205 protein-coding genes, 8 tRNA genes and 1 other RNA gene (2 of these 214 running past the window's edge) are annotated in these 230,686 nt (G+C 50.4%); 111 read left to right on the top strand and 103 right to left on the bottom strand.

Features of this window, described 5'->3' with window-relative positions:
* Both K1Y77_RS09640 and K1Y77_RS09635 read right to left on the bottom strand, forming a co-directional pair.
* Positions 1 to 308: the 5' portion of an anthranilate synthase component I family protein gene (locus K1Y77_RS09640; protein WP_264018133.1), read on the bottom strand. 1,117 nt of this gene lie to the left of the window's left edge; the window shows 308 of its 1,425 coding nt (coding positions 1-308); the start codon lies at positions 306 to 308; its stop codon lies beyond the left edge, outside the window.
* A 2-nt stretch (positions 309 to 310) separates the two neighbouring features.
* Positions 311 to 604 carry a Trp family transcriptional regulator gene (locus tag K1Y77_RS09635; protein WP_030072522.1) on the bottom strand — a complete coding sequence of 98 codons (294 nt, stop codon included), beginning with the start codon at positions 602 to 604 and terminating at the stop codon, positions 311 to 313.
* A gap of 118 nt (positions 605 to 722) precedes the next feature.
* Here K1Y77_RS09635 and K1Y77_RS09630 point away from each other — a divergent pair, with 118 nt between their 5' ends.
* On the top strand, positions 723 to 2,621 hold the full coding sequence (locus tag K1Y77_RS09630; protein WP_264428174.1) for a monovalent cation:proton antiporter-2 (CPA2) family protein: 1,899 nt from the start codon (positions 723 to 725) through the stop codon (positions 2,619 to 2,621).
* A 12-nt stretch (positions 2,622 to 2,633) separates the two neighbouring features.
* On the opposite strand, the gene K1Y77_RS09625 is transcribed toward K1Y77_RS09630, so the two are convergent.
* From K1Y77_RS09625 to K1Y77_RS09585, 9 genes are all read right to left on the bottom strand, one after another.
* Positions 2,634 to 3,203 carry a hypothetical protein gene (locus K1Y77_RS09625; protein WP_030072530.1) on the bottom strand — a complete coding sequence of 190 codons (570 nt, stop codon included), beginning with the start codon at positions 3,201 to 3,203 and terminating at the stop codon, positions 2,634 to 2,636.
* Between the two features lie 44 nt (positions 3,204 to 3,247).
* Positions 3,248 to 4,072 carry a class I SAM-dependent methyltransferase gene (locus K1Y77_RS09620; protein WP_264428173.1) on the bottom strand — a complete coding sequence of 275 codons (825 nt, stop codon included), beginning with the start codon at positions 4,070 to 4,072 and terminating at the stop codon, positions 3,248 to 3,250.
* Positions 4,073 to 4,509: 437 nt separating this feature from the next.
* Positions 4,510 to 6,213, bottom strand: a complete 1,704-nt coding sequence (locus K1Y77_RS09615) for an AMP-binding protein (RefSeq protein WP_264428172.1) — start codon at positions 6,211 to 6,213, stop codon at positions 4,510 to 4,512.
* 58 nt (positions 6,214 to 6,271) lie between these two features.
* Positions 6,272 to 7,180: a hydroxymethylglutaryl-CoA lyase gene (locus K1Y77_RS09610; protein ID WP_030072533.1), complete on the bottom strand. Its 909-nt coding sequence runs from the start codon at positions 7,178 to 7,180 to the stop codon at positions 6,272 to 6,274.
* Positions 7,181 to 7,190: 10 nt separating this feature from the next.
* Positions 7,191 to 9,230: an acetyl/propionyl/methylcrotonyl-CoA carboxylase subunit alpha gene (locus K1Y77_RS09605; protein ID WP_030072534.1), complete on the bottom strand. Its 2,040-nt coding sequence runs from the start codon at positions 9,228 to 9,230 to the stop codon at positions 7,191 to 7,193.
* The gene (locus K1Y77_RS09600) at positions 9,227 to 10,060 is read right to left on the bottom strand and encodes an enoyl-CoA hydratase/isomerase family protein (RefSeq protein WP_030072535.1); all 834 of its coding nucleotides are present in this window, start codon (positions 10,058 to 10,060) and stop codon (positions 9,227 to 9,229) included. Before K1Y77_RS09600 ends, K1Y77_RS09605 begins: the two co-directional genes overlap by 4 nt.
* Before the next feature lie 11 nt (positions 10,061 to 10,071).
* Positions 10,072 to 11,679: a carboxyl transferase domain-containing protein gene (locus K1Y77_RS09595; protein WP_264428169.1), complete on the bottom strand. Its 1,608-nt coding sequence runs from the start codon at positions 11,677 to 11,679 to the stop codon at positions 10,072 to 10,074.
* 10 nt (positions 11,680 to 11,689) lie between these two features.
* The gene (locus K1Y77_RS09590) at positions 11,690 to 12,859 is read right to left on the bottom strand and encodes an isovaleryl-CoA dehydrogenase (RefSeq protein ID WP_030072539.1); all 1,170 of its coding nucleotides are present in this window, start codon (positions 12,857 to 12,859) and stop codon (positions 11,690 to 11,692) included.
* Between the two features lie 6 nt (positions 12,860 to 12,865).
* Positions 12,866 to 13,273, bottom strand: a complete 408-nt coding sequence (locus K1Y77_RS09585) for a MerR family transcriptional regulator (RefSeq protein ID WP_030072541.1) — start codon at positions 13,271 to 13,273, stop codon at positions 12,866 to 12,868.
* 359 nt (positions 13,274 to 13,632) lie between these two features.
* Between K1Y77_RS09585 and K1Y77_RS09580 the strand changes: the two genes are divergently transcribed.
* The 8 genes from K1Y77_RS09580 to mmsB all read left to right on the top strand — a co-directional run bounded on the left by K1Y77_RS09580 (position 13,633) and on the right by mmsB (position 22,109).
* Positions 13,633 to 14,421 carry an ABC transporter ATP-binding protein gene (locus tag K1Y77_RS09580; RefSeq protein WP_030072544.1) on the top strand — a complete coding sequence of 263 codons (789 nt, stop codon included), beginning with the start codon at positions 13,633 to 13,635 and terminating at the stop codon, positions 14,419 to 14,421.
* Positions 14,418 to 15,167, top strand: coding sequence for an ABC transporter ATP-binding protein (locus K1Y77_RS09575; RefSeq protein ID WP_030072546.1), 750 nt, complete (start codon positions 14,418 to 14,420; stop codon positions 15,165 to 15,167). The genes K1Y77_RS09580 and K1Y77_RS09575 overlap by 4 nt, the downstream gene beginning before the upstream one ends.
* 137 nt (positions 15,168 to 15,304) lie before the next feature.
* The gene (locus tag K1Y77_RS09570) at positions 15,305 to 16,528 is read left to right on the top strand and encodes an ABC transporter substrate-binding protein (protein ID WP_030072547.1); all 1,224 of its coding nucleotides are present in this window, start codon (positions 15,305 to 15,307) and stop codon (positions 16,526 to 16,528) included.
* 229 nt (positions 16,529 to 16,757) lie between these two features.
* Positions 16,758 to 17,645, top strand: coding sequence for a branched-chain amino acid ABC transporter permease (locus K1Y77_RS09565; RefSeq protein WP_009724569.1), 888 nt, complete (start codon positions 16,758 to 16,760; stop codon positions 17,643 to 17,645).
* Positions 17,646 to 17,647: 2 nt separating this feature from the next.
* Entirely contained in the window at positions 17,648 to 18,640 is a 993-nt protein-coding gene (locus tag K1Y77_RS09560; protein ID WP_030072550.1) for a branched-chain amino acid ABC transporter permease, read from the top strand.
* A 246-nt stretch (positions 18,641 to 18,886) separates the two neighbouring features.
* Positions 18,887 to 20,041, top strand: coding sequence for an acyl-CoA dehydrogenase family protein (locus K1Y77_RS09555; RefSeq protein WP_264428167.1), 1,155 nt, complete (start codon positions 18,887 to 18,889; stop codon positions 20,039 to 20,041).
* Positions 20,042 to 20,061: 20 nt separating this feature from the next.
* Complete coding sequence (locus K1Y77_RS09550; RefSeq protein ID WP_264428166.1) at positions 20,062 to 21,177, top strand: enoyl-CoA hydratase/isomerase family protein; 1,116 nt, start codon at positions 20,062 to 20,064, stop codon at positions 21,175 to 21,177.
* Positions 21,178 to 21,200: 23 nt separating this feature from the next.
* Positions 21,201 to 22,109 carry a 3-hydroxyisobutyrate dehydrogenase gene (mmsB, locus tag K1Y77_RS09545; protein WP_264431456.1) on the top strand — a complete coding sequence of 303 codons (909 nt, stop codon included), beginning with the start codon at positions 21,201 to 21,203 and terminating at the stop codon, positions 22,107 to 22,109.
* A 191-nt stretch (positions 22,110 to 22,300) separates the two neighbouring features.
* On the opposite strand, the gene K1Y77_RS09540 is transcribed toward mmsB, so the two are convergent.
* From K1Y77_RS09540 to K1Y77_RS09530, 3 genes are all read right to left on the bottom strand, one after another.
* Complete coding sequence (locus K1Y77_RS09540) at positions 22,301 to 23,221, bottom strand: ketopantoate reductase family protein (RefSeq protein ID WP_264428165.1); 921 nt, start codon at positions 23,219 to 23,221, stop codon at positions 22,301 to 22,303.
* A gap of 155 nt (positions 23,222 to 23,376) precedes the next feature.
* Positions 23,377 to 24,186 carry a metal ABC transporter permease gene (locus tag K1Y77_RS09535; protein ID WP_264428164.1) on the bottom strand — a complete coding sequence of 270 codons (810 nt, stop codon included), beginning with the start codon at positions 24,184 to 24,186 and terminating at the stop codon, positions 23,377 to 23,379.
* On the bottom strand, positions 24,176 to 24,967 hold the full coding sequence (locus tag K1Y77_RS09530) for an ATP-binding cassette domain-containing protein (RefSeq protein ID WP_264428163.1): 792 nt from the start codon (positions 24,965 to 24,967) through the stop codon (positions 24,176 to 24,178). The genes K1Y77_RS09535 and K1Y77_RS09530 overlap by 11 nt, the downstream gene beginning before the upstream one ends.
* A 165-nt stretch (positions 24,968 to 25,132) precedes the next feature.
* Here K1Y77_RS09530 and K1Y77_RS09525 point away from each other — a divergent pair, with 165 nt between their 5' ends.
* Positions 25,133 to 26,134 (top strand): zinc ABC transporter substrate-binding protein, encoded by a 1,002-nt coding sequence (locus K1Y77_RS09525; protein WP_264428161.1) that lies wholly within the window; start codon positions 25,133 to 25,135, stop codon positions 26,132 to 26,134.
* Positions 26,135 to 26,225: 91 nt separating this feature from the next.
* On the opposite strand, the gene K1Y77_RS09520 is transcribed toward K1Y77_RS09525, so the two are convergent.
* A complete protein-coding gene (locus K1Y77_RS09520) occupies positions 26,226 to 27,560 on the bottom strand; it encodes a TonB-dependent receptor (protein ID WP_264428160.1) in 1,335 nt (444 codons plus the stop codon).
* Between the two features lie 641 nt (positions 27,561 to 28,201).
* Here K1Y77_RS09520 and K1Y77_RS09515 point away from each other — a divergent pair.
* Positions 28,202 to 28,453 (top strand): hypothetical protein, encoded by a 252-nt coding sequence (locus K1Y77_RS09515; protein WP_264428159.1) that lies wholly within the window; start codon positions 28,202 to 28,204, stop codon positions 28,451 to 28,453.
* A gap of 68 nt (positions 28,454 to 28,521) precedes the next feature.
* Positions 28,522 to 29,424, top strand: coding sequence for an extracellular catalytic domain type 1 short-chain-length polyhydroxyalkanoate depolymerase (locus K1Y77_RS09510; protein WP_264428157.1), 903 nt, complete (start codon positions 28,522 to 28,524; stop codon positions 29,422 to 29,424).
* A gap of 118 nt (positions 29,425 to 29,542) precedes the next feature.
* On the opposite strand, the gene K1Y77_RS09505 is transcribed toward K1Y77_RS09510, so the two are convergent.
* Complete coding sequence (locus tag K1Y77_RS09505) at positions 29,543 to 30,142, bottom strand: cysteine hydrolase family protein (protein WP_030072575.1); 600 nt, start codon at positions 30,140 to 30,142, stop codon at positions 29,543 to 29,545.
* 303 nt (positions 30,143 to 30,445) lie between these two features.
* Between K1Y77_RS09505 and K1Y77_RS09500 the strand changes: the two genes are divergently transcribed.
* From K1Y77_RS09500 to K1Y77_RS09485, 4 genes are read left to right on the top strand one after another with little or no spacing between them, the layout of a single operon-like run.
* Positions 30,446 to 30,853, top strand: coding sequence for a DUF2784 domain-containing protein (locus K1Y77_RS09500; RefSeq protein WP_264428156.1), 408 nt, complete (start codon positions 30,446 to 30,448; stop codon positions 30,851 to 30,853).
* A gap of 54 nt (positions 30,854 to 30,907) precedes the next feature.
* Positions 30,908 to 31,501, top strand: a complete 594-nt coding sequence (locus K1Y77_RS09495) for a LemA family protein (RefSeq protein WP_030072578.1) — start codon at positions 30,908 to 30,910, stop codon at positions 31,499 to 31,501.
* Positions 31,502 to 31,526: 25 nt separating this feature from the next.
* A complete protein-coding gene (locus K1Y77_RS09490; protein ID WP_264428155.1) occupies positions 31,527 to 33,485 on the top strand; it encodes a M48 family metallopeptidase in 1,959 nt (652 codons plus the stop codon).
* A 60-nt stretch (positions 33,486 to 33,545) separates the two neighbouring features.
* A complete protein-coding gene (locus K1Y77_RS09485) occupies positions 33,546 to 34,265 on the top strand; it encodes a ZIP family metal transporter (RefSeq protein ID WP_264428154.1) in 720 nt (239 codons plus the stop codon).
* Between the two features lie 5 nt (positions 34,266 to 34,270).
* On the opposite strand, the gene K1Y77_RS09480 is transcribed toward K1Y77_RS09485, so the two are convergent.
* Positions 34,271 to 36,187: a DNA topoisomerase III gene (locus K1Y77_RS09480; RefSeq protein WP_264428153.1), complete on the bottom strand. Its 1,917-nt coding sequence runs from the start codon at positions 36,185 to 36,187 to the stop codon at positions 34,271 to 34,273.
* Positions 36,188 to 36,382: 195 nt separating this feature from the next.
* On the opposite strand from K1Y77_RS09480, the gene K1Y77_RS09475 reads away from it, so the two are divergent.
* Both K1Y77_RS09475 and K1Y77_RS09470 read left to right on the top strand, forming a co-directional pair.
* Positions 36,383 to 37,630, top strand: coding sequence for an ABC1 kinase family protein (locus K1Y77_RS09475; protein WP_264428151.1), 1,248 nt, complete (start codon positions 36,383 to 36,385; stop codon positions 37,628 to 37,630).
* Positions 37,631 to 37,712: 82 nt separating this feature from the next.
* Positions 37,713 to 39,533: an SEC-C domain-containing protein gene (locus K1Y77_RS09470; protein WP_030072587.1), complete on the top strand. Its 1,821-nt coding sequence runs from the start codon at positions 37,713 to 37,715 to the stop codon at positions 39,531 to 39,533.
* A gap of 2 nt (positions 39,534 to 39,535) precedes the next feature.
* Here the strand turns inward: K1Y77_RS09470 and K1Y77_RS09465 are convergent, their stop codons facing one another.
* The gene (locus K1Y77_RS09465; RefSeq protein ID WP_030072589.1) at positions 39,536 to 40,906 is read right to left on the bottom strand and encodes an AmpG family muropeptide MFS transporter; all 1,371 of its coding nucleotides are present in this window, start codon (positions 40,904 to 40,906) and stop codon (positions 39,536 to 39,538) included.
* Between the two features lie 118 nt (positions 40,907 to 41,024).
* Here K1Y77_RS09465 and K1Y77_RS09460 point away from each other — a divergent pair, with 118 nt between their 5' ends.
* The 6 genes from K1Y77_RS09460 to K1Y77_RS09440 all read left to right on the top strand — a co-directional run bounded on the left by K1Y77_RS09460 (position 41,025) and on the right by K1Y77_RS09440 (position 45,538).
* Positions 41,025 to 41,543: an FKBP-type peptidyl-prolyl cis-trans isomerase gene (locus K1Y77_RS09460; RefSeq protein ID WP_030072591.1), complete on the top strand. Its 519-nt coding sequence runs from the start codon at positions 41,025 to 41,027 to the stop codon at positions 41,541 to 41,543.
* 255 nt (positions 41,544 to 41,798) lie between these two features.
* A complete protein-coding gene (ccoM, locus tag K1Y77_RS17390; protein ID WP_009724614.1) occupies positions 41,799 to 41,924 on the top strand; it encodes a cytochrome c oxidase subunit CcoM in 126 nt (41 codons plus the stop codon).
* Between the two features lie 228 nt (positions 41,925 to 42,152).
* Positions 42,153 to 42,665: a hypothetical protein gene (locus K1Y77_RS09455; protein WP_264428149.1), complete on the top strand. Its 513-nt coding sequence runs from the start codon at positions 42,153 to 42,155 to the stop codon at positions 42,663 to 42,665.
* A 44-nt stretch (positions 42,666 to 42,709) separates the two neighbouring features.
* Positions 42,710 to 43,786 (top strand): GGDEF domain-containing protein, encoded by a 1,077-nt coding sequence (locus K1Y77_RS09450; RefSeq protein WP_084180443.1) that lies wholly within the window; start codon positions 42,710 to 42,712, stop codon positions 43,784 to 43,786.
* A 218-nt stretch (positions 43,787 to 44,004) separates the two neighbouring features.
* The gene (locus K1Y77_RS09445) at positions 44,005 to 44,283 is read left to right on the top strand and encodes a hypothetical protein (RefSeq protein ID WP_264428147.1); all 279 of its coding nucleotides are present in this window, start codon (positions 44,005 to 44,007) and stop codon (positions 44,281 to 44,283) included.
* A gap of 31 nt (positions 44,284 to 44,314) precedes the next feature.
* Positions 44,315 to 45,538, top strand: coding sequence for a PqqD family protein (locus K1Y77_RS09440; RefSeq protein WP_030072599.1), 1,224 nt, complete (start codon positions 44,315 to 44,317; stop codon positions 45,536 to 45,538).
* On the opposite strand, the gene K1Y77_RS09435 is transcribed toward K1Y77_RS09440, so the two are convergent.
* Positions 45,535 to 46,050, bottom strand: coding sequence for a lytic transglycosylase domain-containing protein (locus tag K1Y77_RS09435; RefSeq protein WP_232222370.1), 516 nt, complete (start codon positions 46,048 to 46,050; stop codon positions 45,535 to 45,537). The two genes, K1Y77_RS09440 and K1Y77_RS09435, sit on opposite strands and share 4 nt — an antisense overlap.
* A gap of 71 nt (positions 46,051 to 46,121) precedes the next feature.
* The gene (locus tag K1Y77_RS09430) at positions 46,122 to 47,855 is read right to left on the bottom strand and encodes a proline--tRNA ligase (protein ID WP_264428142.1); all 1,734 of its coding nucleotides are present in this window, start codon (positions 47,853 to 47,855) and stop codon (positions 46,122 to 46,124) included.
* 242 nt (positions 47,856 to 48,097) lie between these two features.
* Here K1Y77_RS09430 and K1Y77_RS09425 point away from each other — a divergent pair, with 242 nt between their 5' ends.
* Complete coding sequence (locus tag K1Y77_RS09425) at positions 48,098 to 48,532, top strand: hypothetical protein (protein WP_030072606.1); 435 nt, start codon at positions 48,098 to 48,100, stop codon at positions 48,530 to 48,532.
* 563 nt (positions 48,533 to 49,095) lie between these two features.
* Here the strand turns inward: K1Y77_RS09425 and K1Y77_RS09420 are convergent.
* Positions 49,096 to 50,304 carry a benzoate/H(+) symporter BenE family transporter gene (locus tag K1Y77_RS09420; RefSeq protein WP_030072608.1) on the bottom strand — a complete coding sequence of 403 codons (1,209 nt, stop codon included), beginning with the start codon at positions 50,302 to 50,304 and terminating at the stop codon, positions 49,096 to 49,098.
* Between the two features lie 150 nt (positions 50,305 to 50,454).
* Between K1Y77_RS09420 and K1Y77_RS09415 the strand changes: the two genes are divergently transcribed.
* Positions 50,455 to 51,042, top strand: a complete 588-nt coding sequence (locus K1Y77_RS09415; RefSeq protein ID WP_030072610.1) for a helix-turn-helix domain-containing protein — start codon at positions 50,455 to 50,457, stop codon at positions 51,040 to 51,042.
* On the opposite strand, the gene nfo is transcribed toward K1Y77_RS09415, so the two are convergent.
* The gene (gene nfo, locus K1Y77_RS09410; RefSeq protein WP_264428139.1) at positions 51,012 to 51,887 is read right to left on the bottom strand and encodes a deoxyribonuclease IV; all 876 of its coding nucleotides are present in this window, start codon (positions 51,885 to 51,887) and stop codon (positions 51,012 to 51,014) included. The genes K1Y77_RS09415 and nfo overlap by 31 nt on opposite strands.
* A gap of 36 nt (positions 51,888 to 51,923) precedes the next feature.
* Positions 51,924 to 52,691, bottom strand: coding sequence for a glycerophosphodiester phosphodiesterase family protein (locus K1Y77_RS09405; protein WP_264428137.1), 768 nt, complete (start codon positions 52,689 to 52,691; stop codon positions 51,924 to 51,926).
* Between the two features lie 201 nt (positions 52,692 to 52,892).
* On the opposite strand from K1Y77_RS09405, the gene K1Y77_RS09400 reads away from it, so the two are divergent.
* The 5 genes from K1Y77_RS09400 to glpK all read left to right on the top strand — a co-directional run bounded on the left by K1Y77_RS09400 (position 52,893) and on the right by glpK (position 59,252).
* The gene (locus K1Y77_RS09400) at positions 52,893 to 53,870 is read left to right on the top strand and encodes an NADPH:quinone reductase (RefSeq protein WP_264018173.1); all 978 of its coding nucleotides are present in this window, start codon (positions 52,893 to 52,895) and stop codon (positions 53,868 to 53,870) included.
* A gap of 25 nt (positions 53,871 to 53,895) precedes the next feature.
* The gene (locus K1Y77_RS09395) at positions 53,896 to 54,699 is read left to right on the top strand and encodes an enoyl-CoA hydratase-related protein (protein WP_264018174.1); all 804 of its coding nucleotides are present in this window, start codon (positions 53,896 to 53,898) and stop codon (positions 54,697 to 54,699) included.
* Positions 54,700 to 54,862: 163 nt separating this feature from the next.
* Positions 54,863 to 56,716, top strand: a complete 1,854-nt coding sequence (locus K1Y77_RS09390; protein ID WP_264018175.1) for an SLC13 family permease — start codon at positions 54,863 to 54,865, stop codon at positions 56,714 to 56,716.
* 129 nt (positions 56,717 to 56,845) lie between these two features.
* The gene (locus tag K1Y77_RS09385; RefSeq protein WP_030072622.1) at positions 56,846 to 57,604 is read left to right on the top strand and encodes a DeoR/GlpR family transcriptional regulator; all 759 of its coding nucleotides are present in this window, start codon (positions 56,846 to 56,848) and stop codon (positions 57,602 to 57,604) included.
* A gap of 163 nt (positions 57,605 to 57,767) precedes the next feature.
* Positions 57,768 to 59,252: a glycerol kinase GlpK gene (gene glpK / locus K1Y77_RS09380; RefSeq protein ID WP_030072624.1), complete on the top strand. Its 1,485-nt coding sequence runs from the start codon at positions 57,768 to 57,770 to the stop codon at positions 59,250 to 59,252.
* 114 nt (positions 59,253 to 59,366) lie between these two features.
* Here glpK and K1Y77_RS09375 read toward each other — a convergent pair whose 3' ends face one another.
* The 11 genes from K1Y77_RS09375 to betI all read right to left on the bottom strand — a co-directional run bounded on the left by K1Y77_RS09375 (position 59,367) and on the right by betI (position 74,105).
* The gene (locus K1Y77_RS09375) at positions 59,367 to 60,998 is read right to left on the bottom strand and encodes a glycerol-3-phosphate dehydrogenase/oxidase (protein ID WP_264428132.1); all 1,632 of its coding nucleotides are present in this window, start codon (positions 60,996 to 60,998) and stop codon (positions 59,367 to 59,369) included.
* Positions 60,999 to 61,164: 166 nt separating this feature from the next.
* The gene (locus K1Y77_RS09370; protein ID WP_264428130.1) at positions 61,165 to 62,904 is read right to left on the bottom strand and encodes an ABC transporter substrate-binding protein; all 1,740 of its coding nucleotides are present in this window, start codon (positions 62,902 to 62,904) and stop codon (positions 61,165 to 61,167) included.
* Between the two features lie 72 nt (positions 62,905 to 62,976).
* Positions 62,977 to 63,249 (bottom strand): DUF2160 domain-containing protein, encoded by a 273-nt coding sequence (locus K1Y77_RS09365; RefSeq protein WP_009724636.1) that lies wholly within the window; start codon positions 63,247 to 63,249, stop codon positions 62,977 to 62,979.
* Positions 63,250 to 63,263: 14 nt separating this feature from the next.
* Entirely contained in the window at positions 63,264 to 64,160 is an 897-nt protein-coding gene (locus K1Y77_RS09360; RefSeq protein ID WP_030072630.1) for a carbohydrate ABC transporter permease, read from the bottom strand.
* 1 nt (position 64,161) lies between these two features.
* Positions 64,162 to 65,049 (bottom strand): carbohydrate ABC transporter permease, encoded by an 888-nt coding sequence (locus K1Y77_RS09355; RefSeq protein WP_030072632.1) that lies wholly within the window; start codon positions 65,047 to 65,049, stop codon positions 64,162 to 64,164.
* Positions 65,046 to 66,143, bottom strand: a complete 1,098-nt coding sequence (locus K1Y77_RS09350) for an ABC transporter ATP-binding protein (protein ID WP_030072634.1) — start codon at positions 66,141 to 66,143, stop codon at positions 65,046 to 65,048. Before K1Y77_RS09350 ends, K1Y77_RS09355 begins: the two co-directional genes overlap by 4 nt.
* Before the next feature lies 1 nt (position 66,144).
* Entirely contained in the window at positions 66,145 to 67,233 is a 1,089-nt protein-coding gene (locus tag K1Y77_RS09345) for an ABC transporter ATP-binding protein (protein WP_030072636.1), read from the bottom strand.
* Between the two features lie 305 nt (positions 67,234 to 67,538).
* Complete coding sequence (locus K1Y77_RS09340; protein ID WP_264428128.1) at positions 67,539 to 70,025, bottom strand: acyl-CoA dehydrogenase; 2,487 nt, start codon at positions 70,023 to 70,025, stop codon at positions 67,539 to 67,541.
* A gap of 200 nt (positions 70,026 to 70,225) precedes the next feature.
* Entirely contained in the window at positions 70,226 to 71,902 is a 1,677-nt protein-coding gene (betA, locus tag K1Y77_RS09335) for a choline dehydrogenase (protein WP_030072640.1), read from the bottom strand.
* A 99-nt stretch (positions 71,903 to 72,001) separates the two neighbouring features.
* Positions 72,002 to 73,471: a betaine-aldehyde dehydrogenase gene (gene betB, locus K1Y77_RS09330; protein ID WP_264428126.1), complete on the bottom strand. Its 1,470-nt coding sequence runs from the start codon at positions 73,469 to 73,471 to the stop codon at positions 72,002 to 72,004.
* 10 nt (positions 73,472 to 73,481) lie between these two features.
* Complete coding sequence (gene betI, locus K1Y77_RS09325) at positions 73,482 to 74,105, bottom strand: transcriptional regulator BetI (protein ID WP_264428124.1); 624 nt, start codon at positions 74,103 to 74,105, stop codon at positions 73,482 to 73,484.
* A 190-nt stretch (positions 74,106 to 74,295) separates the two neighbouring features.
* On the opposite strand from betI, the gene K1Y77_RS09320 reads away from it, so the two are divergent.
* The 5 genes from K1Y77_RS09320 (at position 74,296) to K1Y77_RS09300 (ending at position 77,003) form a co-directional block, all read left to right on the top strand.
* Positions 74,296 to 75,228 (top strand): choline ABC transporter substrate-binding protein, encoded by a 933-nt coding sequence (locus tag K1Y77_RS09320; protein ID WP_264428122.1) that lies wholly within the window; start codon positions 74,296 to 74,298, stop codon positions 75,226 to 75,228.
* A gap of 119 nt (positions 75,229 to 75,347) precedes the next feature.
* Positions 75,348 to 75,424 (top strand) — tRNA-Met (locus tag K1Y77_RS09315).
* Between the two features lie 56 nt (positions 75,425 to 75,480).
* An RNA gene (gene ffs / locus K1Y77_RS09310) (signal recognition particle sRNA small type) lies at positions 75,481 to 75,577 on the top strand.
* Between the two features lie 155 nt (positions 75,578 to 75,732).
* Positions 75,733 to 76,494 carry a DUF3750 domain-containing protein gene (locus K1Y77_RS09305; RefSeq protein WP_264428120.1) on the top strand — a complete coding sequence of 254 codons (762 nt, stop codon included), beginning with the start codon at positions 75,733 to 75,735 and terminating at the stop codon, positions 76,492 to 76,494.
* A gap of 164 nt (positions 76,495 to 76,658) precedes the next feature.
* Complete coding sequence (locus K1Y77_RS09300) at positions 76,659 to 77,003, top strand: hypothetical protein (protein ID WP_030072696.1); 345 nt, start codon at positions 76,659 to 76,661, stop codon at positions 77,001 to 77,003.
* A 102-nt stretch (positions 77,004 to 77,105) separates the two neighbouring features.
* Here K1Y77_RS09300 and K1Y77_RS09295 read toward each other — a convergent pair whose 3' ends face one another.
* Both K1Y77_RS09295 and mntR read right to left on the bottom strand, forming a co-directional pair.
* The gene (locus K1Y77_RS09295) at positions 77,106 to 78,386 is read right to left on the bottom strand and encodes an MgtC/SapB family protein (protein ID WP_030072698.1); all 1,281 of its coding nucleotides are present in this window, start codon (positions 78,384 to 78,386) and stop codon (positions 77,106 to 77,108) included.
* A gap of 236 nt (positions 78,387 to 78,622) precedes the next feature.
* Positions 78,623 to 79,135 carry a manganese-binding transcriptional regulator MntR gene (mntR, locus tag K1Y77_RS09290; RefSeq protein ID WP_264428117.1) on the bottom strand — a complete coding sequence of 171 codons (513 nt, stop codon included), beginning with the start codon at positions 79,133 to 79,135 and terminating at the stop codon, positions 78,623 to 78,625.
* A 192-nt stretch (positions 79,136 to 79,327) separates the two neighbouring features.
* Between mntR and K1Y77_RS09285 the strand changes: the two genes are divergently transcribed.
* Genes K1Y77_RS09285 through K1Y77_RS09275 form a run of 3 tightly spaced genes read left to right on the top strand, consistent with a single transcriptional unit; the run spans position 79,328 to position 82,017 of the window.
* Positions 79,328 to 80,224, top strand: coding sequence for a metal ABC transporter solute-binding protein, Zn/Mn family (locus tag K1Y77_RS09285; RefSeq protein WP_404813864.1), 897 nt, complete (start codon positions 79,328 to 79,330; stop codon positions 80,222 to 80,224).
* A 6-nt stretch (positions 80,225 to 80,230) separates the two neighbouring features.
* Complete coding sequence (locus K1Y77_RS09280) at positions 80,231 to 81,055, top strand: metal ABC transporter ATP-binding protein (protein ID WP_035536538.1); 825 nt, start codon at positions 80,231 to 80,233, stop codon at positions 81,053 to 81,055.
* A 14-nt stretch (positions 81,056 to 81,069) separates the two neighbouring features.
* Positions 81,070 to 82,017 (top strand): metal ABC transporter permease, encoded by a 948-nt coding sequence (locus tag K1Y77_RS09275; protein ID WP_320055262.1) that lies wholly within the window; start codon positions 81,070 to 81,072, stop codon positions 82,015 to 82,017.
* Here K1Y77_RS09275 and K1Y77_RS09270 read toward each other — a convergent pair.
* The 5 genes from K1Y77_RS09270 to K1Y77_RS09250 form a co-directional block, all read right to left on the bottom strand.
* A complete protein-coding gene (locus tag K1Y77_RS09270) occupies positions 82,002 to 83,540 on the bottom strand; it encodes a cation:proton antiporter (protein ID WP_264428115.1) in 1,539 nt (512 codons plus the stop codon). The two genes, K1Y77_RS09275 and K1Y77_RS09270, sit on opposite strands and share 16 nt — an antisense overlap.
* 29 nt (positions 83,541 to 83,569) lie before the next feature.
* Complete coding sequence (locus K1Y77_RS09265) at positions 83,570 to 84,019, bottom strand: potassium channel family protein (protein ID WP_009724694.1); 450 nt, start codon at positions 84,017 to 84,019, stop codon at positions 83,570 to 83,572.
* A gap of 30 nt (positions 84,020 to 84,049) precedes the next feature.
* Complete coding sequence (locus K1Y77_RS09260) at positions 84,050 to 84,181, bottom strand: hypothetical protein (protein WP_264428112.1); 132 nt, start codon at positions 84,179 to 84,181, stop codon at positions 84,050 to 84,052.
* Positions 84,178 to 85,389, bottom strand: a complete 1,212-nt coding sequence (locus K1Y77_RS09255) for an MFS transporter (RefSeq protein ID WP_264428111.1) — start codon at positions 85,387 to 85,389, stop codon at positions 84,178 to 84,180. The genes K1Y77_RS09260 and K1Y77_RS09255 overlap by 4 nt, the downstream gene beginning before the upstream one ends.
* 72 nt (positions 85,390 to 85,461) lie before the next feature.
* Positions 85,462 to 86,922 (bottom strand): GntP family permease, encoded by a 1,461-nt coding sequence (locus K1Y77_RS09250; protein WP_264428109.1) that lies wholly within the window; start codon positions 86,920 to 86,922, stop codon positions 85,462 to 85,464.
* Between the two features lie 333 nt (positions 86,923 to 87,255).
* On the opposite strand from K1Y77_RS09250, the gene fabI reads away from it, so the two are divergent.
* From fabI to K1Y77_RS09230, 4 genes are all read left to right on the top strand, one after another.
* Complete coding sequence (gene fabI / locus K1Y77_RS09245; protein ID WP_264018192.1) at positions 87,256 to 88,029, top strand: enoyl-ACP reductase FabI; 774 nt, start codon at positions 87,256 to 87,258, stop codon at positions 88,027 to 88,029.
* Between the two features lie 58 nt (positions 88,030 to 88,087).
* Positions 88,088 to 89,518, top strand: a complete 1,431-nt coding sequence (locus K1Y77_RS09240; protein WP_030072722.1) for a bifunctional enoyl-CoA hydratase/phosphate acetyltransferase — start codon at positions 88,088 to 88,090, stop codon at positions 89,516 to 89,518.
* A gap of 2 nt (positions 89,519 to 89,520) precedes the next feature.
* Positions 89,521 to 90,774: an acetate/propionate family kinase gene (locus K1Y77_RS09235; protein ID WP_264018193.1), complete on the top strand. Its 1,254-nt coding sequence runs from the start codon at positions 89,521 to 89,523 to the stop codon at positions 90,772 to 90,774.
* A 153-nt stretch (positions 90,775 to 90,927) separates the two neighbouring features.
* The gene (locus tag K1Y77_RS09230; protein WP_030072726.1) at positions 90,928 to 92,274 is read left to right on the top strand and encodes a Na+/H+ antiporter family protein; all 1,347 of its coding nucleotides are present in this window, start codon (positions 90,928 to 90,930) and stop codon (positions 92,272 to 92,274) included.
* Positions 92,275 to 92,349: 75 nt separating this feature from the next.
* Here the strand turns inward: K1Y77_RS09230 and K1Y77_RS09225 are convergent, their stop codons facing one another.
* From K1Y77_RS09225 to K1Y77_RS09210, 4 genes are all read right to left on the bottom strand, one after another.
* On the bottom strand, positions 92,350 to 93,084 hold the full coding sequence (locus tag K1Y77_RS09225; RefSeq protein ID WP_030072728.1) for an RNA methyltransferase: 735 nt from the start codon (positions 93,082 to 93,084) through the stop codon (positions 92,350 to 92,352).
* A gap of 161 nt (positions 93,085 to 93,245) precedes the next feature.
* On the bottom strand, positions 93,246 to 94,889 hold the full coding sequence (gene groL / locus K1Y77_RS09220) for a chaperonin GroEL (RefSeq protein ID WP_030072731.1): 1,644 nt from the start codon (positions 94,887 to 94,889) through the stop codon (positions 93,246 to 93,248).
* 58 nt (positions 94,890 to 94,947) lie between these two features.
* Positions 94,948 to 95,241 carry a co-chaperone GroES gene (locus K1Y77_RS09215; protein WP_030072732.1) on the bottom strand — a complete coding sequence of 98 codons (294 nt, stop codon included), beginning with the start codon at positions 95,239 to 95,241 and terminating at the stop codon, positions 94,948 to 94,950.
* Positions 95,242 to 95,470: 229 nt separating this feature from the next.
* A complete protein-coding gene (locus K1Y77_RS09210; protein WP_030072737.1) occupies positions 95,471 to 95,938 on the bottom strand; it encodes an FxsA family protein in 468 nt (155 codons plus the stop codon).
* A gap of 228 nt (positions 95,939 to 96,166) precedes the next feature.
* On the opposite strand from K1Y77_RS09210, the gene K1Y77_RS09205 reads away from it, so the two are divergent.
* Positions 96,167 to 96,928, top strand: a complete 762-nt coding sequence (locus K1Y77_RS09205) for an SDR family oxidoreductase (protein ID WP_264018198.1) — start codon at positions 96,167 to 96,169, stop codon at positions 96,926 to 96,928.
* An 86-nt stretch (positions 96,929 to 97,014) separates the two neighbouring features.
* Here K1Y77_RS09205 and K1Y77_RS09200 read toward each other — a convergent pair whose 3' ends face one another.
* From K1Y77_RS09200 to K1Y77_RS09190, 3 genes are all read right to left on the bottom strand, one after another.
* The gene (locus K1Y77_RS09200; RefSeq protein WP_264018199.1) at positions 97,015 to 98,088 is read right to left on the bottom strand and encodes a hypothetical protein; all 1,074 of its coding nucleotides are present in this window, start codon (positions 98,086 to 98,088) and stop codon (positions 97,015 to 97,017) included.
* 39 nt (positions 98,089 to 98,127) lie between these two features.
* A complete protein-coding gene (locus tag K1Y77_RS09195) occupies positions 98,128 to 98,757 on the bottom strand; it encodes a hypothetical protein (RefSeq protein ID WP_030072743.1) in 630 nt (209 codons plus the stop codon).
* A gap of 176 nt (positions 98,758 to 98,933) precedes the next feature.
* Positions 98,934 to 99,018, bottom strand: a tRNA-Leu gene (locus K1Y77_RS09190).
* Between the two features lie 204 nt (positions 99,019 to 99,222).
* Between K1Y77_RS09190 and K1Y77_RS09185 the strand changes: the two genes are divergently transcribed.
* Positions 99,223 to 99,822 (top strand): ComF family protein, encoded by a 600-nt coding sequence (locus K1Y77_RS09185; protein ID WP_264428101.1) that lies wholly within the window; start codon positions 99,223 to 99,225, stop codon positions 99,820 to 99,822.
* A gap of 33 nt (positions 99,823 to 99,855) precedes the next feature.
* A complete protein-coding gene (locus tag K1Y77_RS09180; RefSeq protein WP_030072747.1) occupies positions 99,856 to 100,830 on the top strand; it encodes a serine/threonine protein kinase in 975 nt (324 codons plus the stop codon).
* 46 nt (positions 100,831 to 100,876) lie between these two features.
* On the opposite strand, the gene K1Y77_RS09175 is transcribed toward K1Y77_RS09180, so the two are convergent.
* The gene (locus K1Y77_RS09175; protein ID WP_264428099.1) at positions 100,877 to 101,470 is read right to left on the bottom strand and encodes a hypothetical protein; all 594 of its coding nucleotides are present in this window, start codon (positions 101,468 to 101,470) and stop codon (positions 100,877 to 100,879) included.
* Positions 101,471 to 101,767: 297 nt separating this feature from the next.
* On the opposite strand from K1Y77_RS09175, the gene folE reads away from it, so the two are divergent.
* Entirely contained in the window at positions 101,768 to 102,319 is a 552-nt protein-coding gene (gene folE / locus K1Y77_RS09170; protein WP_030072751.1) for a GTP cyclohydrolase I FolE, read from the top strand.
* A 119-nt stretch (positions 102,320 to 102,438) separates the two neighbouring features.
* Positions 102,439 to 103,896, top strand: a complete 1,458-nt coding sequence (locus K1Y77_RS09165; RefSeq protein ID WP_030072754.1) for an NAD-dependent succinate-semialdehyde dehydrogenase — start codon at positions 102,439 to 102,441, stop codon at positions 103,894 to 103,896.
* 107 nt (positions 103,897 to 104,003) lie between these two features.
* On the opposite strand, the gene purH is transcribed toward K1Y77_RS09165, so the two are convergent.
* The 8 genes from purH to ppa form a co-directional block, all read right to left on the bottom strand.
* Complete coding sequence (gene purH, locus K1Y77_RS09160) at positions 104,004 to 105,584, bottom strand: bifunctional phosphoribosylaminoimidazolecarboxamide formyltransferase/IMP cyclohydrolase (RefSeq protein ID WP_030072756.1); 1,581 nt, start codon at positions 105,582 to 105,584, stop codon at positions 104,004 to 104,006.
* Positions 105,585 to 105,644: 60 nt separating this feature from the next.
* Positions 105,645 to 105,968 carry a DNA-binding transcriptional regulator Fis gene (gene fis, locus K1Y77_RS09155; protein ID WP_030072758.1) on the bottom strand — a complete coding sequence of 108 codons (324 nt, stop codon included), beginning with the start codon at positions 105,966 to 105,968 and terminating at the stop codon, positions 105,645 to 105,647.
* Complete coding sequence (gene dusB / locus K1Y77_RS09150) at positions 105,965 to 107,005, bottom strand: tRNA dihydrouridine synthase DusB (RefSeq protein ID WP_084180449.1); 1,041 nt, start codon at positions 107,003 to 107,005, stop codon at positions 105,965 to 105,967. The genes fis and dusB overlap by 4 nt, the downstream gene beginning before the upstream one ends.
* Before the next feature lie 98 nt (positions 107,006 to 107,103).
* Entirely contained in the window at positions 107,104 to 108,015 is a 912-nt protein-coding gene (prmA, locus tag K1Y77_RS09145; protein WP_264018202.1) for a 50S ribosomal protein L11 methyltransferase, read from the bottom strand.
* Between the two features lie 123 nt (positions 108,016 to 108,138).
* Complete coding sequence (accC, locus tag K1Y77_RS09140; RefSeq protein ID WP_030072764.1) at positions 108,139 to 109,479, bottom strand: acetyl-CoA carboxylase biotin carboxylase subunit; 1,341 nt, start codon at positions 109,477 to 109,479, stop codon at positions 108,139 to 108,141.
* A gap of 30 nt (positions 109,480 to 109,509) precedes the next feature.
* Positions 109,510 to 109,971, bottom strand: coding sequence for an acetyl-CoA carboxylase biotin carboxyl carrier protein (gene accB / locus K1Y77_RS09135; RefSeq protein ID WP_030072766.1), 462 nt, complete (start codon positions 109,969 to 109,971; stop codon positions 109,510 to 109,512).
* Between the two features lie 296 nt (positions 109,972 to 110,267).
* Entirely contained in the window at positions 110,268 to 112,151 is a 1,884-nt protein-coding gene (gene dsbD, locus K1Y77_RS09130) for a protein-disulfide reductase DsbD (protein WP_264428093.1), read from the bottom strand.
* Between the two features lie 233 nt (positions 112,152 to 112,384).
* The gene (gene ppa / locus K1Y77_RS09125; RefSeq protein ID WP_009724723.1) at positions 112,385 to 112,915 is read right to left on the bottom strand and encodes an inorganic diphosphatase; all 531 of its coding nucleotides are present in this window, start codon (positions 112,913 to 112,915) and stop codon (positions 112,385 to 112,387) included.
* A gap of 264 nt (positions 112,916 to 113,179) precedes the next feature.
* Here ppa and K1Y77_RS09120 point away from each other — a divergent pair, with 264 nt between their 5' ends.
* Positions 113,180 to 114,895: a bifunctional protein-serine/threonine kinase/phosphatase gene (locus K1Y77_RS09120; protein WP_030072769.1), complete on the top strand. Its 1,716-nt coding sequence runs from the start codon at positions 113,180 to 113,182 to the stop codon at positions 114,893 to 114,895.
* An 88-nt stretch (positions 114,896 to 114,983) separates the two neighbouring features.
* On the opposite strand, the gene K1Y77_RS09115 is transcribed toward K1Y77_RS09120, so the two are convergent.
* The gene (locus K1Y77_RS09115) at positions 114,984 to 116,243 is read right to left on the bottom strand and encodes a 6-phosphofructokinase (RefSeq protein ID WP_030072771.1); all 1,260 of its coding nucleotides are present in this window, start codon (positions 116,241 to 116,243) and stop codon (positions 114,984 to 114,986) included.
* Between the two features lie 205 nt (positions 116,244 to 116,448).
* Positions 116,449 to 117,117, bottom strand: a complete 669-nt coding sequence (gene rnt, locus K1Y77_RS09110; RefSeq protein ID WP_030072773.1) for a ribonuclease T — start codon at positions 117,115 to 117,117, stop codon at positions 116,449 to 116,451.
* 209 nt (positions 117,118 to 117,326) lie between these two features.
* Between rnt and K1Y77_RS09105 the strand changes: the two genes are divergently transcribed.
* Genes K1Y77_RS09105 through K1Y77_RS09095 form a run of 3 tightly spaced genes read left to right on the top strand, consistent with a single transcriptional unit; the run spans position 117,327 to position 120,089 of the window.
* Positions 117,327 to 118,547, top strand: coding sequence for an argininosuccinate synthase (locus K1Y77_RS09105; protein ID WP_030072775.1), 1,221 nt, complete (start codon positions 117,327 to 117,329; stop codon positions 118,545 to 118,547).
* Positions 118,548 to 118,600: 53 nt separating this feature from the next.
* On the top strand, positions 118,601 to 118,927 hold the full coding sequence (locus tag K1Y77_RS09100) for an HlyU family transcriptional regulator (protein WP_030072777.1): 327 nt from the start codon (positions 118,601 to 118,603) through the stop codon (positions 118,925 to 118,927).
* A 34-nt stretch (positions 118,928 to 118,961) separates the two neighbouring features.
* The gene (locus K1Y77_RS09095) at positions 118,962 to 120,089 is read left to right on the top strand and encodes a DUF294 nucleotidyltransferase-like domain-containing protein (RefSeq protein ID WP_264428087.1); all 1,128 of its coding nucleotides are present in this window, start codon (positions 118,962 to 118,964) and stop codon (positions 120,087 to 120,089) included.
* 3 nt (positions 120,090 to 120,092) lie between these two features.
* On the opposite strand, the gene K1Y77_RS09090 is transcribed toward K1Y77_RS09095, so the two are convergent.
* Genes K1Y77_RS09090 through K1Y77_RS09075 form a run of 4 tightly spaced genes read right to left on the bottom strand, consistent with a single transcriptional unit; the run spans position 120,093 to position 125,483 of the window.
* Entirely contained in the window at positions 120,093 to 122,849 is a 2,757-nt protein-coding gene (locus K1Y77_RS09090; RefSeq protein WP_264428084.1) for a sensor histidine kinase, read from the bottom strand.
* Between the two features lie 2 nt (positions 122,850 to 122,851).
* A complete protein-coding gene (locus tag K1Y77_RS09085) occupies positions 122,852 to 123,055 on the bottom strand; it encodes an Asp23/Gls24 family envelope stress response protein (protein WP_030072782.1) in 204 nt (67 codons plus the stop codon).
* Positions 123,052 to 125,112 (bottom strand): 3'-5' exonuclease, encoded by a 2,061-nt coding sequence (locus K1Y77_RS09080; protein ID WP_030072784.1) that lies wholly within the window; start codon positions 125,110 to 125,112, stop codon positions 123,052 to 123,054. Before K1Y77_RS09080 ends, K1Y77_RS09085 begins: the two co-directional genes overlap by 4 nt.
* Positions 125,109 to 125,483, bottom strand: a complete 375-nt coding sequence (locus K1Y77_RS09075) for a response regulator transcription factor (RefSeq protein WP_030072786.1) — start codon at positions 125,481 to 125,483, stop codon at positions 125,109 to 125,111. The genes K1Y77_RS09080 and K1Y77_RS09075 overlap by 4 nt, the downstream gene beginning before the upstream one ends.
* Before the next feature lie 165 nt (positions 125,484 to 125,648).
* Between K1Y77_RS09075 and K1Y77_RS09070 the strand changes: the two genes are divergently transcribed.
* On the top strand, positions 125,649 to 126,707 hold the full coding sequence (locus K1Y77_RS09070; RefSeq protein WP_264018204.1) for a tRNA-queuosine alpha-mannosyltransferase domain-containing protein: 1,059 nt from the start codon (positions 125,649 to 125,651) through the stop codon (positions 126,705 to 126,707).
* Positions 126,708 to 126,719: 12 nt separating this feature from the next.
* Here the strand turns inward: K1Y77_RS09070 and K1Y77_RS09065 are convergent, their stop codons facing one another.
* From K1Y77_RS09065 to K1Y77_RS09005, 13 genes are all read right to left on the bottom strand, one after another.
* Positions 126,720 to 127,790, bottom strand: a complete 1,071-nt coding sequence (locus tag K1Y77_RS09065) for a carboxysome shell carbonic anhydrase (protein ID WP_030072790.1) — start codon at positions 127,788 to 127,790, stop codon at positions 126,720 to 126,722.
* Between the two features lie 30 nt (positions 127,791 to 127,820).
* Positions 127,821 to 128,459: an endonuclease III gene (nth, locus tag K1Y77_RS09060; RefSeq protein WP_264428083.1), complete on the bottom strand. Its 639-nt coding sequence runs from the start codon at positions 128,457 to 128,459 to the stop codon at positions 127,821 to 127,823.
* Positions 128,460 to 128,474: 15 nt separating this feature from the next.
* Complete coding sequence (locus K1Y77_RS09055) at positions 128,475 to 129,176, bottom strand: electron transport complex subunit E (RefSeq protein WP_264428081.1); 702 nt, start codon at positions 129,174 to 129,176, stop codon at positions 128,475 to 128,477.
* Entirely contained in the window at positions 129,173 to 129,832 is a 660-nt protein-coding gene (gene rsxG, locus K1Y77_RS09050; protein WP_264428078.1) for an electron transport complex subunit RsxG, read from the bottom strand. The genes K1Y77_RS09055 and rsxG overlap by 4 nt, the downstream gene beginning before the upstream one ends.
* Entirely contained in the window at positions 129,829 to 130,878 is a 1,050-nt protein-coding gene (locus K1Y77_RS09045) for an RnfABCDGE type electron transport complex subunit D (RefSeq protein ID WP_264018208.1), read from the bottom strand. Before K1Y77_RS09045 ends, rsxG begins: the two co-directional genes overlap by 4 nt.
* Positions 130,875 to 132,554 (bottom strand): electron transport complex subunit RsxC, encoded by a 1,680-nt coding sequence (rsxC, locus tag K1Y77_RS09040; protein WP_264428075.1) that lies wholly within the window; start codon positions 132,552 to 132,554, stop codon positions 130,875 to 130,877. The genes K1Y77_RS09045 and rsxC overlap by 4 nt, the downstream gene beginning before the upstream one ends.
* Positions 132,541 to 133,143, bottom strand: coding sequence for an electron transport complex subunit RsxB (gene rsxB, locus K1Y77_RS09035; RefSeq protein WP_030072803.1), 603 nt, complete (start codon positions 133,141 to 133,143; stop codon positions 132,541 to 132,543). Before rsxB ends, rsxC begins: the two co-directional genes overlap by 14 nt.
* Before the next feature lie 5 nt (positions 133,144 to 133,148).
* Positions 133,149 to 133,730 carry an electron transport complex subunit RsxA gene (rsxA, locus tag K1Y77_RS09030; RefSeq protein WP_264428074.1) on the bottom strand — a complete coding sequence of 194 codons (582 nt, stop codon included), beginning with the start codon at positions 133,728 to 133,730 and terminating at the stop codon, positions 133,149 to 133,151.
* A complete protein-coding gene (locus K1Y77_RS09025) occupies positions 133,727 to 135,328 on the bottom strand; it encodes a sensor domain-containing diguanylate cyclase (protein WP_264428073.1) in 1,602 nt (533 codons plus the stop codon). The genes rsxA and K1Y77_RS09025 overlap by 4 nt, the downstream gene beginning before the upstream one ends.
* Positions 135,329 to 135,419: 91 nt before the next feature.
* Positions 135,420 to 137,456, bottom strand: coding sequence for a methionine--tRNA ligase (gene metG / locus K1Y77_RS09020; protein WP_264428072.1), 2,037 nt, complete (start codon positions 137,454 to 137,456; stop codon positions 135,420 to 135,422).
* A gap of 114 nt (positions 137,457 to 137,570) precedes the next feature.
* Positions 137,571 to 137,852, bottom strand: coding sequence for a hypothetical protein (locus K1Y77_RS09015; RefSeq protein WP_030072810.1), 282 nt, complete (start codon positions 137,850 to 137,852; stop codon positions 137,571 to 137,573).
* A gap of 170 nt (positions 137,853 to 138,022) precedes the next feature.
* Positions 138,023 to 139,204, bottom strand: coding sequence for a 1-acyl-sn-glycerol-3-phosphate acyltransferase (locus K1Y77_RS09010; protein WP_264428071.1), 1,182 nt, complete (start codon positions 139,202 to 139,204; stop codon positions 138,023 to 138,025).
* A 58-nt stretch (positions 139,205 to 139,262) separates the two neighbouring features.
* On the bottom strand, positions 139,263 to 140,201 hold the full coding sequence (locus tag K1Y77_RS09005; RefSeq protein ID WP_030072814.1) for a recombination-associated protein RdgC: 939 nt from the start codon (positions 140,199 to 140,201) through the stop codon (positions 139,263 to 139,265).
* Positions 140,202 to 140,379: 178 nt separating this feature from the next.
* Here K1Y77_RS09005 and K1Y77_RS09000 point away from each other — a divergent pair, with 178 nt between their 5' ends.
* The 9 genes from K1Y77_RS09000 (at position 140,380) to K1Y77_RS08960 (ending at position 152,809) form a co-directional block, all read left to right on the top strand.
* Positions 140,380 to 140,814 (top strand): acyl-CoA thioesterase, encoded by a 435-nt coding sequence (locus K1Y77_RS09000; protein WP_030072816.1) that lies wholly within the window; start codon positions 140,380 to 140,382, stop codon positions 140,812 to 140,814.
* Between the two features lie 152 nt (positions 140,815 to 140,966).
* Positions 140,967 to 143,726 carry a DNA gyrase subunit A gene (gyrA, locus tag K1Y77_RS08995; protein ID WP_030072818.1) on the top strand — a complete coding sequence of 920 codons (2,760 nt, stop codon included), beginning with the start codon at positions 140,967 to 140,969 and terminating at the stop codon, positions 143,724 to 143,726.
* Positions 143,710 to 144,813 (top strand): 3-phosphoserine/phosphohydroxythreonine transaminase, encoded by a 1,104-nt coding sequence (serC, locus tag K1Y77_RS08990; protein ID WP_264428068.1) that lies wholly within the window; start codon positions 143,710 to 143,712, stop codon positions 144,811 to 144,813. Before gyrA ends, serC begins: the two co-directional genes overlap by 17 nt.
* Positions 144,814 to 144,818: 5 nt before the next feature.
* On the top strand, positions 144,819 to 145,910 hold the full coding sequence (pheA, locus tag K1Y77_RS08985; RefSeq protein WP_030072822.1) for a prephenate dehydratase: 1,092 nt from the start codon (positions 144,819 to 144,821) through the stop codon (positions 145,908 to 145,910).
* Positions 145,907 to 148,213 (top strand): bifunctional prephenate dehydrogenase/3-phosphoshikimate 1-carboxyvinyltransferase, encoded by a 2,307-nt coding sequence (locus K1Y77_RS08980; RefSeq protein ID WP_406567217.1) that lies wholly within the window; start codon positions 145,907 to 145,909, stop codon positions 148,211 to 148,213. Before pheA ends, K1Y77_RS08980 begins: the two co-directional genes overlap by 4 nt.
* Positions 148,203 to 148,892: a (d)CMP kinase gene (gene cmk, locus K1Y77_RS08975; RefSeq protein ID WP_030072824.1), complete on the top strand. Its 690-nt coding sequence runs from the start codon at positions 148,203 to 148,205 to the stop codon at positions 148,890 to 148,892. Before K1Y77_RS08980 ends, cmk begins: the two co-directional genes overlap by 11 nt.
* Positions 148,893 to 149,076: 184 nt before the next feature.
* Positions 149,077 to 150,753, top strand: coding sequence for a 30S ribosomal protein S1 (gene rpsA, locus K1Y77_RS08970; RefSeq protein ID WP_264428066.1), 1,677 nt, complete (start codon positions 149,077 to 149,079; stop codon positions 150,751 to 150,753).
* Positions 150,754 to 151,043: 290 nt separating this feature from the next.
* Positions 151,044 to 151,418, top strand: a complete 375-nt coding sequence (locus tag K1Y77_RS08965) for a histone-like nucleoid-structuring protein, MvaT/MvaU family (RefSeq protein WP_264018213.1) — start codon at positions 151,044 to 151,046, stop codon at positions 151,416 to 151,418.
* Between the two features lie 1,055 nt (positions 151,419 to 152,473).
* Positions 152,474 to 152,809: a hypothetical protein gene (locus tag K1Y77_RS08960; RefSeq protein ID WP_030072830.1), complete on the top strand. Its 336-nt coding sequence runs from the start codon at positions 152,474 to 152,476 to the stop codon at positions 152,807 to 152,809.
* A gap of 16 nt (positions 152,810 to 152,825) precedes the next feature.
* On the opposite strand, the gene K1Y77_RS08955 is transcribed toward K1Y77_RS08960, so the two are convergent.
* From K1Y77_RS08955 to pilB, 6 genes are all read right to left on the bottom strand, one after another.
* The gene (locus tag K1Y77_RS08955) at positions 152,826 to 153,698 is read right to left on the bottom strand and encodes a hypothetical protein (RefSeq protein WP_030072832.1); all 873 of its coding nucleotides are present in this window, start codon (positions 153,696 to 153,698) and stop codon (positions 152,826 to 152,828) included.
* Positions 153,699 to 153,885: 187 nt separating this feature from the next.
* Positions 153,886 to 154,119 (bottom strand): DNA gyrase inhibitor YacG, encoded by a 234-nt coding sequence (gene yacG, locus K1Y77_RS08950; RefSeq protein ID WP_030072834.1) that lies wholly within the window; start codon positions 154,117 to 154,119, stop codon positions 153,886 to 153,888.
* 67 nt (positions 154,120 to 154,186) lie between these two features.
* Positions 154,187 to 154,783, bottom strand: coding sequence for a dephospho-CoA kinase (gene coaE / locus K1Y77_RS08945; RefSeq protein WP_264018214.1), 597 nt, complete (start codon positions 154,781 to 154,783; stop codon positions 154,187 to 154,189).
* Between the two features lie 40 nt (positions 154,784 to 154,823).
* Positions 154,824 to 155,669: a prepilin peptidase gene (locus K1Y77_RS08940; protein ID WP_264428064.1), complete on the bottom strand. Its 846-nt coding sequence runs from the start codon at positions 155,667 to 155,669 to the stop codon at positions 154,824 to 154,826.
* 41 nt (positions 155,670 to 155,710) lie between these two features.
* Positions 155,711 to 156,940 (bottom strand): type II secretion system F family protein, encoded by a 1,230-nt coding sequence (locus K1Y77_RS08935; protein WP_264018216.1) that lies wholly within the window; start codon positions 156,938 to 156,940, stop codon positions 155,711 to 155,713.
* 8 nt (positions 156,941 to 156,948) lie between these two features.
* Entirely contained in the window at positions 156,949 to 158,703 is a 1,755-nt protein-coding gene (gene pilB / locus K1Y77_RS08930; RefSeq protein WP_264428059.1) for a type IV-A pilus assembly ATPase PilB, read from the bottom strand.
* Between the two features lie 241 nt (positions 158,704 to 158,944).
* Here pilB and K1Y77_RS17360 point away from each other — a divergent pair, with 241 nt between their 5' ends.
* The 11 genes from K1Y77_RS17360 to K1Y77_RS08875 all read left to right on the top strand — a co-directional run bounded on the left by K1Y77_RS17360 (position 158,945) and on the right by K1Y77_RS08875 (position 171,793).
* A complete protein-coding gene (locus tag K1Y77_RS17360; protein WP_320055261.1) occupies positions 158,945 to 159,361 on the top strand; it encodes a pilin in 417 nt (138 codons plus the stop codon).
* Between the two features lie 61 nt (positions 159,362 to 159,422).
* Entirely contained in the window at positions 159,423 to 159,806 is a 384-nt protein-coding gene (locus K1Y77_RS17355; RefSeq protein ID WP_320055260.1) for a pilin, read from the top strand.
* 93 nt (positions 159,807 to 159,899) lie between these two features.
* Positions 159,900 to 160,358: an RcnB family protein gene (locus tag K1Y77_RS08915; protein ID WP_264431451.1), complete on the top strand. Its 459-nt coding sequence runs from the start codon at positions 159,900 to 159,902 to the stop codon at positions 160,356 to 160,358.
* A 90-nt stretch (positions 160,359 to 160,448) separates the two neighbouring features.
* Positions 160,449 to 161,258, top strand: a complete 810-nt coding sequence (locus K1Y77_RS08910; protein WP_264428057.1) for an inositol monophosphatase family protein — start codon at positions 160,449 to 160,451, stop codon at positions 161,256 to 161,258.
* A 125-nt stretch (positions 161,259 to 161,383) separates the two neighbouring features.
* A tRNA-Pro gene (locus K1Y77_RS08905) sits at positions 161,384 to 161,460 on the top strand.
* Between the two features lie 413 nt (positions 161,461 to 161,873).
* Positions 161,874 to 164,618, top strand: a complete 2,745-nt coding sequence (locus K1Y77_RS08900; protein ID WP_264428054.1) for a DNA methyltransferase — start codon at positions 161,874 to 161,876, stop codon at positions 164,616 to 164,618.
* A gap of 3 nt (positions 164,619 to 164,621) precedes the next feature.
* Positions 164,622 to 166,703 (top strand): DEAD/DEAH box helicase, encoded by a 2,082-nt coding sequence (locus K1Y77_RS08895; RefSeq protein WP_264428052.1) that lies wholly within the window; start codon positions 164,622 to 164,624, stop codon positions 166,701 to 166,703.
* A complete protein-coding gene (locus tag K1Y77_RS08890) occupies positions 166,700 to 168,016 on the top strand; it encodes a GIY-YIG nuclease family protein (RefSeq protein WP_264428050.1) in 1,317 nt (438 codons plus the stop codon). The genes K1Y77_RS08895 and K1Y77_RS08890 overlap by 4 nt, the downstream gene beginning before the upstream one ends.
* Positions 168,017 to 168,036: 20 nt before the next feature.
* Positions 168,037 to 169,929 (top strand): AAA family ATPase, encoded by a 1,893-nt coding sequence (locus K1Y77_RS08885; RefSeq protein ID WP_264428048.1) that lies wholly within the window; start codon positions 168,037 to 168,039, stop codon positions 169,927 to 169,929.
* Positions 169,930 to 170,549: 620 nt separating this feature from the next.
* Positions 170,550 to 170,702 (top strand): hypothetical protein, encoded by a 153-nt coding sequence (locus tag K1Y77_RS08880; protein ID WP_264428047.1) that lies wholly within the window; start codon positions 170,550 to 170,552, stop codon positions 170,700 to 170,702.
* 635 nt (positions 170,703 to 171,337) lie between these two features.
* A complete protein-coding gene (locus tag K1Y77_RS08875) occupies positions 171,338 to 171,793 on the top strand; it encodes a hypothetical protein (RefSeq protein WP_264428045.1) in 456 nt (151 codons plus the stop codon).
* Between the two features lie 312 nt (positions 171,794 to 172,105).
* Here the strand turns inward: K1Y77_RS08875 and K1Y77_RS08870 are convergent, their stop codons facing one another.
* Positions 172,106 to 173,821: a hypothetical protein gene (locus K1Y77_RS08870; RefSeq protein ID WP_264428043.1), complete on the bottom strand. Its 1,716-nt coding sequence runs from the start codon at positions 173,819 to 173,821 to the stop codon at positions 172,106 to 172,108.
* Between the two features lie 295 nt (positions 173,822 to 174,116).
* Between K1Y77_RS08870 and K1Y77_RS08865 the strand changes: the two genes are divergently transcribed.
* The gene (locus K1Y77_RS08865) at positions 174,117 to 174,731 is read left to right on the top strand and encodes a recombinase family protein (protein ID WP_198349660.1); all 615 of its coding nucleotides are present in this window, start codon (positions 174,117 to 174,119) and stop codon (positions 174,729 to 174,731) included.
* A 389-nt stretch (positions 174,732 to 175,120) separates the two neighbouring features.
* Entirely contained in the window at positions 175,121 to 175,831 is a 711-nt protein-coding gene (locus tag K1Y77_RS08860; protein ID WP_264428041.1) for a hypothetical protein, read from the top strand.
* 1,288 nt (positions 175,832 to 177,119) lie between these two features.
* On the opposite strand, the gene K1Y77_RS08855 is transcribed toward K1Y77_RS08860, so the two are convergent.
* Both K1Y77_RS08855 and K1Y77_RS08850 read right to left on the bottom strand, forming a co-directional pair.
* Complete coding sequence (locus K1Y77_RS08855; protein WP_253485371.1) at positions 177,120 to 177,377, bottom strand: restriction endonuclease subunit S domain-containing protein; 258 nt, start codon at positions 177,375 to 177,377, stop codon at positions 177,120 to 177,122.
* Between the two features lie 233 nt (positions 177,378 to 177,610).
* Entirely contained in the window at positions 177,611 to 177,844 is a 234-nt protein-coding gene (locus tag K1Y77_RS08850; protein WP_264428038.1) for a hypothetical protein, read from the bottom strand.
* Between the two features lie 1,403 nt (positions 177,845 to 179,247).
* On the opposite strand from K1Y77_RS08850, the gene K1Y77_RS08845 reads away from it, so the two are divergent.
* The 7 genes from K1Y77_RS08845 (at position 179,248) to K1Y77_RS08815 (ending at position 186,510) form a co-directional block, all read left to right on the top strand.
* A complete protein-coding gene (locus tag K1Y77_RS08845) occupies positions 179,248 to 179,517 on the top strand; it encodes a hypothetical protein (RefSeq protein WP_198349663.1) in 270 nt (89 codons plus the stop codon).
* A 59-nt stretch (positions 179,518 to 179,576) separates the two neighbouring features.
* Positions 179,577 to 180,143, top strand: a complete 567-nt coding sequence (locus K1Y77_RS08840; protein WP_264428036.1) for a hypothetical protein — start codon at positions 179,577 to 179,579, stop codon at positions 180,141 to 180,143.
* Positions 180,144 to 180,284: 141 nt separating this feature from the next.
* Positions 180,285 to 180,434 carry a hypothetical protein gene (locus K1Y77_RS08835; protein WP_264428035.1) on the top strand — a complete coding sequence of 50 codons (150 nt, stop codon included), beginning with the start codon at positions 180,285 to 180,287 and terminating at the stop codon, positions 180,432 to 180,434.
* Positions 180,435 to 181,650: 1,216 nt separating this feature from the next.
* Complete coding sequence (locus K1Y77_RS08830) at positions 181,651 to 182,052, top strand: hypothetical protein (RefSeq protein ID WP_264428033.1); 402 nt, start codon at positions 181,651 to 181,653, stop codon at positions 182,050 to 182,052.
* 279 nt (positions 182,053 to 182,331) lie between these two features.
* The gene (locus K1Y77_RS08825; RefSeq protein WP_264428032.1) at positions 182,332 to 182,574 is read left to right on the top strand and encodes a hypothetical protein; all 243 of its coding nucleotides are present in this window, start codon (positions 182,332 to 182,334) and stop codon (positions 182,572 to 182,574) included.
* 315 nt (positions 182,575 to 182,889) lie between these two features.
* Positions 182,890 to 182,966: transfer RNA gene (locus tag K1Y77_RS08820), tRNA-Pro, on the top strand.
* Between the two features lie 799 nt (positions 182,967 to 183,765).
* Positions 183,766 to 186,510 (top strand): HAD-IC family P-type ATPase, encoded by a 2,745-nt coding sequence (locus K1Y77_RS08815; RefSeq protein ID WP_264428031.1) that lies wholly within the window; start codon positions 183,766 to 183,768, stop codon positions 186,508 to 186,510.
* 185 nt (positions 186,511 to 186,695) lie between these two features.
* Here K1Y77_RS08815 and K1Y77_RS08810 read toward each other — a convergent pair whose 3' ends face one another.
* The 3 genes from K1Y77_RS08810 to ppnN all read right to left on the bottom strand — a co-directional run bounded on the left by K1Y77_RS08810 (position 186,696) and on the right by ppnN (position 189,229).
* Positions 186,696 to 186,896, bottom strand: a complete 201-nt coding sequence (locus K1Y77_RS08810; RefSeq protein ID WP_030072854.1) for a hypothetical protein — start codon at positions 186,894 to 186,896, stop codon at positions 186,696 to 186,698.
* A 120-nt stretch (positions 186,897 to 187,016) separates the two neighbouring features.
* Positions 187,017 to 187,742 (bottom strand): sulfite exporter TauE/SafE family protein, encoded by a 726-nt coding sequence (locus K1Y77_RS08805; RefSeq protein ID WP_030072856.1) that lies wholly within the window; start codon positions 187,740 to 187,742, stop codon positions 187,017 to 187,019.
* Between the two features lie 104 nt (positions 187,743 to 187,846).
* A complete protein-coding gene (gene ppnN, locus K1Y77_RS08800) occupies positions 187,847 to 189,229 on the bottom strand; it encodes a nucleotide 5'-monophosphate nucleosidase PpnN (RefSeq protein WP_320055259.1) in 1,383 nt (460 codons plus the stop codon).
* A 175-nt stretch (positions 189,230 to 189,404) separates the two neighbouring features.
* Here ppnN and K1Y77_RS08795 point away from each other — a divergent pair, with 175 nt between their 5' ends.
* Positions 189,405 to 190,307: a LysR family transcriptional regulator gene (locus K1Y77_RS08795; protein WP_264018220.1), complete on the top strand. Its 903-nt coding sequence runs from the start codon at positions 189,405 to 189,407 to the stop codon at positions 190,305 to 190,307.
* A gap of 39 nt (positions 190,308 to 190,346) precedes the next feature.
* Here K1Y77_RS08795 and gcvP read toward each other — a convergent pair whose 3' ends face one another.
* The gene (gene gcvP / locus K1Y77_RS08790) at positions 190,347 to 193,241 is read right to left on the bottom strand and encodes an aminomethyl-transferring glycine dehydrogenase (RefSeq protein WP_264431395.1); all 2,895 of its coding nucleotides are present in this window, start codon (positions 193,239 to 193,241) and stop codon (positions 190,347 to 190,349) included.
* 78 nt (positions 193,242 to 193,319) lie between these two features.
* Positions 193,320 to 193,709, bottom strand: coding sequence for a glycine cleavage system protein GcvH (gene gcvH, locus K1Y77_RS08785; RefSeq protein WP_030072864.1), 390 nt, complete (start codon positions 193,707 to 193,709; stop codon positions 193,320 to 193,322).
* 411 nt (positions 193,710 to 194,120) lie between these two features.
* On the opposite strand from gcvH, the gene K1Y77_RS08780 reads away from it, so the two are divergent.
* Positions 194,121 to 195,539 carry an alanine/glycine:cation symporter family protein gene (locus K1Y77_RS08780; RefSeq protein ID WP_030072866.1) on the top strand — a complete coding sequence of 473 codons (1,419 nt, stop codon included), beginning with the start codon at positions 194,121 to 194,123 and terminating at the stop codon, positions 195,537 to 195,539.
* 93 nt (positions 195,540 to 195,632) lie between these two features.
* On the top strand, positions 195,633 to 196,745 hold the full coding sequence (gcvT, locus tag K1Y77_RS08775; protein ID WP_264431392.1) for a glycine cleavage system aminomethyltransferase GcvT: 1,113 nt from the start codon (positions 195,633 to 195,635) through the stop codon (positions 196,743 to 196,745).
* Positions 196,746 to 196,890: 145 nt separating this feature from the next.
* Here the strand turns inward: gcvT and K1Y77_RS08770 are convergent, their stop codons facing one another.
* The 3 genes from K1Y77_RS08770 to K1Y77_RS08760 all read right to left on the bottom strand — a co-directional run bounded on the left by K1Y77_RS08770 (position 196,891) and on the right by K1Y77_RS08760 (position 199,721).
* On the bottom strand, positions 196,891 to 197,697 hold the full coding sequence (locus K1Y77_RS08770; protein WP_264431447.1) for a LysM peptidoglycan-binding domain-containing protein: 807 nt from the start codon (positions 197,695 to 197,697) through the stop codon (positions 196,891 to 196,893).
* An 83-nt stretch (positions 197,698 to 197,780) separates the two neighbouring features.
* Positions 197,781 to 198,662, bottom strand: coding sequence for an acyltransferase (locus K1Y77_RS08765; RefSeq protein ID WP_264431391.1), 882 nt, complete (start codon positions 198,660 to 198,662; stop codon positions 197,781 to 197,783).
* Between the two features lie 165 nt (positions 198,663 to 198,827).
* Positions 198,828 to 199,721, bottom strand: coding sequence for a LysR family transcriptional regulator (locus tag K1Y77_RS08760; RefSeq protein WP_264431389.1), 894 nt, complete (start codon positions 199,719 to 199,721; stop codon positions 198,828 to 198,830).
* Between the two features lie 147 nt (positions 199,722 to 199,868).
* Between K1Y77_RS08760 and K1Y77_RS08755 the strand changes: the two genes are divergently transcribed.
* Together K1Y77_RS08755 and K1Y77_RS08750 are read left to right on the top strand one after the other, a co-directional pair.
* Entirely contained in the window at positions 199,869 to 200,567 is a 699-nt protein-coding gene (locus K1Y77_RS08755; protein ID WP_009724478.1) for a CoA transferase subunit A, read from the top strand.
* 45 nt (positions 200,568 to 200,612) lie between these two features.
* The gene (locus tag K1Y77_RS08750) at positions 200,613 to 201,278 is read left to right on the top strand and encodes a CoA transferase subunit B (protein WP_264431387.1); all 666 of its coding nucleotides are present in this window, start codon (positions 200,613 to 200,615) and stop codon (positions 201,276 to 201,278) included.
* A 41-nt stretch (positions 201,279 to 201,319) separates the two neighbouring features.
* Here the strand turns inward: K1Y77_RS08750 and K1Y77_RS08745 are convergent, their stop codons facing one another.
* A complete protein-coding gene (locus K1Y77_RS08745) occupies positions 201,320 to 202,087 on the bottom strand; it encodes a VOC family protein (RefSeq protein WP_030072878.1) in 768 nt (255 codons plus the stop codon).
* A 134-nt stretch (positions 202,088 to 202,221) separates the two neighbouring features.
* Complete coding sequence (locus K1Y77_RS08740; RefSeq protein WP_030072880.1) at positions 202,222 to 202,485, bottom strand: GrxA family glutaredoxin; 264 nt, start codon at positions 202,483 to 202,485, stop codon at positions 202,222 to 202,224.
* Between the two features lie 142 nt (positions 202,486 to 202,627).
* On the opposite strand from K1Y77_RS08740, the gene hybE reads away from it, so the two are divergent.
* Both hybE and K1Y77_RS08730 read left to right on the top strand, forming a co-directional pair.
* On the top strand, positions 202,628 to 203,077 hold the full coding sequence (gene hybE / locus K1Y77_RS08735) for a [NiFe]-hydrogenase assembly chaperone HybE (protein ID WP_264431383.1): 450 nt from the start codon (positions 202,628 to 202,630) through the stop codon (positions 203,075 to 203,077).
* Between the two features lie 91 nt (positions 203,078 to 203,168).
* The gene (locus K1Y77_RS08730) at positions 203,169 to 203,942 is read left to right on the top strand and encodes a 3-hydroxybutyrate dehydrogenase (RefSeq protein ID WP_264018227.1); all 774 of its coding nucleotides are present in this window, start codon (positions 203,169 to 203,171) and stop codon (positions 203,940 to 203,942) included.
* A 51-nt stretch (positions 203,943 to 203,993) separates the two neighbouring features.
* Here the strand turns inward: K1Y77_RS08730 and K1Y77_RS08725 are convergent, their stop codons facing one another.
* Genes K1Y77_RS08725 through K1Y77_RS08715 form a run of 3 tightly spaced genes read right to left on the bottom strand, consistent with a single transcriptional unit; the run spans position 203,994 to position 206,267 of the window.
* The gene (locus K1Y77_RS08725; RefSeq protein ID WP_030072886.1) at positions 203,994 to 204,533 is read right to left on the bottom strand and encodes a response regulator transcription factor; all 540 of its coding nucleotides are present in this window, start codon (positions 204,531 to 204,533) and stop codon (positions 203,994 to 203,996) included.
* 35 nt (positions 204,534 to 204,568) lie between these two features.
* Positions 204,569 to 205,843 (bottom strand): ATP-binding protein, encoded by a 1,275-nt coding sequence (locus K1Y77_RS08720; RefSeq protein WP_264431381.1) that lies wholly within the window; start codon positions 205,841 to 205,843, stop codon positions 204,569 to 204,571.
* Between the two features lie 7 nt (positions 205,844 to 205,850).
* Positions 205,851 to 206,267, bottom strand: a complete 417-nt coding sequence (locus tag K1Y77_RS08715) for a hypothetical protein (protein ID WP_030072890.1) — start codon at positions 206,265 to 206,267, stop codon at positions 205,851 to 205,853.
* Between the two features lie 149 nt (positions 206,268 to 206,416).
* On the opposite strand from K1Y77_RS08715, the gene pyrC reads away from it, so the two are divergent.
* Positions 206,417 to 207,454, top strand: coding sequence for a dihydroorotase (gene pyrC / locus K1Y77_RS08710; protein ID WP_264431380.1), 1,038 nt, complete (start codon positions 206,417 to 206,419; stop codon positions 207,452 to 207,454).
* Positions 207,455 to 207,587: 133 nt separating this feature from the next.
* Here pyrC and mtnN read toward each other — a convergent pair whose 3' ends face one another.
* Positions 207,588 to 208,295: a 5'-methylthioadenosine/S-adenosylhomocysteine nucleosidase gene (gene mtnN / locus K1Y77_RS08705; RefSeq protein ID WP_264431378.1), complete on the bottom strand. Its 708-nt coding sequence runs from the start codon at positions 208,293 to 208,295 to the stop codon at positions 207,588 to 207,590.
* 50 nt (positions 208,296 to 208,345) lie between these two features.
* On the bottom strand, positions 208,346 to 209,212 hold the full coding sequence (folD, locus tag K1Y77_RS08700) for a bifunctional methylenetetrahydrofolate dehydrogenase/methenyltetrahydrofolate cyclohydrolase FolD (protein WP_030072896.1): 867 nt from the start codon (positions 209,210 to 209,212) through the stop codon (positions 208,346 to 208,348).
* Positions 209,213 to 209,444: 232 nt separating this feature from the next.
* Here folD and K1Y77_RS08695 point away from each other — a divergent pair.
* From K1Y77_RS08695 to K1Y77_RS08660, 8 genes are all read left to right on the top strand, one after another.
* Positions 209,445 to 209,521: transfer RNA gene (locus K1Y77_RS08695), tRNA-Pro, on the top strand.
* A gap of 92 nt (positions 209,522 to 209,613) precedes the next feature.
* Positions 209,614 to 209,690 (top strand) — tRNA-Arg (locus K1Y77_RS08690).
* Positions 209,691 to 209,748: 58 nt separating this feature from the next.
* A tRNA-His gene (locus K1Y77_RS08685) sits at positions 209,749 to 209,823 on the top strand.
* Between the two features lie 40 nt (positions 209,824 to 209,863).
* Positions 209,864 to 209,938, top strand: a tRNA-His gene (locus K1Y77_RS08680).
* Between the two features lie 534 nt (positions 209,939 to 210,472).
* Positions 210,473 to 211,714 carry an NAD(P)/FAD-dependent oxidoreductase gene (locus K1Y77_RS08675; protein ID WP_264431376.1) on the top strand — a complete coding sequence of 414 codons (1,242 nt, stop codon included), beginning with the start codon at positions 210,473 to 210,475 and terminating at the stop codon, positions 211,712 to 211,714.
* Positions 211,715 to 211,819: 105 nt separating this feature from the next.
* Positions 211,820 to 212,029: a putative motility protein gene (locus K1Y77_RS08670; RefSeq protein ID WP_030072901.1), complete on the top strand. Its 210-nt coding sequence runs from the start codon at positions 211,820 to 211,822 to the stop codon at positions 212,027 to 212,029.
* Between the two features lie 246 nt (positions 212,030 to 212,275).
* Positions 212,276 to 213,865 carry a peptide chain release factor 3 gene (locus tag K1Y77_RS08665; protein WP_264018232.1) on the top strand — a complete coding sequence of 530 codons (1,590 nt, stop codon included), beginning with the start codon at positions 212,276 to 212,278 and terminating at the stop codon, positions 213,863 to 213,865.
* Positions 213,866 to 213,881: 16 nt separating this feature from the next.
* A complete protein-coding gene (locus K1Y77_RS08660; protein WP_264431373.1) occupies positions 213,882 to 214,679 on the top strand; it encodes a TatD family hydrolase in 798 nt (265 codons plus the stop codon).
* On the opposite strand, the gene ygfZ is transcribed toward K1Y77_RS08660, so the two are convergent.
* Positions 214,656 to 215,624, bottom strand: a complete 969-nt coding sequence (gene ygfZ, locus K1Y77_RS08655; protein WP_264431371.1) for a CAF17-like 4Fe-4S cluster assembly/insertion protein YgfZ — start codon at positions 215,622 to 215,624, stop codon at positions 214,656 to 214,658. The genes K1Y77_RS08660 and ygfZ overlap by 24 nt on opposite strands.
* A gap of 193 nt (positions 215,625 to 215,817) precedes the next feature.
* Here ygfZ and K1Y77_RS08650 point away from each other — a divergent pair, with 193 nt between their 5' ends.
* From K1Y77_RS08650 to K1Y77_RS08620, 7 genes are all read left to right on the top strand, one after another.
* On the top strand, positions 215,818 to 216,015 hold the full coding sequence (locus K1Y77_RS08650) for a hypothetical protein (protein WP_030072910.1): 198 nt from the start codon (positions 215,818 to 215,820) through the stop codon (positions 216,013 to 216,015).
* Positions 216,015 to 216,422 carry an OsmC family protein gene (locus K1Y77_RS08645; RefSeq protein ID WP_030072912.1) on the top strand — a complete coding sequence of 136 codons (408 nt, stop codon included), beginning with the start codon at positions 216,015 to 216,017 and terminating at the stop codon, positions 216,420 to 216,422. The genes K1Y77_RS08650 and K1Y77_RS08645 overlap by 1 nt, the downstream gene beginning before the upstream one ends.
* Before the next feature lie 26 nt (positions 216,423 to 216,448).
* Positions 216,449 to 218,473, top strand: a complete 2,025-nt coding sequence (gene uvrB, locus K1Y77_RS08640; RefSeq protein ID WP_264431369.1) for an excinuclease ABC subunit UvrB — start codon at positions 216,449 to 216,451, stop codon at positions 218,471 to 218,473.
* A gap of 3 nt (positions 218,474 to 218,476) precedes the next feature.
* The gene (nei, locus tag K1Y77_RS08635; RefSeq protein WP_264431367.1) at positions 218,477 to 219,301 is read left to right on the top strand and encodes an endonuclease VIII; all 825 of its coding nucleotides are present in this window, start codon (positions 218,477 to 218,479) and stop codon (positions 219,299 to 219,301) included.
* A gap of 180 nt (positions 219,302 to 219,481) precedes the next feature.
* Complete coding sequence (locus tag K1Y77_RS08630; RefSeq protein WP_030072918.1) at positions 219,482 to 220,987, top strand: fumarate hydratase; 1,506 nt, start codon at positions 219,482 to 219,484, stop codon at positions 220,985 to 220,987.
* A 117-nt stretch (positions 220,988 to 221,104) separates the two neighbouring features.
* Positions 221,105 to 222,523 carry a cardiolipin synthase gene (gene cls, locus K1Y77_RS08625; protein ID WP_030072920.1) on the top strand — a complete coding sequence of 473 codons (1,419 nt, stop codon included), beginning with the start codon at positions 221,105 to 221,107 and terminating at the stop codon, positions 222,521 to 222,523.
* A gap of 53 nt (positions 222,524 to 222,576) precedes the next feature.
* On the top strand, positions 222,577 to 223,494 hold the full coding sequence (locus K1Y77_RS08620) for a LysR substrate-binding domain-containing protein (protein WP_030072922.1): 918 nt from the start codon (positions 222,577 to 222,579) through the stop codon (positions 223,492 to 223,494).
* A 47-nt stretch (positions 223,495 to 223,541) separates the two neighbouring features.
* Here K1Y77_RS08620 and K1Y77_RS08615 read toward each other — a convergent pair whose 3' ends face one another.
* Complete coding sequence (locus K1Y77_RS08615) at positions 223,542 to 224,636, bottom strand: bifunctional nicotinamide-nucleotide adenylyltransferase/Nudix hydroxylase (protein ID WP_264431364.1); 1,095 nt, start codon at positions 224,634 to 224,636, stop codon at positions 223,542 to 223,544.
* 162 nt (positions 224,637 to 224,798) lie between these two features.
* Here K1Y77_RS08615 and K1Y77_RS08610 point away from each other — a divergent pair, with 162 nt between their 5' ends.
* Positions 224,799 to 225,698, top strand: coding sequence for a YihY/virulence factor BrkB family protein (locus K1Y77_RS08610; protein WP_030072926.1), 900 nt, complete (start codon positions 224,799 to 224,801; stop codon positions 225,696 to 225,698).
* A 172-nt stretch (positions 225,699 to 225,870) separates the two neighbouring features.
* Positions 225,871 to 226,146, top strand: coding sequence for an acylphosphatase (yccX, locus tag K1Y77_RS08605; RefSeq protein WP_264431363.1), 276 nt, complete (start codon positions 225,871 to 225,873; stop codon positions 226,144 to 226,146).
* An 11-nt stretch (positions 226,147 to 226,157) separates the two neighbouring features.
* On the opposite strand, the gene K1Y77_RS08600 is transcribed toward yccX, so the two are convergent.
* Complete coding sequence (locus tag K1Y77_RS08600; protein WP_264431361.1) at positions 226,158 to 227,108, bottom strand: D-2-hydroxyacid dehydrogenase; 951 nt, start codon at positions 227,106 to 227,108, stop codon at positions 226,158 to 226,160.
* 202 nt (positions 227,109 to 227,310) lie between these two features.
* Between K1Y77_RS08600 and K1Y77_RS08595 the strand changes: the two genes are divergently transcribed.
* The 4 genes from K1Y77_RS08595 to ruvA form a co-directional block, all read left to right on the top strand.
* The gene (locus tag K1Y77_RS08595; RefSeq protein WP_264018236.1) at positions 227,311 to 227,592 is read left to right on the top strand and encodes an FmdB family zinc ribbon protein; all 282 of its coding nucleotides are present in this window, start codon (positions 227,311 to 227,313) and stop codon (positions 227,590 to 227,592) included.
* Positions 227,593 to 227,658: 66 nt separating this feature from the next.
* On the top strand, positions 227,659 to 229,440 hold the full coding sequence (gene aspS, locus K1Y77_RS08590; RefSeq protein WP_264018237.1) for an aspartate--tRNA ligase: 1,782 nt from the start codon (positions 227,659 to 227,661) through the stop codon (positions 229,438 to 229,440).
* Positions 229,441 to 229,570: 130 nt separating this feature from the next.
* Positions 229,571 to 230,128: a crossover junction endodeoxyribonuclease RuvC gene (ruvC, locus tag K1Y77_RS08585; protein WP_264018238.1), complete on the top strand. Its 558-nt coding sequence runs from the start codon at positions 229,571 to 229,573 to the stop codon at positions 230,126 to 230,128.
* Positions 230,129 to 230,198: 70 nt separating this feature from the next.
* Positions 230,199 to 230,686, top strand: partial view of a Holliday junction branch migration protein RuvA gene (ruvA, locus tag K1Y77_RS08580; protein ID WP_030072935.1) — the 5' portion only. The gene runs 121 nt beyond the window's last position; the window shows 488 of its 609 coding nt (coding positions 1-488); the start codon lies at positions 230,199 to 230,201; its stop codon lies beyond the right edge, outside the window.

The raw sequence follows: 230,686 nt of genomic DNA, 5'->3' as shown, positions 1-230,686 counted from the left end.
ATCAGGCTGCGCAGCAGTTCATAAGGGTTATCGCTTGGATAGTGGTTTGCATGGCCGTCACGATCTTCAATCGTCAGCGTGCTGCCATTGGCGTAGAGCGTGTATTCCGGGTCAAAGCCAATAATAGAGTGGCGCGCCATATGGCTATCTTCGCCGAGCGATTCCAGCATGTAACAGGTATCAAATTGACGCTCAATTTTTTGAAACAGTGCAAAAAAATCACAGTCTGCTGCCAAGGTAACGTAGTGAGGCTTGCGCGGCAGCGTGAAAGGCTGCGGGCCTGATGAAGCAGGCGTAGTCGTCGTCATGATTAATCGGTCCGTGAAGTGGGTGACGGTATTAATGAGGGTAACGATGAAGAGGGTTGCGCTGTTAAAGCGCGTGAACCCCGGGAAACCGTGGCAATACCAACGCCCAGCGTTTCAGCAATTTTGCGATGGGGGACACCGTCACGTAGAAGCTTAAAAATCTGTAGGCGCTTACTGATTTCTTGGTACTCTGCGGGCGTTAATAAACTAGCCAGTGCCTCGTGCATCGCCTTCGGCGAATCAATGGCAAGCAGGTAGCGTATTAAATCCGCCTGAAGGTCATCATCAAATGACATAGAGCGAGCTCACTGTGTAGCCACAACAATTAAGTAATAAGTTACTGTACTAGCGTACTAGTACAGTAACTTATTGCTCAGCGAAGTCAAGCCGTTCGCGGCAATTTGAGGAAACCCAATGACTGGTTACTTTATTCAAGCGTTTATCTATCTTATTGCAGCGGTGATTGCTGTTCCCCTGGCCAAGCGTTTAGGGCTGGGTTCGGTGCTTGGTTATTTGGTAGCAGGGGTAGTGATTGGCCCTGTGTTGGGGCTAGTAGGGCAAGAAACCACTACTATTCAGCATTTTGCTGAGTTCGGCGTTGTGATGATGCTGTTTTTAGTCGGTATGGAGCTTGACCCAAAAGGTCTGTGGGCCATGCGGATACGGCTAGTAGGGCTAGGCGGTTTGCAGGTAGTGATTACTGCTGCTGCAGGCGCGGCCATTGCCTGGTGGCTGGGACTTGCTTGGCAAACGTCTCTTGCTATTGGGCTGATTTTCGCACTTTCCTCAACAGCGATTGTGCTGCAAACCTTAAATGAAAAAGGGCTTACAAAAACCGAAGGTGGGCGTAGCGCTTTTTCAGTGCTGTTGTTTCAGGATATCGCGGTGATTTTGATGCTGGCGCTGATTCCGTTATTGGCGCTACCCGAGCTAACGGGAGAAAGCGGAAATAATATTGAACACGGCAGCCTTAGTCTTGTAGAGGGTATGTCGGCATGGCTCCATGGCCTGGTAGTAGTGGGAGCCATAGGCGTTGTGATTATGGGTGGACATTATCTTGGCCCAATACTGTTTCGCTACGTAGTTTCTTCCGGCTTGAGAGAAGTATTTACGGCTGCCGCTTTAATGCTGGTTATTGGCATTGCTGCGCTGATGGGAATTGTCAATTTGTCTCCAGCACTTGGTGCGTTTCTAGCAGGTATCGTACTCGCTAACAGCGAATTCAAGCACGAGATAGAGGCCAATATCGAGCCGTTCAAAGGGCTTTTACTAGGACTGTTTTTTATCACCGTCGGGGCGGGTATAAATTTCCAAGTATTTGCCGAGCAGTGGGCAATGGTAGTAGTGCTCGTGCTTGTCGTTATCCTTGTAAAGGGCATCGTTTTATTTGGTTTAGCATTACTGTTCCGGGTTCGAAGCAGCAATGGTTGGCTGTTTACGTTAAGCCTTGCTCAGGCAGGGGAATTTGGGTTTGTGCTGTTAACTTACAGCGTGCAGAGCAATGTTATTCCGCTGGATGTATCGCAATTACTGTCACTAGTTGTCGCGTTTTCCATGTTTGCAACGCCGCTTTTGTTTATTGCCTATGACCGCTTAGTACTGCCGCGCTATCAAACAGCTGAAAACAGTACTCGCGATGCCGATAGGATCGAAGAGCAAGCGCCGGTGATCATCGCCGGTGTCGGTCGTTTTGGGCAGATTGTATGTCGCTTGTTGCGCGCCAATAACATTCCCATCGTGGCCTTAGATCTTGAAATGGAGCAAATTGAACTGCTCCGCCATATTCGAATTAAAAGCTATTTTGGCGATGCCAGCCGTTCAGATTTACTAGAAACTGCGGGTATCGCCAACGCGCGAGTGATGGTGGTGGCGATTGATGATCGCGAGCGTGCTGTTGATATGGTTAAGCACGTCAAGCATTACTACCCCAACGTTTGGGTATTGGCGCGTGCATTTGATCGCGGCCATGGGTATCAGCTTCGCGAAGCGGGGGCTGACGATGTGACCAGAGAGGTTTATCACTCTGCACTGACGCTTGGTGGTCATACGTTAACGGCAATGGGGATTCACCCTATGCGTGCCAAGCAGATGACAGATACGTTTGAACAACATGAAAATGCTCATGAAGATGAGCTGTTTGAAGCCTGGAAAGAAATTGAAGAGGGCATTAGCTTTAGCCCGCGATACGGCGAACTGTTTATGAAGCTGGAAGAGGCGCTAGGCCAATCCATGCAACATGGCTGGAGTGAGCCAGATCAGGCAGAAGAACCCGTATGGACACCACCTGAACAGGCACCCGAAGAAAAACGCTAAAATATGCGTTTGTCAAAACGGCAAGTGCAGGGAAGCGCTTAACATATTGAGATGGCTGAGGGTGGGGGCATCGATGCGTTCGTACTCTACCCGGCTGACTAAGCGATTGATGGTCATTGTGGCACCAAAGCCCTGAAGAAAGGCGGTGCCGCCATCATCGGCTAGTGGTTGATCGGTTTCGCCACGCCACTCGGTGAGGCCAGACTTAGCGTAAATACTAAAAGCGCCCATTCTCACGCCAGCTACGATTGCTCCGCCCAAGCTGAGAGTATCCATGATAAGAGGGTCAACACTGGAAGAGATGGGAACTTCTTCACTTTCGCGGTAGGCAATTTCAGCGCCAATATCCAACTGTGGTAGCTGCCATGGGCTAAAACCTGCCGTAAAGCGAAAGCCAGTGGTGTAACTATCAAGGCTGCTTAAGTCACTGCCTTCTAAAACGACACCGTTGCGCAGGGACATAAACTCGCTGTTAGGAGACGCATAGGCGAGATCGGTATCTCCGCCGTTGGCTAAACAGCTCATAAATGGCAGCATGGAGCCAGCAAAGCTACAAAATAGGGTGCTTGCCAAGCGTTTCATTGGCGTTCCTCGTGTCCCTTGCTAAGGAAGTTATCTTAATCAGCCTAGCAACGGGCGCTGATTTCTACCACGTTAATTGCATTATTCGATAAATTATCTAGCAGATTTTTGCCCATTTTTAAAAAACGCTCGCCAAATACCCATTGTGGAGAGAGCACAGCGTCAGTATTGGTCTGCTCTTTTTGGCGTTGCCGCTGACGCCACTCAAGCGCTGTGCTGCTCCAATCTTCACTGTGCTCAAGCTGAAAGCCGTTTGCTTCCAATAAGCCCGTTAGTTCGGTCATCGTGAGCAAGTGTGAGTGCTCTGGTGATGCCGCCCAAGGCACGGGATAACGTAGATTGGCAAGGTTTTCACCGCTGACCACTTCATGCATGACAAGCTGGCCGCCTGGGCGAATCACACGTCGGCTTTCGGCAATAACGCGGGCTGGGTCAGGCATATTCATCAGGCTATGCTGAAACAGCACTGCATCAAAAGTGTTCTCTGGAAAGGGTAACGCGCAAGCATCCCCCGTCACCCAGCAAAGTGGTGCGTTGGCAGGAGAGGCTGATAAGTCAGTCAGCGCCTGGTTAAGGACGTTAAAGCGGTGGGTGATATCTAAACCGGTAAGTTGAAAACCTAGCGCTGCCCCTTGGCGCATTAATCCGCCTAATCCCGACCCTATATCAAGCACCTTTGTATGCTGCGAAGGATCAAGCAGGTTAAGCAGCTTTTTAGAAGCGGCAATGCCACCGATGTGTAGCTGGTCTAGCGGGGCAAGTTGGTGAAGCGTCGGACCATCAGGGTAGTGGGTGCGAATTTGGCTAACAATATCGTCATCGCGTAACCCTTGGTGGTAGTGCTCGGCTAGCTGCTGTTGAGTGGACATATTGGTGTCTCAATACCTTACAAAAATTAACGCCGACCATTAGCTGGTGGGCTGGTTTTTTGTTTAATAAGTGCTTGACGATGACTCCACCCCAGCCCTCCGAGCCGCCCTCGTCATTCCCGCAGGCTCTGCCACTTCGTCATTCCCGCAGGCCCTTAGCGGGAATCCATGTTGACCTGGGGTTGCGGGCTGCTGCAGGTCAAGGTCAAGGTAGATTCCCGATAACCCCACTCGGGAATGACAGTGCGGTGACTCGGGAATGACAGTGCGGTGATTTGGGAATGACAATGCGGTGACTCGGGAATGACAGTGCGGTGACTCGGGAATAACGTGCGATGTACGCTTGAGGAGGCCGCTTTGCTATATGGGGCTAGGGAGTAATGCCAGTAGCCTTAGCTGACTGGCATTACGACCATGGGCCGGCGTTAATTAAAGGGTTATTTCTGATCTTCAAGCCCAAGCTCTTGGATAGAAATTTCGCGCATTTTAAATTTCTGAATTTTACCCGTCACCGTCATTGGGAACTCATCAACAAATTTAAAGTAGCGGGGAATCTTGAAGTGCGTGATTTTGCCTTTGCAATACTCGCGCAGGTCTTCTCCTGTAACGTCTCCTGCGCTGCTGTTGAGCTTCACCCAGGCAATTAACTCTTCTCCATACTTCTTGTCTGGCACGCCGGTGACCTGTACCTCTGAAATTGCTGGGTGGGCGTATAGAAATTCCTCGATCTCTTTGGGGTATACATTCTCACCGCCGCGGATCACCATATCTTTAATGCGGCCAACGATTTGGATATAGCCTTCCTCGTCCATAGTGGCAAGGTCGCCCGTGTGCATCCAGCCAGCTTCGTCAATGGCTTCAACCGTGGCTTTCTCATTGTTCCAATACTTGAGCATCACGCTGTAGCCACGGGTGCACAGCTCGCCAATTTCACCACGGGGCAGAATGCCGCCATTACCGGGGTCGACAATCTTGCTCTCCAGATGGGGCTGGGTGCGGCCAACGGTCGAAACGCGCTTTTCAATCGTGTCATTCGCGCCGGTTTGGGTAGACACTGGGCTAGTTTCGGTCATGCCATAGGCGATCTGTACGCCCTTCATGTTCATCTTTTCGATGACCTGCCTCATGATTTCTGCAGGGCAGATAGAGCCCGCCATAATGCCGGTGCGCAGCGAGGAAAAATCAGTAGTGGCAAAGTCGGGGTGCTCTAGTTCGGCGATAAACATGGTGGGTACGCCATACAGCGCGGTGGCTTTTTGCTCGTGTACCGCTTTTAGCACTTTACCGGGGTCAAAGCCTTCATCCGGGTAAATCATCGCTGCGCCATGGGTCATGCAGCCCAGGTTACCCATCACCATGCCGAAGCAGTGGTAGAGTGGCACGGGGATGACCAAGCGGTCTTCGCTGGTAAAGCCCATGCTTTCGGCAACAAAGAAGCCATTGTTAAGAATGTTGTGGTGGGAGAGCGTCGCGCCTTTTGGAAAGCCCGTGGTGCCCGAGGTGTACTGAATATTGATCGGGTCATCAAACTGCAGCGTGGCCTGTAGGTCATCAACATCTGTCTGGCTGACTTTGTTGGCTTCCTGAATAAAATCTTCCCAGCGCCACATGCCACGATGCTTGTCACTGCTCAGGTTGATGATGCACTCAAGCTTGGGCAGCTTTTGTGCTTTTAGCTGGCCTTCTGCGCTGCTGTTTAGCTCAGGTGCAAGCTCAAACAGCATGGCGGTGTAATCAGAGCTTTTGAATTGATTAGCAGTAATCAGAAAACGCGCCCCAGATTGATTGAGCGCGTAGTCCAGCTCATGGGTGCGGTAAGAAGGGTTAATATTCACCAAAATGGCGCCAATCTTGGCGGTGGCAAACTGGGTCAGGGTCCACTCGCTGCAGTTGGGTGCCCAGATAGCAACTCGGTCGCCTTTTTGCACGCCAATAGCCAGCAACGCGCGGGCGCAGCGGTTCACTTCTTCCTGAAGCTGGCGGTAGCTCCAGTGGATGTTCTGATGAAGAGCGATCAGCGCGTCGTTATCAGGATATTGTACGGCGATTTGGTCAAATTTATCGCCAATGGTCATGCCTAGCAGCGGTTTGTCTGCAGTGCTGCTGGTATAGCTGGGTAGGGTGTGTGCAGGTGATGCCATGTGTATCTCTCCGAAGTCTTTTTTTTGTCTAAACGGGAAAGCAGGTGGCGTCTAATTATTATTGTGTGCCAGTGCCTTTGGCCAACGCGACTTTAGAACTGGGCTTGCGGCCAAGCTGTTGAGTGATCCAGACGCCGGTATCAATCACTGCCTGGAGGTCGATGCCGGTGTTAATGCCCAGCCCCTCAAGAAGATAAAGTACGTCTTCAGTGGCCACATTGCCGGAGGCACCTTTGGCATAGGGGCAGCCACCAAGCCCTGCTGTCGCTGCGTCAATCACGCCCACGCCTTCTTCCATTACGGCATACAGGTTAGCTAGCGCCATGCCGTAAGTATCGTGGAAATGGGCGGCCAAATACTCGATGGGTACCTGCTGGCGGGTAGCTTCAATCATCCGCTTAGCGGCTAGCGGCGTTCCTACACCGATGGTGTCACCCAGGGAGATTTCATAGCAGCCCATCTCATAAAGTGCGTTGGCTACCTCGGCGACTTTTTGCGGCGAAATGTCCCCTTCATAGGGGCAGCCCAGGACGCAGGACACATAACCCCGCACCCGCACGCCTGCTTCATTGGCTCGCGCAAGCACTGGTTCAAAGCGCGTCAGCGACTCCGCAATCGAGCAGTTGATATTTTTCTGAGAGAACGCTTCAGAGGCGGCGCCAAATACCGCCACTTCTTCAACGCCAGCTGCCAATGCGCCTTCTAGCCCCTTCAGGTTAGGGGTTAACGCTGAGTAAACCACGCCGGGTTTGCGAGCAATACCGCGCATTACCTCACTGGCATCGCCCATTTGCGGTACCCATTTAGGCGAGACAAAGCTGGCGGCCTCAATATGGGTGAGGCCAGCATTAGCCAGCCGTTCGATCAGTTCTATCTTAGTGGCGGTGGGCACCAGGGTGCCCGGTTCGTTTTGCAGGCCATCGCGGGGGGCCATTTCAAACAGTTTAATAGACGTAGGCAGTGCCATCGGTTAGCTCCTATTCGCTGGGGGCAAAGTCGAGTAGCACGTCACCTTGACTCACGGTATCACCCGACTGGAAGTGGAAAGTCTCCACGCTACCATCGGTAGGCGCAGTCATCGTGTGCTCCATCTTCATCGCTTCCATCACCATCAATGGCATGCCTTTCTCGACCGCCGCACCAGGTTCTACCAGCAGCGCGACAACGGTGCCATTCATGGGGGCGGTGAGCGTCGATTCGGCTTCATGGTGACCGTGGTCAATGGCATCAATACGCCGCCAGAAGAGGCGTGTTTCGCCACTGGGTTCAGCCATCACCACAATATGGCCATCGCGTCGTGCCTGTAGACGGCGGCGGTGGCCATTTAGCGTGACGGCTACCGCATCGCCTGTCAGCGATTGTAGGCTAGCGGTCAGCGTTTGATCACCGATGGTCAAATTCCAAAGCGATTCGCCGCTTTCACGCTTACCTTCAACAACCACCACCGCTTCGTCGCTGTCGGCTGCCTGGGCACTTGCCGGGTCACACAGTGCAATACGAATGGTATGGGGGGCATTTAGGCGGAAGCCGTCGTGACGATCCCAGGGGGAGTCGCTTTCGCACTCTTGGGCTAGTTGGTTCAGGCCGATAAGTGCGGCGCTGGCATAAGCTTCGGTAGAGTAGCTGCGCGGGGCAAACAGCGTAGCTTCATTGCGTTCAATAAAACGCGTGTCAAGCTCAACGTTTTTAAAGCCAGGGTGATTTGCCAAGCGCTGCAGGAAGGCGCGGTTGGTCACCACGCCCTGCACATCCAGTGCCGCCAAAGCGCGGTTGAGGGTAGCGAGTGCCGCATCTCGGTCAGCGCCGTGAACAATCAGTTTGGCCAGCATGGGGTCGTAGTGCATAGAAACCACATCACCGCTTTCCACACCGCTATCTAACCGCACCCGATCGCTATCTAAGTCAGCACCCTCTAAATCTAGGGCGAAGCGAGTTAATAAGCCGGTAGCCGGCAGGAAGTCTTGCTCTGGGTCTTCGGCGTACAGGCGTGCTTCAAAGCTATGGCCGGTGATGGTCAGCTCGCCTTGGGTGCAGGGGAGCGGTTCGCCCATGGCAACGCGCAGCTGCCACTCGACTAAATCTTGGCCGGTAATCATCTCGGTAACAGGATGCTCAACCTGCAGGCGAGTGTTCATCTCCATAAAGTAGAACGAGCCGTCGGCGTCGAGCAGGAATTCCACGGTACCTGCACCCACATAGCCAATTTCTTTTGCGGCGCGAACGGCGGCGTCACCCATTGCACTGCGCAGTTCAGGCGTCATGCCGGGGGCTGGCGCTTCTTCAATCACCTTTTGATGGCGGCGCTGAACGCTGCAATCCCGTTCGAACAGATAGACGCCATTGCCATAGCGGTCGCAGAATACCTGTACTTCGACATGGCGGGGCTGCACCAGGTACTTCTCAATCAACATGCGGTCGTCGCCGAAAGCGGCTTTGGATTCGCGCCGACAGCCATCAAGCGCTGCTTGAAAGCCTTCGCCGCTTTCAACCACGCGCATGCCTTTACCACCGCCACCGGCGCTGGCTTTCAGCATCACTGGGTAACCGATTTTGTCGGCTTCGCTGCGCAGCAGAGCGTCATCTTGGTCATCGCCATGGTAGCCAGGTACCAGCGGCACGCCTGCATTGGCCATACGCGCTTTTGCAGCAGATTTGTCGCCCATGGCGGCAATCGCCGACGCAGGGGGGCCAACAAAGATAATGCCTGCCTGCTCAAGCGCTTTAACGAACCCACCATTTTCTGAAAGAAAGCCGTAGCCGGGGTGAATAGCGCCGGTACCGGTGCGCTTGGCCGCGTCGATAACCGCATCAACATTAAGGTAGCTTTCGCGGGCGGCGGCGGGGCCTAAGCGAACGGCTTCATCGGCTTCACGAACATGGCGGGCGGTGGCATCGGCGTCTGAATAAACGGCAACGGTTTTTAGCCCCATACGGCGGGCGGTGCGCATCACGCGGCAGGCAATTTCACCGCGGTTGGCCACTAGCAACGTGTCGAATTTAGTAAGGTCAAGCGTCATGAGCGTGGCTCCGCAGCAGTATTGTTTTCTTGAAGGCCTGACGGTTGTGTCCAGGAAGGGCGGCGCTTTTCAAAAAAGCTAGCTAAGCCCTCTTGACCCTCTTGGCTCACTCGCAGTTTGGCGATCACTTGGCAGGTGTGCTCTCGAGTGGTATCGCTGTCGGGTGCTTGGGCCACGTTTGCCAACAACGCTTTGGTCGCCCGCTGAGCTTGGGGAGAGCCTCCCAGAAGGGTATCGAGCATGGCATCTACGGCGCTATCCAAGGCATCGTGTTCAACCACGTGGTGTGCCAAGCCTAGCGCCAGCGCCGTGGGCGCATCCATCACTTCAGCGGTGAGTGCGTAGCGGCGCATTTGGCGTTCGCCAAGGGCGCGCTGCACATAGGGGCTAATCACCGCAGGCGATAGGCCAATTTTGACTTCCGACAGGCAGAACTTAGCTTTATCTGAGGCAACCACCACATCGCAACAGGCAGCGAGGCCCACTGCACCGCCAAAGGCTGCCCCCTGCACACGGCAAACCGTGGGGCAAGGCAGGGTATCTAGCCCATGCATCAGCGCTGAGAGTTTGCGTGAGTCCGCTAGATTGTTTTCCAGGTCGTAATCGACCATGCGCTTCATCCAGTTAAGGTCAGCGCCCGCAGAGAAGCTTTTACCTTCAGAGCCAAGCACCACCACCCGAACGTCACCGGCGTTGGCTAGCGCATGCAATTCGTCTAGATGCGCATTTAATTCAGCGATTAAGCTGTCGTCAAAGGCGTTATGCACCTCTGGGCGGTTTAAGGTCAGGCGTGCCACGCCCTTTTCGATCAGTAGTGTTGAGTAAGCCATCGTGTTTGCCCTTACATCCGGAACACGCCGAAGCGTGTCTCTTCTACTTCAGCATTCATGGCGGCGGCTAGCGAAAGCCCTAGTACATCCCGGGTCTGAAGTGGGTCAATCACGCCATCGTCCCATAAGCGGGCACTGGCATAGTAAGGGTGGCCCTGGTGCTCATACTGATCGCGGGTAGGCTGTTTGAAGGCTTCTTCTTCCTCTTTAGTCCACTCGCGGCCATCGCGCTCGTACTGCTCACGTTTGACCTGGGAAAGCACGCCTGCTGCCTGCTCGCCACCCATGACCGAAATGCGCGCATTGGGCCACATAAACAGCAGATTAGGGTCGTAGGCGCGGCCACACATACCGTAGTTGCCCGCGCCGAAGCTGCCGCCAATCAAAACGGTGAACTTAGGCACTTTGGCACATGCCACGGCGGTGACTAACTTCGCGCCGTGCTTAGCGATGCCTTCATGCTCGTACTTCGAGCCAACCATGAAGCCAGTAATGTTTTGCAGGAATACCAGCGGAATTTTGCGCTGGGCACATAGCTCAATAAAGTGCGCACCTTTAACCGCACTCTCTGAGAACAGCACGCCATTGTTCGCGACGATGCCAACTGGGTAGCCGTGGATATGCGCAAAACCGGTGACTAGCGTGTCGCCGTAGTAACGTTTGAACTCGTCAAAATCAGAGCTATCGACAATCCGCCCGATCACTTCGCGAACGTCGTAAGGCTTTTTAAGGTCAGTGCCGACAATGCCGTACAATTCGCTAGGGTCGAGTTTGGGTGGCTTGGGCGCTTGCATGGCTAATTTGCCGCGCTTTTGCCAGTTCAGGCGCGACACACAGGCGCGTGCCAGCTGCAGGGCGTGAGCGTCATTTTCAGCGTAGTGGTCGGCCACGCCGCTCACTTTAGCGTGAACATCCGCACCGCCAAGGTCTTCTGCACTGATGTTTTCGCCGGTGGCCGCTTTTACTAACGGCGGGCCGCCCAGGAAAATCGTGCCCTGTTCTTTAACGATGATGGATTCATCCGCCATGGCGGGTACATAAGCACCGCCAGCCGTGCAGGAACCCATCACCACGGCTATTTGCGGGATGCCCTCTGCCGACATGGTGGCTTGGTTATAGAAAATGCGCCCAAAGTGGTCGCGATCGGGGAATACTTCATCCTGGCGGGGCAAGAAAGCGCCGCCAGAATCCACTAAATAGATACACGGTAAACGGTGTTTGCGGGCGATTTCTTGGGCACGCAGGTGCTTTTTCACCGTGAGCGGAAAATACGTACCGCCTTTTACCGTGGCATCGTTTGCCACAATCACGCACTCAACGCCAGATACTCGGCCAATGCCCGTTACCACGCCTGCTGCAGGTACGTCACTATCGTAAACGTGATGGGCTGCCAAGGCGGAAAGCTCTAAAAACGGCGAGCCTTCGTCAATTAAGTGATCGATACGGTCACGCACAAATAGCTTGCCGCGGCTTTCGTGACGCTCACGCGCCTTTGAACCGCCGCCCTGAGCGACGGCAGCGGTTAATTCTCGGAGCTTGGAAACTTCTCCCAGCATGGAGGCGGCGTTGGTTTGAAAGACGTCGCTGCGGGGATTGATCTGTGTAGAGAGTGTGCTCATGGCGCGGCCCTTACTTTGTTTCGGTGAAGAGTTCGCGGCCAATCAGCATCCGGCGAATTTCGCTGGTGCCCGCGCCAATTTCATACAGTTTGGCATCGCGCAGAAGGCGACCGGTGGGGTACTCGTTGATATAGCCGTTGCCGCCCAGTAGCTGAATGGCATCTAGCGCAACTTGGGTGGCTTTCTCTGCGCAGTAAAGAATCACGCCAGCCGCGTCTTTACGCGAGGTCTGGCCGCGGTCGCAGGCACCGGCAACGGCGTACAGGTAAGCGCGACAAGCGTTCAGCGTGGTGTACATATCTGCCACCTTGCCTTGCACCAGCTGGAACTCACCAATCGACTGGTTGAACTGCTTACGCTCATGAATGTAGGGCAGCACAACGTCCATGGCGGCCTGCATAATGCCAATAGGACCAGCCGCCAGTACGGCGCGCTCGTAATCCAACCCGCTCATAAGAACGCGAACCCCTTTACCAACCTCGCCAAGCACGTTTTCGGCAGGGACTTTGCAGTCCTGGAAGACCAGTTCGCAGGTGTTGGAGCCGCGCATGCCTAGCTTGTCGAGCTTTTGGGCAGTAGAGAAGCCAGGCATGCCTTTTTCGATAATAAAGGCGGTGATGCCTTTAGAGCCGGCGTCGGGGTCGGTTTTGGCGTACACCACCAGGACATCGGCGTCGGGGCCATTAGTGATCCACATCTTGTTGCCGTTAAGGATGTAATGATCACCATCAAGCTTGGCACGCAGCTGCATGGAAACAACGTCAGAGCCAGCGCCGGGCTCTGACATTGCTAATGCACCTACGTGGTCGCCGCTAATCAGCTTGGGCAGGTATTTCTCTTTTTGTGCGGCGGTGGCGTTAATCTTTAACTGGTTAACGCACAGGTTTGAGTGCGCGCCATAGGAAAGCGCGACCGAGGCGCTTGCCCGGGAAATTTCTTCCATGGCAATACAGTGAGCTAAGTAGCCCATGCCGCTACCGCCATCCTCTTCAGAAACGGTAATTCCTAACAGACCCATGTCGCCAAACTTCTTCCATAGATCGTTAGGAAATTCGTTGGTGCGGTCGATTTCAGCGGCGCGGGGAGCAATTTCGCTAGCGGCAAAGGCGTTGACCTGCTCGCGCAGCATGTTCAGTTCGTCGTCGAGGCCGAAATTGAGTTCTGAATAGTGTGAAAACATGGTCAATCACCTTGTCATTGTTAAAGGAGGTTTTTCATTGAGTTCTTCAAGCGCTTGGCGGCAACGAATTTCGGCGCTCTCAAGCTCGAGCTGAACCATTGTGATGTCTTTCATTTGCTGTTCTAAAGCGGCGCGTCGCTCACCAATTTTGCTTAGCATCAGATGTAGCTGTTTTTCACTACCGCTGCGGGTTTCGTCCCATAGCTCAAATAGCTCGCGAATTTCTGCTAAGGAAAACCCCAGCCGCTTACCACGAAGCGTTAATTTCAAGCGCACACGATCTTTGCTGCTGTAAACACGCGTTTGACCACGGCGGGTAGGATGAAGTAGCTCCTGGTCTTCATAAAACCGAATGCTTCGAGTAGTAACGTCGAACTCACTGGCCAGTTCACTAATCGTGTAGGTTTTGCTCATGATCGTTGTTCTCGTCGATAGGGGATGTCCCTATGGAACACTGACCATGAGGCTAAAACAAGTTTACGTTAACGTAAAGCAGTAGTTGTGCATTTGTGATTTCCAATATTTTTTAATAACTATTTGAAAAATAATAATTTATATTGCAAAAATGAAGAAACGTTAAAGAAGCGTAGACCAAAGTTGTAATTGTAATACCCCTCAAGTGATTGCTAGTTTGCACCTACACCTTACGTTCAGGTAAGGGTGTGTTGCCGGCTAACGAGTTTCACAAGGTGAAGCGGTTGGTGAAACGTCAGCACCAAACACCCGGATGCAAGAACACCCGAACACAAGAACAAAAAGAGGCTTACCACTCCATGCGTGCAGACGATGTTCTTAGCGGGCCAGTACTCGAAACAAGAGGGCTGACCAAAGAGTTCCGCGGTTTTACCGCCGTGGATAACGTTAATCTTCAAGTGCAGGAAGGGCATATTCACGCCCTGATTGGTCCCAATGGTGCCGGAAAGACCACCGTGTTTAACCTGCTCACCAAGTTCTTGCCGCCTACTCGTGGAGAGATCCTTTATCGCGGTAAGCCAATTACCAGCAAAAAATCTAATGAGATCGCACAGCTAGGTCTCGTCCGTTCGTTTCAAATTTCGGCAGTGTTTGCCCATATGACGGCGCTGGAAAACGTTCGGGTAGCGCTACAGCGCCAATTAGGCACATCGTTCCACTTCTGGAAATCCGAGAAGTCGCTGGATCACCTCAATGAGCGTGCGTTAGAGCTGCTTGACGAGGTTGGCCTGCGTGAATACGCCGATACGTTAACGGTAGAGATGCCCTATGGGCGAAAGCGCGCACTTGAAGTTGCTACTACGTTGGCGCTTGACCCTACGATGATGCTGTTGGATGAGCCGACTCAGGGTATGGGAGCAGAGGATGTTGACCGTATCGTTGCGCTGATTAAGCGTGTCTCGAAAGGGCGCACCGTCTTAATGGTGGAGCACAACTTGAGTGTGGTTAGCCGCCTTTGTGACCGTATTACGGTACTAGCCCGCGGCGCGGTGTTGGCCGAAGGTAACTATGAAGAGGTGTCCCGCAATCCATTAGTGCGTGAGGCTTATATGGGCAGTGAAGCTGCAGAAGAGGAGGCTGCCGTATGAATACCGCTGAAGCCTATGAAGCCAACGAATTAGCTGATTCCCAAACGCTAGAAATGCTGAGAGTGCAAGACCTACACGCTTTCTATGGTGAATCACACATTCTTCACGGCGTGAACTTTGATGTTAAGCGTGGAGAGTTGGTTACGCTGCTGGGACGCAATGGTGCGGGCCGCAGTACTACCTTGAAATCCATTATGAATATGGTGGGGCGTCGTACTGGCTCGATTGTGATTAATGGCAACGAAACGCTGAATATGAAGGCACACCATATTCCAAGGCTTGGCATTGGTTACTGCCCCGAAGAGCGCGGTATTTTTGCAAGCCTGGATGTGCACGAAAATTTATTGCTTCCGCCCACGGTTCGCTCTGGCGGAATGAGCCTAGATGAAATCTACGGCATGTTTCCTAACCTTTACGAGCGTCGCAAAAGCCAGGGGACGCGGCTTTCTGGTGGTGAGCAGCAGATGCTAGCAATGGCACGCATTCTGCGCACTGGTGCGAGGCTTTTGCTACTTGATGAAATTACCGAAGGCTTAGCCCCCGTTATTGTGCAAAAACTTGGCGAAGTACTTATCCAGTTAAAAGAACGCGGTATGACCATTGTTCTGGTGGAGCAGAACTTCCGTTTTGCAGCGCCGCTGGCAGATCGTCATTTTGTCATGGATCACGGTCAGATTGTCGAAGAGATTAGTGCAGCACAGCTTCCATCACGTCGAGATCATCTCAATACCATGCTAGGGGTATAACGCTAACCTAAATCAATAAAACGAGCTTTAATAATCCAGTTTTAACAACTCAGTTTTAACAACACTAAACGCTCTATAAGCACTTCATTGGTACGTCGTAACACAACAACAAAGGCCCCGAGGGCCAGGAGACGAACATGACCTTCATGAAAAAAACGCTGACCGCCAGTATCGCTGTTGCTGCCGCCTCTACGATGGCAATCTCTACCGCTCATGCTGAAATCAGCGATGGCGAAGTTCGCATTGGTTATTTGGCCGATATGTCAGGTACTTACCGTGACTTAGCTGGCCCAGGCGGTCAAACAGCCATGGAAATGGCGGTTGCTGATTTTGGCGGTAGCGTTAATGGTTCGCCTATCGTGATTTTTAGCGCTGACGATCGTAACAGTGCTGACGTCGGTGCTAACACGGTACGTGAGTGGATCGACCAGCGTAACGTTGACATGGTGGGTGGCCTGGTGGCGTCCTCGGTGTCTATCGCAGTGACTAAAGTACTTGAAGAAAACAACGGCCTGGGCATTGTGTCGGGTTCTGCAGCATCAAGCATTACCAATGAACACTGCACGCCCAACCACATCCACTGGGTATACGACACTTACCCGCTAGCGAACGGCACTGCAAAAGCGGTTGTAGAGCAGGGCGGCGACAGCTGGTTCCTGTTAACCGCAGACTATGCGTTTGGTCATGCGCTGGAAGCTGATGTGACCAATGTGGTTGAAGCCAATGGCGGTGAGATTGTTGGTGGTGTGCGTCATCCGTTCCCAACGAGCGATTTCTCCTCTTATATCCTTCAGGCTCAAGGGTCTGGTGCGAAGATTGTAGGCTTAGCGAACGCCGGTGCTGACACCGTCAATGCGATCACCACCGCTAGCCAATTTGGGCTCACTCAGAGCGGCCAGCAGTTAGCAGGTCTGTTGATTTTCCTGAACGACGTGCACGCGCTAGGTTTGGAATCCACCCAAGGTCTGCTGTTAACCACTGGCTGGTATTGGGACATGGATGAAGATTCTCGTGAGTGGTCAGAGCGCTACTTTGAAGAAGTTGGCCGTATGCCTACTATGGTTCAAGCGGGTATCTACTCAAGCACCATGCACTACCTGAAAGCCGTAGAAGCAGCGGGAACAGATGACCCTGAAGCTGTACGCGCCCAAATGGCTGATATGCCCATTGAAGACTTCTTTGCGCGTAACGGCTCCATTCGTGAAGATGGCCGCATGATTCACGACATGTATCTTGCCCAAGTGAAGACGCCGGAAGAGTCTACCGGTGAGTGGGATCTTTATGAAATCCTTAGCACCATTCCTGCCGATGAAGCCTACCGTCCGCTCTCTGATAGCCAGTGCAAGCTGGTTCAAAACTAAGAGCTTATGAAGCTAAGAGTTTATAAACATAAGCGTTTATAAACATACGATCTTAGAAACCAGGCGGTTAAATCGTCGAGTTGTTCAGGCACTGTCGGATAACTCGGCGATTCATGTAACCCGCTGGATATTATTGAAAAAGCGTTTTTGTAAGCGCTTTTAAAAATAAGCAACACGCAGGGATAGTAGCGAGCGTTACTGTCCGCTTGGCGGCGAGGAGAGTCATAAAATGACGATGATATTCGGCGTGCCATTGGCCGTTTTCATGGGCCAGCTAACGCTTGGGCTTGTGAATGGAGCCTTTTACGCACTGCTTAGTTTGGGCCTGGCGGTCATCTTCGGCCTACTGAAGATCGTCAACTTTGCCCATGGGGCGCAATACATGCTGGGAGCCTTCGCCGCACTGCTGGGCTTTCGCTATTTAGGTATCAACTATTGGCTGGCGCTATTTCTGGTGCCGCTAGTCGTCGGTGGTTTCGGCATGCTAATGGAGCGTTTTTTGCTACGACGCATTGCCCATTTAGACCATCTCTATGGGTTGCTGCTTACCTTTGGGTTGGCGCTAATTTTTGAAGGCACGCTGGTTAATTTCTTTGGTGTTTCTGGCGCGCGATACTCGACCCCAGAAGCACTTCAAGGCGGCCTGAACTTAGGCTTCATGTTCCTGCCTACCTACCGCGCTTGGGTGTTGGTAGCGGCATTGGCCATGTGTCTATTTACGTGGTTTATGATCGAGCGTACCCGGTTGGGCGCTTATCTGCGGGCGGGAACTGAGAACTCCCAGCTGATGCAGGCGTTTGGGGTAAACGTACCGCTGTTGATTACCCTTACCTACGGGTTTGGCGTAGCGCTAGCCGCCTTTGCAGGCGTGTTGGCAGCACCGCTGTATCCTGTTTCACCTACGATGGGGTCAAGCCTGCTGATTGTGGTGTTTGCGGTGGTCGTCATCGGTGGTATGGGATCTATTCTGGGAGCGATACTCACCGGTCTGGGTATGGGCATCATCGAAGGATTAACCAAAGTGTATTACCCCGAAGCCTCCAATACCGTGATCTTCCTGGTGATGATATTGGTGCTCATGTTACGCCCCGCTGGGCTGTTCGGTAAGGAGGCATAACCATGGCAGACTCTCAAGCACTCAATGCACCATCAGCCGTACAAGAACGACAGAAACGGGCCAGAATGCGTCGCAATATGTTCTATCTTGCGCTCTTGGCCGTTGGGTTAGTCGCTCCTTTTTTGGCTTACCCCGTCTTCCTGATGAAAATTCTTTGCTTCGCGCTCTTTGCCTGCGCCTTTAATCTGTTGTTGGGCTACGCGGGGTTGCTCTCGTTCGGTCACGCAGCATTTTTAGCCACCGGCGGTTATGTTACTGGCTATTTATTGGCAAGCTATCCAGGCTTAACGCCGGAAATGGGGATTATCGCAGGTACTTTAATGGCAACCCTGTTGGGGGGGCTGTTTGGGGTACTTTCGATCCGACGTCAGGGCATTTACTTTGCCATGGTGACGCTCGCCCTTGCTCAGCTAATGTTCTTCGTCTTTGTCCAGTCGTCGTTCACTGGTGGTGAAGATGGCTTGCACGGTGTGCCACGCGGTGACCTGTTTGGGATGATCAGCCTGAACAGTAACTTGGCGATGTATTACTTTGTGTTTGCGATATTTATATTTGGCTTCGCAGTGATTCAGCGTACCGTGCATTCGCCCTTTGGGCAGGTGCTCAAAGCGATTCGTGAAAATGAACCGCGCGCTATTTCACTGGGTTACAACGTAGATGCCTACAAGCTGCTGGCGTTTGTGCTTTCTGCGGCGTTGGCCGGGTTGGCTGGTTCTACTAAAACCGTTGTGTTCCAGCTGGCGTCGTTAACCGATGCGCATTGGCATATGTCAGGTGAAGTTATCTTAATGACGCTGCTGGGTGGGGTAGGCACACTGCTTGGCCCCCTTATGGGTGCAGGTATAGTTGTTAGTCTACAACACATCTTGGCACAGTCGCCGTTGGGTAACTGGGTGAGCGTCATTTTGGGTATTATCTTTGTTGTCTGCGTACTTAGCTTTCGCAGTGGCATTGTGGGGGAACTCGCTAAGATGTACCGCAAAAACTTTAAATAACCGGTTCTGTCCGTTGTTTGGGTGCCTCAGGGCACCCTTTTTTCTGCTCAAATCACGGCTCTACGCCAAAGGTAGTGAGGTAAGCGGTTGCACCTGTTAGGGTAAGAATATAAGTTAACGTAAACGTCAACATCGCCATTAAAGACAATCGCCAATAACGTCAATGACTAACAAAGATAATAGCAAACGCTAAGCTACTCAGCCTGATCGCAGGCTGTCCAGCTAAGCATGCTGCGGAGATTCGCCATGAATTTTGAGTTAAGTGAAGACCAGGTTGCTTTTTCCGATATGGCCCGGGCATTCGCCCAGAATGAGTTAGAGCCCCACGCTGCGCAGTGGGACGCTGAATCCTTCTTTCCTGTGGATGTCATCCGCAAAGCCGGTGAATTAGGTTTTTGTTCACTGTATGCACCAGAGAGCGTTGGCGGGCTTGGTCTTTCCCGTTTGGATGCCAGCATTATTTTTGAGCAGCTTTCCATGGGCTGTACCTCAACCACGGCCTATCTCACTATTCATAACATGGTGACGTGGATGCTGGCCGACTTCGGTACGCCGGAAGCAGTGGAGCAGTGGGGCGAAAAGCTAGCCACAGGCGAGTTGCTGGGCTCCTACTGCTTAACTGAACCCAACTCAGGCTCGGATGCGGCCTCGCTTAAAACCACGGCCAAGTGTGATGGCGATGACTACGTACTCAACGGCAGCAAGATGTTTATCTCTGGCGCTGGTAGCACCGACTTTTTAGTGGTGATGGCGCGCACTGGGGGCGAAGGCCCCAGCGGCGTTTCTGCCTTCGCGGTTGATGCTAAAGCAAGCGGCATTAGTTACGGCCGTAAAGAAGATAAAATGGGTTGGAACAGCCAGCCAACCCGTATGATTACTTTTGAAGATGTACGCGTGCCTGCCAACCACCTGCTAGGTAACGAAGGCGACGGCTTCAAAATTGCTATGAAGGGTTTGGATGGCGGACGTATCAACATCGCCACCTGCTCAATCGGCACCGCCCAGCAGGCGATCAATAAAGCCCGTGACTATATGCTGGAGCGCAAGCAGTTTGGTAAGCGCCTGGCAGACTTCCAAGCGCTTCAGTTCCGTATGGCGGATATGGTTACTGAGCTTGTGGCGGCTCGTCAGTTAGTGCGTATGGCAGCCACAAAGCTGGATGCTGGCCACCCCGATGCGACTACCTATTGCGCCATGGCTAAGCGCTTTGCAACTGATGTCGGCTTCAAGGTGTGTGATGAGGCGCTTCAGCTCTATGGTGGCAACGGCTACATTAAGGAGTACCCGATGGAGCGCTATGTGCGTGACACCCGTGTACACCGTATTCTGGAAGGCACTAACGAAATCATGCGACTGATTATTTCTCGCCGCGTGCTATCTGATGGCGCTTCTGAGCTGTAGCCAACCACAAGGACAATGGAATGAGTAGCGTACTGTTTGCTGAACACGCCACCCAAGATGGCCATGTTATTGGCGAGATCACGCTTAACGCCGAGCGTTCGCTGAATGCCCTGACGTTAGAGATGATTGAAGAGATTCTGCCGCGTTTGAAAGCGTGGCAAACCGACGAGCGCGTTGTCGCTGTTCTGTTGGATAGCGCCGGTGAAAAAGCGTTTTGCGCAGGGGGCGACGTCGTCAATTTGTATAAAGCGATCAAAGGAGACGGAGAGCCAGATTTCCCTGAGCGCTTCTTTGAACACGAGTACCGCCTGGATTATCTGCTTCACACCTATCCCAAGCCGGTTATTTGCTGGGGCAGCGGCATTGTGATGGGCGGTGGAATGGGGCTGCTTAGCGGTAGCAGCCACCGAATTGTGACAGAAACGTCTCGACTGGCGATGCCAGAAGTGACCATTGGCCTATACCCAGACGTTGGCGCAAGCTGGTTTTTAAACCGCCTGCCGAATGGCACCGGACGCTTTCTAGCCATGACCGGTAGCCAAATTAACGCACCGGATGCTGTCCACCTTGGCCTTGCGGACCGCGCGATTGCTAGCCATTACCGCGCAGATCTGGCTCAAAAATTGATGGATGCCGCCTGGGGAGAAGGAGAGCAAACCGATGCTCATGGTGTGGTGAACAGTGTATTGCGCGAATTTGAACAATCGTCTCAAGAGGTATTTGCCGAGCTGGAGTCGCCGGTTCACAAATCTGCAGCCTTGATTCGTGAGCTAATGGATCATGACACGGTTGAGCAAGTTGTAGATGCTGTGCTGGCGGTCAACAGCGACGACAAATGGTTCAGTAAAGCGCAGAAAACGCTTTCCCACGGTAGCCCCGTATCAGTGAAGCTAATTGATGAGCAGCTAAAGCGCGCCAAGCACATGTCGTTGGCTGAGGTGTTTCAGTTTGAGCTGGCGCTTTCAGTGCAGTGTTGCCGTCATCAGGAATTCCCCGAAGGCGTGCGTGCGCTGTTAGTCGATAAAGATGGCCAGCCTGCCTGGAAATACCCAGATGTCGCGTCAGTAGAACAGACCTTTATTGAAGAGCTGCTGGCTTCGCCGTGGGAAAAGAGTCCTCTGGCGGATCTTCACTAATCCGTTTCCTAGTCAATTTTCGAATAAGGACAACAAAGATGACCACTGTCGCGTTTATCGGTTTAGGCAATATGGGCGGCCCCATGGCGGCCAACTTGGCGAAAGCGGGCTTTAACGTTCGCGCATTCGACCTTTCTGAACAAGCGTTGGAAACAGCGAAATCTCAAGGCTGTGAAGTGGCGGTTTCTGCTCAGGCAGCGGCCACCGACGCAGATTTTATTATTTCTATGCTGCCCGCAGGCAAGCACGTACGTGGGCTGTATGTAGACGGTGACCAACCGCTGTTTGATGTCATTAAAAAGAGCGCTTTGGTGATTGACTGCTCGACCATTGATGCAGATACCGCCCGCAGCGTTGCTGCCGCTGGCGCTGAAAAAGGTGTTGGCTTTGTCGATGCGCCCGTGTCTGGTGGGGTAGGTGGAGCCCAGGCAGGCACCTTGACCTTTATAGTCGGCGGGAGCGCTGCACAATTTGAACAGGCCAAGCCCGTCCTTGATGTGATGGGAAAGAATATCTTCCACGCTGGCGACCATGGCGCAGGGCAGGTGGCGAAAGTATGCAACAACATGCTGCTTTCCATCCTGATGGCGGGCACCTGCGAAGCGATCAATATGGGCGTTAAAAACGGCCTGGACCCTGCAGTATTGTCCGAAATTATGAAGCAAAGCTCTGGGGGGAACTGGGCGCTTAACGTTTACAACCCTTATCCCGGCGTGATGGAAAATGCCCCTGCCTCGAAAGGCTATCAAGGCGGCTTCCAGGTAGATCTGATGATTAAAGACCTGGGCCTCGCCATGGATGTTAGCCAACAAAGCGCCTCACCGGTGCCCATGGGGTCGGCGGCACGTTCGCTATTCACCCTGCATAAAGCAGGTGGCAACGGCAAACTCGACTTCTCCAGCCTGCTGACGTTCTATCAAGATAAGGCGTGAGGAGTAAGGAGTTGGCGTGAGGAGTGTGAAATAGTTGTGGTTTTGTAGGGCGTGGTAAGCGAAGCGCACCCGCAAAGCAGCGTGCAGTGCTGCCGGGGTTGGTGGGTACGGCACACCCCTGGCAGCGCAGCGGGCAACTGAATAGTGTGGGAGGGCGCTTTAGCGCGCGATGCTTCAGCCACTAAGTTTTCCTAAAACGCCGCCTCCAATTTAGCTAACTCACTATTAAGCTTCTTCAACTCCCTACACGCCAACCCATGCCGCTCGGCGCTTTCAATCAATGGTCCCAAAATTGCCCCACGTTCGGTGGGGCGTTTAGCTTCAACGTCCTGCAACATCGAGGCCTTATTGTTAGCAGTGTTTTCTACGACCTGCCATACCAACGCCAACCACGCGTCTTCGCCTTTGCCACCAGCCGGTGGTGCAATGCTTTCCTGCTCTAAAATCGCCGCGACCTCCGCTATCACCGCTTCTACACGAACCGCATACGCGTCGCTGCGCAGTTCCCCATTACGCACCCCATTGAGCGCTACCAGTGGGTTAATCGCTGCATTCACCGCCAATTTTTGCCACAAGCGTTGGCGTATATCACTCACCGCTGTTGCGGCAAAATTTGCCTGGGTGAGTGCCTGCGTCATTACTTCCGCCAGTTCACCGTGTTGATTGTTCAGGTCGCCAATAAAGGTCGGCCCCCGACCGGCGTGAACCACGCCATCACTGCCAGTTAAGTAAGCGCCTTGGGTCGTCGTTGCACACAGCACTGGCCCTGGCCACCTATCAGTCAGCCGCGGCTGTGCCAAAAAACCGTTCTGCCACAGCACCAGCGGGGTAGTGGGCGGAATCATATCAGCAATGCTGGCAAGCGCTGTCTCAGCGGCCATGGCTTTGGTGGTGATATGTACAAACTCAGGTGCGGGCAGTGGATAAGAGGCTAGCTCCGCAACCGTAACGCTGGCTAGCCGCTGAGTTCGCTCTTCACCCTCTGGTGTTGTTAGGCGTTGGTGTTCAGGCAGCTTACGTCGGCCAATCAATGTGGCGTCAGTGAAGGGGGAAAGCGAATGCGCCAACAGGCGACCAATGGCCCCAGGGCCAAGTATCCAATGGGAAGTCATCGTTGATTATTAGCCATCAGTAGCGGTGTTACCGCCAAGCTTACCGTGTTCAGCATAAGGAAATGAAGGCAACAGACTAGTCACCAGAAGAGAGTATCGCCGAAGGTTATCTTGGGACGCTGCTTAGCGCATACGTTAAAAATCCTATGGGCTGATCATTGTTGTGCTGAAAAAAAGTAATGCCAACTCCGCGAGGCCAGCGTACCAATCACGAAAAATAGGGTGGCCAGAGTGACAATGGTAGGGCCAGTGGGTGTGTCAAAGGTATAAGCAGTCCGCAGCCCACCAGTTGTAGCGGCCATGGCAATCATCGCAGCAATAATAGCCATTTGCTCTGGCGTGCGGCTGAAAGGCCGTGCCGTTGCAGCAGGGATAATCAGTAACGCAGCAATCAAAAGTGCGCCAACCACTTTAAGGGCGACGGCCACGACAATAGCCAGCGCCACGGTCAACACTAACTGCTCACGGCGTGGGTTGATGTGGCTGGCATAGGCTAATTCTTCGTTTAACGTGGCAGTTAATAGCGCTTGCCAGCGCCAAAACATAAGGCCGATCACTAGCAGGGCCCCAGACCAGATAATTAATAGATCGGTTTTGCCTACGGCAAGAATGTCACCAAACAGATAAGCATGCAGATCAATGCGTACCCCTGAGACAAAAGAGACGGCCACCAAGCCTATGGCCAGGGCCGAATGCGCCATGACGCCCAGTAGTGTATCCATAGCATAGCCTTTGCCACTTAGCGTTGACACGCACAATGCCATGAGCAGAGCGACACTAATCACACCGGCAAAGAGGGAAATATTCCACAGTAGCGCCAATGCTACTCCCAGAATGGCCGCATGGGCGGTGGCATCGCCAAAATAGGCCATCCGCCGCCAAACAACGAAACACCCCAGAGGGGCAGCGGCTAACCCTACACCTAACCCCGCCAGAGCGGCACGCCACATAAAATCATCCAGCATGGTGCAGCCTCTCCTCATCATGATGGCCCACGTGTTGATGACGATAAAAAGCCAGCGTGCTGGCAACCTGATCGCCGAAAAGAGCATGATAGTGAGGTGATGACGCTACCTGCTCAGGTTGGCCTTCACAGCAGATATGGCCATTTAGGCAGATCACGTGGTCAGCCGTGCGCATCACCACATGCAGATCGTGACTGACCATTAAGACGGCACATTGAGAGCGCTGACGAATTTGCTCAATGCGCTGATAAAATTCAGCAACGCCCCGATGATCCAGGCCCTGAGTAGCTTCATCGAGCAATAAAAGTGTTGGGCGTGAAAGTAGGGCGCGCGCCAATAGCACCCTTTGTAGCTGGCCGCCAGAAAGGTGATTCATAGCTGCATTCAGAAGATGTTCAGCGCCTGCCTGTTCCAGCGCTTCAGTAATATCACGGCTGGCATGTCGGTGGGGTAGATTAACAAAGCGGCGTACTGTCATCGGCAAGGTGGCATCAAGATGAAGCCGTTGGGGCACATAGCCAATTTTGAGAGCAGGAGAGCGGATGATTCGCCCTGCTGCCGGTTTTATGGCTCCCACTAGGGTTTTGACTAGAGCGGACTTTCCAGAACCGTTTGGGCCAATGAGGGTGACAATCCGGCCAGGTTGTAGCACCAAGTTGATATCTTTCAAGATGGGACGTTGGCCAAATTGAACAGAAAGTTGTTCGGTACTCAATAACGCTTGATCTGGAAGAGAGGTGCTAGAGCTAGGCGTGCTTGTTGACGATAAACGCGAAAACATAGCAAACTCCGAGTTGATTTATTGTTATGTTATAACATAATTTAATAGGCTAGCAAGATCTAAATGGTGGCGCGTCGATAGAGCGTTGGTGACGACACTATCCGATGCTTTGTAGTGATCAGTTGCTGGACTGTTTAGTGTTTTCTATCCATAAAGGAGCCTGTTATGAAACAATCACTTACTAAAATTACGTTACCTTTGCTGGCGGGACTTCCATTAGTTGCAATCGCTGACGTGCCGCGTGTGGCGGTAGATATTCCACCGGTTTATTCACTGGTGAGCAAGGTGATGGGGGAGCTAGGGAAGCCAACGCTGTTTATGCAACAAGGGGCGTCTCCACATGGGTATTCATTGCGCCCTTCAGAAGCACAAGCGTTAGATACGGCAGAGCTTGTGGTATGGGTCAGCACTGACTTGACCCCTTGGCTGTCAAATCCGCTGGCGTCGTTGGCTTCAGAGGCGGAGCATTTGGAGTTGATGGCGCTGGAAGAAACGCAGGTATTGAATTATCGCGACAGGTCGGTTGCCCTTACGGAAGCACACGACGACCATGACCATGACCATGACCATGACCATGACCATGACCATGACCATGACCATGACCATGACCATGACCATGACGACCACGATCATCATCATGACGGGTTAGACCCCCACGGCTGGCTTGATCCAGAAAATGCGCGTTTATGGCTAGATGCCATTGCTCGTCGTTTAAGCGTACTGGACCCAGAAAATGCTGAAATTTATCAGTCCAACGCAACCCAAGCCAAAGCGGGTCTGCTGGATTTGCAGATAGCGCTAGAAAACCAGCTAACAATGCAGCCAGCACCACGCTTCGTGGTTTTTCATGATGCCTACCAGTATTTTGAACAGCGTTTTGATGTGCCTTCGGAAGGTGCCATTTCGCTTGGAGATGCCTCAACGCCAAGTCCTGCGCGTATTGAAGCTATTCAACAACACGTGCTGAAAAATGATATTCAATGCGTGTTCAGTGAGCCTCAGTTCAACCCGGCGATGGTAGAAAATGTCTTCGGCGATACCCCGGCCGTCATGGGGGTGATTGATCCGCTGGGCGTCGAGTTGCCGCTTGGGCCAACACTTTATGACCAGTTGCTGCGTCAGCTGGCCGATGCACTTAAGGAGTGCAGTGCGCAGCAGCAACCCTAGTAATCTTTAATGTACCGCGGTAAAAACGTAGCAGGGCGGCACTTTAACGGTGCCGCCCTGTTTCTATCTCATCGTATAAAGAGAGTTAACGCTAGTGATCGTGACCAGCGTGGCCACCAAAGGTGGCGTTGAACTGCAGCATGCCCACCCAGCTCTCTTCTTCACCGGCGTAGTCTTCTTGGGTGACTTGGGCGCGTAGAAACATGTTGTCACGTAGATGCCAAGTTAGCTGGCCGCTGTGACGCCAAGAAACATCTTCTGACACGATGGCCGTAGGATGAGTGCCCATCACGCGATTGCTCATGCCTAGCGCTTCAGTGCGTAGACCTATTTCCCAGCGTGGCGCGATGCCATAGATGGTTTCCAGGTAAGCGCCATCCTGCTGCTCGGTATAGGCATCCCGGGAATGAAAGTGGTCGTGATGCTGAACGTGTTCGCGCAGATCACGCTCGGTATAAAAGTACTCGGCCCCTAGCTGCCAATCGCCCTGAACACCCGGCTGGCCGCCATCGCGCTGATAGCGGGCATCTAGTCCGGCAAACCAGTTGTCGCCTTCGGCGCTATGCGCATGGTGGCCGTGGTCATCAACGCGAACAAATTGGCGGTTATAACCTGCTGAAACACCCAGGTCGAGGGTTTGTCTTAGACCGATATCAGGCTGGAATTTGGCAAACAGTGTGCTGACGCGAGGGCCGCTTTTACGCGCTTCGTAGCCGCCTTCGCTGAACTGGCTAAAGCCTTCGCCTTCTCCCTGGAAAAGTTCGGTGCCAACTAAAACGCTAGCGGTAGGCGCCCAGCTAAGTTGCACACCAGTATCCAGCAAACCATGTTCGCCAAGAATATACTGATTAACTAGCGGACGTTCGACAAAGTCCCAGGCATGGGGGTGTCGGCTATTTATATAACCTACGTCAGAAAGAAACTTACCAGCTTTGAGTTTCAGGTTAGCAGGCAACTGCTGAGAGGTCAGATAAGCCTCCTCCAGGCTGATATCGTCCTCACTTAGGGAAATGACAGCGGTACCATTCAAGTAGTCGTTTCCTCCTTGCACTACTACTTCTGAATGACCCAGATTAAAACCATCTTCCAGGGCGTGGTCGTGGCCTTCATGGCTGTGATCATCATGCCCGTGCTCGGCGTCGTGTCCACTATGGCCAAAACCGGCAGGAGAGTGCTCCTCACCTGAAAAGCGGTTGTGGTAGATACCTTCCAGGGTTAGTGAAATGTTTAGGTTGAAGTTCTGTTTGTCGTGGCCGTTATTAGCATGTTCAGATGGATGAGTGTGGCTGCTGTGGTCATGGTGGCTATGCTCATGTGCTGAATGATTGTGGTCAGAATGGTCATGCTGATGGTCAGCGGCCCAGGTAGGTGTCGCCATCAGTACGGCAGCAGCAATCGGGGTGAGCATTAACAAACGGCGAGACATGGTGAAGCTCCTAGAGATGGGGTGTAGGGCAATAGCTAATAATACAAGTGGTTAATGTTATGTAATAACATTGCAATTAGCAATAGTTCTGCGTTAAGTGAACAAACTCTTAATGATGGATGAACAAACTCTGTTGCCTTCTTGGAGGAGTATTCAAATGTAGGGAGCTGGGGGCGTTAGTTTCACGATGAGATGATCTTTTGAAGGGTGCCTGACTAAACGTTATTAATCTGCCTGCCAGGGTTTAGCGCCGCCTCTAACATTTAATCCTGTTACGTTCGCCAGCGCACAGTGAATGCATGTTTTAAGGTTCATCCTAACGGTGAGCGTGGCAAAGGAAGTGCCTAAACAAGGACGTTGCGCCATGCGCTGCAAGGGATGCAGCGCGCTTTACTTGTCGTATTTGAAACTTTGCTATTACCTTCCTTCTCTTCTTGCAGGCTGTCCTTGTTGTTAGGGGCGGTCGCTTTATAGTGATTTCAACACGCAATCTTTACCCTTGGCCGATCAGATGCCGTCATGATGGTTTAACAGCATTTACTACACATAGTGAGCCACCATGCCGGGCGTGCCTGAAGGGTATTTACGAGTAGAGGGTCGCAGAAGTCTGCATTAAGTCGATCCAATGTAAGGAACATGTTATGAAAATTATCTTTGCCCTAACGCTCGGAACGATAGCCATGCTCTTGGCAGTCACCGCTCAAGATTCACTTATTGCTCGACTCTTACTTGCCTCTGTGGGCCTTGCGCTCTATGCAGTGGCGCTGATTCCAGTGGCTGTTGGCAGCGAACAGAAGGCATCGAGGGCTCGCAAGCTGAACGTATCAATCGTTGGAATGATGAGCGGTCTTCCCTACAGGAAGCAACTAGAATTCCTGAAGGAACCGTTCTGAATATGCTTTCCACTGCAAGCCGTATCTATAAGCAGTATGCGCCGTACTACGCTGGTCAAGGAGGCCTTATGCCGAGAACTTCAGGTAGCCAAGATCGACTAACTGATTTGAAAGAGTTTGGGTCGGACCCTGGGGCGTTGCAGGCGGATACCTATATTCCAAAGAACTTCTCTAAGAATGGGCCGCTTGTGGTTGTTCTTCATGGCAGCACCCAGTCAGCGGAAAGTTATGATCTCGGGTCAGGCTGGTCGGCGCTCGCGGATGAATGCGGGATAGCACTTTTATATCCTGGGCAAAGGAAAAGCAATAATCCGATTAGTAGCTTTAATTGGTTCAGTTCTGGCGACAGCCGCCGCGGTAAAGGCGAGCCACTGTCTATTCGTCATATGATTGAGCAGGTGGTGAAGGATCATGATATTGATCCTACGCGGGTCTTTATTACCGGGATGTCTTCAGGCGGGGCAATGACATCGGTCATGCTGGCGACTTATCCCGAAGTGTTTGCGGGCGGCGCGATTATCGCAGGGCTACCTTACCGCAGCGCTGATAACCTGATGGAAGCGGTTGTTCGTATGAAGGGATATGGCGGCCCTTCAGATAGCAAGCTCGACGCGCTGGTGCGCGGAGCCTCGACATATGAGGGTCCTTGGCCAACGATTTCGGTCTGGCATGGCGGTAGCGATTCGACTGTCGATCAGGCTAATGCTGACTCCATTGTTCGCCAATGGCAGCAAGTTCATAACGTTGAAGGATCGCCGACAAGGGTGGAGCAGGTCGATGGTTTTCCCCGCCAGGTTTGGTGCAACACAGACGGAAAAGAAGTGATTGAAGAGTACATCATCGAAGGAATGGGCCATGGCACGCCAATTATGGCTGGCGGCGACGAAGGCCTTGGTGAAGAAGACAAGTATATGCTTGAAGTCGGTATTTCTTCGACCCGTCACATAGCGCACTTTTGGGCGCTTACCTAGTGCATAACAGTAGCCATTAAGCCAAGTAAAGCAGTTCTGAGGATGATGCGCGACGAAGCGTAAACGTCTGAATAAATCCCACCTTGTCGCGCATCGCGCTAAACGATCTCTCCACTAATTAAACGGGCAAGTCGTCAACGGTATCGACTACGGCAGCATACAGGTCTCGTGTTGAGGCTAGTGCTCCCTCATGAACCGCTTGAGCTGATAATATCTTGCCTTGGTCAGCCTGTAGCGAGCGGGTAGCCGTCGCGCTAGCAACCACTGTGACTTCAAACCCAAGATTAAATGCCCCGTGGGCGGTGGAGTTGACACACATATGGGTCATGAAACCAGCTAGCACCAGTTTATTGCAGCCGCTCTTTTTCAACTGCGCTTCAAGTTCAGTCTGAACGAAGGCGTTGGGGAACGCTTTAGTAATCACCGGCTCGCCAGCGATTGGCTTCACTATATCCGCTATCTGCCCAATGGGCGCCTTGGTATCGTAAGGCGACCCTTCTCCACTATCATGCTGAATATGAATGATCGGAATGCCTGCGTCGCGCGCTTTTTCGAGGAGTTTTTTGGCCTCTACCAAGGCTTCTTCCACGCCTTCTAACTGCATGACACCTTCCCGGTAGGTGTTTTGGCAGTCGATAAGGATTAATGCAGACTCGGAAAGCTTGCTAGGGGAGAGTTCAAGCCCCGAAAGCTCACGTAGCGTGACAGATGTGCTCATTAATAACTCCTAAATACTATTGATTAATTATTGTTCAAAAAGCAAAGGCGTCACTGGGCTGCGCCAAGTTTGTTGACCAGCGTGAATGACGCAGAACACAGCGTACATGAGTCGTTATTCAATATCGCTACTGATAGTTGGTGAAAACAGAGGTTTCTGTCAATTCGCCAACCACTGTTTGAGAATGGTTTTGAAGATTGTTTTGAAAATGGTTTTGAAGATAGCTTTAAAGACAATGTTGGAGACAGCTGAGCGTGATACTAAATAGTTCATTAGCTGTCTAACTCTCAGGGGTGACTTGTCATGTCGCAACAGGCGCTGCTGTTATTTCTAGCAGACACCGTTTTGGTCATTCATGTGCTATTTGTGGCCTTTGTGGTACTTGGTCTCATTGCTGTCTACGCAGGCTATTTGCTTAACTGGGGTTGGGTGCGTAACCGGACTTTCCGTCTCACCCATCTTTGCGCTATCGGTTATGTAGTCGTGCAGGCGTGGCTTGGGATCGTTTGCCCACTTACCCGTTGGGAGATGGCACTGAGGGTAGAAGCGGGAGCCGCTACCTATGCAGGCTCCTTTATTCAACACTGGTTGAATAGCCTGCTTTATTTCACTGCACCAGAGTGGGTGTTTATACTAATTTATACGGCGTTTGGTAGCTTGGTATTCGCTAGCTGGTTGGTTGTGCGGCCTAACAAGCGTCCCCGTCAATAAGTTGTCACGGCCTGTTTTTTTAACTATCAATGTTTACTCTAGGGAAGGGGATATATGCTCACCACGATCATTATCTTAGTGGTAGTGGCGATTATCGTGTTTTATGTCGTCGCCATCTACAATCGGCTCGTTTCGCTACGAAACCGTTATCAAAATGCCTTTGCCCAAATTGAAGTACAGCTTAAGCGGCGGCATGACCTAATTCCTAACTTAGTAGAGACCGCCAAAGGCTATCTGAGCCATGAGCGGGAAACGCTGCAGTCGGTCATTGAGGCTCGCAACACGGCAGTGGCCGGACTTAAAGCGGCGGCAGCGAATCCAGGTAGCGCCAAAGCGATTGCTGATCTTGGCGGTGCTGAAGGTGCGCTAACTCAGGCGATGGGGCGGCTCAATGTCGTCATGGAAGCTTACCCAGACCTGAAAGCCTCGCAAAATATGATGCAGCTGTCAGAAGAGCTCACCAGCACGGAAAACAAGGTGGCTTTTGCGCGTCAGTCATTTAACGATGCAGTGATGCACTACAACACTTATCGGCAGAGCTTCCCCCCAGTGGCGGTGGCTGGAATGTTTGGGCATGGCCAAGATGCTTCGCTGTTAGAGTTTGAAGACAGCGCTCAGATCCAGGTGGCACCCAAAGTGTCGTTCTAAGCTATAGCGCAGGAGCCAGGATTGCATGGATTTTTTCACTGCTCAGGAACACGCTCGGCGCAAAACCTGGTATCTGGTTATCTTGCTGGTACTGGCAGTGCTGGCGTTGGTGATCGTGACGACATTGGTCGTTGCCATCGCCTTGCATCTGATGAGTGGTGCAGAACAAACCAGCCTTTCGGCACAGGGAATGTGGTCCGCGCTCTCATTTCAACTAGTTGCTGGTGTGGCTATTGGGGTGCTGGCTGTTGTGGTGCTCGGCGGTCTATTTAAACAACGTCAGCTAAGTGGTGGTGGTCGGGCAGTCGCTGAAGCGCTGGGTGGACGAGAGATTAATCTAACGACCCACGACGCCGATGAACGCCGCATTCTCAATGTGGTTGAAGAAATGGCCATTGCATCGGGCACGCTAGTGCCTTCCGTTTATGTCGTAGAAGAAGAGGGCATCAATGCTTTCGCCGCAGGCTTCCAAACCACCGATGCGGTGATTGGTATTACCCGTGGCACCATCCGCAATCTAACGCGGGAAGAGTTGCAAGGTGTCGTTGCGCATGAGTTTAGTCATATTCTGTACGGTGATATGCGGCTAAACATACGCTTGGTCAGCATCCTCCACGGTATTCTTCTGATTGGGCTATTGGGTGGCACTTTGCTACGTAGCATGCGCTATCGGCGTGCTGGCGGCAGTAAACGTAACAACTCAGCGGCGGTAATTTTGGGGCTGGGAGCGGCGCTAATGGTGGTCGGCTATGCAGGCACCTTTTTTGGCAATCTGATTAAGTCAGCGGTCAGTCGGCAGCGCGAATATTTGGCGGATGCTTCGGCAGTACAGTTCACTCGTAACCCCTATGGCATTGGTAATGCGCTGGTCAAGATCGGCTCGCATCGTCAGGGTTCCTACCTGAAAGCGCCTCAGGCAGCGGAATTCAGCCACCTGCTTTTCGGCCAGGGCATAAAACTGGGGTTGACTCGTATGATGGCGACCCACCCGCCACTTAAAAATCGTATTCAACGGGTAATGCCAGACTGGGATGGCCGCTTCGAGGTTCGCTGGTACTCGCAGCAAACTGATCATGACACCCCCGGCTCCGTAGATAGTGAAGATGGCAGTGAAGACCGTTCTGATGCGAAGCTAAGCAAAGGGACGATGACTGCTGTATTAACCGCAGCTTCTGCTCAAACGGCCATTAACGCCATCGGCCAGCCCACTCAACGCCATCTGGCGCAAGCCAGGGCAGCGCTAGAGGCGCTGCCAGAACGAATCAAAACCGCAGCCCATGAACCTTATACTGCTCGTGCGTTAATCTATGCGCTGCTATTAAGTGATAAACCGTCAGTTCGTGAGCAGCAGCTAGAGGCATTACAACAAATTGCCTTGCCAGATGTTTATCGCGTGCTAATGGACATTGGGTCAGAAGTATTGAGGTTGGATATTGAGTTACGACTGCCGCTAGTTGAATTGGCATTACCAGCCTTAAAGTCACTTTCCGTTGAGCAGGCTCAACACTTTCGCCTCTGTATGGAGCGGTTGATCAACGCGGATGGCCACGTCAGTTTGTTTGAATGGATGCTGTATCAGCTGCTGCTGAACAATCTGGGCGAAAAGAACAGTGGACTCGCTCATCTTAAACTCAGCGATTTACAGCGAGAGTGCCAGCGCCTACTCAGTGTGCTAGCGGCAGCTGGCCAGGATAACCCTGACCAGGATAACCCTGAAGAGGTTAGCGCGGCGCTTAACGCAGCGGAAAGCGAGCTGCCGTTCGCCCTGTCTGCCACTAACGAAGTAAGTGATATGCGGGCGTTAAGTTTGGCCGTGGAGCGCTTACGGCGCTTAAAGCCGCTGCAAAAGCCCGTTCTTTTACAAGCCATGGCGCGCTGCATTGAGCATAGCGGGCATATTCGCCCAGCTGAAGCTGAGTTGTTCCGGGTAATGGCCGATATCCTCGACTGTCCGATGCCGCCACTGTTGTCAGATGAGCTGTAAAGTCGTGAGAGGGCAGTGCTTGAAGTCTATGGTCTATAAGCAGAGTGATAGCCAATATCGATGACTGAAATTACGTATATCTTATTATTATCATTGCTAGCTGGCGCGGCGATGCCCACGGGGGCATTGCTCGCTAGGCTTGATCTTGTGCATCCTTATTTCTTGGGTACTTCGTGGCGGCATTTCATTGTTGCTTTTGGCGGGGGTGCGCTTATATCGGCAGTCGCTTTGGTGCTAGTTCCTGAGGGAACGAGCAAACTGTCTCCTTTGTTTTCCGCATTGTGTTTTGCCGCTGGAGGGGTGTGCTTTTATCTTTTGGATACTTTTTTAAGTAGGCTGAACAGCTCTGTTGGACAGCTGGTCGCGATGCTTTCTGACTTTATCCCAGAAGCCATTGCTTTAGGCGCAGCCTTTGCCGCTGGAGGAAGCGCTGGATTATTGTTGGCCCTGTTAATGATTCTGCAAAACTTACCTGAAGGGTTTAATGCTTTTGAGGAGTTAAGCAGTCACTCTCAACTCTCATCAAATAAAATCGTGCTAGCTTTTAGTGGTTTAGCGTTAGTGGGGCCCGCTTCTGCCGTTACAGGGTATTACTTATTGTCTCAGTATGACGAGTTGATGGGCGCTTTAATGCTGTTTGCCAGTGCGGGAATCCTTTATTTAGTTTTCCAGGATATTGCACCAGAATCTAAGCTTGCACATCATAGTATGCCTGCAGTGGGTGCGGTTACTGGCTTCTTGCTTGGTTTAGTCGGCAATATGATGATTGCCGGTGGTTAATAATTTCAGCTCGTCTTTTTTCTGACACCGGTACTTTTCTTTTTCGTATAGCTTTTTCTCGACTTACTAACACGCTTTGTCTGCCCACTGGCCTCGCCTTGGGCTGTTTGCAGGCTCTGCCTTAGCTTGGCCGCATCGCTGTGGGTAAGTAGTCCGCAAAGATCATCCAAGAGTGCTTGCTGAAACGCGCCAGGGTCATCCTGCTGTTCTGAGATTGCCCTAAGCCGCTGTTCCCAAAGGGCGGTGCGTTCCGGCGTGCTTACGGCGCTTGGTAAGGCAGCGATCAGCGCACAGCCCAGCTTGGTGGCACGCAGGGCTTTTTGCTGACGCACCAAGTAGCCACGCTGTACCAGTGTTTCAATAATACCTGCGCGGGTTGCTTCGGTGCCAAGGCCGTCGGTGTCACGTAGCGTACGGCGCACGTTGGGGTCATCTACGTAGCGACCAATGTTCATCATCGCTTTAATTAAACTGGCATCAGTGAACGGTTCCGGCGGGCGGGTTTCTTTCTCTTCAACGCCTGCGCCAAGTGCTTGGCAAGCTTCCCCCTGGGTGAGTGGCGGCAGCGGTGGAGTTTCATCGAGGGTGGTGAAGAGTGGCTTCCAACCGTAATCAAGAATGCTCTGGCCGCGAGCACGGAACGCTTCATCTAACAGGGTGAACTCAGCTTTCACCTCAAAGGTGCGCAGCGGCCGGTAAAACTGCGCCATCACATTGCGCACAATCAACCGAAATACATGGCCTTCAGTAGCGGAAAGCTGGCTAAAGTCGGCGGGCTTGCCCGTTGGTGCTAGGGCATGGTGTGCGCCTACTTGTTTGTCGTTCCAGGCTTTTGAGCGCAGGGTAAAGTCGGCTCCATTCAGCCACTGACGCAGCGTGTCATCGTTCTGGCAGGCGCTGCTTAAGCTACGTTGGGCCAGCGCTAGATGCTCTTCGGGCAGGTAGCGGCAGTCGGAGCGAGGGTAAGTAATTAATTTGTGCTGTTCATAAAGCCGCTGGCAAATATCCAGCACCATCTGTGCGGAAAGCCCATGGCGGCGCGCGGCGTCTACTTGTAGCGCAGAAAGCGAATAGGGCAGCGGCGGCGCTTGGCGTTTTTCCTGTTGATCGAGGGTGGTTAGGGTGCCCCGAGCGCCGGGAAGCCGTGCTGCTAAGGCATCGGCGGGAGTGCGATCAATCAGCCGTCCTTGTTCATCTAAGGGCTGGTGCGCTTTAGGTGCCCACCAGGCGCGCAGCTGGCCTTGGGCCACCTGTAAATCCGCCCACAGCGGGTAGAACGGGTGGGGCTTGAAGTCACGAATGGCATTGTCGCGGCGCACGATCAGCCCCAGTACTGGGGTTTGCACACGGCCAACGGAAAGCACGCCGTCATGCCCTGCTTGGCGGCCGGTTAGCGTCCAGGCGCGGGTTAAGTTAATGCCGTAAAGCCAGTCAGCACGCGAGCGCGCCTGTGCCGCTTGAAACAGCGGCTGGTATTCCATATTGGAGCGCAGCTTGGCAAGTGCACGGCTCACGGCGGGTTTGTTAAGGTCGCTGATCAGCAGCCTCTGAACAGGGCCGCGATACTTCATGTACTCAATTACTTCCTGCACCAGTAGTTGGCCTTCGCGATCTGGATCGCCAGCGTGGACCACGCTGGTGGCCTGCTTAATCAGCTTGCGAATCACTGCCAGTTGCCCACGCGCCTTAGGTCGCGGCATCAGTTTCCACTGCTGCGGCACAATGGGTAACCGATCTAGCCGCCACTGTTTATCGGCGGGGTCGTAAGCTTCGGGTGGGGCCTGTTCTAGCAAGTGGCCTAGGCACCACGTTACCGTGGTGTCGCCGCAGACCATAGCGCCATCCTGGCGTTTTGCGCTGCTGGGTAGTGCGTCAGCAATGGCCCGTGCAAGGCTGGGTTTCTCGGCGATAATCAAGCGCATACAGTGTGTGGCCCTGGCGTTTGGTCAACAAATTGCCATGTTAGCAGAACTTGCAACAGGTTAGCGTGTTGCCTATGCCATAGATAATTAGATGGAGTTGTTTTATAAGTGGATTTGTTTATTTTTGTGTATAGTTTTTGTATAAAATTAACAAATTGAGTAAGCTGTCAGAAAGCAATTACTGAGGCGGTTTACATGCGCGAGCGCGGTAGAACACGACGTTTATTAGGGCTAGGCGCCCGCACTGGCGGGGCGCTGCTGAAAACCCGTTTAGGTGGCCAAGCTGATTGGCGGGCATTGGGTGAAGCGCTGTTTGAAGGGCTTTCTGAACTAAAAGGCCCGGCCATGAAGCTGGCGCAAATTATGTCTCAGTGGGATGACCTGTTGCCCCCAGATTTAGCGAACGAACTCGCTCGTTTACAACGTCAGGCAGAGCCCATGCCGTGGCCGCGTATTCGTGAAGCGTTGGTGCTTCAGTACGGTGATATTAATAAGCATTTTAGCCAAATAGAAGAGCGCCCGTTTGCTAGTGCCTCGATGGGGCAGGTGCATAAAGCAATCACCCTTGCAGGCGAAACCGTAGTGCTTAAAGTGCAGTATCCTGGGCTTGCGGATGTGCTTGAGAGCGATCTGAAACAGGTGAAACGTATTATGAGCCTGGGGCGTTGGTTCAAGGTGCCGCAGGCGCGTTTGGATGCGCTCTTTGAAGAGTTAGCGGCGGGGCTGCGTGAAGAGTTAGATTATCACGCTGAAGCGCAAGCGCTGGCCCGCTATCGTGAGCGGTATCAGGATAATCCTCAGCTGGTGATACCTGAACCGCTGTTTGAGCTTTCAGGGCAGCATGTGTTGGCGATGCGTTACGTGGGAGGCACACCGCTTCGGGATTTAGAAAGCACTGATGATGCCACCCGTCAGAAAGTCGCAGTGGCACTGGCTGATTGGATTACCGAGGAGTTGTTTACCTATGGTGAGCTGCACGCTGACCCTCATGCCGGTAACTTTGCAGCAGATGCAGAAGGGCGCTTGGTTATCTATGATTTCGGCGCAGTGATACCAGTGCCGGAAGCGCGCTTGAAAGCCATGATGCAGTTATTAGATGCCACGCTGGCTCAAGACCCCATGGCGATGGATGATGCGCTAATGAAAATGGGTGGTCGTCAGGGGCAGGGCGCGCCGCTGGCACTTTATCGGGAGTCTGCAGAATGCGTATCGCCGCTGTTTGCCCCAGGTGAGCAGGATTTCAGTGATGTGCGGGTACACCGTCGCTTGCGCGAGCTAACGCCAAAAGTGTGGGCCGCCATGGATCGTCTGCAACCGCCAGCGGATACTTTGCTGCTTTCCCGAGCGCTGAATGGGCACTATTGGAACTTAGTGCGCCTTAAAGCACGTCTAGATATGCATACCCGCACCGAGCCACTGCTAGCCTGGGCGCGCACCCCATAATGAATAGCCGCTGCGGGAGCGTCGCCTGTCATGCTAGACTATTGCGCTTTTCAATAGCGTTTTGAAGACAGTGGAGACGGCAATGCTGGCGGTATGGGTCGATCAACTGCTGGGATTTGCCTCTGGGGCACTCTCGGCAATTAGGCAGCAAGAACACTACCCCGATTTTATGACCTGGGTGCGTGCCGAAGGCGCGGATGCGTTTAATGGCGATGTGGCAACCGCTCAGGCGCTTGCACCTATTTTATGGTCGCAAACGCCGCTAGAGCGGCTTGATTTTGCAAGCGAACCGTTGGCCACCCCAGGCCGCAATGAGCCTTGCTGGTGTGATTCAGGGCGCAAGTTCAAACAGTGCTGCTACCGCGTTGACTTCCCCACGGATATACCTGAACAGATGATGTGGATGCTTTCCCTGCGTGAGTGGAAGGGCGCTACGCTTAAAGCAGCACTAGAAAGCCAACAAGCACCTGCCCAGGCCCTATTAGAAGCCGGGTTAATTGCTGCTGAAAGCGGCCAAACCGGGCGTTCAATGCAGATTCTTGAGTCTCTGTTTGATGGCAGTGATTGGTCGCGTTTGCCGGAGCAGGCCGAGCCTGCCTTTGAAATTTTGCTAGATATTTATCAAGAGCGTGGCTTTACCCGTAAGCGTGCTGATCTGCTTGACGACGTTATGGAGCGCGGCCCGCTGTTTTTGCGCGGTGTAGCGCTAGAACGGCTGTGCTTAATGCACCTGGATAACGATGACTTAGACAGCGCCCGTGCCGCGTTCGTAAAAGCTCAGCAGGCACTGCCGGATTCACCGACGCTAGCCTATATTGAAGCCATGCTGCTGCTGCATGAAGGCCATGAAGCCGAGGCCAAAGAGCGTGCTAATTTCTGGTATCGCCGTCTTGTTCGTCAGGGTGAGCTAGATGAAGAGCAGCTTGAATTTCTAGCAGCCCTGGCAGAAAACCCGGGTGCCACCCTAGCCGACCAGCTGTTGAGTGCTGAAGAAGATATGGCGACGCCGCTGGTGTCGTTGCAGGCGCTGTTAGCTGCACTACCTATCGCTCCAAAGCTTACTATTGAGCAAGATGCCGATTCCGGAAGGTTGCACTACACCACCACTGCACGTGAAGAAACCCTGTTTGCGGCCTGGCACGAACAGTTTCAAGTGATGGTCGATGAAGAAGTTGCCTTGGGCTTTCGCGATGATCCGTGGGTGAATGCAATAGACTGGATGTCTGAGCTGTGTGCTCACCCAGAATGGTTGGATGCCCCCCAGGTAGTGCAAGATTTAACCCTAGCACTGACCAGTCGCTTTGGTAGCCTGCCGTGGATGGCACCGGGGTTGCTGGAACCGCTGGCGTTGCGTCTTTCCCGCTGGCTAGAGCAGGCTCGCGCTGCAGGTGACGGCAGCCTATGTTGGGATGATGCAGATAACGCCATGCTACTGCGGACAGGCCTTGCGCTGGTGGTAGGCATGGAGCGCGGAGCGCGCCAGCACTCCCGCGAGTTGGCCGAAGAGCTGCTCGCTATCGATCCGGAAGACAGCCTCGGCTTGAGGGAGTTGGTACTTGATCAATTATTGCGTGATGACCGCAATGAAGAAGCGCTAGCGCTCACTGAGGAGCCTCAAAAAGACGATGGCTCTTTAGAATTGGGGTTATTGATGGGCCGTACTCTAGCCCTGTATCGGTTGGAAAATCACGATGCCGCTGAAGCAGCACTGGCGGATGTGATCGCCCATAATCGCTACGCCCTTGAGCTGCTATGCGCCGAGAACCCGCGGCCTTCAATGCCTCACGCGGATGGTCAGGTCGATCCTGGCTCCCGCGCAGAAGCATGGCAATATCGTACGTTGATGCGTGACCAGTGGCGCACCACGCCAGGAGCGCTGGCGTGGTTAGCGGATCACCGCTAGCTTTATTTTGCTTCTGCGATCACTGGGGTAGGCACCAACTGCTTATCTCGACTGATCCAGATGGCTAGCAGAATGGCGGGTAACCCGAGCAGAGTGGCCACTACGAAGAAAGTGGCGTATCCCTGAGCGGTGACGACCAGCCCGCCAAAACCACTTAGAAATTTGCCTGGTAGTGTCATCAGCGACGAAAACAGTGCGTACTGAGTCGCGGTATACGCCCGCGACGTTAAGCTAGAGAGAAACGCAATAAAGACCGCACTAGCTAAGCCGTTGGCAAGGTTGTCGCCAATAATGGTGACCACCAGCATGGGCAGTTGGTTGCCAATCAATGCCAAAGCTGCAAACAGTAGATTGGTTACCATGACAAAGCCAGCGCCAATGATAAGCAGTGGCCCAATGCCGTAGCGAGCAACCAGCAAACCGCCAAGAATTCCTCCCGTAATGCTCATGGCAATACCAAAAATATTGGTGACGTTAGCGATAGTAGCCAGCGAAAAGCCTAAGTCGATATACAGTGGATTTGCCATAGAGGCCATGGCAAGGTCGCTAATTCGGAACACTGCGATAAAGACTAAAATGCCTAGCGCCTTTACCCCATAGCGACGGAAGAAGTCGGTAAAAGGGCACACAATGGCACCAATCACCCAAGCACCTAAACGCCGCAAAACTTTTGGTTGGCCACGGCTGGCACGAATGAAGGCACGGACCTTTGGTTCGTGAATGAGTTGAACCGTGAGCGAAGCGCGCTTTGGTTCAGGGCGAATGAGCACAGTGATCACGCCAATGCCTACTAGCGCCGCCATGGAAAGATAAGCGGCATTCCAGGAAAATGCTGAGGCAACGTAGAGCGCACCCGCACCCGCTGCTAGCAGCCCCCCGCGATAGCCGATAATGTAAGTAGAAGCCATCGCAGCCTGTACATCGTCATCTGCTGATTCGATGCGATACGCGTCAATGGCGATATCCTGGGTGGCCGAGCCAAAGGCTACCAGCAGCGCAAAGGTCGCCACCCAGCCCAAATTGCCCACCGGGCTTACCCCCGCTAAGCCAATTAGCCCTATCGCAATCATTCCCTGGGCAAGCAGCATCCAACCACGGCGCTGTCCAAACGAACGCGTCAGGATTGGCAGTGCAAGTCGGTCAACAATAGGTGCCCAAAAAAACTTGATTGAGTAGAGCATGCCAATCCAGGCGAAAAAGCCAATAGCGGCCACTTCTACTCCATCGCTGCGTAACCATGCAGAAAGGGTAGAAAACACCAGCAAAAAAGGCAGGCCTGCAGAAAAACCTAAAAACAACATAGTGATGACAGGGGCGCGACAGTAAATACCGAGCGCACTCGACCAACTACGCCGGGGTATCGGGGTGGGCATGTGGATTAACACTCCTGGAAAGAAAACGTCTGCATCTAGGCCCACTAAAAACTGGTCAGTGATAGACTAGGCCTGATATCCATGACAAAGCCGATAGCTTACCGGAGAGGAGTTTTCCATGTCGATTACAGCCCATCAGGTAGTCACTTTACACTACGTGTTAAGCGATGTGCTTAGCGATGGCAGCACCCGCGTGCTAGACGACTCCAACGCGCGTGCTAAGCCCCTAGAGTATCTCCATGGGCACGATAATATTTTGCCTGGTTTAGAGCGTGCTTTGGAAGATAAAACGGCTGGAGATGAGCTGCGAGTCACGCTTGCACCTGCTGATGCCTACGGAATTCGCAATGAAGACTTAGTGCAAGAAGTGAATCGTGCGTCGTTTGGCAACGCGGTGTTGGAACCGGGCAGCCGTTTCCAAACTGAAGGAGAAGCAGGCCCGCAAATTGTCACGGTGCTGAGCATTGATGGTGACATAGTAACGGTCGATACGAACCACCCGCTGGCAGGTCACACACTTCGTTATCAGGTTAATGTATTAGAAGTGCGGGATGCTACCCGTGCAGAATTGGCCAAAGGGCATCCACTGCCTCCAGGAACTGAACACAGCAAAGTAGAAGATCGAAAAGTGCTTTAATGGTTAATGGGCAGACATTGTCTATTGCTTTGTGCATTGCTGGGGCTTTTAATTTTAAGAGCCATTAAAACGTCAATGCGAACAAAATGTACGACGTATTTTACGCTGAAAGGCTCTTTAAGCGTTAAAAACTGATCCATATCAAGTTCCTGATAGGCCGAGATTAGCCCCTTTAAAAAGCTTGACCCAGGTCAGCTTCCTGCCGGTGTTAAGACACTACGATGGTGTCATACATCACGGCGGGAGGGGATCACCATGTACTGGGATGATACTGTTATTTTCGGTCTAGTTACTGTCGCGTTAATGATCGTTTTTATGATTGGTTGGGTAGGTTTTGTCGTGCGTGATCATCTCCGAAAGGATGAACGTAAAAAGCATTAACGCCGCTTGTTGTGACAGTCGTCAGGGGAGGGGGCTTGCTTTTGATAGTGAGCTTCCTGTTGCCGGCCCATTTGGGCCGGCTTTTTTTGTTGGTAAAAAATTTTGTTGGCAAAAATGGATATCCTAAAACTGTTTCGTTAAGAATGGTTTCTAAGTAATTAGCTGATCTGTCTGGTAGAGTACACAGCAGCACAATTAAGGCATAAAACTGCTAGGAAAACGTTTGCCATGAATGCTGTTACTTCCATTGTTGCCATACGCGGTTTCACGCATCATTTTCTAAAGGCTAGCGCTGTTTGCTTTCTGCTATTACTTAGTTGGCTATCCATGCCAGCTTATGCTCAGGCATTAAGTGTTATTAATGGTGAGAAAACTACAACGCTCTCCACCGATGAATTACGTCAGCAGTCGACAACGACGGTGACTCTATTTGACCCCTTTCAAGGGCGCGAAGTGGCTATGCGTGGGCTTGAGTTTCGTCGTTTTTTAATCGATCAGTTTGGCGAAGTTCCCCCTGCATTGCACTTTACAGCATGGGATGATTACGAAGTAACGCTCAGTGGCTGGGATGATCCTAAATGGTTAATGGTGACAGAAGAGGATGGAGAGCCTCTTACATTGCGTTCTCGTGGGCCATTGCGCTTGGTAGAACAGTCGTACGACGATCAACGAGATATCGAAAATCTGCGTGAATTCAATGATTGGATCTGGATGATTCGTAGCATCGAGGCTCAGTGGTGACCGTCCAACCGCCGCCTAATCCTTTCGCTAGGAAGCGGCGCTATGTGACATGGCTATCGTTAAGCCTAATGAGCTTTATGGCGCTAATGGTGGTGATAGTATACGAAGCTCGCTGGGTATACCCAGAGATACAAGCGTATTTTAGCCAAACAGGCAGTTTGACAGGGCAACAGTTAGCCACCCGATCACGGGAGTATTTACAGCGTGCCCAGCGCTATTTACTTAGCGAATCGCTGTTTGAAGATGAGCAGCAAGCGCTTAGGCTTAATCTAGATCTCGCCTATGGGTTAATTGATATTGACGTGTATCGTCAAAAATATACTTGCACCAATACCAGTCTTCAGACCCTAACGTTGCTGACCCAACGCCTCGATGAAAATAACGTGGCACCGTTTGACGCCGCCGCTGAATTATTAGGCCCCATTGAATGCTTAACACGCATTGAGATGAACCAGCTTGATCTGCGTGGTATGGCGATTAATGAGTTTTCTCAAAACACACGCCGTCATAATCAGGTTGTCACCTATTCTAGTTTGGTGATTTTTGTACTGGGGCTACTGTTTTGGCGAATGCATGAGCGTCAGTTGCGACGTACTGAGCACGCCACAGAGCAAATGTTGATCTGGATGCAGCAGGCAATGTGCGATCCCCTGACAGGCATAGGCAATCGAAGTGCGCTGCATCAAGATATCGTCAATAACGAAGGGGAATCCCTTGCCTTGATTTTGGTTGATATTGACTTTTTTAAGCAATACAACGATTTTTTGGGCCACCCCGAAGGAGATCAACTATTGCGGCGCCTAGCACGCCTTCTCAAACACGTGCTTGGTAAAGACGCAAAACTGTATCGACTCGGAGGTGATGAGTTTGCTGCTGTAGTGCCTTGTAATGACGATGCGCTATTGGTTAGTTATTGTGATCAAGTGACCTCTGCTTTACAGGAAGCCGATTTTAAACATCCTGCGCATCCAGATAATGAAAGGGTAACGCTGAGTATTGGCGCTGTGCGCTTTACTGCAGGGGAGTTCACGCTCTCTACTGCCTATGAAGCGGCTGACAAAGCGCTTTACCGAGTAAAGAGCGCAGGGCGTGATGACTGGCAGATTACCGCAGCTGCATAATGCTTTCACAAAACACAGCAAGTTAATTAAAAAAAGTAAACAATGGGAAAGTGGTGCCCAACCGGTGGTTTGGCATTTGCTTCGGGGCTAGGATTGTTTTTGAAACAGTGTTTCATAACCTTTCTAGCGATTAATCCGGAGTGCTGATATGAGCAATGAAGCCGATTCCCTGCTGAATAAGCAGCGTTCACGCCGTCAAGTGCTAGCAAGTTTAGGCCTTGGCGCCGCTGCACTTTACGTTGCCCCTACGCTGTTTTCCATGGGGCAAGCTGAAGCGCGCGAACATCACCATTCCCGTTCACGTTACTCGCGGCCCAGCTATTCAAGGCCCCGTTATTCAAGACATAGCTATTCAAGACCAAGCTATTCAAGACATAGCTATTCAAGACCTCGCTATTCAAAAACAAAGCATTCACGCCCAGGTTATTCCCGCCCTTACTACTCTCGCCCACAGCGCTCTCGTTGGGATAGAGACGCTGTTATTGAGATTCGCATAAGTCGTTTATTACCTCGCTGGTAGGATTGAACGTGGCTAGCACATCGATTACTGACGATTATGCACTGGAAAATATTGGTCCTTGCTTGCGCTTGGTTGATGCTGAAAACCTACTTCCAGTGATTCAACAGGCAATGCCTGGCTGGCAGTTAACACCCTGTGAGCCTCAGCAGCATGCGCCTGCTATTTGCGTTTGGCAGCATCCTAATGGTTACTGGCAGGAAGCGCCGGCATTACCGGGTGGCATGTTATTAGATACACCCGCAGGAACCGCATGCAGTGTGATTGCTGATTTAGCAGGTGCCTATCTTCGGCATCATCCTGAGCATATTGGGATTCACTGCGGGGCGGTAGAGGTTAATCAACAGCTAGTAATATTTCCGGATAGCCACCGAGCGGGTAAAAGTACTCTGACCGCAGCGTTTGCCGCGGCTGGTTATCGGGTGTTCGGCGATGATGTACTTACACTTAACAGTTATGGTGAAGGGATAGCGCTGGGTGTTGCACCTAGGTTGCGTTTACCGTTGCCCGAGACTCTAGCGTCTGAGTTTCATCAGTTTGTTGCCACTCATCTTGGGCCGCATGATGATCGCTACGGCTACTTAGCGTTAAACGAGCAGCAGCTGGCATCACATGGGGTGCGTTGTCCGCTAGGCGCCATACTCCTTATTGAGCGCGATGAATCGATCAGTGAGCCACAGCTTGTTCGCCTGCAGCCAGGGGATGGACTCTGGCAGTTGTTGCAGCAGAATTTTGCTGAGCATGAGTCGGATAAAACGTTGATTGAACGCTTTTTGCCACTCTTAAAAGATTTGCCGTGTTTTTTAATGCGTTACCGAGATGCTTACGAAGCGGCAACGTGGCTGGCAACCGAGATAGATAACGATGGGTTTCTTGGCGGTGCTGTGGCGACGAATATGTGTCGTCGCCAAACTGCGCCTGAGGCGTTCAAACAGAGCCATGCACTGGCACCAAACGACACGCGCAGGTGGCAAATTAGCCCGGTGGCTCATGAGTTTCCATTGGGTGAAGAGCTGTTCGTCATTGCGAAAGAGGGCGGCGAAATTCATCGTTTGAATGTGACGAGTAGAGCCGTGTGGGCGCTGCTGCAGCATGAGGCTCTATGCCAAGATGACATTGTTGATACCTTAATGGCTTTTTTTGTTGGTGCTAGCAGGCAAAGTATCAAGCGGGATATCTGCCATTTACTGGGCCAGCTAGTCAGCTTAGGGTTAGTGCAGCCTGTCGCCGATTAACGCCAATCATCTCGCCATGCTTTTAGCACCCGTTCTGGGTACCATGTTTGTCCTAGGCTGCCGTTATAACGAGCCAATGCGCGGGTGAAGTCGCCGCGTTCGACGGCGAGGTAGTGGGCTAAAATAGTGCAGCCATAACGCAGATTACGATTAGGATCGCTAAGGTTGTCTATTGGCAGGCCAAGCTCTTCGACCCAGAAAGGCATAATTTGCATGAGTCCGGTAGCGCCAGCAGACGAGACCGCATCGGCTTCAAATGCGCTCTCTACTTGAATGAGAGCTAGCACTAGCTCAGGTGGTAAGCCCGCTAAATGGGCTTCTTGGTACAGCCTCGTTAATAATTCGTGGCGTTGTGCTGGTTCGCGGATAAACCGTGATAGTGGCGCATCCATACGGCTACGCCACTGTTGCAACTGCTGCTGAGAATAAGATGTTTGTTGATGGGCAGCATCAAGGGTCAGTCGCAGCGGTGCTGCCACTGCATTGGCCGTCAGCAAGGCAGCAATGAACATGCTGCCTGCTAAAAGCCACCGGTTAACCCAGCGAAAATGCCACGCTATTGCGCCCAGCAACATACGTGGTCTTACTTATTGCTACTCAGCCCTGCTTTTTCACGCAAGAAATCAATAATGGTGTCAGCAGGAATCATGGTCGCCTCATTATCTCGGCGACCTTTGTATTCCAGTTCACCGTTATCTAGGCCGCGATCACCAATCACCAAGCGATGGGGCACACCCATCAGTTCCAGGTCGGCAAACTTAACACCGGGGCGTGTATCGCGGTCGTCAAGCAGCACGTCTAAGCCCGCCGCTGTTAGTGCTTGGTAAAGGCGTTCAGACTCTTCGCGCACACGTTGTGATTTGTGGGCGTTCATCGGTACCAGCGCTACTTGGAACGGTGCGATGGCGTTTGGCCAGATAATGCCTGAATCATCGTGGTTTTGCTCAATGGCGGCAGCTACCACGCGGGTAACGCCGATGCCATAGCAGCCCATCCATGGGTGACTGGTTTTACCGTTGTCGCCCAGTACTGTCGCGTTCATTGCTTCGGAATACTTTTGTCCAAGCTGGAAGACGTGACCCACTTCTATGCCACGTTTGATAGAAAGCGTGCCTTTACCGTCGGGCGAAGGGTCACCCTCTACCACGTTACGTAGATCGGCAACTTGGGGTAGGGCAACGTCGCGCTCCCAGTTAATGCCAAAGTAGTGCTGACCATCGATATTTGCGCCGGCACCAAAATCACTTATTAGCGTTACACTGCGGTCAATAATGATCGGCATTTCCAAGCCGACAGGGCCGAGGGAGCCAGGCCCTGCTCCAACGGCTGCACGAATTTCTTCTTCACTCGCCATGGTCAGCGGAGCGGCCACCTGGGGAAGGTTTTCAGCTTTGACTTCATTTAGCTCATGGTCGCCACGGATAAGAAGAGCAATCAAGCCACCTTCGGCGGCGTGCACCATTAGCGTTTTAATGGTCTTTTCGATAGGCAGGTCGTACTGCTCGACCAGGGCGGCGATAGTTTTAGCGTTTGGCGTATCGACCAAGCGTATCTCTTCGCTGGGGGCTGCGCGCTCTACGTTGCTACCGAGAGGTGCGGGGAGGGCCTCAGCTTTTTCCATGTTAGCGGCGTAATCAGAGGCGTTGGAGAACACAATATCATCTTCTCCTGAATCGGCTAATACGTGAAACTCGTGGGAGCCAGTACCGCCAATCGAGCCGTTGTCAGCAATGACAGGACGGAAGTCGAGACCTAGGCGAGTGAAGATGCGTGTATAGGCATCATACATCGCTTGGTAAGTCTCTTTGAGGGAGGCTTCGTCCAGATGGAAGGAGTAAGCATCCTTCATAATAAACTCGCGAGAGCGCATCACTCCAAAGCGTGGGCGAATCTCATCACGGAATTTTGTCTGGATTTGATAGAAGTTAACCGGTAATTGCTTATAGCTGGCAATTTCTTTACGTACCAGGTCGGTAATCACTTCTTCATGGGTTGGGCCTACGCAGTAATCGCGCTCGTGACGGTCTTTCAGACGCAGCAGTTCCGGGCCGTACTGCTCCCAGCGGCCAGACTCTTGCCATAGGTCAGCAGGCTGCACGGCGGGCATCAATACTTCCTGAGCGCCGGCACGGTTCATCTCTTCGCGAACAATGGCTTCAACCTTACGCAGCGTGCGTAGGCCAAGAGGCAGCCACGTATAGAGGCCAGAGGTAAGACGACGGATCATACCAGCGCGCAGCATTAACTGGTGGCTGATGACTTCAGCGTCGGCCGGAGTTTCTTTTAATGTCGCAATCAATAATTGGCTGGCGCGCATGGGCGTGAGTATTCCTTGTTGGTAGGGGTAATGCAAAATCGTTAGGTAATGCAGCGCTTAAGCTAGCGTTGAATGCTGCATTGTACGGCTAAGCGGGTAAAGCGGCAAAATCCTACGTTAACAGCTTGGCGTGTGTTGGTAATCAAATGTGCTAAACTCGCCAAGTTTTGTGGCTCGATAGCACTGGTTAATAACAGCATTTTCTTCGGCTATCGGTATGTTAGGACTTTGAGGGAACCTTCATGCAGCAAGTAGTACGCCGTTGGTTAACGGGGGCCATTGTAGGTGTCTCCATTGTAACGTTAAGTGGTTGTGGGACGCTTTTTTACCCTGAACGTAAAGGGCAATTAAGTGGTAATGTAGACCCGGTCGTGGCTATCGCCAACGGTGTTGGGTTACTGTTTTTCATTGTGCCGGGTGTCATCGCCTATGCCGTGGATTTCTCTAATGGCACTATCTACCTGCCCAGCGCGAGCAGTGCGTCGGTAGATATTCACCACTTAGACGACGCTATGGACGTAGCTGCATTAGAGAAGCTGTTATCAGATAAAGCTGGACAGCCGGTTAGTTTGGAAAACGAGTTGTTGATGATGGAAGAAGTGGCAAGCCTGGATGAAGCATTAGCCATGGTGAGGATGTCGGGCGTGATGGATGAAGAACGCCTCGCGACGATGTAACGCGTAAACCGCACGTCATTCCCGAGTCACCGTACGTCATTCCCGAGTGGGGTGATCGGGAAACCACCCTGACCTTACCCGCCGAGGCCGGAGTACTAACGTCAAACTGGATTCCCGCTAAAAGCATGCGGGAATGACAAGACGGCAGGCACGCGGGAATGACGGAGTGGAAAGTGTCATTCCCGAGTGGGGTAACCGGGAATCCACCTTGACCTTACCCGCCGAGGCCAGCGTACCAACATCAAACTGGATTCCCGCTAAAAGCATGCGGGAATGACAAGACGGCAGGCACGCGGGAATGACGGGGTGGAAAGTGTCATTCCCGAGTGGGGTAATCGGGAATCCACCTTGACCTTGGCCTGCAGCCGCCCGAAATCCCAGGTCAACATGGATTCCCGCTAAGGGCCTGCGAGAATGACGAGGGCGACACGGAGGGCTGGGGTGGAATCACCGTCAGGCACTTACCAGCCCATCGGCTAATGCCAGACAGGCTTAACTGACTGGCATTAGCCCAGTAGTGAACGCTCTGGGGGCTTTTTATTAGCGCGTTGTCTTATCTACGTCTAACCGTGTGGGGGCTTTGTCAGCTTTAGTACCACCAAGCCTGCTACAAGCCCCCAGAATGCGCCGCCTATACCTAGCAAAGTGATGCCTGAACCAGTGAGTAAAAAGGTGATAATGGCGGCATCTCGTTGCCCGCTATTCTCAAATGCATTTGCTAACCCACCACTTAAGGTGCCCAGTAACGCAATACCTGCTAGCGACATGACCAAGACACTGGGAAGTGTATTGAAGACGCCGGTAACTGTGCCCCCAAAGATCCCCATTGCGATATAGAACACACCCGCTGCCACGCCTGCGGTATAGCGTCTGCGCGGGTCGGCATGTGAATCTGGCCCAATACATACTGCTGCGCTAATAGCCGCCATATTAAGCGCATAGCCACCAAAGGGGGCGAGCAAAAGCGTTGCACCCCCTGTCCAACTGATAAGTGGCGAACTGTTTGGCTGATAGCCTGCTGCCCGGAGCACTGCTACACCAGGTAAGTTTTGGGTCGCCATGGTAATCACAAACAAAGGAATGCCAATGCTGATCAGTGTTGGCAGCGAAAAGACGGGCGTGATGAAAACAGGGGCTGTAGGTGCCAGCGGAATATTTTGTAGGTTTAGTTGGCCCTGCCACAGGGTAATTGCAATGCCGATTAATAGTACGCCGGGCACCGCGAGTGTCGGCCATAAACGTCGGCCTGCTACCCAGGCGGCTAACATAGCCAGTGGTAGCCGCCATTGGTTTTCCATAACGTTAAACAGCTCTAAGCCAAAGCGCAGCAGAATACCTGCCAATAAAGCGGATGCAATCGCGCTGGGTATATAACGCATCACGCGCTCAAACAACCCTGTTACCCCGCATAGCGTAATCAGCAGCGCAGAGAATAGAAAAGCACCGATAGCTTCTTCAATGGGAACGCCAGGAAGGTTCGTCGCCAAAAACGCTGCACCTGGCGTTGACCATGCTGTTAATAAAGGCATGCGATAGCGCAGCGAAAGCCCTAATGAGGTAATGCCCATACCAATACCCAGCGCCCACAGCCAGGAGCTAATTTGTGCGGTGCTGGCACCCGCAGCGGCAGCCGCTTGGAAAATGATCGCCGCTGAGCTCGTATAGCCAATGGTTACCGCCACAAAACCTGCGGTAACGGTCGAGACGCTGATGTCTTGCCAGAAAGAGGTGTTGGGCGTGTCATTGGTCGGCAGAGTTTGTGGCGCTTCCATTGTGTTGCCTCGCTAGCGCGGTAGTTTGTGCGTTATAGCGCACGATCGCAAGAGGCTATCATTGTGCGTAATAACGCACAAGTGTTAAGTGCCCGTGTGTATCAATGAATGAATCGGTAAACTACTTAGGTGAATATCGAGGAGAGCCTCATGGCAAGTGAGCCACACACCATTGCTGAACATGTTGCGGGAACCGTTAAAAAACTGCGCAAAGATCGTGGCTGGAGCCTAGATCGCGCGGCGAGTAAAACGGGGGTGAGTAAAGCCATGTTGGGACAGATAGAGCGTGGTGAATCAAGCCCAACGGTATCAACGCTGTGGAAAATTGCTAGCGGCTTTCGGGTGTCGTTTTCAACCCTATTTGATGGCGACAAGCCTGCGCTAGGAGAACTTCACCGGTATGGCTGGGAGTCTGTTTGGGGCGATGATAGTGCTGGCATGCAGGCGAGGTTGCTATTTCCTTATGACCCGCTGTTGGGCTTTGAAATGTTTATGATTGAACTGGCGCCCGGAGCCATCAGTGAATCGTCTCCCCACGCTAGCGGGGTGGTAGAGCACATTGTCGTTGTCGAGGGTGAGATGGAGCTGCGCATTGACGAGCGCTGGCAAACATTGCGGGTTGGCGAGGGGCTGCGCTTTTTTGCCGACCGCCCCCACGCCATGCGTAACAGTACGACGACACGGCTACGGTTTCACGATGTGATTCACTATTTGCCAGGCGCTGCGTCAGGCACTTGAGCATCGAGCACTTGCGAGCGTAACCAATTGAGTTCGTCAGCCCAAATGCCGGGTTCGACGGTTTCCAAAATCATCGGTATGTCATGAATGCGTTTGTCTTGCATGATCGTTGTGAACGCGTCCAGGCCAATATTGCCCTTACCCAGGCTGTGGTGGCGGTCTACACGGCTGGCGAAAGCACTCTTGGCATCGTTTAAATGCATACCACGTAAATACTCAAAGCCGACCACCTTGCCTAGCTCATTCAACGTTGCCTTGGTGGCCTCGGCGGTACGCAAGTCATATCCGGCGGCGAAAGCATGGCAAGTATCAATACAGACGCCAACACGGGTTTTATCATCAACGTGAGCAATAATTTCTGCCAAATGCTCGAAGCGCCAGCCAAGGTTAGTGCCTTGTCCGGCGGTGTTTTCAATCACTGCCGTGACACCTTTTGTGGGTAACAACGCCTCGTTGATCGAGTCCGCGATGCGTTTGAGGCAGTCGGTTTCGCTAATTTTGTTCAGGTGACTGCCAGGGTGAAAGTTCAATAAGGTAAGGCCTAGTTGCTCACAGCGCTGCATTTCGTCTAAAAACGCCACGCGTGACTTTTCAAGCCCATCGGCTTCTGGGTGGCCTAAGTTAATCAGGTAACTGTCATGGGGCAAAATTTGTTCTGGGCCAAACCCATGGGTTTGGCAGGCGTGTTTAAACGCTACAATCGCTTCGTCAGTCAGTGGTTTACCTTTCCACTGTCGCTGATTTTTAGTGAAGAGGGCAAAGCCGTTTGCGCCGATATCGACCGCGCGTAACACTGCTTGATCAGCGCCACCCGCTGCGCTCACATGGGCACCAAGATAGTGCATGATTTTCCTTAGCAATTAGTTAGGCAGTGAGCGAATTTAACCGTGTTGCCGTCGATTATTCAAATAGCGTTGAAACGCTTCAGGCTCATCGGTAATCGCACTGGCTATTCCCCAGTTCCAACGGCTTTCAAACGCGCCTGGGTCGTTGGCGGTATAGCATAAAATTTCATAACCATCGCGGCGCATGGCAGCGGCCTGTGTATGTTTTAAGCGTGGCCAGTGGGGGTGAATGCTAAACGCCTCGACGGCTTCACATTGGCTACGCCAGGTAGGCGGTATACTGCCAAACAGTACGCCCAGCGCGAGTGCTTCTTTAGGTGCAATAAGGCGGCAACGAGCTAAGGCTTGGGCATCAAACGAGGACACAATCAGCCGCTCGGCGGGTAGGGCGGCTAATACGACTGGCAAGATGGTCTCCACTAAGGCGATGGGGTCGCGGCCTTTGTTTACCTTGATTTCTAAATTCACCCCCATGTTCAGCTCGTTCAATAGCGCTAGCATTGCCTCAAGGCTGGCCATCCTTTCACCTGCAAATGCATCGCCAAACCAGCTGCCAACGTCAAGCTGTTGCGCTTGTTGCCACGTCAGGCTGGCAAGTTCACCACGCTGGTCAGAACAGCGGTTAATATCGCTATCGTGCCAAATCACAGGGGTCCCATCGCCCAGTAGCTGAACGTCCAGTTCTACCCAGGTAGCACCTGCTTGGTGAGCGGCACGCACCGCCGTTAAGGTATTTTCAGGCGCGGCTGCTGAGTAGCCACGGTGGGCAATAAGCGTTGGCAAACAGATGGCTGGGTGCGTCATAGTCTATCCATATAAACTGTCGATGTAGGCGGAGATGTAGGCGTAACCGATCAACGTTACCGTCGATAATGATAAGTAGTTTAGCATGCTGGCATGACAGCAATATGTCCTGTATAGATGGCTAATCGCTTGATTTTAATTGCTCAACGCGGTTGGATGGCCTGCTATATATCCAATAATTAACAATAGGAGTTTATCCAGATGCCAAAGCGTATCCAATTTTCAAAAACGGGTAGTTCAGAGGTGTTGGAGTGGGTCGAGACAGAGCCTAAAGCTCCCGGTGCTGGCGAAGTGCGCATTGAGAATAAAGCAGTAGGCCTGAATTTTATTGATATCTATTTTCGGACGGGGCTTTATCCTGCTCCCTCCATGCCTTCTGGCTTAGGGACGGAAGGTGCCGGGGTTGTCGACGCTGTAGGTGAAGGCGTTACCCATTTAAAAGAGGGAGACCGAGTAGCGTATGCCCAAGGCCCCTTAGGTGCCTATGCAGAATTGCATACGTTGCCAGCCGCCAAAGTGGTCAAGCTGCCGGACTTTATTGATTTTGAAACCGCAGCGGCCAGCATGCTGAAAGGCTTAACCGTGCAGTACTTGCTGCGCCAAACCTATGAATTAAAGGGCGGCGAGACCATTCTTTTTCATGCTGCTGCTGGTGGCGTTGGTTCGATAGCTTGCCAGTGGGCCAAGGCGCTGGGCGTTAAGTTAATCGGTACGGTTAGCTCAAAGGAGAAAGCTGACCTTGCCATGGCCAATGGGGCATGGGCGACGATCAACTACAGCGAAGAGAATGTGGTTGAGCGGGTGCGCGAGCTAACGAATGGTGATATGTGCGACGTCGTTTATGATTCGGTAGGAAAAGATACCTGGGAAATGTCGTTAGATTGTCTAAAGCCTCGTTCGCTAATGGTTAGCTTTGGCAATGCATCTGGACCAGTAGATGGCGTGAACATTGGTATTCTGAACCAAAAAGGTGCGCTGTATGTAACGCGGCCAAGTCTGAACGGCTATGCGGATACCCGTGAGCGTCTTGAAATGATGTGCGATGACTTTTTTGCCATGATCGAAAGCGGCAAGCTTCGTATTGATGTAGCCAATCGCTACCCGCTCCAGGATGCAGGAAAGGCACAAGATGCCCTGCAAAGCCGTAAAACAACAGGCTCAACTATTCTTCTGCCTTAGCCCGAATACCTGTGGAGTGCAATCAATGAGCCAGACGTTACCTAAACTTATCGATGCTACCCTGACCCTGGAGCACCGGGTGGCAACGCTGACCTTAAACCGCCACGATGTGCGTAATGCGCTAACGGGCACCGCACTGGTTGATGATATCGTCACAACGGCTGAGTGGCTGAATACCGCAAGCGACGTATCTGTATTAGTGATCACTGGTGCGGGATCTGCCTTCTGCGCCGGGGGTAACGTCAAAGACATGGCTGAACGTGGGGGCGATTTCGCAGGCGACGTAGCGGAAGTGGCTGAACGCTACCGTCGAGGTATTCAGCGCATACCGTTGGCGCTAAGTAACGTCGAGGTGCCAATTATCGCAGCTGTCAATGGCGCAGCCATTGGGGCGGGATTTGACCTAGCCAATATGGCGGATATTCGCGTTGCTTCTAGCAACGCCACGTTTGGTGAAACCTTTTTAAACCTAGGGATCATTCCAGGTGATGGAGGCGCTTGGTTTATGCAGCGTCAGATAGGCTATCAACGCGCTTTCGAGCTGACGCTTTCAGGCCGGATTATCAATGCCGAAGAAGCGTTAGCTTATGGTGTGGTATTGGAAGTGGTTGCACCGGATGCATTAATGACTACCGCCATGACTCATGCTACGCGTATCGCGGCACAGCCGCCAAAAGCGACCCGCTTAACCAAGCGGTTGATGAAATTGGCACCAGATATGGAGTTAAAAGCATTTTTAGATGTGTGTGCGGTTTTTCAAGGCATGTGTCATAACGAGCCGGAGCATCTTGAAGCGGTTGAGCGATTGCTAGCACGAATGAAAAAGTAGTTTTTAATCAACTGTTTTATATAAAAGCCTGGCCTCGTCAGGCTTTTTATTGTTCTTTTATTGTTCTGCTCTCCTAAGACTATACGGTCGTATAGTCATCATCTAATGTGTTGTTAGTTGGCGCATAAGCCGAGCGTACCCAACCCAAGGAGAAGGACATCGCATGATAATGGAAAGCATTGGGCTTACGCCCAGCACGCTGGTTTTTATCGTTTTGGGGTTAACGCTTGCTGCTTTTATGTGGGGGCGGTTTCGCTATGATTTAGTCGCGCTTGCGGCGTTGCTCGGTTCGGTAATGCTAGGGCTGGTTCCCGCAGATGATGCCTTTATGGGGTTTGGGCACCCGGCTGTCATTACAGTGGCCGCAGTGCTAGTGATTAGCCGTGGCTTTGAACGTTCTGGTGTCGTCGATATTATTGCCAACCAAGTTCTGAAAGTAGGTGAGCGACTGCTGCTGCAGTTGCTGGTGTTGGTTGGTACGGTCGTGGTGCTTTCTGGGGTGATGAATAATGTGGGTGCGCTGGCGCTGCTGTTGCCGGTGGCAATGCGTCTTGCCCGTGAACATAATACGTCGCCATCGCTACTGTTGATGCCGCTTGCTTTTGGTTCATTGCTGGGCGGTTTAACCACGCTGATTGGTACGCCGCCTAACATCATTATTTCTACCTACCGCGGCAATGTCACCGGTGAAAACTTCGGTATGTTCAGCTTTACCCCAGTGGGGGTAGTGGTAGCACTGGTCGGCCTTGTATTTATTGTGCTGGTAGGCTGGCGATTGACGCCTAAGCGCAGTGGACAGGCGTCGACCGAGGAAATGTTTGATACGGCTAATTACCTAGTCGAGCTAAAGGTGACAGAAGAATCAAAGGCCAATGGTCTGACACTGCATCAGCTTCATGATGAGCTAGAAGAGACTATTCCGGTACTTGCCGTGGTGCGGGAAGATAATCGCAGAGCCGGGTATTCATTTCATGGGGTGCTTCAAGAAGGCGATATTTTATTATTAGAAGCAGGGCCTGATGAATTAAAACTGCTAGAAGATAAAGTAGGGCTGAGTGCTATTGCAGAGCCAGAAGAAGATAATGAGACTGACCGTGATGAAGCTGATAGTGAAAACGGGGCTTCACAACCGTTGGATGAGCGCCAGCCTGTTGATACGGAGGGTTTGCAGTTAATTGAAGCAGTAGTGCGCAGCGATTCGATGATGGTTAATCGAAGCGTTCGCCAGCTGCGGCTAAACCAGCAATTCGGTCTGCATTTAGTCGCGGTGGCCCGCGATGGAGGGCGTTTAAAGCAGCGTCTTCGGGACATTCGTTTTCAAACAGGCGATGTTCTGCTGTTACAAGGCAGTGAAAACGAAATAGCTGATAGCTTAGCGACCCTGGGGTGTTTGCCGCTGGCCAACCGTGAACTTCATTTAGGGCAGCCACGAAAATTAGCGCTCTCGATTGGTATTTTTGCCCTCGCTATTCTTGCGATGCTATTTGATCTGCTGCCAGCAGCCGTTGCGATGAGTTCAGCAGCGCTGATTTCCCTGCTAATTGGTGTCCTGCCATTGAGGGAAGGATATCAGGCCATTGATGGTCCCGTGATTGTTCTTCTTGCGGCCATGCTACCGGTAGGAGAGGCGCTTGAAACGAGTGGTGGTGCCGACATTATTGCTGACGCATTACTCCGGTTTGGCGTTGAGTGGCCCATTATTGTTTCATTAGCGGGACTCTTTATTCTTTCAATGTTGCTTTCCAATGTCGTCAATAATGCCGCCGCCGCGTTATTAATGGCACCCATTGCTGCGAGTCTTGCCAAAGGCTTTGGCGTGTCACTCGACCCTTTTCTAATGGTGGTGGCGGTGAGTGCCTCCTGTGCGTTTTTAACGCCGATAGGCCACCAGTCCAATACTCTCGTACTTGGGCCGGGTGGTTACCAATTTGGTGATTATTGGAAGCTCGGATTGCCGCTTTCGTTAGTGGTGATGGTGGTCGCTATCCCTGCCATTTTATGGGTATGGCCTCTTTAATGGGGCAGTTACTTAGCGAGCACAAGAGGAGTGGCCAATGTTCGTATTATTGAATTTCGAAAATTTGCTACTCTATAGCCCATAGAGAACAGCACTTATAAACCAATAAATAACGGACAGGCCGGGCTTATGAACCAACAGTTTCGCCAGGATGCCATCGTCGAGCTGGTACGCCAGCATGGCTATATGAGTATTGAGCAGCTGACCGATCACTTTGCAGTGACACCACAAACCATTCGTCGTGATTTAAATACGCTAGCAAATGAAGGGCGGGTGCGTCGTGTGCATGGTGGTGTAGGTATAGAGTCGAGTACTGTTAATACCGCTTATAGCACGCGTAAAACACTCCATTTAGAGGAAAAAGAGCGAATTGCGTACTGCTTAGCACAGCAAATTCCTCATCACTCTTCGCTGTTTATTAATATTGGTACCAGTAATGAAATGATTGCCCAGGCATTGCTTGAACACCAGGGCTTAGAAATCATTACCAATAATTTAAATGTGGCAGCTATTCTTCAGCACAAAGAAGATTTCACCGTGATTATTGCTGGTGGGCAAGTTCGCTCTCGCGATGGCGGGATTATTGGTGAAGCCACGATCGATTTTATCAACCAATTTAAAGTCGATTACGGCATTATCGGGATTAGCGGCATCGATGAGGATGGCTCGCTACTTGAATTTGATTACCAGGAAGTGCGTGTTGCCCAGGCGATTATTGCCAATTCGCGCCGCGTTTATTTGGCTGCCGATTACTCTAAATTTCATCGCAACCCAGTGGTTCGCCAGGGCAATATTTCTCAGCTTGATGCGTTATTTACCGATCGAAAGCCTCCCGAAGCCATTCAGCAGTTGTTGACCCAGCATGGCGTGGCGCTACATATCGCCTAAGTATGTTGCCTAATCAATGGCGTAGCATGGCCGCCAATGCGTTAAGGATAAAGGAGAGTAGTTTCATACTTGAGCATTTGGGGCGGCTGGAGTAGCCTTGAATGATAATAAAGCGAAACAAAACATACAAAATCGAAAGAACCTACAACAAAGTGAACGCCATATGTCCTCCTTTATTCTCGCCATTGACCAAGGTACCACCAGCTCGCGCGCCATTTTGTTTGACCGCCAAGGCCAAATAGAGGCGGTTGCTCAACAGGAATTCCCCCAGCACTTCCCCCAAGATGGGTGGATAGAACATGATCCCGAAAATATTTGGGAGACTGTCATTGCCACTTGTCGTGAGGTGCTCGAAAAAGCGAGTATTTTGCCAGAGCAGATTGATGGAATTGGCATTACTAATCAGCGTGAAACCACGGTGGTATGGGATAGAGAGACGGGTAAGCCTCTCTATAATGCAATTGTTTGGCAAGATCGGCGCACCTCTGAGCTTTGTCAAACACTCCGCGATCAAGGGCACACTGAGGCAGTACAAGCGAAGACTGGCCTCTTGATAGACCCCTATTTTTCTGCCACCAAACTCGCCTGGATACTCGATAACGTCGCAGGAGCCCGCGAGCGTGCACAGCGCGGTGAGTTACTGTTTGGCACTATTGATACCTTTTTAATTTGGCGATTAACCAATGGTAAACAGCATGTCACTGATGCCACCAATGCGTCACGGACAGCTATTTTTAATATTCATAATCAAACATGGGATGAGGAACTGTTAGCGTTATTCAACGTTCCTGCCAACATGCTGCCTGAGGTAAAAGACTCCAGCGATGATTTTGGTACCACTGACGCGCATTGGTTAGGGGCATCTATCCCCATTGCCGGTGTTGCAGGTGACCAGCAGGCCGCGCTGGTTGGTCAAGCGTGCTTTCAGCCAGGGATGGGAAAAAGCACCTATGGCACCGGCTGTTTTATGATCGTCAACACCGGAGATACGCCGTCGGTATCACGCAACCGCCTATTAACGACGATAGGCTACCGAATTAACGGCAAGCCCACCTATGCAATGGAAGGCAGTATTTTCGTTGCAGGGGCGACTGTTCAATGGCTGCGAGATGGATTGAATTTGTTTGCGGATGCGTCAGAGACCGAGGCGCTTGCCAAAGAAACTCGCAGCGGACATAGCGTTTACTTGGTGCCGGCCTTTACTGGCTTGGGTGCTCCTCATTGGGATCCTAAAGCGCGAGGGGCAATTTTTGGTCTGACCCGAGATACTGGCATTGCCGAAATTGTTGCGGCAGGGCTTCAAGCAGTGTGTTACCAAACCCGTGACCTACAACACTGCATGAACGACGATATGGAAGCTACGCCAGGTAATCTACGTGTAGACGGTGGCATGGTAAAGAATAGCTGGGTGATGCAGTTCTTAGCCGATATGCTTAACGTTCAGGTAGATAGACCCACGATTCTTGAAACAACAGCGCTGGGAGCCGCTTACTTGGCAGGCTTGCGTTTGGGCTGGTACGACACACTGGAAGAAATTGAACAACTCTGGCGGTGCGAAAAGAGCTTTACGCCAACAATGCAAGAGACAACCCGGGATGCGTTATATCAAGGTTGGCTAGACGCCGTAAATCGCGTGCGTTCGAATTAACAACAATTTATTGGTTACTTCAATACGCAAAAGCCGCTATCGATGATAGCGGCTTTTTGATGTTGTTGATGGTTGATGGTTGATGGTTGATCAACGAGTATGCTGTGGCTCTGCTTAGGCAACGTAGGGCTGTGATGTGTCGCGATTCTCAGCAAAGTAGGTGGCAAAGCGCTCTTCCGCTTGATCCCCAAATAGAACTTGGCACGCCTCTTTCAGCCCCTTAGAGTGACGCAACTGCTCATGGTGGACAACCAGCGAGACCTTAGCTCTTCGGCGCAAGAAGTCCTCCAATTGAGTAATCATTTCATGGTCCCGGGCATGCTCTAGTTCGCAACGAATATACTCGGTACCTTCAATGAGAATATCAGCCTCCGTAGGGTCTTGGCGGATCTTTTCTAGCATTTGCATGGCCTGCTCAGCATAACGACGCCATAACCGCGAGGAGAGTGGTTCAGTGGATGTCGGGGCGGTCATCGCATCTAACCCCATCCGCTTAGCCTGATCCATAAATTGCTGTTTAACGGGCTCTGGCGGCTCACCATACCAGCGATAGTTAATATCGCTGAGGTTAACGCCTAACCTAACTACTTCTTCAGCAATTTCATCGCCTACATTCAAGCAGTCGGTTAATTTACCGCCAAAAATACTGATGTGGGCGCTATCCGCATTGGTATCGATCACGTGTTTACGCGACAGCTGGAGAAAATCGCGATCGCTACCTTGATCCGCTTTGATGGCTAGCGGGCGAACACCACAGCGTGTTGAAATAATATCGTCTTGTGTCAGTGGCTTTTCTAACGTTAGACGCTTATTGATATTTTCTAATACGAAGTCGATATCTTCAGCAGTGACATCGACCTCTGGATGTTCCATATGCGTATCAGTGGTGCCGATACAAGTACGGTTTCCCATAGGGATGACAAAAAACAGTCGTCCATCGTCGGCAAAGAACGCAAGAACCCGTTTTTTTTTGGTTAATTGCGGGACGATAAGGTGAATACCTTTTGAATAAAGGTGCTGATGGGTGGTTTTTTCTCCGGTGAGCGCGTTGTGCTGGTCTACCCACGGGCCAGCAGCATTAATTAATACTTTTGAGCGAATGTTAAACGTGCTGCCATCCATCACATTACGCGCTTTTGTTATCCAGTACTGTCCCTCGCGCTCAGCACCAAGAGACTCAACATAATTGGCTGCAATCGCTCCATAATTAAGCGAATGACGAACAAAATTAAATACAAACCGGGCATCATTATCGTGTAGGTAGGCATCTGAGTATTCGAACCCGCCTATTGAACCTTCGATATCAATAATTGGCTCTTCTTGCTTAATGTTTTTAGGGGACAGTAAACGAGGCAACTTAGTAAAGCCATTGCCCATGAGCCAGTAGAGCCAGGTACCTGCCCATAAGTACTTTGGCGAATGGCGGAAACCTTTGCTGATAGTGGTAAGAAAGCGAATTTCCTGAACGGTAGAAGGGTAACTTTTAATCAAGTGATTACGGCTTTTACACAGTTTACGAACTAATGCGAAATCCTTGCTTTCCATATATTTAATGCCCCCCCAAACTAAGTTAGAGGAGTGCATACTGGTGCTTCCCGCAAAATCACCGCGGTCTATTAAAGCGACCTTAGCACCTTTTCCTGCAAGCGCAGCGGCGGTCGCTGCACCATTAATGCCGCCACCGATGATTAGTGCGTCAAAGTCGTCAGTGTGCAATTTCTCAATATTCCGGTTACGCAGTTTCATAGCGGTTCCAATTAACAAAGAAAAAGCCCCGTATTTAGGTAGCGGTTTCAACATGACAACAAAGCAATAAGCCTAAGTAGACCAGCCAGCCCTGCTGTTATTTGCTTGCCGCTGATGAAACCTAGTGTCGGCCTGAAAGGGGCGGGCAACTGCCCGCCCAAAAGGATTAGCGGGTACCCGCTTCCATCCAAGCTTCCATCATTTCATCGTAAGGAACGGTAGTTCCTTGCGGCATTTCATCATCAAGCTTCTGCTTAGGAGAGCCTTCTTGATCCAGCCAGTATTGCGGGTCGCGCTCTTCGTTAAGCATTGGGGCATAGCTGTCGAAGACGTTTGCGCGTGCTAAGCGGTGCATGGTGTTATCCATGTCTGCTGCTAGCTTATCCAAACCCTCTTGAGGAGTAACTTCACCACTCATTACCGGCGCTAGGTTTTGCCACCACAGTGGAGCCATACGTGGGTAATCGGGTACGTTGGTGCCCGTAGGTGTCCAGTTGGATTCGTTGGGGCTGCGGTAGAACTCAACCAAACCGCCAAGCTTAGGTGCCATTTCGGTCATCTGTTCAGAGAAAATGTCAGACTCGCGAATAGGCGTTAGGCCAGCCATCAGTTTTTCAAGAGAGGTTGTTTTGGCCACCGTAAACTGGGCAAATAGCCAAGCAGCGGTACGGCGATCTTCAGGTGTGGAGTCAAAGAATGTCCATGCCCCCACGTCTTGATAGCCTACTTTCATGCCTTCTTCCCAATACGGGCCAGTGGGGGAAGGGGCCATACGCCATAGCGGGTTGCCTTCATCGTCGGTTACTGCCACGGCAGGGTCGGTCATGTCTGCTGTGAAGGCGGTATACCAGAAAATTTGCTGGGCAATATGGCCTTGGGCGGGAACTGGGCCGGCCTCACCAAAGGTCATGCCTTGGGCTTCTTCAGGAGCGTAGTCACGAAGCCAATCAACCGCTTTTTGCATTGCAAAGACAGACGCTGGCGAGTTGGTCGCACCGCCACGGCTAACGCTAGCGCCTACCGGCTGGCTATCTTCGTTGACACGAATGCCCCAGTCGTCAACTGGGTTGCCAGACGGCACGCCAGGACTGCCCATGCCTGCCATGGAGAGCCAGGAGTCGTGGAAACGCCAGCCAAGTGATGGATCACGACGGCCGTAATCCATGTGGCCATAGACGGTAGTTCCATCGATTTCACCGACATGATCGGTAAAGAACTCGGCAATATCTTCGTAAGCCGTCCAGTTGGTGGGCACTCCGAGATCATAGCCGTAAATTTCTCGGAACTGCTCTTGCAGGTCTTCACGCTGGAACCAGTCATAGCGGAACCAGTAAAGGTTAGCAAATTGCTGAGTAGGTAGCTGGAATAAGCTACCATCTGGGCCGGTGCCATACTGCAAGCCAATAAAGTCGTCTAGGTCCAGTGTGGGCAGTGTGTAATCTGCCCATTCGTTTTCCATTGCCTGCGTGAGGTTGATGGTAGTGCCGTAGCGGATGTGCGTGCCGATAGAGTCGGTATCATTAACAAAGCCGTCATAGATGCTGTTGCCTGATTGCATCTGGTTTTGCATGGTGTCAACGACGTCGCCTTCGCCGATAATATTGTGAGTAAGGTTGATACCAGTTAACTCACTGAATGCTTCTGCCAGTACTTCACTTTCATAGACGTGGGTGGTTAAGCCTTCTGCGACAGTTTGAATATCCATACCGCGGAAAGGCTCAGCTGCTTTTGCAAACCAAAGAAGCTCTTCAATTTGCTCTTCACGACTTAGGGTCGAGTTTTGGAAATGTTCGTCGACCAAGCGCTCCGCGATTGCCCGCGCATCGTGATCGTCGGCCATCAGTGTCCCTGATGCGAGCATAAGACTGGCGGCGAGAGTAGTAAGTTTGAACTTGTTATTACGCATGTTGACCTCGTTTTATTGTGTTCTTCCTTGATAGCATGAGCGTCCTTGATACTGCCGTACTTAACGCTAGGGCTATCCCCAGCGCATTAACACCAGCAGCCATACCGCTGATAGTGCCAGTGCAATCCAAATCGAAAGTGACGTGAATCCAATAACACCCAGGTGAATAAAGGCGGCTGACAGCAGGCTAATAAACAGGCGGTCACCTCGGGTGGTCGATATAGGTAAAAAGCCTTTTCTTTCAATGCTGGGTGAACGCAGTTCCCAGATCGTCATGCCTGCCAACATGGCCGCAATGGAAGAAAAGAAAATAGCCGTCGGTAAGGTCCATACCATCCAGGACATGAGATTTACTCCTCTTAGGTGCGGCCCAGGGCAAAGCCCTTAGCGATGTGATTGCGTACGAAGTAAACCACTAGAATGCCGGGAACGATGGTTAACATACCGGCGGCGGCCAGTGTGCCCCAGTCGATACCCGAAGCCGTGGATGTTCTTGTCATAATCATGCCGATAGGCTGTGCATCGGTGGCAGTTAATGTTCGCGCCAGCAGCAGTTCAACCCAGGAGAACATGAATAGGAAGAACAGTACGACGCCGATACCAGAACTGATCATGGGAATGAAAATCTTGACGAAGAACTTAGGAAAACTGTAACCATCGATATAAGCGGTTTCGTCGATTTCTTTAGGAACGCTGCTCATAAAGCCTTCCAAGATCCAAATAGCTAACGGGATATTGAACAAGCAATGCGCCATGGCCACCGCAATGTGGGTGTCAAATAGCCCAACAGAGTAATACAGCTGGAAGTAGGGCAGCAGGAAGACCGCTGGCGGTGCCATCAAGTTTGTTAATAGCCAGAAAAATAGATGTTTATCACCGATAAACTTGTAACGGCTAAAGGCATAGGCGGCAGGCAGTGCCACTAACATGGTGATAATCATATTCATCACCACATACATGATGGAGTTGACGTACCCCATGTACCAGCTTGGGTTAGTGAAGATGCCAATGTAATTATCAAAGGTCAGGTTCTGCGGCCATAGCGTCATTGACCCAAGGATCTCGCTGTTAGTCTGCAGCGACATATTGAGTAGCCAATAAAGGGGTAGCATCAGCAGCACAATGTAAATACCCAGTAGCACTCGCTTTCTTAACCGAGAGCGTGAGTTACGCTTGCGCCGCTCAGCTGCTGGAACCTTACTGAAAATAGTGTTGTATTTTTCACCCTGTTGGGTGTTTTCAAGTTGGTAAGTCATCTCACGCGCCTCCCTGTGAATTCTTGTCTTTTTGCAGATGCATGATGGTGGTGTAGAAGACCCAGCTCACTAGCAAAATGACCAGGAAGTAAATGATTGAGAAGGCGGCAGAAGGGCCCAAGTCCTGCTGACCGATAGCCATAGTGGCAAGCGACTGACTTAGGAAAGTAGTAGAACTGCCAGGTCCTCCACCGGTGAGAACGAACGGTTCGGCGTAGATCATGAACGAGTGCATAAAACGCAGTAGTACCGCGATAACCAAAACGTTAGTGAGCTTTGGTAACTGAATATAGCGAAACACTGCCCATTTAGAGGCCCGGTCAATCCTTGCTGCTTGATAATAGGCTTCTGGAATAGAGCGCAACCCGCTATAGCAGAGCATCGCGACAAGCGGTGTCCAGTGCCATACATCCATTAAGATAATGGTTGCCCAGGCGTCACCGGCATTACGGGTGATGTTGTAATTAATACCTAGCTCGCGCAGACCCCAGCCCATTAACCCAATATCGCCGCGGGTGAAAATTTGCCAGATACTGCCAACAACGTTCCATGGAATTAGCAACGGGAGCGTAATCAGAATCAGCACTGCTGACGCCTGCCAGCCTTTCTTAGGCATAAGCAAAGCAATGCCTATGCCCAGGGGGATCTGGATGGTGAGAATAATCAGTGAAAACAGTATCTGCCGACCAAATGCAGCTTGCAGCGCCGAGTCGTTAAGCATGGTGCGAAACCACTCGGTGCCAGTAAAGAAGCTGGCGTTGGGGCCTAGTACGTCCTGTACTGAATAGTTGACGACGGTCATTAAAGGAATGATGGCCGAAAACGCTACCAGTACCAGCATTGGCAGGACTAATAGCCAGGCGCGGTTGTTATAGACTTTATTATTCATGAGGTAACCTCCACCCGGTATTCGTCCACAAACAGCCCTAACTGATCGTGATCGAAGGTGAGATAAATATCGTCTCCGAATTCAGGGTGACCTTCCGGCAAGCGTGCCTTAAACGTCTGACCAGCTAGCTCAAAGGTAACAATTGAATAAGTGCCTAGGTCCTGAACTTGGCGCTTAAGAGCGGGTAAAGCGCCTTCACGCTTAGAGGCATGTACAGAGACAAACTCGGGGCGAATGCCGACTTTTATATTCGAGCTTTTCGCAGTAGCAATAGCATCCACAAACGCTTGCGGCATGGGCAGTGGAATATCAGCAAAGATGACGTCACCCGCATGGTAGTGAACATCCATAAAATTCATGCCGGGGCTGCCGATAAAATAGCCAACAAAGGTATGGGCGGGGGTTTCAAACAGCTCTTGGGGGGTACCAAACTGGACCACCTGACCTTCATACATTACGGCAATTTTATCGGCAAAGGTCGAGGCTTCCAGCTGGTCATGAGTGACGTAAATCATGGTGATATTGAAGCGCTGGTGAATTTCCTTCAGCTTACGGCGTAACTTCCACTTGAGCTGAGGGTCGATCACCGTCAATGGCTCGTCGAACAGAATTGCCGAGACATCATCGCGGACAAGGCCGCGCCCCATAGAGACCTTCTGTTTCTCATCGGCCGTTAACCCTTTTGCTTTGCGCTTGAGCAGCGGAGTTAACTCCAGAATTTCGGCGACTTCCTCTACCTTTGGCGTGATGCGATGACCTGGAATATTGATATTGCGCAATGGAAAGGCGAGATTATCAAACACCGTCATGGTGTCGTAGATCACTGGGAACTGGAAAACCTGAGCGATATTACGCTCCTCAGGCGGCAGCTCATTCACGCGCTGTCCATCAAACAATACATCCCCTTCGGACGGCTCAAGTAGCCCAGAGATAATATTCAGCAGGGTGGACTTGCCACAGCCCGATGGCCCAAGTAGGGCATAGGCACCACCTTGGTGCCATACGTGTTCCATCTGACGGATTGCGTAGTCTTCAGGCGATTGAGGATTCGCGCTATAAGTATGGGCAAGGGATTTCAGTACAATCTCAGCCATGTTAGTTGCCTCCCCGCGTTTCCGGCGTATGGACGATAGAGCCCTGCTGATCAAACACGAACAGCTTGTGCGTGGGGAAGTAGATCTTAAGGCGTTGGTTGACTTTAGGCGTATGAATGCCCAGCAAATGAAGTACTAAAGGAAATAAGCTGTGTCGCACATGCAGAAAGGTTTCCGAGCCGCTGATTTCAGCGACTTCTACTTCAACTTCCAGCTCTAAGTCATCCGCCGCATTCGGCGTTAAGCTAACGTGAGAGGCGCGGACGCCAAAACGATACGCCCCAGGGGGCAGATTGCGCAGAGCCACGTCGCAAGGGAAGTGAATAGTTTGGTCAAAGGTAATTTCATTGTCAGTAAGATGCCCCGGCACAATATTAATTGGCGGTTCTGAAAACATCTCAGCACTCAAGATGCTCTTAGGCTCGCGATAAATTTGCTCGGTGGGGCCGTACTGCAACAGTTTGCCTTCATGCAACACGGCAGTATTGCCGCCTAGTGCTAATGCTTCATTAGGCTCAGTGGTGGCATAGACAGCAATGCAGTTACGCGATTTGAATAACTCGCGAAGTTCATCGCGTAACGCTTCACGCAGTTTGTAATCAAGATTGACCAAAGGTTCATCAAACAAGATCAGGTCAGCATCTTTAACCAGCGCACGCCCCATGGCGGTACGCTGCTGCTGCCCACCAGAAAGCTCTAGTGGTAAGCGATCTAATAAGTGGTCTATACCCAGCATAGCGGCGGTTTCTCTGACGCGCTTGTCGATTTCTTTCTTCGATGTCTTAGCTAACTTAAGAGGAGACGCTATGTTGTTATAAACGTTAAGGCCTGGGTAATTGATGAATTGCTGATACACCATGGAGACATTACGGTTACGTACTGACACACCAGTAACGTCGTTGCCGTCCATATAAATACGCCCACGAGTTGGGGGCTCCAAGCCTGCCATTAAGCGCATGAGCGTTGTTTTACCTGCTAAGGTTCGTCCTAGCAGCACATTGAAAGAACCCGGCTCCAGCTCAAGGTTTATCCCACTGATATGGGATTCACCACCGACGATATGGTCGATATTTTGCAGATGTAAGGACATGCCGATCTCGCTAACGTCATTGTTATTGGTAGATGTTGTCGGTAGAAGTCTTGCGTTGATCGTAATTTTTACGCGCTTTATTTTCAATAACGAAAGGCTAGTTGATCACTTGCGAACTTGCAACGACTTTTGAGGCTGTTTGTATTCGCTTTTAGGCGTACATTGGCCATTAAAGAAAGTTAACTGGTGACTTTTCAAGCTCTTGAGGTGATAAACAAATGTTCGTTTGTTTCGTTTTTGAAAATGCGCGTAAAAAAACCGGCCTGAAGAGGCCGGTTGGGAAGGCTAGTTAAAGTGGGGTGTGACTACTTAACGCTGGTTTCTTCTTGTAGCGGCGGTGCTACAGGCGCTGCGTTGTGATTAATCAACGTTGATTTATCCTTAGCAAACGCGTCATAGGCGAAGTCGTCTACCGTCAGCATTTCCAGCACTTCTGCTTCGAAGGTACGCATAAACTGTGCGTCGTCTTCTTTGATAAGCCCTTTTTCCAGTGCGGCTTCTATGCGTGCTTCAGGGTGTAGCGCCGTTTGTGGCAGCTCACCTTTGGCGTAAGCTTTGTTCACCGTGCGGTAGAGGGCTTCGGCACGGTCATAGTCCACCAGCAGCGCGTTGTAGCGAGCAAGGGGGTTAGACTCTGCGCCATCATCTTTATCCCAGGTATTAGAAAGCAGCTTGCTGCGTAGAGCGCTGTGTGTAGATACACGCTGCGCGATATCGCGGGCCAGGTCGTCATGGGGTTTGTTCCAGCGGCGGCCCGTCGGCATGACCACAACTTTCAACACCTTACCTAACGCACGGTTTGGCAGGTTATCGAAAATTTCCACAAACGCTTGCTCTGCACGGTTAAGTAGGAACTGCAGGCTGTAATGCAACAGTGCTTCTTCACCTTCCACTTTATTGCCTGTGTGCCACTGCTTTAGCACCATCGAGGCCAAGTAAAGGTTCGACAGGACATCACCCAGGCGCGCTGATAGCATTTCGCGCTTTTTCAGCGTAGAGCCAAGGCTTGCCATGGCGGCATCGGCGCATAAACCAAAGCCTGCAGAAAGGCGTGCGATATCTTGCGCGTAGGTAGCTGCAGGTCCGCTGAAGGGAACGCTCTGTTTACCTAGCCCAAAACCAAGCGTAAAGGCACGAGCAGCATTGCCGAAGATCAGCCCTGCATGACCAAAGAAGGCTTTGTCGAAGGCTTTAACATCGTTGGCATCTTTAGCGGCTAGCTCGTCCAGCACATAAGGGTGGCAGCGAATCGCACCTTGACCAAAGATCATCAGGTTGCGGGTCATAATGTTCGCGCCTTCCACGGTAATAGCCACCGGGTTAGCGCTGTAGCCAATGCCTAGATAGTTGCGTGGGCCAAGGGTAACGGCTTTACCACCATGAACATCCATAGCGTCGCTAAGCAATACGCGCTGGAATTCGGTCAACTGGCTTTTCAAAATTGCTGAAGGAACGGCAGGTTTTTCGCCGTGGTCGATCAGGTTGGCGGTTTGATAAACCGTCGCAGCAGAGATGTAAGCCAGCGAAGCCATGCGTGCTAACGGCTCCTGTACGCCTTCCATTTCTGCGACGGGGACGTTGAACTGACGACGAACGCGAGTAAAGCCGCCGCTCCAGCCTAGCGCGTAGCGGGCGGTGCCGGTGGCGCCAGAAGGTAGAGTAATGCAGCGACCAATCGAGAGACACTCGACCAGCATGCGCCAGCCTTGGCCGATCATATCGGGGCCACCGATAATGGTATCCAACGGCACAAATACGTCGTTACCTTTAATCGGGCCATTCATAAACGGACTGCCGATGGGGTGGTGGCGGCGGCCGATGTCCATGCCCTGGGTGTCGCGGGGGATGAGCGCTAGAGTAATGCCGCGATCTTCTTCGTCACCGAGCAGTTTTTCTGGGTCGAACAGGCGGAAGGCTAGGCCTACCACCGTGGCGATGGGAGCCAGAGTTATCCAGCGTTTTTCGAAGTTAAGCCGTAGGCCAAGCACTTCTTCGCCGTTGATGACTTGTTTACAGACGACGCCGGTATCCGGCAGCGACGTGGCATCAGAGCCAGCACGTGGGCCGGTTAAGCCAAAGCAAGGGATCTCACGGCCATCGGATAAGCGTGGCAGGTAGTGGTCTTTCTGTTCTTGGGTACCGTATTTAAGTAGCAGCTCGCCTGGGCCGAGTGAGTTAGGTACGCCAACGGTGACCATTAGCGTCTCATTAGCAGAGAGTTTCTGCAGCACCATGGATTGTGCTTTCGCCGAGAACTCTAGGCCGCCATACTCCTTCGGAATAATCATGCCGAAGAAGCCTTCTTTCTTTAGATAATCCCACAGTTGTTGGGGTAGGTCAGCGCGCTCTTGGGCGATATCCCAGGCATTACACATGCCGGCTGCTTTGGCACACTGGTTATCCAAGAAAGCTTGCTCTGCTTCGCTCAGGCCGTCGTCTTTATAGTTGAGCAGCGATTCCCATTGCGGTTTGCCAGAGAAGAGTTCGCCATCCCAGGAGACAGTGCCAGCTTCTAGCGCTGTGCGCTCCGTGTCGGATACTTTTGGCGCTACCTTTTTAAAGGTGGCGAAAATGCGCGGCGTTAGCCACTTGCTGCGCAGTGCAGGCAGACCAGCAACCGCAACCGCAACGGCTGCTATCAGTAGCAGCGTGCCAATAACAGGCGCGTCAAGCACTAAGCCGACCAAGCCTAGTGCGCCAAGCAGAGCGAAGGCTGGCGTTGCGCCTGCTTCGCGGCGCATCACCACGAGCAAGCCGATAACGGCAAGCACAATGAGCAGTAGGGTGAGCATGGTTGTATCTCCATCGGGGTTTATAATGAACGCATTTAAACGTATGTTTGAATATTGGCAGAGTCACTAGCCAAAGTGCAAGCGTTTCACTGTCATACGTTCGCGTTATATCCCTACTGTAGCGTACATAAGGCATAAAAAAACGCCATGGCATATGGCCATAGCGTTTAGCGTTACTTTATAGGTTGATAGACTGCGTTTTATGAAGCCTGTTTAGCTGGCGCGCCGTGAGCGACATAGTAATCAACGTTGGCGCGGGGTAGTGGCTCGCGGCCGCGAATCTGGTCAGCAATTTTCTCCGCCAGCATGATGGTTGGCGCGTTGAGGTTGCCGGTGGGAATAACAGGGAATAGCGATGCATCAACGACGCGTAAGCCTTCGAGCCCGTGCACACGGCCTTGCCCATCGGTGACTGCCATCTCACCTTCGCCCATGCGGCAACTGCCACAAGGGTGATAGGCGGTTTCAGCGTGCTGTTTAACAAAAGTGTCAAGCTCTTGGTCACTTTGTACGCTAGGGCCAGGTGAAATTTCACGACCACGGTACTTATCAAAGGCGGGTTGCGCGATGATATCGCGGGTTAAGCGAATCGCATCGCGGAACTCTTGCCAATCTTTCTCTTTGGCCATGTAGTTAAACAAGATGCTAGGGGCCGCGTGCGGGTCTTTTGAAGTGAGGCGAATCCGCCCGCGGCTTTCCGAGCGCATTGAGCCAACGTGGGCCTGGAAGCCATGTGCTTGGACGGCGCTTTTACCGTTGTAACTAATCGCGATGGGTAGAAAGTGGTACTGCAGATTTGGCCATGCTTCCTCATCATTGCTACGAATAAAGCCACAGGATTCAAACTGGTTACTGGCGCCCACGCCAGTGCCTTTAAACAGCCACTCAGCGCCGATTTTTGGCTGGTTGTACCATTTCAGCGCTGGATACAGCGAAATGGGCTCTTTGCATTCGTATTGAATGTACATTTCAAGGTGATCTTGGAGATTTTCGCCTACACCGGGAAGCTCATGAACCAACGAAATACCCAGTTCTTTAAGCCACTCGGGATTGCCTACCCCAGAACGCTGGAGAATCTGCGGTGAGGCAATGGCGCCACCACACAGCAGTACTTCTCGGCGGGCGCGAGCCTGGTGTGGCTGGCCTTTTTGCTCGTAACGCACGCCAACAGCACGCTTGCCATCAAACTCAATCACATCCGTGACGGCGTGGGTTTCGATGGTCAGGTTGCTGCGCTGCTTGGCAATGTCCAGATAACCGCGTGCCGTAGACGCGCGGCGGCCCTTGGGCGTGACGAAACGGTCCATAGGGCCGAAACCCTCTTGCTGATAGCCGTTTACATCGTCTGTTTCTGGATAGCCTGCCTGCTTACCCGCTTCGATAAACGTGCGGTAAAGCGGGTTATTGCCAGCTTTAGGCGTGGTCACGCTGACCGGGCCGTCGCCGCCGTGGTAATCATTAGGGCCAATATCGCGGGTTTCGCACTTTTTAAAATAGGGCAGGCAACTGAGGTAATCCCACTCTTCCAAACCGGGTTCTTTGGCCCAGTTATCGTAATCTAGCGCGTTGCCGCGGATATAGCACATGCCGTTGATCAGCGATGAGCCGCCCAGGCCTTTACCCCGACCACACTCCATACGGCGGCCATCCATATGTGGTTCGGGATCGGTTTCAAACGCCCAGTTGTAGCGTTTGCCCTGTAGTGGATACGCCAGTGCAGCGGGCATTTGGGTACGAAAATCGAAACGGTAATCGGGGCCGCCTGCTTCAAGCAGCAAAACGCTGACGTCGCTGTCTTCGGTCAGGCGGGTGGCCAGCACGTTACCCGCTGAGCCGGCGCCGATAATGATGTAATCATATTCACGTGATTGAGACATGCTTTTACCTTGAAAGAGCCGAATGATGGGTAATGAACCGGCAGGTATAACTGAAAAGCTTCTTTTCTATATGCCTACCGGTAGCGTCCATTACTTCGATTAAAACACCGACTCAAACGGTCCCATTTCGATTTGCACAGACTTGGTCTGGGTGTAATGATTCAGCGTCTCAACGCCGTTTTCACGGCCAATGCCCGACTCTTTGTAACCGCCTACCGGCATTTCGGAAGGCGACTCGCCCCAGGTGTTGATCCAGCAAATACCCGCTTCTAGCTGGTGAATAACCCGATGAGCGCGATTCAAGCTTTCGCTGAACACACCCGCTGCCAAGCCGTAGTTGGTGTCATTGGCGCGACAAATAACCTCGTCTTCGTCGTCAAAGGCAAGTACGGACATCACCGGGCCAAAGATCTCTTCTTTGACGATGCGCATATCGTCAGTGCAGTCAGTGAAGATAGTGGGCGCCGCCCAGGCACCATTCGCCCAGTCACCGGTATTCCACTCATCACCGCCAGCCAATACCCGCGCGCCTTGCTCTTTACCTAGGGCAATGTAGGAAAGCACTTTTTGCTGGTGTTCAAAGCTGACTAGCGGGCCAAAGTTAACGCTGGGGTCCATCGGATCGCCCGCTTTAATGCGCTGAACGCGCTCAACCAGCTTCGCCTCAAAGGCCTCTTTAACGCTGCGCTCAACGAATACGCGAGTGCCGTTAGTGCAAATCTGGCCACTGGAGTAGAAGTTGGCCATCATCGCGGCATCGGCGGCACGATCTAAATCGGCATCGGCAAACACGATCAGTGGCGATTTGCCGCCCAGTTCCATAGTGACATCTTTCAGGGTAGAGCCACCGGCAGCGGCCATGACCTTTTTGCCAGTGCCTACTTCTCCAGTAAACGATACCTTGGCGATACCTGGGTGCCCAGTCAGCATCGCGCCAACGCGGCCATCGCCTTGAACGACGTTAAAAACACCGTTGGGCAGGCCTGCTTCTGTGAAAATTTCGGCAAGCTTGAGAGCGGTTAGCGGTGTGACTTCACTGGGCTTGAAGACAATCGCGTTACCCGCTGCCAGCGCAGGCGCGGCTTTCCAGCAGGCGATTTGAATAGGGTAGTTCCAGGCACCAATAGCGCCAATGACGCCGAGTGGCTCGCGGCGTGTATACACAAAGGAGCTATCGCGCAGTGGAATTTGGCTGCCTTCAATGGCAGGGGCAAGGCCTGCGTAGTATTCCAAGGCATCGGCACCGGTCACAATATCGACGCTGGCAGTCTCGCTGATCGGCTTACCGGTGTTTTGAGTTTCCAATGCAGCAAGCTCATCGTTGCGATCTCGTAACAGTGCAACCGCGCGCAGCAAGATGCGTGAGCGCTCCATGCCGGTCATTGCTGCCCATTCACGCTGGCCGTGCTGGGCGGCTTCTACAGCGCTATCGACATCGGCTTGGCTTGCTTGGCCAATGGTGGCCAGCAGGCTGCCGTTATAGGGGTTGGTAACGGTAAATGTTTCGCCGGAGGTGGCATCTACCGGGCGACCATCAATATAAAGTGGCTGTATATCTTGAGCGGCCATGTTGGTCTCCTTACTGTGTTTCTGCAGTGGATGCGCGTTGATGACATCCATAATGAATAAGCAGTTGGTCGAGATAGGTGTGCGCAAGATGTCGCGCTTCAGGAGCATCGAGCCCTTCAGGCGTAAGCGCACCACGCAGCCATAGACCATCAATCATCGCGGCCAGCCCACGGGCGGCATTGCGGGCATCTGTTCGGGGCATTACACGCTGAAATTGATGGCATAAATTGGCGTACAAACGGCGGTCGTTGACATTCTGAAGCCGTTGAAGCACCGGCTTATGCATGCTGCTAGCCCAAAAGGCGAGCCACGTTTTAGCGGCAGGGCCGGTCACCTGAGTGCGATCAAAGTTACCTTCGATGATGGCGCCGATGTGAGCGCGAGGAGAGTCGTCTTCTAACGCGCGGCGGCGTGCGGCAACGGCCTCGCTGAGGTCAGTCAAAATTTGCCGCATGGTTGCTTCTAGTAGGCCATCCTTACCGCCAAAATAGTGGCTGATAATGCCGGCTGAGACGCCAGCATGACGGGCAATCCGCATGACCGTCGCTTCTGCTAAACCAACCTCGTCAATGGCCGCCATGGTAGCCTTAATTAACTGCTGGCGGCGTATCGGTTCCATTCCCACCTTAGGCACAGCTATCTCCTACTGACGTTGAATGCCCATTGGCTCCTGCCCTTGAAAACCAGGAGTAGGCATGATTACCTGACCATGATGGCATTTTTTTATTGAACGTTCAATCAATAAAAGGGTGCATTGTTATCCTGTTCCTACGACTTATACGTACAGGGCGTGTTCATATAAAACCGATAATGGGGAAAATCAGATGAAACGCACATATACACGAAGCGTAAGCACGTTATTACTGACAGCCTGTTTACCGGCGGCTGCCTATGCAAACGAGTGTAGTAGGGTTCGCTTCGCAGAAGTGGGTTGGACCGATATCACCGCAACGACGGCGCTGGCTACCGAAGTGTTAGAAGCGCTTGGCTATGAAACCCGTGTTGATACCGTTTCGGTGCCCATTGCTTACGCGGGTATGCGTAACAATGATTTTGACGTTTTTTTAGGGAACTGGATGCCCTCGATGGCTTCAATCAGTGACCCCTATGTAGAGCGCGGTGAGGTTGAGCGTTTAGTGGTCAACCTTGAAGGTGCCAAGTACACCCTGGCAGTACCACAATATGTTTATGATGCGGGCGTAACCTCGGTTAACGATTTGGCAGAGCATGCTGATCAGTTTGAGCAACGCTTGCACGGCATCGAAGCTGGCAACGATGGCAATGAACTCATTGAGCAAATGATTGATGACAACGCTTATGGGCTAGGTGATTGGCAAGTCGTTGATTCGAGCGAGGCGGGCATGCTGGCTGAGCTTCGCGCGCGGGTGCCCAATGAAAAATGGATGGTGTTTTTAGGCTGGGAGCCACATCCCATGAACACTAATTTTGAGATGGCATATTTATCGGGTGCCGATGACTATTTTGGACCCAACTTGGGAGGTGCAACTGTGCATACCAATACCCGGGCAGGGTTTGTTGATGCGTGTCCAAATGTTGGTGAACTGCTAAAAAATATGACGTTCACGCTGGAAATGGAAAACCAATTGATGAGTGCCATCATGGACGATGGGGTAGACCCGCGAGAGGCCGCACGCAGTTATCTTAACGACAACAGTGATGTGTTAGAAGTGTGGCTTGAAGGGGTGACGACCCGTGATGGCGGAGAAGCACTGTCGGCAGTCCGAGAAGCTTTATAAGCACGCACTGCCTCTAAGCGTATTTTTCACATTCAAGGTTATTGAACAAAAGGCAGGTCGTTTTCGGCTTGCCTTTCGTCGTTAAGATAGGCATAATCTGCACCCGTTGATGAGGAAAAGGCTACGTAGCTCAGCTGGTTAGAGCACATCACTCATAATGATGGGGTCCCCTGTTCAAATCAGGGCGTAGCCACCACATCAGCGTTAGCACATTCATATGTTAAGTATCAGAGTGTGCCGTTATGGTGGCCCCTTAGGTCCTCCCGCAACGCTAAACTGCAAACCCCGCCAGGCCCGGAAGGGAGCAACGGTAGCGGTGGCTGCGTGTGCCGGGATGTGGCTTTTGGGGCCGCCTCCATTTCTGCTTTGGTTTTTCCCCGCCGTTCTATTTTTTCTTGTATTTGCCCTATTATTACCCTCTTACCAGCACCATTGGTTGTTGTGCCTTTGTTTGCGCATTCTCGTTAATTCAGGTATTCAGATACTTTTGCTCTGGATAACCCTATGAAACCTATACTGCGCTGGCTGTTTGGCCTGGTCGCGTTATTAGCGCTACTGCTTGCGGGGCCTGCCTGGCTATTGGCGAGCAATCAAGTAGACACTGATGGTCACTGGTCAACCCTTGATCGTTCTTCAGCGGGTTTAGCGCCTGACCCTGAGAGCGTGCAAGAGGCCGTTGTTCAGGTTTATGCCGCGCGTGCTTATAACTGGCGCGGAGCATTTGGTGTCCATATCTGGATTGCAACAAAAGCAGAAGGGGCGGCGGACTATCGGCTGCACCAGGTATTGAGCTGGCGTCGGCCAACCGTGGTTTCGTCAATCGATACCCCTGACCGGGCGTGGTTTGGTAACCCTCCAGAACTACTGGCAGACTATCGTGGTGAAGAAGCTGCACGCTTGATACCAAGGATTGCCGAAGCCGTGGCGCGCTATCCCCAAGCCGACCTTTATCGGGTATGGCCTGGCCCTAACAGTAATAGCTTTATTGCCTGGGTAATAAGAGAGGTCGAAGGCTTAGACGTTGCATTGCCAACCACTGCGGTTGGTAAAGATTATTTGTTTAATGGTGTTGCTGCCACAGTGCCCAGCGGCTCTGGCTATCAGCTTTCCCTTGGTGGGGTGATGGGCATTATGTTTGCGCTGGAAGAGGGATTGGAAATTAATCTGTTGGGGCTGAGCGCGGGCATTGATTTTATGCGTCCTGCTATCAAGCTGCCTGGTATCGGTCGTCTTGGCATGCCTGCCAAGGTGGCAGGTAATGAATAGCTAGTTAATAGACGGCCAGTTAATAGGCAGATGCATGACGCGGCAGCGCACTCCATACGCCCCGGCCCTTGGTTCAGTTAACCTGCTAAGCGGCAGTACAGCTCAATAATCAAGCAAAACGAATCATCAAGCAAAACCAATCATCAAGCAAAAGGAGCACTCCAGTGACACATCAAACCTCGTTGGTGCTTCGTTTGCGTGCATGGCTGCAGTCGCTGCCTGATAACGCCGTGCCTACTACCTATCGAGACGCCGCGGCAGCCATGCAGTTAACGCCGCCTGGTACCATACGGCAGGTCACGGAAGCGCTGGAAATTATGATGCGCGAGGATATTGCCGCCGAACGCCCAATGATGGCAGCTCTAGTGATCAGTCGGCGGGGCGACCTGCCCGGGCCGGGGTTCTTTGAGTTGGCAGTGGCGCTTGGCCGCCTGCCGGAAGATCCTGCATCGCATCGCATGGCCTACCGCGAAGAGTTCGACCACGCCCTTGCCTCAAGACGTCTTTAAGTACCGTCTTAAAGGAGCGAGTACTTGAAAGCGAGTACTTGAAAACGCGTGTCTGAAAACGAGTTGTTGAAAGCGTTTTATTGCCCACCACGTTAATCTGATCTATTGAAGCCATGCGACTGTTAACCCAGCCGCTAATGACAACAGCATAGGCCCCGCCACCTGTATACCCAATTCTTTGCAGCCAATGGCACCAGCGATAGCCGATTTTACTAAGTTGTTGGTGGCTGCTGCGATGACAATGCCGATGACGGCTGTTTGCAGGGCTAGCGAGTCCTGAGACATCCGAGTTAGTGACAGGGTGATAGCATCTACATCGGCTATTCCGGAGGTGGCTGCCAGCACGTAAATGCCCAAATCACCTAGCCATGCCTGCAGGAACTCCCCCAACAGAAGGATAGCCACCAATAATAGGCCAAACAGCAGCGCGGGTTTTAAATCTAAAGGATTTTGGGTAAGTTCCGGTCGACCTACGTTTAGGCGCTTCGCGTATCGCTTCCAGATGAAAAAGGCAGGTATGTACAGTAACAGGGTCATCACCACAATAGGCCATACCAGCCTGGGTAATAGCGCAGGGTTAATCAAGGCACAGTAGATCAGAATGCGTGGGAACATAGTGCCGCAAGCAATGAGAATGCCACTAGCAAACTGTGGGCTTACGTCTGGCGAGAGCTTGGATTGCCTAGCATAGTGCAGTGTTAAAGCGGTAGAGGAGCTGAGTCCCGCAAACAGGCTGGTAAACAGAATGCCTTTGCTAGTACCTGCCAGCCGAATGGCGAAGTAGCCTACAAAGGAAACCGAGGCGATCAGTACAACCATCCACCAAATTTCTTGCGGGTTGAGAACGCCGCCAGGACCTAAGTCTTCATTCGGCAGCAAGGGCAGCATCACGACTGAGATAACCAGCAGCTTTAAAGCTGCATCTAACTCGTGTTCTTGCAGCTTATCGATTAGCCCATGTATCTCCTGCTTGTTATCTAACAGTAGTGCTGTTACTACCGCGGCAGCGGTGGCGATGGCTGGGTCTATGGCAACGGCAATAGCGCCATAGCAGAAGGTGAGCACGATGCCGATGGTGCCAGTGATACTGAAATTACGTATATGGGTGAGCCTTTCATTAAATGCCACCAGAGCCATAGCCACTACGCTAATGAGCAGGACTGGAAAGGCCCACTCGGTAACTTCTTTTGCCAGCAGGGCAGCCACGCCCCCTAGCAGGCCAATCAGGGCAAAGGTGCGAATACCGGCAATTCGTTCTCCGCTGGCTTGTTTCCTGGCATCCCATCCGCGCTCTAAACCAATAATAGCGCCCAATAGCAGGGCAATGGCTAGATGAAGGCTAGTTTGGTTGTCAATAATAAACTGACTGGTGACGTCATCCATGGAGTGCTCCGCTATCAAGATAGCCAGTCAACGAAAATAGTAATGCTGAACATTGTATGCCCTAACATGGACATTGATGGTAGTAAGGCGTGTGGGTATGCCCGCACGCGTAATGAGTAAGCGATAATGAATAACTATACTTAGAAAGTGTCAATAAACAGTACTAATAGAAAGTTTTATTATAAGGCTCTGTTATAAATTTATGTTGTAAAATGCTGATAAATAACTATTTTTGGCTATTTTTGCTGCTGTTCAGTAAAGCGCTTCATGATGGACAGCGTTGTATCGCTAACATGGTGTTCCATGCCTTCGGCATCAATGCGGGCCGTGCTGTCATCTACTCCCAAAGCTCGCAAAAAATGCAACACAACATCGTGGCGTGCCCGGGAAATTTCGGCCATTTTTTGCCCTTCCTCGGTAAGGAAAAGCGAGCGATAGGGCTTGCTTGTCACCAAGCCTAGCTCGTTCAGGCGGCGAATCATTTTAGAAACGGTGGCCTGGGTCACTGCCATTCGATTTGCGATATCTGCAGCGCGAGCTTCCCCACGGTGACGTAATAAATCGCCGATTAACTCGACATAGTCTTCAATTAACTCGGTTTCGTGAGCATTGCGTACGGTTTCATACTGCTGTGCATGCTGCTCCACGGGAGGAAGTGCATCTCCACTTTGCCCCTGCGCAGTGGAAGAGCTAGCAGGAGAGTCAGACGGCAAGTCAGTTGAAGAGTGCTGCTGTTGGTATTCACTCATTGGCAAAGTTTATCAAGGTTAGTGGAAACGTTAATTGGTGATGGTAGCGCATTTTTTCAGATAATTGTTAGCCAAGGCTAAACTGTTTGCACAAAGCTTTTTTATTAAGCTACAGTTGTACGTGTTGGGATCCTAGCACAGGAGAAGTAACTAATGACTAAGCAGCTTGGGAGCACGCAGTACGGTTGGGTAATGTTAAGCGCCTCAGTGATCTTTTCAGGCGCGATATCCTCTGCACAGGCGGAAGAACTGAATCAGGCACCTATTAACATAGCCGTGACATTTTCGGTGCTGGGTGATTTGGTTAAAGGCGTGGCGGGTGAAGACGCCAGCGTAACTGTGCTTACTCCTGTGAATGCTGAAGTACATGAATGGGAGCTAACACCCGATAACTTTGCTGCGTTGGAAGATGCCGACGTGGTGTTCTATAACGGCTACCAGCTAGAGCAGTGGATGCGCCAAGTGGAGGCTACGGTCACTGAAGATGTTCCCATCGTAGCGGTTGCTGAGGCATCGGAGTACCCCACTCAATCTATCGTTACAGGTGAGATGGAAGGCGATATCGACCCACACTTGTGGATGGATCCTCGTGCGGCTGGCGCCTACGTGCAGGCGATTGCCAACGTACTAGAAGATAGCTTGCCGCAAAAAGCGGATGCTATTCAGCAGCGTGCCGCTGAGTTGAAAAACCAACTCCATGAGCTACATGTTGAATTGCAGGAAGCGCTGGAAGTTATTCCTGAAGATCGTCGGGTTCTGCTTTCAAGCGAAGCGGCGTTTCTCTATTTTTCGGACGCTTACCATTTTGAACACGATGGTATCTGGGGAACCAACTCAGAAACGGAAGGCTCTCCTCGCCAGTTGATGCGGGTCATTGATATGATTAATGAACGCCAGCCCGCAGCGCTTTTTTGGGAAAGCACTATTTCAGATCGGCATGTAACCAGTATTGCGCGTGATACGGGCCTGCCCGTGGCTGGACCACTTTACGTTGATTCGTTAAGCGAGCCTGACGGTGAAGCTGCCGATTACTTTTCAATGCAACGCCATAACGTGGAATTACTGCGTCGTTACTTGGCAACTGAGTAAGTTTATATGACCACGTCCGTTTCAGGTGCAATCGCCGCGATTGAGGTGAAGGGGCTTTATGCAGCCTATCAACGGCAGCCCGTTTTAGAGAATATTCACTTGGCGTTTCCTGCTGGCCAATGGACAGCTATCGTTGGCCCTAACGGGGCAGGTAAGTCGACGTTATTTCATATTTTAACGGGTAGCATGAAGCCGCTTCGCGGGCATATAAAAGCGTTTGGCGAGGCGATTGAACATCATCGCAAGGCGGGCAGTATTGCGTATATGGCTCAGCGTGAAGCGATCGAGTGGGATTTTCCTATTTCGGTTCGGGACACCGTAATGAGCGCGCGTTATGGCCACATGCGCCGTGATCCTTTATGGAGGCAACTGTTACCTGCGCGCTGGCAGGCCGCTCGCCATCACCAAGCTGTTCAGAAAGCGTTAACCGATGTTGATATGTTGGCACTGGCGGAACGACCGATTGGGGCCCTCTCTGGCGGCCAAAAGAAGCGGGTTTTGCTCGCTAGAGCACTAGCTCAAGAAGCCAATATTCTGTTGTTGGACGAACCTTTAGCGGGCGTTGATCCACCCAGTGAGCAGCTCATTCTAGATGTATTAAAACGCGAGCGAGAAGCAGGCAGGACGATCGTAATGGTTACCCACGATATGCCTGGGGCACGCCGTTATGTGGATCATGTTGTGCTCATCAACCGCTTTATTCGTGGCGAAGGATCGCCTGAAGAGATGCTAAGTGATACCAAGCTAGCCGAGCTAGCTGTCAGTTCCATCGAGCAGTCGGCAAACGATCGTACGCAGCGCGCTAAAGATTCTGCGCTAGCGCATAAGTAATGGGCACAATTGAGATGTTACAACTGTTAGATACGATAAGTAGCGCCGTGGTTAGTGGGCTAATTGCAGCGCTAATGGTGCCCGTTAACCTTCTGCCAGACAGTATTTCCGATGCGTTTCAGTATGCCTTTATGCAGCGAGCATTGCTGACATCGATGATGGTGGGCGCTATCTGCGGCATGCTCTCCTGTTATGTGGTGCTGAAACGTTGGTCGCTGCTGGGTGATGCGATTTCCCATGCGGTGCTGCCTGGTGTCGCCATCGCTTATTTGGTCGGGCTGCCTTTTTTTATCGGTGCTTTCGTCACCGGCGCGCTGACCTCGTTAGGGATAGGCGCAATTGAACGCCATACGCGAATCAAGTCAGATGCGGCCATGGGCATTATGTTTACCGGAGCCTTTGCGCTTGGCATTGTACTGATCAGTAAAATTGCCTCCAGTACCCATTTAATGCACATCTTGTTTGGCAATGTGCTGGGTGTTCAGCAGTCGGCATTATTACTTACCTTGGCTGCCAGCCTTGTTGCTTTATTAGTCGTTTGGCTCGCTTTCAGGCCGTTAATGCTTTATGCATTTGATCCAACCCAGGCACAGGCGCTTGGTTTTAATACAGGTATCATCCATTACGGGCTGATCCTATTACTAACGCTGACTATTGTGGCTAGCTTGGAAACCGTTGGTATCATCCTGGTGGTGGCGATGCTGATTACCCCAGGAGCCACTGCCCATCTGTTAACCGATCGTTTTAAAACAATGCTGTTAATTTCTGTAGCAGTGGGCGTTGGCTCGGCTGTGGTTGGGCTCTGGCTTTCCTATGCACTAGATGTAGCTTCCGGTGGCACGATTGTCTTAGTCGCGACGGGTTGCTTTTTTCTAGCACTGTTGTTTTCACCTAGGCATGGTGTACTTATGCGCCTATGGCGACATCGCAAGATTGGTGCAAATACTCAAGGATTAGATTGAAGGCTTTCCCACGCTTTTTCCGCGATACCAATGCCTGCACCAGTCATTAGTAGGTAAGTTTGATTGACCCCTGCTTCATGTAGTGGGGCGGCTTCATCTTGAAAATTTATGCCAGCAAAAAGTTGTCCTGTAAAACCTGCTTTACGTAGCTCTCGGGCTGCAATTAATTTACTTTCCAGATCTGGTGTCGCTAATGTTATTGCCTTGAGTCCGGCAATATCTAGTTGATGCCAGAAGCCTACGTCTTCTATATCGCCATAAGAAACGTGACGTTCGTTCTCTGCTTTGGTTGGATCAGAATCAACGCCTGCAACTGACAGCCCCTTCTCCTTAAAAAAATCATAGGCAGCACTTCCAGTTCGCCCCATACCCAGTACCAGTACGGTAGCGCCGCCCAAGTTTACGGGCTGTTCATCGGGATGGTAAGTATTACGCTCAAAACGTAATAGTTTGTTTTCCCAGCGGTCAAATAGCCCGTGGGCCAAGCGGTTCAGCGGTGCTGCAATGACAAAAGACAACGCAACAGCGATTGCAAGTGGCACCAGCCACTCCTCTAAAATACCGGAAGCAACGATTAGGCCAAACTCACTGTAGGCGGTGAGGCTTAAACCGCCCAAAAAAGCGTTGCGCGCTCGAATACGGAATGCAATTAAGAGCGCAAAAAATAACAGCCCTTTTAAGGGTAAGACAATGGCGAGTACACCGGCAAAAATTAACGCATCAGTGTCAGGCAAACCAGCCATCCCTATTTGTAAGAAGAAGCTGATTAGTAATATTTCTTTCACTCCCCATAAAGCTTTGGAAAGCTCTTGAGCGCGAGGGTGTTTTGCAAGCAAGAGCCCCATTACTAAGGCACCTACTTCTGAGCTTAGACCTACTGCTTCAAAACCCATACCACCAACAGCAATTGCTAATACAGCGCCAAAAAGGACGAGCAGCTCATCATGTTGTGCAACGCTCATGAACCAATAAAGGAGGGGTCTAAATAGTGGCAGTAAAAATACCAGTAATGCCCATGGGCTAGGTGACTGACCACTATAGAAACTTAGAACAGCTATAGCGACCAAGTCCTGAATAATCAGAATGCCAATGGCGATCCGGCCGTGGAGCGCCCGAAGTTCCCGCTTAGCTTCAAGCACTTTAGCGGCCAGGACAGTGCTTGAAAATGAGAGAGCGATGGCAAGTAGTATTGCTTTGTCCATAGGTAGTGATAAGAAGACGACAAAGCTAATAGTAAAAAATAAGGAAGTAATGATTAGATGTATGAAAGCACTGCCTAACACGACTGGCTCAGCAAGGCTCCTTACATTTAATTTTAGGCCGATAGTGAAAAGCAGCAATAAAACGCCTAAATGGGCAAGATGCTCCAGCAGCGGCCCTGCTTCACTAGGGAGGCCCACACTGGGGCCAAAAGCGTTGAGTGCAAAGCCAGCGACCAAAAAGCCCACCAGAGGTGGTAAGCTGAACTGGCGGGCAATAATCCCAAAGATAAAAGCAAATGATAAAATTAACACTTCAAACATGCTGAATCCTTACTAGATGGACGGCTTGGTTATCTTCCCACTCGCCAATGTTTTTGCATCTCAATAAAAGTGAACGATGCCGACCAGGTAATCAGAACAAAGCCTGTTAATGCTAGAGTTCCATATAAAAACCGGACTGGCCCCGTTGCATAAATATCGCCATAGCCAACGGTGGTGTAGGTGACAGCAGTGAAGAATATATAATCTAGAACATTAAAGCTCTCATAACCTTCTAATGCACCTATGCCAAGGAGCTCAGTTAACCACCAGCCGGTTACGCCAAACAGCCAAATCTCAACAATGTGCGTCAATAAAACGCCAAATGCCATGCCAAGAATACGCTGGCGATGTGGTTTCTTTGAACGCTCAATTTGTCGTGATATTAACCACAACGATTCATAGTGAAGCAGCACCGCCAGAACAACAACGATAACGGTAGTTATTACGACAGCCACGTGCTCGGGATATGGAATGATCAAGTAATTAACGTCTCAGCTGTTATTGAGTATTCAGCACAGTCGGCTGCCAAACAGTAGTAGTGAGCTATCCAGCGAATGCCAGCCCCACCAAGCGAGAGCAGTTCCACCCAGCAAGAGAGCTGCTATTACCACAAATACGGCCAATGTTGACAGTGGCTTCATGAGGCCACCTGGGGAGCCGTTGCGTTGCGTGCCAACGGTTTCTCGCTGATAAACCAGTGCAAACCAGCGGCGACCAGTGAAAGTACAATGGCAATTTTCCAGACAGTGTCATAATGGCCAGTGATATCATAGAGATAGCCGCCGAGCCAGACGCCCATAAAAGAGCCTAGCTGGTGAAATAAGAACACAATACCGCCCAGCATAGATAAATGGCGAACACCAAATACTGATGCCACAATGCCATTGGTTAAAGGAACAGTTGAAAGCCACAGTAGGCCCATGGCGATACCAAATATATAGGCGCTGGTAGCTGACAGCGGCAGCATAATAAACACAGCAATGACCACGCCACGAATCAGATATAACCAGCTGAGCAGGCGTGGCTTCGACCAAATTCCCCCCATCCACCCCGCTGTGTAGGTGCCCAGGATATTAAACAACCCCACTAAGGCTAACACTGTGGTACCCACTTGAATGGCCAGCCCATTATCAAATAGGTACCCAGGCAGATGAACCGCGATAAAGACTACTTGAAAGCCGCACACGAAAAAACCTAGGCACAACAGCCAAAAGCCTTTTTGCCCCGCCGCTTCGTTGAGCGCATCGCGTAGGCTTAAGTCGCCCAGCGCGTTAGGGCTTGGGCGGTCTTTGAGCATTGCCCCCAGGGGAACCATCAGCGCGGCAATAACCCCCATGGCCAGTAATGCCGCTGACCAGCCAAGCCATTCAATTAGTCCTAATGTACCGGGTAGCATCGCAAACTGACCAAAAGAGCCAGCAGCACTCACAATACCCATCGCCATGCTACGTTTTTCAGGCGCTACCGCACGACCGACTGCTCCCAAAATCACTGAAAATGTTGTTCCAGAAAGGCCCAGCCCAATCAGTAACCCAGCGCTTAACGTCATGCCAAGCGCGCTGGTGGAAAGGCTCATAAAGCACAGTCCAGCGACATACAAAACGGCCCCAACCACAATAATTTTGGCCGCTCCAAAACGGTCGGCCAGTGCGCCGGTGAATGGTTGCGACAGGCCCCATACAAGGTTCTGAAGCGCGAGCGCAAAGGCAAATACACCCCGACCCCAGCCGAAGTCGCTGCTCATCGGTTCAAGGAAAAGCCCAAAGCCATGGCGAAGCCCCATGGCCGTGGAAATAACCAAGCTTGCCAGCAGTATCAGAAGGAAGGCGTTTTGTCGTGCGATAGCCATATAAGGTCTCGTTATTGTTCAGGCTAATAAATGCTTAACTCATTACTTAACTATCGCATGTGGTGCGTTTTTTTAGAAGCTGCCAAACAGCGTGCCTAGAGTGATTACGCTAACGAGTGCGGCAATAGGCAGCAAAATCGTTACCATTGCCAAATTACCGTAAGACTGGCGGTGGGTTAAGCCGCAAATAGCCAGAAGTGTAATCACTGCGCCAGAGTGAGGCAGCGTATCCATACCGCCCGCGGCGAGTGTTGCTACCCGGTGCATGAGCTCTGGACTAATTCCCGCTTGCTCCGCCATCGCGAGGTATTCGCTGCCAAGTGTTTGCAACGCAATGGAAAGGCCGCCTGATGAAGAGCCCGTAATCCCAGCGAGCACACTCATAGCCATGGCTTCGGATATTAACGGATTTCCTGGGGAAACATTCAGCACGGCATCGCGAATAATGGCGAAGCCTGCCAGAGTTGCAATAACCGCTCCATACCCAACTTCAGAAGCAGTATTGAAAATTGGCAGAAGCGAGCCTAAGCACCCCTGGTTAACCGTGGCTTTCAAATCCTGCCAGTAACGCCAGCGAGTAATAATCAACCAAGCAGAAGCGCTGAGCAGGGCAATTAATACAGCCCAGAGCCCGGTTTGCCTGCTGGGCGTTACGTTCTCGAAGTTGTCGCTGATAAAGCTAAGGTCCATCACTGGAAAGATGCCGTAAGTAAACAGGGCGTTAAGACCAATCACCATGACCAGTGGAATCAATGCAATAGCCAGTGGCATGGTAGGTGCTGAGTTAGTCGCGGTGTCAGCTGTAGTTGTGTCAGTTGTGTCAGTTGTGTCAGTTGTGTCAGTTGTGTCAGTTGTATCCGTTGTGTCAGTTGCTTCCCGCTCTGTATGGGTGCCATAGCCTTCGCCACACGCTGCCGCTTTTTTAACGCGTGATTGCAGATAGAGAATGCCCAAACCTAGCATGATCAGCCCCGCAATCACCCCTAATCCCGGCGCTGCGAAGCTGTTGGTACCAAAGTAAGGGATAGGAATGGCATTTTGGATAGAAGGTGTGCCGGGTAAGGCAGTCATAGTAAACGTGAATGATCCCAGCGCAATAGAGGCGGGTATTAAGCGCTTTGGCACATTCGCTTGGCGAAATAACTCACGGCTGATGGGATAAATCGCGAAGGCAACGACAAAGAGCGATACGCCGCCATAGGTCAGCACTGCACAGGCAATAACGACGGTCAGTACCACGTGATGGGTGCCGAGCCGATTAACGATGCCATTTGAGATTGACTGCGCTGCTCCCGAGTCAGCCATTAATTGGCCAAACAGCGCTCCTAATAGAAATAACGGAAAGAACTGAATGACGTAATTTCCCAGTGCCTTCATGAATGTATCGGTATAGACCGGTAGTAGAAATGCCACATCGCCGGATAACAGCACTGCAAGAGAGGCCATAAGTGGCGCTAACAGCAGTACAGAGATGCCGCGGTAGGCGAAAAACATCAGTAGCAGTAAAGAAATAATAATCGCTAGCATGCCCATACAGGCTCCCAAGATATGGTTACAAATGATGTGGTTAGCCACAGGGTTAAACGACAAGACACGCAGTTAGAAAACGTCACTGAGAAACGCAGCTAAAAAAGACGTATCGTTAAATTAGCAGTGTCGGTAATAAGTTGAGGGCGGCATACTAGGTAGTATGTTGCACAGCAGCAAGGGTGCTTTTACTAAAGTCGTAGGCCTGTGTCACAAAGGCTCCACGTTTATTAGTGACTCTTTTCGTTAAGACCTGAAGGCAAGCGTTATTCAATAAAGCCTTTGGCGACATTAACGATGGCTTGATTTTCTTATTATCAACTTCTTAGGAGGCCAACGGTGTCAAATCCTTTTTCCATGCAAGGCAAGGTCGGTATTGTCGCGGGTGTTGCCAATCAAGACAGTATTGCGTTCGGCTGTGCTCAGGCGCTGCATCATGCTGGTGCTGAGTGCCTAGTCACTTACGCTTCTCCCCGTGCTGAAAAGTTCGTGACACCACTGGCAGTTGATATGGGGGAGCCGGAATTAATACTGTGTGATGTGCAGCATGATGATCAGCTTGAGGCCCTGTTTGAACGGGCCAGAGCGCGCTGGGGCCGACTAGATTTTGTTGTTCACTCGATTGCCTATGCGCCCCTTGACGACTTGCATGGACGGGTAGTGGACTGCTCAAAAGAGGGGTTTTTACTCGCTATGGATATTTCCTGCCACTCCTTTATTCGCATGGCTAAGCATGCCGAACCGTTGATGAAAGAGGGAGGGAGCCTGTTCAACATGACCTACTACGGGGCCGAAAAGGTGGTTGATAACTACAACTTAATGGGCCCCGTAAAAGCCGCGCTTGAATCTGCCACGCGCTATATGGCCGCTGAGCTTGGCCCCCAGGGCATCCGTGTGCATGCAGTATCGCCAGGTGCTATTCGTACACGGGCAGCGTCTGGGCTTAAAGCGTTTGATGAACTAGCTCATGATGGCGAAATGCGCTCGCCACTACGCCGGCTTGCTAGCGTGCAAGATGTTGGCAATGCAGTGGTTTATTTAGCCTCTGACGCTGGCGCTTCACTGACGGGGTTGACTCACTACGTTGATGCAGGCCATCACCTTCGTTTTTAACATCTGGTGGGCTAAGCCAACGGCCTAGCTTAAGGAAACGTTCAAAAGGAGTAACTCGATGTCGGTCAATGACGTAAATGATCTAATTGAAAACCGCACTTATGACGAAATAAGCGTTGGTGATGAAGCCCATTTGGAAAAACGCCTGACCATGGAGGACATCAAGTTATTTGCTGTGATGTCAGGGGATGTTAATCCGTCACACGTCGATAGCGACTTCGCCAAAAGCAGCCGTTTTCAGGAAGTGATTGCCCACGGTATGTGGGGTGGGGCGTTGATCTCTACCGTATTGGGTACCCAGCTGCCTGGGCCGGGTACGGTCTATCTTGGCCAGACGCTGAAGTTTAAGGCGCCAGTAAGGCTCGGCGATGTACTGCGGGTATCCGTGCGGGCTACTGAAAAAGACGACCAGCGTCACCGAATTACCTTCGCCTGTCGCTGTGAAAATCAACGAGGCGATACGGTCATCGAAGGAGAAGCTAGTGTCTTAGCGCCGGTTAAAAAAATTAGTCGTCCTCGCGCGCTGCTGCCAAAAGTACGCTTAACCGAGCGTGGCAGGTTACATGAAATCTTAACGGCTGCTGATCGTCCAGAACCGATGCCCACCGCAGTCGTTCACCCAGTGGATCAAAGCGCCATTTGCGGAGCGGTTGAGTCAGCGGCACAAGGGTTAATCATTCCCGTACTGGTTGGGCCCAAAGGGAAAATACAGCTTGCGGCTGAAAAAGCTCAGGTTGATATCAGCGCCTTTGAGCTGGTGGATGTACCCCATAGCCACGCCGCAGCCGAGCAGGCAGTAGCATTAGCCCGCCAGGGGCGCGTAGGTGCGTTGATGAAAGGCGCACTGCACACTGATGAGCTTTTACGTGAAGTACTTAAGCGTGACACGGGGTTGCGCACCGAACGGTGTCTGAGTCATGTGATGGCCTTCGATGTACCAACTTACCCAAGACCGCTGTTAATCACCGATGCGGCGATCAATATTTATCCTAAGTTGGCGGAAAAGCGCGATATTGTTCAAAACGCCATTGAGTTGGCTCATGCGCTGGGTAATGACAATCCTCTTGTGGCGATTCTTTCTGCTGTCGAGACCGTTAATCCTAAAATCACCTCCACGATTGATGCGGCGGCACTGTGTAAGATGGCAGAGCGTGGTCAGATAACCGGTGGCACCTTAGATGGTCCGCTAGCGTTTGATAATGCCGTTTCAGAAGCAGCGGCAAGAACTAAAGGTATCGTTTCGCCAGTCGCTGGGCGTGCCGATATTCTCTTAGCGCCAGATCTTGAAGCAGCCAATATGTTAATGAAGCAGCTTACCCACTTAGCGGACGCAACGGGCGCAGGCGTTGTTGTCGGTGCTAGAGTGCCGATTATGCTAACAAGCCGTGCAGACGACGCGTTGACGCGTATGGCGTCCAGTGCGTTAGCGTTACTGCTGGCTGATCATCAGCGTCGTTGTGGCATGCTTGGTAGGACTTCAGGAGCTTAATAATGCAAGAAATATTGGTGCTAAATAGCGGCTCTTCTAGCGTTAAGTTTGCCCTTTATCATGTTGGAACTGCTTATTATGCGATGGATGAAGACGCTACTGGCACACCCAAAGAAGCGTTGACGCTTAGCTACAGTGGTCATTTTTCGGGTTTGGCTACGTCTCAGTGCCGTGTGTCGTTGGTACATAAAAAGGTCGGACAACAACCGCATCACTATGAGCTGCAAGCGCTGCAGGCGATGGGACTAACGCCAGCAACGAATCATGAAGAAGCCATTACAAAACTTATGGTGTGGCTTGACCAACGTGACGATAAAGGCACGCTGATCGCTATAGGGCATCGCGTTGTTCACGGTGGCCAAACCTACCACGAAGCGGTTAGGTTAAGCGCTAATGATGTGGCTGAGTTGGAGAAGTTTTCAAGCCTAGCGCCATTGCATCAGCCCCATGGTCTTGCCCCTATTAAGCTATTAATGGAACAAGTACCCGATGTGCCACAGATCGCATGCTTCGATACTGCGTTTCATGCTCGTCAACCTTGGGTGGCTCGGCAATTTGCGCTGCCGCGAGAGCTTACCGCCAAGGGGCTAATTCGCTACGGCTTCCATGGCCTTTCCTATGATTATATTCAGCGCACTTTGCCGAATGTTTTGCCTAAAAATGCACCTCGTTCGCGAGTGATCGTTGCGCACTTGGGTAATGGTGCCAGTCTGTGCGCTATCCGTGATGGCGTCAGTATCGCTTCAACTATGGGCTTTACTGCACTTGATGGTCTGCCGATGGGCACACGTTCCGGTACGTTGGATCCTGGGTTGGTGCTGCACTTAATTGGTCAGGAAAAAATGAGTGTCGAGGAAGTGTCGTCACTCTTATATAAGCAATCAGGCCTGTTGGGTGTTTCAGGTATCAGTAGTGATATGCGCGAGTTACTTGCAAGTGATGCTCCCGAGGCTGAAGAAGCTGTTGAGCTTTATTGCTATCGAGCCGCGCGGGAAATTGCCAGCTTAGCTGGGGCGCTTGGTGGGCTTGACCAATTAGTGTTTACGGCGGGGATTGGCGAACATGCCGCCGCTGTGCGTGCGCGTATTGTGGCGCAGTGTGAGTGGCTTGACATGCAGCTTGATGAGCAGGCGAATCATCATAATGCTATTTGTATTTCTGCAGCGGACAGTGGTGTCGGTGTTTGGGTGATACCAACGGATGAAGAGCGCGTGATTGCCATTGATTGCCTAACGCTTCTTAACAAAGCAGATTAACCAGCCAGTCCCCTGGTGTCAGAGGCGACACGTGCGACGTTAGACATTGTGATTGTTGCTATTTCTATAGTGATTACCGCTACCGAGAAACCACTGATCTGATAGAATCCCCAGCTTTTGTAAGCTCACTCACTTATCTTACTGGGAATTTTCATGAACGCGGTAATTCTTGCTGTGCTAGTCATGGTGGCACTTTCGCTTGCTCGGGTATCCGTGGTATTTGCGCTTGTTGTTGGGGCGTTAGTAGGGGGATTAGTTGGCGGTTTATCACTGGATGAAACGCTTAGTGCTTTCAATGATGGTGTTGGTGGAGGCGCGCAAGTAGCCCTTGCTTATGCCACTCTTGGAGCCTTTGCGGTGGCTATTTCCCGTTCGGGGCTTCCCGATATGCTGGCAAATCGGCTAATTACGATGCTGGGGAAAGAAGCCACCGCAGCACATCAAGCGAGAGTAAAAGTGTTTTTGCTTGTTGCTGTGCTCTTGGTGGCTATTTCATCGCAAAATGCCATTCCTGTGCATATTGCGTTTATCCCCGTACTGATACCACCGCTATTAGTGGTGATGAATCGCCTTCAGCTTGATCGGCGCGCCGTGGCTTGTGCGCTCACCTTTGGGTTAACTGCCCCCTATATGCTACTACCAGTAGGATTCGGCGCGATCTTTCTAAATGATATTCTGCTGGCGAATTTAAATAGCGCTGGCGAGTCGCTAGGCTTGGAAATTACCCGGGGCATGGTGCCCATGGCAATGGCTATTCCGGTAGGTGGCATGGCGATTGGCTTACTCGTAGCACTTTTTTTCAGCTACCGTGGACAGCGCGAATACACCAGTAAAGACCTTGTGGCGACGAATGCTCACCAAGGCCACACGCCTGCAAAGCCTCATACATTTGGGCTTGTGATGTCGGGTGTGGCGATTGTAGCCGCACTAGGGCTGCAGCTTTATACCGGTTCTATGATTGTGGGTGGGCTAGTGGGGATTGGCTTGCTGTCGCTGGGCGGTATTTTTAAGTGGCGTGAAGCGGATGATCTCTTTACCAGCGGTATGCGCATGATGGCGTTGATCGGCTTTATTATGATTTCAGCAGCTGGTTTTGCAGAAGTCATGAAGGCGACAGGGGCCATTGACTCGCTAGTGGCAGGTGCGTTTGAACTATTTGGTGATAACCGCGGTTTGGCGGCGCTCGTGATGCTGCTAGTGGGCTTGTTTATTACCCTAGGAATTGGCTCATCGTTTTCGACCATTCCTATTATCGCGGCGATTTTTGTTCCATTAGCGGTACAGTTTGGCTTCTCGCCGATGGCAACGGTGGTGCTAGTAGGTACTGCAGCTGCACTGGGCGACGCTGGCTCGCCAGCGTCTGATTCTACGCTGGGGCCCACGTCTGGGTTAAATGTGGACGGCCAGCATGATCATATGTGGGACAGCGTGGTGCCTACCTTTTTGCATTACAACGTACCGCTGATTGCATTTGGGTGGCTGGCAGCAATGTCGCTATAGGCGCTTTTTCACAGTTTTCTTGCAGACCAACAGAAGGGCAGCTATGAGCTGCCCTTCTTTACGTTAAAACTGTAACTACTGCTTAGGTAAATGCGTTTCAAAAGCGCTGAGCAGGCCACGAAGTAAGGAGAGTTCCTTACGGCTGGGCTGTGCGCGAGCAAACAGCGCCTGAAGCTGCTCTTCCGTGCGAGCATGAGGCTGAGTTAGAAAGCCACTTTGCTGCATCAAACGTCCAAGGTGGTCTTGAAAGTGTAAAAACTGCTCGCGGCTAGGTGGCGTAGCTTCAATCGGGCGTTGATAAATGAAGGCGCTATCGTCGCGCCTACGCCAAGCGCGGTGCACTTCATAGGCTAAAATTTGTACCGCCTGGGAGAGATTTAAAATACCGTATTCAGGGTTGGCTGGGATACTTACCTGGTGTGTGCAGCAGCGTATCTCATCGTTAGTGAGGCCTGAACGCTCGCGTCCGAACACCAGCGCAACCGGCGCTTGTGTGGCGTTCTCAATCACTTGCTGCGCCATGTCATCGGGTTCATCAAAATGCGGGAGCGGCAGGCTGCGGAGCCTTGCACTCGCCCCCACCACTTGTACGCAATCACTAACTGCCTCTTCAAGGCTGCTTACACAACGGGCATGTTCAAGCACATCCGTTGCACCTGCGGCCATGCGAGTTGCTTCGTCATCAGGAAACGCCCGGGGATTAACCAAGATGAGCTCAGATAAGCCCATGGTTTTCATCGCGCGAGCGGTAGCGCCAATGTTGCCTGGGTGGAAGGTTTGCACTAGTACGATGCGAATATTGGAGAGCACGGTAATGAAGACCTACAAGCTGCCGGATAAAGGCGCTGATGGTAGCATGCTTTTAACTATCGTCAGAGGCAGGAAGGTGGGGCGTCTTTAAATAAAAGAACCCCGCACATGGCGGGGTTCTTAGCGACGTTAAACGTCAGAGCGATAGGCTCAGGGGTGGATCACATCATTCCACCCATACCACCCATTCCGCCCATGCCACCCATGTCTGGAGCGGCGTCTTTCTCTTCAGGGTCGTCAGCGATCATGCACTCTGTGGTGATCATCAGACCAGCAACGGAACCAGCGGACTGCAGAGCAGTACGGGTTACTTTAGCCGGGTCGAGAACGCCCATTTCGAACAGGTCACCGTACTCGCCAGTTTGTGCGTTGTAGCCGAAGTTGCCTTCGCCATCTTTTACGCGGTTGATAACAACAGCGGCTTCTTCGCCGGCGTTGGTAACAATCTGGCGCAGCGGAGACTGCATAGCGCGCAGCGCCATGTTGATGCCATGGTTTTGGTCTTCGTTGTCGCCAGTCAGGCCTTGTACTTTAGCCATGACGCGAACCAGTGCAGTACCACCACCAGGTACAACGCCTTCTTCTACGGCAGCGCGAGTTGAGTGCAGAGCATCTTCAACGCGAGCTTTCTTCTCTTTCATTTCTACTTCGGTAGCCGCACCGACGCGGATAACCGCAACGCCGCCTGCCAGTTTGGCAACGCGCTCTTGCAGCTTCTCTTTGTCGTAATCAGAAGAGGTCTCTTCGATTTGCGCACGAATCTGATTAACACGAGCTTCGATGTCGTTTTCTACACCCGCGCCATCGATGATGGTGGTGTTTTCTTTAGACATCGTCATGCGCTTAGCGGTACCCAGGTGATCTAGGTTCGCTTGTTCAAGCGTTAGGCCGACTTCTTCAGAAATCACAGTGCCGTTGGTCAGGATAGCGATATCCTGCAGCATTGCTTTACGACGGTCGCCGAAGCCAGGTGCCTTAGCAGCAGCCACTTTGACGATGCCGCGCATGTTGTTTACAACCAAGGTTGCCAGCGCTTCGCCTTCGATGTCTTCAGCGATAATCGCGAGCGGTTTGCCTTGCTTAGCAACAGCTTCCAGCACCGGTAGTAGTTCACGGATGTTGGAGATTTTCTTGTCGACGAGCAGGATGTAGGGGTCTTCCAGCTCAACGGCCATGGTGTCTTGATTGGTGACAAAGTAGGGCGATAGGTAGCCGCGATCAAACTGCATACCTTCTACTACTTCTAGCTCATCTTCAAAGCCACGGCCTTCATCGACGGTGATAACGCCTTCTTTACCAACTTTTTCCATTGCTTCAGCAATGATTTCGCCGATGCGCTTGTCGCCGTTAGCAGAGATGGTGCCTACCTGAGCAATCGACTTGGTGTCGGTGCATGGAACAGACATTGCCTGAATCTCTTTAACAGCCGCGCTCACCGCTTGATCGATGCCACGCTTAAGATCCATCGGGTTCATGCCCGCAGTCACGCCTTTTAGGCCTTCCGCAACAATCGCTTGAGCCAGAACGGTAGCCGTCGTGGTGCCATCGCCGGCAGCGTCAGAGGTCTTGGAAGCAACTTCCTTAACCATCTGAGCACCCATGTTTTCGAACTTGTCTTTTAGCTCGATCTCTTTAGCAACAGAAACACCATCTTTAGTGACGGTCGGTGCGCCAAAGGACTTGTCCAGTACCACATTCCGGCCTTTCGGGCCGAGAGTAACTTTTACTGCGTTAGCCAGAACGTCTACACCACGCGCCATGCGTTTGCGGGCATCATCGGAAAACTTAACTTGCTTAGCTGCCATGTTCGTTATTTCCTAAACAGTGAAATTTAAAAGGAAAAGTGAGTGGTCGAGGCGCTGATTAGCCTTCGACAACCGCCAAAATATCGGCTTCGCTCATGATCAGAACTTCTTCGCCATTGATTTTTTGCTTCTCAACGCCGAAACCGTCTTTGAAAATCACTGTGTCGCCAACTTTTACGTCCAGCGGGCGAACGTCGCCGTTATCTAGAATACGGCCATTACCAGCTGCCAGGATTTCGCCACGGGTGGGTTTTTCCTGGGCATTGCCCGGTAGCACGATGCCGCCAGCGGTTTTCTGCTCTTCTTCCACGCGACGAACAACGACGCGATCGTGCAAAGGACGGATATTCATGCTCACGTTCTCCTGAGTATCGTCTGAGCCCATTAGGGCGGTTAGCTAAATGAGATTTTCGTGGGCAGCAGCCCGCGAAAAGTGAAGGTTAAACACCTTCATGTTAATGGCGAATGCTAAAGCCTTCGCCGAATTTGTATGCTGACTCAAAAGTGGGGGCTGGCGAGAACCTTTCAAGGGGTAAGTGATAAAAAAATGTGGTTTTGTGACATTCTTCTTGAATGAGGCTTCAGCGCCGTCTTGCGGTTTCATCTCGACTAATGAATTCACCTTCAATCGGCCCTTGTTGATCGTTTGATCGTGATGTATTGCCCTGCTCATAGCTTGCCTGCTGCTGGCTACCGGTGCTTTTTAAGCCTAGCCAGGTGAGCACCTTGAACATTAGTTGTCGAGCGTTAGGTAGCAGGCAGGCAATGCCTAGCGCGTCGGACAAAAAACCAGGTGCTAATAACAGAGCGCCGCCAAAAATTAGTGCCGCTCCGGTAAATAGTTCTTGAGAAGGAATTTCGCCTACCTGCATACGTTGTCGCGCGCGCGCCAAGGTGGAAACGCCCTCTTTGCGAATTAGGTGCAGCCCAATAAAACCAGTGCCTAGCACCAGTAGCAGGGTGGTTAATAAACCGATTTGGCTACCAATTGAAAACAACAGTACAAAATCAACTAACGTAAACAACGATATAAAAAGAAGAAGGGGCATGACAAACTCCATGACAGGCGTAATCGGTGAATATGGTGACAGAAATTGAAAAAACAAGCAGCTTGCCAGTGGGTGGATGCTGTCTTAGCTACTCTCTTAGCTATTCTAAAACTCGATATTTTGCGCTGAAACTTCTATGCTGCAATGCACAATAGAGGCGTTGACGTATCACGATGCTAATTATTATGCATTGGTGCATTTACGAAGTGTTGATCTAAGGAGAATCACATGAACCTGACGAATAAAGTAATTGCCATTACGGGTGGTGCTCGCGGTCTAGGCTTTGCTATAGCGCAGCGTTTAGGTAAGCAGGGCGCACGACTGGCACTTTTGGATATGAGTGCCGAAGCATTGGATGACGCTGTATCAGTGTTGGAATCCCACGATATCCAAGCAAAAGCATTTGTAACGAATGTGGCTGATGAGCAATCTGTACAGCAGGCATTTGCTGACATTGCATCGCGCATGGGTCCGGTTGGCGGTTGTGTCAATAATGCTGGTATCACTGACGACGGTCTCTTGATTAAAGCGAAGGAAGGTGTGGTTGAAAAACGTATGTCGTTAGCGTCATGGCAAAAAGTGCTTGATGTGAATTTAACAGGCGTTTTTCTATGTGGACGCGAAGCCGCAACGCAGATGGTAGAAGCTGGGCATCAAGGCGTTATTGTTAATATTTCGAGTATTTCTCGCGCTGGTAATATGGGCCAAAGCAATTATGCAGCCGCCAAAGCGGGTGTGCATGCGTTAACAGTGACTTGGGGTAAGGAACTTGCCCGTTACGGGATTCGTACAGGAACCGTAGCGCCAGGGTTTATTGAAACCGAAATGACCGCTGCCATGCGCCCAGATATGCTAGAAAGAATCGCCTCTAGTGTTCCACTTAAGCAGTTGGGCCATCCCGATAACATCGCACAAAGCGTCGCTTTCATTTTTGAAAACGATTACTTTACCGCGCGAATTATTGAGTGTGATGGTGGGTTGCGGCTTTAATCGGTTAACAGACGGGGCGCTGGTAGCCGTGCCAGTGCCTTGTAGTACGTTTCAATTGATGCAGTCTTAGTAAAGAGTGTTCGCAACTAGAAGTGAAAATAATCCCGCTGTATTTCGCGTTGGAAATACATTTCCACGCGTAGTGTCATTGCCCATCGTGGGTCATAGCTGACCTCGCGTTGAAAATGTAGTTCTGGGATGACATCTGCAAATAGTATCCCTTTATGGATATCTCTGCGGTAGCGAGTTTGCAAATAGTAGTTTGTCATTCGAGGATTAGATAGGCTTTCACCAATGGCAATAGCCGAATAACGCAGCGCGCTACGGCTATTTAAGCGTTGGTTTAACTGCACTATCTCACTGTACTCAAGCGTGTCTTCCTCTTCACGCCATTGCACATTGGTGATAAATCTCAGGTGGCGATTGGTAGAAAGCGGACGTCCAATATCCCACTCAGTACGTGCTGAATACCCGGAGTTGTTAAACCAAGATAGTCGATTGAATGATTCGAGCTGCCAGGGGCTATCCTTAAAATCCCACAGACGTTCGCTGGTAAAGCGTACATAGGGATCAAGTGGAAGGCGTAGACGAACGCCTGCGCCAAAGCGATTGCTCCAGTTCTCGCGTTTGTCTCTACTTTCTAACCAATCAAGACCAAAGGTTGATGTTCGGCGATCGCGCTGGTCGTTGTAGAGTCGCCCAGAGCCTTGTTCGGCTAGCGTACCCTGCGATTCTTCTGGATCGCTCTCGATAATTAGGCGAAGGCGATCTTCTGTAGTGGGAAGGTCAATGCGATAACGTACGCTAATATCGCCACTTGTGCCTTCACCTTCCATCCAATCAATCTCTTGGCCAAGACGAAGGTAAGATCTGTTATCGGCAGAAGAGGATTGGTCGCCGCCAAAAAAAGAGTCAATATTTCGTGAGGTATTATCTACCCAGTTGCCGATGCGTGCTCGAAATGGCTCAACGTGTGTTTCAGCCCATTCAGGTAAGTCGCTGTCGCTATCTTCTTCAGTTTCATAGGTGCCAGTTTCATAGCTCTCAGTTTCATAGCTCTCAGTTTCATAGCTCTGATCCGCGTTGCTATTGGCAGCATAGACGTCTGGAGACAGTGCACAAAGTATGCCTAGACAAACGACCGCGAGCACTGGTTTCATCGAAGAGTTCCTAGAAAAATATTGCCCGAAGATGGCATGTTATTTTGCTTTGTACATTTCAATATCTTTAGCCCATTGTAAGACGCGCTTGCGTTCTTGGCGGCTGGTCATGCGTTTTGTGTCGACCTGCAGCGGGTTGAGTTGGTGCAGTGAGTCGGCAGAAAGGTCTAATTTAAAGTGCCGCGATGCGCCAATCGGCATATCTTCAGAGCCATAGATAGCAATAACACGTATTTCAAGCTGAGGTTTTTGCTGTCTTAATGACTGTTCATCAATATTATAATGGCTGATGAGCTGCTCGACGATTGTGCCAAAGGATTGTATATGGAGATAATCGCCTGATGCTAGGGGACCTTGGTGTGTGCGGTAACGCTCGCTTTCATCGTCAGCGCTTTGTTGCTGATACTCGACTACATCAAGTTCATAGCAGTGCTCATCTGTGTGCAGTACAGCGACTAAATGTTGAATATAAATAGCTTCACTACTCATATTGCTTATTAAGCACAATGCGTCTTTACCTACGCCCTTGCCACGGTTGACAATAATCCTAGGGCGGCGCTGGCGGACATAGCCGTTATAAAGCAGTTGGGCATAAAACACCCATACGAACAGAGTGCAAATGCTGGCGATGGCAGATATTGCTTGGGCGTTATCGTTAAGCCATTCCATAGGTTGAGATCCTTCTCAAATCAAAGTGGTATGGATAACTGCTAACGTAGCGCAAAAATGAGTTGAGGTCAGCTAGTCGGGTTATGCAGAGTCTTAAAACAAAAAAATTCGGTTAGCTCAAGGCTACCGAATTTTCTTGGAAGTAAGCACCTTGAGTAAGGTAAGTACTTTTTAATTGGTGCGGATGGGGAGACTCGAACTCCCACACCTTACGGCACTAGAACCTAAATCTAGCGTGTCTACCAATTCCACCACATCCGCTGAAGACGAGGCGTATATTAACAGCATCCTTGTAAATGTCAACGCTGTGTTATGAAAAATATAAAATTGGCGTGTGAGGGGGGGTAGATGATTTTTACGCGGCTAGCGCATTACGCCAGTACGTGGGCCAAGAAAGGGTTGCCAGGTTATTGCGCGTTTTGTCTTTCTCCTGAGAGTCGGGCCAGTTGGTGCCAGGAGTGTTTTATGCAGTTGCCATGGAACGATAGTGGCTGCTTTCGCTGTAAAGAGCCCTTGGATGCTGGGTGCGTGGCGTCCGTTCAAGCTGTTTGTGGTCACTGCCGAGAGCAACCGCCAGCATTTACCGCCGCGACGGTGGAGCTGTTATTTGAAGGTCCTATACGAGCGTTAGTTCATGACTTTAAATTCAATGCGTCACCGCGTGCGGGTATGTTGTTAGTAGAGCTGATGATGGCGAATGTACCTAACGAGTTAGGTAGCGCTCTTTTGCCTGTCCCTATGCACACTGTTCGAGCCCGAAAGCGTGGTTTTAATCAGTCTTATTGGTTGGCTACGCAGCTAGGAAGGCAGGTCGAATTGCCCGTTATAAAAGCGGAATGCCTCAAGCAACAGCCTTCTCAGCGTACATTAAATAGGAACGAGCGCATGCACAATTTAATGGGCGCTTTTCGTATTAATGGTCCACTTCCCAAACATCTCACAATTATTGACGATGTTGTGACCACCGGAGCAACTGGCCATGCGCTCGCAAGAGAAGCACTCCGTGCCGGTGCTCAGCGGGTCGATATTTGGGCGGTTGCGCGAACACCGCTGATACATAATTGATAGAATGCAGGCTTTATTGGATAGGAGCGGTTTATGCCACACCCGTTTAGCACGCTTTCTCCCGATTTAGTGATGTCTGCTGCGGAATCGGTAGGCATTTGGCCAGCTGGTGAGCCGTTTGCACTGAACAGCTATGAAAATCGCGTATTGATGTTTCGCGACGAGGACGGTGAGCGTTGGGTCGTGAAATTTTATCGTCCTGGTCGTTGGGCGGATAGCGTTATTCAGGAAGAGCATGATTTTCTTCAAGAGTTGGCTAATGCCGACGTGCCTGTTATCGCGCCCTGGCGAGATCAGTGTGGTGAATCACTCCATACCTATCAGCAGTTTCGCTTCACGCTTTATCCTCAGTGTAGTGGCCAAGCGCCTGAATTAGACAATCCCGCGCATCTTTTTGCACTCGGTAACGTAATAGGGCGGCTGCATGCGGTATCCGCTCGACAGGCATTTCACCACCGGCCAACACTTGATTGGCAAAGCGATATTAATGATGCAGAAGCTCGTGTTATCAAAAGCGAAAGACTAAGCAAGCATCAGCAGCGTGCTTATAGAAATGTCGTTCAAAAAATTCTTGGCCAGTTAGATAACTATCCCCTTGCCCACAACCGGCTGATTCGAACGCATGGCGATTGTCATTTAGGCAATGTGCTAGGAAGAGACGAGGCATTCACCTTAGTAGATTTTGATGATTGTCTTATGGCGCCTGCAATACAAGATATTTGGATGCTGCTCCCCGAGGGTGACCCCTCTAGTTGGCGAGCACAGTTAAGTGAAATTGTTGAAGGATATGAGGAAGAACGGGCCTTTCCGCATGACCAGCTTTCATTAATTGAGCCACTAAGGGCTTATCGCCTTATCCGTTATACCGCATGGCTGGTTTCTCGCTGGGAAGACCCTGCCTTTCCGCGTGCTTTTCCATGGCTGGCAGAGCGCGGTTATTGGGACCAGCACATCCGCCAGCTTGAGCAGCAACTATTACAGCTTGAGAGGCCTATTTGGCTAGCATGACAATGGTTAAAGTCATGCAGCCATTGCCTGCTAGTGAAGTGAGGGACTATTCAGGTTGGTTAACAGAGCGTGGGTTTTCAGCGCTCTCATCGGGGTCAGGCTGATCCGATGGGATGGGGTTGGCGACGCCCTCTCCATCCGCTTGTCGCCGAGCCGCGTTAATCTCTGCTGAAGGATTATCTTGCGCGTTTATGTCGATATCTTTGTCTAGCGTAACTACAAACGATTGACCTGGCGATAAGGTGCACGAAGCATCGTCGCAGGCAAGCCCATACTGACCATCTTGCGCATATGCACTTGCACTAAATGACCCTGTGAAAATAGCGCTTTCAGCGTCGTTTGTCTCAATACAGGTTGCGTCTTGTGTCGTGATACGAATTCGTCCACTGGAAAGCTGAGCATTGGCGACGAGCACACAATATTCAGGCAACTCATGGGAAGCACCCTCAGCTTGGGTAGGGTGAAGTAAGATCTCCTCATGGCGCGATTTGCTGTCGGTAAAAGTAAATTCTTCGGTGACTTCAACGCCGACACTCGCCCCACTGGGTAGGGTTAATGTTTGCTCGGCGGCCAGTGAAGGGGTGGCCAATGCAGTTCCGAGTAGGGCGGTTAAGAAAAATGATGCAGGTTTGAATGACATAAGAAACTCTCAGATGAGCACTACGAATTAAGCTGACTAGTTAGATGAATGATAGCACAGCTTAAATAGTCTCAAAGGGGGGAGCGCGGCACTCTGCCACAGCAGAGTTAGGTGCGTTAAAATAGTGATCTACCGTGTTTTTTATTGTGCAAAAGTTGTTTCAAGTATATTTTTTGTACATTATTGATGCACAGTTCAAGCTATTGAAAGTATCTATATTTTCGCTGGCGATAAAACGCTCTTGTATTTCATGCGTTTATCTAATTGCTGGTACGTACAGTTTTGATGAGGCTACAAATGACCGACGACATTGCTCAGCACTACCGCCATATTATTTCAGCAATTGGCGAAAACCCTGATCGCGAGGGGCTGCGCGACACGCCTAAAAGAGCTGCAAAAGCTATGCAGTTCTTGAATGCTGGTTATCAGCAATCGCTTGAAGAAATTGTCAATGGGGCGGTATTTGAGTCACAAACAGATGAAATGGTACTGGTAAAAGACATTGAGATGTACTCGATGTGTGAGCACCACCTGCTGCCATTTATTGGTAAATGTCATATTGCCTATCTTCCCAGCGGTAAAGTATTAGGTTTGTCAAAATTTGCCCGTATTGTTGATATGTACGCTAGGCGTATGCAAATTCAAGAAAATTTGACCCGTGAGATTGCTGAGGCAGTGCAGCAAGTGACCCAGTCAAGAGGTGTCGCAGTGGTGATTGAAGCACGCCATCTTTGCATGATGATGCGCGGTGTGGAAAAGCAAAATTCAAGTATGACGTCTTCTGTGATGTTGGGTGGTTTCCGCACTAACCAGGCGACAAGGCAGGAGTTTTTAACGCTTATCAGCTGAGGCGTTGGCAGAAAACCTTTGGCAGATTTCATCGCAAAGATTTGGTTAATTACGCGGTTTCGTCTTAGCATGAACAGGTCAATGAGCCCGTGAGGCCAAATTTTGGTCAGGAGTCTGTCATGGAAGCGCTGAAAGAAACACAGCTATATTGCCCGTTTGCCTATATTGATGGCAGTTGGGTTGCCGCCGACAGCGGCGAGCAAATTAATGTCTTAAACCCAGCTACGGGCGAGCCTGTTGGCGACATGCCCCGGCTGGGCAAGGCTGAAACTGAGCGTGCTATTGATGCAGCGGATGCTGCCTTACCCGCTTGGCGTGCTTTGACCGCTCAGGAACGAGCTGATCTGTTGCTGAAGTGGCATGATCTCATGCTGGAACATAAACATGATCTTGCTTTGCTTATGACCTATGAGCAAGGCAAGCCGGTAAAAGAGGCCGAAGGCGAAATTGTTTATGCCGCAAGCTTCTTGCGTTGGTTTGCAGAAGAGGCGCGTCGTGTCTACGGCGAGACGATTCCTGCCGCTAAAGCTAACCAGCGCATCGTGGTAACAAAGCAGCCAGTTGGGGTTGTGGGGGCTATTACTCCTTGGAATTTCCCAGCTGCCATGATTACCCGTAAAGCGGGTGCTGCGTTAGCAGCAGGTTGTACGATTGTTGTTAAGCCTGCTAGCCAAACGCCTTTTTCTGCCACTGCGCTTGCTATGTTGGCAGAAAGAGCAGGTATACCCCGTGGCGTATTCAATGTAGTCCCCGGCAGTGCGGCGGATATCGCTAAGGCGCTTACCCAATCTCCCAAAGTGCGCAAAATCACCTTTACAGGATCGACGGAAGTTGGGCGTAAGCTTATGGCCCAAGCGGCTGAGCATGTCCAAAAAATCTCTCTTGAGTTAGGGGGTAATGCGCCTTTCATCGTTTTTGAAGATGCAGACCTTGATGCCGCTGTTGAGGGTGCCATGGCGGCTAAGTTTCGTAATGCGGGCCAGACATGTGTCTGTACTAATCGGTTTTTGGTGCAGTCCAGTGTTATCAATGCTTTCTGTGAGAAGTTGGCAGTTGCTATGAATAGTGAGTTGTATGTGGGCAATGGCACCGAGCCCAACATCAACATTGGGCCGCTTATCGACAGTGACGCGGTCAAAAAGGTGAGTGAGCACGTGCAAGATGCAGTCGATAAAGGGGCTGAGCTGCTATTAGGTGGTCATCCGCACCCGTTGGGTGGAAACTTTTTTACGCCCACATTGATCAGTTTTGCAACGGATAAAATGAAAGTTGCTCAGGAAGAAACGTTTGGGCCATTAGCAGCGGTCTTTCCCTTCGATGATGAGGAAACGGCCATTGAGATGGCTAATGACACCGAGTATGGCTTAGCCTCTTATTTCTATTCGCGAGATCTGGGTCGCGTCTGGCGTGTTGCTGATGCACTTGAGTACGGCATGGTAGGAGTTAATACCGGTCTTATTTCTAATGCAGCTGCCCCCTTTGGTGGCGTAAAAGCATCTGGCCTTGGGCGAGAAGGTGGGCATCAAGGCTTGGAAGAGTACCTTGAGACAAAATATCTATGCATTGATCTCGGTTAAGCGCAGGCACAATTACTACTAATAAATAGCATTACTAATAAATAGCGCTATCAGCAAGCAGGCCCCCACCGGAAAACCAGTGGGGGCCTGCTTTTATGGCCAGATGATTAATGGCGGAAGTGGCGCATGCCCGTAAATACCATAGCAATGCCTGCTTCGTTAGCAGCATCAATCACTTCCTGGTCACGCATTGAACCGCCTGGCTGAATTACCGCGGTAATGCCTGCGGCTGCAGCGGCATCAATGCCATCACGGAAGGGGAAGAAGGCATCCGATGCCATTACTGAGCCAGGCACGGAAAGGCCCTCATCGGCTGCTTTAATACCTGCAATTTTGGCCGAGTAAACTCGACTCATTTGACCAGCGCCAACGCCAATGGTTTGCCCTTCTTTGGCATATACAATGGCGTTCGATTTAACAAATTTAGCGACTCTCCAAGCAAAGCCTAGATCACGCAGTTCTTGTTCTGACGGTGAGCGGTCGCTAACCACGGTCAGTTCTTCCCGCGTTACCATGCCCTGGTCACGCTCTTGTACTAACAGCCCACCGTTAACCCGTTTAAAGTCAAACGCTGGTTGTGCTTCGCCAGGCCAGTGGGCGCTGACATCAAGCAGGCGAACATTCTGTTTTTCTGCAATGATGGCAGCTGCCTCATCACTTACACCCGGGGCAATAATAACTTCTACAAACTGGCGGTCGATAATGGCACGGGCTGTTTCAGTATCCAGCGTTACGTTAAATGCAATAATGCCGCCAAAAGCACTCGTCGGATCGGTAGCAAAGGCTTTTTCATATGCCTCAAGCGCAGTAGTGCCAATGGCTACCCCGCAAGGATTGGCATGTTTCACGATCACACAAGCCGTTTCATCAAACGCTTTAACGCATTCAAATGCTGCGTCTGTATCAGCCACATTATTAAAAGAAAGTGGCTTGCCTTGTAGGGTTTTGGCTGTAGCAACACTTGGCTCGTTGGCCATTGGGTCTACGTAAAATGCTGCTTGCTGATGCGGGTTTTCACCGTATCGCATGTCCTGCTTTTTAGCTAATTGCAGGTTAAAGGTGCGGGCGAACGTTGAGTCTTCGCTGGTGACTTTGCGACCAAGATAATTGGCAATAGCACCATCATAACCAGCGGTGTGTTCAAACGCTTTTACTGCCAAATCAAAGCGGGTCGCAGCGCTTACTTGACCGTCTTGCGCTGCCAGCTCTCCTAACACTCGGGCATAGTCTTCAGCATTTACCACAATAGTGGTGTAGGCGTGATTTTTTGCGCATGCCCGCACCATGGTCGGTCCACCGATATCAATATTTTCAATGGCGTCTTCTAGGGTGCAGTCCGGGTTGGCAACGGTGGCGGCAAAGGGATAAAGATTAACCACCACCATGTCGATAGGGGTAATGTCGTTCTCGGCCATTACGGCATCATCCTGGCCGCGGCGCGCTAGAATACCGCCATGGATCTTCGGGTGCAGTGTTTTCACACGACCATCCATGATTTCGGGAAACCCGGTGTGCTCAGAAACTTCTTTAACAGGAATGGCATTTTCTTGAAGTAAACGGAAGGTGCCGCCAGTCGAGAGGAGTTCCACGCCGTGCTGGCTCAAACCGCGGGCGAATTCAACAATGCCAGTTTTATCGGATACGCTCAAAAGGGCGCGACGGACGGGGGTAGCAGTGCTATCAGCCATTAGAGTGCTCGTGTGCAGAGTCAAGGAGTTAACGTCGAAAATTACAAACAATAACGCCCCTTATGGGGCGTCACCTTCAATCAAGCCATATAGCTTAAGTTTTTTGCGCAATGTGCCACGATTTAAGCCTAATACATCCGCGGCACGGGTTTGGTTGCCCTCGGTGTGCTCCATTACACAGCTAAGTAACGGTGCTTCCACTTCGGCCATCACCATCGTGTAGAGATCGGTTGCCTGGCTGCCATCGAGATGCTCGAAGTAACGGCGTATTGCTGTCTCAACTGCTTCCCTTAATGGTTGCGGCGGGGCACTCGCGGCGGGGTCTGCGAGTGTCCCGGAAAGGCGGTGAGAGAGCTCGTTCGAAAGCAGGTCGCGTTCAGTCATGCAGCATGGCTTCCTTTGGCTAGCAGACGCCCTGCAGCGTCTTGCGTCATGGCATCATTAATCCAATCGAATTGTGATTCTGGTGTAGCAAGCGCATTAAATTGCTGCTTTAACAGATAATGTTGTTTTTCATTGAAGCGCGGATCTTCAGCTAAATACCACCCTAGATGTTTGCGTGCTATTCGCACCCCCATAGTCTCGCCATAAAAAGCGTGTAGAGCCCTTAAATGCGCTTCGAGAACCTGGCGCCGCTCACTAAGAGTAGGCGGTGCTAACAATTCCCCATGGGTAAGATAGTGTGTGATTTGCTGAAAGATCCACGGATTACCTTGCGCTCCACGACCAATCATTACTGCATCGGCGCCTGTATATGACAATACCTCTTTGGCTTTTTGTGGGCTGGTAATATCCCCATTAGCGACCACCGGGATTGTCAAACGCGATTTAATGTCGGCAATAGTGTCGTACTCAGCCCATCCAGTATAGCGCTGCTCTCGATGACGTCCATGTACTGCCAAGGCCTGAATGCCTGCTGATTCTGCAAGTTTAGCAATGCGTAAACCGTTGTTGGCGTCAGCAGACCAGCCAGTGCGAATTTTTAAAGTAACGGGTATATCAACGGCTTTTACAACAGCATCGAGAATCTCAGCGACTAGTGCTTCATCACGCATTAGGGCAGAGCCAGCGGCCTTATTGCAGACCTTTTTTGCCGGACAGCCCATGTTGATATCAATCACTTGAGCGCCAAGTTCTGCATTCAGGCGCGCAGCATTCGCCAGCATCTCAGCATCGCCCCCGGCAATTTGCACAACCCGTGGGTCGGGTTCACCTTCATGATCCATGCGCAGCTTGGATTTTCGGGTGTGCCAAAGAGAAGGATCGGCGGTGACCATTTCACCAACCACCCAGCCAGCCCCCAAACGTCGACAAAGTTGGCGAAATGGGCGGTCGGTAACGCCTGCCATCGGCGCCAAAATAACGTGGTTAGGTAACTGGTAAGGCCCAACCTTGGGTGGCTGAAAGTTTTGTGTGGTCATTATGCTGCGCTGTAGTACCGATAAACGTCGCCGAGTAGGCGTTTAGAGGGGGCGTATGATACGCCTACTCGGCGATGGGGTGAAGGCCGAAGGCTAGATTAAACGGGCCGGTAGCCTGATAGACGGACCCATCCTTCACGAATTGTGGGTTCTTCCATTATCAGACCCTGTAACTCGTAGGCCTGTAACACCTCATCTGCCTGGTTCGCTAAAATGCCAGATAGTGCTATCTGCCCGCCCGACGCTACATGACCTGCAATCATTGAGGCCAGTTCAACCAGTGGGCCTGCTAAAATATTGGCCGTGACGATCGGATATAGGCCGTTGGCTAACTGCTCAGGATAGTAGAGTGACAATTGCGCTTCGTTAATGTCATTCCGTGCGGCATTATCACGGCTTGCTTGTAGTGCCTGGGGGTCGATATCAGTACCATCCGCGCGAGTTGCCCCTAGCTTTAAAGCGGCAATAGCCAGGATGCCTGAGCCACACCCAACATCCAGAACGTGTTTATTTTCTAATCCACCGTTAACCGCCAAGCTATCTAGCCATTCCAAACAAAGCGCTGTCGTTGGGTGGGTGCCGGTGCCAAATGCTAGGCCAGGGTCGAGTATCAGATTAACGGCATTTGCCTCTGGTGGTTCGTGCCAGCTAGGCACAATCCATAGTCGTTGTCCCATCCGTAGCGGTGTAAAATCATCCATCCACTCCCTTTCCCAATCTCGATCAGCTAATAGTTCATACTCAATCACTGGGCAGGGTTCGTCGGGCATTCGCTCAGACCAGGCTGCTCGAATACGTTCAAGCATGGCGTCGATTCCATCTAAGTCGTCATAGAGCCCTGTCAGAATAGTGTCCTGCCAAAGCGGTGTAGTACCCCGCTCAGGTTCGAAAACAGGATCATCGTGGGCATCTTGAAGGCCAATGGCTGTCGCACCTTCCTCTAACAGTAAATCTTCTAGCAGTTCGGCTTGTTCTGGAGCAACATGGGCTTTGAGTTGGAGCCAGGGCATCAGCAATCTCCACGGCGTAAGTGCATTCACGCAAAGGTAAAACAATAACGGGGTGGCTATGGCCACCCCGTTGAGTATTATCAGCTATCTATTCAGCGCTTTTACAGCTATTAATTTCTGATATTAGCTACTGAGTTTCTTTTCAAGATAGTGGATATTGACACCGCCTTGGCGGAAATAACTGTCCCTCACCAAGTCTTTTTGCAGATCAATGTTGGTTTTGATCCCCTCGACTAGAAGCTCATCTAGGGCATTGCGCATGCGCGTCAGCGCAATTTCCCGGTCTGCCCCCCAGGTAATCAGCTTGCCGATAAGTGAGTCGTAATGTGGCGGTACGGTGTAGCCAGTGTATAGGTGAGAATCCATACGCACTCCAAGACCACCTGGTGCATGGAACAGTGTGACTTTGCCCGGAGAAGGCATGAACGTACGTGCGTCTTCTGCGTTGATCCTGCACTCAAAGGCATGGCCGCTAATTTTTACGTCTTCCTGACGAATAGATAGCGGTAAGCCGGAGGCGATGCGCAGCTGCTCTTTGACAATATCAACACCGGTTACCATCTCGGTAACCGGGTGTTCTACCTGTACACGTGTGTTCATCTCTATAAAGAAGAAGTCGCCGTCTTCATAAAGAAATTCAAAAGTGCCCGCGCCACGATAGTTAATTTCGAGACACGCTTGGCGACAGGCTTCTAATACCTTCGCACGCGCTTCTGGGTCAATACCAGGGGCAGGCGCTTCTTCCAATACCTTTTGGTGACGACGCTGCAACGAGCAGTCACGATCATAAAGATGGATAGCATTGCCTTGGCCATCAGCGAGTACCTGGACTTCTACATGGCGGGGTTTTTCAAGGAATTTTTCCATGTAAACCGTGCCGTCGCCAAACGCTGAATGCGCCTCTGTCCGAGTAACCGTAATGGCTGAAAGCAGATGACCTTCCGTGTGCACTACCCGCATGCCGCGGCCACCACCACCGGCAGCGGCTTTGATAATAACCGGATAACCAATGCGGCGTGCAGTGGCTAGGTTAGTGGCATCATCATCTCCTAACGGACCATCCGAACCAGGCACGGTAGGAACGCCAGCTATCTTCATTGCTTCAATGGCGCTAACTTTATCCCCCATTAAGCGAATGGTTTCCGCACGTGGGCCAATAAAGGTAAAGCCAGAGCGCTCCACCTGTTCTGCAAAATTAGCGTTTTCTGAAAGAAAACCATAGCCAGGATGAATAGCGCTAGAATCCGTCACTTCGGCAGCGCTGATTAAGGCCGGAATGTTTAAGTACGACTGAGCTGAGGAGGCCGGGCCAATACATACCGCCTCGTCGGCTAAGCGAACATGCATTAACTCACGGTCAGCTTTGGAGTGAACCGCAACGGTTTTAATCCCTAGCTCTTTGCAGGCCCGAAGAATGCGAAGGGCAATCTCGCCGCGGTTTGCGATAAGTACCTTGTCCAGCATGGGAGTATCCACCCGTGTTGATTTGAAAGATTAAGCGATGACGATCATAGGCTGATCGAACTCTACCGGCTCGCCGTCTTCCACTAGGATGGCCTCAACCACGCCGTCGCGATCGGCTTCAATTTGGTTCATCATTTTCATTGCTTCAACGATACATACCGTATCGCCTTGCTTAACTGTATCGCCCACTTCCACAAACGATTTCGCGCCCGGAGCTGGGCTACGGTAGAACGTACCTACCATCGGTGAGTTAACGGCTTCACCTTGGTAGCTTACACCTTGTGGCTCTGCGTTAGCTGCAGGAGCAGTCGCCGGAGCAGGTGCCTGTTGCATAGGAGGCATATTATACTGAGGCATGGCTTGTGGCTGCCATGTTGCACCATTAGGGTGGCGGCTGATCCGGACAGATTCTTCACCTTCCTGAATTTCAATCTCACTAATATTTGATTCTTCGAGAAGCTCAATCAATTTTTTGACTTTACGAATATCCATACCTGTCGCCCCAAATGTGATGAAAGTTAATCGCAATGCTGTAAGGCGTGTGTTGCCAACAAGCATTGGCCGCTGCTCTAGCGCAGTAAACCTTGATTGAAAATGCAGAGAACGCTGCACGATGTTGAACGTTACCCGGTGCTAAGTCCTAAAAAATGAGGATTTTAGCTAATATGGCTGCGAAGTTTGCCGAAAAAGTACGGGCATGTCTAGTCGCGGCTAATAGATGCTTGTTCATCGCTGTTTAAACAACCGTTTGACGAAGATCGCGACACAAGGCTGCTATAGGCATCTGGTCAGCCTTGTTGCCAGCGCCGTAACGTTTGCAGATGTTGAGTCAACCCGGCAGCTGTAATTTCACCTTGAATACGTGCATCACGGACTTCTTCACCTTGGCTAAAAAAAAGTAAGCTTGGAGGCCCAAATAAGTTGAACCGGTTGAGCAGTTCCCGACTTTGAGCATCTGTATTCGTAACATCGACCTCAATTAGGTGAAAATCGTTCAGTGCGGCGACTACATTTGGATCAGGAAAGACATCACGTTCCATTAACTTACAAGAGATGCACCAATCAGCCGTGAAGTTGACAAAGGCAGGTTGTTGGGCGTTCGCGGCTTCAGAGAGTGCCGTTTCAAGCGCACTCAGTTCATCAACTTTCTGAAAAGCGAGTGTGGCCTGCGACGCTCCACTGACCGTTGAGGAACTTGATACCGACAAGGGGCGCAGTGGGTTGCTGCCGCCCTGGGCAGCGCCAATGACAAGAGCAACGCCCCATGCCAGTAACATCAACCCTAACGTTTGTCGTGCTTTAGGCCAGCCTTGGGGTTGATTCATATTTAAAGCCCCCAGTACCAGCGCGCTGCCTATCGCCAGCCCAGCCCAGAGTAATAGTGCTAGCGATGGTGGAACTAGACGCTCAATCATCCAAATGGCAACGCCCAATAGCAGTAATCCGAAAGCAATTTTGACCCCGTTCATCCAAGCGCCGGAGCGGGGTAGCAACGTTGCCCCAAAGGTGCCAACCAATAGTAGTGGCACCCCCATGCCTAAACCTAACGCAAATAAAACTGCGCCCCCCATGGCGGCGTCTCCCGTTGAGGAAATAAATACCAAGGCACCTGCAAGCGGAGCTGTTACACAAGGGGAAACTACTAATACTGATAGTGCACCTGCGATGGCTAAGCCTGCAGGGCCACTTTGCTGGGCACGTGCTTGCCAGCCATCAACTTTAGACGCTAGGCGTGGTGAAACCCGTAAATCAAACGCCCCAAACATAGCTAAGGCAAATAAGCTGAAGAGAACAGCAAAGGTAATCAGCACCGGTGCTGATTGCAGATGAGCCTGAAGATTTAAGCCTGCGCCAAACAGACCCATTAAAACACCGACTAGCGCATAGGTTGACGCCATGCCCAAAACATAGCTAGCCGAGAGTACAAACGCACGAGGCTTGGTTGGTTTTTGCCCAACCACAATAGACGATAAAATGGGGATCATCGGTAGCACGCAGGGTGTAAACGTTAGCCCCAAACCAGCGATAAAAAATAACCCTAATGCGAGAGGTAGGCTGGTATCGCCAAGTAACGCGCTAAAGCGGCTGTCTTCGCTTTGCGGCGCTGAAAATTCAGGGCTGTCATTTACCCCGGTGGCTTGTTTAGATGGTTGCGAATTGTTGCTTTGTTGCTCCGTGGATAAAGCTTGGTCTTCAGCCGACCAGTCTGCAAAGGCGTTAGGGGGTGACGACTCTGATGCTTCAAGCAAAATGGTTTCTGGGGGATAACAAAGCCCTGCATCAGCGCAACCCTGGAACGTCAATTCAATATCAATTGGGCCACTGTAGGAGGGTGAAAATGGAGTTTCAAAGACTAGTTTGTCACGAAAAATATAGACATCACCCATAAATTCATCATTGGTAAACGTCCCTTCAGGAAGCCGGGGATTATTCAGCGTCACGGCTTCCGTTTTGCTGCTAACGCTAAATTGGTGGCGGTACAAATAATAGTCGTCAGCAATATCGATACCAATATAAACGGCGTTGCCATCATGCCAAGCAGCGGGCTGGAATGCTTCCAAAACCGGCAAAAATTCGCTTTGATTACTGGAAGAAGAAAACCATTGGGCATGGGCTAGCAGGGGGAGCCAGCAGAGTAAAAGTAACAGGCTTAAACGCTTAAAAGACAACACGAAGTATCCTTACGCAGACGTATCGGGGAAATGTTGAAACAGCATATCCTACCTGAAGATAGCAGCGTAGATGCTGCGGTGACGTGACGCGCTTGTTCATGCTGCGTTAATGTTAAAACGTAACTTTTAGAATTTTAACGGCTAATAATAGAAAAGGCTGCCCGTAGGCAGCCTTTGATAGTGACTGGGGATGATAGTGACTGGGGATTGGCTTCATGGCCTAACCCAGTCGGTTACGCTTTTTGGTAAGCTGCGACTGATTTTTCAATTGCTTTGCGTGCTGCTTCAACACCTTCCCAAGATTCTACTTTTACCCATTTGCCTTTTTCGAGATCTTTATAGTTCTCGAAAAAGTGAGCGATCTGCTGACGCAGCAGTTCAGGAAGGTCTGTCACTTCTTGAACGTCATCGTACAGAGTGCTCAATTTGGGGTGAGGGACACAGACCAATTTTGCGTCTTCGCCTGCTTCGTCGGTCATGTTCAAAATGCCAACAGGGCGAGCACGGATAATGCTACCAGGAGCTACCGGGTGCGGGGTGACAACCAGCGCGTCCAATGGGTCACCATCATCGGCCAGGGTGTGGGGGATGAAGCCGTAGTTAGCCGGATAGAACATGGGGGTCGCCATGAAGCGGTCAACTAGAAGAGCGCCCATGTCTTTGTCGATTTCATACTTAATCGGCGCGTGATTAGCGGGAATTTCGATCGCCACGTAAATGTCGTTGGGCAGATCCTTTCCAGCGGGGATGTTATCGAAGTTCATCGTCTATTCCTTGGCTTGGCTTATGTGCTTATGTAGTGCGATCACTAAGCAGTTGATGCATTGCATTAATGCGAAGAATTATACGAAGTTGGCTAGTGGATTACCAATGCGACATAGGTGTGTGCCACTAACAATGGTTGTTAATTTCAAAATACCCCTCGTTTTTCACCTTCGCGACGTTTGGCGGGCATCGTTTCTATTGTTCAGCGTGTATCATAACCGCTGTGTGGTTCCCATGAAGAGCCTAAAGCCTAGGAGGATGAGTTGGCGCACGCCCAGTTACTAATCAGCTATGGTCAAGCCTTTGTGGCCCCTAATCGGCGTTTGCACCGTAGTTCTATGTCGGTACGGCTGCCTGATGCGCCTCTATTGAAAGTAAAAGGGGGCTGTGCGGTTATTAGTGACTCGATTTCCCGTAACACCATGGCCAAGCAGGCGGGTGATTTAAGCGTACGGGGTTTTTTGGCTGATTATTACTCTACGCCTGATCACTGGGATACGAAAACGTCGGCTACCCGAGTGCTTAGGGCGCTTAACAGCTGGTGCTATAGCCAAAGCCAGCATGTTAAAGAAGGAAGTTTCGTTTCTTCGCTATCAGCAATGGTATTTCGTGAGCGTGAAGCGCATCTTTTTCATATGGGGGACACATTAGTATTCCGCTTGCGGGGGGCTGAATTTGAACAGCTTACCCGCGACCATATTACTGATGTTGGCGGCTATCGTTATCCATCTCGCGCTTTAGGAATGGATGGTAGTGTGGATATCGACTATACCCACCTACCACTTAAACAGGGCGATTTTTTCGTTTTCACTACCCAGGGTGTGCGTGGCACTTTGATGCCATCGGATTACGTGCGTCTTATTCGTCAAAATGCCAGTGATCTAGATACTGCTTGTGAATGTTTGGCAAGCGAAGCAAAGCAGCGCGCGCAAGACAGGGGATATGGTGGCGATCAGTTTTGCTTCCAACTGCTGCGTATTGATGAGCTACCGGAAGAGTCAGAAGACCACCCAGGGCTTATCTATGGTGATCTGCCTATACCCCCAGAGCTGTCACCAGGAGAGCGGTTTGATGGGCTTGAAATACTGGCCGTACTATCGCGAAACGCGCAATCTAGAGTTTATCGCGTCCGTGATGTCTATTCAGAACGTGAAATGGTGATGAAAGCTCCAAGCCCTGAGCTATCACTTCGTAATGCTTATCTAGAGCACTTTCTACTCCAGCAGTGGGTAGTCGAGCGGGTAAACTCACCCTTTGTCGTCAAGGTGATGGAGTCGTCGCGACCACGACGTTACTTGTATTACTTAATGCAGCACATTGAAGGTGAAACGTTAAGGCAGTGGGCAGAAAGGCATCCGCAAGCTAGCTTGGTTCAGCGTTTAGAGATTGCCAATCAACTAGGTAAAGCAGTTAAAGCATTACACAACAGGGATATTATTCATCAACAGATCACCCCTGATAACGTATTAATTGATACCCATGGCAAACTGGTATTAGCTGATTTCAGCGCCTGTCATATGCGCGAGGTAGATGGGCACCGTCACTCTGGCGAGTTACTTCGTCAAATTGGCTTTAATGAGCACACCGCTCCTGAATACGCACTGGGTGATAGCGTTGGGCGACGTAGTGACCAGTACTCACTGGCATCAACGGTCTACTGGTTATTGACGGGGGCGTTGCCCTATACGTTAACCCCTAATCGGCTGCGCAGCCACACCGACCTCGAAGAGCTCAGCTACCGCAGTGCCCGCACGACGAATCCAGAGATATCGCCTGAACTTGACGATGCACTGCGGCGCGCGTTGGATCCCCAGCGTGCGTTGCGCTATAGAAGATTGTCTGAATTTCTACACGCATTAAAAGTGCCCCTAGGACGAGCGCCTAGCCGCGAGGAGCCGCGCCAAGAATCAAGGCGTTTTTGGCAGGGCGTGGCAGGTATTCTACTTCTGCTTCTGGTGCTTTCCTGGCTACTGCGGTAAATAAAGGTTGTTCAATTACTAAACGACAGCCATTAAAAACGCGGCGATGAATAATTTCATCGCCGCGTTTTTGCAGCACGCTAAACGCCTATAGCGTGAAGGTAGGCAGCTTTCGTTCCACTTTTGCAAGCTTCAGTTTAGCTACTTTGGGTAGGCCATTTTCGAACGGTGGGAAATCTTCACCCTGAATAAGCGGAGAGAGGTAGTCTCGGCAGGCGGGTGTGATTGCAAAGCCGTTTTCGCTGATAAAATCCCGCGGCATGAACTTTTCTTGGTTAGCCACTTGTGACAGCGGGGCCGAGATCACGTCCCACTGATAGGGAGACTGTGAAATACGGCGTATGGCGGGCATCATGGCATTTTTGCCAGCAAGCGCTAAGGTGACTGCCTCGCGGCCTACGGCATAGGCTTGCTCAACGTCGGTTTTAGACGCTAGGTGCCGCGCCGCACGCTGCAAATAATCGGCCACTGCCCAGTGGTACTTATAACCAAGGTCTTGCTTCACCATGCCCGCAAGCGTTGGTGCCACGCCACCTAGTTGGCGGTGGCCAAAGGCATCGGTATTGCCCGCATCAGCAAGGAAGGTGCCATCTTCATAGCGCGCACCTTCAGAAACAACGATGACACAATAACCATACTTCTGGACGCACTCTTCAACGCGGGCCATGACCGCTTTCCGATCAAAAGAAACCTCAGGGAAGATAATCAAGTGTGGTGGCTCGCCTTCACTTTCTCCCGCTAAACCGCCCGCCGCTGCAATCCAGCCAGCATGACGACCCATCACTTCAAGGACGAATACCTTAGTAGATGTGGCACACATGGACGCAATATCTAGCGAAGCTTCAAGTGTAGAGGTAGCAATATATTTGGCAACGCTACCAAACCCGGGGCTGTTATCGGTAATAGGCAGGTCATTATCAACAGTTTTCGGTACATGGATTGCTGTTAACGGGTAGCCTAGCTTTTCTGAAAGTTGGGACACTTTAAGGCAGGTGTCTGCGCTATCGCCGCCGCCATTATAAAAGAAGTAACGAATATCGTGGGCTTTAAAGACCTCGATCAAGCGCTCATATTGGGCACGGTGAGTATCAATATCTTTCAACTTATAACGGCAGGAGCCAAACGCACCGCCAGGTGTATGGCGCAAGGCAGCGATGGATTCATCGCTCTCTTGGGTCACATCGATGAGATCTTCTGTCAAGGCACCGATAATGCCGTTATGACCGGCATAGACCTTGCCAATCTGGTCGGGCGCTTGCCTGCAAGCTTCGATAACGCCGCAGGCGCTGGCATTGATGACGGCGGTAACGCCACCGGACTGGGCGTAAAAGGCATTATGCTGGGCCATGGAAACGTCTCATCTCCTGAAAACGGGTAGTTAAAACAGTATTCAAGCAAAGGAAAATGACTTTCCTTTGCTTGTAGTGATCGTGGTGCGTGTTGAAACGCGTGTCTTTCAGACACGCGTTTACAAATTAACTGCGTACACCGCATAACATGTAGCTGCCGCGAAGTTTAGCGCAAAGCCACTGCAGGTGCATCTTGGTAGCATGCTACTCGGTATCGTCCAGCTCTTGCTCCTGCTGGGCTAATCGCCACCCGCCTAAGTCTTTATAGCGGTTAACCATGGCACAAAAGAGTTCAGCTGTGCGTTCGGTATCATAGCGGGCGGAGTGGGCAGATTTGTTATCAAATTCAATACCTGCTGCACGGCACGCACGAGCAAGTACGGTTTGACCGTATACAAAGCCCGCCAAGGTTGCAGTATCAAAGCTGGAAAAAGGGTGGAATGGGTTGCGTTTTACGTTACAGCGATTCGCTGCCGCGTTGAGAAAACCCTGATCAAAGGCGGCATTATGACCAACAAGTATTGCCCGTGAGCAGCCGTGTGCTTTGATTGATTTTCTGATAGGGCGAAAAATTTCACCTAGCGCTTCAGATTCACTTAGCGCCACTTGACGACGCAGTGGATCGTCAAGATTAATGCCTGTGAAATCGAGGGCAGACTGTTCAACGTTTGCGCCTTCAAACGGGTGAATATGGTACGCATAAGTGGCGTCAGGTAATAAATTACCGTCAGGATCCATAGTGAGCGTCACCGCGGCAATTTCAAGTACTGCGTCACTTTGGGCGTTAAACCCTCCCGTTTCTAAATCGATGACAACCGGCAGATAACTGCGAAAACGTTGTGCCATCAATTCGCGGGCAAATGCCTCGCTCATGCAGCTCTCCTTAGTAAAGCGAGTAATTAGTCAGAATAAGCGGTTTAAGCAACCCCTTTGCTGGGTATGATTCTAGCAGCTTTACCCCTAAGGCGTCGTTGACGGTATTCGCTGAGCATCGAGAGCGCTATACTCGTAGTTTATGTTATTGCACTGCGCCCAGCGCGGTGTTGTTTGGTGAACTACTTTTCATAAACAAGGAGCAAAGAATGTCCGATGTCAAAAAGGTTGTGCTGGCGTATTCAGGCGGCCTGGACACATCCGTTATCGTTAAGTGGTTGCAAGAGACCTACAACTGCGAGGTAGTGACCTTTACAGCCGACATCGGTCAAGGTGAAGAAGTCGAGCCCGCACGCGCCAAGGCTCAAGCACTGGGTGTTAAAGAGATCTATATTGAAGACCTTCGCGAAGAGTTTGTTCGTGACTATGTTTTCCCCATGTTTCGGGCGAACACCATTTATGAAGGCGAGTACTTACTAGGTACGTCTATTGCGCGCCCTTTAATTGCCAAGCGCTTGATTGAAATTGCTAATGAGACGGGCGCTGATGCCATTTCTCACGGTGCAACGGGCAAAGGTAATGATCAGGTTCGTTTTGAATTGGGTGGCTACGCGCTCAAACCTGGCGTAAAGGTTATTGCTCCTTGGCGTTTGTGGGATTTGACTTCTCGTGAGAAGTTGATGGCCTACTGTGAAGAGCACAAAATTCCTGTTGATTTTTCTAATAAAAAGAAAAAATCTCCGTACTCTATGGATGCCAACCTGCTGCATATTTCTTATGAAGGCGGCATTTTGGAAGATCCATGGGCCGAAGCAGAAGAAGATATGTGGCGTTGGAGCGTTTCTCCTGAAGCCGCACCTGAGCAGCCGACTTACGTAGAGCTGACGTTTGAGAATGGCGATATTGTGGCCATCGACGGCGAAGCGCTCAAGCCTCATGAAGTGCTGGAAAAGCTCAACAAGCTGGGTGGCGATAACGGTATTGGCCGTCTAGATATCGTTGAAAACCGCTATGTCGGTATGAAGTCACGTGGTTGTTACGAAACGCCTGGTGGCACAATAATGCTTCGCGCTCACCGCGCCATTGAGTCGCTGACCCTTGACCGTGAAGAAGCGCACCTGAAAGATCAGCTAATGCCCAAGTATGCAGAAGTGATCTATAACGGTTATTGGTGGAGCCCCGAGCGTCGTATGCTGCAAGCGGCGATCGATGAAACACAGAAAAACGTCGCGGGCGTTGTGCGCATGAAGCTCTATAAAGGCAATGCAACGGTTGTGGGACGCAAGTCTGAACAGTCGTTGTTTGATGAGTCGATTGCAACGTTTGAAGATGATGCAGGTGCCTACGATCAAAAAGACGCAGAAGGCTTTATCAAGCTGAACGCATTGCGTCTGCGGATTGCTGCCGGTAAAGGTCGTCAACAGAGCTAAGCATGTTAAGCGGTCAGGTCTATCCTGGCCGCTTTTACGTTGAGGGAGAGCGAATGTTTAAAAAACTATTTTCTGGCCTGTTGGGTGGCGCCGATAAGGATGTCACGGAAGGAAACACCAAAGCAGCTGAGCCGGTTGAATATAAAGATTATTTAATTGTGTCTCAGCCTGATAATCAGAGTGGACAATTTCGGGTGAGTGGCTGGATTCGTAAGATAGATAGCGAGGGGGTAACCCATGAACATCGCTTCGAACGTTCTGATATGCTGCCGGGTCGAGACGCTTGCGATGCGATGATGATTGCTAAGGCGCAGCGCTTTATTGACGAGGTGGGTGAGGAGATGTTTGCACCGGATCCTCGTAACGCTAGCGAAGCCTAGCCAGTCTGCTTTACGTTTCGTTAAGGAGTAGCGTATGCGCATCGTATACCGGGCTTCACCTTGGCGCTCCTTAGTTAGTGATGATGGCTTATTGGATACATCGGCGCTAACTGCTTCACTTCGCGATTTTCGCGCGAATGCCACTATCTTCAGTCCATCCTTATCTGACGCCTATGCCGCACAGCTCTCTTTTGTTGAGACGCTAGTGCGTTATGACTTGCCTGCTTGGCGTATTAGCGAACTCATTAGTGACCACATCGCTTGGCTTTATCGCCAATCGATTGCAATGGCACTGGATGAGATGCAGGCGCAAGGATGGGGGAAGCCGCCAGTAGATTTTTGTGTGCTCACGCTTGGTTCGGCGGCTCGCTTTGAAAGCTTATTGGGTCCTGATCAAGACAATGCGCTGATTATTGACGACTACCCTGACGCTCGACATGTTGAAGTTGATGGTTATTTTCAGGCGCTAGGTGAACGTTTTACACAGCATCTTGATGCAGCAGGCATTCCCCTTTGCCGTGGTCATGTCATGGCGCGTTGGCCAATGTGGCGCAAGCGCTTGAGCGAATGGCAGCAACAATTTGAAATTTGGAGTGCTGACCGACAGGTTAAGCGAGTGCAGCAAACCAATATATGGCTCGATTTTTATCCTGTGGCAGGGAATGCTGAGCTTGCTGAAGCGTTAGGCCAGCAGGTGCGTTCAACTCTCTCAAGCGCCCCCTTGTTTATGAATGAAATGGTGGCATTGCTAGATGAGTTGCCGGTAGCGCTTGATCGGTTTGGACGCATTGCCTCACATCCTGGATTAGCTGCTCCTTATGACCAAGCAATCGATCTTAAGCACCAAGGATTGATGCCCTTAATTAGCGCTGCCCGTTTACTCTGTGTTCGCTACCAGCGAAGTGAGATAGGCACACGTGAACGGCTAACGGCACTCGCCCATTTCACTCGTGCATTGACGAAGGAGCAATCTGCCTTACTGTTAGCTGCTTTTAATCGGATGCAGCACTTGCTTCTAGAGCAACAACGCCATAATAAGTCGCACGGGCAGACAGCCGACGGCTGGGTGGATCTGCGTCGTCTTCGTGATGATGAACGACTACTACTGAAGTTTGATTTGCAGCAGATCAAGGCGTTTGTTAATCAGGTAAAGCGTTTATAGCGATTATTCCGGGGCTGTTTGCGGAGTAGACTCGCTGGGCGCTGCTGGCAGTTCTAGGGTTAAGCAGGCACCACCGAGAGTTTTAGCGTCTTCCACCCAAAGTCTTCCACCAAGGTGAGCAATAATACCGCGACTAATAGGTAAGCCTAGCCCGCTACCTTTGGGTCGTCCGCGCGGAGTCTCACCGCTTTGCTGTATTTGATGAAATTTCTCAAACACGCGCTCACGTTCGTCAGCGCTGATACCCGGCCCGTTATCTTCAACGCTTAATCGAAAATGATTACGGTGCCGATAAAGTGCCAGCCGCACTTGAGGTTGCTGTCGGTCGGCAAATTTACTGGCGTTATCCAGCAAATTAATAATGACTTGCTCCAAGCGGTCCTGGTCACCGACCACCATGGCAGGGTCAGCCTCTAAACTGATATCAAGGGTAATACCTCGATCTTCATGTAAGCGGGCAACTGCATCGATGCTTTGCCTCGCTAGGGCAGCCAGGTCAAGGGTGACAGGGTGAAGCGTCAAGCGACCGCTCTCTAAACGCGCCAGGTCAAGAATTTCTTCGATCAGGCGCGAAAGGCGCTGGCTCTCATGGACAATAACTCCCAGAAAATGTTGGCGTTTTTCATCGGGTAGTTGTTCGCTATCGCGTAATATTTCAGCAAAGGCCCGTATTGACGTGAGCGGGGTTCGCAGCTCATGACTCACCATGGCGACAAACTCATCTTTCAAGCGATCTAGCTCGCGTAGCTGCTCATTGGCACTGCGTAGCTCGTCACTCACTGCTAAGAGTTCTTGAGATTTTTGCTCGAGCCGACGATTGTATTCTAGAGTTTGAGAGGTGGTGTCTAAAATACTTAAAATCGACTCAAGGTCTAGTGCTTCTCCACGGACCACTGAGTTGATCAGTACGCGCGCTGATGCACTGCCAAGAGAGCCTGCAAGCGCCTGCTCTGAACGGGTAATTAGATCGGCTGTTGCTGGTTCGTCTGAGCGATAGTCGTTTTTATTAATGCTTTGATTAAACACGCGTTGTGTGACTTGGTTACCAAGATAGCGAATAAGTAATTCTTTCAAGGCACCTTGGGTTGTCTGTCCCTTCCATAGAGAAGTCGTTTGCAAGTTAGGGTGTAGCGCCTCAGTGAAAAGGGCGGCTTGGGTTTGTTCGAGAGGCGTAGGGCGGGTAAAAAGTGACACGCCAATCAGCAAACCGACATTCGCTAGCATGCTCCATAGCAGGGCGTGTGAATAAATATCCCAATCTTCCAGACCAAATAGGCGGTAAGGCATTAGCCATGAAATGCCCCACGGCCCCTGTGTAAGAAAGCTTGCATCTAACCAGCCAGATTGAGCAAAGCCTGGCAGCAGTAAGGTATAGCACCAGACTAAAAAGCCTGCAATTAAGCCAGCGGTGGCCCCTTGGCGAGTCGCGCTACGCCAGTAAAGGCCAATTAACAGGGCAGGAGCGAATTGAGCCACTCCCGCAAACGAGACAAGCCCGATAGTAACAAGACTGTAGGAGTCCCCGATCAGCGCGTGATACAGATAGCCAAGCAGCAGAATCAGCACAATAGCAATGCGGCGAATACCCAACAGCCAGCCTGCCAGCTCGCCGGACGTGCTCAGGTGAAGGCGTTGTGTTCTAAGTAGTAAGGGCATGACGAGTTGATTACTCACCATGGTAGAAAGTGCAATTGTTTCAACAATCACCATGCCAGTGGCGGCTGACAGACCGCCGATAAATACCAGTAAGGGTAACCCTTCAAGCCCTGCAGACAGGGGCAGGGTTAGCACAAAGCTATCAGAATCACCCGCGCTAGCACCCAACATAAGGCCAGCAAAGGCGATAGGAATAACAAACAGGTTGATAAGCAGCATATAAAGCGGAAATAACCAGCTCGCTCTGGCTAAATGCTGTTCATCGACATTTTCGACCACCAACACCTGGAACTGACGAGGCAGGGTTAAAAAAGCTAAAAAGGCCAGGATTAGCATTCCGACCCAGCCAGTGGCGCCGCCTGGCACACTGCTTAGCCCCATTTTTTCTGCCACGTCAGGCATCGTAGCAACGCTGGTAAATAATGCACTGGGGCCTTCATACAGCATAAATACTACAAAAATACCGACGGCCATGAACGCAATTAGCTTCACCAGTGATTCTAAGGCAATGGCAGCGACCATTCCCTCATGCCGCTCACTTGCATCGAGATGGCGAGTGCCGAAGAGAATAATAAATACCGCAAGTACTAAAGCGACCCAAAGCGATTTATCCAGCCAGAAACGCTCATCCACTAGCGTGGTATCCGCTGTATTGGGGTAGTTGACTAGCACCGCATGGCTAACAGTGATCGCTTTTAACTGCAGGGCAATGTAAGGCGTTATACAAATAAGCGCCATCAGAGCGACAAGAGCGCCTAAGCTGGTGCTCTTGCCATAGCGAGCACTAATAAAGTCAGCGATGGAGGTAATACGCTGGCGGGCGGCAATGCGGACCATTTTACGAATGACGACAGGGGCGAGGAGCATCGCCAGCGTGGGCCCAAGATAAATAAGCAGGAAACTGGGACCATGCTCAGCTGCGCGTCCTACGCTTCCGTAGAACGTCCAGGCAGTGCAGTACACTGCAATTGATAGTGCATATACCGTAGGTGAGCCAATTAATGATCGACCTTGCTCGGCACGACGATCACCCCAGGCAGCGACTACAAATAGCAGCGCTAAATAGCCAAATGCTGTTCCTAGGATAACTGCATCTGTGCGCATGATCAGCGACCCGACCGTTGTTCCATTAACCATGCGGTGAGGCCAATCACTGTGCCCCAAGCAATAAAGAGATAAAGCGGCAGCCAGCTCATACGCAAAGAGGAGAGCTGGTCAACCATGATAATCAGCGGGGGGCTGAACAGTAAGATAGCTACTGCGAATAGCGCGATTAGACGCTCTAGTTTGCGTGAGCCTGGTTGTTTCATGAGGCGCTGGCATCCTGGCGATCAAATGCATTGGCCTGCAGAGCTAGCAACTGCTCTAACGTGTCCACGCCACGTGCTTCAAGCCGGGGTAACAACGCTAGCCATAATTCAGCGGTTACACGGGCGTCCCCAAGCGCCGTGTGGCGAGTGCCAGGTGGAAACGTAAGGTCGTATCGTTGGGCCAACGTATCTAAATCATGCCCATCTAATGCTTCGTCTAATGCTCTTGATATCAATAAGGTATCAATGACAGGCAGATCAAATACAACCCCCTTGTTAGTAATGGCGAGCATATCAAACGCGGCATTATGCGCTAATAGAACCGCTTCACCGACGTAATCTCGAAAGCGCGTTAGAACAATGTCAAGGGGCGGTGCACCGGCTACATCAGCATCAGTTAAACCGTGTATCGCCGTACTGTTAGGAGGTATGGGACGTTTTGGATCTACTTTTTGATCAAAGACTTCACTGGCTAGTAGACGTGCGTTAACCACCCGACAAGCCCCTAGACTAATCACCGTATCCCCTCGGCGCAGCTCAAGGCCGGTGGTTTCGGTATCAAATGCAACTACCTCAAGACTACGTAACGTGCGGTTAGCCAATTCTTCATCGGGTGGAGGCAGGTCAGCAATGCCGAAGTCATGGAACTCTGGGCGCGGAGGTGCTGTTTCTCGTGGTGCCCCAACGCGATCCATGGCTGGTAGCGGCAGACGCAGGCGCGCATGAACAGCATCATCGTCAGCCAGGCTCCAAATATCGCTGGCATGTTGGCGCAACACATCAGATACCAGCGGATTAAGCGGTAGCGACGGCAGAGGCTGACGCCGCCATTTCGCTAGCTCATGCTCTGGTAAGGGGCTGCCTTGCCAAATTAAGTCCAAATAAACTCGCTTGTTACCAAGGCATATTTCACCTTCAAAATGGCTAACCGGAAGATGAGAATTAAGATGTTTCACTAAGGAATCAAAAAGAACAATCAGTGCCGGTGCATCGCCTTTAAACCATGCAGGCATACCGACGGGGGTGATTAGCCGGTGTGCTGGATCTAAGCGTTCATCTAAAGCTTGCCAGAAATCATTCGACCACATGGGGGTCAGGCGTTCACCTTGATGTTGTAAATCGTCCAATAGCTGCCCGATTTGACCAACATTATTCCCCAGAGTGGCACTCTCTTCTTGAATCACCTGTTCAAACCGCTGGCGTAATGTAGGGTTATCCGAGCCATTATGGCGCAGCTGTATCAGTGCATCCGCAGCGCTGGTTAGGCTTGCCGTATGTTGGCGTAAGAGGGGGAGCTTAGTAGCAAGTTCCGCTCGAACCCCCATTTCATTTGACCAGGATGCAGTCGCATCGCTAAACGTTAGCAGTGTTTCGCCGTCACTGCCTGGCACACGGCGTAACACAACTTTTAACCAGCGGTTATCACAGGGAGCAAGCAGCTCGCGAGGTGAACCATCCGCTGGTAGCTGGCTAAGAGCTTGTTGCAGGCTGGCAACGGGCAGTAGCGCTTCTAGGCGTTTACCCAAGCCTAACGCCGTGTTATCGACGAAAAAGTCTTCCGCAGCCTGATTGAATAGCATTAAACGGCGATGGTGGTCACATAGTAACAAGGGGGTTTCGAGTACTTGCAGTAGCGTTTCTAATTCACGACGAATTTTGGCGGCACTGCGTGCACCATCTGCGTGAGCGGTAGCCAGTTGGTTGCGGTCAACGCGCCAACTTTCACGCACTCTGCGCAGGTCAGGCCCAAGCCCTTTCAGCCAACCCTCGGGCGGGTGCTCATCACGGGCATCTGGGTTAGCTACTAATCTGGCCAGCTGTACCTGTAAATGACGCAGGGGAGTGAACAGCATGCGTTCTAGTAGCAGGCCAACTAAAAATATCGTTGCACCGCCGGAAAAACTGCCCAGCCAGAGTGCTACCCGGGTAATGCCCGTAGGCGAAAGCTGAGCATCCAGCCAGGCAGCAAAAATAGCGCCCCCCAGTAGGCTGATACCACTTAGTAACAGCCATAGGCCAATGAGTCGCTGACGTTTAGGGAGCCCGTCACGGGTCATTGCGAGTTACCCTTTAGCAGTGATTTAACTTTCTCTATTAACGACTGGGTCGAAAAAGGCTTGGTGATGTAGTCATCAGCCCCTAGCGCTAGGCCTTTCTCGCGTTCAATATCTCGCCCATGTGCTGTCAGCATAATAACGGGCAGCTGGGCAGTCGCTTCTGAATGGCGAAGGTGTTCGAGTACATCAAAACCGCTGATGCCTGGCAGGCTGATATCAAGCAGCAGCAGGTCAGGGGCTGAATCATTGATGCGTTCAAGTGCGGCCTCGCCATCATAAGCAGTGACGACTTGAAAGCCTGCCTGCTCCATTAAAAATTCCAGAGACAGTACAATGTTGGGCTCGTCGTCGACCACGAGTACTTTGGCCATGATGCCCCTCCCCAAAGGTGTCGTTGTTAGGTATTTAATTAGAGTGTATGTAGCGCGGCAGGTTAGGCCAAGACGACCTTGGCCGAATGCTCGCAAAGTACCGTAGCAACCGGCTGCTTTTGCTTAGCTGAATTCAAGCTTAATGGACTTTTAAGTAAGGTGTTTATGCGCGTTTTATTGTTGTCTGCTTATGAGGCTGTTAGTCATCGCTATTGGGCACAAAGCTTGATGGCCGAAGTTGATGATGTGTCGTGGACACTACTTAGCTTGCCGCCACGTCACTTTTCATGGCGAATTCGTGGTAATCCATTGAGTTGGTGGTTAAAAGAGTACGAAACCCTTAGTGAATCTTATGAGGTTGTGCTAGCTACTTCGATGGTGGATATTGCCACGCTCGTTGGCTTATTTCCCCACTTAGGACGAGCTAGAAAGATTATTTACTTCCATGAAAACCAGTTTGCCTATCCAGAATCTAGCGATCAAATTTCCCAAGTAGAGGCCAAAATGGTTAATTTGTACGCGGCTTTGGCGGCGGATACGTTGGTGTTTAATACCACCTACAACCGTGATTCTTTTTTCGACGGCGCGCGGCAGTTTTTAAAAAAATTGCCTGAAAACCTGCCAGCAGCCAAACCGTTAGAGCGCTTACGCCAGCAGGCAAAAGTATTGCCCGTGCCAATCATGCCGCTGGGTGAGACTCCCCACGCTAACACCCACCCACGACGCATTATTTGGAATCATCGCTGGGAGTACGATAAAAATCCTGAGGATTTTTTTGCCGTGCTGTTCAAGCTGAGTGAGCAGCAGGTGCCTTTTGAACTAGCAGTGCTAGGCCAGCGCTTTAGGGATGTCCCCGCCATTTTTGCTGAGGCAGAAGAGCGCTTGACGGCGCACACGATTTGCTGGGGGCCACAGCCAGAAGCGGAGTACCGAGCATTGCTAATGGGCGGTGGCATTGTGGTCTCCACTACCTGGCACGAGTTCCAAGGGCTAGCCATTATGGAAGCCGCCCAGCGGGGCGCGATTCCGCTGGTGCCTGACAGGCTGTGTTTCCCTGAGCTGTACCCGAATGAGTATCGTTTTGATGGTACGCAAGAGGGGCTTTATCAGCGGTTGCGCGCGTGGCTAATCGACCCCGTTAGCCAACCATCACTGTTGGCTACCGAGCAATGGCAGTGGCCTGAATGGCGTGGCGCTTATCGTGCGTTGTTGATGGAGCATTGAACCACTTGAGACTCACGTTAGTGAATCCAATCGCCTAGTGGGCCAGTGTACTACCGCCGTATGGCGGCGCATTTTTTTAGCCAGAGCAGGGTGTTCGCGCTGAATAACGTGTTCGGCGAAGTCGGATAAAAAGCGCGATTTCAGCTCGGCGCGTGCCCGATCCACGCCGCTATGCTGATAGGGCGTTGAGGCAAGCAGCATAAAGCCATCGTCAGGGATTCTCCCTGCGCGCATGTTCGCATCAATGATGGCGGCGGCAGTGCCAATAGGTTCCGCTAAATTGGGGCCGTAAGGGCCAATAATTAGCGCGGTGTTGGGAAGGTGTAGAAAGTCAAACCCACGACCTATGCAAATCACCCATTCGCGATGTTCAATATCCAATACCCGCTCAGCACTCTGCAAATCAGAGATATGCGCTAGGTTACCCTTAAGTAATGGCAGTAAATCCCGTTGGATTTCTTTAGGCATATCGGGACATACACTGGCAAGCGCTACGGCTAAGTCTTCAACAGGCTGGTTTCGCCAGTCGCGTATATCAAGTACTTCATTATGGTGGCCGTGAATAATCAGCGCATCGCTGTCGGTCTCAAAGCCACACACTAACGGATAAACCTGCTGATAGTCATTGCCGAATAGCTGGCCTGCCTGTTTAGCGATTGCGTAGGCATGGGCTTTGGCGGCTTCAGTGTCACAATCAAACCCTGCACAGCCGCGGGCCTGATGGCCGCTTGAAAAGTGGTAGGTAATCAGCATGAGGGTAGCGTGACCCACGCTTGCAGCGTCTATGACAGCATCGGTTAGCAGTTCCCCTAAATAGGGCCAGCCTAAATCAAAAATACCCCCTAAGTTCCTAAATGGAGTAATAATGCCCAGAGGAGTGCGGGTGGCGTGTGGAATATGAATACGACCATCCATGCACTTCATCACGACGATTGAGGTAGGGTGCTGTGCTCTGTAGCGTTGCCGTGCCAGCCACGCACCAGGGCTACAAAAATGCTCAGCGTGCTGTTTGGAGAGATCCAATAGCGCATCAATACGTTGGGCAATGGGCTGGTCATGAAGAAGCTTGGCTGGGGTTGGCATCTTGTTTTCTCGCGTTAACAACCAGCGCCCTTAGGCAAGTTCGGTTTTATCTTTATAGTCGCATAAGTCTTCAATAATACAGCTACCGCAGCGTGGCTTGCGGGCAATGCAGGTATAGCGCCCATGCAGAATCAGCCAGTGGTGAGCATCCTGTTTAAAAGCACTAGGAATATGACGCAGTAGCTTTTGCTCAACCTCAACGACATCTTTGCCTTTGGCGATACCCGTGCGGTTAGATACTCGAAAAATATGCGTGTCCACGGCAATGGTGGGTTGACCAAAGGCAGTATTGAGAATCACATTGGCGGTCTTTCTTCCTACACCCGGTAAGGCTTCCAGCGCCTGACGTGTTTGTGGCACCTCGCCATCATGTTGATTGATCAGCAAGTGACAGGTTTTCATCAGGTTTTCGGCTTTCGTGTTAAATAGTCCGATGGTTTTAATGTAACTCTTTAGCCCATCGATACCTAGATCAATAATTCCTTGGGGCGTATTGGCCACAGGGAAGAGCTTGTCAGTGGCCTTATTAACACCTACGTCTGTCGCTTGAGCAGATAGCAGCACAGCGGCCAACAGTTCAAACGGCGTGCTCCAGTTTAGCTCAGTCGTGGGATGCGGATTCTCTGCCTGTAGACGAGCAAAAATTTCATGACGCTTTTGGGCATTCATAGGATGCTCTCTTGGTTATTTGATGGTACCGGTAACACGTACTCGACGATCTATTCGGGGCGCTGTATTAGCAGGTTGCGCGTGAGCGCTACGGCGTTGATCAAGTACATTCTTTAACGCAATCAATAGCCCCGCAACGAAAAAAGCCCCAGGAGGCAGCACGAAAAACAAAAACTGATAATCATCTACGAACGTGATTTGCCAGTTGGTGGCAATAGGCCCAAATAGCAGCGTCATATCGCTAAACAGTGTGCCTTGCCCAAGCAGCTCGCGTAGAGCTCCTAGCAGAACCAATACGGCACCGAATCCTAGGCCCATCATAAATCCATCGATGGCAGCCGGTAATACTGGCTGGCGGGAAGCGAACGCATCAGCACGGCCTAAAATGGCGCAATTAGTGACAATCAGCGGAATAAAAATTCCCAATACTTGGTAAAGCGAATAGGCAAATGCAGCCATTAAAAGCTCAGCACAGGTAACAAAGGCAGCAATCACCATGACAAAGGCGGGTAGTCTTACTGCGCTGGGAACCTGATGGCGAATCAGTGAAATAGTAGTGCTAGCGCCCACCATGACAAGCAGGGTGGCGAATGCTAACCCCAGTGCATTGACAACGCTACCACTGACGGCCAGTAAGGGGCATAGCCCCAGTAACTGTACGAGAGCAGGATTATTCGACCATAGACCGTTTCGGGCTAGTTCGCGCCACTGACTCATTGGGTGGTCTCTTCAAAAGTGATAGGGAGTTCTGTTTCAGCGGCGTTTTCGGTGACATGTTCGGTGACATAGCTCAGTGCACGCTGGACGGCGTTGACGACTGCACGTGGCGTAATGGTGGCGCCTGTAAAAGCGTCAAAGTGGCCGCCATCTTTACGTACTGCCCATCCACCCGGCGGCAGGCTGTTTAAACTCAAGCCATTAAACTCGGTTATCCAGTCACTTCGCTGGCGCTCAATGTCATCGCCAAGCCCAGGCGTTTCTTGGTGTTGGGTAACGCGTACACCGGTAATGCGTTGCTGCTGATCAATGCCCACCAGTAGCCGAATTTCGCCATTGTACCCTTGACGAGTAACGACCGGCAGAATAACGACCTGCTGATGATCGTGTTCAACGTGCCACCCATATTGAGGTTCGCGATGGCCCAGCTGTTCTGAGTTGGGTAATTGAAATGCGCTGTCTAAGACCGTTTGAACCGCTATATCTTTCAAAACGGCTGGTAATACCTCCTGAAGTTGGCGGTGTTGATAGGCTCGCTGATGATCATCGATACGCTCGGCAGTTACCGCCCGAGTCAACGCAACGCTGCCTGCGGTGACTAGAGAGAACATTCCTAAGGCGAAAGCGCCGCGAAGCATGGCTTGGCGGGGTGTCATGTTGAGTCACCGTGCTTTGCATGTTGCTGTGTTTTAGGCTGGCCTGTAGGGCGTGGCACGGTATAAATATCCAGTAGCGGTACACATAAGTTCATTAGTAAAACGGCAAATGCTACTGCATCGGGGTAGCCGCCAAACGTGCGAATAATCATGACCAACGCGCCAACCCCAGCGCCAAAAATAAGTTTTCCTCGGCGGCTAGTCGCTGCTGAAACAGGATCAGTGGCAATGAAAAAGGCCCCGAATATGGCTGCACCTGTGGTTAGGTGAAACAGCGGTGAAGCAAAGTGGCTTGGGTCGCTGGCATAAAAAAGTGTGGCAAGCACTGCCATGCTAACAAGCATTGAAACAGGAATGTGCCAGCTGATAATTCGTTTCGCAATTAGCAACACCCCACCTGCTAACCAAGCCAGCGCTACGTTGCGCCAAGCGTTCAATGCGCCTTCAGGTAACGGTTGACTAGCCCAAAATTCGCTGGCCAGCACCGTTTCACCTTTATGTTTAAAGGCATCTAGCGGCGTAGCCCCACTTAGCGCATCAAGCGTGGAAGCCGGTAAAATGCCGCTGATCTGGGCCCATAAATTGTCGGAGATAAGAGGCTGTGGAGGTGACCATAACGTCATGTGAGTGGGAAATGATATGAGTAGCAGGGCATAGCCTACCATAGCGGGGTTGAAAGGATTCTGGCCTAGACCGCCATACAGTTGTTTAGCAACTACAACAGCGGTAATAACACCTATCCCTATGAGCCACCAGGGGCTAGCAGGTGGTAGCGATGCACCTAACAGTACGCCGGTTAATAACGCACTTGAATCTCTCAGTGCAGGCCGTAACGGGCGCTGGCGCAGTTTTAACACCAGCGCTTCTGCGCCGAGTGCAAACAGGGCGGCTAAAAGCACATTGCTAATAATGCCCAGGCCGAAGTAAAACGTCATCGCGCCAAGTCCAGGCACGGTAGCGACAATCACCCAACGCATTAAATAGGCGGTGGGTGGCATCGTATTGAATGATTCAGTCGTTCGCTGCGAGGCGTGCATCATGCTCATGGCGATTCCTGTTGTGCCATTGTGGCGCGAGCTTCAGCCAGCCGAGTATCAGCTGCCTTAAGATTTTCCTGGGCGGTGGCCAGTTGAGTTTCTAAATCATCGTGGCGCTGGCTTGGGTCTTGTGCTGCGGCCCTTGCGAGGGTTTTTTCAGCTTTTCTCACTGCTGCTTTAGCGGCGGTCTGAGCAATGCGCAAACTGCGCAAATCAACCACTGGTGTGGCACTGTCGGCTACCTTTGAGCTATCTGACGTCTGACGGCTTTGTGCTTGTCTGGCTTGGCGGCGAGCTTGCTTCTCTGCATCCTCGCGCGCCAGCCGAGCCTGACGAAATTCAAATCGATGCTTAGCGTGATCGGCTTTAGCGGTCTCAATACGTTTAATGCGAATACGCTGTTTTGCTAAGCGATAATCCTGCACTAATGGAATATAACTTGGGCAAACATAGCTGCAGGCACCGCACTCAATACAGTCAAATAAGTTAAGCTTTTCCAATGTATCGTCGTTCTCCGCACGGGCATACCAATGCAGCTGTTGCGGAAGCAGCTGGACCGGGCACACGCTTTCACAAGCACCACAGCGAATACAAGGAGACTCCTCGGGAAGAGGGGGCAGCTCTTCACGAGTGGCAGCAATTAAACAGTTTGTCGTTTTGATCACCGGCGTATTAAGTATTGGGAGAGGTGTCCCCATCATTGGGCCGCCCACAATGACTTGATGAAGTTGTTGGTTTGCTACTCCTACCTGCTGAAGCAGCGTTTCAACAGATGTGCCAAGGCGCACCCAGTAGTTGCCTGGCTTGCTGATGGCGTCTCCCGTCAAGGTGACGATTCGCTCGACTAAAGGTTTACCATCACGTACTGCGTATAGCGCTGCCAGCAGCGTGCCGGGGTTGTGGCAGAGAACACCGACATCGGCAGGAAGGCCGCCACTGGGTACATCAAGGTTGAGCAATTTCTTGATCAATTGGCGCTCACCACCGCTGGGATAACGGGTCTCGATGACCTTGATGGTTATGCCTACTGATTGCTGGTGGTCAGGCGGTTGAAAGTGAGAGAGTGCCTTTTTTAATCCATGGATCGCTTCGGGCTTATTATCTTCAATACCCACTACAATCTGACGGGCGCCGCAGAGCTTAGCGACCATTTGCGCACTTTCCAGTATCTCGGTTGGATAATGGCGAAGAGCCAAGTCGTCTGCTGTGATATATGGCTCGCATTCGGCGGCATTAACAACGAGTGTATCAATCCGATGATGATCCGCTATTTGGGCTTTGATATAAGCGGGAAAGCCGGCACCACCAAGGCCTACTAGGCCGCAGCTGTCGAGCCGATCAATGATCGTTTGGTGGTTATCGGCTCGCCAATCAAGTGAGGGCAGCACTTGCCAGTGGTCCAATCCATCAGCATCTATGGTGATGGCGTTATCACTAATCTGAGTCACTGTCCCGCTAATACTGGCGTGCAAGTTGGCCGACACCATGCCGTCTCGCTCGGCAATTAGGCTACCCACCTGAACTGCATCACCGATATCAACACAGGGGATCGCAGGATTACCTGAGTGTTGTTTGAGCGGAAGTGTTACTTGGGTAGGCAGAATCGCGTTTCGAAGCGGTAATTGATTCGAACGATCTTTACGTTCTGGCGGAGTAATGCCACCTGGGAATTTATAGGCTGGCATGCTGACTCCTAGTTGGCTGTCGATCGCTGGCGATTAAAGGTGCGATGGTGACCACAGGTTGCCATTGGTTGAGAGGCTTGCTTCGAGGCAACATATCAATACAGTCGACGGGGCAGGGAGCAACGCACAAATCGCAGCCGGTGCATTCATCTTCTATCACCGTATGCATTTGCTTTGCAGCGCCAATAATGGCATCCACCGGGCATGCTTGAATGCACTTAGTACAGCCAATGCATTCAGCTTCACGAATAAACGCGACAGTGTCTTCAGTAGCTGCTTCGCCATCTAGTGGCACAGGCTCTCGGCCTAATAAGTCTGCTAATGCGTGAATAGTCGCTTCGCCGCCAGGCGGGCACTTATTCAACGCATCACCCTGATTGATAGCTTCCGCATACGGCCGACAGCCTGGGTAACCGCACTGGCCACATTGGGTTTGTGGTAATAGTGCATCAATCTGCTCTACTAACGGATTATCTTCTCCTTTGAAGCGCACACTGGCCATACCCAGTAGTGCTCCAAACGTTATTCCAATTCCGGTCAACACACCCACTGCACTGAGAATGCTCCACCAAGAAAATATATCTCCCATGGCGGTTACCCCTGCGCTAATCCTGAAAAACCGAGAAAGGCCAGTGACATAAGGCTCGCTGTGACCATAGCAATGGCGGCACCTCTAAAAGGAGTTGGTATATCAGCATTGGTCAATCGCTCGCGCATCGCTGCGAACAGCACCAAAATCATCGAAAAACCAAGCGCTGCACCCAGCCCATAAAGGGTAGTATGAAAGAAACTCAGCTCGCGGTTAAGCGATAACAGGGCGACACCAAGTACCGCACAGTTAGTGGTAATCAGCGGTAGAAAAATCCCCAGCACTTGATGCAATAGGGGGCTTAGTTGGCGCACCATAATTTCGGTAAATTGCACGACAGCGGCAATAACAACGATAAAACTGATGGTGCGCAGATAGGTAACATCCAAGGGCACAAGTAAGCCATGATAGACCACATAACTAGCGGCAGATGCCAGTGTGAGTACGAACGTGGTCGCCAGAGACATGCCCATGGCGGATTCCAGTTTATTTGAAACCCCCATAAATGGGCAAAGCCCTAAAAACTGCACCAATACAAAGTTATTGACCAGCGCAGTGCTAATCAAAATTAGAAAAAGTTCATTCATAGCGGCGTATTGTGCGCAGAAAACGTAGTGTTGGCTAGGGGTGGTTTGAATAGCACAACTTGGTGCCGCCCGGCTGCCTTAGCAAGATAGAGGGCTTGGTCGGCAGCGCTCATTACTGCGCTTGCTGAAGGCGATTTGCTGTCTTTCAGCATAGCAATGCCAACGCTTACTGTTACATAAGGCTTCACAGGAGACGTCGCGTGGGGCAACTGTAGGTGGTCGATGGCTTGGGTTAGCTGCTCGCCAATTTCTTTGGCAGACTCTGGGGAAACACCGGGCAAGATGGCACTGAATTCTTCTCCTCCCGTTCTGGCAATTAAGAAATTAAATGCGGTGGCGATGCTATTAAAGGCACCCGCCACTTGCTGCAAGCATTCATCGCCACATTGGTGACCATAGTGATCGTTATATAGCTTAAAGTGATCGATATCTAACATCATCACCGCTAAAGCATTGGGTGCTGAGACTGCCTCTGCAAAAGCTGTTTCCAGGCGTTGATCAAAAAGCCGACGATTAGGTAGCCCTGTTAGAGCGTCATGGGTAGATAGCTTTAGTAGCTCAGCATTGAGTTGCTGCTGGCAGGCGAACTGCTCTTGAAACGTACGTGACAGCAAGCCAATCTCATCATTGCGCTTGGTAAGTCCATAGGTATCTGTCCCATCTGTTCCTACTTGCTGGGTAAATTGGGTTAATAACCGCAGCGGCTTAAGCACAATTTTCTCAAGTAGCAATAGCACCAAAGCAATGACCATGATCATCAAGCCCGCTGTCCATAGCAGTACATAACGAAAGGTGGTTAAACTGGTCAAATAGCTCGTGCGATTAAGTTCTATACCAATACTTAACGACATAGGCGTCGGCGAGCCTGAAACGGGGAAGTAACGTTCAGCAACTACCGTGTTGCCTGAGAAGCTAAAAGAGTCGCTGAGAGGCGCTGACTCATGACTGAGGCTAAGGCTGATTGGTAGGCCTGTATAAACCTCCATAAAACTTAGCCATTCGCTATTTAGTGTGCGCGTCTTAAACAACCATCCGGGTGATACGCCACTTTTGTCAGTACGTAATACGGGGCTGGAAGCAACGATGGCTGGGGGGTGGTTAGCGTAGATGCTAATTTGATCGGTTCTATTATCTTCAATGGCGGCCTGCATGCTGTTTACCCATGGCGTCATCCAGCTGCAGTCACCAATGGTAGCTCTGCAGGTTTGATAACTACCTGTCTCAGGGTTAATGCCAGCTAGAAAGTGGACCTCTCCGCTGCTAGTGAAAAACGCCATGAACTGATAACGCATATCTTCAAACATTTCTTGACTGAAATTGACGTCTGCGTAACGTGGATAATCACCCCGTATAAACTGATAAGTGTCATCCCAGTGAGCCCAGTCCCTTACCTGGGCATGCAGCTGTTGTTGATCTAGTTTAAAACTACGTTCAACACGATCCAGCTCCCGTTTGACCGTTGCGCGCTCTTCTGCTTGTAATGTCGGAAAGATAAGCCATGCGCTGATAGCCGCCAGCGAGGCTATTGCACATAGAAGTAATCCGCCAAGTGCAACAAAAAAACGAAAACGCAATGAGCGTGGGATACGCTGGTGCATATAGCAAACTCAGTAGGGTTAAAATATTAGCGTAGACTCATAAAAAAGGGCTGAGGTTGCTCACTCAGCCCCTTCGCCAACCTATACCTAATTAAGTAACGCGCTGCCCTGGTTCCGCGCCTGCGTCGGGGGAGAGCAAGTAAATCCCATCTTTATTGGCCGATGCTAACACCATACCTTCCGACAAGCCGAAACGCATTTTGCGAGGGGCTAAATTAGCCACCATGATAGTCAAACGGCCTTCTAGGGCTTCTGGTGAATAAGCCGTACGAATGCCTGAAAAGACATTACGTGTTTCACCGCCTAGGTCCAGCGTAAGCTGAAGCAGTTTATCTGCACCTTCAACGTACTGCGCTTTGGCGATACGGGCAATGCGTAAATCAACTTTAGCAAAATCGTCAAAGCTGATTTCATCGGCAATTGGCTCTTCCGACAGAGGGCCTTTGGGCGTGTTTTTTAGCTTCTGTTCTTCCACTAAATCCTCCTTGGATGCCTCAATCATAGCGTCAATTTTATCTCGCTCAACCCGAGTCATCAGTGGCTTAAATTTGTTGATTGGGTGATTGACCAGCACGTCACCACGGCTGTTCCAGTCGAGTGACTCAATATTTAAAAAGTCGCGCGCCTGCTCAGCCATAACGGGCACCACGGGCGCAAGATAGACCATCAGTTGCCGGAACAAGTTGATACCGACTGAACAGATTTCCAGTACCTCGGTATCCTGACCACCTTGTTTAGCCAGTGCCCAGGGGGCCTTATCAGCAATATAGGTATTGGCTTCATCGGCCAATTCCATGATTTTGCGCATGGCCCGGCTAAATTCACGTGCCTCAAAATCGTCAGCAATTTGGTCGCCAGCAGCAATAAAACGCGCAACCATTTGTGGCTCGGCGCAATGACCAGCTAGCTTACCGCCGCCCAGTTTTTTCACAAAACCGGCGCAACGGCTGGCGATATTGACAACTTTTCCTACCAGATCAGAGTTAACCCGTGCAGAAAAATCGTCGAGGTTGAGATCCAAGTCATCTACTTTGGACGTTAATTTAGCGGCAAAATAGTAGCGTAAGTACTCTGGATTTAAATGTTCAGCATAAGTTGCTGCTTTGATAAAAGTGCCACGCGATTTAGACATTTTGGCACCGTCAACCGTTAGGAAACCGTGACAGTTAACCGCAGTAGGCGTTCGAAGGTCTGCACCATGCAACATGGCAGGCCAAAATAGGGCATGGAAATAGACGATATCTTTGCCAATGAAGTGGTAAACCTCTGCGTCCGAATCCTTTTTCCAAAAAGTATCGAAGTCGATGCCCTTCCGGTCACACAGGTGTTTGAAGCTTGCTAGGTAGCCAATAGGGGCATCTAGCCAGACATAGAAGTATTTGCCAGGCGCATCAGGAATTTCAAAGCCAAAGTAGGGTGCATCTCGAGAGATGTCCCACTCATTGAAGCCTGACTCGAACCACTCCATTAGCTTGTTGCGAATTTGCGGCTGGACATGGTCGTCATTAATCCACTGCTGAAGAAACTCAGCAAAATCTGGCAGCTTGAAAAAGTAATGAGTTGAGCTGCGTACTTCAGGCGTTGCCCCTGAAATAGCAGAAACGGGATTGATTAAGTCAGCAGGCGTGTAAGTAGCGCCACACTTTTCACAGTTATCGCCATATTGATCATCGGCGCCGCACTTAGGGCACGTTCCCTTAATAAAGCGGTCAGCTAAGAACAGGCCTTTTTGCGGATCAAACATTTGCTCAATATCGCGGGTGGCAATATGGCCTTTATCACGTAAGCGGGTGTAAATCAGTTCGCTGAAGTAACGGTTTTCGTCAGAGTGCGTGGAGTGATAGTTATCAAACTCAACGCCAAAACGGGCGAAATCTTCTTGATGATCTTGGGAAACACGTTCAATTAAAGCCTCGGGCGTAATACCTTCCTGCTCGGCGCGTAGCATAATGGCAGTGCCATGGGCATCATCGGCACATACGTAGTAGCACTGCTGGCCACGACTTTTTTGAAAACGCACCCAAATGTCGGTTTGGATGTACTCAAGAAGGTGTCCCAAGTGAATGGCGCCGTTGGCATAAGGAAGCGCGCTTGTCACCAAAATGTTGCGCGGAGCAGTATTTGACATGGTGAATGATAATTCCGGTTAGGCAGGGCAAATAAAGACGGCGAAGTAGGCGTGCGCTTCGCCGGTAACGACAATAAGTTACTGAATATTTCTTTTTCGCAAGCTGCTCATCGGCTAGTAGAGAGCCTGTTCTTCCTGAACTACTTCCCGCAGAAGCTCTAAAAACAGCTTATCCGCTTCAGAGTGCTCAGCGGGGTCTTCGGGAATATGAACGCTAGTAGTATCGGAGATTTCGTTGGCAATTTTGGCCATTACAGCAGGGCTGTTGCCTTCAAGCAGCTGTTGCCGTGCAATCGTCAGCGATTGTTCCAAAATTTTTGGATCTTGAAGCAGCTTGCGAATAAAACCACGCAGTTCGTTAATAATGCGGGTTTTTTGAATTTCTGATGCGGACATTGGAGTTCTCCTTAAGACCGCGCTTGAGGAATATTCAAGCGAGACCAATGAATGCTTTGACCATAGCACTTTTTTTACCGCTGAGCATCGGTTCCTAGTAGGTATTGGGCACCGTTTATTGCCAATTCTAATAGCACTCTGGTGCCACAGCGCTTCCACCAAGGCAAGGTTTATAAACTCAAACGGCCTGCCTTATGTTTGACCGGATTGGCGTACTGTTCCAACCAATAAGGCTGCAACGCTTCAGGTATGCTGGCTAGCCGTGCGTTAAAGCGTTCTCTGTCTTGACGGGTGATCGTTTTGCGGGCGATGAGTTCTGGTGACTCGCCAAGCGCTTCTAGAGCTAAATAGTGGCTAGGAAATAAGCGGTAGCCGCCGATCACTTGACGGTCAATTTCTGCTGCTACTTCATCAGGTGTCGCCATATCAGCACCTACCGGGCTTCCAAAACGCAGCTGAACCCGCCCTTTAGAGCCAGTGATGCCTGACACAATAGAGCTAATATCTTCGAATTCGCTTTTCGCGTAGCTGCCTTCAGTCGCAATATCATGAAGTTCCTGAGCTTTTTGCCGATCACACGGATCGTATTCATAACTAATTGATACCGGCACTAATTTTAACTCGGCGATGGCGTCACCAAACACCATATCTCGCTCTGCGTTCCGTCTGGCCATGGTTAGCATTTTAATGATAGCGGGGTCAGTTCGATCAATGCCATTTTTCGCGCGTCCCTCGCGTTGCGCCATCCAAATAGAGTGTTGGTCAACGGTGATTGAGTGGCGAATATAGGCCGATAGCTGCTGATAGGCCGCCAGCATGGCACGCTTGCCGCGGGCGCTGCGCGGTACGATAAAGCTTTTGTTTAGCCGCATCAGATCAGTGACGTAGGGCTTTTTAAGTAAGTTGTCTCCGATCGCGATACGAACCGTATCGCGGCCAGCTTGGTAAAGCGCGTAGTTCACAAATGCAGGATCTAGCGATATATCGCGATGATTGCCTATAAACAGATAAGCGCTGTCGTTGTCGAGCTTATCAAGCCCGGAGACCTCGAAAGCATCCGTGGTGGTGCGGGTCATGCGCTCCATGTAGCTTGCGATACGCATTTGGAAGTCGTAGACAGAGGTAACGCCCTTTACTTCACGACGTATCGCATAGCCCGCCAGAGCGCGGGCAACGGGAGGCGCCCATTTGGCCATGCGCGGTAGCCTGAAGCGGGTCAATGCGTTTAAAAGCTCGCTATCGTGCGATAGACGCTCAAGAACATTGGCCACTTCATGATCCATATAGGGACGAATGTCAGCCCAGGGGTCGTTGGCGTTGTCAGCGTTAAGTGCGTTGTTGTGATGAGTCATGCGATCCGTTGGATATAGGCAAATATAAACAGTTTACATCAGCAGGCTGAAGGCTAAATTAAGCGTCTGGCTGCGTGACAGCTTCGCGCTGAGCTTCCCCACCTAGCCACTCGATTAGGCGAGGAATATCCTCCGACAGTGCCTGCGCCATCAAAATAAAATCAGTTTCTAAGCGGGCAAGCGCATCATCGCCATCGTCTGCGTGATCGGCTTCTTCAATTAATGCATCGCCAAAGCGCAGTGATTTCAGCGCCAAGTCATCATGCAGAACAAAGCTTAAACGGCCCTCCAAGCTAATCGCGAGCTTACTGGCTTGCCGTCCACTTTCCAGTAATTGCTGGATCTCGTCACTGTCCAGGTCAACCTGGCGAGCACGTAGCACGCCGTCATCGCCTTTCGCTTTTAACTCAACTTGATCCCCTAATTGAAGATCAGCAGGGCGGCTAGCCGCTTCGCCCAACCATTGAGTCATCGCGCGTATCGGCAGGGTTTGCGATGTGAGTGGCGTGACTTTCAAGCTACCCAGTGTTTCGCGTAATAGGTCCAGCACATCTTCAGCGCGTGTGCGGGAGCTTGCATTGATACCGATTAACTGGTGACGCGTGTCCCACCATAAATCGATTTTCTGACTGCGAACAAATGCCCGGGGCATTAGTTCCTCTGTGACCTGCTCTTTTAGCGCTGTTTTTTCTTTGCGGGTGACTTTTCGTCCTTCGCTAGCTTCGATATCAGCGACTTTTTCGTCCACTTCCTCTTTAACTACAGAAGCAGGCAGTAGGCGCTCCTGGCGTAGGGCAGAAAGTAGCCGATGGCCCTGGAGTTCGTGTAGTCGCTGGCCACTACCTAATCTGCCTGCGGGGGCTGTCCACCCTAAACGACGCGCGTCGGCGCTTCCTAGCGGTTTGGCTGCAAACTCGTTTAACGCATCCTCTAGTGTCGCGCTATCTAGTTCAGGGGCGCCATGAAGGCGATATAAATGTAGGTGCTTAAACCACATGTCACCGATCCTATTTAAAAGGTGGCACATTATGGCGAAACCAAGCCCTTCCTACCAGCGCCTTAGGGGGTTAACCTGGTTGTTGTGCTAGTTTAAAACTTGTGTTTGATTTGAGAGGCTTTGTCTAGTTCACGGAATTTAAAATTAGACGCTAATGAATTTTGAATAAAGGATGGTTATGTCTACATCGATTTCCAGCGTTTCGCTTCGTGTACGTGGTTACCATCTAGATGGCTATGGTCACGTCAACAACGCACGTTATCTTGAATTTATGGAAGAAGGACGTTGGGCTTTTTTTGATGATCACCCGCGTCTGATCAATCAACTTCATAAGGCCGGACGAGCTTTTGTCGTGGTCAATTTAAATATTGATTATCGAGCTGCTGCCGTACAAAACGATGATTTGCGGATTATGACCGGTATTGTCGATGTGGGGGAACGTAGTGCGATTTGTCATCATCGAATTGTGCGACAAGACGGCGTACTCGTTGCTCAAGCAGATTTGACCTTTGTACTGCTGGATATGAAGGCTAATAAAGCGGCTCCTATCGAGGGAGACGTGCGAGAGGTGCTTAATGGCCTTGTAGTCGATAAATCGACCTTTTTAGCGTAAATCGTAATGCCGCTGCCACTGACTGCCCATGGTGCTTATGCAGTGGTATGATGGTGCTGACTCTGCGCGCCGCCTTGTTGTGGTATCAAGGGCGGCTTTTTAAGCGCTTTTAACTCTCGCAGTGCCAATGCAGTGCAAAGGATCTGACTTTCATGGGTGACATCGCCAGAGAAATCTTGCCCGTCAATATTGAAGACGAGCTTAAACAGTCGTACCTCGACTACGCGATGAGTGTCATTATCGGTCGCGCTCTTCCCGATGTGCGTGACGGCCTCAAGCCTGTTCACCGGCGTGTGCTTTTTGCCATGCACGAGCTGAGCAACGATTGGAATAAACCGTACAAGAAGTCGGCGCGTGTCGTCGGCGATGTCATCGGTAAATACCATCCGCACGGTGACAGTGCGGTTTATGACACTATCGTTCGTATGGCCCAGCACTTTTCCATGCGTCACGTACTGGTGGATGGTCAGGGTAACTTTGGTTCCATTGATGGTGATAACGCGGCTGCCATGCGTTACACCGAAGTGCGCATGGCACGCCTTGCCCACGAGCTGTTAGCTGACCTGGAAAAAGACACCGTCGATTGGGTCGATAACTACGACGGCACTGAGCGCATTCCGGCTGTGCTGCCAACCAAAGTTCCTAACCTGTTGATCAATGGGTCATCAGGGATTGCAGTGGGCATGGCTACCAATATCCCGCCCCATAATATGCGGGAAATAATTGATGGTTGTCTGGCGTTAATTGATGACTACACGCTCACCGTCGATGACCTCATGCAGTACATTCCAGGACCGGATTTCCCTACCGGCGGTATTATCAATGGTCGTGCGGGTATTTTAGACGCTTATCGCACTGGGCGTGGGCGCATCTACGTGCGTGCCTGCCACACGATTGAGCATGATGATAAGAGTGGTCGAGATCACATTATCATCACTGAGCTGCCTTACCAGGTGAATAAAGCGCGATTGATCGAGAAGATCGCTGAGCTGGTAAAAGAGAAGAAAATCGAAGGTATTGCAGAACTCCGCGATGAGTCGGATAAAGATGGTCTGCGTGTGGTAATCGAGATCAAGCGTGGTGAATCGGGTGATGTTGTTGTCAACAACCTATTTGCACAAACACAGCTGCAGAATGTGTTTGGCATCAACATGGTGGCACTGGAAAACGGCCAGCCGCGCACTCTGAATATTAAAGAGATGCTAGAGGCGTTTATTCGCCACCGCCGTGAAGTTGTTACTCGCCGAACTTTATATGAACTAAAGAAAGCCCGTGAGCGTGGACATCTGTTGGAAGGTTTGGCAGTTGCCATCTCCAACATTGATGACGTTATCGAGCTGATCAAAGCATCTCCCAATGCTGCTGAGGCGCGCGAAAAGTTATTGGCGAAAACGTGGAAGCCTGGTCAGGTGACCGCGATGCTGGAGCGCGCGGGCGCAACTTCATGTAAGCCTGAAGAGCTAGATGAAGGGTTTGGTCTAAATACGGCGGCAACAGAGTATCGGCTGTCGCCCGCGCAGGCTCAGGCAATTCTTGAGCTTCGCTTGCATCGCCTAACGGGTCTTGAAACCGAGAAGCTATTAGACGAATACCTGTCGATTCTTGAAAAGATAGCCGAGTTCACGACTATTTTGGCGTCCCCAGATCGTCTGATGGAAGTGATTCGAGAAGAGCTGCATGCCGTACGTGACCAGTATGGCGATGACCGTCGTACGGAAATTCAGGCGAGCCACCTTGATCTGTCGATTGAAGATCTAATCGCTGAAGAAGATATGGTGGTGACTGTCTCCCGCTCTGGCTACGCCAAGACACAGCCGTTGTCTGATTATCAGGCTCAACGCCGTGGTGGACGCGGTAAGTCAGCCACCGCGATGAAAGATGAAGATGTTATTGAGCACCTGCTGGTGGCGTCTACCCATGACACCGTGCTGCTGTTCTCTAACCGTGGCAAGGTGTATTGGCTGAAAGTGTACGAGATGCCAAATGCCAGTCGTGGCTCTCGGGGCAAGCCGCTGGTCAACATGCTACCGCTAGAAGAAGGTGAAGCAGTTAATGCCATTTTGCCGGTGCGTGACTACGATCCTGAGCACTACATATTCTTTGCAACGGCGAAAGGCACCGTAAAACGTACCAGTCTTGAGCAGTTCTCTCGTCCACGTAGTGTTGGTTTGATTGCTATTGATTTGGAAGAGGGCGATCGTTTGGTGGGGGCTGCTATTACGTCTGGCTCTGATCACGCCATGCTGCTTTCCTCTAACGGTAAGGCTATTCGCTTCGAAGAAGGCAATGTGCGAGCGATGGGCCGTACCGCGCGTGGTGTGCGTGGTATGCGTCTGGCAGGTGCCGCTGAAGTTATTAGCTTGATCATTCCTAAGAGCCAGCAAATTGACGCTGAAGATGACGCTGACGTAGATGCGGATACCCAAGTTGTTGCGGCCGAGAATGCTCAAGCGGAAGGTCAGATCTATATTCTCACGGCCAGTGAGAATGGCTATGGTAAGCGCACGCGCCTGGAAGAATTTCCGCTGCGCGGCCGTGGTGGGCAAGGCGTAATTGCCATGCAAACCAGCGAGCGTAACGGCGCTTTGGTGGCGGCAATGCAGGTTTACGACAGTGACGAAATGATGCTGATCACCGACCGAGGCACCTTAGTTCGTACCCGAGTCGAAGAGGTATCAACGACCTCACGTAATACCCAAGGGGTTATGCTGATTCGCCTGGGTAAAGAAGAAAAACTAGTCAAAACTGTCCGCGTGGATGAGCCTGCAGAAATTGATGTATTTGAATCAGACATTTCAGATACAGACGTTCATAGCACGGACACGGTCGATACAGATACCGTTGATACGGGTGAGTCAGCCAACACTGACAATGGCGAACAGGAACCGGGAACCGATGACACGTCATTATAATTTTTGTGCAGGGCCAGCGGCCCTGCCTGTCGCAGTGCTTGAACGTGCGCGCAGCGAACTGCTGGATTTTCAAGGGCGTGGCCTGTCTGTTATGGAGATGAGCCACCGTAGCGACGAGTTTGTCGCTATTGCGGATCGCGCTGAAGCCGACCTGCGCCAGTTGCTGGATATTCCAAGTAACTACAAAGTGCTTTTCTTGCAGGGCGGGGCCAGCATGCAGTTTGCGATGTTGCCGATGAACTTGCTTGGGCAGGGGGGTAGCGCCAATTTTATCCAAACGGGTATTTGGGGTAAAAAGGCGATCAGTGAAGCGCGGCGATTAGGGTTTAACTGTCATGTAGCGGCGAGTAGCGAAAGCAATGGCCATACAGCGGTGCCTGAAGCAGAAGCGCTGGCAGTAAGTAGCGATGCCGCCTATTTGCATTACACCTCAAATGAAACCATCGGTGGTCTAGAGTTCGACTATACGCCAAGGGTTCAGCGCGCTGATGGCATAAACATACCGCTGGTTTGCGATATGTCTTCGAACATTCTATCCGGTCCTATCGATGTGGCGCAGTTTGGAGTGATTTACGCGGGAGCTCAGAAAAACATTGGCCCAGCTGGCTTAACGTTGGTCGCTGTCCGTGATGACTTGCTTGGCAAAGCGCCTAGCTCCATTCCGTCACTGTTTGACTATCAAATGCTTGCCGATGCCGGTTCTATGGTAAATACGCCGCCAACCTTTGCATGGTACTTGGCAGGCCTTGTTTTCCAGTGGTTAAAGGATGACATCGGTGGTTTAGAGGCGATGGATGACATAAACCAGCGCAAAGCGCAGAAGCTTTATGCTGCTATTGATGCCAGTGATTTCTATAGCAATCCCATTGCCAGCCGTAACCGGTCCCGCATGAATGTTCCGTTTGTGTTAGCCGATAGTGGTTTAGACAACGTATTCCTGCAAGAAGCTGACGAGGCGGGGCTTCTTAACCTGAAGGGGCATCGTAGTGTTGGCGGCATGCGTGCGAGTTTATATAACGCGGTGCCTGAAGAGGCCGTTGATGCGCTAATCGCCTTTATGGCTGATTTTGAACAACGAAGAGGCTAACCATCATGTCCGATACGCCGATTAATTTAGACGACTTACGTCAACGTATCGACCAGTTGGATGGCGATATTCTGCGCTTGATTAGTGAGCGCGCCAACTGCGCCCAGCAGGTGGCACACGTTAAACTTGCTCAAGATAAAGACGCCATATTTTATCGTCCTGAGCGGGAGGCGCAGGTGTTGCGCCGGATTATGTCGTTGAACCAAGGCCCGCTAGATTCAGAGGAAATGGCAAGGCTGTTCCGTGAAATTATGTCAGCGTGCCTTGCGCTGGAGCAGCCTGTCAAAGTTGCTTACTTGGGGCCAGAGGGTACATTTACCCAGCAGGCGGCACTTAAACACTTTGGTGAGAGCGCTGTTAGCTTGCCGATGGCGGCAATTGACGAAGTCTTTCGTGAAGTTGAGGCGGGCGCCGTTCATTACGGGGTGGTGCCGGTAGAGAACTCTACCGAAGGCGTTGTTAATCACACGCTCGACACCTTTATGGACTCGTCGATCAAAATCTGCGGTGAAGTGGTTCTGCGTATTCATCATCATCTGCTAATTAGCGAAACCACGCGGCGCGATAAGGTCTCGCGGATTTATTCTCATCCGCAGTCATTTGGTCAATGCCGTAAATGGCTTGATGCCCATTACCCTCATGCTGAGAGAGTGCCTGTTTCTTCTAACGCAGAAGCAGCCAAACTGGTAAAAACCGAGTGGCACAGCGCGGCAATTGCAGGTGATATGGCGGCAAAGCTGTATGGTTTAGAACGTATAGCTGACAAGATCGAAGATCGGCCTGATAACTCAACGCGTTTTCTGATTATTGGTAATCAAGATGTGCCACTATCAGGCGAGGATAAAACCTCCATTGTTGTTGCTATGCGCAACCAGCCTGGGGCGCTGCATGACTTATTAGAACCGTTTCATCGTCACCGTATTGACTTAACGCGGATCGAAACACGTCCTTCACGTACGGGTGTTTGGAACTACGTGTTCTTTATTGATTTTAAAGGGCATCGTGATGAGCCTCAGGTGGCAGCTGTGCTTGAAGAAGTCAGGCTACGCGCTTCTGAGTTGCGTGTGCTTGGCTCCTATCCGTTAGGCGTGCTGTGACGGCGTGTACCTTTGAGGCGTTGGAAGCTAGCGCTGACGTTTGGCCGCCATGTCAAGAGTCACATCTACTGATTGTTGGCCTTGGTTTGATTGGGGGGTCGCTGGCTGCCGCACTGCGGCAATCAGGCTTCAAAGGCCGCATTTCAGCGTGTGACCCCAGCCCGTCAGAAATCGCCTTGGGGATAAATTTAGGGTTAATAGATAGCGGCGGATCACAATTAACAGAGCTGCTGGACGGTGTCTCTATGGTGGTGCTGGCCGTGCCGGTCTTAGCCATGGAGAGCGTAATGTCGACGTTGTCGGCGGCTCTTCACCGTGCGTCTGAGCACGTGGTCATCACTGACGTAGGCAGTACGAAAGCGACAATCCGTGACTGTGCTGTGCGTACCTTTGGTGAAATGCCCCCTGCAATGGTGCTGGGCCATCCGATTGCTGGTTCTGAAAAAAGTGGTGTTGCAGCCGCTAATGCAGCGCTTTATATCAATCATAAAGTGATTTTGACCCCCGAGCCTACGACAGATTCAGACGCGCTTACGCGGGTTGAGGCGCTGTGGCGCGCTGCTGGCGCAGACGTACTGCAAATGAGTGTAGAGCGGCATGACCAAGTGCTGGCGCGCACTAGTCATTTGCCGCATTTACTAGCATTTTCGTTGGTCGACACGCTGGCGCGCCAAGACGAGCGGTTAGAAATTTTTCGCTATGCTGCCGGTGGGTTTCGTGATTTTACCCGGATTGCTGGCAGCGACCCTGTGATGTGGCGAGATATCTTTATTGCCAACCGCGATGCCGTCTTGTCATCGTTAGATGATTTCGAAGCAGGCCTTGCAAGGTTACGGCAGGCGGTAGAAAGCGGCGATAGCGACACCCTCATTGCAACGTTTGATCGTGCCAGTCATGCACGCCATTATTTTGATACGTTATTGAATAAAACCAGCTATCAGGCGGAATATCATATGCAACCACACGGTAAAGTGACTTATCGGGTGCAGCCCGGCGGCCAGGCGCAAGGTCGTCTTCGCGTGCCAGGGGACAAATCAATGTCCCATCGTTCAATTATGCTGGGCGCCTTGGCAGAGGGTGTTACCGAAGTTAAAGGGTTTTTAGAGGGTGAGGATAGCCTCGCGACTTTGCAGTCCTTCCGTGAAATGGGTGTCGCCATTGAAGGGCCTCATCAGGGGCGGGTTACTATTCACGGCGTGGGCATGCATGGACTGAAAGCCCCAGCAGGCCCGCTTTATGTGGGTAACTCTGGCACTGCCATGCGTTTGTTTGCTGGGCTATTGGCTGGTCAGGCATTTGACAGCGAGCTAACTGGTGATGAGTCGTTAACCAAACGGCCAATGGGACGTGTTGCTGACCCATTGCGTTTGATGGGCGCCACTATCGACACCGCTGAGGGCGGTCGACCGCCGCTCAGGATTAAAGGTGGTGCTGCGCTCAAGGGAATCAATTACGACATGCCCATGGCCAGTGCGCAGGTGAAATCCTGCTTGCTGTTAGCCGGCATGTACGCCGAAGGTGAAACGCGCGTGCGTGAGCCAGCGCCTACTCGCGATCACACTGAACGCATGCTCAATGGCTTTGGCTATAGCGTCTCACGCGAGGGTGATACCTGCTGGTTGCAAGGTGGCGGTAAGCTAACGGCAGGACCGATTGACGTGCCTTCGGATATCTCGTCGGCAACGTTCTTTTTAGTGGCAGCAGCTATTACACCAGGGGCAGATATTACCCTTGAACACGTAGGCATTAATCCTACGCGTATTGGCGTGATTAATATTCTCAGTTTGATGGGTGCTGATTTAACACTTGAAAATGAGCATGAGGTTGGTGGTGAGCCAGTGGCGGATATCCGCATTCGTTACACGCCGTTGAAGGGTATTGATATTCCTGTTGAGCAGGTGCCGCTGGCGATAGATGAATTTCCCGCACTGTTTATTGCCGCTGCCAATGCGCAGGGTAAAACACGCTTGCGCGGCGCTGAGGAGCTGCGGGTCAAAGAGTCTGACCGGATTCAAGCAATGGCCGATGGGCTAGCGATACTAGGCGTTGAACATACAGTGGTTGAAGACGGTATAGATATCATTGGCAATGCTGACGATAACGTTGCTAGCTACGGCGGCGGACGTATTGATAGTTTAGGCGACCACCGTATTGCCATGGCCTTTGCAATTGCCTCATTGCGCGCGAATGAAGAAATCATTATCGATGACTGTGCCAATGTGGCAACTTCTTTCCCTGACTTCGTGGCCCTAGCACAACACATTGGCATGCGTGTCAGCGTGGAGGGTGCTAATGACGCTTAATGTCCCCGTGCTAACGATCGATGGCCCAGGTGGGGCTGGTAAAGGCACCATTAGTGGGTTGGTGGCTGAGCGCTTGGGGTGGCACCTATTAGATAGCGGGGCGTTATATCGGCTTACCGCCCAGGCAGCCTTAAAACATAACGTAGCCTTAGATGATGAGGCATCGTTAGCATCGCTCGCAAGCCAACTTGACGTTGCTTTCCCCGTTAAGGATGGTCAGCCTCGGACACTTTTAGAAGGTGAAGATGTTTCTCGGGAAATACGCACAGAGCACGCTGGGGAGCGTGCTTCTCGTGTAGCAGCGCTACCACAGGTTCGTAAGGCGTTGCTTCAGCGTCAGCAAGATTTTCGGCGATCGCCTGGCTTGGTGGCCGATGGTCGCGATATGGGAACCGTGGTGTTTCCGGAAGCACCATTGAAAATTTTTCTAACCGCCAGTGCCGAAGAACGGGCACGGAGACGGTATCTACAGTTGCAGGAAGCAGGGGTGGGTGCTAGTCTATCGAGTCTTTTAAAGGAGATTCAGGCACGCGATGCACGCGATACGCAGCGCAGTGTGGCTCCTCTCAAGCCGGCAGATGATGCCATAACGCTTGATACCACACGCCTGAGCATACCGGAAGTGGTAGATCAGCTGACCGAATTGCTAATCCAGCGTGGAATGGCAAACGGCATTTGATTCCCCCTTGCGGCGTTTTTGGAAAGGTGTCACGACGTGGCAGGGCGACTACTCCATATCAGAGAGCCCGGTCAGGTCTAACCAGCGCTAACACCTCCAAAAGCTGAATGACATTAGGCCCGTACTTGCTGGTGGTGCGGAGAAGGCAGTTATGCCTCAACAACGTTGATCACGTAGGAAAACCATGAGCGAAAGCTTTGCTGAACTGTTTGAACAGTCTCTTAACGACATCAACATGGAGCCAGGCGCTATTGTCGCGGCTCAAGTTGTCGACATTGACGGTGACTGGGTTACCGTTAACGCTGGTCTGAAATCTGAAGGTCAGATCCCTGCATCACAATTCCGCGATGAGAATGGTGAACTGACCATCGCTATCGGTGATGACGTACACGTTGCTCTAGAAGCTGTAGAAGATGGCTTCGGTGAAACGCGTCTGTCCCGTGAAAAAGCCAAGCGCGCAGAAGCTTGGAAGATTCTGGAAGCGGCCTTCGAGAAAGATGAAGTTATCAAGGGCGTGATCAACGGTAAGGTCAAAGGCGGCTTCACTGTCGACGTCGACTCTATCCGTGCCTTCTTGCCGGGTTCTTTGGTAGATGTTCGCCCTGTTCGCGACACTGCGCACCTAGAGAACAAAGAGCTAGATTTTAAAGTTATCAAGCTTGATCCGAAGCGCAACAACGTTGTTGTTTCGCGTCGTGCCGTGCTAGAAGCAGAAAACAGCGCTGAGCGCGAAGCACTGCTGGCGACCTTGCAGGAAGGTCAGCAAATCAAAGGTATCGTTAAGAACCTGACTGATTACGGTGCTTTTGTTGATTTAGGCGGCGTTGATGGTCTGCTTCACATCACCGACATGGCGTGGAAGCGTATCAAGCATCCGTCTGAAATCGTTGCTGTTGGCGACGAGATCAACGTCAAAGTACTGAAGTTTGACCGTGAGCGTAACCGCGTATCGCTAGGTCTTAAGCAGCTGGGTGAAGATCCTTGGGTCAACATCAAAGACCGTTACCCGGAAGGCACCAAAGTACACGCAGTCGTCACTAACCTGACTGACTACGGCTGCTTTGCTGAGCTGGAAGAGGGCGTTGAAGGTCTGGTTCACGTTTCAGAAATGGACTGGACTAACAAGAATATCCATCCGTCTAAAGTTGTCCAAGTGGGCGACGATGTTGACGTTATGGTTCTTGATATCGACGAAGAGCGTCGTCGTATTTCTCTGGGTATCAAGCAGTGCACTGCTAACCCATGGGAAACATTCAACGCTGAATACAACAAGGGCGACCGTGTTTCCGGTACCATTAAGTCAATCACTGACTTTGGTATCTTTATCGGCCTTGAAGGCGGTATTGATGGTCTGGTTCATCTGTCTGATATCTCTTGGACAGAAACCGGTGAAGAAGCGGTTCGTAACTTCAAGAAGGGTGACGAAGCTGAAGCCGTTATTCTTTCAATCGACCCTGAGCGTGAGCGTATCTCCTTAGGTATTAAGCAAATGGATTCTGATCCGGTTGCTGAATACCTGTCAGTAAATGACAAAGGAAGCATCGTTACTGGTCGTATTGTCGAAGTAGACGCTAAAGAAGCACATGTCGAGCTGGCGACTGATGTTATCGCTATCCTCAAAGCGTCTGAAATCAGTGCTGATCGCATTGAAGACGCACGCAATGTGCTGAATGAAGGCGACAGCGTTGAAGCTCGTATTGTTAGCGTCGATCGTAAGAGCCGCCAGATTAATCTGTCGGTTAAAGCGAAAGAGCAAGACGATACTCGCCAAAACCTGAAGAAACTGCGTGACCAAGAGCCGGAAGTGGGTGGTCCAACCACCATCGGTGATTTGATCAAGCAGCAAATGGGTCAAGACTAATAAATTAGTCGATAGCCTATAAAAACGCCGCCCTAATGGGCGGCGTTTTTTATAAATATGTATGATTTTAAACAGAGATTAGTAATTGTTTTGGCTGAGTGTAAAGCTTGCCCTTTTAGTAATGACTAAGCCTAAGCTATAAAATCGATTAGTAATTAAGCCAAAATCAACTAGACTATTGTCAGTTAGCTCATTTACAGCAATAATATATGCGCATCCTGAACTTGTGCGTGTTGAGTTGGTCAATCGAATAACTCACACAGCTAAACCTACTCTAAAAAGGAATTAGTATGTCGCTATTAAATGAGTATATTCAAAAGGAACAGCAGTTAAAACAACTGCAAGAAGATTTGCAGCGTTTGGAAAGCGACCAGCGCCTGAAAGGCGAGCTTGAGTTTAAAGCTAAGCTTGAAGCACTAATGAATGAGTTTGGTAAGCGTCCTGCTGATGTTATCGCATTGCTTGACCCTAACGCGGAACAACGCGGCTCTAAAGGCACAGCAGTGGCTTCAACACGTCGTAAACGCCGCTTGAAAATTTATAAAAATCCACATACTGGCGAAGTCATTGAAACTCGTGGCGGTAACCATAAAGGCTTGCGTAGCTGGAAAGACGAGCATGGTGATGAAGCCGTTGAATCTTGGCTTGAGCGTATGGAAGACTGAGTAATCGGGGCCGGCATTTCTAATTAGAAGTGCCGGTTTTAGTTTGGATAGTTAGTCTAGTAGCCGTGCTGGACTGACTGATGAAAATGACACATTGCGAATATTTTCGATATCATAGTATTTATAGCCGTCGTATTCACTGCTATCGTATTTACGATGAATCGCTGCTATTGAGTACTTATTCATCCGTTTATTGATGTTATGGCTGTTGTATAAGACTTCTACAAAATTTTATCGATATTTTGCAGATTAGTGTGACGGCTTAGCACCCTAATGATGGATAGTGAAAGCGGTGTTAATCCTTTGGCCATGCCCCGTGTTTTGATAGGCGATTTTTTGAAGGTCTGCTTATGATGAGTAGCTTTTTGACGAGAGGCAGCCTTAAGGGAATTTTCGCATTGTTTAACACAGGCTGTTCGTAAGTGAACTTTAGGTCCTGGCTGCACGATAACGTCTCGTTAGATAATGTGCGATGTGGCTGGCCTAGCATCTATTGTCCAGGCGTACTTTTTTACCCGCCCGCGGCTTTAGGATTTATCTCCGCACCAAACAGCAATTTGCGCTATATTTGGTAAATTGAGTGAAGATAGAGCTGCTTTAGGATGTTCTAGCAGTGAAGGCCGTACGGCACTAAACAGTGTCCAGGGTGATCAAGTGGCTTATCGCCTCTACTTGTGCTGGTTTGCCTAGCCTACACTGCAATTAGCGATGTATGTGTATCGTTTTTAGAAAGCACCAGTGCCTCCTATGTGTATCACCTATAAGACCACTGTCCGGTGATATTAGAGAATGGTGATTGTGAGTTGCTGTTTGATTTGCTAGCAAGATGCTCGCCCACTATGAGAGATAGTCGATTGAGATAGTTGGTTGAGATAGTTGGTTGAGATAGTTGGTTGAGAGAATCGATTAAGAGAGTTGATTGGCTGTTTTTTTCGGAGAGAAGAGAGCAACGTCACGTTTACCCGAAGATTTTATGCGTTTGACCATAGCTCTCTGGAAAGGGCCTAACCAGCAGGCTTGTCGTCCATTTCAAGTAAGGTGTAAATGAAACATCAATGAAATATCAAAAGGTTCAAAAACAGCTCGATGAGCGTGAAAAGCTTCGTAAGTTTCGTGAGTTGGATGATGCCTTCGCTCAGGCGTTGCGTCAGTTAGAAGATCCCAATAGCGGTTTCGATATTCCCACAGGACCGCCAGTACGCTCAATTGCAGCATTAGAAGCTGACGATCAAGCTGCACGCGCGAGTGAGCAGGATCGCTTATTTAATCAACGTCTAAAAGCACTGATTGAAGAGTATGGTTTATCTGAGCGAGATGTCAGTGAGGTCATTCAGATCCTCGTTGACTATCAGCTATGGGAGCTTGATAAGACACCAGTAGCAACTCACTAGGTAGATATATGGCTACCTAGCGATAGCGAAAGACTCTTAGACTTGGTAAGTAAACGTTTTCTTCTAATTTTTCGTCACGCCGCTTGGCTCTAGTTCGCGTTGTTGGAGGCGTTTCGGCAGGTGCTTTGAGGTGCGGCAACCGCCCTTCATTGGCAGGCACTATCAACGGCATGGCAATATTAAGCGCTCGTCGCGTGTGTCCATCATCCAGGGGCTCCACAAAAAACAGATTAGCGCGCATTAATGGTGCCTGAGGTTGTACCTGTGCCAATATTTCTGCACTTGGAAGATTGGCGAGCTTGCGTAGCTGTATACGAATATGGGGTGCGTCGCTATCAAGTTGCAATAACTTTTGTTCTGCTTCCTGAACGCTTATTCTTTTAATTGAGCGACCGCTGCTATACCACGCCAGCCTAACTCTGGACACAGGCGCAGGGGCAATAGGGAGTTGCCGCCAGCACTGCTTTAGATGGAGCCTTGCAAAACCGCTTTTACGCAGTACATCATTAATATGTGGGTGGCGATGGGGCAGGCGCGATTTGGCATCATTCAATGCATTTGGGTGAGCTTGTTTAATATGAGCAAGCAGATCGCTGATGCGCGCTTTTGCATGGTTAATATGATGACACGCATCAATTAATGCAGTATCAGCGGCAATAACAGCTATATAATTACGTGTTTCGCGTCCATCTTGACCTTGCTGATGCCACATATCTAGCAGTGCTTCACGCAGCCAAAAAGAGTTGCTAGAGGCATGCTGAAATCGCCAGGTAGGCGGTTGGTGAGCTTCATACAGCGCTGCGGCCTGCTCAATAGTGGCCACCAGTTGGTCAAAGTGTGTATCAAGCTCATGGAGTAGGTGATACAAAGACAGCGGAGCATCAGTCATGGGCGGGCCTTAATGCGAGTAAAGTGACACTCTATCAGCACCACTTTATCAGCAACACTCTTTCTGATCACCGCTAAAGGAAGTTAAGGTATCAATAATAAAGCACTTATGCTGTTACCTAAGACGTTCCTTAAGCCCTAGGACGTTAGTTAAGCGCTAAGATGATACTTAATACCTAAGTCATTCTTTAAGAAAGTGGCGCATCTCTATCCGCTTGAGCAAGCAGAGTATCCAAGTCTGCTTCGTCCATGGCAGATTCACCTGCAATGCGATGCGACTCTTCCGCCCAAGCACCTAAATCAAGCAGTTGGCAGCGCTTGCTACAAAAAGGGCGATAGGTGCTTTCTGGCCCCCAGATGATTTTTTTGCCGCATTGAGGGCAAGCAACCTCAAGCGGTGAATCGTTTGCCGGTATAGGCATTTAATACTCCTATTTTAAAGCTACTATTATTACTGTGCCAAAAGCTGACGCAAGAATGGAACAGTTGTTAATCACATGTTGCCCGATAACGCTGATCCAGCTTAACGACTTGGCGCATCATATCAGCGTGGTTCCCACTGTTATCGATAACATCATCGCCTTTAGCAAGTCGCTCTTCGCGTGGAAGTTGGGCGGCGAGGATAGCACGCACCTGGTTTTCACTCACGCCATCCCGTGCAAGCGTGCGTTCCAACTGGAGCGATTCGGGGACATCGATGACTAACGTGCGATCAACAAGCTTATCTTGTCCAGATTCAAACAGCAGTGGCGATACAAGTAGAACGTAAGGAGAGTGCTGCTTTAGGCGGTTAATATGCAAAAGTAGACGCTCACGAACCCTGGGATGGGTGACAGATTCTAACCACTGGCGTTGTTGAGGGTCTTCAAAAATGATGGTGCGCAGTGCTGATCTGTTTAGCGTGCCATCGGTATTCAAAACGTGGGTGCCAAAGTGTTCGGCAATGGCTGTTAGCGCAGGTTCACCAAGGGCAACGACTTCTCTTGCCACATCATCGGCATCCACCCAGCCAATACCCAGTTCTGCAAACGCCCGAGCAACGGTAGACTTCCCCGAGCCAATACCACCTGTTAGCCCAATGATCATGCAAGCTCCCAAAAAGGACGAACCAAAATTGGCGTGAGGGTTAATAAAGCAACGACGTATACAGTGCCATTAACTCGTTGCCGACAAGTAAGCAAACCCAGCCCGCCAGGGCGAGAAAGGGGCCAAAGGGGAGAGGTTGTCCACGTAAGCGTGGGGAGAGGGCCTGGGCTACTAATCCAACTATTGCGCCAACGCCTGCCGATAAAATAAGCAACAGCGGTAACATACCCCAACCTAACCAAGCGCCAAGTGCTGCGAGCAATTTGAAATCCCCATAGCCCATGCCTTCTTTACCGGTTACTAGCTTAAACAGCCAATAAAAGCTCCACAGCACAAGATAGCCCGCTATTGCGCCCATGACAGCGCCTGATAGCAACAGAGGCTGAAAAAGTAGCTGGTATACCAAGCCAGCCCATAGCAGTGGCAAGGTCAATATATCAGGCAGTAAATAGGTGCGAAAATCAATGACTGCCAAGGCAAGTAGCGTCAAACAAGCGCCATAAATAAACGCCGCGCTTAGCGTAGCCCCATGTAACATAACAACAACTACGGCAAGCAGTCCGCCCATTAGCTCAACGAGCGGATATTGGGCGCTAATGGTCGTTTGGCAATGCGCGCACTTGCCCCTTCTTTTTAACCAGCCTACCAAGGGAAGATTGTCGTGCCAGGCAATGGGCTGTTCGCAACGCGGGCACATCGATCCAGGGGTCGCAAGATTAAAGCGGGGTGACGACTCTTCGGGTAACTCAAGAGAGGCGCGTGCCTCACTGCGCCAGCTACGCATTAACATCACGGGCAAGCGGGTGATGACAACATTAAGAAAACTGCCAAAACAGAGGCCAATCAGTAACGCAAAAAGAGTAATAACGCTCGGCGGTAAGCCCATGGTGCTCCTGCTATGTGTGAAAATGCCAGTAGAGGGATGATTTATAGAGCGGTGCCAATTTCGAAGATAGGCAAATACATGGAAACGACCACGCCACCGACCAGAGCACCCAGTACTACGATAATAATAGGTTCCATTAACGAGGTCAGGGCATCGACTTTGTTATCAACCTCTTCTTCGTAGTAATCGGCAACACGGTTTAGCATCGCATCCAACGAACCCGCTTCTTCACCAATGCTGACCATTTGTACAGCCAGGGCGGGAAATCGGTTGGTCATACGCATTGCAAAATGTAGCTGTTGCCCGGTAGTCACATCTTGGCGCACCTCATTAATGGCCTTAATGTAAACCCGGTTATCCGCTGCCCCAGCGGCGGTTTCAAGCCCCTCTATCAGTGGAACACCTGATGTAAAGGTAGTCGCTAAGGTGCGGGTAAACCGTGAGACAGCCGACTTATGCAAAATATCGCCAAGGATAGGTAGGTGAAGCATTAGACTGTCCAACCGATAGGCAACGCGGGATGATCGCCGTACAGCAGCTTTAAGGAGTATAAAACTGGCGATTAGCGCGCCTAAGGCGTGTAACCAATATGTCTGGGCTATCTCTGATAAGTTAACAGTGAATTGCGTAAGCGCAGGCAGTTCCGCGCCAAAACCTTGGAACATGCTTTCAAATTCAGGTACGACTTTGATAAGCAACAGCATGGTAACCGCAACGCCAATGGTCATTACTGCTGTAGGGTACCAGAGTGCTTTTTTAACGCGATTTTTGAGCGATTCAACTTTCTCTTTGTAGCTGGCAATGCGCTCTAGCATCTGGTCAAGCGCACCTGCTTGTTCCCCCGCTTCCACTAGGTTAACAAACAGGCGGTCAAATTGTTTGGGGTGTTTTGCCATGGCGCTGGAAAGGCTATCGCCTGAAGAAACGTCTTCCATAATTTGCTGGGTGAGTGCCACCATGGCGGGTTTTTTTAGGCTTTCCGAAACGGCCTGTAGCGCTTGAAGAATAGGTATACCAGCCCGCACCATGGTAGCCATTTGCCGGGCAAAAATCATAATGTCGACGTTTGTGACTTTGCCTCGGCCGCTAAAGCTACTGCGCTTTTGCACCTTTGTAGCGACAATACGCTGCTTAGCCAGCTGTTCAACAATATCGGGTTTAGTGCGCCCAATTAGCTCGCCGCGCATTGCTCGGTCTTGTGGCCCTTTGCCTTCCCACTTCCAGCGATGCAGCGGCGCTGGCTTTATGCGGCGTGCTTTAGCGTTAGCCATGTCGCGCGTTACTCCTTACTAATGCGGTTAACTTCTTCCAGGCTAGTGCTGCCATCCAACACGCGGCTTAAACAGCGCTGATACAGGCTGGGGTAGCCTTCACGGCGGGCTTGCTGGTCAATATCCAGCGCGTTGCCATCGCGCATGATCAACTGGCGCATAGCATCGGTAATTGGCACTACTTCGTAAATGCCAATACGCCCTTTATAACCTTGAGTACACTGTTTGCAGCCAACTGCCGTGTAAATAGTGCCATTACGAATATCCTGCTGGCTAAAACCAGCTTTTCGCAGTGCTTCCGCTGGCATATTGGCGGGCTTTTTACACAGGTTGCATAGCTTACGTGCTAAGCGCTGGGCAATGATTAAACTCACCGAGCTGGCAATGTTATAAGACGCAACGCCCATATTGGCTAAACGGGTTAGTGTTTCAGCCGCTGAGTTAGTGTGTACGGTAGATAGCACCAAGTGGCCTGTTTGGGCTGCTTTCACGGCAATTTCGGCGGTTTCTAAGTCACGAATCTCGCCTACCATCACGACATCCGGGTCTTGACGCAAAAAGGCACGCAGCGCGCTGGCAAAGTTTAGGCCGATTTTAGGAAGAACGTTCACTTGGTTAATGCCGGATACTTTAATTTCGACCGGGTCTTCTGCGGTACAAATATTGCGCTCGATTTGGTTGAGAATATTAATGCCTGTGTAAAGCGTGACGGTTTTACCGCTACCGGTAGGCCCCGTCACCAGAATCATCCCTTGTGGCTTCTTTAGGGCGTGCTCATAGGCGGCCTGCTGTTCAGGGCTAAAGCCTAGCTGTTCGATGCCCAACTGCGCAGAGGCTGGGTCTAGCAGGCGCAATACTATTTTCTCACCAAACACGGTGGGCAGTGAGTTCACCCGGAAATCAATTGAGCGGGTACGGGAAAGCTGTAGCTTAATCGCGCCATCCTGAGGCAGGCGGCGTTCAGAAATATCTAGTCGTGACATGATTTTTAAACGGGCTGCAATACGGTGTCGCAGCGCGAAAGGCGGGCGCGCAATTTCAATTAGCATGCCATCGATACGAAAGCGCACCCGGTACTGGGTTTCATAAGGCTCAAAGTGAATATCGGACGCGCCACGGCTGATGGCATCAAGCAATATTTTGTTAACGAATTTAACCACCGGGGCGTCTTCGCTATCTTTTATTGCCTTATCAAATGTCGCCTCATCTTCGCCAAGCTGAACGATATTGAGTGCGCTGACGGCGTCGTCAACGTTTTCCAGCTCATCCAGCATGCTGCGTTCATTTTGCGCTAGGTACTGCGTCAGAGTGCTCTTTAGCTGGTCAGCGGGTGCCAGTACGCCATCAACACTTAGCCCGGTAGCAAACTGCAGCTCATCAAGCTGGGTAAGCGTTGCGGGGTAGGGCACCGCAACGGTAAGACGATGCCCGTGGCGTGCCAGGGGCAGAATGTCTAATCGTTCTAAAATTTTAACGGGATAGTCGTTGGCGGGTGGCAGGGCATTAATACGAATAGCATCAAGATCCACAACCGGTAAACCGTACTCCCAGGCGGCGGCCAGCGCAGCAGCATGGGTTTCTACCAAGCCGCTGTCCACGACATGCTGAAGTAGCGATATTTCGAGTTCTGCCGCCGTTTGTTCAGCAACGGCTGCCTGCGCATCGGTAAGCGAACCGTGGTTCACAAGTCGTTTAGCAATACCGCGTAGACCACCATGTGAGGTCGCATGACTTAGCGTAGACTCTGGGGCAGGGTGGCTCATGGTGGTCTCGACAGGATGGCGAATGTAAGCCACCTTGTACCATATTTGGCCTATGCACGGTACTTGTGCTCGTCATGATAAAGTGCAGTCTTAACTCGCTCAAAAGGCTGAATAGCGGGCAATAACAGCATGAAATCGCTAATTGCCAAGTTGAAAAGGGTCGGATAATGTTAGCCGAGTTTCTATTAGCTAATGTTGCTGCTCACCAACTAAAAATGATTAACAACTGCAAGGGATTCTTATGATGCAAACTACCCAACCGCACTACCCGCGCCGCTTTAAGCAACGCGGTTTCACCCTGATTGAGCTGCTGATCGTTGTCGCGATCATCGGTATTTTGGCCGCTGTCGGCGTGCCGCAGTATGGGAATTATCTGGATAGGGCGGAGGCGAATGCTTGTGTTGCGGAATTGAATTCGTTCCGTTCGTTGGTTGTTGCTTCAAATGTAGATCCAAATGATCCTAATAACCCGGATAACTACGATTTCCAAGCTTGTGAGCCTACGGATCCTCAGCTCACTTCTTTGGCAACATATTTTTTAGGCACCGCCGCTCCTGATTCTGCGAATCTGGCAATAGAAACTGGCCGCGCCCCGAGTGTATATGTAACTTCACAGGGAAAAATCAGTACTGACACGGCTGATGCACCAGCTACTTGATCTTCCAATAGTTTATTTAAATTAAGCTGCCTTAGGGGCAGCTTAATTTTTGGTGCTATGTATGTATAATAACCGAAAAGTGAGTGGTTTTACTCTCATCGAACTTCTTACAGTTATTGCAATTGTTTCTATTTTGTCAGGCCTAGGCCTTCCCGCCTACTTAACCTACCTTGACCACTCCGCGTTTGGCGCTTGTCAGCGGGAGCTCGGCTCGTTTAAGACCCAGGTCTTAGCAAGTGACCACCTTGACGATACCTTGGTACCGTTTGCGTTTGGTGCTTGCGCCATTGGTGGGGATGGCCAGCCCAATCAAGCGGCTGTGGCCGCAGCGTTTGGTGGCATATTCGAAGGAGAAAATACCGCGCTGCTGATTGATACCCAACGCCAGAGCGTTCAAGCCCAAATCACTCAGCAGGGGCGCGTTGAGCGGGTGGTAGCCCCTTAGCTCACTTTGTTTTTCGCTAGCTCTTTCTAAACCTTCACACTGCCTGCGCATTTGCTCTCTACACTTAACGCTCCTGACCAGAAGGAGCCAATGATGAGATCGATCCCCCTTAGCGCTTGCCTATTAGTTTTCACTCTATTTTGGCAGATAGCGGCTATTGCACAGCCTGCTCACGCACCCGCACATGGTGCTAGAGACAATAACGGTCACCATTCTGAGCGCCAGCGTAATGAGCAAGATTTAGGACGCTACGAGCGTCGCCATCGTGATGAGCGTGGTATAGATCTTCCCCGTATCAACGAGCGTGAGTTGTTGCACCTTCTACGCCAATACGATGCGCCGCGTGCCCAGCCTTTACCGCCCGGCTCACAGCGCAACGTAGAACGCGGTAAGCCGCTGCCCCCAGGCATTGCCAAACGTTTTGATGGCCAACTGGCATCCCAACTGCCCCAATACCCAGGCTACGAGTGGGAGCGGGTTGGGGCCGATGTGGTGCTTATTGAAGCTGCTACCCGCGTTGTTGTCGATGTGTTGGTAAATGCGCTTCGTTAATAATGGATTTGCTTACTGTCATAGTAATGCCAAACGCCACCGCTTATGCTGAGTTGATATTAGCTAACGTGCAACAAGTAAGGAGCGTTAATGACGGCCTATACCCTAGAAGCGCGGCTGGCGCTGGCAGTGCGTATTGCAGAAGAAGCGGGCGACATGATTCGTCGCGCCCGTGAACAGCAAGACTTTAGCCAGCGTTTGAAAGGCGGCATTGAGCTGGTCACTGATGTGGATGTGGCAGTGGATACGCTTATTAGCCAACGCCTGGAAGAGTATTTTCCTGGTGAGGCAAGGTTGAGCGAAGAGTTAAGCCCCGAGCGTGCCTTGCAAACCCCCGCTAAGCAGCTGTGGGTGGTGGACCCCATCGATGGTACCGTTAACTTTGCTCAAGGCCTGCGCCATGTGGCCGTATCGATAGGCTGGATTGAAGATGGCATTGGTAAAGTTGGTGTTGTTCATGCGCCTTTTCTAGGTGATACCTTTAGTGCCGCGCAAGGGCTAGGAGCATTTTGCAATCAGCAGCCGATCAAACCAAGCCAGGCGGAGACGCTTGAAAGTACCCTGGTAGCGACCGGCTTTCCCTATGATAAAGAGGCCCGCAAACAACTCTTGCCTCGTTTAGAAGCCGTATTGACGAACTGCCAGGATGTTCGCCGTAACGGTGCCGCTGCGATTGATTTGTGCGACGTTGCCTGTGGGCGCTTAGATGCGTATTACGAAAGTGTTTCCCCGTGGGACTTTGTTGCGGGCTGGGTAATCGCCCGCGAAGCAGGCGCAAAAGTAGGCCACTTAACAGACGTGCCAGACGGCGTGCCAGCTGACTTGTACCCAAAGCAACTGCTTGTCACCACGCCCAAGGTATATGATGCAATGGCATCGTTACTGAAAAGCATCGATTGAGCGCAAGCGGCAACCAATTGAAAAGAAAGCGCAAAAAGAGCTTTTCATTTGGTTAATAAAACGCTAGTATACGCACCGTCTTGAAGCAAACGATGTTGGTTAACAGTCGTTGCTAATTAAGACACCGGAGTGTGGCGCAGCTTGGTAGCGCGTTGCAATGGGGTTGCAAAGGTCGCAGGTTCGAATCCTGTCACTCCGACCAGTTAAATCAAGGACTTACGAGAAGTAGAGAGTCAGGAAAATCACTCAAATTCAGGTCGTGAATCCATATAGAATCCAAAATCACCGGTTCACAACACCCTCTGATTTTGAAATCTAGCCAAGAAACCAGTCCAAACGGGCTGGTTTTTTTGTGCGTGTCAAAAACATCGTGTTTGATTTTCTTAAGGCTCGTCTAGAAATAAATTTAAATAAAATCAGTTGCTTGAGGTTGTTTTGCAATTATTCATTAACATGCTAGTAGTCAATGCTTTGTAGCCATATAGTGCCTAGTCTCTGCAAGAGACCCTGTCCAATAGACTTGCTTGTAAGTGACACGCAGTGGTTGCCTAAGTAGACTCTAATAAAAATGCACTAAAGCTCAGTGAGAGCTAGCAGTAGGGGAGATGTGGGCGCATGGCTTTTGATCAGACTTATTGTATGGATACGCTGAAAGCGGCAACGAAGCCAGATGCCGACAAAAGTGAGTTTATTTATGCATTCCTTGACGCTTACGGCTTTCCAAAGGCAACCATCACGCAAGTTCGTAATGGCGGGCAGCGAAACGTCGCCAGCCGAATGGGCGAGGGCCATGTTGCGTTAAAAAACTGGCTTTACTTCATGCCGGTGCAGCAGGGCGAGAGTGTCCATGAAGCGCTGCAAGTGTTGGCAGATGAAGATGAGCCAGCCCGACACAAATGCCGCTTTCTGGTTATTACAGACTTTCACGAGCTGACAGCGTTGGATACCAAGTCCAGTGAGCGTCTGGAAGTGCCGTTTAGCGATTTGGCCACGCAATACCTATTCTTTGCGCCTATGGCGGGGTTAGAACGCACCAAACACTTCACTGAAGCCTCGGCAGACCTGAAGGCGGCGGCCAAGATGGGGCGGCTGTTCGACCGTCTGAAGGAGATCAACGAGTTCAACACGCCGGAGCAGCTGCACGGACTTAATGTCTTCCTGACACGCCTGCTGTTCTGCTACTTCGCCGAGGATACGGGGATCTTTCCCAAGAACGCCTTCACCAAGGTGGTTACGGAAGCCAGCGGCGAGAGCGGTGAGGGGTTGTCGGATCTGCTTGTCCAGCTTTTCCGTATTATGAATCAGCCCGAGGAAGAGCGTCCGGCTGACCTGCCTGCCCACGTCACGCAGTTCCCCTACGTCAACGGCGGTCTTTTCCGCGATGACCTTCCCGTGCCAGAAATTCGCGGCAAAGGCCGTCGGATGATGATCGAGTGTGGTCAACTCGCTTGGGAAGCAGTAAATCCTGATATTTTCGGTTCGATGTTCCAGGCGGTGGTAGATGAAGAAAGTCGCGATTCGCTAGGCCAGCACTATACCTCTGTGCCGAATATCATGAAGGTGATCCGCCCTCTGTTCCTCGACAAGCTCTACGCAGAGCTGCAGAAGGCGAAGGGCAACCGTAAGAAGTTGGAAGCCTTGTTGGAGCGACTGGCACGTATCAAGGTGTTTGACCCGGCGATGGGGTCGGGCAATTTTCTGATCATTGCCTACAAAGAGTTAAGACGTTTGGAGATGGCTATATTCCGAGCACTTCAGGAGTTGTCTGGCCAACAAGAAATATTTATGAGTGGAATTCGGCTAAGTCAGTTCTACGGTATTGAAATTGACGACTTTGCCCATGAGATAGCACAGCTATCTCTGTGGCTTTCTGAGCATCAAATGAATTCACTATTTGCGAAAGAATTTGGTCATGTAGAGCCTCTTCTACCGCTAAAAGATTCAGCCAATTTAGTTCATGCAAACAGTCTGACAGTTGAATGGGCTGATGTGTGTAAGCAGGATAGTGAGACCGACATCTATGTATGTGGCAATCCACCCTTTCATGGCACTACCGGAAGGTCGGAAGAGCAAACAAAAGATATGAAAAACATCTTTAAAAGCTTCAGCTCAATTGGATATCTTGACTATGTAGCTTGCTGGGTTTGGCTAGCGGCACGATATATATGTAATGGTGGTGAGGCAGCATTTGTTACAACAAATTCTCTTTTCCAAGGACAGCAAGTAGCTACGCTTTGGCCGAAGGTTATCCAATCAAACATCGAGATTTCCTTTGCCTATCAGACCTTTCCGTGGCGCAACAGTGCGCAAGTTAACGCAGGGGTTCATGTGGCTATAATTGGACTCAGTAGGTTGGGAGCAAGAAAAAATAAAAGCCTTTATCAATTGTTAGAAGGAGAATGGAGGCTGCGTAAGGTTGATAATATCAGTCCTTATCTTACTGAGGGTGGGAACACTATTATTTCAAGCAGAACTCAACCAATATCCGGCGCAATTAAAATGATTCGGGGAAGCCAGCCAACTGATGGTGGCAATTTTATTTTATCTAAACTTGAAAAAGAGGAGATGGTCAATAGCGAGCCTTCTCTATCAACATGGATACGACCATTAATAGGGTCTCAGGAGTTTTTTCGGGGGAGTCAACGATGGTGTTTATGGCTAGTCGATGCCCCAGAAGAAATAAAATCAATCCCAATTATAAAAAAAAGAATTGATGCAGTTCGAAATATTCGAATCAAAGCTGGACATTCAGCAGCCTTGAAAGGTGCTGAAAGACCTCATCTGTTTTTGCAAGTGGCTCAGCCGAAGGAAGGGGATTATATTCTCATTCCAAAGGTTTCTTCAGCACGTAGACATTACGCGCCAGTGGGGATTTTTCACCACTCAATTATTGCTACTGACCTTGTATTTACTATTCCAAACGGCAAGGTATACGACTTTTCAATTTTATCGTCCCTGATGCACTCTGAGTGGCTTCGCTTAGTTGGTGGGCGTCTTAAGAGTGACTATCGTTATTCTGCGTCGCTCGTATATAACAATTTTCCATGGCCAGAGGCCTCTCAGTCTCAGCAAAAAGAAATAGAAAAGCTCGGACGAGCTGTCGTTCTAGCACGAGCTGCCCATCCTGATAAAACAATTGCACATCTCTACGACCCTGACAAAATGCCCGAAAATCTTTTAGAAGCGCATCAGGCACTCGATCGGGCTGTTGAAAAGCTGTATAGGGATCGTCCCTTCCGTGATGCGGCTGAACGCCAGGAATACTTGCTGGTCCGCTATGAAAAACTGATTGAGGCGGAAAAGGTCGCCAAGGCCGGAACTACCAAGAAAACAAGTAAAACCACTACCACGGAGGGATAAGGTATGGCTGAGCTGATCAAGGTTGAATACGCCCGCAATGGAAAGAGTGCTACCAGCAATGCCCTGGGTATGCGCGAAATGCAGGCGAGAGCCTATGAAAAGCGCGATAGCCAATATCTGCTACTGAAAGCGCCGCCTGCCTCCGGTAAATCCCGTGCCTTGATGTTTCTGGCGTTATACAAGTTGCATCATCTAGGGTTGCGCAAGGCCATTGTTGCCGTGCCAGAGATGTCGATTGGCGCATCTTTTAAGAACACCGACCTGACGTTCCACGGCTTTGATGCTGACTGGCATGTCGATGATCGCTACGATCTATGCCGAGCGGGCAGTGATAGCGGCAAGGTGGATACCTTCTGTCGCTTCCTGGATGACCCTAACGCCCGCACCCTGGTCTGCACTCACGCTACTTTGCGGTATGCGTTTGCCAAGCTGAAAGCCTCTGATTTTGATGGCTGTCTGGTCGCCATTGATGAATTCCACCATGTTTCCGTCGATGAAGGGAACCGGCTGGGGGGCTTGATTGATGACCTCATGCGCGGCTCCGATGCGCATATTGTCGCCATGACAGGCAGCTATTTCCGTGGTGATGCTGCTCCCATTTTGCTTCCTGATGATGAAGCCGCGTTCGATAAGGTGACCTACACCTATTACGAGCAGCTAAACGGCTACCGTTACCTCAAATCGCTAGGTATTGGCTACCACTTCTATCAAGGTGGCTATCTGGATGCCATTCGGGAGGTGCTTGATCCTAACAAAAAGACCATCGTTCATATTCCCAATGTTAATAGCATGGAAAGCACCAAAGACAAGTATGGCGAGGTCGACCACATTCTGGATGCCCTGGGTGAAGTAGAAGTGCAGGACAGTCAGACGGGTATCGTGACGGTGCGACACCCTAGCGGCAAAGTATTAAAGGTCGCTGACCTAGTGACTGATACGCCTGTCCGTCGAGATGTCCAAGAATATCTCCGCAATGTTGAGCGTCCTGAAGATGTTGATGTGATCATCGCCCTGGGAATGGCTAAAGAAGGTTTTGACTGGCCTTATTGCGAGCATGTGTTGACCATCGGCTACCGTAATTCAATGACTGAAATCGTCCAGATCATTGGACGGGCTACTCGTGATAGTGAAGGTAAAACTCACGCCCAATTTACCAACCTGATCGCCGAGCCGAATGCTGACGACAAGGATGTAAAAGTCAGCGTCAATAATTTGCTCAAGGCTATAACGGTGTCGCTCTTAATGGAGCAGGTGCTGGCTCCTAGCGTGTCCTTCAAGCCACGTTCACGCATGAGGCCAAATGAAGAGGTCGCTCCAAATACAGTCATCATTGATGACACCCAGAAGCCAGTATCCGACAGGGTAATGGGAATTTTGGAGTCTGGAGGCCAGGAAGACATCATTGCGGCTTTGCTACAAAAGCCGGAAGTAGCCGCTACAGCCGTTAAAGAAGACGCCGAGCCAGAAGTTATCAATCAGGTTGAGCTACCGAAGATCATCGAGCGGATGCACCCTGATTTAGATGAGGGCGAGCAGGAGTTATTGCGCGAGACTGTCCTGACCACCATTGGTGCTCGTTCATCAGGCGGCTTGTTTAGTGAAGAAGATCTACCGGACGGGGCTGAAATCCACGAGCCAAATCAAGTTTATAAGACTGATAGTGATGGTCAGCCGGTAGATCCTGATCAGGCACCAGATGGCCGAGAATTTGCGGATAACGCTGGAAATGACCAAGTTAAGGGTAGCCGTCAGTTCATCAAGATCGGCGAAAAATTCGTCAATATCGAACATCTTAATGTCGACCTGATTAATCAAATCAACCCCTTCCAGGGTGCCTACGAGATCCTGTCCAAAGCGTTAACCGCACCTGTGCTGAAAGTCATTCAGGATACGGTGGTCGGGAATCGGACGCAGATGTCCGAGGAGGAAGCTGTTGTTTTGTGGCCGAAGATTGTTGCTTTTACTCAAGAGAAAGGGCAGCCGCCTTCGATTCACAGCGATGACCACATGGAGGTTCGTTACGCAGAAGCACTGGCCTATATCCAAAAGAAGAAGCGAGAGAGGATGCGCGGGGCGTCGGCATGATCAGAACCCGTCGGGAGCCGTTAAAACGTCGAACGCTAGATGACATTTTTTCAGATAGTGATGAGTTGGGGTTGTTGGATGTTTCAGCTATCTCTTCCTCTGTGCCTTCTGCTGACCAGCGTTTGGTGGCAACACTGAAGGCGGTCGAGTCCTTTGTTACACAGAATGAGCGTGAGCCGGACCAAGCTGCTGATGACTTGTCCGAAGCTACGTTAGCGGTTCATTTAGCAGCGCTAAGGCGCGATCCCGAACATGTTAGGGCTTTGGCAGAGGTTGATTCGCTCGGGCTTTTAGATAGCGCTAAGAAGGATATGGGGGAGACGGCACAACGTGATGCTGAAGCCTTGCAATATGAGGAAGGTGGGCTAGTTGAGGCCGAGGCGACTAAACCTGCAACGACGGATGAGTCCCTGTCTCCTGAGAGCGTTACTTCGCTTGATGACATTTGGAACAGTGATGCTCTAGGGCTGTTGAGCAGCGGTGACGAGGGCGTCGAGTCAATCTTTGATATGACTCATATTCCCGAACGCAGCGAGCGAGACTCGCCTGATGAGATCGCACAACGAACGCATTGCTCTGATTTCTATCAGTTCTCAGGCTTATTTGACCAAGTTCGTGACGAACTCACCGAAGGTGATGCCGAGGCCATCCGTTTTCAGCGTGAATCGCAAATCGAGAAGGGCGACTTCTTCGTTGTTAACGGCATGATGTGTTTGGTGGATGAAGTGGGGGCTAATGAGGGGGAGAATGGCCGCTACAATCCCCGTCTGCGAGTGATCTTTGATAACGGCACCGAATCCAACCTGCTACTTCGTTCGCTTGCCAGAGCGCTTTATAAGGACACAACAGGGCGTCGTATCTTGCGTCCCGATAGCACATTCGACTCGATGCAAGGCATTACCCATCATGATAAGCGGACTGGCGTCATCTACATTTTACGCTCGCTGAGTAAAGATCCAGCACTAGCGGGCATCCGTAACCTCCACAAGATTGGCTACTCAGAAAAAGCGTTGGAGAAGCGCCTTGCCGGAGCGGAAAGGCAACAGACGTATTTGGAAGCGCCAGTGCAGATTGTCGCTTCTTTTGAGTGCTACAACCTCGATCCGAGAAGGTTTGAGCGTTTAGTGCATGCCATGCTTCATCAGCAGCGAGTGAATGTCTTGTTGCACAGCCGCGATGGCAGCACCTACCGGCCCCGAGAATGGTTTGATGTGGAGCTTGATGCGGCTAGAGAAGTGGTGAGGCGGATTGTAGACGGGACAATCGCCCAGTATCGGATGGATAACACGACAGGAAAAATAATTAAAAAGTAAATTGGACTTGAGGTCGATATATGAAATTAAAGCGGTTTCGCGTTACTAATTTTCGCTCTGTCACTGACAGTGGCTGGATAGATGCATCGGACGTTACCGCCTTAATAGGCGAGAATGAATCTGGCAAGACGAATCTCCTGTTACCGCTTTGGAAGCTTAATCCTTCGGGAGGCGGGGAAATTAGTCCGTTGGACGATATGCCGCGTTCGCGGTTTGCTGAAATGCGTAAGGAACCAGAGCGCCACGATTTCATAAGATGCATTTTCGAACTTGATGATGCTGAACGAGATTTGGCTGCAAAATTCGGAATTGACCGCAATAAAACAGAAACAGTTGAGGTTGTTAAAGACTTCGCCAGCCGCTATCTGTGGCGGTTTTCAGAAGAACCTGGGGTAAACCTAAATAATGTATATGAGCAGCTAGATTGCCCAGAGGCTCAAGATAATGAAGAGGAAAGTGATGCTGAGAAGGATCTTGGGCCGAGCCTGCATGAGACGTTGAGTCGGTGGCTTCCAAAATTCGTTTACTACTCCAATTACGGAAATCTGGACGCTCAAATTTATCTGCCACATGTTGTTGATAACCTGGGGCGGGATGAATTGGGTGACAAAGAAGCGGCCAAAGCTCGGACACTCAAAGTTCTCTTTAAGCTTGTAGATCTAGGTCCTGAGGAGGTCTTGGAGCTTGGGCGCGCAACTGTCGTAACTGAGCGGGTCAATCCGCAGGGTAGGGCCGTATCAGTTAGTGAAAAAACCGAAGCGCAAATCCAAATTGATGATGAGCAGCTCAGAACACGAGCCGCCTTATTGCAGTCAGCATCCTCAACGCTAACCAGAAGCTTCAAAGATTGGTGGAAGCAAGGCGACTACAAATTTCGACTTCACGCTGATGGATACTATTTCAGGATTTGGGTTTCTGACGACAGGCGTCCCGATGAGATTGAACTTGAGCACCGCAGCACAGGTCTTCAATGGTTCCTGAGCTTCTTTCTCGTTTTTAAATACGAAAGCGAAGACACTCATGAAAATGCCATTGTGCTACTTGATGAACCGGGCCATTCTCTTCACCCGCTCGCTCAACGCGATCTGTCAGCTTTCTTCGATAGTTTGTCTGAAACGCACCAAATCTTCTTCACAACACATTCCCCTTTCATGATAGATGCAAACCGTCTGGATCGCGTGCGAAAGGTTCATCTTGACGATGACGGGGCAACTGTTGCATCAAGCAACCTCGCTGCAGGGCAAGGCAAAAAAAATGATCGTGGAGCAGGTGCAAGCTATGCAGTCCATTCAGCTTTGAATCTTACAGTCGCTGAAAGTCTTTTGTTGGGATGCTCTCCCGTCATCGTCGAGGGTCCATCTGATCAGCATTACCTGTCTGCAATTAAGACGATCTTGATATCAAAAGGAAAAATTCAGCCAGTTGGTGAATTGGTCTTCCCGCCTTCAGGAGGCGCCAAGACTGCGAAGATAATTGCTGGAATTTTAATGGGGCGCGACGATACTTTGCCGTTCGTCCTATTGGATGGTGATACAGCCGGAAAACAAGCTGTGAAGTCGCTAGTGGAGGGGTTGTATCAGGGTTCAGAGGATCGGGTGCTATCAACTGACGAATTTATAGACGGTATTACAAATACCGAAATTGAAGATTTGCTGCCAGCAGAGCTTATAGTCCAGGTTATGGATCGCATCGAACGGCGGGCAGAACGGGATTTCGAAGATGTTTATGAAACTGGAAAGCCGATAGTTCCTCAAATTAAGAATTGGGCGAAAACAGAAGGTGTTGAGCTTCGCCATGACTGGAAAGTTCAGCTTGCGCTTGGCGTAAAAACAAAGTTGCTAGCTAATCCAGACAAACATATTGATGAAAAATGCTTGTCGAACTGGGTCAATCTATTTGAAAGACTGGCTTGATCCATCAGCGATGCATAAGATTATTATTTTTCTATGGCTTAGTTGAAAAATTAGGCGTGATCCTTATGAAATCCGTTAAGCCTAGGTCGAAGTTGACGGATTTACCCATGTGCAGATCAGAGCGTGTGTTGGATTTCTTAACCGCGAAGTAGCCGAACTAGAGTTCCAGTGATTCTCTTGATGGGCCCGCTCCGGCTCGCTACTTCAATGACGATCAGAAAAAGAAAGCGGTTGAATTGATTGGCAAGAGTCGTATGACGCTGCCGCTGACCGGACAGTTGTTTATGAATTTAGTCAGGGGCGCATCTACTTTGACAACTCCCTTTCGATAAACCTCTGAGACCGTATCGATATGGCCAAGATAGCCGCTGGGTTATATTAAAAGAAAAGCCAAAGCAAGGCCGCTTATGCCTGTTAAGCGTATTTCTGAGCGCCTGGACTATTGTGGTTCTGACTGGATACCAAAGGACGCCATCAAAGGCTATTGCTGGCAGAAATGAAATTCTCATAAGCTGGAAAAAGAGAAGGCATCGTCAAGACTATATTCGCTGGCAATATATGCCGAAGTGTCTCTCTTAACAAACAGTATATGCTTAAATAACGAGTCTTCATGGAAGAAGATGTCAGGAGAAGAGCCACCTCTGGTGATCGACCATGAAGATAGATATGGCACGAACAACCGCTGGGACTATCTGCGTGATGAAGCCGGACGTAATTACCTGAACATGACCAAGCATAGCAACAACACCATCTGTGTGACGGGAGAGAGCTGATCAAAGACGAAGTTAAATTAGCATATCAAGCGCCTTGACGGTGAAACGAAGAGTTGCGGCTACTTCGATCGTGATGATAGCGCAGTAAAGGTAGTGCCAACGTTCGGAATAAGACTGCCTACAATTCACGTCATTGACAGGAGCTTGCACCCTATGCAACTGCAATTGCCGGAATACGCCAGAGCTAAGCGCTGAGTTTTTACGTATCGTAGCAAGGCTCTTGGGCGGTGTTTTAATAGAGGCTTATGTAGGGGCTATGCTCTTTCAGCCCAGTTCAAGATATTGGCCCAATCAGGTTTCTGTGGCAGTCTTGGCTAAGTTATTACAAAAAGGCCAAATAAAATGTCTGACAGGTCAAAAGAAATACACCGGCAATCCGAGCGTATGTGGCTATTGGTCAGAGCATTTCTTGATGGCCTCGATAGAATAGGGGCTACAATTTTCGCGGTAAGCTTTGTTGGAGGTCTTCTTGCTCCCAAAACTAGCGCTATGACCACCTCCTCTGCAGTGCTAGGGCTTCTTTTTGGCACAATTACCATTTTGATTGGTGGCTACTTCAAAGTGCGGGTAGATACTATAATTACCGATGTCAAGAAGCTTCTAGCTTCCCCAGAAGATATCGAAGGTGATAAATCATGACTCTTCAGAATTGGCTAATGATCTCACCAGCTTTACTCATACTTGCGATAGCGGTGGGTTTAATCCCGTTTATCATCAAGGCTGGCGAAAAGTATTCAAGGTTAGCATCTGAGCTGGGCGAGAGTAGATCGCAAAGCACAGATAGAGAAAAGCCTGCCGTAAACCATGTCGATCTGGATCGAAATACAAGACGTCTAGCAGAGGCCATCGAGGAGCTTTCAGCCAATATCAAACAAGGGACTACAACCTCTAAGGATGCCGATCTAATTGATGATATGCGGAAAAAGTTTTCAAAAATGAAAACTCAGTCACCTGATGATCCAACCACTCACTTAGCGAGTGATGAATTGATGGACGTCTTTGTCAAAATAAAAACGGATTTTGAGGCTAATAACCCATCAGTTAAAGTTAAGCTGCCTGAAATAAAGCCTTACCTCAGACATAGACGTTAAAAAGTTAAGGTAATGTTATCAAGCCCGCTATGAGCGGGCTTTCGCAGTTTGAAACAACGGACAAAAGGCTGGTTCCGGTCATTAACGACGTGTTTTCGATAGGCTATCTTAATCGTAACTATCGGCAAGAAGGCTGGAGAGCGTTCGTTCATCTCCCTGTATATGTGGTCAGGGATTTTCAATTTGCCTTGGTAAATGGACTAGCGCCCTACGTCTGCCTGAATTTTATGCGCATAGAAAAGAGCCGAATGATCAAAACCATCCAATACGATTCATCAGAGGCTTACAATGATAACCGCTGATACTTGGCTGCTATGACCTGCATGTAGTTGCCATCGGCGGTGGCCATTCAGTTATCAGGCTACTCATTTGATAACGTCGGCAGAGTTTCATGACGCCTCTAGGAAGCTCCAGGGGCGTTTTTTTCGTCTTTCTACATAATGATATATCCCAAGCGCTAAGACGTCTTAAGCGCGCAATTTGAGCGTTATAGGGGGTGTTTAGGGGTGCTGTTAGAGGAGGGTGGCGAGCACCGTAAGCGGTGTTAATTTGCCGTGCTATACATGACTGACTTGGTGGGTTGTTGCCCGCCGACATAGCGTATAGCGCCATTTCCGTGTCTGTCGTTAAGGTGAGCGTTAGAGAGCTATTTTGCCCTGGCGTTATCGAGCGTTTTTCAGCAACATTAAGCGCCTGCTGTTTCATAAAGGCGTCAAGCTCAGTATCCGATACAGCCGGGTCAGTTGGAGCCTGCCATAAAAGCTCTTCCTGGCGGTATTGCTCAATATCACTGCTGATTTCCTGCATTAGCGCTTCGTATTGGCCTTCCGATAATGAGCGTGCTTTCTCTTGCTCCTTAGCGATCACAGCAATTTCCGACATCAGCCAGTCGTATTCGCCTTCTGTCATTTCCCCAGTAGGGGCACTTTGATCTATAAAGCGTTCTGCCTCTTCGACCACACGGTCATATTCACCCTCTGACAGTCCTTCCGCTATTTCTTGCTCGGCGTCAAAGTAGGAGGCATCAACTGATGGATCATTTTCCTCATACTGCCAATCATACGAGGGTTCGCTGTTGCGGAAATGCTCCCATGCTAAGGCGTTATCTATGTCTATGATGCGCTGCTCATCAAGGCGAGCCTGGTCAGGGTCTATCGTCTCTGGCACCCAACCCTTCAACATGTAGGTCAACGCCTGATGGCAGTTCAATGTCGTGGTGTCGAAAGTTGCACTTCGAAAACGGTTTTGTTTACTGCGCATTTCTTCATAGCGTGACTTTGCTGCTGAACGCAGCTCGTTAGGCACATAAACGCGGCATTTGCCTGCTTTCATATAGCTGCTAATCTTCTCCAGAGCCTTTGATATATAATCCGCAGCACAGACGTCAATATTGCATCTAGCTGATTTCGTTGTAGCCGCTGTGTGACTGCTTAAAGAAGATCGCTTTTTACGAGGCAGCCTGTAAGAAGTCTGCAACCGAATACCTGAATCCATATCGGTGTCTACTTTGAGGCACTGCTTTATTTTGGCCTCATCATCTTTATGAAACCCAATTAAGCCGTGGCTGTGCAGGTTGCCTTTGTAATCTTCAAGCACCCCGAACCATTCCGCTCTGACATTGAGTTTGCGGAACCTTCGGTTGATGCAATTGGCGTATACACCTGCGGGCGAGCGCGTGTTGTTATTAGCGAGCCTCTGGGTGAGCGCTTGAGAGAAGTTGACGGTTAGAAAACCCAGTGTCCAGCCATCTCGTTGATCTATTCTTTCGCGAAGAACCATGCAATAGAACCGCAACTCCAGGGAAATGCTGCGGCCATTTAACTCTTGCCGGAGCGGCTGATCCTTCCAACGTTTGATGACAAGGCTATCGGCAGTCATCCTGAATTGACCAAAATGCTGGCCGATGGCATATAGAAGGTGCCAGCGTCTTACTCGATCTGCATTTGAAGAGCTAGTAAATAATGGGTTACTTACTTTTTTTACCGGTGTTTTGACGGTGCGTGAAGCGCACTTTATTGCTTTTTCCATGTTACAATTCATCTCTGCTTATTAATTGCCGGCCCTTATCGGGTCGGCATTTTTTTGTCTCTTAAGAGCGCTTTAATTTATATGCGTGCATGCTCTTTAGTTGAGCGTGACTTGTCACGTATAAAATATAATTATTTAAAAAGTCACGCTGTCTTATAGTGGTTGTATCAAAAGGTTCACTTTAAGATCCAGTTTGAAAAGTGCATGACTGCCAGGCTCTTATACGTAAAAATAGCTTTGATCCATATATAATACTGCTAACCCAAGTTGTGAGCTATATGCCGAAGGAGTTTTTATGGGTGCTATTGTCGGTTATTTAAGAGTGAGCACTGACGATCAACAGACTGGTTCGCAAAAAAGTGAAATAGAGTCTCGCTACTCAGTTGATCGTTGGTTTGAAGATGCTGCTGTCTCTGGTGTTGTTAAAACGGAGAAGCGTGAGGGCTTTAGCAATTTAATGAACTATGTGCGCGAGGGTGACACTTTGGTTGTTTATGCCATCGATAGGTTAGGGCGCGATACCATCGATGTTTTAAACACCGTCGAATCCCTGCACGCGAAAGGAGTGGCTGTTATCTCAATTAGAGAGGGGTTTGAGTTGGGCACCCCGATAGGTAAGGCGATGTTAACGATGCTAGCCGCAATTGCCGAATTAGAACGGAGCAACATAAAGGCGCGGCAAATGGCCGGTATCGCGCGGGCAAAGAAAGACGGCTTACAGTTTGGTCGTGAGAAGGTCATAGATGATCGAGCAGTGGCGCTGTGGCGATCACAAAACAAGCAGTCGATAGCCAAGACTGCCAAGCATTTTGGAATTTCCACTCCATCGGTGAAGCGAGCTTGCCGTAAGGCTGCTGAGGAGGGGTGGTTGGATGAAGCTAACCTGCAAATGAGTAAGCAAGCAAGTTGACACCGGTATAAATAATGCCCTCAAGCGCTCAGATTTGCATCGTGAGCGCTTTTTCCTCTCTACGTTGTGAACCCCTTCAGTGCAATGCTACGTGCTTTTAAACATCTTTTTCGAAGTGTTTAGCCACAGGTTTTGGCGTCAGCAAGAAGAACCACTAATCCCGATGATGGCAGGATGATCAGCATTGCTGGTCTCTGTAAAACGCTCTGCATGCAGTGTCTGTCAGCCAGCCTTCAACAACGCTGTTTCCATTTGGATTTCAGGAAAGGCGGAAGCTGGTGGCTAATATGAACATTTAGTTATCGACATGGTTTGTGTTCGTTGCCTATCTCTGTCAATACTGGTGGCACTCAAGATGACCAACCTATTCGTAATTTACCGAGGTGGGCATGAGCCAGAAAATTGAAAAAAGCCATTGGGCGAGGCTCATTCAACTGCTCAGCCAGCATAAACGTAAGACGGCTGCCTTGGTGGCACTTTTAATTGGGCTAGTGCTGGCGATAGTGTTGCTGGTCAATGGACAGCTAGAAGTCGGCACGTTTGTTTCATTGCTTGGCCTATCGCTTCTGGCTGGAGTTGTCATCGCCCTTTGGGGCGGCTTTTCAGAATTAAAAATTTTCGGTGGCGGCATCAGGCTCAAAGAGCTTACCGGAGGGGCTGAAAGGGGTATCAAAAGCCTTGAGGAAGGCCGAGTGACCGTTTATCGACAGATGTTGACCTTGACTATGCGTAAGCACGGCGGAGCTTCGGGTTACTACGATAAGCGTATACCGGAGTTTCTCTTGGTCATTGACGAAATCAAGCAACAAGGGCTATTCGCGGAACTATCTAGCCAGGTGGATGAATTGGCAGGTCAGCTCTTAAATCAGCAGCAACGAAATTTGACACTGATGATTAACCCCATGACCGGTGAGGGGATTAGTGGCGTTTCAGTCGAGCAACAAATTGACGAGCTGAAAGGGTGGCTACGTCAGATGGAAGGCAGCAATGTCAGCAGTTTGTCGAGGGAGGGTTACCTACTTTATTTCGATATCCTAGGTATCATTGAAAACCTGGAACGGCTTGTTGATTTTAGCGCAGGCACACATCGCGCAAGTTAGCACCTCACTATAAGCGCGTAATGGTCGATATACGCTCCGTTTCATTTTCCCTATGTCATCTATTGTGTCAGATGCGAACTCGCCCAGGGAAGCTTCTCTGCTCGATCTAGCCCTAGCCAGAGAGCTGACGCTCAGCTTCTACGTATAAGGGTGTCGCTTGTTGCAGTGGGGCACCAGAAAATCCGCCCCCTTGGTTCTATAAGGGAGGCGCCTATTTCGTCTCTCGAATAGGCAGCACTCCCCACAGCATCCGCGAAAAAACCTAGGGGTTTCAGTTCAGGCCCGTCTCATTGGCGAACTCTTCTCCGGCAAAGTGTCCCCGACGTCGGCGCGCGCGTTCGCGAATTTCAGTTCTGACTTGGTAGTTAGGATTAGCGGCTGTTGAACGGTTACTTTCAGGTTGGTCAGTAGGTCAGTTAGGCAGAGAGCAGAGAGGCTAAAATGACTTGGTGTAAGGACTTAGTGTTGGGTGTCTAGTGCGCTTGTTGGCTAAGAGCAAGGCTTGAGAGGTAAAGTGATTTTCAGTGATAAGCAGAGGTATTCGGTTATCGTCGATTTTTTCGGGTTTATTCGTTTTTTTCTATAAAAGTAGTGTTTTTAATAGTCTTTTTAATATGGCATCCGGTGGGGAGGGTGGAAAACTCCTTACCAGAGCAGACGCTATTCGCATCAAGGCTCCGGTAAGGCTTTTCCCCTCCAGCCACCCATGCTTAGATAAGATCAAACGATCCGACATCCGTATGGGGCCATCCCTCACTGCACTGAACAACGTCACATGGATCTGTGAGATCCGGGCGATCCCATGTAACGCCCGCAACGCCCCGTTCAGTGACCCCTGATGGTGATCAGGAGAACCTCTTCAGGCACAGCCTATTGTCGCGGATCTCTTCTGGCTGTCGTCGGTAAGTTTATCGCTGTCTGCGTAGGTCACCTTTCGTCGGCTCCCTCTGGCATGAATCACTGATAACTTCACTGACTTTTCACCTGTGGCCGAACGTATGTTTCTCCGATACCTCCGCAGGTGTGTGCATTCCGAACTGGCTGCATGCACAGTGATATTATCTACAGGAGATGGAGACATGGCAAGCAGATTATTGCTTCGGAGAGGTAGATCGTAAGTGGCTGATTAAATTGAGCCAATGGCGCTTATACTTGACTGTTCTTATACTTGGTGCGGGATGTGAATGTAGTAGCGAGGCCGAAACTCGCGAACCTCAACACCCGCATTGATCAGGGAAGCCTGGAGCATAGCATTGCTGGCCATGGATGAGGCTTGCACTCACTACCTCTAGGCTTTTTCCTCGCCGAATATTTCTTTTGCTTGATCACCCGTAAGCGGTGCGTCCCAGCCTTCCACGTAAGTGATTTGATCTTTCATCACGCCGAATATTGACTGCCAGCCATGGTCATCACCATTCGCTGTCGTCGGGATCTTCGTGAGTTTCACGGTGCCTGCGTCCCCGCTGATGGTGATGTCATGTCCTTGCTGTGCCAACGCGATGACCTCTTCTAACTGTTGCTGCGCCTCATCAACTGAGATTTTCATTTGCTTAAGCTCCTTACTTACTTCGCCTGATTCAAGAATAGCCTAAGTCGGGGTGGCAGCGAGCTGAGTTGATTGAGTCTAAGCTTTAAACAGCTCTAAAGTTGCGTTTTGAGAGGCGTGAGCGACAGGGTGTAGGTTGGTATTGGCTTGCTAGTTAAAGCACTTTAAAGGGCTTTACTGAAGGTTTTTGGACATGCTTTTATCATCAGCAGGCCTAGGGTTGGCTTTACCTGCTAATTTGAAAGAAAACCTCGGATTATCCAGCGAGTGAGGTGACCAAGGCCAAAAGCTAAAGCAGGCGGGAGCAAGCCGGCACCTAAGGTGAAAATAATGATTTTGCCAACGCTCGCGTGAGAGCTTTGACCAATCGCAACAAGCAAAATGAATAAAAAGTAAACACCACTTGCTACAAGCCACAGGCGTATCCAGCCCGGTGACACTAACGCTTTTTCGATTTTATCTTTCAACGGTCTGCTTCCTGACTTGGCTGCTCAAGTTATTTTAGGACGCACCTTTCTAATCTAAATTTACTTTATTGTCTACAGCGGCGAGTGACTCATCAGTGAAAGGGTGAGTGTGACTAGTGACGTGAAAATTCTAGGCCAGCAGTAACTTGATTCGAGCTGTTGTCTGAAAGTGCCGAGCTTATTAACTGGAAAGTCGTAGGAGAACGCTAGGCAAACTAATCCTAGTGATTTCAGCAAACACTCCTTCAAGCAAACGGAAAACCTAATCCCGTAGCTGCTCACCGAAGCAGAGAGTGGGGTCAACGCTGAGCAAGACCGTTATCGTTAAGAAAATAGTCTTTGCTACTTCGGAGACGGGATTGCTCTGCACCTTTCATGCTGAAAGGCTAAAGCGTAGCTAGCTACGTGAGATACGAAGAGGGTGAAGGTCAGTATCAATACGTTGGTGCTGGAGAGGCTGGATCGGACATGAAAGGGTGATCAGCTCTATCTGACGAGCGCCGCGCCGCGCGCTCATTCCCTCACTCCCCTCATCTTCAATGCTTTCACAGTAGAGAGTGAGTCACTGACCTCGGTTGTTCAGTCTCTTTTTCAATCACGTTTTCAAGGTTTTTACAGTAGAGAGTGAGTAACTGACCTCGGTTGTTCAGTCTCTTTTTCAATCACGTTTTCAAGGTTTTTACAGTAGAGAGTGAGTCACTGACCTCGGTTGTTTAGTCTCTTTTTCAATCACGTTTATTACCTGTTAGTTAGTGTAATTAAACAGCTACTACACTAACTGATGCGTAGATGGTCGAAAGCCAGCAGTGGTGCGGGCTTCGTGAGGGTTTTGTTGCTTTGATTGGTTGCATTTTTTCCACTCCGTATTTGCCCGAAATGGGCAGTAAAGTCATCGGCTGCACCTGCATTGACATAGCGGGTATCCAGTTAGGCGTTGTGGTGGCGGTAAACTTATTCGCCCCTTTTGTGATGACGCCTTGCCACTACAAGCTATAAGCCTTCCGCATGGGTATTCTCATGAACGTGACCGATGGTTCCAGAGACGACTTGAAATCGGTCACGGTATAACGGGATACGAGATCATGTTCAAACGGAATGGGCGGTTCCGGTAGGACGGAATACACATCACATGGATGCGAGGGCAGGGCCTAGAGCCATAGCCGGTGTTTATTGTGAAGCTTTCGATCTCACGCCAACCGCTCTGTAGTGCGTTTAAAGGCGCGATAGCAGAAAACTAAGACCACCTAGCTATCTGCGTGAGAAAACGTCTTGGTGAGTGAATTTGGTGGGTCTTGAAGTGGAAAAGGCCAGAGGAACAAATGTGTTGTGATCGTTCAAGGTGAAGAAAGCACCGCTGGATGGTCTAGCTGTCGATTGCCTAAGTAAGATCCTGGAGAGCGACGATGACAAATGACCTCGCCGAAATTACCGTCTACATGACCAAGCACCCTGAGAGAGGGCCAAGGTTGTTCGTTAAGGCGAAGGGTGCGAGGTTAAAGGTTAGCCGCAGCGTCACTATGGCCGAGGCGATTGCCATCTGGAGAGGCGAATTTCCTGAGAGTCTAAGTGACATGATGACCGAGGCTCAGTTCCGAGGTTATCAGGCTGAGTTTGTGTTCCAGGCGGACATGTATTTTCAGCACCTTGGGGCTGAGATCGACCTGAGTCAGTAGGTTAAGATGGGCAAATGTTCATAGTGAATGGACGTAACCAGAAATAAGCGAGAGGCGATATGGAAACATTGCTCATCCTTCTGCACCAATGCCAATCAAGGTTAAATGATATTGGTGTTGATGCGGGTGATTTTTTGGCCGGGATCTTTACTCTGGGTGGAGCCGCGCTAGGTGCATACCTTGGTGGGAAAGTTGCTTTTCGCGGAACGATAAAAGCAAACAACCAAGCGCTTACTCGCAGCAAGCTGGAGGAAGCCTTTTCTGCACTTGCTGAAGTCACAACCGTCCGAACTGATCAAATGGTTTTGGTGCGAGATATGCTCAAAAACACAGACGCTATTGAGGTGCGCCGATATGCAAAGGAAGAGCTGGAAATTCATAACCACCTTCCAGCAGCAAGCCGACTGTCAGCTCTGACTAATTTCTACCTTCCTTCTGCTGAGCAACAAGTCTTCGAGCTTTCAGGTATTCAGTTTTTATTCGACCGATTCGTCCGTGATCTTGACGAAAACCAAGGCAGGGAAGCTCAAGCAAGCCAACATGCTAATGAGCAGCTTCTTGAATTTTACAAACTATCGGGCCGCTTGAAGGAAGTGATCCGTCAAGCACATGCCGAACTTGGCTGATCATTAATTCACTTGGGTGTTAGGCAGGCTTTGCGGTGCCTTGGCGACTCCAGTGATATCGCTATCTTGGCAGATGCCTTGGCGACCACTGCTTCATGTAGGCAGAGCCTTTCCCGATCCCACGGTCATTAGGGAGACGCCTTGGCAGCTTCAGGTGAATGTCGGCAGAGCCGTTTTCAATGCCGAGCTAATCAGGTAGCGGCAGGTCGGCAGACCCGCAGCGCCGTGGCTCTCTCGAAAAATCTAGGCAAAGCCTTTCCCGAAGTGCCTTGGCTTGGTGAGCGTATGTAGGCAAAGCCTTTCCCAATGGTGGGCGGCCAAGGTTCGGTGTAAGAGCGTGGCGATGGCAGAGGCGGCATTCCCGCCAAATTCTCCTCCCTAACGCTTTCGCCACTCTCAGTCTTTCCTACACGGTCTCTGCCTACGAGCAAAACTCACAAGGCTCTGCCACTTACACGGCGTAAACAGTTCTCACCGGTGAATAATCGGGCTTCTGTGAGTAGGCTGCTGCTTACACGGCTCTCTCATAGGCTGGTGTCTCCGCGATCAGATTCCTTTTCTCTGGCTTCAAGCTTCTCCATGAGCGGTTGATTCTCCGGTTCTGGTCTTGTTGTTTTGCTCTCTTGGCATTTTGTTTCTATCTGAGGTTCTTCGGTTTGATTCGCTGTGCCTTGAAAAAACCGGTCTGCTTTCCCTGAGCCTGCGAGGGGAGAAACCTCTGTTCCGAGGATTTCAGCTTAGGCAGAGTTCTTGTATTGAATGCCTCACTCCATCTATATAAAACCCCTATTCCGAAGGACTTGTATTACTTGTAAGCAGAAAATAGGTTGAGAAATTGGAGCTGCGGCTTTCACCTCATTTCCGAGGATCGTGTTGAGGCTGAGTTCTTGTATTGAATGCCTCATTCCCTCTATATAAATATCCTCTCCGAAGTAATTAGTATTAATACAAGTAAGGGAAATTGGTCGGAGTGAGCGGGCGGCCGCCGAGCCTTCTGTCTGGATGTTCGTCTCTCTGAGCGCTTTTGAGCATGATCGGGGTGCTGTTCTTTCCTGCTGCTCACGTTGGATGCTTGAGTGTGTCGGGAAGCTGTCAAATTTCGTCTGTGAGACGTTTCCCAGCTCGATGCTAGTCAACGTATATGTCGGATCGGGAAACGTCTTAAAACGCTTCTTTTGAGCTTAACTATAAGTCTTGAAAATTCGCCCAAAAATGTGACGTTACGTTGACGTTGTTTTTGGCGTTTTGAGGGTATCTTGAGCAAAAGAAAACCCCCGTATCATGGGGGTTTGAGGGTGTTTCAGAGGGTCAAAACAAAACGTCACATTTACTCTTATACTTGGCTTACAAACGTCACATTTTTCGGCCTTAGTATAAGTGGCGAAACGTCACATTATTGCTGTGAAAACTTCCGCTCACATTGGGCTGACTACGCCGCTAACTTTCCGTTTCACACCAGTCCTCAGCGGAAAATAATGCTCATGTCCATTAACGAAGGAGCATTGCGATGTTGAACGGTAGCAGCGTGTCGGATTTTGTTGTGAAGCGTCAGAAAGAGCTGGGTTTGGCGAATGCAGATTTAGCCAACGCGCTTGGTTACAGCAACCATAACGTCATCACCATGATAAGAAGCGGTAAGACAAGGCTGCCACTGGATAAGGTTCGGCCAATGGCGAGCATATTAGATGTCGACCTGGCGTGGTTATTCCGAGCAGTGATGAGCGAATATGTGCCGGATACGTTGGCAGCTATTGAGCAGAGTCTTGGAGCGCTTACGTCGCAGAATGAACGTAATCTACTTGAGGTTTGGCGTCATGCTACCGACAGTAGCGATCCTGAGATAACCGAAGAGTTGAGAAAGGGTTTTATGAGCATTATGCGGCTCAAGGAGGAGCTTGCTAAGCCCTAACGAAGTAGGCAGCAGCACCGAAGCTGGACGTCAGCTTCGGTGTGTATTCATTGTTCCGCTTAAGAATGGACTGCGCTTACCAATTGTTACATCTTTATTGAACTCAATAATATTGATTAAGACGCTTAGCGGTAGCCTGCAGACCTGATCATTGAGCGACAACTTGACCTTGACCTCACCAACCAAGACATCGCAAACCGCATCGGCTACGCAAACCCAAACGTCATCAGCATGATCAAGAAGAGCAGAACCAAACTGCCAATCGATAAAGTAATCAAGATGGCTGACGCTCTTCATGTCGACAGAGCGCGTCTGATGCGTATGGCGTTGAGCGAATACATGCCGGATGCCTACCATGATATCAAGCAATGTCTTGGCGAACCCATTACTCAAAACGAGCGGGTGGTTTTGGAAGTGTGGCGTGACTCAACAAATGGCGAAGACCCTGCGATTCCAGAACATGCAATTAAAGGTCTTCATCAGGGCTTCCAGTTAATCATGGCCCAAGCTAACAATAGCTGATCCGCCCATCCATACATAAGGGCGGCGTTAGCCGCCTTTTTCTATGGAACTTCAAAACCCCATTTGTAGCGCAAAAAGTGGGGTTTTTTTACGTGAATCCGACATCCCTCAATAGCGTTGTAAATCAGATGCTTATGGAGGCATACGTGAATCCACCGAGAATCCAACGTTGCAACCTCCACGCCATTTTTAGCCGAGAATCCAACGTGAATCCAAAGAATGATGTATATTCGGTATTCGCTGATGTTTGGCGTGATCTTAGTAAGTGGTTGTTTTGTTGGTTTTTTAGCATGAATTTGCTGATATCCAAGACATCGGAGTGTGGCGCAGCTTGGTAGCGCGTTGCAATGGGGTTGCAAAGGTCGCAGGTTCGAATCCTGTCACTCCGACCAAGAATTTCTAATGAAACCGCCGCTTACGGGTAACACCGAGCGGCGGTTTTTTGTGCATGTCCAAAACGTTGTATCTGGCTTGTTTAGATAATGGGCGCAGTCACAGTGGGGGATCCATTCACGATCATGTTGGCTTGGTCTTGATGGCCTTGGCGAGAATAGCCTAGAGGGAAAGTCAGTCGGAGCGGACTGTTTTTATTTTGACTTGTTTCGCGCATTCAGCACCGTTGCGACCAATATACATACAAGTGCAGGTAGAAGTACGTCAAGAGCGGAATCAAGTGTCCAGCCCCGCCACACGCCCTCGAACATGCCTACTGGTAAAGTTTCCCCCCATTTCCACCCACGTTGTATACCCAGTTTATATTCGTGTTGTGCAATTTCCCGTCCTAAAAAAAGAGTAATAGCAATAGCGCCTGCTGCCCGGGGGGTAAAAAAGGGGAGAAGGGCAAGCTGAATGCATAGGGCGATCACAACATGCTCTAAATGGGTAACGTTCAAGCATTAGCTCCAAGAGTAAGCGTGAGGTTGACGTTTGCTATCGTAGGGTAGATGTCAACCTTATGCATACCCAGTCATTGGCAGCATATCGCCAGCTTCATAGCGTCAACAGCACTCGCTTTACTAAAAACAAAACTTCATTTAACCCTAGCTACTGCCCATTAGCTTATTATGAGGGAAGGATCGGGTGCGGGTTTTTTGCGTTGCATCATTTCCTCGGTACTTTATAAATAATGACAGTACTGCAGCGCAACAACCTGCTGTAAGCTGACGATATATTCATTAAGGGAGCTTATGGATGGAAAACCCTCAATCACCTGCTAAGCCATCGCGTGACTGGCACAGTGCTTCAGCGGATCAAGCGCTGGAGTGGCAATCTACGTCAGTGGACGGGCTATCGAGCACTGAAGCGCAGACGCGTCTGCAGCGCTATGGGCCAAATAAACTTCAGCAGGCTCAAGGGCGTCCCTGGTATCGACGTTTACTGGATCAGCTGAATAATATTTTAATTCTTATTTTGTTGGTTGCTGCTGTTGCTAGCTTTTTGTTAGGGCATACGATCGACGCAGCGGCGATTGTTGCCGTGGTGGCTATCATTGCGTTGATTGGGTTTATCCAGGAGGGAAAAGCTGAACAAGCACTTGATAGCATTCGCAATATGTTATCTCCCCAGGCGAATGTCTTGCGTGATGGAAAGCGTTCCACCATTCCTGCAGAGGAGTTAGTGCCAGGGGATATTGTATTGGTCGAAAGTGGTGACCGTGTGCCAGCAGATCTGCGGCTGATTGAAGCGCGGCGTTTTCGTACGGATGAGGCGGCATTAACAGGCGAGTCGGTGCCTGTGGAAAAGTTGTCTGACCCCGTGAAAGCAGATACAGACCTTGCTGAGCGAAGTAGTATGGCGTTTGCCAGCACGATCGTAGTGCAAGGTAATGCCCGTGGTTTGGTGGTTGAGACAGGCCGTTATACTGAAATCGGCAAAATTTCTGAACTCCTGCGTGGCGTAGAACAAATCAAAACGCCGCTGATCCAGCAGCTTGATCGGGCAGGCAGGGTGCTGGCGATTTTTATCTTAGCAGCGGCAGCCATCACTGCCTTGCTAGGCACCTTAATCCATGACCAGCCCGCTGCAGATATGTTTATGGCGGCGGTTGGGCTGGCGGTAGCCGCTATCCCAGAAGGCTTGCCGGCCATTGTGACGATTGGACTTGCACTTGGCGTGCAGAGCATGGCTAAGCGCAACGCTATTATCCGCCGGCTTCCTGCGGTAGAAACGCTGGGGTCTATTTCGACTATTTTTTCCGATAAGACAGGTACCTTAACACGTAATGAAATGACCGCTCAGGCGATTTGGTTAGGTGACGAGCAGTTCCAAATCGATGGTATTGGCTTTGAACCAAAGGGACGCTTTTATCGTGTTCAGCCGGATGGTGAAAAAGAACCTGATCACGTCGATCTCGCCAGTGCGCCAGGCTTAAGTGATTTTTTGCGTGCAGGCGTATTGTGCAACGACACCGAATTGCACCAGCAGTCAGGTCAGTATCAGATATATGGCGACCCAACAGAGGGTGCGCTGGTGGTCGCTGGTGAAAAAGCGGGTGTAAAAACATTAGAGGTGCGCCAGCAATTTCCGCGCCTGGATGCGATCCCTTTCGAGTCAGAGTTTAAGTACATGGCCACGCTGCATACAGAAAATGACGGGCAGCGTGTCATTGTGAAGGGGGCGCCTGATCGCTTGATAGAAATGTGCGATAGCGTCGCTACTAAGGAAGGCTCGGTCGAAATTGACCGTCATGAGTGGGAGCACCGCATTCACGAGCTATCTTCCCGTGGTTTACGCGTTCTGGCCATTGCAGATAAACCAGCGGCGGCGATTGATGCACTTGATCATCACCATATTGAAGGCAAGCTGCGCTTGTTGGGTATTATCGGCCTGCTGGATCCACCCAGAGCAGAAGTGATTGAAGCGGTTAAGCGTTGCCAACAAGCCGGTATTCGCCCCGTTATGATTACTGGTGACCATGCGTCGACAGCGCTTGCTATTGCTAAGCAGTTAGGCTTTTCACAAACGGAAAAGGCGCTAACTGGAAGAGAAATTGAAGCAATGAGCGATCAGGCGCTCGAGGAGATTATTTTAGATATTGATGTGTTCGCTCGCGCATCGCCCGAGCATAAACTGCGTTTGGTTAAGGCCATGCAGGCTCGAGGCGGGGTTTGTTCGATGACGGGGGATGGCGTTAACGATGGCCCGGCCTTAAAACGTGCTGATGTTGGTGTTGCCATGGGCGTGCAAGGGACTGAAGCGGCTAAAGATGCTTCTGAAATGGTATTGGCTGATGATAACTTTGCAACGATTGTTAGTGCGATCGAAGAAGGGCGTAAGGTTTACGATAATATTCGTAAAACAATTACGTTTATTCTTCCTACTAACGGCGCTCAGGGCTTGGCGATTATGCTGGCCGTGCTGTCAGGCTCGGTGCTACCGGTAACGCCGTTACAGGCATTATGGGTGAATATGGTGGTAGCGATTACGCTAGGCTTGGCATTGGCGTTTGAGAAAGGGGAAAAAGATTTAATGGCGCGCCAGCCAAGAGACCCGAAAGCACCGCTGCTTGATCTGTTTTTACTGTGGCGGGTGATTTTTGTGTCTGTGCTGCTACTTATCGGCGTCTTCGGCATGTTCTCTTGGATACTCAACCAAGGGGGTAGTGAAGCGTTAGCGCGAGCTGGGGCGGTCAATATGCTGGTTACAGGCAGTGCCGCTTATTTAATCAATAGCCGCTTTTTAATCAACAGCACGCTGTCGTTTGCCGGTATTTTTGGCAGTCGGCCGGTATGGATTGCCATTATGATGGTGATGTTGCTCCAAATGGCGTTTACGTATCTGCCCTTTATGCAGCTTATTTTTGGAAGTGAAGGGTTAAGCCTTACGCATTGGTTCGCTATCTTAATCGGTAGTTTGGCGATTTATCTGTTCATTGAGATTGAAAAAAAGGTGTGGCGCTTACTTGAATCTAAGCAAACCCACGCTAAGGTAAATTAATTATGTGCAGACTGATGATCGTACAAACTGGTCTAAGCACTTTGGGTCTAAGCACTTTTGGTCTAAGTACAGCTGGCATAAATACAAAAGGTAAGTAAAACAGCAAGACCCAAAAAAACGCCACCTACGTTAAGCGAGTAGCTAATGTAGGTGGCGTTTTTAATATAATCACAGGTGCCGCTTATTTAGCCTTGCGCTTTGTGATCTGCGAGCGCAGTTGCAACGGCTTCTTCCCATTGGCCTGCGGTAATTTCCCAGTGCGCCATTTCATCTTGATCTGGTGCGCCTTCTGAAGCGGCATTTAGCTCTTCAGGCGAATAGCGTTCAAAGCAGTGCTTGGCGAATGCTTTGGTTTTGCCGTCTTGAAGCTGATTAATCATTTCCATTCTGTTTATCCTTTCCTTGGTGGGTGGTCTCCCGCTTGCTTATGCTGGCAAGGTTTGAGTACTGCACCATGAGTGTAGCGGTTTGACGCCATGTTTGCCCAAGGGTGAAGCGCTCGTACATTAAAGTACAGCATCTACAATGATTTTTACCGCAATACTCGCTAACAGCAGCATGATGAGATTATCGAACCAGCGATGTGGTAGGCGTTTGCCGAGCCGCGCGCCAATTGGCATGGCGGCAAGAATGATGAATAGTGCTATGAAACTGTAATATGCGCGTTCCAGTGTGAGTATTTCCGCACTTAGTAGTGCCGGTATTTGAACGCAGGTAATCGCGACAAAAAAGACTGAAATAGAGCCAATAAATACCTGACGCTCTAGCTGCATGGCGTTAAGAAATGTTACGGATGCGGGCGCAGACATGCCCGCCGCGCCTTGCAGTACGCCAGCTAGCAAACCGACAGGCATTACAACGCGCTTAGCGGTAGTGAAAGGAAGAATTACCTGACGATTAGCCAGTTTAACTACTAAATAGAGCACAATCGCAGTCGCGACACCCAGTGATAAAAGCGTGGGTGATAGCACGACTAGCCCCCAGGTGCCGAGTACAATGCCTAACCCACCTGATAGAGAGAAAGCGGCAAGAAAACGCAGCGGTAACAGATGGTGCCGATATTGCCATACCTGTAAAACATTGCTAAACAAATTGGGCGCAATCAACACAGCAATCGCCAGCTTCACGTCATATAGCATGGTAAGTACAGGTACTACGAGAACGGGTACACCGGAACCGATAGCACCTTTGACGATGCCTGCTGCAACTAGCGTTAAAAGAGCAATAATCACTGGGAGTTTCCTGACGGATCAGGCACAGCGGTTACTGTGCCTAACAGATAATGATTTTGCTAAATGCGTCACTTTAGAACTGTACGTTACTTTAAAACAGTACGTTACTTTAGAACATAGCAGGGTGTATAAGCTTGCCCGTCAAGCTTCATGCGTCCTTGGGCGACAAACGAAGTTAACAGCTCATCTAAGCGCTGCATGAGTGCTGGTTCAGCGGTTAGCTTAAAGGGGCCATGGGCTGCAATGGCGCGAATGCCGGGCTCTTTAACATTACCTGCCACTATGCCTGAAAAGGCGCGTCGCAGGTTAGCTGCCAGCTCATGGGTAGGCTGTTGGCGGTGAAGGGCAAGGCCGCGCATGGCTTCATGGGTGGGTTCAAAGGGTGCCTGGAAGTCGCGGGCAATGGTTAACCGCCAGTTGTAATAGAATGCATCCTGGTGCGTACGGCGGAAGTTAGCAACTTCGTCGATTTCCTGGCGCATCTTGCGTGCAACGGCCACTGGGTCACCGGTAATAATGGTGTAGTAGCGGCGGATATCCTCGCCCAATGTATAAACCAAAAATTCATCAATTTTCTGGAAATAGGCAGCGGAGTCGGCTGGGCCGGTAAATACGAGAGGGAAGGGAATGTCGTGGTTGCTGGGGTGAAGCAGAATGCCCAGCAAGTATAGAATTTCTTCTGCTGTGCCAACGCCACCAGGAAAGACAATAATGCCATGTCCTAAGCGCACAAAGGCTTCCAGGCGCTTTTCGATATCAGGCATAACAACCAGTTCGTTAACAATCGGGTTGGGCGCTTCAGCGGCGATAATGCCAGGCTCAGAAATGCCTAAATAGCGACCATCCTTGCGACGCTGTTTGGCATGGGCAACGTTAGCTCCTTTCATGGGGCCTTTCATAGCACCCGGTCCGCAGCCCGTACAGATATCTAACTCCCGCAGACCTAGGTGATAACCGACATCTTTAGTGTATTCATACTCTTCCCTGGAAATGGAGTGGCCGCCCCAGCACACCACCAAACTGGGTTCAAGGCCGGGTTTTAGGGTGCCGGCCTTACGTAAGATATGAAACACCGCGTTGGTGGTGCCTTCTCCGGTGGTCAGGTCAAAACGCTTGTGGTGCTGGATTTCGTTGTAAACATAAACAATGTCGCGCAGAACCGATGAGAGATGTTCGCGAATACCGCGAATCATACGTCCGTCTACAAACGCCTCGGCAGGCGCGTTGGTCAGCTTAAGACGAATGCCACGGTCTTGTTGTAGAACTTCAATATCGAAGTCCTTGTAAGCTTCCATTATGGCTACGCTATCATCGGTTGGGCTGCCGCAATTAAGTACTGCAAGTGCACAGCGGCGCAGTAAATCGTGCAAGCCACTCTTAGAGGTGCTTTTTAAGCGATTAACCTCATGCTGAGAAAGTACTTCAAGGCTTCCCTCTGGGGAAATAATGCTGGAAATAGTTGCCCGTGGCTCTGGGAGTTGCGTCATTAGTCTGGCTGTCCCTAATCATAGTATTAATGAATCTACATACTATCATGACCATTACCGACTGAATTCAAGCAAAAGTGCCGCGATCCAGCCTAGCATCCGTTTAGTAGGTGGTTTGTGCTACCCTGTACGTTCGTTGAAAGCACATGGTGGCTAGTTAAGATGGCGCTTTATTATGTTTAATGCCCAGTATTTTCGGACGTTTATAACGTTGGTAGAAACGGGGAGCTTCACACGTACCGCGCGCCGTTTGGAGATGACGCAGCCTGGCGTCAGCCAGCACATTCGTAAGTTGGAAAGCTATTTAGATAAACCACTGATTGAAAGAAAGGGGCGAAGTTTTACGTTAACAGAGTCTGGCCGCAGGGCTTATGATTACGCCTTAAAACTGTTTGCTGAACATGAACAGTTTCGCCATGGGTTAGATGATGACTCGCTTGATAGCGGCGAGTGCCGGATTGCCTCCCCTGGAAGCGTTGGGCTTATGTTTTATCCTTTTATTCTTGGCCAGCAGCAGATGCATCCCAACTTAACGGTCAATTACAGTTTTGCGTTTAATCATGAAATCGTTAATGACTTGCTTGAAGGCCGCTACGATATTGGTATCGTGACTGAGCAGGTTAATCATACTGAGCTTACCTGTACGGTATGGCATAAAGAGCCACTATGCTTAGTCGTACCCGCTGATTTTGCTGGCAGCACGCTATCCGATCTAATGGGTATTGGTTTTCTTAATTACTACGACGGTATTAATCACGCCAATGCACTGTTGCGCGCCAATTATCCAGACGAATTTCGTTCAATGACTCATTTTCGTCATCAAGGGTTTACCAACGAAGTGAGCATGGTGCTAGATGCGGTTGCGCGTGGTCTCGGTTTTACCGTGGTGTCTCGTTTGGTATTGGAAACTTCTCCTTGGCAGCGCCAGGTAAAAGCATTGGCATTACCCCAAGGGATCAATGAAGTGCTTTACTTGTTGCGTCGACGAGACTCCGTGTTGCCAAAACGGTATGAAAAACTGTTAGAGGGTTTTCATCGTCAACGTCTGCAAGAAAAAACGCCCCTGATGCCCGAATAACGAGCGTCAGGAGCGTTTAGAGTTCGCCAGTATTAAGTATTAGCGGCGGTATTCGTCAATGCTTGGGCAAGAGCAGATGAGCTGCCGATCACCAAATACGTTGTCAACGCGGTTAACCGCAGGCCAATACTTAGACGCAGCGACGGCGTCTGTTGGGAAAGCGCCAAGTTTGCGGTCATAGGGGCGCTGCCATTCGCTGTCCATCAAATCTGCTTGAGTATGAGGGGCATTCACTAACGGATTATTATCCAGCGGCCACTCACCACTCTCTACACGAGCAACTTCTTCGCGTATTGCAATCATGGCATCACAGAAACGATCGATTTCGTAGAGTGACTCAGACTCTGTTGGCTCGATCATTAACGTTCCTGGAACGGGGAACGACATAGTGGGCGCATGGAAACCGTAATCCATCAAACGCTTGGCAATATCTTCCTCACTAATACCAGACGCACTTTTCAGCGGACGAATGTCGATAATGCACTCGTGTGCCACATTGCCGTTCTGACCGCGGTAGAGAATCGGGTAGGCATTCTCTAATCGCTTGGCAATATAGTTGGCATTAAGAATAGCCAGTTCGGTTGCTTCACGAAGCCCACGTGCGCCCATCATCTTAATGTAAGCCCACGAAATGGGTAGAATCGACGCGCTGCCAAATGCCGCAGCGGAGACAGCACCGTTTTCAGGGTTAACGCCATTAATAGGCGTGACCACATGATTGGAGACGAAAGGTGCAAGATGAGCTTTGACGCCAATTGGCCCCATGCCTGGGCCACCGCCACCATGGGGAATGCAGAATGTTTTGTGCAGGTTGAGGTGAGAAACATCGCCACCAAAATCACCGGGGCGCGTTAAACCAACCTGAGCATTCATGTTAGCGCCGTCTACGTACACTTGTCCGCCGTGCTGATGAACCACATCACACACCTTACGCACATGGGACTCAAATACGCCATGGGTAGACGGATACGTAATCATCACCGCAGAAAGTCGATCACTGTGCTGCTCGGCTTTGCGTGTCAGATCATCTAGGTCAATGTTACCGTTAGCGTCACACTCAACCACCACCACGTCCATGCTAAGCATAGCCGCAGAGGCAGGGTTAGTGCCGTGGGCTGAGCTGGGAATCAAGCACACGTCGCGATGGGCTTCCCCTTGGGCTGCCTGATAGCGGCGAATGGCCAGCAAGCCCGCATATTCACCCTGGGCACCTGAGTTGGGTTGCATAGAAATATGATCGTAACCCGTTACTTCCACTAAGAAAGCGGCTAGCTCATCAATCATTTGATGATAGCCTGCCACCTGATCGCGAGGAGCGAATGGGTGGAGGTGCGCAAACGCAGGCCAGGAGACCGGGATCATTTCACTGGTAGCATTTAGCTTCATAGTGCACGATCCCAGCGGGATCATGGCATGGGCCAAGGAAAGATCTTTATTCTCGAGACGTTTCAAGTAACGCAGCATCTCAGTTTCGCTGCGATAGCGCTTAAAGGTGGGGTGTTGCAAAAAGCTGCTATCACGATGGTATGCCGCTGGAATGCCACTGATCTTGTCGTTAATGACTTTTTCATCGAGCGCTGCCACTGACAAGCCGTGCTCATCGCCTAACAGGACATCAAGTAGCGTCGCGACGTCATGAGCCGTCGTGGTTTCATCCAAGCTAATGCCCACATCGCCATTGGCGAAATAGTGTAGGTTGATGTCATGGGTCATGGCACGGCCATGAATCTTACCGGCATCCACTTGGGTAAGACGCAGCGTGTCAAACCAGCTGTCGTTAGCTAATGTGATACCCGCTTGCTTAAGACCTTCTGCTAGCAAGGTAGTGAGGCGATGCACGCGGCCTGCAATTTTGCGTAAGCCTTCAGCACCATGGTAAGTGGCGTAGAAGCCAGCAATATTGGCCAGTAATGCCTGAGCAGTACAGATATTAGAGGTCGCTTTTTCGCGGCGAATATGCTGCTCGCGGGTCTGCATGGCCATGCGTAATGCAGTGTTACCGCGGCTATCTTTAGATACACCGATAATGCGGCCAGGAATTGAGCGTTTTAATTTGTCCGATGTGGCGAAGAAGGCAGCGTGCGGGCCACCAAAGCCCATGGGAACCCCAAAACGTTGAGAGTTACCGACGACGATATCAGCCCCCATTGCTCCTGGCTCTTTAAGTAGTACTAGGCTCAGTAGGTCCGTGGCGACGCAAGTCATGATGCCGTGTTCTTTGGCAGCGCTTAGCAGAGGCGAGATATCGGTAATATTGCCACTGGCGGAGGGGTACTGTACCAGTGCGCCAAACACATCATGTTCTGCCAGCGTAGCGGCAGGGCCACTGATAAGCTCAAAACCAAAGAACTCCGCGCGAGTTTTTATCACGTCTAGCGTTTGCGGAAACAGGTCATCGGCAACAAAAAAAGCATTGGACTTACTTTTTTTATTGCTACGCTTGCAAAGTGCCATTGCTTCAGCAGCGGCGGTTGCTTCGTCAAGTAGTGAAGCATTGGCAAGCTCCATGCCGGTTAAATCCATAATGACCTGCTGAAAGTTAAGCAGGCCTTCTAGGCGGCCTTGGGAAATTTCTGGTTGGTAGGGCGTATAGGCGGTATACCAGCCTGGGTTCTCCAGCACATTGCGCTGTATGACGGCGGGCATGTGAGTGCCGTAATAGCCTTGACCAATATAATTTTTGGCAACGCGGTTTTGGCGCGCTAGCTGGCTTAAGTAGTCTAGCGCTTCTGCTTCGCTGCGCGGGTCGTCTAAGGCTAACTCGCGGCCCAGGCGAATATCGCTAGGCACGGTTTGCTCAATTAGGTCTTCCATGCGCTGCATATTGAGCGCTTTTAACATGGTGTCGACGTCAGCGGGGCTAGGCCCATTGTGGCGTTTGATAAAAGCATCGTGGTCGGCCAGTTCGGCCAAACGGCGTGTTTCAAATGGCATGGGAAGGTTCCGAACGTAATGAGAAAACCGTGCAGCGGCAAAACTAGAAAGCCTGCAGGATGCAGGCTTTCCGGCTAATTAATCGTCTGAACTAAGCGTCGCTTGATAAGCGTCTGCGTCTAACAAGCCGTCAAGGGCTGTGTCTGCCAAGCGCACTTTCATGATCCAGCCGCCTTCATAAGGGGCTTCGTTAACGGTTTCAGGTGAATCTTCAAGCGCTTCGTTAACTTCGATAACTTCGCCGTTTACTGGCGAGTATAAATCAGAGGCTGCTTTAACAGATTCAATGACGCCAAACTCAACACCTTTATTGAGTTCTTGGCCGACTTCTGGCAACTCAACAAAAACAACGTCGCCCAGTGCTTCTTGGGCATGATCAGTAATGCCGATTGTGACGGTACCATCTTGATGGTCGAGTACCCATTCGTGGCTTTCGGCATAACGAAGATTAGCAGGAAGATTGCTCATGATGATTCCCTTTATGAAACAGTTGTCTGGACAGGAGCATACTAACGTCTGTCGTTCGCCTTGGCGACTATTGGCCTGCTCTGAGTAAGGCGATTGGTGTCCTATATTAACGTGTTTCCAATCGGAAACAAATTTCTTAAACACCCCATGGTGGTAAATTCATTACGTCGCGTTGCCAGTTGCTTTGTGACTGTCGCAAGTTGTAAAAACAGATGCTTTCTCTGCCAAGTTGCGACATTACGATGGATGCGCACTAGGAAAATGGTGTAAAACATGCAGATCATGCGTTTTTTCAAAGCGCGAGACGCGCTATGGTGGGAACGTTTGATGATACAGCGACATTGAATGAAGGCAGCCTGACTGCCCGACACCCATAATAAATCAGCTAATGAACAGGGTAAGGAGAATTGAGTGGAAACTTTAACTAGCCTCTTGGGGGCGATTAACGGCGTCGTTTGGGGACCGTTAATGTTGATCTTGTTGCTAGGTGTGGGGATATACCTACAGATTGGCTTGAAACTAATGCCGATTAGAAAGCTCGGTGTAGGTTTCAAGCTAATGTGGCAAGGTCGAGACCCGAAACCTGGCACCGCTGATGCTGATAAAGCAACAACAAGCAAAGCAGACAGTGACGGTGAAATTTCGCCTTTTGATGCGCTAATGACGGCGCTTTCTGCAACGATTGGCACCGGTAATATTGCTGGCGTGGCAACCGCTATTGCGCTGGGTGGCCCCGGTGCAGTGTTCTGGATGTGGATCACTGCGTTAGTTGGCATGGCCACTAAGTTTGCCGAAGCCGTTTTGGCAGTGCGTTACCGTGAAACCGACAGTACCGGGTACCACGTGGGTGGCCCGATGTTCTACATCAAAAATGGCTTGGGCAAAAAGTGGCTATGGCTAGGTGGTTTATTCTCATTTTTTGGGGCAATCGCTGCCTTTGGTATCGGTAATACCGTACAGTCTAACTCGGTGGCAGATGCCATGGACTCCACCTTTGGGGTGCCACACTGGCTAACCGGCGTCATTATCATGGTGCTAGCGGGTGCTGTCATTCTGGGTGGCATTAAGCGCATTGCAAAAGTAGCCGGTAAGCTAGTGCCAATTATGGGTATTGCTTACGTGATTGCTGGGCTATTAGTACTGATCGTTAACGCAAGCCAAATTGGCGAAGCGTTTGGTTTGATTTTCTATTACGCCTTTAATCCGATGGCAGCAGCGGGTGGTTTTGCTGGCGCGGCAGTAATGGCAGCTATTCGGTTTGGTGTGGCACGCGGTATTTTCTCGAACGAAGCAGGTTTAGGTAGCGCGCCAATTGCACACGCAGCAGCGCAAACCAAAAACCCCGTTCGCCAAGGTCTTATCGCCATGCTGGGTACCTTTATCGATACCATCATCGTTTGTACCATTACGGCATTGGTTATTTTGACCTCCACAGTGTGGATTGATGGTGAGGCAGGCGCATCGCTAACCGCTCTTTCGTTTGATGCTGCATTGCCCGGTTTTGGAAATCAGATTGTTGCAGTGGCCTTGGCGGTGTTTGCGTTTACCACTATCCTTGGCTGGTCTTTTTATGGTGAGAAGTGCTTTCAGTTCCTGTTCGGCACACGTTCGATTATGCTGTATCGCGTGCTGTTCGTTTTGGCAATTCCGCTGGGCGCTATCGCGCAGCTTGGTTTTATTTGGCTGATGGCCGATACCTTCAACGCTATGATGGCCATTCCGAACTTAATCGCGTTGGCGCTACTTTCACCGGTAGTATTCAAACTGACGCGTGATTACTTTGCTGGTAAAGAAGTGCTGCCAGGCGAAGCACTTGATCATGATAAGTAAGCCCTGTTCAATGTAATCGGGGTCAGTAAGTTGTAATAGAGCCGGGAAGCCAGTCATGGCTTCCCGTTTCTCTTTCTCGACCAAGGAAATCCCATGACCAACCTTAAGCAGACGCCCCTCCATGAATTGCATCTTTCGCTAGGGGCCAAAATGGTACCTTTCGCGGGTTATGACATGCCGGTGCAATATCCATTAGGTGTCAAAAAAGAGCATGAACACACGCGCAAGCAATGTGGGCTGTTTGATGTTTCTCATATGGGTCAAATAATTGTTTCTGGCGACAAGGTAGCCGAGGCGCTTGAGTCACTGATTCCAGCAGATCTTGTGGGATTAAATAAAGGTGAGCAGCGCTATGGTCTACTAACTAGCACTGAGGGCGGAATAATTGATGACCTCATGGTCGTCAATGCTGGTGATCACTTTTATCTGGTCGTTAATGCGGCCTGCAAAGAGCAGGATATCGCTCATTTGCGCACCAATCTTGGCTCCACACATCACATCGAAGTGGTAGATCGTGGCTTACTGGCCTTGCAGGGCCCGCAAGCACGAGAGGTGATGCAGCGCTTGTGTCCAGCCGCCTGTGATTTAACGTTTATGCAGCATGGGCGTTTCACGATAGCTGGTCAGGAAGTGTGGGTCAGTCGCAGCGGTTATACCGGGGAAGACGGCTTTGAGATATCAGTTGCTGCTGATGCCTGTCAGGCATTCGCCGAGCAGTTATTGGCAGCGCCGGAAGTAGAAGCCATTGGCTTGGGAGCACGGGATTCGCTTCGGTTAGAGGCAGGGCTGTGTTTATACGGGCACGATATGGATATGACGACAACGCCTGTGGAAGCTGGACTTATCTGGGCAATTGGTAAGCCGCGGCGTCATGGTGGTGAGCGTCCAGCAGGTTTCCCGGGGGCGGATCTTATTCTGCACCAAGTAGAGGCCAAAGATCATACGCGTAAGCGGGTAGGATTGTTAGCAGAAGGGCGTGCGCCCGTAAGAGAAGGAGCTTCGTTAGTGGATGCCGAGGGCAACCAAATTGGTGAAGTCACCTCGGGTGGTTTTGGGCCAAGTGTTGGTAAGCCGATTGCTATGGGCTATGTGGGTCGTGAATGGGAAGTGCCAGGAACAACGGTTTATGCGGTAGTACGTGGTAAACAGTTGCCTATGACGGTGGCGGCAACGCCGTTTGTTAAGCCCAATTACTATCGCGGGTAATGTAAAAAATCGATAATACGAAAAGCCCCACACCAGGGGCTTTTTTGTAGTTTAAGGTTTTTTGCTTGAGGTTTTTTGCGCAATGGCTGTTTCAATAGCAATCTTAAAACTGTCTCAACACTTGGTTCAACAGCTATCTCAACAGCTATTTCAACACCTGTCGTGGGTCAATCGGTTTGCCGCCTTGGCGTAAGTCGAAAAGAAGGTCATAACGCTGGCTAGCGCTGCTTTGGCCGACATCGCATAGAGCGTCTCCGGTGCTTACTTGTTGGCCGACGCTGACCAGGATCCGTTCGCATAGCGCATACACCGTTTGTAAGTTGTCTGCGTGATGCACAATGACCACGTCACCCAGTTGGCGCATACCATCTGCAAAGCGTACTTCGCCTGGCGCCACTGCTTGGGCTTTCGCACCCGCCTGAGTAGCGAGCAACATGGGTTGTAGCGTGCCACGGCTATCGGCTCCAAAGCGCCGCACAATACGGTAATCTTCCAGCGGCCAAGGCCAACGGCGTGCAGAAGCCGGTAAGCTAGCGCTAGGGGCAGGCGCTGGCTGGCTAGTTTGGTTACTGCTTGCTGTGGAACGGTTGGTAGTTCCGCTGCCGCTTAAGGGCACACTGACAATTTGCCCTACTCTAAGGGCGGTTGGAGATGTACCTGGATTGGCACTCTGTATGCGCCCAGAGGTAGTGCCAAAGTGGCGGGCGATACTTGAGTATGTGTCGCCGGGACGAATTTGGTATCGATATGGCCCGCCAGAGGGGGCGCGCTCTTGCTGGGTAGGTATTAATAGACGTTGTCCAACGTTTAAGCGTTGCGCATTTGTTCCAGGGTTGAAGCGTTCAAGACGCTCCAGTGGAACGTTTGCTCGGTTCGCAAGTTTCCCCAACGTATCACCACGCTGTACCTCTATCCATTCGCCGTTTATTTGGCCGGCGGTACTGCTTGGCATGGGGTTATTTTGGCTGTTCGAAGAAGGCGAGCCAGCACACCCGACTAATACCGTAGCCAGTAAACAGACCGCTAGCCAATGGGCTAGTCGTGGTTGGTTTGCTTTGCTAGTAAGGCGTCTTTTTCCTGCCAGAGTGAGTTGATCCATGCGTGGAAACGTTCCTTGTGCTGCTGTTCTTCATGATAGTTGGCTTCGTTCATCCACTGGGGAATAGCGAGTTGCCTTGCGTTAAGTGTAATGCCAGCTTCTTTTCCGCATAGAAAACCCCAAAAGGTGGGTGTTGGATTTTCATAGCTGATGGTTACATCCAAAATGCCATCTAGTTTGTCGCCAAGCAGGCTGAGTACCTGTGACACACCGCCTGCTTTAGGCCTGAGCAAATGCTGAAAAGGACTTTGCTGCTTTTCCCGTTTTTCTACGGTAAATCGTGTTCCCTCAACAAAATTAAATATAGCAATTGGTGAATTTCTAGCTTGCCTACAAACGCGCTCGGTGGATTCACGATCGATGGTGGCAAGTTTTGGATTCTTGGCTATTTGCTCGCGACTGAAGCGTCGCATAAAAGGGAATTCTAACGCCCAAAATGCCAGTCCGACGATAGGAATCCAGATTAATTGATGTTTTAAAAAAAACCTAGGCATGGGAATACGACGATGCAGTGCCATAAAAAGGATAAATATATCTGTCCAGCTACGATGATTAGAAATAACCAGCCACCATTGATGTGGGCTGAGTGATTCGGGAATCGTGATGCTGACGTGAGGTTTTATCCAGCGGCGCATCCACCATAGGTTTGCACCGATCCAATTGAGTGCCACGCTGCATAACCCTTTAAGCACCCACTGTTTTTGGTGCCGCCCAGGAATAATAACTTTTAATAGCGTTAATAAAATGAGCGGCACGCCCCAAAACAGCGTCGTTAGCGTCAGCAATAATAAGCTGATGACTCCTTTGGCAGTAGACATACCCCATTTCCTTTTACAAATGATGACAGCAGTGACGCAATGCTAGTTATTGTGGCTCGATATACGCAACCCGATACGTAACCTAGCGTAAATGCTAAAGGATCTCGCTCATGCTGCCCAGCACATTACGAAACCTTTGCATTGGCAGTAGTATTAGGACAGAGATCAGGACGCGAGCACAGGTGTATTAATGTTTTCGATAAGCACCTTACGCAGGGCCTGTGCAGCAACCGATAGCTCGTGATGTGTCAGAATTCCAACCCGACAGGCAATGCTCGGTGAGGTTAGGGGCACACAGCGAGCGCCGAGTTGGTGCATTTGCTGAAAACACATAGAAGGCACCGCACTTGCACCTAAACCATCTGCCACCATTCTACCAACGGTCGACAGCTGATGGCTTTCAAAAGCAACCGGGAATTCAATGTGCTGTTTGGCAAGCTCTTGTTCTAACAATCGCCGTACCATTGAGGGGCGCTGCAAGGTAATAAAATCTTGTTGCAACAAGGTCGCCCAACTGAGCGTGCTAGCCTTAGCCAAAACGGAATGCGGTGGGACCACTGCAATAAACTGATCTTCAAAAAGTGGCGTAAACGTTAGGCTGTTGTCTCCTTCAGGCGAAAAGGCAATACCGATTTCCACTTGGCGTGAGCGCACCATGTCGATGACTTCTTCATTGATAACATCATGAACAGTAATATTAATCTTAGGGTATTGCCGCCGGAAGGTTACTAGCGCGCTTGGCAGTAAATTGCACGCAAAAGAAGGCATGGCTGCTACGCTTAAACGACCAAGCTGGAGTGTAAAGCGCTGGCGTAATCGCTCTTCGGTATTGTCCCACTGGGCGAGCAGGTGCTTTGCCAGGGGGAGAAGTGACTCGCCTTCGGGAGTGAGCCGAACACTACGGGTACTGCGTATTAACAGTTTCCCCCCGAGGGAGTCCTCAAGCCCTTTGATGGCTAAGCTAAGCGCTGGTTGAGATAGGTGCAGGCGTTCACAGGCTTGGGTAAAGCTCAGGGTTTGCGCTACCGCAAGAAAAGCTCGAAGTTGCTTGACGGTCATACTGACCCTTTTATAAGTTATTTATATAAATTGATAAGAAAAACAAACTTAACAAATATATCATCTAGTACAACACTGGCTACACAGATCCAACCGCATCATAACGACGCGTGCAACGTACCACCGATAACAATGCGAGGCATAACAATGGCAGGATTTGATAAGCGTGTATCTTCCTATGAGGAAGCAATGGAAGGAATCGAAAGCGGCATGACCGTCATTGCTGGCGGTTTCGGCCTCTGTGGCATTCCTGAAAACCTGATTGCTGAGATTAAACGTCGGGCTGTCACCGATCTAACGGTTGTATCCAATAATTGCGGCGTTGATGGTTTTGGCCTTGGTGTGCTGCTTGAAGATCGTCAGATCCGTAAAATTCTCGCTTCTTATGTCGGCGAGAACGCTATGTTTGAACAGCAAATGCTGAATGATGAAATTGAAGTTGTGCTTACCCCTCAAGGTACGTTAGCCGAGAAAATGCGCGCTGGTGGTGCCGGTATACCCGCCTTTTACACTGCCACTGGTTACGGCACGCCTATTGGTGAAGGTAAAGAGGTGCGTGAATTTAACGGCCGGCACTATATTCTAGAAGAAGCCATTACCGGTGACTTTGCGATTGTTAAAGGCTGGAAAGCAGATCGGTACGGCAACGTCATGTATCGGCATACGGCCCAGAACTTTAATCCCATGGCAGCCACCGCGGGAAAAATAACGGTTGTAGAAGTTGAGGAAATTGTTGAGCCAGGCGAATTGGAGCCGAGTCAGATCCATACTCCCGGTATTTATGTGGATCGCATTATCCAAGGCTCCTTCGAGAAGCGAATCGAGAAACGTACGGTGCGTAGCTGATCGCTCTTTGGTTTAGACACTTTCACTCATTAAGAGGTATACACCATGGCTTTAACACGTGAGCAAATGGCACAACGCGTCGCACGTGAACTTGAAGATGGCTTTTACGTCAATTTAGGTATCGGTATTCCCACGTTGGTTGCTAACTACGTGCCTGACGGCATTGATGTCATGCTGCAGTCTGAAAATGGTCTGTTGGGAATGGGGCGTTTCCCCACCGAGGAAGAAGTGGATGCAGATATGATCAACGCTGGCAAGCAAACGGTCACTGCTCGTCCAGGTGCTGCTATTTTTTCTTCTGCAGAATCATTTGCCATGATTCGTGGTGGTCATGTTGATTTGACCGTATTGGGTGCTTTTGAAGTAGATCAAGAAGGCAACATTGCATCATGGATGGTGCCTGGCAAGCTCATCAAAGGGATGGGGGGTGCCATGGACTTAGTTGCTGGCGCAGAAAATATTATTTGCACCATGACACATGCCTCGAAGCATGGCGAGTCCAAGCTACTTGAGAAGTGCACGCTTCCTTTAACGGGAGCAGGCTGCATCAATCGAGTGTTGACCGATCTCGCTTACCTGGAAATTAAAGACGGTGCTTTTGTCCTTAAAGAACGCGCACCAGGTGTCAGTGTCGAAGAAATTGTTGAAAAAACAGCGGGTAAACTGATTGTGCCTGATCACGTACCTGAAATGACGTTCGACGCTGAATAATCTTTAGCCGGATAAACCCTGCTAGGCGTGAGCTAATCAGCTCACGCCATTTCACAGCGAGTGTGGAAGGGGAGCAGGATTTCTGCAATACGTTCATGGTCATCGCCAACATGCTTTTGTACAAGTGCTAAACCGCCTAAACAAAGGCGATGCTCGTCTCCTAAGCTAAAAACAGTTTTTTGCGGCATCGCAGGATAAAACCGATGTTCAAGGAGTGGTGAAACGGAAAACACGCCATTTTGTTGGCCTTCAAAGCTCGGCATGCCGCAAGCCTCAAGTTGGTTATGCAGCGTATCTAAAGATTCGCCAATGGTTGAGCAGTCAAAGCCTGCATGATGCAGTCTGGGACCCATAATCGCCAGCCAAGCAGCAAGGGGATGTGCTTGTTGCAGCTGCTGATAAAGTGCCCAAGAGGGCATTGGCCATGGACGACCTCGGCATAACAGATTTTGTCCTTTGCAGTCGGCAGGGTGGCTTTGCAGGATGAGTTGCGTCAGTGCTTCACGCGGTGCTTTTGAAAGAGTACCAAGCTGTAACTCTGCTAATACCAGCCAGCTGCTATTGTCGTTGGGTGACAGCAAGTGCACTAACAGACCTTTGTCGGCCATAGCGTAATGGCCTACTGAGCGATAACCCATGTGGGCAAGGTTGGTATTGAGTTCGCTGGCTGCAAAAGGTCCGTAGTTTAAGGTGACCAAGGTTAAATATTCAGCTGACGTACTTAGTGGCCACAATCTAAGTCCACCGAGATCTGGATGCGTGTGGACATAATCTAGCCAAAGCTGTTGAACAAACTCCTTTTGCTGCATTGGGGTACCCTCGCCGCCTAATCGAACGTCACATGAGCCGTTATATGAACTGTCATATAATCTGTGCTACTTCAGTATAGGCAAGCGAAGATTTCGGTGTTCAACGGGTATAAACGCCAGTTTTAACGTCTGGGTTAAGAGGCCAGAAGCTGTTGTTGACGCACAAAATGGTCGAATTCGGTAAATCCGCCTATGTGCTGTTGGTCGACAAATATTTGGGGAACGGTATGAATAGGTTTGCCAGCCGTTTTTGCAATATCCTCTTTGGTGACGCCTTCTGAGGGCATATCAACGTAACGATACCCCTCTATCTTTCCATTGCTTTCTAAATATTCAGCAAGACGCTTTGCACGAACGCAGAAAGGGCATGACATACGGCCAAAAATTACCACAAACATCGCATAAACTCCTTTAGGATGATGGTCTATGAAAGATTGATTACCCATTGTGGCTTAGCCTGCTGTATTTGGCTAATAGTGCCACGCTACATGGGCTATTAAGCCGCGTTATGGGCGGCTGTTACATAATCGGACAAACATTATGCGAACTTTAGCTCCTCACGACTATGAACGCTTAGCCGATCTAGCGGTGCATTATCGAGATATACACTTACGTTCAATGAAGCAGAAGCATCATTTTAATCCCCGCCTCGGTGTTGATGCCTTGTGTTTCCAGTTCTTAGAAGCGCCCTTTAAGGAGCAGCAAGAGTCGTTGCTGGTAGGTGCGTTAATTACGCCATGTGCAATGTGGTTAGTGGCCTTGCCAGGTGCTATTCAGCAGGAGCTACTAACCACTACGCTGCGTCTAAAACTTCCTTCTGGTGTCTATTCGCTCACACTGGAGCAACTGCCTGACGGCAATGCACTCTATAAACGCATTGTCCTTGAAGATTTAACGGATCTTGACAGTATGCAGGAAGCGGCGCGGTTGGCTCAGCGTATGATGGGGCAATTAATGGTACCTCCCGACGCTTCTCCAGAGGTTGAATAGGCAGAAATGTCAGCCACTATCTACACTGTCTGTTCTTATATGATGACAACTTACATTATCACTTTGAATAATCTCAACAAAAGGAACGTTTATGTCCTCTGAAAAAGCTGTTACCCCCCGTGTTGCAGTGGTCACTGGCACCAGCAGCGGTATCGGTGAAGCGGTGGTGAAGCATTTCTGTGAACAGGGTTTTCAAGTGTTAGCAGTAGACTTTAATCCTGCTGGAAAAGAAGTAGCGGATGCGGCTGGCGCAGCGTTTTATCAAGGGGATTTAACCGACCCCGATGCGTGTCGTGGAGCCATTGCTGATGCGGTTAAGCGCTTCGGTGGCGTCGATATTTTGGTAAATAATGCGGGTATTCAACACGTCGCTTCTATTGAAACGTTCCCTGAAGAGAAGTGGCGTCAAATTATTGATCTAATGCTAACGGCGCCTTTTTTGCTTACCCAGGCCGCCTGGCCCCATATGCGTAAAAAAGGCTGGGGGCGCGTGATTAATATTGCGTCTGTTCATGCGCAAGTGGCTTCACCAGGTAAAGCCGCTTATATCAGCGCCAAGCATGGCATGATAGGGCTGACCAAAACCGCTGCACTGGAAGGTGGCGAGCAGGGGATTACCGCTAATACTATTTGTCCAGCCTATGTGAAAACACCGTTGGTAGATAACCAAATTGCTGACCAAGCCAAGCTTCATGGCATGGATGAGCAAGAAGTCATTGAAAAAATTATGCTGAAAAACGCCGCGGTTAAGCGCCTGATTGAACCTTCCGAGGTTGCTCAGTTAGTCGCCTATTTGGCATCCGACGCAGCAGGAGCTGTGACAGGCTCCAGTTGGAACATTGATCTAGGATGGACCGCCCAATAACATCAAGTTGAAGTCCACTCTTTGCGGCGTTGTTGCGCAAAGAGTGGAGAATTATCGGCGTACCGGGCGCTTCTGTAATTTACGTTGTAACGTTCGCCGATGCATACCAAGTGCCCTAGCCGTGGCTGAAATATTGCCATCATGCTCTTGCAGCACCTTCTGAATATGCTCCCAGGTAATACGGTTGATAGAGGGAGGGTTGTCGGCTAATTCAATATTTGGGTCGCCCCCCTGGTGCTCAAAGGCAGCAATAACATCGTCAGCATCTGCTGGCTTACATAGGTAGTTAACAGCACCAAGTTTGATTGCTTCTACTGCTGTGGCAATACTTGAATATCCTGTTAACACAACAATACGGCAGTTCGGCGCACTTGCCAGCATATCCGGTAGCAACTTAAGGCCAGAGCTGTGCTCAAGTTTTAGATCAAGTGTTGCCATTGTTGGCATAAATTGCGCTACAAGTGCCATTGCTTGTTCAGCATCGTGAGCAACGTTGACCTCAAAACCACGGCGTATAAGTGCTCTGCTCAACACGTGACAAAACATTTCATCATCGTCGACGATTAAAAGGCGTTGGTCTTGCGTCTGCATGATGTCCTCGTTTTTCTTACGAATGCTTGCCACGGTTACTTGTCAGGGGCGGAACAAAGAGGCAGCGTTACTTCTGTTAACGTACCGCCTTCAGGATGATTGTACAGGCTTACTCCACCACCGAAACGATTAATGGTGGCATGGGTTAAAAACAGACCAATTCCCATGCCTTTGCTTTTAGTGGAAATAAATGTGTCGCCTAGCTGATCAGCAATCGACATCGCGATGCCGGGCCCATGGTCGCGTATATCAATGACAACGCTTTCATCTTGCCAATCCAAGCGAATAGCTATTTGCTCTGGGTTGGCGTCGGCAGCGTTATTCAGCAAATTGGTTAGCGCTTGATCTAATGTGGCATCTACGGCTATCCAGGGTCGGCCACGTTTTTCGGCAACTTCAAAAAAGTGGCTAACATCAGGCCTAATAACCAGCCAGCGTTGCACCACAGCGGCTAGCCATACTTCAGCGTCTAGTACTTCTGGTTCTGCCATGCGCCGACGGTCAGCTGTTGTAACAAGGTGCTGTAAACGTGATTTGCACACATCTACTTGCTGACGAAGTATGGCTATATCTTGTTGCAAAGTAGAGCCATCGGGCGCGTCCTGGTGCATTTCATTGAGCAGCACGGCCATGGTTGAAAGCGGCGTGCCAAGCTCATGGGCCGTGCCAGCGGCCTGAGTGGCAACCGCCAGCACTTGTTCATTGCGCAGCGCAGCCTCTCTGGTTCGAGATAGAGCTTTGTCTCGATTACGCAGGGCGTGTGCCATTTTATAGATAAAAAATGTGACCAAGCCGGCGGACAGGCCGAAATTAAGCCACATCCCCAATACGTGAAGGCTTAATGGGCCGTCGCTATTAATGTGCCCTAGCTGTGGTATTGGGTGGTAAAAGAACATCAAATAGGTATAACCCGCCATTGCGCAAGCGGCAATGATCCAAGCGTGGCGCCATGGGAGGGTTGCTGCGGCAATAGTGACAGGCACTAAATAGTAAGTAATAAAGGGATTTGTTGACCCACCTGAAAAATAAAATAGCAGCGTTAAGCCAGCAATATCCGCCAATAAGTGGGCAAGATATTCGAAATGATTAACCGCTTTGGGTCTACCTAACCGCCACCAAGTGGCGATATTGAGTATGCCCATGGCTATCACGACGCTGACAACTGCAGTTACGGGCAAATCGAAAGTGAGTAGTTCAATGCCAACAATAATGGCCAGTAAAAAGCCGGTCCAGGTAATGCCTCGTACGATTGTTAGTCTAACGAGGTTGCGGTTCGGCGTCGAAAGTGGAAGAGGAAGGGCGGTAGGCATAGCGTTGCTATTTGCTCGATGTTTTCACGTTGTGAATAACAAATTTAATAAATAATGTCATAACAAACGTCAGCCATCCCGCAGAGGCGAGTAAGTTGAACAACAGTATTTTAGGAGGAAGCCAAGCGCTGCCTAGTATGGCTTCTAGCATAATATGGAAAAACATGGCGAGCAGGAGTGGCAACGCCAGCGTGTGAATCCACATGTCAGTACGGCGTTTACGCACATGATAACGTTTTAATAAATAACGCATCGGACGATGTGCCCAGCCGAATAAGACCAGTGCACCCACAACGAAGATAACTGCCAGCGTCGGTTCGGTACTCCCAAAATGCATCGAAAAAGATATCGACCAGGCAAGACCTAGCCATAGTAAACCCTCGATGCTGGCGATAATGTCCGCATAGCGACGCACATTCTGCATAACAAACTTAATCCTTGATCTTACAAAGTGCCGCCATGATACGACACTTGGGAACGGCTGTGGGATGGATAGGGGAGATTTATCCCTTACCGGTATTGGGTATACTGTTCTAACCCTTTTACTTAATTCATTTCTGCACAGGACTTGCCGTGGACGCTATTACGTTGACTCGCCCCGATGATTGGCATCTTCATTTACGTGATGATGAGGCGCTAAGCGCTGTGGTAGGTCATACCGCCGCCCAAATGGGGCGTGCGATTATAATGCCTAATCTAAAGCCGCCGGTAACGACTACCGCTCAAGCACAAGCGTATCGTCAGAGAATTTTAGCAGCGTTGCCTGAAGGGAGTGCTTTTGAGCCATTGATGACGCTCTATTTAACAGACACAACGCCCCCTGAAGAAATTGAGCGCGCTGCTGAAAGTGGTGTCGTAAAAGCCGTAAAGCTCTATCCTGCCGGTGCTACTACTAACTCTGCATCGGGTGTCACTGACATTGCGCACTGCGATGACACTATTGCCATGCTAGCAAAAGTTGGTATGCCCTTGTTGGTGCATGGTGAAGTGACCGATCATGCAATTGATATTTTTGATCGCGAGGCGGTGTTTATTGAGCAGATCATGAAACCGCTTTTGGCTCGTCATCCTAGCCTAAACGTGGTATTTGAGCACATTACCACCCAGCAAGCCGCCGAGTTTGTCGCCGCTGCACCTGATAACATTGCCGCTACGATTACGGCTCATCACCTGTTGTTTAACCGCAACAAAATGCTGGCGGGTGGTATTCGTCCGCATTATTACTGCCTACCTATTTTGAAGCGTGAACAGCATCGTCAAGCACTGTTAAAAGCGGCGACCAGTGGTAGCCCCAAATTCTTTTTGGGCACCGATAGTGCTCCTCATGCTCAGGGCGATAAGGAATCGAGTTGTGGCTGCGCAGGCGCGTATACAGCTCCAGCTGCCATTGAGCTGTATGCAGCAGCCTTTGAAGAAATGGATGCCTTGGACAAGTTAGAAGCGTTTGCCAGCCTAAACGGACCGCGTTTTTATGGATTACCAACTAATGCCGATAGCGTGACGTTGGAGCGTCGTTCCTGGAGTCTGCCAGCACATTATCCCTATACGGCTGGTCAGCATATTATCCCGTTAATGGCAGGTGAGAGCTTGGCATGGAAGCTGAAAGCGTAGCTCGAACATCTGAACAGTAGTGTAGCTGAACAAAAAACGGAGCCGATGGGCTCCGTTTTTTAGTAGAAATTTATAAATGCTGTTTATGAATGCTGTTTTAAAAAGCTATTCATTAAGGCGTGTTTCTTGAGGTCTATTGCTTGCCAAGGTCGATGAGCATCTGGTCTACCATGCGTGATGAGTGATCAGCGGCTACGTCCAAAAATTGCTCGAATGATAGGTGGTTATCACCACTGCCGGGAATGTCGGAAAGTGCGCGAATGACTACAAACGGACAGTTATAAAGATGGCACGTTTGTGCAATAGCGGCGCCTTCCATTTCGACGGCTAGCATGGTTGGAAACTGTGCACGGGTAGTAGCGACACGATCGGGGTCGGCCATGAAGGCATCGCCTGTGGCGATGAGCCCCTCACGTACATTGACTTCACCTAATGCGACAATGGCGTTGCGGGCGATATCACGAAGTTGCTTGTCTGCTTGGTAGGCTGCAGGCATCCCTGGAACCTGGCCAAGCTCGTAGCCAAAGACCACCGCATCTACGTCATGGTGGCGTACTTCATCCGAGATGATGACATCACCAATAGTGAGGTCGGTCGCAAAGCCGCCTGCGGAGCCGGTATTAATGATTGCATCTGGCTGGTGCCGCTCAAGTAGAATCGCAGTGCCTACCGCCGCGTTGACCTTGCCTATCCCCGACTGCAGCACAATGATTTCCAAGCCATGACGCGTACCTGTATAAAAAACAAAGCCAGCGTGCTCGTAGCGTTGAGCGTCTTCTAACTGACCAGCTAGTTGCTTCACTTCCTGCGCCATAGCGCCAATAATTCCAATGCGTCGCACGCGTCATTACTCCTTAAGAAAGCGTTATTTACAGTAGCGTTAAGAAGAGACTACTGGCCTTGGCTTTGATCGTGACGTTCAGCAGCCTCTAGAGTGTTCTCAAGCAGCGTCGCCACTGTCATTGGGCCCACCCCTCCAGGCACTGGGGTAATAAAGCTGGCGCGCTCTGCTGCGGCGTTAAAATCAACATCACCGATGAGGGTGCCATCTTCTTGGCGGTTAATGCCGACATCAATCACGATAGCACCGGGTTTGATCCATTCGCCCTTAACAATACCAGGCTTGCCGACTGCCACCACAACTAGGTCTGCACGGCGAACATGGGTCTCAAGCTGCTGAGTAAAGCGATGACATACCGTCGTTGTGCAGCCTGCTAGCATCAGTTCCAAAGCCATAGGTCGGCCGACAATGTTAGAAGCGCCTACAACAGTGGCGTCTAAGCCTCGAACAGCGATGCCGCTGTGGGCCAGCATGGTCATAATGCCTTTGGGCGTACAAGGCCTTAGTGATGGCATGCGTTGAGCTAGTCGCCCAATGTTGTAGGGGTGAAAGCCATCAACGTCCTTATCAGGTCGAATTCGCTCAAGAATGGGGCGAGAGTCTAAGTGCTCTGGCAAAGGCAGCTGAACAAGAATGCCGTCGACTGTTGCATCGTCGTTTAACTGATCGACCAGCGCTTCTAGTTCGTGCTGCTGCGTATCGGCTGATAGTGCATGCTGAAAGGAGAGGATGCCCGCCTGCTCACAGGCGCGGTGTTTGTTACTGACATAGACATGAGAAGCTGGGTCTTGCCCGACCACAACAACAGCTAGTCCAGGTGCCCGCTCGCCGGCCTTCTGGCGTGCGCTGATTTTCTCGGCAACTTGCTGGCGGACATTAGCGGCGATGGCTTTACCATCGATGAGTTGGGCGGTCATGTAATAGAATCCCTGTGAAGGTTAGGTGCGGAACAAAGTGACTACTGTTCTAAAATTGCTCGCCAGAGCGCAGGCGGTCACGGGCTTTCAAGTAGGGCTAATTTTCGCACGCTAGGGCGGTAAGGCAAAGCATCTAACGAATCATTCATTTTAGGTGTTGACTTTAAACTCAGAAATAGTAATATATGCCTCGCTTGAGACGGGACATGCAGCAGCGTCTAAGGTAAGAAATCGGGATGTAGCGCAGTCTGGTAGCGCGCCTGCTTTGGGAGCAGGATGTCGGGGGTTCGAATCCCTCCATCCCGACCACATACCTAGCGCGGAAGGTAGTAATTTGCTTTTCCAAACATTGGTTGTGGTCAAGTGCTCATCAGTATTCAGTCTCTTAGAATGCTTTATGTGCGCCCATAGCTCAACCGGATAGAGCAACGGCCTTCTAAGCCGTAGGTTGCGGGTTCGAGTCCTGCTGGGCGTGCCACTAAAAGCTTTTAAGTGGACGCATTCGGTAAGACATGCAAATCAGTACTTCATCAATGGTGGATGTAGCTCAGTGGTAGAGCCCCGGATTGTGGCTCCGGTGGTCGTGGGTTCGATCCCCATCATCCACCCCATTTGATGTAACGTATTATTTATGTGTAGTTTTAGGTTGTGGTGGATGTAGCTCAGTGGTAGAGCCCCGGATTGTGGCTCCGGTGGTCGTGGGTTCGATCCCCATCATCCACCCCATTAACCTCACTGTCGTTTTGAAAATTCCCTCTTTACTCCGTTTTTCCTCCCTTACTAACTCCTCTGTTTTTTTAATTAAACTACTCTTTTTTTAAGCCAAGCTGACTCATATTCGGCTTTTTCGCTTTGATCGCTCGTGTTTTAAACATCTGTTATTTTATTTGCTGGGCAATGCCTGTCTATCTTTTGATTGATCCCGCCAAAAACATGTCCTGTCTACCTGACGTTACTGAGATTCTTTTCTAACCTTCTTATCGCGATGTTGCCTTAATCGCGTGCGCAGCTTGCGCCTGATGAGCCACTTAAAAAGCTCTTTAATAAGGTGTATGAGTGCATTTTGATAATGTTAACGTCACAGATAGTAAAGTCATCTATATTCATTATTTATTTGGCATTTATTGCTGCTGGCTGGCCTGAAAACAGTTTTTTTAGCTATATTAAAGCTGTTTGGTTAGTGATATTTTTTAGCAGGTTATTTGTTGAAAACAATTATCTGAACTTTAGTTGGTATTTTCTTTCAGGGAGTGCAACACAATGGCGTGTCAAACGGTGGTTTTAGGGGCAGGTATGGTTGGTGTCAGTATTGCTTGGCACCTACAGCAGCGTGGTCATCAAGTAACGTTGGTTGATCGCCGCCAACCAGGCCGTGAAACCTCTTTCGGCAATGCCGGTATTATTCAGCGGGAAGCGGTGCGTCCTTATCCTTTTCCACGGGATATGAAAACGATACTGAGTGTACTGCCAAACAATCGTGTTGATATCCGCTATCGTCCTGCCGGTATGATTAACGCAGCATCGCCATTGCTCAGTTACTGGCATAATTCGTCTAGCCGACTTTATAAAAAAATAGTGCCTGAATACGCATCATTGATACAGCTCTGTTTGAAAACTCATGCGCCTATGATTGAGGCGGCTAAGGCGGATCATTTGGTTCGCCGCGAAGGGTGGCTGGAGATTTATCGCACGCCAAGCAAGCTCTCCCAGCGAGTGAAAGAAGCAGAAGAGGCGCGGGACCTTTACGGTGTCCAGTTCTCAGTTTTAGACCGTGACACACTAGTTGAAAAAGAGCCTGATATAAGCAGTGACATTATCGGCGCTATTCATTGGCTTGACCCTTGGACGGTTGCAGATCCCGGTGGTTTAGTTGCTGCTTATGCAGAAGCATTTACTCAGTTAGGCGGACGTATTCTACAAACAGATATCCAAGGGTTGAAGCAGCAGGGAGAGCGTTGGCAAGTTGATACCGCCGCTGAGTGTCTTGAAGCAGACAATGTTGCTGTTGCATTAGGGCCTTGGGCAGGCAGCTGGATGAAAGGGCTGGGCTATCATTTTCCGACGTTTGTTAAACGTGGCTATCATATGCACTACGCCACCCAAGCACCTGCGAAGCTTCATTACTGGCTGATGGATGCTGAGGTGGGGTATTTACTTGCGCCAATGAACGCAGGCGTTCGGTTAACAACAGGGGCTGAGCTTGATCGCCTTGAGTCACCGGCAGATGAGCAGCAGTTAGGAGCTGCAGAAAAAGTGGCTCGTTCAGTATTTCCGCTTGGTGAACGGCGAGATGCATCTGCTTGGAAGGGTGCGCGGCCATGCTTGCCTGACATGAAGCCTGTTATAGGTCCGGCTCCTAAGCATCGTGGTCTATGGCTAGCTTTTGGACATGGGCATCAGGGATTCACCTTAGGCCCTGCTACTGGGCAATTGTTGGCGGATATGATTGAAGGTAAGCCGACTGAGATTGATATGACCCCTTTTAGGGCTGATCGTTTCTAAAGCAGTGAGTGATGGTTGCCTAAGTGTTTAAGGGGAGAGACTCTTGGTAGTAAAGCATGATGTTTGCTATCTTGGTAAAACATGCAGCCAATCGTGAGGTGAAAGATGGATGTTGCCGTAAGCAACGCAGTGAGCACCGCACTTTATATGAATCAAGCGCAATCTGCTGAGCAAGCACAGATGCAGATTTTTAAGCAGTCTCTTGATATGCAGGCTCAGCAAGTATCTGAAGTGCTTGCCTCTGCTAATATGGGGGCCCAGCCAGACCTTGCCCAAGAGGGCAGCGTAGGCACGCAAGTTAATACTTACGCCTAGCCAAACAGAAATCAGTACGAGAAAAGCGCCGACAAGTTCGGCGCTTTTTTTAAGAGTTCACTTAACGACTTTACTAGCGTATGCCGAAGCTTTTCTTTTTACTCCGCAAGTGGTTACTTTCTTGATCCCCCCTTTGCTATCCATGGTATGCCGCAGCGGCCTAGTTGCGTTACCATATATCCATGTAAACGCCGATATTTAAGGCGCCACCCCAGTCATAACGTTGTACCATTTTTAGAGAACTCCATGTCTGACGCCAAATTAGCGCGCGAAGCTGAACTACGCCGTACGTTTGCGATTATTTCGCACCCTGACGCTGGTAAGACCACCATCACCGAAAAAATGCTGTTGTTTGGAAATGCGATTCAGTTAGCTGGCTCTGTTAAGAGTAAGCGCAATGATCGGCATGCGACATCAGACTGGATGAAGATGGAGCAAGAGCGGGGGATCTCGGTCACAACGTCGGTGATGCAGTTCCCCTACGGCGGCCGTATCGTGAACTTGCTGGATACTCCGGGGCACGAAGACTTTTCCGAAGATACTTACCGAACGTTAACCGCGGTGGATTCCGCGTTAATGGTGATTGATGGTGCAAAAGGTGTTGAGGATCGTACCATCAAGCTGATGGAAGTCTGCCGTTTGCGCACGACACCTATTCTAACGTTCATCAACAAAATGGATCGTGATATTCGCGATCCCATCGAAGTTATGGACGAGGTGGAGACAGTGCTCAACATTCAATGCGCGCCCATGACATGGCCAATTGGTATGGGGCGGCACTTTAAGGGTGTGTATCACCTCTATAATGATGTCATTCATTTATATACCCAGGGTCAAGGCAGCCGCATTCCAGACGACAAGCGGATTGAGGGCTTAGATAACCCGGAAGTTGAAGCTGTGCTTGGCGAGGAGCAAGCCGAAGAATTACGCATGGAAGTCGAGTTGGTTCGCGGTGCTTCTCATGAGTTTGATCTGGAAGCCTATCGTCGTGGTGAGCTGTCACCTGTGTACTTCGGCACCGCGATGGGTAACTTCGGCGTGCGAGAAATGATGGATGGATTTGTCGAGTATGCGCCGCCGCCCCAGCCGCGTGAGACTGATACCCGTGAAGTAACCGCTCAAGATGACCGCTTTACTGGTTTCGTGTTTAAAATTCAGGCGAATATGGATCCGAACCATCGTGACCGTATTGCCTTTTTGCGTGTGTGTTCCGGTAAGTACGAAAAGAATATGAAGATGCGCCACGTACGCATAGGCAAAGACGTGAAAATTGCTGATGCGCTAACGTTTATGGCATCAGACCGTTCTCAGGTAGAGGAAGCTTGGCCAGGCGATATTATTGGCTTGCACAATCACGGCACGATTCAGATTGGTGATACTTTCACTGTGGGTGAGGATATGCGCTTTACCGGCATTCCCCACTTTGCGCCAGAATTGTTCAAACGGGTTCGTTTAAAAGATCCGTTAAAAATGAAAGCGTTGCAAAAAGGGCTCCAGCAGCTCTCTGAAGAAGGCGCTACTCAGGTCTTTATGCCGATGGATAATAACGACCTGATTCTTGGCGCTGTCGGTACGCTGCAGTTTGACGTTGTTGCTCACCGTTTGAAGGAAGAGTACAAAGTTGACTGCCTGTATGAAGGGGTCAATGTACAAACCGCACGCTGGGTCTATTGCGAAGATGCCAAGATGTTGGAAGAGTTTAAGCGTAAAGCGAGTTCCAACCTTGCCATCGATGGCGGTGGATACTTGACCTATATCGCACCAACGCGAGTTAACCTTCAGATGACCCAAGAGCGTTGGCCGGATATTCGTTTCCAGCCCACTCGCGAGCACTGATCTAGCGTTCCTTGCTATGTTGATTGATGCCCACTGCCACCTGGATTTTACAGCGTTTGATGATGATCGCGATGCGGTTATCGAAAATGCCAAGGCGGTGGGTGTTGAACACTTTGTCGTGCCAGCAACGACACGTTCCCATTGGCCGAATGTGCTGGCGCTGGGCTCACGAACGGATGTAAGCCTGTGTGTCGGTTTACACCCTTACTTTATTGATGCGCACTCTGACCACGATTTAGTCGCCCTTGAAACGCTGTTAGCTAAGCACGAAGCTGAGGCGGGAAAACGCTTTGTGGCAGTAGGTGAGTGCGGTATCGATGGCCGTTTTACTGAGTCATTAGAAGAGCAGTGGAAGTACTTCAACGCGCAGCTCCGCTTAGCTAAACAATTTGATTTGCCTGTCGTGGTGCACTGCGTAAAAGCTAATGATCAGGTGAGTAAACGGCTGCGTCAGCTGGCGCTTCCTCGTGGTGGGCTCATTCACGCGTTTTCAGGTTCTTATGAGCAGGCTGCTAAGTTTCTCGATCTAGGATTTACTCTTGGCTTGGGGGGAGCGATTACTTACGAGCGCGCGCAGCGTCTTCGTGAGGTGGTGGCACGCTTACCTGACAATGGGTTTGTGTTGGAAACTGACAGCCCCGATATGCCGCTGAGCGGCTATCAGGGCCAACGTAATGAACCGTGCAGGGTGGCGAAGGTAGGTAACGTGGTGGCAGCGCTACGACATCAGCCATTTGAAAGGATAGCAGCACTAAGTAGTGCAAATGCTATTCGGTTATTTGACCTGCCATTACGATGTGAGAGTGTTAACTAACTCTTCAGGATCTAGGCGCTCAACAGCATAAGGCAAATCGCAGAGTGTTATCGAATGTCCTTGCCAATAAAGGGGGGTTAGCGCTTCAGTGACCTTAGTATTTGCTACCGCGAGCATCTCAATTTGCTGTTTATCGCTAAACGCGCTGCTAACCACTTCCCCTACGGTTTTATCCTGCTCATCCACTAACGTGTCACCAACACGGGGTAAAGTGTCAGCGGTGGTTGTAACGCGCACCAAGCGTTTTTTCACTTGGCCACGAAAATGCGCCCGAGCGACAACTTCTTGTCCTGTATAACAACCTTTCTTAAAGCTAATCCCCCCTAGCGCTTCCCAGTTGAGCATTTGTGGCAAAAAGTGGTCTTGTTGAGAGGCTGTTAACCACGCCAAACCACTGCGGATATCTTCTAATAGCCACGTGTTGAACGCATCTTCATTATCATTAACTTCAATGGCGTGTTGTTCAGCAGCATTCTCTATAGTGATTAACCAACGCCCGTGACCTGGCTGGCACAAGGCTGTCGCTTGGGCATTACTATGATGGGTAAAGGGTTGGTTAGGAAGAGCTAAATCAAACGCCTGGGCGGCCTTGTTGGCACTTTCGCTAGCGCCCACGATAAGCATTGATGACTGAGTCTGCAATTCGACGCGATAGAAAGCGGCAAACTTAGCTAAATGACTGGCAAGCATCTCTATCAATGACGTGCTCAGCAGTAGTCTATAATGCCCGTCACTGACTTTTAGCAGTTGAGCATTCGCCAGCATTCTTCCTTTTGGCGTACAAAAGCAGGTAAGAGGGGCAAAAAAGCCATCAGCTAACGCTACTTGAGCACTTGTTTGTCCTTGCAGGAATTTCTCAGCATCTGCTCCTTTGATATCTAAGGCGGCGAGGTGAGGCAAACGGACGCAGCCGTTTATGTTGAGTAGCGAAGAGGCAGTCGCCATATAAACTCCATAAGAGGCAAGGTAGGGTAAATGTAACGTAATCGTATTTGTACCAAAGGTGCGGGCAATGCTTGCAGATTGCAAGGGTTCTAGTGCGTGCTAGAATTTTACGTCCGTATCAGTTTTGCATAGCTTTTAGTTGTCTACTTACACTAACGTAGTGACTTCAATCCAGCGTAGAAAAGGGCAAGGAATGGCGTATCAATCATTGACGTTTCAAGGTGTCAAAACAGCAGATCAGGTAAATAAGATTACCACGGCACTGATGATGCTGGATGGGGTCGATAGTGCCGAGGTAGGTCGCTACGGTGCCGAGGTGGAGGGGCGGGCGAAGCGTGAAGCACTTATAAAAGCGGTCGATAAATTAAATCTCGGCATAAAGGTATCCTGATGCATAAGCCAATTACGATTATCAGTGAACGAAACCATACCTTTCGTCAGCGTATTGAAGTGGATGGTTTGGAAGACCTCTATGGGGACGTGCCTCCGGTAGTAGGCGGAGACGGTAGTGCACCAGATCCGCATGATTACTTTGATATTGCACTAGGTACCTGCAAAGCAATTACCGTGCAAATGTATGCCAAGCGCAAAGAGTGGCCTCTAGAAGGCATCACCGTTAAAGTTCAGCGCGATGATAGTGAGGAAAGAAAAGGAGTCTATAAGTTAGCCGTGACGATGACTTTCCACGGTATTGATGACCCTGAACAGCGGGCAAAGCTCGAAGATATTAGCCACCGCTGCCCAATACAGCGGTTGATGACCCAGGCAACGGTAGAAATTTCCACGTTTACCGAGTAGTTCACTTTCCCTCTGAAGGAGTCATGATGAGCAAGGAATTCCGGCTGCAGTCCAAATTTAAGCCTGCTGGTGATCAGCCCGCCGCGATACGCAGCCTGATTAGCGGGCTTGAGTCGGGGCTTGCCCATCAGACCTTGTTAGGGGTGACTGGCTCGGGTAAGACGTTCACGATGGCAAATGTTGTGCAGCAGCAGCAGCGACCAACGATCGTCATGGCTCCCAATAAAACGCTAGCTGCCCAGCTATATGGCGAGTTCAAAGCATTTTTCCCGGATAACGCAGTAGAGTACTTTGTCTCTTACTATGACTATTATCAGCCAGAAGCCTATGTCCCTTCTTCAGACACCTTTATCGAGAAAGACGCTTCTATCAATGACCATATCGAGCAAATGCGCTTATCTGCTACGAAAGCGCTGCTGGAGCGTCGTGATGCGCTTATCGTTGTCTCGGTATCGGCGATCTATGGTCTAGGTGATCCGGATCAGTATCTCAAAATGCGGCTGCATTTTACCCGCGGGGAGCTGATTGACCAGCGTGCATTTTTACGCCGCTTAGCCGAGCTGCAATATACCCGTAACGATATGGATTTCCGCCGAGGTACCTATCGGGTACGTGGCGATGTCATCGATATTTTTCCTGCGGACGCTGACGAGGAAGCGGTGAGGGTCGAATTGTTTGACAACGAAGTTGATTCTATTCGCCTATTTGACCCCTTAACCGGCGAGGTGCGTACCCACGTGCCTCGCATGACTATCTATCCAAAATCGCACTATGTCACACCGCGAGAAACTATTTTAGGCGCGATTGATGCGATTAAATCAGAGCTTAAAGAGCGTCTTGAGTGGATGCGCAAACATGAGCGTTTAGTTGAAGCGCAGCGATTAGAACAGCGCACTCTCTACGATATCGAAATGATGCTGGAACTCGGCTACTGCAACGGTATTGAAAACTACTCACGCTACCTTTCAGGCCGCGCGCCTGGCGAGCCACCCCCGACGTTCTTCGACTATCTGCCGGATGACGCGTTGCTGTTTATTGATGAGTCTCATGTAAGCGTACCCCAGGTTGGCGGTATGTATAAGGGCGACCGTTCTAGAAAAGAGACCCTGGTTGAATATGGCTTTCGGCTACCCTCAGCGCTAGATAACCGCCCAATGAAATTTGAAGAGTGGGAATCTATTTCGCCACAAACCATCTTTGTGTCGGCAACACCAGGCAAGTATGAAGCCGAGCATGCCAGTCAAATTGTTGAACAGGTGGTGCGTCCAACGGGGTTGTTAGACCCGGAAATAGAGGTTCGCCCTGCCAGCACCCAGGTTGATGACCTGCTCTCAGAAATTGGCTTACGTACCGCTGTTGGTGAGCGTGTTCTTGTAACTACGCTGACCAAGCGCATGGCAGAAGATCTGACCGAGTACTTTGATGAGCACGGTATCCGCGTGCGTTATTTGCACTCGGATATTGATACCGTTGAGCGTGTAGAAATCATTCGCGATCTGCGTCTTGGTAAGTTCGATGTATTAGTCGGCATTAACTTACTTCGAGAAGGCTTGGATATTCCTGAAGTGTCGCTGGTTGCCATCTTAGATGCGGATAAAGAGGGCTTTTTACGCGCTGAGCGCTCACTGATTCAAACCATTGGCCGTGCAGCACGTAACGCTCATGGTAAAGCTATTTTATACGGTGACAAAATCACTGATTCAATGCGAAAGGCAATTGATGAAACTGAGCGTCGCCGTGCCAAGCAGACCGCTCATAATGAAGAGCATGGTATTACCCCAACGACGGTGACACGCTCGGTAGCGGATATTCTTGAAGCCGCTCAAGCACCGGGCAAAAAGAGTAGTCGTCGGCGTGGCAACGACCGGAAAGTAGCTGAAAATACGGCTGAGTATGATGTTGCCACGATGAGCAAGCATGATTTGCTGGGCGCTATTAGTAAGTTAGAGGATGCCATGTTCGAGGCTGCGCAAAATTTGGAGTTTGAAGAAGCAGCGAGGCTTCGTGATCAGCTTCATCAGATGAAAGAAAAACAGCTGGCGCTAGGATAAATAATGCCTGAAGGTCCTGAGATTCGTCGTGCTGCGGATAAAATACAGAAACAGATAGGCGGCAAGCACCTTGATGATGTCTGGTTTGCATTTCCTGAACTCGCCCAGCAAGCAGGAACGCTGATTGGTCAGCGGGTTCAGGCAGTCGATACGTGGGGCAAAGCCATGCTCATTCGTTTTGCAGACCATCGTGTGCTGTATTCCCACAATCAGCTCTATGGCGTATGGAAGCTGCATAGCGAAGATAAGCTGCCAAGCACGAAAAGATCGTTACGTGTTCGGCTGGTTGCCGAGGGCAGGGCGGCCAGTCTTTACAGTGCGTCTGATATTTCGCTGTGGCATGAGAGCGAGCTAAACCAACATCCTTTCTTGTCGCGCCTTGGGCCTGATTTATTAAGTCAAAACATATCTCCTGATGATGTGAAACAACGTCTTACTGATCCAGTATTTATGCGTAGAAGCCTCGGCGCATTGTTACTTGATCAAGGGCTTGTCGCTGGGCTAGGAAACTACCTGCGCTCTGAAATTCTTTTTCTAGCTAATTTGCACCCTAAAAAGCGCCCCGTTGACTTAACTGAAAATCAGTTAAGCCAGCTCGCCGCTATGATCGTGGAAACGACCCGTCAAGCGTATTTAGAAGCAGGTGTTACTAATCGCGAGGCATGGATTAAACAGGCCATTGCCGCCGGTGAGCCACGCCGACAATGGCGTTTTAGCGTGTTTGAACGCGCTGGTCTTTCCTGTCATCGCTGTGGCTCAGTGATAGAGCGGATGATGGTTGGTTCTCGTCGGCTGTATTTGTGCCCAGTGTGCCAGTCTTTGGATTAATATTTTATACCGTTATCTTTTTAATTCGATTAATTGCATCAGACTAATGCCGTAGATGTTACCAACAGGTTCACCGCCTATGTGGCTGCCGCATAAAGGCCAATACGGTATACTTACTACACATCTAGACGGCCATTACAAAGGTCGCAGCCAAGACGATAACCGAGGAGTTGTTAGTCCATGACCGTGATTCGCCAGGACGACGTCATTCAGAGCGTTGCCGATGCTCTACAGTACATCTCTTACTACCACCCAAAAGATTTTATTGATGCAATGTCAGCCGCTTACGAGCGTGAAGAGAACCCTGCTGCAAAAGATGCAATAGCACAAATCTTAATTAACTCGAGAATGTGCGCTACTGGCCATCGTCCGATTTGCCAAGATACCGGCATTGTGACGGTATTTGTCCATGTGGGTATGAACGTCACTTGGGACGCCGAACTTAGCCTTGACGATATGATTAACGAAGGCGTTCGGCGTGCATACAAGCTGCCGGATAACGTGCTGCGTGCCTCCGTTCTAGCAGATCCAGACGGTAAGCGAGCAAACACTAAAGACAACACGCCAGCGATTATTCATCACTCAATTGTGCCTGGCGATAAGGTTGATATCCATGTGGCCGCTAAGGGCGGTGGCAGTGAAGCAAAATCTAAGTTCGCGATGTTAAACCCCTCTGATAGTGTGGTTGATTGGGTGATGGAGCAATTGCCCAAAATGGGTGCTGGTTGGTGCCCGCCCGGTATGCTGGGTATTGGCATCGGTGGCACTGCTGAAAAGGCAATGATGATTGCCAAAGAGGCGTTGCTGGATCCTATCGATATTCAAGATTTACAAGCGCGTGGTCCTAGCAATCGCGCTGAAGAGCTGCGTCTTGAACTGTTTGATAAAGTTAATAAAAGCGGTATTGGGGCTCAAGGTTTAGGTGGTTTAACCACGGTGCTGGATATCAAAGTTAAAGACTATCCGACCCATGCGGCCAATAAACCCGTGGCGATCATCCCGAACTGTGCAGCTACCCGCCACGCACATTTCACACTTGATGGCAGTGGCCCAGTGGCTCTTCCTGCTCCTAAACTTGAAGATTGGCCAGAAATTACTCGGGAAACGGGCGACAACGTTAAACGCGTTAACCTTGATACGGTTACTCCTGAAGAAGTGAAAACCTGGCAGCCAGGTGATACGTTACTGCTGAACGGCAAGTTATTAACTGGCCGAGATGCAGCACATAAACGTATGGTAGATATGATTGCAAAAGGCGAGCCGCTTCCCGTTGATATGAAAGGAAGGTTTATATACTACGTGGGGCCTGTTGATCCAATCGGTGATGAAGTGGTTGGCCCTGCTGGCCCAACTACCGCTACTCGGATGGATAAATTTACCCGTACTATGCTTGAAGAGACTGGCTTGCTTGGTATGGTCGGTAAAGCTGAACGTGGTCAGACTGCGATTGATGCCATTCGTGACAACAATGCGGTTTACCTGATGGCCGTTGGTGGTTCTGCTTACCTTGTTGCCCAAGCAATTAAAAAATCCCGTGTCGTTGGCTTTGAAGATTTAGGCATGGAAGCCATCTACGAATTTGAGGTTGAAGATATGCCGGTTACCGTCGCTGTCGACAGCCAAGGTACGTCTGTTCATCAAACAGGTCCGGCTAAGTGGAAGGAAATTATCGCCCAAAAGGCGTAGCACAATGACGGCGTAAAGCTGCTATCGGTTGCAAATAAGCCCCGTCTCGCACGGGGCTTTTGTGCATTAGCGGTGAAATAACCCAGTAAACAGCTCACTACATACGAGGAAAAGTCAATGACCTCATGGTTGCTAGGGACCAGCATTATGCTGATACATCTATTGGGTATTGTGTCAGCGGTCATGGCGCTTATGTCAAGCCGAACGTCCCAGGGTGCTGTGGCGTGGATTATTTCACTGTTAACGTTTCCTTATGTGGCGCTACCCGCCTATTGGTTTTTCGGACGGCCGCGCTTTTATGGCTATGTAACAGCAAGGGGTGCACGAGATAATGTGTTACGCCGAGTGTTAGTGCGTTATCGCCATAATATTAAGCCCCACCTTTCATTACCAACTAGCACTGATATCCAGGCAGTAGAGCAACTAGCTATGATGCCGTTGACTAAGGGCAACAGTGCCGACTTATTAATTGATGGTGAAGCGACCTTTGCAAGTCTTTTTGAAGGAATCGATCAGGCTAAAGATTATTTGTTGCTACAATTTTTTATTGTGCGTAATGATGCCTTAGGTAAACGATTGCAGCATCATTTGATAAAAGCGGCACAGCGCGGCGTGCGTGTTTATTTTCTTTACGATGAAGTGGGTAGCCGAAAGTTAAATGATGGTTTTTTAAACGAAATGGTGAAAGAAGGCGTTGAGGTTAAAGCATTTCGTTCTTCTCGTGGCTTTAAACATCGCTTTCAGCTTAATTTTCGTAATCATAGAAAAATAGCAGTAGTGGATGGGAAGCAGGGATGGGTAGGTGGATTTAATGTAGGTGTTGAATATCTTGGGCAAAATCCCCGCCATGGTCCTTGGCGTGATACCCATTTAGCCCTGAGCGGCCCTTGTGTGCTGGGGTTACAGGAAGCTTTTTGGGAAGACTGGCACTGGGCTACAGGTGAAGTCATTACCCTAAACTGGCATGCAGAGAGTCATCCACAAGATGACCATCACGTAGTGATTGTGCCATCTGGCCCTGCCGATAAACAGGACACGGCTAGTCTTTTAATTCAACAATTAATTCATAGTGCCAATGAACGACTCTGGGTAACTAGCCCGTATTTTGTTCCTGATCAGGGAGTACAGGATGCGCTGAGATTGGCAGCAATGCGAGGCGTCGATGTTCGTGTGATGATTCCCGAACGGCCTGATCATTTGCTTGTGTTTTTATCAGCATTTTCATTTCTACCGGATATGTTAAGAGCAGGCGTAAAAATATACCGTTATCTCCCTGGGTTTTTACACCAAAAAGTGATGCTGATTGATAGCAGTGCCGCGACAGTCGGCACAATAAACCTGGATAATCGGTCTTTTAGGCTTAACTTTGAGATAACAGCTTTCATCCCAAGCACAGTGTTTGCTAGTAAAGTACATGCCATGCTAGAGCAAGATTTTGCTCAATGTCGTCGCGTTACCATTGACGAAATTAGCCAGCGCCCAATGTGGAAAAAAGTGATTTCACGTGCGGCATATTTAACCGCGCCTATTCAGTAATTAACAGTCCCCCCTGCACGCTGCTAACAATGATTAGTCACAAGGAGTTTTGGGTGAATTTAGAAACAAAATGGCTCGAAGATTTCGTTGCGTTAGCAAACACACGAAGCTTTTCGGCATCTGCCAGGCAGCGCCACGTCACACAGCCTGCCTTTAGCCGTCGTATTCGTGCGCTAGAACAAGCAGTGGGGGTCACCTTGGTTGATCGCTCTACGACTCCAATTGGCCTTACATCAGAGGGGCAGTTATTTTTAATCACCGCGCGGAACCTAGTAGAGCAATTAAATGAATCCTTAAGCCACCTCAGAGGCGTTTCGATTGCTAATGAAGCGCTTGATATCGTAGCCGCTCATTCGTTAGCGTTAAGTTTTTATCCCCCTTGGATTTCTCGCCTACAAAAAGGGTTAGGTGAACTACCTACTCGGTTAGTCGCCATGAACGTTGGCGAGGCCATTCATGTTCTGCGCGAAGGTAACTGTGATCTGATGTTGGCATATTATGACCCCTTTGCCACTATGCAGCTGGACGCAGAAGTCTTTCCCTCTTTTTCTATTGGCCAAGTGAAAATGTTGCCGGTTTCATTGCCGGATGAACAAGGCAAACCACTGTTCTCAATTCAAAACGACAGTTCAATTCCTTATCTAGCATATACGCAGGGGGCATTTCTGGGGCGAAGCGTACGCATGCTGCTCAAAAACGATCCATTGCGACTCAAGCTTCGTACGGTTTATGAAACAGCCATGGCAGAAGGTTTGAAAGGTATGGTGCTGCAAGGAGTGGGGATCGCTTGGATTCCTGATTTTTGTATCCGTGAAGAGCTCAAAACCGGCAAATTAGTAAGAGCTGGCGATGAAAATTGGGATATTCCTCTAGAAATAAGACTTTACCGCTGTTCGTTAGTCCATAAGCCTGGCGTTGAGCGTCTTTGGCGTCAAATGATGAAGCTGCCCCGCGATTTTCTGCAGGCATAGCCTGCAGAATAATAGCTAGAAAATTGATGTGAGAAAGCGCCAGGATACTAAAATGTACTTAAATCTGCCGGCAAACCGAGGAAGTTTTGAATAATAAAAAAGTGATCTTCAAACAAACTTTCAGGTTCCAAGTCTGCGAGAGCAACCCAGCGAGCATGGTCACCACCTTTGACTGGTTTTAAGCGGGGCAACTGCTGGTCAGGTCTAAGGGCAAAATAGAAAGCTTCCGCTAGTGTTCTTCCTCGCCAACTTCGATGAGGCTCATCAAACAATCGTTGTCCGCGCAGCGAGCCTTTCAAAACTGGTTCGGGTACTTTCAGCCTTAAACGTTCGCGAAGCTCTCTCAGACAAGCATCTAATAAACGCTCATGGGGATTTATGAAGCCACCCGGTAATGCAAAAAGCCCTTTTCCTGGCGCAGCCGTTCGCTTCACCAGCAGAATATGGCCCGATTGGACAACAACCGCATTAACGGTTACAAAAATTGGCGGGTAGGGGGCTTGTGCCCACGCTTGCTTATACTGATCCAGTAACTGCTGCTCTTCTAATAGGCAATGGTAGTCAATACCTTTACAAAATTTATCAACGCTTTTAACAACTTCTGGTGGTAAATCATGGTAAGCCCCCGTGCTCAAATAGTCATCAGTAGAGCCGAGAGAACGGAATAGGCGCTCACGTATTTGGCTCGCCGAGATACCTTCAACGAGTGGAACACTGACGGATTCCCATTGGGGGAATAGCGATAAGTAGTAGCTTGATTGTCCCCTGCTGGCACCAATCAAACCAATACGGGGTAAGCGAGCGTTCGCAGGCGAAGCTAAGTCGCGCACTTTACGTTGCACGTCTCGTACCCACACATCATCGTTGTAAAGCGCATCAAGTAATGGCGTAATCTCTAGGCGTTGATTGTCTAGATCATCAAATCCAGAGCGAATCATTGCTTGACGCTCATCAAACTTCCACGGGTTGCGTAAAGAGCGCGCCTGCCAGGCAGACCCCACTAATACAATGACTTGACGTGCCTGTTTTAACGCCTCACGGATAATAGCAAGATGGCCAAGATGAGGCGGCTGAAAACGACCAATAAACACCAAGCAATCAAAGTCGTAAGCCGTAGCAGGTGTAACAGCATCCGAATTCATAACGCTTCCTTGGTCGTAAGAGAGAAAGGAGAGCCATTATGAAGTGGGTAGTTAAGGGGCGCAATGTGTCTCCACCTGCGCTCAACGTTTTAGTTCGGTATGATTGTCAGATGTAGCTTATGTGAGTGCTTAATAGGGACACTTTTTGTTAAGGGAATGAATATGCTGAAAAAAACGATCATTTTTTGGTGGAATGTGGTTCAAGATGCAACAGCGTTATGGCTTGAACGAAATGCCTTCAGCTATGCAGGATCATTAGCGTTTTACACACTGTTCTCTTTAGCACCCACCGTCATCATAGCGGTGACTGTTATTGGAGTCGTCCTGGGGGAAGAGGCTGCTCAAGGTCAGATTGTTGCTCAGCTTCAGGGTACATTAGGCGCTGAAGCTGCACTTGCGATTGAGCAGGCCGTTGCCCAATCACGTATCGAAGAGTCAGGTATCTTACCAACAATACTTGGCTTTGTGGCCTTATTGGTAGGGGCCACGACCGTATTTGCGCAAATGCAATTTTCGCTTAATACCATATGGGGCGTCACTGCAAAGCCCACCTCTAATAGTGCTCTTATCTTTATAAAAAATCGTTTACTGTCTTTAACGGTTGTTTTGTCTATTGGCTTCATCCTACTAGTATCGTTAGTGTTAGGAGTTATCTTGCGGGGTATGCTCCATGGAGCCGGTAATTTATTACCCTATGCTAGCTTATTAACTACATCGCTTGAGTCATTAATTTCACTGGCGATGGTAGCGCTATTGTTCGCTACTATTTTCAAAGTGTTGCCAGATGTTGTTCTCCGTTGGCAAGATGTACTAATTGGTGCGGTAGTGACCGCCGTGCTATTTACGATTGGTCGCAGCGTCATTGCTATCTATTTGGCATATACCGCTACAGCATCTACCTATGGAGCAGCGGGGTCTGTTGTGATGATTTTGCTATGGGTATATTACAGTTCATTAATATTGTTATTTGGCGCTGCGTTTACTCGCTCTTTGTTACTCCGTCGTGGACGACCATTGGTACCGCGTAATAGTGCAGTGCTGGTGAAACGAGAGTTGTTATAAAGCGTGTGTTGATTTAAAAATGTTGTTTTAAAACAGATAGGTAGATGGTCCTAGAAAAGGTTTGTTTTAGAAGTACGGGTATCAACAGAGTTCAGTTTGCATCTTTATCAGGCTGAATTCTAAAAGCACTGTTCTTATAAGCACTGATTTATAAACACTGGGAGGACAGTTTATGTCGACTTGTTGTGTGCGTGCCTATGTAACGGGGAAAGTGCAGGGAGTATGGTTTCGGCGATCAACACAAGAGCAAGCGCTACAACGAGGCCTAACGGGGTATGCTAAAAATCTACCTGACGGGCATGTTGAAGTCGTTCTATGCGGTGATTCAGCGGCTGTGTCTGCTCTAACAGAGTGGCTATGGCAGGGGCCAGAAGGAGCGCGAGTCACCCATGTCACAATTGAAGTACTGGATGATCACCGCGCTCCTGATCATTTCGCTACTTATTAAGCGGCGCTCGATTAATTCGCCTCACTTTGCCACTGTTTTATATTATCAGCTGTGAGGGCCACAATATTTTGGCGAGCCTCTGGCGTAATCCAGGCATTATGAGGAGTCACTATCAAATTGAGTGCCTCGCCTTCTGCTAACGCAGTTAATAGAGGATGGCCTTCTTTCGGCGGCTCTGTGGGAAGCACATCAACCGCTAGCCCGCCAATTTTTCCATCGCGAAGCGCTTCAAGCGCGGCTTCCTCGTCAATAATGCCACCACGAGCACAGTTAATAAGTAGTAGTGATGGCTTTGCGCTTGCCAATCGTGTGCGATTGATAAGGTGCTTGGTTGTTTCGTTAAGCGGGCAATGCAAGCTAATAATATCTGCCGTCGGTAATAAGTCGTCGAGAGAGGGGCGTTTGTCGTCTGTTTCATTTCCAGGTCGAGCAGCAAAGGTTACTTTCATACCAAACGCTTCAGCTAAGCGCGCCACCTCGGTTCCTAGCTCCCCTTGGCCGACCATTACTAAATGCTTATCCGACAGTTGTAGCGTTGGGTGGCCTTGTAAGCAAAAGAAATCGCTGCGCTGCCATTCACCTTGAGCAATGTCGGCTTGATAGCGTGGCAACCGATTTGCCAATGCCAGCATTAGCATTAACGTATGCTGAGAGACACTAGCTGTTCCGTAGGCAGTGACGTTTTTTACCATTATGTTCTGGGCTTTAGCTGTGTGAAGGTCAATGTTGTTAAGCCCAGTAGCTAGCACACATATCAGCTTCAGTTTAGGCAGTGTTGCTAGTGTTTCTGCGTTCAGTACAACCTTGTTGACAATCGCTATGTCCGCCTCCGCCAAGCGCTCACTTGCTTGCTCGTAGGTACTTTGCTGATACACCTCTAAATGATTAACAATGTGACGAATTGCTGTGAGATCGATATCCGCACCTAAGCTCTCGGCATCTAGCATTACCGCATTGGGCATTTTTCTTTTCTCCATTATCTGTCGAAAGGCGCTTGGCCTTGCTCAGCAGGGGGCACAAAAGGGTATAATGTGTCGCTCTATCAACCGCAGTCTTGGAATTTATCCCGGTAGGCCACATATTCTTTGCCTGGCAACCGTTATATTTGCCGCTAGTCTATACAAACTTAGCCTGTCGGAGTTGAGCTTTTCAGGAGTTATCAACATGCCCATCTATGAGTACGAGTGCAAGGCCTGCGGTCATCGCATGGAAAAATTGCAGAAAATCAGCGCGGATCCGCTGAAGGATTGCCCCGCGTGCCAGGGAGCCAGTCTTGAGCGCTTGGTCTCAGCAGCTGGTTTCCGCCTTGCTGGCGGCGGTTGGTATGAAACCGATTTTAAAACAGGAAGTAAGAAAAACTTGGCGGCAGATGGCCAATCTACTTCCAGCGCTGGTGCTACAAACGATACCAGTAGCGCATCAACGAAAAAGGGCGCCGCGGCTTAGCCGCGGTTGTCAGGGTCAGAAAGACCCACGACAATCTCATTGCCACGTAACAGAACAGGATTAGACATGCGCAGCCATTATTGCGGCCAGCTTAACGAAACTTTGGTGGAACAAACGGTCACTGTCTGCGGTTGGGTTCATCGCCGCCGTGATCATGGTGGGGTCATCTTTCTAGATATGCGCGATCGCGATGGCATCGCTCAGTTCGTTGTCGACCCTGACACTGCCGAAGCATTTGCTAATGCTGACCGTGCTCGCAGTGAGTACGTACTTCGTATTACTGGCCGTGTCCGGCTGCGCCCTGAAGGAACGCAAAACCCCAATATGCCAACGGGCATGATTGAGGTATTAGCTAAAGAGGTGGAAGTACTCAACACTGCTGCCACACCCCCTTTTCAGCTGGATGAACATAACAAAGTAGGCGAGGAAGTTCGCTTAAAGCATCGTTATATCGATCTTCGTCGTCCGGATATGATTGAGAAGCTACGCTTGCGTTCGCGTATTTCTCATAACGTTCGCGCCTATTTGGAAAACCAAGGCTTCTTGGATATCGAGACGCCGGTATTAACTCGCGCTACGCCCGAAGGTGCCCGCGACTACCTAGTTCCTAGCCGAACTCATGCAGGCAGCTTCTTTGCACTACCACAGTCACCACAGTTGTTTAAACAGCTGTTAATGGTGGCTGGTTTTGACCGTTACTACCAAATAGCAAAATGTTTCCGTGATGAAGATTTGCGCGCTGACCGTCAGCCCGAATTCACGCAAATTGATATCGAAGCCTCTTTTGTCGAAGAAGACGACATCATGGACATTACCGAAGCCATGATTCGTCAACTCTTCCAAGAAGTGATGAGCGTTGAGCTGCCTGAGTTTCCACGCATGACGTGGCAAGAAGCCATGGATCGTTTTGGTTCTGATAAGCCGGATCTACGCATTCCGCTAGAGTTGACCGATGTTGACGATCTGATGAAGCAGGTTGACTTCAAGGTTTTCTCAGGTCCAGCAAGTGCTGAAGATGGCCGTGTAGCGGCATTGAAAGTGCCCGGTGGTGCCAAACTGTCGCGTAAAGAAATCGATGAATACACTAAGTTCGTTGGTATTTACGGTGCAAAAGGCCTGGCATGGATTAAAGTCAATGAGCGCGCAAAAGGGCTTGAGGGTCTGCAGTCGCCGATTGTTAAGTTCATGGAAAACATCGTTGAAGAGCTGCTTGATCGGGTCGGAGCTGAAGATGGCGACATCATTTTCTTCGGTGCCGACAAAGCGCGCATCGTCAATGAGGCAATTGGTGCATTACGCGTCAAGTTAGGTGCCGACCTTGAGCTTTACACCCAGGCGTGGGCACCATTATGGGTTGTTGATTTCCCGATGTTTGAAGCGGATGACAACGGTCGTCTTAGCCCGCTACACCATCCATTCACAGCCCCTTCTTGCTCGCCAGAAGCGCTGAAAGCTGACCCTGCAAGCGCACTTTCACGCGCTTACGATATGGTGCTTAACGGTACCGAGCTAGGCGGTGGTTCCATTCGTATTCACGATCAAACCATGCAGAGCACAGTGTTTGAAATTTTGGGAATTGGCCAAGAAGAAGCGCAAGAAAAATTTGGCTTCTTGCTGGATGCACTCCAGTATGGCGCACCTCCCCATGGCGGCCTAGCGTTCGGTTTAGATCGCCTAGTCATGCTGATGGCCGGCGCTAAGACAATTCGTGAAGTCATTGCCTTCCCGAAAACCCAAAGTGCCGGCTGCTTAATGACCGACGCACCGGGTGAAGTCAGCGCAGACCAGTTGAAAGACCTAAATATCCGCCTGCGCCAAAAAGCAAAAGCAGAAACCACCAGCGAATAATTGCTCAGCTCTGCTTGTCGTTCAGTAACGAATGGTTCAGCAACAATTAGGTCAATGATGAGTAGTTCAGCACCGACGTTTAGGCGTCGGTGTTTTTGTTTGAACAGCTCGCAATTATAGGAAAGGTGACATGGATGAAAAGCAGCCCGTCCCTGCGATTAGAATTTTGGGTATCGATCCAGGTTCGCGTATCACAGGCTATGGTGTCATCGATTTAGTGGGTGTTAAGCCTCATTATGTCTCCAGTGGCTGTATTAGAACCACCGATGGCCCTTTAGAGCAGCGCTTAGCGCAAATTTATGCAGGCTTGAGCGAAGTGGTCGGGTTACATCGACCCAATACAGTGGCAATTGAGCGCGTCTTTATGGCTAAAAACCCTGATTCAGCGCTGAAGCTTGGTCAAGCACGGGGCACAGCACTTGTTTGCATTGCGAATCACGGCTTAAACATTGCGGAATACGCAGCAAGACAGATCAAACAAGCCGTTACAGGTCAGGGCGGTGCGGATAAAAGCCAAGTTCAGCATATGGTAACCGCCATTCTCCAGCTATCATCAACGCCACAGGCTGACGCTGCGGACGCGCTAGCAATCGCGCTTACCCATGCCTACGCTGGGCATGGTCTTTTACCAGTATCGTCTACTGCTAGAGGTGGCCGTAGGCGCAGTACCGGTCGATGGCGGCTTTAGCCGTCTACTGGTCATTTGTACAGAGTATCTTTATAGTAAATAACAGCTTTTTATTATTGTGAGCGTGCTTATGATCGGTCGTATCAATGGTTTTTTATTAGAAAAGCATCCCCCTTGGATAGTAGTAGATGTACATGGCGTCGGTTACGAGCTAGAAGCCTCCATGAACACATTAATAGCGCTCCCTGCTGTGGGAGAGAGCGTATCTATGTATACGCACCTTACGATTCGTGATGATGCCCATTTGCTTTACGGTTTCGGGCGTGAGCAAGAGCGCGCATTGTTTCGGGCCTTAATTAAAGTCAACGGCGTAGGGCCTAAACTAGCATTAGCCATCCTTTCTGGTATGGACGAAGCCGCGTTTATGCGCTGTATCCGTGACGACGATAGCAAAGCACTGACGAAACTTCCTGGCGTTGGTAAAAAAACCGCAGAGCGGTTAATTATTGAAATGCGTGATCGCTTCCCTGAATGGGAAAACGGGGCGGATGCGCCCCTAGCTTTAGAAGCGACCAATGGTGAACCTGCTCCACGCGACACACTGGCAGATGCAGAAGC

The sequence above is a fragment of the Halomonas qaidamensis genome, assembly GCF_025917315.1.
Lineage (GTDB): Bacteria > Pseudomonadota > Gammaproteobacteria > Pseudomonadales > Halomonadaceae > Vreelandella > Vreelandella qaidamensis.
The sequence above is the reverse complement of the archived record's forward strand: the minus strand, read 5'-3'. Positions and strand labels throughout refer to the sequence as shown.

Coding starts and splice junctions, on each gene's coding strand:
- K1Y77_RS09635 (WP_030072522.1), bottom strand. CDS start 604: ATGTCATTTGATGATGACCTTCAGGCGGATTTAATACGCTACCTGCTT.
- K1Y77_RS09630 (WP_264428174.1), top strand. CDS start 723: ATGACTGGTTACTTTATTCAAGCGTTTATCTATCTTATTGCAGCGGTG.
- K1Y77_RS09625 (WP_030072530.1), bottom strand. CDS start 3,203: ATGAAACGCTTGGCAAGCACCCTATTTTGTAGCTTTGCTGGCTCCATG.
- K1Y77_RS09620 (WP_264428173.1), bottom strand. CDS start 4,072: ATGTCCACTCAACAGCAGCTAGCCGAGCACTACCACCAAGGGTTACGC.
- K1Y77_RS09615 (WP_264428172.1), bottom strand. CDS start 6,213: ATGGCATCACCTGCACACACCCTACCCAGCTATACCAGCAGCACTGCA.
- K1Y77_RS09610 (WP_030072533.1), bottom strand. CDS start 7,180: ATGGCACTGCCTACGTCTATTAAACTGTTTGAAATGGCCCCCCGCGAT.
- K1Y77_RS09605 (WP_030072534.1), bottom strand. CDS start 9,230: ATGACGCTTGACCTTACTAAATTCGACACGTTGCTAGTGGCCAACCGC.
- K1Y77_RS09600 (WP_030072535.1), bottom strand. CDS start 10,060: ATGGCTTACTCAACACTACTGATCGAAAAGGGCGTGGCACGCCTGACC.
- K1Y77_RS09595 (WP_264428169.1), bottom strand. CDS start 11,679: ATGAGCACACTCTCTACACAGATCAATCCCCGCAGCGACGTCTTTCAA.
- K1Y77_RS09590 (WP_030072539.1), bottom strand. CDS start 12,859: ATGTTTTCACACTATTCAGAACTCAATTTCGGCCTCGACGACGAACTG.
- K1Y77_RS09585 (WP_030072541.1), bottom strand. CDS start 13,273: ATGAGCAAAACCTACACGATTAGTGAACTGGCCAGTGAGTTCGACGTT.
- K1Y77_RS09580 (WP_030072544.1), top strand. CDS start 13,633: ATGCGTGCAGACGATGTTCTTAGCGGGCCAGTACTCGAAACAAGAGGG.
- K1Y77_RS09575 (WP_030072546.1), top strand. CDS start 14,418: ATGAATACCGCTGAAGCCTATGAAGCCAACGAATTAGCTGATTCCCAA.
- K1Y77_RS09570 (WP_030072547.1), top strand. CDS start 15,305: ATGACCTTCATGAAAAAAACGCTGACCGCCAGTATCGCTGTTGCTGCC.
- K1Y77_RS09565 (WP_009724569.1), top strand. CDS start 16,758: ATGACGATGATATTCGGCGTGCCATTGGCCGTTTTCATGGGCCAGCTA.
- K1Y77_RS09560 (WP_030072550.1), top strand. CDS start 17,648: ATGGCAGACTCTCAAGCACTCAATGCACCATCAGCCGTACAAGAACGA.
- K1Y77_RS09555 (WP_264428167.1), top strand. CDS start 18,887: ATGAATTTTGAGTTAAGTGAAGACCAGGTTGCTTTTTCCGATATGGCC.
- K1Y77_RS09550 (WP_264428166.1), top strand. CDS start 20,062: ATGAGTAGCGTACTGTTTGCTGAACACGCCACCCAAGATGGCCATGTT.
- K1Y77_RS09540 (WP_264428165.1), bottom strand. CDS start 23,221: ATGACTTCCCATTGGATACTTGGCCCTGGGGCCATTGGTCGCCTGTTG.
- K1Y77_RS09535 (WP_264428164.1), bottom strand. CDS start 24,186: ATGCTGGATGATTTTATGTGGCGTGCCGCTCTGGCGGGGTTAGGTGTA.
- K1Y77_RS09530 (WP_264428163.1), bottom strand. CDS start 24,967: ATGTTTTCGCGTTTATCGTCAACAAGCACGCCTAGCTCTAGCACCTCT.
- K1Y77_RS09525 (WP_264428161.1), top strand. CDS start 25,133: ATGAAACAATCACTTACTAAAATTACGTTACCTTTGCTGGCGGGACTT.
- K1Y77_RS09520 (WP_264428160.1), bottom strand. CDS start 27,560: ATGTCTCGCCGTTTGTTAATGCTCACCCCGATTGCTGCTGCCGTACTG.
- K1Y77_RS09515 (WP_264428159.1), top strand. CDS start 28,202: ATGAAAATTATCTTTGCCCTAACGCTCGGAACGATAGCCATGCTCTTG.
- K1Y77_RS09510 (WP_264428157.1), top strand. CDS start 28,522: ATGCCGAGAACTTCAGGTAGCCAAGATCGACTAACTGATTTGAAAGAG.
- K1Y77_RS09505 (WP_030072575.1), bottom strand. CDS start 30,142: ATGAGCACATCTGTCACGCTACGTGAGCTTTCGGGGCTTGAACTCTCC.
- K1Y77_RS09500 (WP_264428156.1), top strand. CDS start 30,446: ATGTCGCAACAGGCGCTGCTGTTATTTCTAGCAGACACCGTTTTGGTC.
- K1Y77_RS09495 (WP_030072578.1), top strand. CDS start 30,908: ATGCTCACCACGATCATTATCTTAGTGGTAGTGGCGATTATCGTGTTT.
- K1Y77_RS09490 (WP_264428155.1), top strand. CDS start 31,527: ATGGATTTTTTCACTGCTCAGGAACACGCTCGGCGCAAAACCTGGTAT.
- K1Y77_RS09485 (WP_264428154.1), top strand. CDS start 33,546: ATGACTGAAATTACGTATATCTTATTATTATCATTGCTAGCTGGCGCG.
- K1Y77_RS09480 (WP_264428153.1), bottom strand. CDS start 36,187: ATGCGCTTGATTATCGCCGAGAAACCCAGCCTTGCACGGGCCATTGCT.
- K1Y77_RS09475 (WP_264428151.1), top strand. CDS start 36,383: ATGCGCGAGCGCGGTAGAACACGACGTTTATTAGGGCTAGGCGCCCGC.
- K1Y77_RS09470 (WP_030072587.1), top strand. CDS start 37,713: ATGCTGGCGGTATGGGTCGATCAACTGCTGGGATTTGCCTCTGGGGCA.
- K1Y77_RS09465 (WP_030072589.1), bottom strand. CDS start 40,906: ATGCCCACCCCGATACCCCGGCGTAGTTGGTCGAGTGCGCTCGGTATT.
- K1Y77_RS09460 (WP_030072591.1), top strand. CDS start 41,025: ATGTCGATTACAGCCCATCAGGTAGTCACTTTACACTACGTGTTAAGC.
- ccoM (WP_009724614.1), top strand. CDS start 41,799: ATGTACTGGGATGATACTGTTATTTTCGGTCTAGTTACTGTCGCGTTA.
- K1Y77_RS09455 (WP_264428149.1), top strand. CDS start 42,153: ATGAATGCTGTTACTTCCATTGTTGCCATACGCGGTTTCACGCATCAT.
- K1Y77_RS09435 (WP_232222370.1), bottom strand. CDS start 46,050: ATGTTCATTGCTGCCTTGCTGACGGCCAATGCAGTGGCAGCACCGCTG.
- K1Y77_RS09430 (WP_264428142.1), bottom strand. CDS start 47,855: ATGCGCGCCAGCCAATTATTGATTGCGACATTAAAAGAAACTCCGGCC.
- K1Y77_RS09425 (WP_030072606.1), top strand. CDS start 48,098: ATGCAGCAAGTAGTACGCCGTTGGTTAACGGGGGCCATTGTAGGTGTC.
- K1Y77_RS09420 (WP_030072608.1), bottom strand. CDS start 50,304: ATGGAAGCGCCACAAACTCTGCCGACCAATGACACGCCCAACACCTCT.
- K1Y77_RS09415 (WP_030072610.1), top strand. CDS start 50,455: ATGGCAAGTGAGCCACACACCATTGCTGAACATGTTGCGGGAACCGTT.
- nfo (WP_264428139.1), bottom strand. CDS start 51,887: ATGCACTATCTTGGTGCCCATGTGAGCGCAGCGGGTGGCGCTGATCAA.
- K1Y77_RS09405 (WP_264428137.1), bottom strand. CDS start 52,691: ATGACGCACCCAGCCATCTGTTTGCCAACGCTTATTGCCCACCGTGGC.
- K1Y77_RS09400 (WP_264018173.1), top strand. CDS start 52,893: ATGCCAAAGCGTATCCAATTTTCAAAAACGGGTAGTTCAGAGGTGTTG.
- K1Y77_RS09395 (WP_264018174.1), top strand. CDS start 53,896: ATGAGCCAGACGTTACCTAAACTTATCGATGCTACCCTGACCCTGGAG.
- K1Y77_RS09390 (WP_264018175.1), top strand. CDS start 54,863: ATGATAATGGAAAGCATTGGGCTTACGCCCAGCACGCTGGTTTTTATC.
- K1Y77_RS09385 (WP_030072622.1), top strand. CDS start 56,846: ATGAACCAACAGTTTCGCCAGGATGCCATCGTCGAGCTGGTACGCCAG.
- glpK (WP_030072624.1), top strand. CDS start 57,768: ATGTCCTCCTTTATTCTCGCCATTGACCAAGGTACCACCAGCTCGCGC.
- K1Y77_RS09375 (WP_264428132.1), bottom strand. CDS start 60,998: ATGAAACTGCGTAACCGGAATATTGAGAAATTGCACACTGACGACTTT.
- K1Y77_RS09370 (WP_264428130.1), bottom strand. CDS start 62,904: ATGCGTAATAACAAGTTCAAACTTACTACTCTCGCCGCCAGTCTTATG.
- K1Y77_RS09365 (WP_009724636.1), bottom strand. CDS start 63,249: ATGTCCTGGATGGTATGGACCTTACCGACGGCTATTTTCTTTTCTTCC.
- K1Y77_RS09360 (WP_030072630.1), bottom strand. CDS start 64,160: ATGACTTACCAACTTGAAAACACCCAACAGGGTGAAAAATACAACACT.
- K1Y77_RS09355 (WP_030072632.1), bottom strand. CDS start 65,049: ATGAATAATAAAGTCTATAACAACCGCGCCTGGCTATTAGTCCTGCCA.
- K1Y77_RS09350 (WP_030072634.1), bottom strand. CDS start 66,143: ATGGCTGAGATTGTACTGAAATCCCTTGCCCATACTTATAGCGCGAAT.
- K1Y77_RS09345 (WP_030072636.1), bottom strand. CDS start 67,233: ATGTCCTTACATCTGCAAAATATCGACCATATCGTCGGTGGTGAATCC.
- K1Y77_RS09340 (WP_264428128.1), bottom strand. CDS start 70,025: ATGCTCACCCTACTGCTCATTGTGCTTGCCGTTATCGGCTTGCTCGTG.
- betA (WP_030072640.1), bottom strand. CDS start 71,902: ATGTCTCAATCACGTGAATATGATTACATCATTATCGGCGCCGGCTCA.
- betB (WP_264428126.1), bottom strand. CDS start 73,471: ATGGCCGCTCAAGATATACAGCCACTTTATATTGATGGTCGCCCGGTA.
- K1Y77_RS09320 (WP_264428122.1), top strand. CDS start 74,296: ATGAAACGCACATATACACGAAGCGTAAGCACGTTATTACTGACAGCC.
- K1Y77_RS09305 (WP_264428120.1), top strand. CDS start 75,733: ATGAAACCTATACTGCGCTGGCTGTTTGGCCTGGTCGCGTTATTAGCG.
- K1Y77_RS09295 (WP_030072698.1), bottom strand. CDS start 78,386: ATGGATGACGTCACCAGTCAGTTTATTATTGACAACCAAACTAGCCTT.
- mntR (WP_264428117.1), bottom strand. CDS start 79,135: ATGAGTGAATACCAACAGCAGCACTCTTCAACTGACTTGCCGTCTGAC.
- K1Y77_RS09285 (WP_404813864.1), top strand. CDS start 79,328: ATGTTAAGCGCCTCAGTGATCTTTTCAGGCGCGATATCCTCTGCACAG.
- K1Y77_RS09280 (WP_035536538.1), top strand. CDS start 80,231: ATGACCACGTCCGTTTCAGGTGCAATCGCCGCGATTGAGGTGAAGGGG.
- K1Y77_RS09275 (WP_320055262.1), top strand. CDS start 81,070: ATGTTACAACTGTTAGATACGATAAGTAGCGCCGTGGTTAGTGGGCTA.
- K1Y77_RS09270 (WP_264428115.1), bottom strand. CDS start 83,540: ATGTTTGAAGTGTTAATTTTATCATTTGCTTTTATCTTTGGGATTATT.
- K1Y77_RS09260 (WP_264428112.1), bottom strand. CDS start 84,181: ATGAAGCCACTGTCAACATTGGCCGTATTTGTGGTAATAGCAGCTCTC.
- K1Y77_RS09255 (WP_264428111.1), bottom strand. CDS start 85,389: ATGGCTATCGCACGACAAAACGCCTTCCTTCTGATACTGCTGGCAAGC.
- K1Y77_RS09250 (WP_264428109.1), bottom strand. CDS start 86,922: ATGGGCATGCTAGCGATTATTATTTCTTTACTGCTACTGATGTTTTTC.
- K1Y77_RS09240 (WP_030072722.1), top strand. CDS start 88,088: ATGTCGGTCAATGACGTAAATGATCTAATTGAAAACCGCACTTATGAC.
- K1Y77_RS09235 (WP_264018193.1), top strand. CDS start 89,521: ATGCAAGAAATATTGGTGCTAAATAGCGGCTCTTCTAGCGTTAAGTTT.
- K1Y77_RS09230 (WP_030072726.1), top strand. CDS start 90,928: ATGAACGCGGTAATTCTTGCTGTGCTAGTCATGGTGGCACTTTCGCTT.
- groL (WP_030072731.1), bottom strand. CDS start 94,889: ATGGCAGCTAAGCAAGTTAAGTTTTCCGATGATGCCCGCAAACGCATG.
- K1Y77_RS09215 (WP_030072732.1), bottom strand. CDS start 95,241: ATGAATATCCGTCCTTTGCACGATCGCGTCGTTGTTCGTCGCGTGGAA.
- K1Y77_RS09210 (WP_030072737.1), bottom strand. CDS start 95,938: ATGCCCCTTCTTCTTTTTATATCGTTGTTTACGTTAGTTGATTTTGTA.
- K1Y77_RS09205 (WP_264018198.1), top strand. CDS start 96,167: ATGAACCTGACGAATAAAGTAATTGCCATTACGGGTGGTGCTCGCGGT.
- K1Y77_RS09200 (WP_264018199.1), bottom strand. CDS start 98,088: ATGAAACCAGTGCTCGCGGTCGTTTGTCTAGGCATACTTTGTGCACTG.
- K1Y77_RS09195 (WP_030072743.1), bottom strand. CDS start 98,757: ATGGAATGGCTTAACGATAACGCCCAAGCAATATCTGCCATCGCCAGC.
- K1Y77_RS09185 (WP_264428101.1), top strand. CDS start 99,223: ATGCAGTTGCCATGGAACGATAGTGGCTGCTTTCGCTGTAAAGAGCCC.
- K1Y77_RS09180 (WP_030072747.1), top strand. CDS start 99,856: ATGCCACACCCGTTTAGCACGCTTTCTCCCGATTTAGTGATGTCTGCT.
- K1Y77_RS09175 (WP_264428099.1), bottom strand. CDS start 101,470: ATGTCATTCAAACCTGCATCATTTTTCTTAACCGCCCTACTCGGAACT.
- folE (WP_030072751.1), top strand. CDS start 101,768: ATGACCGACGACATTGCTCAGCACTACCGCCATATTATTTCAGCAATT.
- K1Y77_RS09165 (WP_030072754.1), top strand. CDS start 102,439: ATGGAAGCGCTGAAAGAAACACAGCTATATTGCCCGTTTGCCTATATT.
- purH (WP_030072756.1), bottom strand. CDS start 105,584: ATGGCTGATAGCACTGCTACCCCCGTCCGTCGCGCCCTTTTGAGCGTA.
- fis (WP_030072758.1), bottom strand. CDS start 105,968: ATGACTGAACGCGACCTGCTTTCGAACGAGCTCTCTCACCGCCTTTCC.
- dusB (WP_084180449.1), bottom strand. CDS start 107,005: ATGACCACACAAAACTTTCAGCCACCCAAGGTTGGGCCTTACCAGTTA.
- prmA (WP_264018202.1), bottom strand. CDS start 108,015: ATGCCCTGGCTCCAACTCAAAGCCCATGTTGCTCCAGAACAAGCCGAA.
- accC (WP_030072764.1), bottom strand. CDS start 109,479: ATGCTGGACAAGGTACTTATCGCAAACCGCGGCGAGATTGCCCTTCGC.
- accB (WP_030072766.1), bottom strand. CDS start 109,971: ATGGATATTCGTAAAGTCAAAAAATTGATTGAGCTTCTCGAAGAATCA.
- ppa (WP_009724723.1), bottom strand. CDS start 112,915: ATGAACTTCGATAACATCCCCGCTGGAAAGGATCTGCCCAACGACATT.
- K1Y77_RS09115 (WP_030072771.1), bottom strand. CDS start 116,243: ATGGCCCAGCATAATGCCTTTTACGCCCAGTCCGGTGGCGTTACCGCC.
- rnt (WP_030072773.1), bottom strand. CDS start 117,117: ATGAGCGAGGCATTTGCCCGCGAATTGATGGCACAACGTTTTCGCAGT.
- K1Y77_RS09105 (WP_030072775.1), top strand. CDS start 117,327: ATGTCCGATGTCAAAAAGGTTGTGCTGGCGTATTCAGGCGGCCTGGAC.
- K1Y77_RS09100 (WP_030072777.1), top strand. CDS start 118,601: ATGTTTAAAAAACTATTTTCTGGCCTGTTGGGTGGCGCCGATAAGGAT.
- K1Y77_RS09095 (WP_264428087.1), top strand. CDS start 118,962: ATGCGCATCGTATACCGGGCTTCACCTTGGCGCTCCTTAGTTAGTGAT.
- K1Y77_RS09090 (WP_264428084.1), bottom strand. CDS start 122,849: ATGCGCACAGATGCAGTTATCCTAGGAACAGCATTTGGCTATTTAGCG.
- K1Y77_RS09085 (WP_030072782.1), bottom strand. CDS start 123,055: ATGAAACAACCAGGCTCACGCAAACTAGAGCGTCTAATCGCGCTATTC.
- K1Y77_RS09080 (WP_030072784.1), bottom strand. CDS start 125,112: ATGACCCGTGACGGGCTCCCTAAACGTCAGCGACTCATTGGCCTATGG.
- K1Y77_RS09075 (WP_030072786.1), bottom strand. CDS start 125,483: ATGGCCAAAGTACTCGTGGTCGACGACGAGCCCAACATTGTACTGTCT.
- K1Y77_RS09070 (WP_264018204.1), top strand. CDS start 125,649: ATGCGCGTTTTATTGTTGTCTGCTTATGAGGCTGTTAGTCATCGCTAT.
- K1Y77_RS09065 (WP_030072790.1), bottom strand. CDS start 127,790: ATGCCAACCCCAGCCAAGCTTCTTCATGACCAGCCCATTGCCCAACGT.
- nth (WP_264428083.1), bottom strand. CDS start 128,459: ATGAATGCCCAAAAGCGTCATGAAATTTTTGCTCGTCTACAGGCAGAG.
- K1Y77_RS09055 (WP_264428081.1), bottom strand. CDS start 129,176: ATGAGTCAGTGGCGCGAACTAGCCCGAAACGGTCTATGGTCGAATAAT.
- rsxG (WP_264428078.1), bottom strand. CDS start 129,832: ATGACACCCCGCCAAGCCATGCTTCGCGGCGCTTTCGCCTTAGGAATG.
- K1Y77_RS09045 (WP_264018208.1), bottom strand. CDS start 130,878: ATGAGCATGATGCACGCCTCGCAGCGAACGACTGAATCATTCAATACG.
- rsxC (WP_264428075.1), bottom strand. CDS start 132,554: ATGCCAGCCTATAAATTCCCAGGTGGCATTACTCCGCCAGAACGTAAA.
- rsxB (WP_030072803.1), bottom strand. CDS start 133,143: ATGGGAGATATATTTTCTTGGTGGAGCATTCTCAGTGCAGTGGGTGTG.
- rsxA (WP_264428074.1), bottom strand. CDS start 133,730: ATGAATGAACTTTTTCTAATTTTGATTAGCACTGCGCTGGTCAATAAC.
- K1Y77_RS09025 (WP_264428073.1), bottom strand. CDS start 135,328: ATGCACCAGCGTATCCCACGCTCATTGCGTTTTCGTTTTTTTGTTGCA.
- metG (WP_264428072.1), bottom strand. CDS start 137,456: ATGTCAAATACTGCTCCGCGCAACATTTTGGTGACAAGCGCGCTTCCT.
- K1Y77_RS09015 (WP_030072810.1), bottom strand. CDS start 137,852: ATGTCCGCATCAGAAATTCAAAAAACCCGCATTATTAACGAACTGCGT.
- K1Y77_RS09010 (WP_264428071.1), bottom strand. CDS start 139,204: ATGACTCATCACAACAACGCACTTAACGCTGACAACGCCAACGACCCC.
- K1Y77_RS09005 (WP_030072814.1), bottom strand. CDS start 140,201: ATGTGGTTTAAGCACCTACATTTATATCGCCTTCATGGCGCCCCTGAA.
- K1Y77_RS09000 (WP_030072816.1), top strand. CDS start 140,380: ATGTCTACATCGATTTCCAGCGTTTCGCTTCGTGTACGTGGTTACCAT.
- gyrA (WP_030072818.1), top strand. CDS start 140,967: ATGGGTGACATCGCCAGAGAAATCTTGCCCGTCAATATTGAAGACGAG.
- serC (WP_264428068.1), top strand. CDS start 143,710: ATGACACGTCATTATAATTTTTGTGCAGGGCCAGCGGCCCTGCCTGTC.
- pheA (WP_030072822.1), top strand. CDS start 144,819: ATGTCCGATACGCCGATTAATTTAGACGACTTACGTCAACGTATCGAC.
- cmk (WP_030072824.1), top strand. CDS start 148,203: ATGACGCTTAATGTCCCCGTGCTAACGATCGATGGCCCAGGTGGGGCT.
- rpsA (WP_264428066.1), top strand. CDS start 149,077: ATGAGCGAAAGCTTTGCTGAACTGTTTGAACAGTCTCTTAACGACATC.
- K1Y77_RS08965 (WP_264018213.1), top strand. CDS start 151,044: ATGTCGCTATTAAATGAGTATATTCAAAAGGAACAGCAGTTAAAACAA.
- K1Y77_RS08960 (WP_030072830.1), top strand. CDS start 152,474: ATGAAATATCAAAAGGTTCAAAAACAGCTCGATGAGCGTGAAAAGCTT.
- K1Y77_RS08955 (WP_030072832.1), bottom strand. CDS start 153,698: ATGACTGATGCTCCGCTGTCTTTGTATCACCTACTCCATGAGCTTGAT.
- yacG (WP_030072834.1), bottom strand. CDS start 154,119: ATGCCTATACCGGCAAACGATTCACCGCTTGAGGTTGCTTGCCCTCAA.
- coaE (WP_264018214.1), bottom strand. CDS start 154,783: ATGATCATTGGGCTAACAGGTGGTATTGGCTCGGGGAAGTCTACCGTT.
- K1Y77_RS08940 (WP_264428064.1), bottom strand. CDS start 155,669: ATGGGCTTACCGCCGAGCGTTATTACTCTTTTTGCGTTACTGATTGGC.
- K1Y77_RS08935 (WP_264018216.1), bottom strand. CDS start 156,940: ATGGCTAACGCTAAAGCACGCCGCATAAAGCCAGCGCCGCTGCATCGC.
- pilB (WP_264428059.1), bottom strand. CDS start 158,703: ATGAGCCACCCTGCCCCAGAGTCTACGCTAAGTCATGCGACCTCACAT.
- K1Y77_RS17360 (WP_320055261.1), top strand. CDS start 158,945: ATGATGCAAACTACCCAACCGCACTACCCGCGCCGCTTTAAGCAACGC.
- K1Y77_RS17355 (WP_320055260.1), top strand. CDS start 159,423: ATGTATAATAACCGAAAAGTGAGTGGTTTTACTCTCATCGAACTTCTT.
- K1Y77_RS08915 (WP_264431451.1), top strand. CDS start 159,900: ATGAGATCGATCCCCCTTAGCGCTTGCCTATTAGTTTTCACTCTATTT.
- K1Y77_RS08910 (WP_264428057.1), top strand. CDS start 160,449: ATGACGGCCTATACCCTAGAAGCGCGGCTGGCGCTGGCAGTGCGTATT.
- K1Y77_RS08900 (WP_264428054.1), top strand. CDS start 161,874: ATGGCTTTTGATCAGACTTATTGTATGGATACGCTGAAAGCGGCAACG.
- K1Y77_RS08895 (WP_264428052.1), top strand. CDS start 164,622: ATGGCTGAGCTGATCAAGGTTGAATACGCCCGCAATGGAAAGAGTGCT.
- K1Y77_RS08890 (WP_264428050.1), top strand. CDS start 166,700: ATGATCAGAACCCGTCGGGAGCCGTTAAAACGTCGAACGCTAGATGAC.
- K1Y77_RS08885 (WP_264428048.1), top strand. CDS start 168,037: ATGAAATTAAAGCGGTTTCGCGTTACTAATTTTCGCTCTGTCACTGAC.
- K1Y77_RS08880 (WP_264428047.1), top strand. CDS start 170,550: ATGTCAGGAGAAGAGCCACCTCTGGTGATCGACCATGAAGATAGATAT.
- K1Y77_RS08875 (WP_264428045.1), top strand. CDS start 171,338: ATGACTCTTCAGAATTGGCTAATGATCTCACCAGCTTTACTCATACTT.
- K1Y77_RS08870 (WP_264428043.1), bottom strand. CDS start 173,821: ATGGAAAAAGCAATAAAGTGCGCTTCACGCACCGTCAAAACACCGGTA.
- K1Y77_RS08865 (WP_198349660.1), top strand. CDS start 174,117: ATGGGTGCTATTGTCGGTTATTTAAGAGTGAGCACTGACGATCAACAG.
- K1Y77_RS08860 (WP_264428041.1), top strand. CDS start 175,121: ATGAGCCAGAAAATTGAAAAAAGCCATTGGGCGAGGCTCATTCAACTG.
- K1Y77_RS08855 (WP_253485371.1), bottom strand. CDS start 177,377: ATGAAAATCTCAGTTGATGAGGCGCAGCAACAGTTAGAAGAGGTCATC.
- K1Y77_RS08845 (WP_198349663.1), top strand. CDS start 179,248: ATGACAAATGACCTCGCCGAAATTACCGTCTACATGACCAAGCACCCT.
- K1Y77_RS08840 (WP_264428036.1), top strand. CDS start 179,577: ATGGAAACATTGCTCATCCTTCTGCACCAATGCCAATCAAGGTTAAAT.
- K1Y77_RS08830 (WP_264428033.1), top strand. CDS start 181,651: ATGTTGAACGGTAGCAGCGTGTCGGATTTTGTTGTGAAGCGTCAGAAA.
- K1Y77_RS08825 (WP_264428032.1), top strand. CDS start 182,332: ATGGCTGACGCTCTTCATGTCGACAGAGCGCGTCTGATGCGTATGGCG.
- K1Y77_RS08815 (WP_264428031.1), top strand. CDS start 183,766: ATGGAAAACCCTCAATCACCTGCTAAGCCATCGCGTGACTGGCACAGT.
- K1Y77_RS08810 (WP_030072854.1), bottom strand. CDS start 186,896: ATGGAAATGATTAATCAGCTTCAAGACGGCAAAACCAAAGCATTCGCC.
- ppnN (WP_320055259.1), bottom strand. CDS start 189,229: ATGACGCAACTCCCAGAGCCACGGGCAACTATTTCCAGCATTATTTCC.
- K1Y77_RS08795 (WP_264018220.1), top strand. CDS start 189,405: ATGTTTAATGCCCAGTATTTTCGGACGTTTATAACGTTGGTAGAAACG.
- gcvP (WP_264431395.1), bottom strand. CDS start 193,241: ATGCCATTTGAAACACGCCGTTTGGCCGAACTGGCCGACCACGATGCT.
- gcvH (WP_030072864.1), bottom strand. CDS start 193,709: ATGAGCAATCTTCCTGCTAATCTTCGTTATGCCGAAAGCCACGAATGG.
- gcvT (WP_264431392.1), top strand. CDS start 195,633: ATGACCAACCTTAAGCAGACGCCCCTCCATGAATTGCATCTTTCGCTA.
- K1Y77_RS08770 (WP_264431447.1), bottom strand. CDS start 197,697: ATGCCAAGCAGTACCGCCGGCCAAATAAACGGCGAATGGATAGAGGTA.
- K1Y77_RS08765 (WP_264431391.1), bottom strand. CDS start 198,662: ATGTCTACTGCCAAAGGAGTCATCAGCTTATTATTGCTGACGCTAACG.
- K1Y77_RS08760 (WP_264431389.1), bottom strand. CDS start 199,721: ATGACCGTCAAGCAACTTCGAGCTTTTCTTGCGGTAGCGCAAACCCTG.
- K1Y77_RS08755 (WP_009724478.1), top strand. CDS start 199,869: ATGGCAGGATTTGATAAGCGTGTATCTTCCTATGAGGAAGCAATGGAA.
- K1Y77_RS08750 (WP_264431387.1), top strand. CDS start 200,613: ATGGCTTTAACACGTGAGCAAATGGCACAACGCGTCGCACGTGAACTT.
- K1Y77_RS08745 (WP_030072878.1), bottom strand. CDS start 202,087: ATGCAGCAAAAGGAGTTTGTTCAACAGCTTTGGCTAGATTATGTCCAC.
- K1Y77_RS08740 (WP_030072880.1), bottom strand. CDS start 202,485: ATGTTTGTGGTAATTTTTGGCCGTATGTCATGCCCTTTCTGCGTTCGT.
- hybE (WP_264431383.1), top strand. CDS start 202,628: ATGCGAACTTTAGCTCCTCACGACTATGAACGCTTAGCCGATCTAGCG.
- K1Y77_RS08730 (WP_264018227.1), top strand. CDS start 203,169: ATGTCCTCTGAAAAAGCTGTTACCCCCCGTGTTGCAGTGGTCACTGGC.
- K1Y77_RS08725 (WP_030072886.1), bottom strand. CDS start 204,533: ATGCAGACGCAAGACCAACGCCTTTTAATCGTCGACGATGATGAAATG.
- K1Y77_RS08720 (WP_264431381.1), bottom strand. CDS start 205,843: ATGCCTACCGCCCTTCCTCTTCCACTTTCGACGCCGAACCGCAACCTC.
- K1Y77_RS08715 (WP_030072890.1), bottom strand. CDS start 206,267: ATGCAGAATGTGCGTCGCTATGCGGACATTATCGCCAGCATCGAGGGT.
- folD (WP_030072896.1), bottom strand. CDS start 209,212: ATGACCGCCCAACTCATCGATGGTAAAGCCATCGCCGCTAATGTCCGC.
- K1Y77_RS08675 (WP_264431376.1), top strand. CDS start 210,473: ATGGCGTGTCAAACGGTGGTTTTAGGGGCAGGTATGGTTGGTGTCAGT.
- K1Y77_RS08670 (WP_030072901.1), top strand. CDS start 211,820: ATGGATGTTGCCGTAAGCAACGCAGTGAGCACCGCACTTTATATGAAT.
- K1Y77_RS08665 (WP_264018232.1), top strand. CDS start 212,276: ATGTCTGACGCCAAATTAGCGCGCGAAGCTGAACTACGCCGTACGTTT.
- K1Y77_RS08660 (WP_264431373.1), top strand. CDS start 213,882: ATGTTGATTGATGCCCACTGCCACCTGGATTTTACAGCGTTTGATGAT.
- ygfZ (WP_264431371.1), bottom strand. CDS start 215,624: ATGGCGACTGCCTCTTCGCTACTCAACATAAACGGCTGCGTCCGTTTG.
- K1Y77_RS08650 (WP_030072910.1), top strand. CDS start 215,818: ATGGCGTATCAATCATTGACGTTTCAAGGTGTCAAAACAGCAGATCAG.
- K1Y77_RS08645 (WP_030072912.1), top strand. CDS start 216,015: ATGCATAAGCCAATTACGATTATCAGTGAACGAAACCATACCTTTCGT.
- uvrB (WP_264431369.1), top strand. CDS start 216,449: ATGAGCAAGGAATTCCGGCTGCAGTCCAAATTTAAGCCTGCTGGTGAT.
- nei (WP_264431367.1), top strand. CDS start 218,477: ATGCCTGAAGGTCCTGAGATTCGTCGTGCTGCGGATAAAATACAGAAA.
- K1Y77_RS08630 (WP_030072918.1), top strand. CDS start 219,482: ATGACCGTGATTCGCCAGGACGACGTCATTCAGAGCGTTGCCGATGCT.
- cls (WP_030072920.1), top strand. CDS start 221,105: ATGACCTCATGGTTGCTAGGGACCAGCATTATGCTGATACATCTATTG.
- K1Y77_RS08615 (WP_264431364.1), bottom strand. CDS start 224,636: ATGAATTCGGATGCTGTTACACCTGCTACGGCTTACGACTTTGATTGC.
- K1Y77_RS08610 (WP_030072926.1), top strand. CDS start 224,799: ATGCTGAAAAAAACGATCATTTTTTGGTGGAATGTGGTTCAAGATGCA.
- yccX (WP_264431363.1), top strand. CDS start 225,871: ATGTCGACTTGTTGTGTGCGTGCCTATGTAACGGGGAAAGTGCAGGGA.
- K1Y77_RS08600 (WP_264431361.1), bottom strand. CDS start 227,108: ATGCCCAATGCGGTAATGCTAGATGCCGAGAGCTTAGGTGCGGATATC.
- K1Y77_RS08595 (WP_264018236.1), top strand. CDS start 227,311: ATGCCCATCTATGAGTACGAGTGCAAGGCCTGCGGTCATCGCATGGAA.
- aspS (WP_264018237.1), top strand. CDS start 227,659: ATGCGCAGCCATTATTGCGGCCAGCTTAACGAAACTTTGGTGGAACAA.
- ruvC (WP_264018238.1), top strand. CDS start 229,571: ATGGATGAAAAGCAGCCCGTCCCTGCGATTAGAATTTTGGGTATCGAT.